Source organism: Actinosynnema sp. NPDC004786 (assembly GCF_053601135.1).
The window spans coordinates 1-222,521 of the sequence record NZ_JBSGBG010000001.1 but is presented as its reverse complement, the minus strand read 5'-3'; the positions used below and the strand labels follow the sequence as shown (position 1 = coordinate 222,521).

The 222,521-nt window shown below is 71.7% G+C and carries 233 protein-coding genes and 4 tRNA genes (1 of these 237 running past the window's edge); 166 read left to right on the top strand and 71 right to left on the bottom strand.

Annotated features, from left to right (window positions below; translation table 11 throughout):
- Window positions 1–561, bottom strand: the 5' portion of a protein-coding gene (gene yczE, locus ACWEFJ_RS01185; protein WP_378092400.1) for a membrane protein YczE. Its footprint begins 69 nt before the window's first position; the window shows 561 of its 630 coding nt (coding positions 1–561); its start codon is at window positions 559–561; its stop codon lies off the left edge, out of view.
- A gap of 61 nt (window positions 562–622) precedes the next feature.
- On the opposite strand from yczE, the gene yczR reads away from it, so the two are divergent.
- Window positions 623–2,083: a MocR-like transcription factor YczR gene (gene yczR, locus ACWEFJ_RS01180; protein WP_449712536.1), complete on the top strand. Its 1,461-nt coding sequence runs from the start codon at window positions 623–625 to the stop codon at window positions 2,081–2,083.
- 588 nt (window positions 2,084–2,671) lie between these two features.
- Here the strand turns inward: yczR and ACWEFJ_RS01175 are convergent.
- The 8 genes from ACWEFJ_RS01175 to ACWEFJ_RS01140 all read right to left on the bottom strand — a co-directional run bounded on the left by ACWEFJ_RS01175 (window position 2,672) and on the right by ACWEFJ_RS01140 (window position 12,244).
- On the bottom strand, window positions 2,672–3,538 hold the full coding sequence (locus ACWEFJ_RS01175; RefSeq protein ID WP_449712535.1) for a hypothetical protein: 867 nt from the start codon (window positions 3,536–3,538) through the stop codon (window positions 2,672–2,674).
- 315 nt (window positions 3,539–3,853) lie between these two features.
- On the bottom strand, window positions 3,854–5,320 hold the full coding sequence (locus ACWEFJ_RS01170; protein ID WP_449712534.1) for a CHAT domain-containing protein: 1,467 nt from the start codon (window positions 5,318–5,320) through the stop codon (window positions 3,854–3,856).
- Window positions 5,317–5,739 carry a hypothetical protein gene (locus ACWEFJ_RS01165; RefSeq protein WP_378087816.1) on the bottom strand — a complete coding sequence of 141 codons (423 nt, stop codon included), beginning with the start codon at window positions 5,737–5,739 and terminating at the stop codon, window positions 5,317–5,319. The genes ACWEFJ_RS01170 and ACWEFJ_RS01165 overlap by 4 nt, the downstream gene beginning before the upstream one ends.
- Window positions 5,736–6,275, bottom strand: coding sequence for an RNA polymerase sigma factor (locus tag ACWEFJ_RS01160; protein ID WP_449712533.1), 540 nt, complete (start codon window positions 6,273–6,275; stop codon window positions 5,736–5,738). Before ACWEFJ_RS01160 ends, ACWEFJ_RS01165 begins: the two co-directional genes overlap by 4 nt.
- An 88-nt stretch (window positions 6,276–6,363) precedes the next feature.
- The gene (locus ACWEFJ_RS01155) at window positions 6,364–8,544 is read right to left on the bottom strand and encodes an FtsX-like permease family protein (RefSeq protein ID WP_449712532.1); all 2,181 of its coding nucleotides are present in this window, start codon (window positions 8,542–8,544) and stop codon (window positions 6,364–6,366) included.
- A 171-nt stretch (window positions 8,545–8,715) separates the two neighbouring features.
- Window positions 8,716–11,016, bottom strand: coding sequence for an FtsX-like permease family protein (locus ACWEFJ_RS01150; RefSeq protein ID WP_449712531.1), 2,301 nt, complete (start codon window positions 11,014–11,016; stop codon window positions 8,716–8,718).
- Window positions 11,013–11,723 carry an ABC transporter ATP-binding protein gene (locus ACWEFJ_RS01145; RefSeq protein ID WP_378087808.1) on the bottom strand — a complete coding sequence of 237 codons (711 nt, stop codon included), beginning with the start codon at window positions 11,721–11,723 and terminating at the stop codon, window positions 11,013–11,015. The genes ACWEFJ_RS01150 and ACWEFJ_RS01145 overlap by 4 nt, the downstream gene beginning before the upstream one ends.
- Complete coding sequence (locus ACWEFJ_RS01140; RefSeq protein ID WP_378087806.1) at window positions 11,720–12,244, bottom strand: PadR family transcriptional regulator; 525 nt, start codon at window positions 12,242–12,244, stop codon at window positions 11,720–11,722. Before ACWEFJ_RS01140 ends, ACWEFJ_RS01145 begins: the two co-directional genes overlap by 4 nt.
- Before the next feature lie 224 nt (window positions 12,245–12,468).
- On the opposite strand from ACWEFJ_RS01140, the gene ACWEFJ_RS01135 reads away from it, so the two are divergent.
- Complete coding sequence (locus tag ACWEFJ_RS01135; protein WP_449712530.1) at window positions 12,469–12,933, top strand: CGNR zinc finger domain-containing protein; 465 nt, start codon at window positions 12,469–12,471, stop codon at window positions 12,931–12,933.
- A gap of 116 nt (window positions 12,934–13,049) precedes the next feature.
- Here ACWEFJ_RS01135 and ACWEFJ_RS01130 read toward each other — a convergent pair whose 3' ends face one another.
- The gene (locus tag ACWEFJ_RS01130; RefSeq protein ID WP_449712529.1) at window positions 13,050–14,306 is read right to left on the bottom strand and encodes a DUF445 domain-containing protein; all 1,257 of its coding nucleotides are present in this window, start codon (window positions 14,304–14,306) and stop codon (window positions 13,050–13,052) included.
- Between the two features lie 29 nt (window positions 14,307–14,335).
- On the opposite strand from ACWEFJ_RS01130, the gene ACWEFJ_RS01125 reads away from it, so the two are divergent.
- Window positions 14,336–15,508 carry a pyridoxal phosphate-dependent aminotransferase gene (locus tag ACWEFJ_RS01125; protein WP_449712528.1) on the top strand — a complete coding sequence of 391 codons (1,173 nt, stop codon included), beginning with the start codon at window positions 14,336–14,338 and terminating at the stop codon, window positions 15,506–15,508.
- On the opposite strand, the gene ACWEFJ_RS01120 is transcribed toward ACWEFJ_RS01125, so the two are convergent.
- On the bottom strand, window positions 15,497–17,425 hold the full coding sequence (locus tag ACWEFJ_RS01120; protein WP_378087798.1) for an NACHT domain-containing protein: 1,929 nt from the start codon (window positions 17,423–17,425) through the stop codon (window positions 15,497–15,499). The two genes, ACWEFJ_RS01125 and ACWEFJ_RS01120, sit on opposite strands and share 12 nt — an antisense overlap.
- Window positions 17,426–17,498: 73 nt before the next feature.
- On the opposite strand from ACWEFJ_RS01120, the gene ACWEFJ_RS01115 reads away from it, so the two are divergent.
- Window positions 17,499–17,957: a TFIIB-type zinc ribbon-containing protein gene (locus tag ACWEFJ_RS01115; protein WP_449712527.1), complete on the top strand. Its 459-nt coding sequence runs from the start codon at window positions 17,499–17,501 to the stop codon at window positions 17,955–17,957.
- A gap of 79 nt (window positions 17,958–18,036) precedes the next feature.
- Here the strand turns inward: ACWEFJ_RS01115 and tgmC are convergent, their stop codons facing one another.
- Window positions 18,037–19,161 carry an ATP-grasp peptide maturase system methyltransferase gene (gene tgmC, locus ACWEFJ_RS01110; protein WP_449712526.1) on the bottom strand — a complete coding sequence of 375 codons (1,125 nt, stop codon included), beginning with the start codon at window positions 19,159–19,161 and terminating at the stop codon, window positions 18,037–18,039.
- A gap of 111 nt (window positions 19,162–19,272) precedes the next feature.
- On the opposite strand from tgmC, the gene ACWEFJ_RS01105 reads away from it, so the two are divergent.
- From ACWEFJ_RS01105 to ACWEFJ_RS01085, 5 genes are all read left to right on the top strand, one after another.
- Entirely contained in the window at window positions 19,273–19,683 is a 411-nt protein-coding gene (locus ACWEFJ_RS01105) for a helix-turn-helix domain-containing protein (RefSeq protein ID WP_378087792.1), read from the top strand.
- Between the two features lie 5 nt (window positions 19,684–19,688).
- Window positions 19,689–20,378 carry a hypothetical protein gene (locus tag ACWEFJ_RS01100; RefSeq protein WP_378087790.1) on the top strand — a complete coding sequence of 230 codons (690 nt, stop codon included), beginning with the start codon at window positions 19,689–19,691 and terminating at the stop codon, window positions 20,376–20,378.
- Between the two features lie 116 nt (window positions 20,379–20,494).
- Window positions 20,495–20,779 (top strand): DUF2516 family protein, encoded by a 285-nt coding sequence (locus tag ACWEFJ_RS01095; RefSeq protein WP_378087826.1) that lies wholly within the window; start codon window positions 20,495–20,497, stop codon window positions 20,777–20,779.
- Window positions 20,773–21,435 carry an alpha/beta fold hydrolase gene (locus ACWEFJ_RS01090; RefSeq protein WP_378087789.1) on the top strand — a complete coding sequence of 221 codons (663 nt, stop codon included), beginning with the start codon at window positions 20,773–20,775 and terminating at the stop codon, window positions 21,433–21,435. The genes ACWEFJ_RS01095 and ACWEFJ_RS01090 overlap by 7 nt, the downstream gene beginning before the upstream one ends.
- Before the next feature lie 9 nt (window positions 21,436–21,444).
- On the top strand, window positions 21,445–21,999 hold the full coding sequence (locus ACWEFJ_RS01085) for a type 1 glutamine amidotransferase domain-containing protein (RefSeq protein WP_378087787.1): 555 nt from the start codon (window positions 21,445–21,447) through the stop codon (window positions 21,997–21,999).
- A gap of 54 nt (window positions 22,000–22,053) precedes the next feature.
- Here ACWEFJ_RS01085 and ACWEFJ_RS01080 read toward each other — a convergent pair whose 3' ends face one another.
- Window positions 22,054–22,812, bottom strand: coding sequence for a MerR family transcriptional regulator (locus ACWEFJ_RS01080; RefSeq protein ID WP_449712525.1), 759 nt, complete (start codon window positions 22,810–22,812; stop codon window positions 22,054–22,056).
- Between the two features lie 71 nt (window positions 22,813–22,883).
- On the opposite strand from ACWEFJ_RS01080, the gene ACWEFJ_RS01075 reads away from it, so the two are divergent.
- Window positions 22,884–23,432, top strand: coding sequence for a YbaK/EbsC family protein (locus ACWEFJ_RS01075; RefSeq protein WP_378087783.1), 549 nt, complete (start codon window positions 22,884–22,886; stop codon window positions 23,430–23,432).
- Here the strand turns inward: ACWEFJ_RS01075 and ACWEFJ_RS01070 are convergent.
- The 5 genes from ACWEFJ_RS01070 to ACWEFJ_RS01050 form a co-directional block, all read right to left on the bottom strand.
- Window positions 23,429–24,496, bottom strand: a complete 1,068-nt coding sequence (locus ACWEFJ_RS01070; RefSeq protein WP_378087781.1) for an LOG family protein — start codon at window positions 24,494–24,496, stop codon at window positions 23,429–23,431. The two genes, ACWEFJ_RS01075 and ACWEFJ_RS01070, sit on opposite strands and share 4 nt — an antisense overlap.
- A 170-nt stretch (window positions 24,497–24,666) precedes the next feature.
- Entirely contained in the window at window positions 24,667–25,545 is an 879-nt protein-coding gene (gene purU, locus ACWEFJ_RS01065; RefSeq protein ID WP_378087779.1) for a formyltetrahydrofolate deformylase, read from the bottom strand.
- A gap of 12 nt (window positions 25,546–25,557) precedes the next feature.
- Entirely contained in the window at window positions 25,558–26,298 is a 741-nt protein-coding gene (locus tag ACWEFJ_RS01060; protein ID WP_378087777.1) for a maleylpyruvate isomerase family mycothiol-dependent enzyme, read from the bottom strand.
- 10 nt (window positions 26,299–26,308) lie between these two features.
- Window positions 26,309–27,112: a class I SAM-dependent methyltransferase gene (locus tag ACWEFJ_RS01055; RefSeq protein ID WP_378087775.1), complete on the bottom strand. Its 804-nt coding sequence runs from the start codon at window positions 27,110–27,112 to the stop codon at window positions 26,309–26,311.
- Window positions 27,091–27,585 carry a DUF2505 domain-containing protein gene (locus ACWEFJ_RS01050; protein ID WP_378087773.1) on the bottom strand — a complete coding sequence of 165 codons (495 nt, stop codon included), beginning with the start codon at window positions 27,583–27,585 and terminating at the stop codon, window positions 27,091–27,093. The genes ACWEFJ_RS01055 and ACWEFJ_RS01050 overlap by 22 nt, the downstream gene beginning before the upstream one ends.
- Between ACWEFJ_RS01050 and ACWEFJ_RS01045 the strand changes: the two genes are divergently transcribed.
- Together ACWEFJ_RS01045 and ACWEFJ_RS01040 are read left to right on the top strand one after the other, a co-directional pair.
- Window positions 27,584–28,693 (top strand): UDP-N-acetylmuramate dehydrogenase, encoded by a 1,110-nt coding sequence (locus tag ACWEFJ_RS01045; RefSeq protein ID WP_449712524.1) that lies wholly within the window; start codon window positions 27,584–27,586, stop codon window positions 28,691–28,693. The genes ACWEFJ_RS01050 and ACWEFJ_RS01045 overlap by 2 nt on opposite strands.
- 142 nt (window positions 28,694–28,835) lie before the next feature.
- Window positions 28,836–29,834 (top strand): chymotrypsin family serine protease, encoded by a 999-nt coding sequence (locus ACWEFJ_RS01040; RefSeq protein ID WP_378087769.1) that lies wholly within the window; start codon window positions 28,836–28,838, stop codon window positions 29,832–29,834.
- Here the strand turns inward: ACWEFJ_RS01040 and ACWEFJ_RS01035 are convergent.
- Window positions 29,785–30,519 (bottom strand): SDR family NAD(P)-dependent oxidoreductase, encoded by a 735-nt coding sequence (locus ACWEFJ_RS01035; RefSeq protein WP_378087767.1) that lies wholly within the window; start codon window positions 30,517–30,519, stop codon window positions 29,785–29,787. The two genes, ACWEFJ_RS01040 and ACWEFJ_RS01035, sit on opposite strands and share 50 nt — an antisense overlap.
- Before the next feature lie 91 nt (window positions 30,520–30,610).
- On the opposite strand from ACWEFJ_RS01035, the gene ACWEFJ_RS01030 reads away from it, so the two are divergent.
- The 9 genes from ACWEFJ_RS01030 to ACWEFJ_RS00990 all read left to right on the top strand — a co-directional run bounded on the left by ACWEFJ_RS01030 (window position 30,611) and on the right by ACWEFJ_RS00990 (window position 40,554).
- Window positions 30,611–31,759: a L,D-transpeptidase gene (locus ACWEFJ_RS01030; protein WP_449712523.1), complete on the top strand. Its 1,149-nt coding sequence runs from the start codon at window positions 30,611–30,613 to the stop codon at window positions 31,757–31,759.
- A 402-nt stretch (window positions 31,760–32,161) separates the two neighbouring features.
- Window positions 32,162–32,959 carry an alpha/beta fold hydrolase gene (locus tag ACWEFJ_RS01025; RefSeq protein WP_449712522.1) on the top strand — a complete coding sequence of 266 codons (798 nt, stop codon included), beginning with the start codon at window positions 32,162–32,164 and terminating at the stop codon, window positions 32,957–32,959.
- Entirely contained in the window at window positions 32,956–34,209 is a 1,254-nt protein-coding gene (gene mshA, locus ACWEFJ_RS01020; protein ID WP_378087761.1) for a D-inositol-3-phosphate glycosyltransferase, read from the top strand. The genes ACWEFJ_RS01025 and mshA overlap by 4 nt, the downstream gene beginning before the upstream one ends.
- The gene (locus tag ACWEFJ_RS01015) at window positions 34,206–34,688 is read left to right on the top strand and encodes a type III secretion system chaperone family protein (RefSeq protein ID WP_378087759.1); all 483 of its coding nucleotides are present in this window, start codon (window positions 34,206–34,208) and stop codon (window positions 34,686–34,688) included. The genes mshA and ACWEFJ_RS01015 overlap by 4 nt, the downstream gene beginning before the upstream one ends.
- Window positions 34,689–34,752: 64 nt before the next feature.
- Complete coding sequence (locus ACWEFJ_RS01010; RefSeq protein ID WP_449712521.1) at window positions 34,753–35,628, top strand: DUF4349 domain-containing protein; 876 nt, start codon at window positions 34,753–34,755, stop codon at window positions 35,626–35,628.
- A gap of 394 nt (window positions 35,629–36,022) precedes the next feature.
- Window positions 36,023–37,585, top strand: a complete 1,563-nt coding sequence (locus ACWEFJ_RS01005; protein WP_449712520.1) for a 4-coumarate--CoA ligase family protein — start codon at window positions 36,023–36,025, stop codon at window positions 37,583–37,585.
- A gap of 242 nt (window positions 37,586–37,827) precedes the next feature.
- On the top strand, window positions 37,828–39,207 hold the full coding sequence (locus tag ACWEFJ_RS01000) for a pentapeptide repeat-containing protein (protein ID WP_449712519.1): 1,380 nt from the start codon (window positions 37,828–37,830) through the stop codon (window positions 39,205–39,207).
- 236 nt (window positions 39,208–39,443) lie between these two features.
- Window positions 39,444–39,692 carry a hypothetical protein gene (locus ACWEFJ_RS00995; RefSeq protein WP_378087751.1) on the top strand — a complete coding sequence of 83 codons (249 nt, stop codon included), beginning with the start codon at window positions 39,444–39,446 and terminating at the stop codon, window positions 39,690–39,692.
- Between the two features lie 115 nt (window positions 39,693–39,807).
- Complete coding sequence (locus tag ACWEFJ_RS00990; protein ID WP_378087749.1) at window positions 39,808–40,554, top strand: phosphoglyceromutase; 747 nt, start codon at window positions 39,808–39,810, stop codon at window positions 40,552–40,554.
- Here the strand turns inward: ACWEFJ_RS00990 and ACWEFJ_RS00985 are convergent.
- Window positions 40,551–41,186, bottom strand: coding sequence for a DNA-binding response regulator (locus tag ACWEFJ_RS00985; RefSeq protein WP_378087747.1), 636 nt, complete (start codon window positions 41,184–41,186; stop codon window positions 40,551–40,553). The genes ACWEFJ_RS00990 and ACWEFJ_RS00985 overlap by 4 nt on opposite strands.
- 99 nt (window positions 41,187–41,285) lie before the next feature.
- Here ACWEFJ_RS00985 and ACWEFJ_RS00980 point away from each other — a divergent pair, with 99 nt between their 5' ends.
- The 13 genes from ACWEFJ_RS00980 to ACWEFJ_RS00920 all read left to right on the top strand — a co-directional run bounded on the left by ACWEFJ_RS00980 (window position 41,286) and on the right by ACWEFJ_RS00920 (window position 52,791).
- Window positions 41,286–42,068, top strand: a complete 783-nt coding sequence (locus ACWEFJ_RS00980) for an oxidoreductase (RefSeq protein WP_449712639.1) — start codon at window positions 41,286–41,288, stop codon at window positions 42,066–42,068.
- A gap of 108 nt (window positions 42,069–42,176) precedes the next feature.
- Window positions 42,177–43,376: a sensor histidine kinase gene (locus tag ACWEFJ_RS00975; protein WP_378087745.1), complete on the top strand. Its 1,200-nt coding sequence runs from the start codon at window positions 42,177–42,179 to the stop codon at window positions 43,374–43,376.
- Window positions 43,373–44,053, top strand: coding sequence for a response regulator (locus ACWEFJ_RS00970; RefSeq protein WP_378087742.1), 681 nt, complete (start codon window positions 43,373–43,375; stop codon window positions 44,051–44,053). The genes ACWEFJ_RS00975 and ACWEFJ_RS00970 overlap by 4 nt, the downstream gene beginning before the upstream one ends.
- A 27-nt stretch (window positions 44,054–44,080) precedes the next feature.
- The gene (locus tag ACWEFJ_RS00965) at window positions 44,081–45,091 is read left to right on the top strand and encodes a Ppx/GppA phosphatase family protein (RefSeq protein ID WP_378087741.1); all 1,011 of its coding nucleotides are present in this window, start codon (window positions 44,081–44,083) and stop codon (window positions 45,089–45,091) included.
- A complete protein-coding gene (locus tag ACWEFJ_RS00960) occupies window positions 45,091–46,302 on the top strand; it encodes a hypothetical protein (protein WP_378087739.1) in 1,212 nt (403 codons plus the stop codon). Before ACWEFJ_RS00965 ends, ACWEFJ_RS00960 begins: the two co-directional genes overlap by 1 nt.
- The gene (locus ACWEFJ_RS00955; RefSeq protein ID WP_378087737.1) at window positions 46,299–47,084 is read left to right on the top strand and encodes a sugar phosphate isomerase/epimerase family protein; all 786 of its coding nucleotides are present in this window, start codon (window positions 46,299–46,301) and stop codon (window positions 47,082–47,084) included. The genes ACWEFJ_RS00960 and ACWEFJ_RS00955 overlap by 4 nt, the downstream gene beginning before the upstream one ends.
- A 169-nt stretch (window positions 47,085–47,253) precedes the next feature.
- On the top strand, window positions 47,254–48,174 hold the full coding sequence (locus tag ACWEFJ_RS00950; RefSeq protein ID WP_378087735.1) for a proline dehydrogenase family protein: 921 nt from the start codon (window positions 47,254–47,256) through the stop codon (window positions 48,172–48,174).
- A gap of 8 nt (window positions 48,175–48,182) precedes the next feature.
- Complete coding sequence (locus ACWEFJ_RS00945; protein WP_378087733.1) at window positions 48,183–48,989, top strand: thioesterase family protein; 807 nt, start codon at window positions 48,183–48,185, stop codon at window positions 48,987–48,989.
- Between the two features lie 121 nt (window positions 48,990–49,110).
- A complete protein-coding gene (proC, locus tag ACWEFJ_RS00940; RefSeq protein ID WP_449712518.1) occupies window positions 49,111–49,923 on the top strand; it encodes a pyrroline-5-carboxylate reductase in 813 nt (270 codons plus the stop codon).
- Window positions 49,924–50,043: 120 nt separating this feature from the next.
- Complete coding sequence (locus ACWEFJ_RS00935) at window positions 50,044–50,247, top strand: helix-turn-helix domain-containing protein (RefSeq protein WP_053722699.1); 204 nt, start codon at window positions 50,044–50,046, stop codon at window positions 50,245–50,247.
- 122 nt (window positions 50,248–50,369) lie between these two features.
- Window positions 50,370–50,471, top strand: a complete 102-nt coding sequence (locus ACWEFJ_RS00930) for a 30S ribosomal protein bS22 (RefSeq protein WP_015105422.1) — start codon at window positions 50,370–50,372, stop codon at window positions 50,469–50,471.
- A 208-nt stretch (window positions 50,472–50,679) separates the two neighbouring features.
- Window positions 50,680–51,717 carry an NAD-dependent epimerase/dehydratase family protein gene (locus ACWEFJ_RS00925; RefSeq protein ID WP_378087727.1) on the top strand — a complete coding sequence of 346 codons (1,038 nt, stop codon included), beginning with the start codon at window positions 50,680–50,682 and terminating at the stop codon, window positions 51,715–51,717.
- Window positions 51,718–51,762: 45 nt separating this feature from the next.
- Entirely contained in the window at window positions 51,763–52,791 is a 1,029-nt protein-coding gene (locus ACWEFJ_RS00920) for a 1-acyl-sn-glycerol-3-phosphate acyltransferase (protein ID WP_449712517.1), read from the top strand.
- A gap of 141 nt (window positions 52,792–52,932) precedes the next feature.
- On the opposite strand, the gene ACWEFJ_RS00915 is transcribed toward ACWEFJ_RS00920, so the two are convergent.
- From ACWEFJ_RS00915 to ACWEFJ_RS00905, 3 genes are all read right to left on the bottom strand, one after another.
- A complete protein-coding gene (locus ACWEFJ_RS00915; RefSeq protein WP_378087723.1) occupies window positions 52,933–53,817 on the bottom strand; it encodes an HAD family hydrolase in 885 nt (294 codons plus the stop codon).
- A gap of 39 nt (window positions 53,818–53,856) precedes the next feature.
- Entirely contained in the window at window positions 53,857–54,945 is a 1,089-nt protein-coding gene (locus tag ACWEFJ_RS00910; RefSeq protein ID WP_449712516.1) for a DUF5667 domain-containing protein, read from the bottom strand.
- A gap of 103 nt (window positions 54,946–55,048) precedes the next feature.
- A complete protein-coding gene (locus ACWEFJ_RS00905; RefSeq protein WP_378087719.1) occupies window positions 55,049–55,702 on the bottom strand; it encodes a sigma-70 family RNA polymerase sigma factor in 654 nt (217 codons plus the stop codon).
- A 171-nt stretch (window positions 55,703–55,873) separates the two neighbouring features.
- On the opposite strand from ACWEFJ_RS00905, the gene ACWEFJ_RS00900 reads away from it, so the two are divergent.
- From ACWEFJ_RS00900 to ACWEFJ_RS00820, 17 genes are all read left to right on the top strand, one after another.
- Window positions 55,874–57,349 carry an AMP-binding protein gene (locus tag ACWEFJ_RS00900; protein ID WP_378087717.1) on the top strand — a complete coding sequence of 492 codons (1,476 nt, stop codon included), beginning with the start codon at window positions 55,874–55,876 and terminating at the stop codon, window positions 57,347–57,349.
- Between the two features lie 5 nt (window positions 57,350–57,354).
- On the top strand, window positions 57,355–57,591 hold the full coding sequence (locus ACWEFJ_RS00895) for a glutaredoxin family protein (protein ID WP_197289301.1): 237 nt from the start codon (window positions 57,355–57,357) through the stop codon (window positions 57,589–57,591).
- Between the two features lie 60 nt (window positions 57,592–57,651).
- Complete coding sequence (locus ACWEFJ_RS00890) at window positions 57,652–59,148, top strand: molybdopterin-dependent oxidoreductase (RefSeq protein WP_449712515.1); 1,497 nt, start codon at window positions 57,652–57,654, stop codon at window positions 59,146–59,148.
- A 248-nt stretch (window positions 59,149–59,396) separates the two neighbouring features.
- A complete protein-coding gene (locus ACWEFJ_RS00885; RefSeq protein ID WP_378087713.1) occupies window positions 59,397–60,182 on the top strand; it encodes a redox-sensing transcriptional repressor Rex in 786 nt (261 codons plus the stop codon).
- Between the two features lie 34 nt (window positions 60,183–60,216).
- The gene (locus ACWEFJ_RS00880; protein WP_449712514.1) at window positions 60,217–61,539 is read left to right on the top strand and encodes a glutamyl-tRNA reductase; all 1,323 of its coding nucleotides are present in this window, start codon (window positions 60,217–60,219) and stop codon (window positions 61,537–61,539) included.
- A complete protein-coding gene (gene hemC / locus ACWEFJ_RS00875; RefSeq protein ID WP_378087709.1) occupies window positions 61,536–62,477 on the top strand; it encodes a hydroxymethylbilane synthase in 942 nt (313 codons plus the stop codon). The genes ACWEFJ_RS00880 and hemC overlap by 4 nt, the downstream gene beginning before the upstream one ends.
- 14 nt (window positions 62,478–62,491) lie before the next feature.
- On the top strand, window positions 62,492–64,024 hold the full coding sequence (locus ACWEFJ_RS00870) for a bifunctional uroporphyrinogen-III C-methyltransferase/uroporphyrinogen-III synthase (protein WP_378087707.1): 1,533 nt from the start codon (window positions 62,492–62,494) through the stop codon (window positions 64,022–64,024).
- Window positions 64,025–64,384: 360 nt separating this feature from the next.
- Window positions 64,385–65,362, top strand: coding sequence for a porphobilinogen synthase (gene hemB / locus ACWEFJ_RS00865; protein ID WP_378095450.1), 978 nt, complete (start codon window positions 64,385–64,387; stop codon window positions 65,360–65,362).
- A complete protein-coding gene (locus ACWEFJ_RS00860; RefSeq protein WP_449712513.1) occupies window positions 65,359–65,898 on the top strand; it encodes a hypothetical protein in 540 nt (179 codons plus the stop codon). Before hemB ends, ACWEFJ_RS00860 begins: the two co-directional genes overlap by 4 nt.
- A gap of 100 nt (window positions 65,899–65,998) precedes the next feature.
- A complete protein-coding gene (locus ACWEFJ_RS00855; RefSeq protein WP_378095447.1) occupies window positions 65,999–66,586 on the top strand; it encodes a hypothetical protein in 588 nt (195 codons plus the stop codon).
- Complete coding sequence (locus ACWEFJ_RS00850; protein WP_378095445.1) at window positions 66,583–66,984, top strand: hypothetical protein; 402 nt, start codon at window positions 66,583–66,585, stop codon at window positions 66,982–66,984. The genes ACWEFJ_RS00855 and ACWEFJ_RS00850 overlap by 4 nt, the downstream gene beginning before the upstream one ends.
- A 104-nt stretch (window positions 66,985–67,088) precedes the next feature.
- Window positions 67,089–67,520, top strand: a complete 432-nt coding sequence (locus tag ACWEFJ_RS00845) for a hypothetical protein (protein WP_378095443.1) — start codon at window positions 67,089–67,091, stop codon at window positions 67,518–67,520.
- Window positions 67,521–67,527: 7 nt separating this feature from the next.
- On the top strand, window positions 67,528–67,995 hold the full coding sequence (locus ACWEFJ_RS00840; RefSeq protein ID WP_449712512.1) for a hypothetical protein: 468 nt from the start codon (window positions 67,528–67,530) through the stop codon (window positions 67,993–67,995).
- A 13-nt stretch (window positions 67,996–68,008) separates the two neighbouring features.
- Entirely contained in the window at window positions 68,009–68,350 is a 342-nt protein-coding gene (locus ACWEFJ_RS00835; protein ID WP_378095439.1) for a hypothetical protein, read from the top strand.
- 11 nt (window positions 68,351–68,361) lie between these two features.
- Complete coding sequence (gene hemL, locus ACWEFJ_RS00830) at window positions 68,362–69,669, top strand: glutamate-1-semialdehyde 2,1-aminomutase (protein ID WP_378095437.1); 1,308 nt, start codon at window positions 68,362–68,364, stop codon at window positions 69,667–69,669.
- On the top strand, window positions 69,666–70,295 hold the full coding sequence (locus tag ACWEFJ_RS00825) for a histidine phosphatase family protein (protein WP_378095436.1): 630 nt from the start codon (window positions 69,666–69,668) through the stop codon (window positions 70,293–70,295). The genes hemL and ACWEFJ_RS00825 overlap by 4 nt, the downstream gene beginning before the upstream one ends.
- Window positions 70,292–70,873 (top strand): TlpA family protein disulfide reductase, encoded by a 582-nt coding sequence (locus ACWEFJ_RS00820; protein WP_378095434.1) that lies wholly within the window; start codon window positions 70,292–70,294, stop codon window positions 70,871–70,873. Before ACWEFJ_RS00825 ends, ACWEFJ_RS00820 begins: the two co-directional genes overlap by 4 nt.
- A 3-nt stretch (window positions 70,874–70,876) precedes the next feature.
- On the opposite strand, the gene ACWEFJ_RS00815 is transcribed toward ACWEFJ_RS00820, so the two are convergent.
- A complete protein-coding gene (locus tag ACWEFJ_RS00815; protein ID WP_378095432.1) occupies window positions 70,877–71,842 on the bottom strand; it encodes a M64 family metallopeptidase in 966 nt (321 codons plus the stop codon).
- Window positions 71,843–72,037: 195 nt separating this feature from the next.
- On the opposite strand from ACWEFJ_RS00815, the gene ACWEFJ_RS00810 reads away from it, so the two are divergent.
- The 4 genes from ACWEFJ_RS00810 to ACWEFJ_RS00795 all read left to right on the top strand — a co-directional run bounded on the left by ACWEFJ_RS00810 (window position 72,038) and on the right by ACWEFJ_RS00795 (window position 76,909).
- Complete coding sequence (locus tag ACWEFJ_RS00810; RefSeq protein ID WP_378095457.1) at window positions 72,038–72,823, top strand: cytochrome c biogenesis CcdA family protein; 786 nt, start codon at window positions 72,038–72,040, stop codon at window positions 72,821–72,823.
- A 50-nt stretch (window positions 72,824–72,873) separates the two neighbouring features.
- Window positions 72,874–74,385 carry a cytochrome c biogenesis protein ResB gene (gene resB, locus ACWEFJ_RS00805; protein ID WP_449712638.1) on the top strand — a complete coding sequence of 504 codons (1,512 nt, stop codon included), beginning with the start codon at window positions 72,874–72,876 and terminating at the stop codon, window positions 74,383–74,385.
- Window positions 74,385–75,347, top strand: coding sequence for a c-type cytochrome biogenesis protein CcsB (gene ccsB, locus ACWEFJ_RS00800; protein WP_449712511.1), 963 nt, complete (start codon window positions 74,385–74,387; stop codon window positions 75,345–75,347). Before resB ends, ccsB begins: the two co-directional genes overlap by 1 nt.
- Before the next feature lie 155 nt (window positions 75,348–75,502).
- Window positions 75,503–76,909 (top strand): AAA family ATPase, encoded by a 1,407-nt coding sequence (locus ACWEFJ_RS00795; protein WP_449712510.1) that lies wholly within the window; start codon window positions 75,503–75,505, stop codon window positions 76,907–76,909.
- A 39-nt stretch (window positions 76,910–76,948) separates the two neighbouring features.
- Here ACWEFJ_RS00795 and ACWEFJ_RS00790 read toward each other — a convergent pair whose 3' ends face one another.
- Together ACWEFJ_RS00790 and ACWEFJ_RS00785 are read right to left on the bottom strand one after the other, a co-directional pair.
- Window positions 76,949–77,128 (bottom strand): hypothetical protein, encoded by a 180-nt coding sequence (locus ACWEFJ_RS00790; protein ID WP_378095452.1) that lies wholly within the window; start codon window positions 77,126–77,128, stop codon window positions 76,949–76,951.
- Window positions 77,129–77,180: 52 nt separating this feature from the next.
- Complete coding sequence (locus ACWEFJ_RS00785; RefSeq protein ID WP_378095426.1) at window positions 77,181–77,399, bottom strand: BldC family transcriptional regulator; 219 nt, start codon at window positions 77,397–77,399, stop codon at window positions 77,181–77,183.
- A 150-nt stretch (window positions 77,400–77,549) separates the two neighbouring features.
- On the opposite strand from ACWEFJ_RS00785, the gene ACWEFJ_RS00780 reads away from it, so the two are divergent.
- The gene (locus tag ACWEFJ_RS00780; protein WP_378095424.1) at window positions 77,550–78,017 is read left to right on the top strand and encodes an Lrp/AsnC family transcriptional regulator; all 468 of its coding nucleotides are present in this window, start codon (window positions 77,550–77,552) and stop codon (window positions 78,015–78,017) included.
- 11 nt (window positions 78,018–78,028) lie between these two features.
- Window positions 78,029–78,286 carry a DUF4229 domain-containing protein gene (locus tag ACWEFJ_RS00775; RefSeq protein WP_378095422.1) on the top strand — a complete coding sequence of 86 codons (258 nt, stop codon included), beginning with the start codon at window positions 78,029–78,031 and terminating at the stop codon, window positions 78,284–78,286.
- A 59-nt stretch (window positions 78,287–78,345) separates the two neighbouring features.
- Here ACWEFJ_RS00775 and ACWEFJ_RS00770 read toward each other — a convergent pair whose 3' ends face one another.
- From ACWEFJ_RS00770 to ACWEFJ_RS00760, 3 genes are read right to left on the bottom strand one after another with little or no spacing between them, the layout of a single operon-like run.
- Window positions 78,346–78,645 carry a hypothetical protein gene (locus tag ACWEFJ_RS00770; protein WP_378095420.1) on the bottom strand — a complete coding sequence of 100 codons (300 nt, stop codon included), beginning with the start codon at window positions 78,643–78,645 and terminating at the stop codon, window positions 78,346–78,348.
- Window positions 78,642–78,950 carry a PadR family transcriptional regulator gene (locus tag ACWEFJ_RS00765; protein ID WP_378095418.1) on the bottom strand — a complete coding sequence of 103 codons (309 nt, stop codon included), beginning with the start codon at window positions 78,948–78,950 and terminating at the stop codon, window positions 78,642–78,644. The genes ACWEFJ_RS00770 and ACWEFJ_RS00765 overlap by 4 nt, the downstream gene beginning before the upstream one ends.
- 55 nt (window positions 78,951–79,005) lie before the next feature.
- A complete protein-coding gene (locus ACWEFJ_RS00760) occupies window positions 79,006–79,998 on the bottom strand; it encodes an ADP-ribosylglycohydrolase family protein (RefSeq protein WP_449712509.1) in 993 nt (330 codons plus the stop codon).
- Window positions 79,999–80,021: 23 nt separating this feature from the next.
- Between ACWEFJ_RS00760 and ACWEFJ_RS00755 the strand changes: the two genes are divergently transcribed.
- The gene (locus ACWEFJ_RS00755; protein WP_449712508.1) at window positions 80,022–81,116 is read left to right on the top strand and encodes a PLP-dependent cysteine synthase family protein; all 1,095 of its coding nucleotides are present in this window, start codon (window positions 80,022–80,024) and stop codon (window positions 81,114–81,116) included.
- Between the two features lie 72 nt (window positions 81,117–81,188).
- Window positions 81,189–81,587: a hypothetical protein gene (locus ACWEFJ_RS00750; protein WP_378087525.1), complete on the top strand. Its 399-nt coding sequence runs from the start codon at window positions 81,189–81,191 to the stop codon at window positions 81,585–81,587.
- Here ACWEFJ_RS00750 and ACWEFJ_RS00745 read toward each other — a convergent pair.
- The 5 genes from ACWEFJ_RS00745 to ACWEFJ_RS00725 all read right to left on the bottom strand — a co-directional run bounded on the left by ACWEFJ_RS00745 (window position 81,568) and on the right by ACWEFJ_RS00725 (window position 86,522).
- Window positions 81,568–82,215: a hypothetical protein gene (locus ACWEFJ_RS00745; protein WP_449712507.1), complete on the bottom strand. Its 648-nt coding sequence runs from the start codon at window positions 82,213–82,215 to the stop codon at window positions 81,568–81,570. The two genes, ACWEFJ_RS00750 and ACWEFJ_RS00745, sit on opposite strands and share 20 nt — an antisense overlap.
- A 72-nt stretch (window positions 82,216–82,287) precedes the next feature.
- On the bottom strand, window positions 82,288–83,160 hold the full coding sequence (locus tag ACWEFJ_RS00740) for a 1,4-dihydroxy-2-naphthoate polyprenyltransferase (protein ID WP_378087521.1): 873 nt from the start codon (window positions 83,158–83,160) through the stop codon (window positions 82,288–82,290).
- 52 nt (window positions 83,161–83,212) lie between these two features.
- Window positions 83,213–84,412, bottom strand: a complete 1,200-nt coding sequence (locus tag ACWEFJ_RS00735; protein ID WP_378087518.1) for a hypothetical protein — start codon at window positions 84,410–84,412, stop codon at window positions 83,213–83,215.
- A gap of 127 nt (window positions 84,413–84,539) precedes the next feature.
- Window positions 84,540–85,604, bottom strand: a complete 1,065-nt coding sequence (gene menE / locus ACWEFJ_RS00730; RefSeq protein ID WP_449712506.1) for an o-succinylbenzoate--CoA ligase — start codon at window positions 85,602–85,604, stop codon at window positions 84,540–84,542.
- Between the two features lie 6 nt (window positions 85,605–85,610).
- Entirely contained in the window at window positions 85,611–86,522 is a 912-nt protein-coding gene (locus ACWEFJ_RS00725) for a 1,4-dihydroxy-2-naphthoyl-CoA synthase (protein WP_378087514.1), read from the bottom strand.
- A gap of 94 nt (window positions 86,523–86,616) precedes the next feature.
- On the opposite strand from ACWEFJ_RS00725, the gene menD reads away from it, so the two are divergent.
- Window positions 86,617–88,239 carry a 2-succinyl-5-enolpyruvyl-6-hydroxy-3-cyclohexene-1-carboxylic-acid synthase gene (menD, locus tag ACWEFJ_RS00720; protein WP_449712505.1) on the top strand — a complete coding sequence of 541 codons (1,623 nt, stop codon included), beginning with the start codon at window positions 86,617–86,619 and terminating at the stop codon, window positions 88,237–88,239.
- 56 nt (window positions 88,240–88,295) lie between these two features.
- Window positions 88,296–89,789: a M1 family metallopeptidase gene (locus ACWEFJ_RS00715; RefSeq protein ID WP_378087510.1), complete on the top strand. Its 1,494-nt coding sequence runs from the start codon at window positions 88,296–88,298 to the stop codon at window positions 89,787–89,789.
- 51 nt (window positions 89,790–89,840) lie between these two features.
- On the opposite strand, the gene ACWEFJ_RS00710 is transcribed toward ACWEFJ_RS00715, so the two are convergent.
- Window positions 89,841–90,047, bottom strand: a complete 207-nt coding sequence (locus ACWEFJ_RS00710; protein ID WP_378087508.1) for a hypothetical protein — start codon at window positions 90,045–90,047, stop codon at window positions 89,841–89,843.
- A 121-nt stretch (window positions 90,048–90,168) separates the two neighbouring features.
- On the opposite strand from ACWEFJ_RS00710, the gene ACWEFJ_RS00705 reads away from it, so the two are divergent.
- Window positions 90,169–91,068, top strand: coding sequence for a helix-turn-helix domain-containing protein (locus ACWEFJ_RS00705; protein ID WP_449712504.1), 900 nt, complete (start codon window positions 90,169–90,171; stop codon window positions 91,066–91,068).
- Complete coding sequence (locus tag ACWEFJ_RS00700; protein WP_449712503.1) at window positions 91,049–91,243, top strand: DUF397 domain-containing protein; 195 nt, start codon at window positions 91,049–91,051, stop codon at window positions 91,241–91,243. The genes ACWEFJ_RS00705 and ACWEFJ_RS00700 overlap by 20 nt, the downstream gene beginning before the upstream one ends.
- Before the next feature lie 6 nt (window positions 91,244–91,249).
- Here the strand turns inward: ACWEFJ_RS00700 and ACWEFJ_RS00695 are convergent, their stop codons facing one another.
- Window positions 91,250–92,479: an isochorismate synthase gene (locus ACWEFJ_RS00695; protein ID WP_378087498.1), complete on the bottom strand. Its 1,230-nt coding sequence runs from the start codon at window positions 92,477–92,479 to the stop codon at window positions 91,250–91,252.
- Window positions 92,480–92,543: 64 nt separating this feature from the next.
- Here ACWEFJ_RS00695 and ACWEFJ_RS00690 point away from each other — a divergent pair, with 64 nt between their 5' ends.
- From ACWEFJ_RS00690 to ACWEFJ_RS00660, 7 genes are read left to right on the top strand one after another with little or no spacing between them, the layout of a single operon-like run.
- Entirely contained in the window at window positions 92,544–92,990 is a 447-nt protein-coding gene (locus ACWEFJ_RS00690) for a DUF3592 domain-containing protein (protein ID WP_378087495.1), read from the top strand.
- A 41-nt stretch (window positions 92,991–93,031) separates the two neighbouring features.
- Window positions 93,032–93,964: a 1,2-phenylacetyl-CoA epoxidase subunit PaaA gene (gene paaA, locus ACWEFJ_RS00685; protein ID WP_449712502.1), complete on the top strand. Its 933-nt coding sequence runs from the start codon at window positions 93,032–93,034 to the stop codon at window positions 93,962–93,964.
- A complete protein-coding gene (gene paaB, locus ACWEFJ_RS00680) occupies window positions 93,961–94,245 on the top strand; it encodes a 1,2-phenylacetyl-CoA epoxidase subunit PaaB (protein ID WP_077010962.1) in 285 nt (94 codons plus the stop codon). Before paaA ends, paaB begins: the two co-directional genes overlap by 4 nt.
- Before the next feature lie 53 nt (window positions 94,246–94,298).
- On the top strand, window positions 94,299–95,189 hold the full coding sequence (paaC, locus tag ACWEFJ_RS00675) for a 1,2-phenylacetyl-CoA epoxidase subunit PaaC (RefSeq protein WP_378087490.1): 891 nt from the start codon (window positions 94,299–94,301) through the stop codon (window positions 95,187–95,189).
- A complete protein-coding gene (paaD, locus tag ACWEFJ_RS00670; protein WP_449712501.1) occupies window positions 95,186–95,683 on the top strand; it encodes a 1,2-phenylacetyl-CoA epoxidase subunit PaaD in 498 nt (165 codons plus the stop codon). The genes paaC and paaD overlap by 4 nt, the downstream gene beginning before the upstream one ends.
- A complete protein-coding gene (gene paaE, locus ACWEFJ_RS00665; protein ID WP_449712500.1) occupies window positions 95,683–96,717 on the top strand; it encodes a 1,2-phenylacetyl-CoA epoxidase subunit PaaE in 1,035 nt (344 codons plus the stop codon). Before paaD ends, paaE begins: the two co-directional genes overlap by 1 nt.
- A 17-nt stretch (window positions 96,718–96,734) precedes the next feature.
- Window positions 96,735–97,367, top strand: a complete 633-nt coding sequence (locus tag ACWEFJ_RS00660) for a hypothetical protein (protein ID WP_449712499.1) — start codon at window positions 96,735–96,737, stop codon at window positions 97,365–97,367.
- A gap of 179 nt (window positions 97,368–97,546) precedes the next feature.
- On the opposite strand, the gene ACWEFJ_RS00655 is transcribed toward ACWEFJ_RS00660, so the two are convergent.
- Window positions 97,547–98,374: an inositol monophosphatase family protein gene (locus ACWEFJ_RS00655; RefSeq protein ID WP_378087481.1), complete on the bottom strand. Its 828-nt coding sequence runs from the start codon at window positions 98,372–98,374 to the stop codon at window positions 97,547–97,549.
- Between the two features lie 144 nt (window positions 98,375–98,518).
- Here ACWEFJ_RS00655 and ACWEFJ_RS00650 point away from each other — a divergent pair, with 144 nt between their 5' ends.
- The 19 genes from ACWEFJ_RS00650 (at window position 98,519) to ACWEFJ_RS00560 (ending at window position 120,166) form a co-directional block, all read left to right on the top strand.
- The gene (locus ACWEFJ_RS00650) at window positions 98,519–99,622 is read left to right on the top strand and encodes a glycosyltransferase family 4 protein (protein ID WP_449712498.1); all 1,104 of its coding nucleotides are present in this window, start codon (window positions 98,519–98,521) and stop codon (window positions 99,620–99,622) included.
- Complete coding sequence (locus ACWEFJ_RS00645) at window positions 99,619–100,728, top strand: glycosyltransferase (RefSeq protein WP_449712497.1); 1,110 nt, start codon at window positions 99,619–99,621, stop codon at window positions 100,726–100,728. The genes ACWEFJ_RS00650 and ACWEFJ_RS00645 overlap by 4 nt, the downstream gene beginning before the upstream one ends.
- A 265-nt stretch (window positions 100,729–100,993) precedes the next feature.
- Entirely contained in the window at window positions 100,994–101,719 is a 726-nt protein-coding gene (locus ACWEFJ_RS00640) for a demethylmenaquinone methyltransferase (RefSeq protein ID WP_449712496.1), read from the top strand.
- 43 nt (window positions 101,720–101,762) lie between these two features.
- Window positions 101,763–103,040, top strand: a complete 1,278-nt coding sequence (locus ACWEFJ_RS00635; protein ID WP_449712495.1) for a geranylgeranyl reductase family protein — start codon at window positions 101,763–101,765, stop codon at window positions 103,038–103,040.
- 346 nt (window positions 103,041–103,386) lie between these two features.
- On the top strand, window positions 103,387–103,752 hold the full coding sequence (locus ACWEFJ_RS00630; RefSeq protein WP_033428518.1) for an NADH-quinone oxidoreductase subunit A: 366 nt from the start codon (window positions 103,387–103,389) through the stop codon (window positions 103,750–103,752).
- A 14-nt stretch (window positions 103,753–103,766) separates the two neighbouring features.
- Window positions 103,767–104,315 (top strand): NuoB/complex I 20 kDa subunit family protein, encoded by a 549-nt coding sequence (locus tag ACWEFJ_RS00625; RefSeq protein WP_378087472.1) that lies wholly within the window; start codon window positions 103,767–103,769, stop codon window positions 104,313–104,315.
- A gap of 111 nt (window positions 104,316–104,426) precedes the next feature.
- Window positions 104,427–105,125 (top strand): NADH-quinone oxidoreductase subunit C, encoded by a 699-nt coding sequence (locus ACWEFJ_RS00620; RefSeq protein ID WP_378087529.1) that lies wholly within the window; start codon window positions 104,427–104,429, stop codon window positions 105,123–105,125.
- On the top strand, window positions 105,122–106,525 hold the full coding sequence (locus ACWEFJ_RS00615; RefSeq protein ID WP_449712494.1) for an NADH-quinone oxidoreductase subunit D: 1,404 nt from the start codon (window positions 105,122–105,124) through the stop codon (window positions 106,523–106,525). The genes ACWEFJ_RS00620 and ACWEFJ_RS00615 overlap by 4 nt, the downstream gene beginning before the upstream one ends.
- Window positions 106,522–107,307, top strand: coding sequence for an NADH-quinone oxidoreductase subunit NuoE (gene nuoE, locus ACWEFJ_RS00610; RefSeq protein WP_378087468.1), 786 nt, complete (start codon window positions 106,522–106,524; stop codon window positions 107,305–107,307). The genes ACWEFJ_RS00615 and nuoE overlap by 4 nt, the downstream gene beginning before the upstream one ends.
- 15 nt (window positions 107,308–107,322) lie before the next feature.
- The gene (nuoF, locus tag ACWEFJ_RS00605; RefSeq protein ID WP_378087466.1) at window positions 107,323–108,603 is read left to right on the top strand and encodes an NADH-quinone oxidoreductase subunit NuoF; all 1,281 of its coding nucleotides are present in this window, start codon (window positions 107,323–107,325) and stop codon (window positions 108,601–108,603) included.
- Window positions 108,600–111,050, top strand: a complete 2,451-nt coding sequence (locus tag ACWEFJ_RS00600; protein ID WP_449712493.1) for an NADH-quinone oxidoreductase subunit G — start codon at window positions 108,600–108,602, stop codon at window positions 111,048–111,050. The genes nuoF and ACWEFJ_RS00600 overlap by 4 nt, the downstream gene beginning before the upstream one ends.
- On the top strand, window positions 111,047–112,378 hold the full coding sequence (gene nuoH / locus ACWEFJ_RS00595; protein WP_378087462.1) for an NADH-quinone oxidoreductase subunit NuoH: 1,332 nt from the start codon (window positions 111,047–111,049) through the stop codon (window positions 112,376–112,378). The genes ACWEFJ_RS00600 and nuoH overlap by 4 nt, the downstream gene beginning before the upstream one ends.
- A complete protein-coding gene (gene nuoI / locus ACWEFJ_RS00590) occupies window positions 112,365–112,931 on the top strand; it encodes an NADH-quinone oxidoreductase subunit NuoI (protein ID WP_449712492.1) in 567 nt (188 codons plus the stop codon). Before nuoH ends, nuoI begins: the two co-directional genes overlap by 14 nt.
- Window positions 112,928–113,770, top strand: coding sequence for an NADH-quinone oxidoreductase subunit J (locus ACWEFJ_RS00585; protein ID WP_378087458.1), 843 nt, complete (start codon window positions 112,928–112,930; stop codon window positions 113,768–113,770). Before nuoI ends, ACWEFJ_RS00585 begins: the two co-directional genes overlap by 4 nt.
- The gene (gene nuoK, locus ACWEFJ_RS00580) at window positions 113,767–114,066 is read left to right on the top strand and encodes an NADH-quinone oxidoreductase subunit NuoK (RefSeq protein WP_053715303.1); all 300 of its coding nucleotides are present in this window, start codon (window positions 113,767–113,769) and stop codon (window positions 114,064–114,066) included. The genes ACWEFJ_RS00585 and nuoK overlap by 4 nt, the downstream gene beginning before the upstream one ends.
- Window positions 114,067–114,076: 10 nt before the next feature.
- The gene (nuoL, locus tag ACWEFJ_RS00575; RefSeq protein ID WP_378087456.1) at window positions 114,077–116,011 is read left to right on the top strand and encodes an NADH-quinone oxidoreductase subunit L; all 1,935 of its coding nucleotides are present in this window, start codon (window positions 114,077–114,079) and stop codon (window positions 116,009–116,011) included.
- The gene (locus tag ACWEFJ_RS00570) at window positions 116,008–117,570 is read left to right on the top strand and encodes an NADH-quinone oxidoreductase subunit M (RefSeq protein WP_378087454.1); all 1,563 of its coding nucleotides are present in this window, start codon (window positions 116,008–116,010) and stop codon (window positions 117,568–117,570) included. The genes nuoL and ACWEFJ_RS00570 overlap by 4 nt, the downstream gene beginning before the upstream one ends.
- A 1-nt stretch (window position 117,571) precedes the next feature.
- Window positions 117,572–119,143, top strand: coding sequence for an NADH-quinone oxidoreductase subunit NuoN (gene nuoN / locus ACWEFJ_RS00565; RefSeq protein ID WP_378087453.1), 1,572 nt, complete (start codon window positions 117,572–117,574; stop codon window positions 119,141–119,143).
- A gap of 21 nt (window positions 119,144–119,164) precedes the next feature.
- Window positions 119,165–120,166, top strand: a complete 1,002-nt coding sequence (locus ACWEFJ_RS00560; RefSeq protein ID WP_378087451.1) for a polyprenyl synthetase family protein — start codon at window positions 119,165–119,167, stop codon at window positions 120,164–120,166.
- Window positions 120,167–120,338: 172 nt separating this feature from the next.
- On the opposite strand, the gene rarD is transcribed toward ACWEFJ_RS00560, so the two are convergent.
- Window positions 120,339–121,262 (bottom strand): EamA family transporter RarD, encoded by a 924-nt coding sequence (rarD, locus tag ACWEFJ_RS00555; protein WP_378087449.1) that lies wholly within the window; start codon window positions 121,260–121,262, stop codon window positions 120,339–120,341.
- Between the two features lie 196 nt (window positions 121,263–121,458).
- On the opposite strand from rarD, the gene ACWEFJ_RS00550 reads away from it, so the two are divergent.
- Complete coding sequence (locus ACWEFJ_RS00550) at window positions 121,459–123,405, top strand: sunset domain-containing protein (protein ID WP_449712491.1); 1,947 nt, start codon at window positions 121,459–121,461, stop codon at window positions 123,403–123,405.
- Window positions 123,406–123,474: 69 nt separating this feature from the next.
- On the opposite strand, the gene ACWEFJ_RS00545 is transcribed toward ACWEFJ_RS00550, so the two are convergent.
- The 4 genes from ACWEFJ_RS00545 to ACWEFJ_RS00530 all read right to left on the bottom strand — a co-directional run bounded on the left by ACWEFJ_RS00545 (window position 123,475) and on the right by ACWEFJ_RS00530 (window position 127,875).
- Window positions 123,475–124,530 carry a 2-oxoacid:ferredoxin oxidoreductase subunit beta gene (locus tag ACWEFJ_RS00545; RefSeq protein WP_378087445.1) on the bottom strand — a complete coding sequence of 352 codons (1,056 nt, stop codon included), beginning with the start codon at window positions 124,528–124,530 and terminating at the stop codon, window positions 123,475–123,477.
- Window positions 124,527–126,443, bottom strand: a complete 1,917-nt coding sequence (locus ACWEFJ_RS00540; RefSeq protein WP_378087443.1) for a 2-oxoacid:acceptor oxidoreductase subunit alpha — start codon at window positions 126,441–126,443, stop codon at window positions 124,527–124,529. Before ACWEFJ_RS00540 ends, ACWEFJ_RS00545 begins: the two co-directional genes overlap by 4 nt.
- A 219-nt stretch (window positions 126,444–126,662) precedes the next feature.
- Entirely contained in the window at window positions 126,663–127,424 is a 762-nt protein-coding gene (locus tag ACWEFJ_RS00535) for an enoyl-CoA hydratase (RefSeq protein WP_378087441.1), read from the bottom strand.
- Between the two features lie 10 nt (window positions 127,425–127,434).
- Window positions 127,435–127,875, bottom strand: a complete 441-nt coding sequence (locus tag ACWEFJ_RS00530) for an Lrp/AsnC family transcriptional regulator (protein ID WP_378087440.1) — start codon at window positions 127,873–127,875, stop codon at window positions 127,435–127,437.
- 75 nt (window positions 127,876–127,950) lie between these two features.
- On the opposite strand from ACWEFJ_RS00530, the gene ddaH reads away from it, so the two are divergent.
- Both ddaH and ACWEFJ_RS00520 read left to right on the top strand, forming a co-directional pair.
- Complete coding sequence (ddaH, locus tag ACWEFJ_RS00525; RefSeq protein WP_378087438.1) at window positions 127,951–128,829, top strand: dimethylargininase; 879 nt, start codon at window positions 127,951–127,953, stop codon at window positions 128,827–128,829.
- Between the two features lie 1,183 nt (window positions 128,830–130,012).
- Window positions 130,013–132,259, top strand: coding sequence for a hypothetical protein (locus tag ACWEFJ_RS00520; RefSeq protein ID WP_449712490.1), 2,247 nt, complete (start codon window positions 130,013–130,015; stop codon window positions 132,257–132,259).
- 562 nt (window positions 132,260–132,821) lie between these two features.
- Here ACWEFJ_RS00520 and ACWEFJ_RS00515 read toward each other — a convergent pair.
- The 3 genes from ACWEFJ_RS00515 to ACWEFJ_RS00505 all read right to left on the bottom strand — a co-directional run bounded on the left by ACWEFJ_RS00515 (window position 132,822) and on the right by ACWEFJ_RS00505 (window position 135,166).
- Window positions 132,822–133,397, bottom strand: a complete 576-nt coding sequence (locus ACWEFJ_RS00515) for an HAAS signaling domain-containing protein (RefSeq protein WP_449712489.1) — start codon at window positions 133,395–133,397, stop codon at window positions 132,822–132,824.
- A 218-nt stretch (window positions 133,398–133,615) separates the two neighbouring features.
- Complete coding sequence (locus ACWEFJ_RS00510) at window positions 133,616–134,431, bottom strand: SAM-dependent methyltransferase (protein WP_449712488.1); 816 nt, start codon at window positions 134,429–134,431, stop codon at window positions 133,616–133,618.
- Window positions 134,432–134,596: 165 nt separating this feature from the next.
- Window positions 134,597–135,166, bottom strand: coding sequence for a TIGR03086 family metal-binding protein (locus ACWEFJ_RS00505; RefSeq protein WP_449712487.1), 570 nt, complete (start codon window positions 135,164–135,166; stop codon window positions 134,597–134,599).
- A 64-nt stretch (window positions 135,167–135,230) separates the two neighbouring features.
- Between ACWEFJ_RS00505 and ACWEFJ_RS00500 the strand changes: the two genes are divergently transcribed.
- Both ACWEFJ_RS00500 and ACWEFJ_RS00495 read left to right on the top strand, forming a co-directional pair.
- On the top strand, window positions 135,231–135,992 hold the full coding sequence (locus ACWEFJ_RS00500) for an AraC family transcriptional regulator (protein WP_449712486.1): 762 nt from the start codon (window positions 135,231–135,233) through the stop codon (window positions 135,990–135,992).
- A gap of 101 nt (window positions 135,993–136,093) precedes the next feature.
- Window positions 136,094–136,261, top strand: a complete 168-nt coding sequence (locus ACWEFJ_RS00495; protein WP_378087430.1) for a hypothetical protein — start codon at window positions 136,094–136,096, stop codon at window positions 136,259–136,261.
- A 10-nt stretch (window positions 136,262–136,271) separates the two neighbouring features.
- On the opposite strand, the gene ACWEFJ_RS00490 is transcribed toward ACWEFJ_RS00495, so the two are convergent.
- Window positions 136,272–137,309, bottom strand: coding sequence for a LysR family transcriptional regulator (locus ACWEFJ_RS00490; protein WP_378087427.1), 1,038 nt, complete (start codon window positions 137,307–137,309; stop codon window positions 136,272–136,274).
- Window positions 137,310–137,550: 241 nt separating this feature from the next.
- Here ACWEFJ_RS00490 and ACWEFJ_RS00485 point away from each other — a divergent pair, with 241 nt between their 5' ends.
- From ACWEFJ_RS00485 to htpX, 4 genes are read left to right on the top strand one after another with little or no spacing between them, the layout of a single operon-like run.
- On the top strand, window positions 137,551–137,970 hold the full coding sequence (locus ACWEFJ_RS00485; RefSeq protein WP_378087426.1) for an NADH-quinone oxidoreductase subunit B: 420 nt from the start codon (window positions 137,551–137,553) through the stop codon (window positions 137,968–137,970).
- Window positions 137,967–138,554, top strand: a complete 588-nt coding sequence (locus ACWEFJ_RS00480) for an NADH-quinone oxidoreductase subunit C (RefSeq protein ID WP_449712485.1) — start codon at window positions 137,967–137,969, stop codon at window positions 138,552–138,554. Before ACWEFJ_RS00485 ends, ACWEFJ_RS00480 begins: the two co-directional genes overlap by 4 nt.
- Entirely contained in the window at window positions 138,547–139,038 is a 492-nt protein-coding gene (locus ACWEFJ_RS00475; protein WP_378087422.1) for a 4Fe-4S binding protein, read from the top strand. The genes ACWEFJ_RS00480 and ACWEFJ_RS00475 overlap by 8 nt, the downstream gene beginning before the upstream one ends.
- 18 nt (window positions 139,039–139,056) lie before the next feature.
- Window positions 139,057–139,917: a zinc metalloprotease HtpX gene (gene htpX, locus ACWEFJ_RS00470; RefSeq protein ID WP_449712484.1), complete on the top strand. Its 861-nt coding sequence runs from the start codon at window positions 139,057–139,059 to the stop codon at window positions 139,915–139,917.
- Between the two features lie 12 nt (window positions 139,918–139,929).
- Here the strand turns inward: htpX and rfbA are convergent, their stop codons facing one another.
- From rfbA to ACWEFJ_RS00455, 3 genes are all read right to left on the bottom strand, one after another.
- Window positions 139,930–140,805, bottom strand: coding sequence for a glucose-1-phosphate thymidylyltransferase RfbA (rfbA, locus tag ACWEFJ_RS00465; protein WP_378087418.1), 876 nt, complete (start codon window positions 140,803–140,805; stop codon window positions 139,930–139,932).
- A gap of 159 nt (window positions 140,806–140,964) precedes the next feature.
- A complete protein-coding gene (locus ACWEFJ_RS00460; RefSeq protein WP_449712483.1) occupies window positions 140,965–141,123 on the bottom strand; it encodes a hypothetical protein in 159 nt (52 codons plus the stop codon).
- 284 nt (window positions 141,124–141,407) lie between these two features.
- Complete coding sequence (locus ACWEFJ_RS00455) at window positions 141,408–141,899, bottom strand: YajQ family cyclic di-GMP-binding protein (RefSeq protein WP_378087416.1); 492 nt, start codon at window positions 141,897–141,899, stop codon at window positions 141,408–141,410.
- A 123-nt stretch (window positions 141,900–142,022) separates the two neighbouring features.
- On the opposite strand from ACWEFJ_RS00455, the gene ACWEFJ_RS00450 reads away from it, so the two are divergent.
- Window positions 142,023–142,103, top strand: a tRNA-Tyr gene (locus ACWEFJ_RS00450).
- A 132-nt stretch (window positions 142,104–142,235) separates the two neighbouring features.
- On the opposite strand, the gene ACWEFJ_RS00445 is transcribed toward ACWEFJ_RS00450, so the two are convergent.
- The 10 genes from ACWEFJ_RS00445 to ACWEFJ_RS00400 all read right to left on the bottom strand — a co-directional run bounded on the left by ACWEFJ_RS00445 (window position 142,236) and on the right by ACWEFJ_RS00400 (window position 151,257).
- The gene (locus ACWEFJ_RS00445) at window positions 142,236–143,639 is read right to left on the bottom strand and encodes a tyrosine-type recombinase/integrase (protein ID WP_449712482.1); all 1,404 of its coding nucleotides are present in this window, start codon (window positions 143,637–143,639) and stop codon (window positions 142,236–142,238) included.
- The gene (locus ACWEFJ_RS00440) at window positions 143,636–143,821 is read right to left on the bottom strand and encodes a helix-turn-helix transcriptional regulator (protein WP_141980258.1); all 186 of its coding nucleotides are present in this window, start codon (window positions 143,819–143,821) and stop codon (window positions 143,636–143,638) included. Before ACWEFJ_RS00440 ends, ACWEFJ_RS00445 begins: the two co-directional genes overlap by 4 nt.
- Window positions 143,822–143,823: 2 nt before the next feature.
- On the bottom strand, window positions 143,824–145,107 hold the full coding sequence (locus tag ACWEFJ_RS00435) for a DUF3631 domain-containing protein (RefSeq protein ID WP_449712481.1): 1,284 nt from the start codon (window positions 145,105–145,107) through the stop codon (window positions 143,824–143,826).
- On the bottom strand, window positions 145,104–145,676 hold the full coding sequence (locus ACWEFJ_RS00430; RefSeq protein ID WP_449712480.1) for a DUF2742 domain-containing protein: 573 nt from the start codon (window positions 145,674–145,676) through the stop codon (window positions 145,104–145,106). Before ACWEFJ_RS00430 ends, ACWEFJ_RS00435 begins: the two co-directional genes overlap by 4 nt.
- A gap of 285 nt (window positions 145,677–145,961) precedes the next feature.
- Entirely contained in the window at window positions 145,962–148,130 is a 2,169-nt protein-coding gene (locus ACWEFJ_RS00425) for an FtsK/SpoIIIE domain-containing protein (RefSeq protein ID WP_449712479.1), read from the bottom strand.
- Window positions 148,127–149,203 carry a DUF2637 domain-containing protein gene (locus ACWEFJ_RS00420; protein ID WP_449712478.1) on the bottom strand — a complete coding sequence of 359 codons (1,077 nt, stop codon included), beginning with the start codon at window positions 149,201–149,203 and terminating at the stop codon, window positions 148,127–148,129. The genes ACWEFJ_RS00425 and ACWEFJ_RS00420 overlap by 4 nt, the downstream gene beginning before the upstream one ends.
- Window positions 149,200–149,475 (bottom strand): hypothetical protein, encoded by a 276-nt coding sequence (locus ACWEFJ_RS00415; RefSeq protein ID WP_449712477.1) that lies wholly within the window; start codon window positions 149,473–149,475, stop codon window positions 149,200–149,202. Before ACWEFJ_RS00415 ends, ACWEFJ_RS00420 begins: the two co-directional genes overlap by 4 nt.
- On the bottom strand, window positions 149,472–150,545 hold the full coding sequence (locus ACWEFJ_RS00410) for a hypothetical protein (RefSeq protein WP_449712476.1): 1,074 nt from the start codon (window positions 150,543–150,545) through the stop codon (window positions 149,472–149,474). The genes ACWEFJ_RS00415 and ACWEFJ_RS00410 overlap by 4 nt, the downstream gene beginning before the upstream one ends.
- Window positions 150,545–151,012: a DUF3307 domain-containing protein gene (locus ACWEFJ_RS00405; RefSeq protein ID WP_449712637.1), complete on the bottom strand. Its 468-nt coding sequence runs from the start codon at window positions 151,010–151,012 to the stop codon at window positions 150,545–150,547. The genes ACWEFJ_RS00410 and ACWEFJ_RS00405 overlap by 1 nt, the downstream gene beginning before the upstream one ends.
- Window positions 151,012–151,257, bottom strand: coding sequence for a hypothetical protein (locus ACWEFJ_RS00400; RefSeq protein WP_449712475.1), 246 nt, complete (start codon window positions 151,255–151,257; stop codon window positions 151,012–151,014). Before ACWEFJ_RS00400 ends, ACWEFJ_RS00405 begins: the two co-directional genes overlap by 1 nt.
- Before the next feature lie 225 nt (window positions 151,258–151,482).
- On the opposite strand from ACWEFJ_RS00400, the gene ACWEFJ_RS00395 reads away from it, so the two are divergent.
- Both ACWEFJ_RS00395 and ACWEFJ_RS00390 read left to right on the top strand, forming a co-directional pair.
- A complete protein-coding gene (locus ACWEFJ_RS00395) occupies window positions 151,483–152,292 on the top strand; it encodes a GntR family transcriptional regulator (RefSeq protein ID WP_449712474.1) in 810 nt (269 codons plus the stop codon).
- Window positions 152,293–152,338: 46 nt separating this feature from the next.
- On the top strand, window positions 152,339–153,262 hold the full coding sequence (locus ACWEFJ_RS00390; RefSeq protein WP_449712473.1) for an NAD(P)-dependent oxidoreductase: 924 nt from the start codon (window positions 152,339–152,341) through the stop codon (window positions 153,260–153,262).
- 652 nt (window positions 153,263–153,914) lie between these two features.
- On the opposite strand, the gene ACWEFJ_RS00385 is transcribed toward ACWEFJ_RS00390, so the two are convergent.
- From ACWEFJ_RS00385 to ACWEFJ_RS00375, 3 genes are all read right to left on the bottom strand, one after another.
- Entirely contained in the window at window positions 153,915–156,152 is a 2,238-nt protein-coding gene (locus tag ACWEFJ_RS00385) for an NACHT domain-containing protein (protein ID WP_449712472.1), read from the bottom strand.
- Between the two features lie 613 nt (window positions 156,153–156,765).
- A complete protein-coding gene (locus ACWEFJ_RS00380; RefSeq protein WP_378087414.1) occupies window positions 156,766–157,008 on the bottom strand; it encodes a hypothetical protein in 243 nt (80 codons plus the stop codon).
- Between the two features lie 180 nt (window positions 157,009–157,188).
- On the bottom strand, window positions 157,189–157,980 hold the full coding sequence (locus tag ACWEFJ_RS00375) for a GNAT family N-acetyltransferase (protein ID WP_378087412.1): 792 nt from the start codon (window positions 157,978–157,980) through the stop codon (window positions 157,189–157,191).
- Between the two features lie 39 nt (window positions 157,981–158,019).
- Between ACWEFJ_RS00375 and ACWEFJ_RS00370 the strand changes: the two genes are divergently transcribed.
- The 7 genes from ACWEFJ_RS00370 (at window position 158,020) to ACWEFJ_RS00340 (ending at window position 163,214) form a co-directional block, all read left to right on the top strand.
- Window positions 158,020–158,790, top strand: coding sequence for a PhzF family phenazine biosynthesis protein (locus ACWEFJ_RS00370; RefSeq protein WP_378087410.1), 771 nt, complete (start codon window positions 158,020–158,022; stop codon window positions 158,788–158,790).
- Window positions 158,791–158,965: 175 nt separating this feature from the next.
- Window positions 158,966–161,569 (top strand): putative bifunctional diguanylate cyclase/phosphodiesterase, encoded by a 2,604-nt coding sequence (locus tag ACWEFJ_RS00365; protein WP_378087408.1) that lies wholly within the window; start codon window positions 158,966–158,968, stop codon window positions 161,567–161,569.
- Window positions 161,570–161,639: 70 nt separating this feature from the next.
- A tRNA-Thr gene (locus ACWEFJ_RS00360) sits at window positions 161,640–161,712 on the top strand.
- 44 nt (window positions 161,713–161,756) lie between these two features.
- Window positions 161,757–161,829, top strand: a tRNA-Met gene (locus ACWEFJ_RS00355).
- A gap of 275 nt (window positions 161,830–162,104) precedes the next feature.
- On the top strand, window positions 162,105–162,269 hold the full coding sequence (gene rpmG, locus ACWEFJ_RS00350; RefSeq protein ID WP_015105301.1) for a 50S ribosomal protein L33: 165 nt from the start codon (window positions 162,105–162,107) through the stop codon (window positions 162,267–162,269).
- 76 nt (window positions 162,270–162,345) lie between these two features.
- Window positions 162,346–162,795, top strand: a complete 450-nt coding sequence (locus tag ACWEFJ_RS00345; RefSeq protein WP_378087405.1) for an FAS1-like dehydratase domain-containing protein — start codon at window positions 162,346–162,348, stop codon at window positions 162,793–162,795.
- A complete protein-coding gene (locus tag ACWEFJ_RS00340) occupies window positions 162,792–163,214 on the top strand; it encodes a MaoC family dehydratase (protein WP_449712471.1) in 423 nt (140 codons plus the stop codon). Before ACWEFJ_RS00345 ends, ACWEFJ_RS00340 begins: the two co-directional genes overlap by 4 nt.
- On the opposite strand, the gene ACWEFJ_RS00335 is transcribed toward ACWEFJ_RS00340, so the two are convergent.
- The 3 genes from ACWEFJ_RS00335 to ACWEFJ_RS00325 all read right to left on the bottom strand — a co-directional run bounded on the left by ACWEFJ_RS00335 (window position 163,211) and on the right by ACWEFJ_RS00325 (window position 165,652).
- Window positions 163,211–163,600, bottom strand: a complete 390-nt coding sequence (locus ACWEFJ_RS00335; protein WP_449712470.1) for an MmpS family transport accessory protein — start codon at window positions 163,598–163,600, stop codon at window positions 163,211–163,213. The genes ACWEFJ_RS00340 and ACWEFJ_RS00335 overlap by 4 nt on opposite strands.
- 109 nt (window positions 163,601–163,709) lie before the next feature.
- Entirely contained in the window at window positions 163,710–164,291 is a 582-nt protein-coding gene (locus tag ACWEFJ_RS00330; RefSeq protein ID WP_449712469.1) for a DUF4190 domain-containing protein, read from the bottom strand.
- Between the two features lie 119 nt (window positions 164,292–164,410).
- A complete protein-coding gene (locus ACWEFJ_RS00325; RefSeq protein ID WP_449712468.1) occupies window positions 164,411–165,652 on the bottom strand; it encodes a pyridoxal phosphate-dependent aminotransferase in 1,242 nt (413 codons plus the stop codon).
- Between the two features lie 187 nt (window positions 165,653–165,839).
- Between ACWEFJ_RS00325 and ACWEFJ_RS00320 the strand changes: the two genes are divergently transcribed.
- The 5 genes from ACWEFJ_RS00320 to rplA all read left to right on the top strand — a co-directional run bounded on the left by ACWEFJ_RS00320 (window position 165,840) and on the right by rplA (window position 168,583).
- A tRNA-Trp gene (locus ACWEFJ_RS00320) sits at window positions 165,840–165,912 on the top strand.
- 38 nt (window positions 165,913–165,950) lie between these two features.
- A complete protein-coding gene (gene secE / locus ACWEFJ_RS00315; RefSeq protein ID WP_449712467.1) occupies window positions 165,951–166,355 on the top strand; it encodes a preprotein translocase subunit SecE in 405 nt (134 codons plus the stop codon).
- Between the two features lie 65 nt (window positions 166,356–166,420).
- Window positions 166,421–167,251: a transcription termination/antitermination protein NusG gene (gene nusG / locus ACWEFJ_RS00310; protein ID WP_449712466.1), complete on the top strand. Its 831-nt coding sequence runs from the start codon at window positions 166,421–166,423 to the stop codon at window positions 167,249–167,251.
- A gap of 106 nt (window positions 167,252–167,357) precedes the next feature.
- Window positions 167,358–167,792, top strand: a complete 435-nt coding sequence (gene rplK / locus ACWEFJ_RS00305; protein WP_121224842.1) for a 50S ribosomal protein L11 — start codon at window positions 167,358–167,360, stop codon at window positions 167,790–167,792.
- Window positions 167,793–167,866: 74 nt separating this feature from the next.
- On the top strand, window positions 167,867–168,583 hold the full coding sequence (gene rplA / locus ACWEFJ_RS00300; RefSeq protein ID WP_378088283.1) for a 50S ribosomal protein L1: 717 nt from the start codon (window positions 167,867–167,869) through the stop codon (window positions 168,581–168,583).
- Window positions 168,584–168,643: 60 nt separating this feature from the next.
- Here rplA and ACWEFJ_RS00295 read toward each other — a convergent pair whose 3' ends face one another.
- A complete protein-coding gene (locus tag ACWEFJ_RS00295; protein ID WP_449712465.1) occupies window positions 168,644–169,381 on the bottom strand; it encodes a hypothetical protein in 738 nt (245 codons plus the stop codon).
- Window positions 169,382–169,643: 262 nt separating this feature from the next.
- Here ACWEFJ_RS00295 and rplJ point away from each other — a divergent pair, with 262 nt between their 5' ends.
- The 16 genes from rplJ to ACWEFJ_RS00215 all read left to right on the top strand — a co-directional run bounded on the left by rplJ (window position 169,644) and on the right by ACWEFJ_RS00215 (window position 190,196).
- On the top strand, window positions 169,644–170,201 hold the full coding sequence (gene rplJ / locus ACWEFJ_RS00290; RefSeq protein ID WP_449712464.1) for a 50S ribosomal protein L10: 558 nt from the start codon (window positions 169,644–169,646) through the stop codon (window positions 170,199–170,201).
- Between the two features lie 63 nt (window positions 170,202–170,264).
- Window positions 170,265–170,654 (top strand): 50S ribosomal protein L7/L12, encoded by a 390-nt coding sequence (rplL, locus tag ACWEFJ_RS00285; RefSeq protein ID WP_378088289.1) that lies wholly within the window; start codon window positions 170,265–170,267, stop codon window positions 170,652–170,654.
- A gap of 270 nt (window positions 170,655–170,924) precedes the next feature.
- A complete protein-coding gene (locus tag ACWEFJ_RS00280) occupies window positions 170,925–172,013 on the top strand; it encodes an ABC transporter ATP-binding protein (RefSeq protein ID WP_449712463.1) in 1,089 nt (362 codons plus the stop codon).
- Between the two features lie 50 nt (window positions 172,014–172,063).
- A complete protein-coding gene (locus ACWEFJ_RS00275) occupies window positions 172,064–172,795 on the top strand; it encodes an MlaE family ABC transporter permease (RefSeq protein ID WP_378088376.1) in 732 nt (243 codons plus the stop codon).
- Window position 172,796: 1 nt separating this feature from the next.
- The gene (locus ACWEFJ_RS00270; RefSeq protein ID WP_449712462.1) at window positions 172,797–173,636 is read left to right on the top strand and encodes an MlaE family ABC transporter permease; all 840 of its coding nucleotides are present in this window, start codon (window positions 172,797–172,799) and stop codon (window positions 173,634–173,636) included.
- Window positions 173,633–173,794 (top strand): hypothetical protein, encoded by a 162-nt coding sequence (locus ACWEFJ_RS00265; protein ID WP_449712461.1) that lies wholly within the window; start codon window positions 173,633–173,635, stop codon window positions 173,792–173,794. The genes ACWEFJ_RS00270 and ACWEFJ_RS00265 overlap by 4 nt, the downstream gene beginning before the upstream one ends.
- The gene (locus tag ACWEFJ_RS00260) at window positions 173,788–175,116 is read left to right on the top strand and encodes an MCE family protein (RefSeq protein ID WP_449712460.1); all 1,329 of its coding nucleotides are present in this window, start codon (window positions 173,788–173,790) and stop codon (window positions 175,114–175,116) included. The genes ACWEFJ_RS00265 and ACWEFJ_RS00260 overlap by 7 nt, the downstream gene beginning before the upstream one ends.
- Window positions 175,113–176,141, top strand: coding sequence for an MCE family protein (locus tag ACWEFJ_RS00255; protein ID WP_378088299.1), 1,029 nt, complete (start codon window positions 175,113–175,115; stop codon window positions 176,139–176,141). Before ACWEFJ_RS00260 ends, ACWEFJ_RS00255 begins: the two co-directional genes overlap by 4 nt.
- The gene (locus ACWEFJ_RS00250) at window positions 176,138–177,163 is read left to right on the top strand and encodes an MCE family protein (RefSeq protein ID WP_378088301.1); all 1,026 of its coding nucleotides are present in this window, start codon (window positions 176,138–176,140) and stop codon (window positions 177,161–177,163) included. Before ACWEFJ_RS00255 ends, ACWEFJ_RS00250 begins: the two co-directional genes overlap by 4 nt.
- Complete coding sequence (locus tag ACWEFJ_RS00245) at window positions 177,163–178,332, top strand: MCE family protein (protein WP_449712459.1); 1,170 nt, start codon at window positions 177,163–177,165, stop codon at window positions 178,330–178,332. Before ACWEFJ_RS00250 ends, ACWEFJ_RS00245 begins: the two co-directional genes overlap by 1 nt.
- Window positions 178,329–179,495 carry an MCE family protein gene (locus ACWEFJ_RS00240; protein WP_378088305.1) on the top strand — a complete coding sequence of 389 codons (1,167 nt, stop codon included), beginning with the start codon at window positions 178,329–178,331 and terminating at the stop codon, window positions 179,493–179,495. The genes ACWEFJ_RS00245 and ACWEFJ_RS00240 overlap by 4 nt, the downstream gene beginning before the upstream one ends.
- Window positions 179,492–180,727, top strand: a complete 1,236-nt coding sequence (locus ACWEFJ_RS00235; protein WP_378088307.1) for an MCE family protein — start codon at window positions 179,492–179,494, stop codon at window positions 180,725–180,727. The genes ACWEFJ_RS00240 and ACWEFJ_RS00235 overlap by 4 nt, the downstream gene beginning before the upstream one ends.
- Before the next feature lie 9 nt (window positions 180,728–180,736).
- Window positions 180,737–181,249: a hypothetical protein gene (locus ACWEFJ_RS00230; RefSeq protein WP_378088309.1), complete on the top strand. Its 513-nt coding sequence runs from the start codon at window positions 180,737–180,739 to the stop codon at window positions 181,247–181,249.
- A 9-nt stretch (window positions 181,250–181,258) separates the two neighbouring features.
- Window positions 181,259–182,254, top strand: a complete 996-nt coding sequence (locus tag ACWEFJ_RS00225; RefSeq protein ID WP_449712458.1) for a hypothetical protein — start codon at window positions 181,259–181,261, stop codon at window positions 182,252–182,254.
- A 459-nt stretch (window positions 182,255–182,713) separates the two neighbouring features.
- A complete protein-coding gene (gene rpoB / locus ACWEFJ_RS00220; RefSeq protein WP_378088313.1) occupies window positions 182,714–186,196 on the top strand; it encodes a DNA-directed RNA polymerase subunit beta in 3,483 nt (1,160 codons plus the stop codon).
- Window positions 186,197–186,299: 103 nt separating this feature from the next.
- The gene (locus tag ACWEFJ_RS00215; RefSeq protein ID WP_378088315.1) at window positions 186,300–190,196 is read left to right on the top strand and encodes a DNA-directed RNA polymerase subunit beta'; all 3,897 of its coding nucleotides are present in this window, start codon (window positions 186,300–186,302) and stop codon (window positions 190,194–190,196) included.
- Window positions 190,197–190,305: 109 nt separating this feature from the next.
- Here the strand turns inward: ACWEFJ_RS00215 and ACWEFJ_RS00210 are convergent, their stop codons facing one another.
- On the bottom strand, window positions 190,306–191,043 hold the full coding sequence (locus tag ACWEFJ_RS00210) for an NTP transferase domain-containing protein (RefSeq protein ID WP_378088317.1): 738 nt from the start codon (window positions 191,041–191,043) through the stop codon (window positions 190,306–190,308).
- An 80-nt stretch (window positions 191,044–191,123) separates the two neighbouring features.
- Window positions 191,124–192,446, bottom strand: a complete 1,323-nt coding sequence (locus ACWEFJ_RS00205; protein ID WP_449712457.1) for a helix-turn-helix domain-containing protein — start codon at window positions 192,444–192,446, stop codon at window positions 191,124–191,126.
- Window positions 192,447–192,616: 170 nt separating this feature from the next.
- On the opposite strand from ACWEFJ_RS00205, the gene ACWEFJ_RS00200 reads away from it, so the two are divergent.
- Window positions 192,617–193,648, top strand: a complete 1,032-nt coding sequence (locus ACWEFJ_RS00200; RefSeq protein WP_449712456.1) for a methyltransferase — start codon at window positions 192,617–192,619, stop codon at window positions 193,646–193,648.
- Window positions 193,649–193,930: 282 nt separating this feature from the next.
- Here the strand turns inward: ACWEFJ_RS00200 and ACWEFJ_RS00195 are convergent, their stop codons facing one another.
- Window positions 193,931–195,160, bottom strand: a complete 1,230-nt coding sequence (locus ACWEFJ_RS00195) for a cytochrome P450 (protein WP_449712455.1) — start codon at window positions 195,158–195,160, stop codon at window positions 193,931–193,933.
- 410 nt (window positions 195,161–195,570) lie between these two features.
- Between ACWEFJ_RS00195 and ACWEFJ_RS00190 the strand changes: the two genes are divergently transcribed.
- From ACWEFJ_RS00190 to ACWEFJ_RS00160, 7 genes are all read left to right on the top strand, one after another.
- Window positions 195,571–195,789 (top strand): hypothetical protein, encoded by a 219-nt coding sequence (locus tag ACWEFJ_RS00190; RefSeq protein ID WP_378088325.1) that lies wholly within the window; start codon window positions 195,571–195,573, stop codon window positions 195,787–195,789.
- 95 nt (window positions 195,790–195,884) lie between these two features.
- Window positions 195,885–196,754: an EamA family transporter gene (locus ACWEFJ_RS00185; RefSeq protein WP_378088327.1), complete on the top strand. Its 870-nt coding sequence runs from the start codon at window positions 195,885–195,887 to the stop codon at window positions 196,752–196,754.
- A gap of 70 nt (window positions 196,755–196,824) precedes the next feature.
- A complete protein-coding gene (locus ACWEFJ_RS00180) occupies window positions 196,825–197,823 on the top strand; it encodes an NAD-dependent epimerase/dehydratase family protein (RefSeq protein WP_378088329.1) in 999 nt (332 codons plus the stop codon).
- Window positions 197,824–197,900: 77 nt separating this feature from the next.
- Window positions 197,901–199,205 (top strand): glycosyltransferase family 4 protein, encoded by a 1,305-nt coding sequence (locus ACWEFJ_RS00175; protein ID WP_449712454.1) that lies wholly within the window; start codon window positions 197,901–197,903, stop codon window positions 199,203–199,205.
- A 17-nt stretch (window positions 199,206–199,222) separates the two neighbouring features.
- Window positions 199,223–200,419, top strand: coding sequence for an adenine nucleotide alpha hydrolase family protein (locus ACWEFJ_RS00170; RefSeq protein ID WP_378088333.1), 1,197 nt, complete (start codon window positions 199,223–199,225; stop codon window positions 200,417–200,419).
- On the top strand, window positions 200,416–201,636 hold the full coding sequence (locus tag ACWEFJ_RS00165; protein ID WP_378088335.1) for an aminotransferase class V-fold PLP-dependent enzyme: 1,221 nt from the start codon (window positions 200,416–200,418) through the stop codon (window positions 201,634–201,636). The genes ACWEFJ_RS00170 and ACWEFJ_RS00165 overlap by 4 nt, the downstream gene beginning before the upstream one ends.
- Before the next feature lie 5 nt (window positions 201,637–201,641).
- On the top strand, window positions 201,642–202,469 hold the full coding sequence (locus ACWEFJ_RS00160; protein WP_378088336.1) for a class I SAM-dependent methyltransferase: 828 nt from the start codon (window positions 201,642–201,644) through the stop codon (window positions 202,467–202,469).
- 55 nt (window positions 202,470–202,524) lie between these two features.
- Here the strand turns inward: ACWEFJ_RS00160 and ACWEFJ_RS00155 are convergent, their stop codons facing one another.
- Both ACWEFJ_RS00155 and ACWEFJ_RS00150 read right to left on the bottom strand, forming a co-directional pair.
- Window positions 202,525–202,806, bottom strand: coding sequence for a TFIIB-type zinc ribbon-containing protein (locus ACWEFJ_RS00155; protein ID WP_378088338.1), 282 nt, complete (start codon window positions 202,804–202,806; stop codon window positions 202,525–202,527).
- A 39-nt stretch (window positions 202,807–202,845) separates the two neighbouring features.
- Window positions 202,846–203,715 carry a phosphotransferase family protein gene (locus tag ACWEFJ_RS00150; RefSeq protein WP_449712453.1) on the bottom strand — a complete coding sequence of 290 codons (870 nt, stop codon included), beginning with the start codon at window positions 203,713–203,715 and terminating at the stop codon, window positions 202,846–202,848.
- Window positions 203,716–204,125: 410 nt separating this feature from the next.
- Between ACWEFJ_RS00150 and rpsL the strand changes: the two genes are divergently transcribed.
- The 29 genes from rpsL to map all read left to right on the top strand — a co-directional run bounded on the left by rpsL (window position 204,126) and on the right by map (window position 222,342).
- A complete protein-coding gene (rpsL, locus tag ACWEFJ_RS00145; RefSeq protein WP_030473471.1) occupies window positions 204,126–204,500 on the top strand; it encodes a 30S ribosomal protein S12 in 375 nt (124 codons plus the stop codon).
- Window positions 204,500–204,970, top strand: a complete 471-nt coding sequence (rpsG, locus tag ACWEFJ_RS00140; RefSeq protein WP_189224137.1) for a 30S ribosomal protein S7 — start codon at window positions 204,500–204,502, stop codon at window positions 204,968–204,970. The genes rpsL and rpsG overlap by 1 nt, the downstream gene beginning before the upstream one ends.
- 92 nt (window positions 204,971–205,062) lie before the next feature.
- Complete coding sequence (gene fusA, locus ACWEFJ_RS00135; protein WP_378088343.1) at window positions 205,063–207,165, top strand: elongation factor G; 2,103 nt, start codon at window positions 205,063–205,065, stop codon at window positions 207,163–207,165.
- 139 nt (window positions 207,166–207,304) lie between these two features.
- Window positions 207,305–208,498: an elongation factor Tu gene (gene tuf / locus ACWEFJ_RS00130; RefSeq protein ID WP_378088345.1), complete on the top strand. Its 1,194-nt coding sequence runs from the start codon at window positions 207,305–207,307 to the stop codon at window positions 208,496–208,498.
- Between the two features lie 326 nt (window positions 208,499–208,824).
- Window positions 208,825–209,130 carry a 30S ribosomal protein S10 gene (rpsJ, locus tag ACWEFJ_RS00125; protein WP_003938093.1) on the top strand — a complete coding sequence of 102 codons (306 nt, stop codon included), beginning with the start codon at window positions 208,825–208,827 and terminating at the stop codon, window positions 209,128–209,130.
- A 52-nt stretch (window positions 209,131–209,182) separates the two neighbouring features.
- Complete coding sequence (rplC, locus tag ACWEFJ_RS00120) at window positions 209,183–209,833, top strand: 50S ribosomal protein L3 (RefSeq protein ID WP_141980302.1); 651 nt, start codon at window positions 209,183–209,185, stop codon at window positions 209,831–209,833.
- A gap of 2 nt (window positions 209,834–209,835) precedes the next feature.
- Complete coding sequence (gene rplD, locus ACWEFJ_RS00115) at window positions 209,836–210,528, top strand: 50S ribosomal protein L4 (protein ID WP_378088349.1); 693 nt, start codon at window positions 209,836–209,838, stop codon at window positions 210,526–210,528.
- Window positions 210,525–210,824, top strand: coding sequence for a 50S ribosomal protein L23 (gene rplW / locus ACWEFJ_RS00110; protein WP_073885918.1), 300 nt, complete (start codon window positions 210,525–210,527; stop codon window positions 210,822–210,824). Before rplD ends, rplW begins: the two co-directional genes overlap by 4 nt.
- Before the next feature lie 22 nt (window positions 210,825–210,846).
- Window positions 210,847–211,680 (top strand): 50S ribosomal protein L2, encoded by an 834-nt coding sequence (gene rplB / locus ACWEFJ_RS00105; protein WP_141980304.1) that lies wholly within the window; start codon window positions 210,847–210,849, stop codon window positions 211,678–211,680.
- 18 nt (window positions 211,681–211,698) lie between these two features.
- Window positions 211,699–211,980: a 30S ribosomal protein S19 gene (gene rpsS, locus ACWEFJ_RS00100; protein WP_015105260.1), complete on the top strand. Its 282-nt coding sequence runs from the start codon at window positions 211,699–211,701 to the stop codon at window positions 211,978–211,980.
- A gap of 36 nt (window positions 211,981–212,016) precedes the next feature.
- Window positions 212,017–212,433: a 50S ribosomal protein L22 gene (gene rplV, locus ACWEFJ_RS00095; protein WP_378088352.1), complete on the top strand. Its 417-nt coding sequence runs from the start codon at window positions 212,017–212,019 to the stop codon at window positions 212,431–212,433.
- Window positions 212,433–213,257, top strand: coding sequence for a 30S ribosomal protein S3 (gene rpsC, locus ACWEFJ_RS00090; protein WP_378088354.1), 825 nt, complete (start codon window positions 212,433–212,435; stop codon window positions 213,255–213,257). Before rplV ends, rpsC begins: the two co-directional genes overlap by 1 nt.
- Before the next feature lie 3 nt (window positions 213,258–213,260).
- Window positions 213,261–213,680, top strand: a complete 420-nt coding sequence (gene rplP / locus ACWEFJ_RS00085; RefSeq protein WP_053715230.1) for a 50S ribosomal protein L16 — start codon at window positions 213,261–213,263, stop codon at window positions 213,678–213,680.
- Window positions 213,680–213,928, top strand: a complete 249-nt coding sequence (gene rpmC / locus ACWEFJ_RS00080; RefSeq protein WP_033428581.1) for a 50S ribosomal protein L29 — start codon at window positions 213,680–213,682, stop codon at window positions 213,926–213,928. The genes rplP and rpmC overlap by 1 nt, the downstream gene beginning before the upstream one ends.
- Window positions 213,925–214,206 (top strand): 30S ribosomal protein S17, encoded by a 282-nt coding sequence (gene rpsQ / locus ACWEFJ_RS00075; RefSeq protein WP_378088356.1) that lies wholly within the window; start codon window positions 213,925–213,927, stop codon window positions 214,204–214,206. The genes rpmC and rpsQ overlap by 4 nt, the downstream gene beginning before the upstream one ends.
- 85 nt (window positions 214,207–214,291) lie before the next feature.
- Entirely contained in the window at window positions 214,292–214,660 is a 369-nt protein-coding gene (gene rplN, locus ACWEFJ_RS00070) for a 50S ribosomal protein L14 (protein WP_033436721.1), read from the top strand.
- 2 nt (window positions 214,661–214,662) lie between these two features.
- The gene (gene rplX / locus ACWEFJ_RS00065; RefSeq protein ID WP_360789828.1) at window positions 214,663–214,977 is read left to right on the top strand and encodes a 50S ribosomal protein L24; all 315 of its coding nucleotides are present in this window, start codon (window positions 214,663–214,665) and stop codon (window positions 214,975–214,977) included.
- A complete protein-coding gene (gene rplE, locus ACWEFJ_RS00060; RefSeq protein ID WP_378088359.1) occupies window positions 214,977–215,540 on the top strand; it encodes a 50S ribosomal protein L5 in 564 nt (187 codons plus the stop codon). Before rplX ends, rplE begins: the two co-directional genes overlap by 1 nt.
- A 43-nt stretch (window positions 215,541–215,583) precedes the next feature.
- Window positions 215,584–215,769 (top strand): type Z 30S ribosomal protein S14, encoded by a 186-nt coding sequence (locus ACWEFJ_RS00055; RefSeq protein ID WP_033436724.1) that lies wholly within the window; start codon window positions 215,584–215,586, stop codon window positions 215,767–215,769.
- 127 nt (window positions 215,770–215,896) lie between these two features.
- Window positions 215,897–216,295 (top strand): 30S ribosomal protein S8, encoded by a 399-nt coding sequence (rpsH, locus tag ACWEFJ_RS00050; RefSeq protein ID WP_033428586.1) that lies wholly within the window; start codon window positions 215,897–215,899, stop codon window positions 216,293–216,295.
- A 17-nt stretch (window positions 216,296–216,312) separates the two neighbouring features.
- Complete coding sequence (gene rplF, locus ACWEFJ_RS00045; RefSeq protein WP_378088361.1) at window positions 216,313–216,852, top strand: 50S ribosomal protein L6; 540 nt, start codon at window positions 216,313–216,315, stop codon at window positions 216,850–216,852.
- A gap of 1 nt (window position 216,853) precedes the next feature.
- Complete coding sequence (gene rplR / locus ACWEFJ_RS00040) at window positions 216,854–217,267, top strand: 50S ribosomal protein L18 (protein ID WP_378088363.1); 414 nt, start codon at window positions 216,854–216,856, stop codon at window positions 217,265–217,267.
- 33 nt (window positions 217,268–217,300) lie between these two features.
- Complete coding sequence (gene rpsE / locus ACWEFJ_RS00035) at window positions 217,301–217,906, top strand: 30S ribosomal protein S5 (RefSeq protein WP_015105247.1); 606 nt, start codon at window positions 217,301–217,303, stop codon at window positions 217,904–217,906.
- Between the two features lie 2 nt (window positions 217,907–217,908).
- Entirely contained in the window at window positions 217,909–218,094 is a 186-nt protein-coding gene (rpmD, locus tag ACWEFJ_RS00030) for a 50S ribosomal protein L30 (protein WP_033428588.1), read from the top strand.
- Window positions 218,091–218,534 (top strand): 50S ribosomal protein L15, encoded by a 444-nt coding sequence (gene rplO, locus ACWEFJ_RS00025; RefSeq protein ID WP_378088366.1) that lies wholly within the window; start codon window positions 218,091–218,093, stop codon window positions 218,532–218,534. Before rpmD ends, rplO begins: the two co-directional genes overlap by 4 nt.
- Before the next feature lie 273 nt (window positions 218,535–218,807).
- A complete protein-coding gene (locus ACWEFJ_RS00020) occupies window positions 218,808–219,404 on the top strand; it encodes a LysE family translocator (RefSeq protein ID WP_449712452.1) in 597 nt (198 codons plus the stop codon).
- Between the two features lie 252 nt (window positions 219,405–219,656).
- Window positions 219,657–220,967: a preprotein translocase subunit SecY gene (gene secY / locus ACWEFJ_RS00015; RefSeq protein WP_378088370.1), complete on the top strand. Its 1,311-nt coding sequence runs from the start codon at window positions 219,657–219,659 to the stop codon at window positions 220,965–220,967.
- Complete coding sequence (locus tag ACWEFJ_RS00010) at window positions 220,967–221,518, top strand: adenylate kinase (protein ID WP_378088372.1); 552 nt, start codon at window positions 220,967–220,969, stop codon at window positions 221,516–221,518. Before secY ends, ACWEFJ_RS00010 begins: the two co-directional genes overlap by 1 nt.
- Window positions 221,519–221,568: 50 nt before the next feature.
- Window positions 221,569–222,342: a type I methionyl aminopeptidase gene (gene map / locus ACWEFJ_RS00005; protein ID WP_378088374.1), complete on the top strand. Its 774-nt coding sequence runs from the start codon at window positions 221,569–221,571 to the stop codon at window positions 222,340–222,342.
- The last annotated feature ends 179 nt before the right edge of the window (window positions 222,343–222,521 follow it).

The following is a 222,521-nucleotide window of genomic DNA, read 5'->3' as shown; positions in this document are numbered from 1 at the left end:
GACGGCGTAGAGGACCGTCCCGACGCCGATCGTGCCGCCGAGCAGCCAGCCGACGGCCAGCACGGTCAGCTCGACCACCGTCCGCACCAGGCGCAACGAGGTCCCGGTCCGCGCGCAGAAGCCGGTCGTCAGGCCGTCGCGCGGGCCGGGGCCCAGGCGGGCCCCGATGTAGACGGCCGCGGCCAGGCCGTTCAGCACGATGCCGGCGGCGAGGAACAGGATGCGCGGCAGCAGGCCGGTCGGGGTCGGGAGGACGGCCAGGGTGGCGTCCACCGCGAGGCCGATGACGACCACGTTGCTGACCGTGCCGACGCCCGGTCTCTGCCGCAACGGGATCCAGCAGAGCAGGACCACGACCCCGACCAGGGCGGTGACCAGGCCGAACGACAGGCCGGTGAGCTTGGTCAGGCCCTCGTGCAGCACGTCCCACGGGTCGAGGCCGAGGGTGGCGCGGATCTGCAGCGCCATGCTCGTGCCGTAGAGCCACAGGCCGGCGAGGAGCTGGGGGACGCGGCGCAGCGGGGAGACGGTGACCGGGACCGGGGTGAGGGCGGCGAGCATGTGGCCATCCTTCGTCGCGATTGGCCTTGTATTCCACAGCCAATTGGCAATAATTGGCCTTATGAGCGCTGAAGTCCCACCAGGTGGACGTATATCCGGCTTCCGCCTGGCCCGACTGCTCGGCGAGTGGCGTCGCAGTGGCGCACGTCACGGGACCGCGGACCTCGCGGCGGCGGTGCGGATGCTGGTGCTGGACGGGCGGCTGCCCGCCGGCACGCGGCTGCCCGCCGAGCGCGAGCTGGCCCAGGTGCTGCCGGTGAGCCGGACGATGATCACGGCGGCGCTGGACCAGTTGCGGTCGGAGGGGCTGGTCGCGAGCCGCCGCGGGGCCGGGACGTGGATCAGCCTGCCGACCGGGGCGCTGGGCGTCGTGCCGGACACCCCGCTCGTCGGGTCCAGCATGGTCGACTTCGCGCGCGCCGCCCCGCCCGCCCTGCCGGGGGTGCTGGCGGCGTTCGACCAGGTCCGGCGGTTCCTGCCCGACCACCTGGCCGATCACGGGTACTTCGAGCACGGGGTGCCCGAGCTGCGCAAACGCATCGCCGAGCGGTACGCGGCGCGCGGGCTGCCGACGTCACCCGACCAGATCGTGGTCACCAGCGGCGCGCAGCACGCGCTGGCGCTGACGTTGCGGCTGTTCACCGGACCGGGTGATCGCGTGCTGGTCGAGCAGCCCAGCTACCCCAACGCGCTGGACGCGATCAAGGCCGTCTCCGCCATCCCGGTCCCCGTCGCGATGACCGAGACCGGCTGGGACCTGCCCGGCATCGCCGCCGCCCTCCGCCAAGCCGCGCCGCGCATGGCGTACGTGGTCGTGGACTTCCACAACCCCACCGCGCACCGGCTGGACGCCGAGGGCCGAGCCGAGCTGGTCGAGACCGCGCGACGTGCCCGCACGCCGTTGGTCGTGGACGAGACGCTCGTGGAACTGGACCTGGACGGCGACCCGTCGGCCGGCCCGCCGCCGACGGCGGCGTTCGGCGAGGACCTGGTCGTGACGCTGGGTTCGGCGAGCAAGTCGCACTGGGGCGGCCTGCGGATCGGCTGGATCCGCGCGACCCCCGAGGTGGTCCACCGCCTGATCTCCACCCGCACCGCGCTCGACCTGGGGTCCGCGGTGGTGGAGCAGCTGGTGCTGGCGGAGCTGCTGGCCGATCCGGAGCCCGCGCTGCGCGAGCGGAGGGCCCAGCTGGCGGCGCAGCGCGACGTGCTCATCGAAGGGCTGCGCGAGCACTGCCCGACGTGGCGCTTCCGCAGGCCGGCCGGTGGGCTCAGCGTGTGGTGCGAGCTGGACGCGCCGGTGAGCACGCGCATCGCCGTCGTGGCGCAGAACCACGGGATCCGGCTCGCGCCGGGGTCGCGCTTCGGGGTCCACGGCGGGTTCGAGCGCTGGCTGCGGCTGCCGTTCGTGCAGCCGGCCGACGTGCTCCGCGATGCCGCGCGCCGGCTGGGGCTGGTCGCCGCGTCCGTCGCGGGCACCGGGCTCGGGGGTGACGCCGACCTGGCGGTGCCGGTGGCCTGACCCGCTCGCTCTCGTCCGTGCCCGGCTGGGGGAGGGTGCCGGGGCGGTGGTCGGCTGCGGCCGGGGTGCCGGGCGGGGCGTGTGGCGGCCGGGGAGGTGGCGGTCAGGGCGGGTGGCGGGACGGTGGTGGCGGTTGGGACGGGGTGGTGGCTGGGGCGGGTCGGGGGTGGCTGAGGGGTGGGGGTGGTTGAGGGGTCGGGGGTGGTTGTCGGGCTCCTCATGGTTTTAACCGAGGTGCGGTAACAGTGTTTCCGTACATATTTTGGCGATGATCACTCGATCGTGTTAGCGCGAGCCGTCGGGCTCCGGCTCAGCCCCTCGTTGGGCCGGAGCCCGACGGCGGTCGTGGACCTGCGGCGGGGACGCTCCAGGGATTGGCGTCCCCTGCCGCAGGTTCCCGTGCGGTCCCGGTCGCCGCGGGGGCAGCGCGGTGACGGGACCTCTCCCGTTCCTGCCAGGGCGCGGTTGGCAGGACGGGTGTCCGGTCGAGCGCGGATCGCATCGGTGTGAGAAGTGCGTGACAGGCGGAAAAGACCGGTCAACGGGGAGTCGGCCTGGTGTGCTCGGGGCACACGGGTCCCGTCGGACTCAGTCGGGTGATGTGCTGGGCAGCCCTGGAACGCTGCCCGGGGACCGGTCGTCGTCCCACCGCTCGGCCGACCACGCGGCCCACGGCTTGGCGGTCGACTGACCGGTCAGCGACGCGTGGAACACCCCGCCGCCGCGGTGGCCGCTGCCGCTGTCCGCCCCGCCCGACGACGCCGTGGGCGCGGTCGGCGCGGGCGCCTGCTTCGGCGCGGGCGCGGGGGCGGACGGTTCCGGCGCCTCCCAGCGCACCTCGGTGTCCGAGGCGGTCTGCGATGGCACGGCCGCGGGTGGCGCGGTGGCCGGCGGGGCCGGCGGCACGGCCGTCCGCACGGGTTCGGCCACCGGGGTCGGCGCGGGGGGCACGTCCGCCACCACCGGTTCGGCGGTGGCGGCCGCGCGGGCGGCGGCCTTCGCGGCCGCCTTCGCCTCGTACACCGGCGCGGGCATCGTGTTCGACACCGTGCCGGAGTGGCTGTAGCCGCTGCTCGACGAGTACGCGTAGGACTCCGCCGGGTACGGATCGCCCTCGGCGGCGTACGGCACGAACGGGGTCACGACGATCGGGTCGGCGGTGGCGCCCGGGGCGAGGAACGGCGCCGCCCCGACGGGCTGGGGCTCGGCCGCGACCGACAGGAACGGCACCACGTGCTGCGGTGCCGCGTCGGCGAGCAGCCGGGCGACCGCCGTTCGCTGCTCGCCGAGCGTCAGGTTCACCGCTTCGAGTGTCTTCGTTGCCTCGTCCGAGTGGTCTTCGTCGGCCGTCGCGACGCCGGCGCACACCAGCCACGCCGCGGTCGCCAACCCGCCCACGGCCAGCGCCCGGAGCAGCAGCGATCCGCCGCGGCGCACCGCTTCGGGAGCTGCCACCGTGGATCACCACCGTTCCGGGTGAGGCGAACGGGACGGACCGTTCGAGGTCGACGTTCTGCTATGTCTAGCACTGGTAACCGGATTTTCGAACGTTATCCGCCGGAACCCACTCGGAAGGGCGGTGCGGTGCGGCTGTCCGTGTCTCCCCGCCGGTCCACGAACACGGTCCGTCGTCCGCGCACGACGGTGCGACGGCGCGATATGTCCGTTGTGGACGCTCACATCGCGTCCCGTGTGGACGGTTGACCGGCGGCTCCGTGGCCGGCCACTCCGCTAACCCATTCGAGTGTCCCCCGGTTGAGTGAACGGCGGTCACCCCGAGCCGACGCACAGGAAGCCGAGGTCGCCGTGCCGGGCCTGGGCGTCCGCAAGCGCTTGCGCCGGATGCGCCAGGTGGGCGTGGAGATCGACCATCAGGTCCACCACCCGGTCGTCCGGCACCGGCCGCACGCTCTCCACGACGACCCGGGCGCCACGCCGCAGCAGCACCCGCGCCAACCCCGGCTCGCACGCGGAGAGCACCACGACCGACGGCGCCCGCGCCAGGCCCTCCAGGTGGTACCCGTGCAACGGTCCGTCCGCCAACCGCAGGTAGGACGACGACTCGTCGTCAAGCACGCCATGCGCCGCGATGTGCGCGACATCCACCTCGGGCATCTCCCGCAACGTCTCCTCCACCGTGGAACGCACCCGACCGCCGTGCGCACGGTGCAGCGCCTCGACCTCCCGGTGCGCGTGCCGCAGCGACGGCCCCGCCACCCAGAGCCGCCGGGCCAGCGCCAGCGGCCGGGTGTCGGCCCGGTGCCAGCAGCTCGCCGAGGGCGCGACCGACACGGCCCGCCCGCGACCCGAGGGCAGCGCCGCCCACGGCACCCGCGTCAGCTCCGGGCTCGGCACCACGACCACCGGCCGGTCGCCGGCCGGCCGCAGCAGCCGGTCCAGGTCGGCCACGGCGTGCGGCGCGGCGGCCAACGACAGCGCCCGCACGTGCCGGGCGGCGGTCCGCGCCTCGCCGAAGTCGTGCAGCCGGACCCGGCGGTCGACCACGGACACGCCGACCAGCCGTTCCCGGTGGCTGACGAACACCAGCAGCGCCCGGTCGCCCAACGCGTCCACCACGTCGTTCAGCGGCACGGCCGGGGCCGCCGGCCGGGCGACCCCGCGCAGCTCCCGTTCCAGCCGCGCGATCCGCTCCCGGTCCCGCCGCACGCGCGCCAGCCGCAGTTCGGCCCGCACCCGCGCGACGCCGGGCGCCACCTCCGGGGGCCGGCCGGCCGCGCGCTCGCCCCACCGCCACACCGCGCGGGCGTCGGCGCTGTTCAGGGCGTGGTCGAGGGCGATGTTCACGAGTTCTCCGCGGGTGTCGGGATCGTCCAGGGCGAGCCCCGCCCGGCACGCCGCCACCGCGGCCCGCCGGGTCGGCGCGAGTCGGGCGCGGGCCAGCCAGCCGACGGCCCTGGACCGGGTCGTCCCCCGGCGCCGGTCGCACGCGGCGACCACCGCCGTCGGCACGTCGGGGGCGCCGGCGCACAGGGCCACGGCCTGCGCCGCGGCCACGAGGGAGGAGCGGCCCGCCGCGCGGAACAGGTCCTCCGCCTGCGCCGCCAGGGCCCGCGCGGCGGTGCGGTCGCCGTCCCGCACCGCGCACCGGGCCGCCAGCAGCACCGCTTCGGGCACCCGCGCGGCGACGGCGGACCGCAGGAGCGCGCCGGCCTGCCGGACGTGACCCGCGGCGAGCAGCGCCTCCGCCCGCCGCACCGCCACCTGCCAGGCCGTCATGCCACGAACCACGGCGTCGCGCGGTCCCGCCCGGCGTGCCGGAGCACGAAGCTGACCGGCCCGAACGGCACCCGTTCGACGTGGAACCAGCCCGCCGGGTCGACCGCGGCCGCCACCCGACCGCCCGGCCACCGCGCCACGGCGAGGGTCGCCGCCCGCGCCAGCCCGGTGACGTGCAGGCCGCCCGCGACGTGGTCGAACCGCAGGTCCAGGTCGGTGAACGCCAGCCGCCGGGCGTGGCCGCGGCCCCGCATGCCGGGCGGGTCCACGCGGACCGAGTCGGCCAGCAGCCGCAGGGGCGTCGCGTCGGCGCGCTCGGCCAGCGCGGCCCGCGCCCGGTCGCGGATCGCCTCGGGCGTCGGGTCGAGGTCGTCCACGAGGTGGGCGAGGGCGTCGAGGAGCGCGCGGTCGTCGCTCACCGGGCCACCTCCACGCCGAGGCGGCGGCGCAGCAGGGCCAGGCACCGGCCGCGGGTGGCGCCGAGGCTGTTCACCGGCACCCCGACGGCCTCGGCGACCTGCGTGAACGACAGTTCCGGCGCGAACGCGGCGAGCCGCAGGATCTCCCGGCAGCGGTCGGTCAGCGTCGCGTAGGCCCGCCACAGCACGGCGTCGCGGGCGAGCGCCGCGTCCTCGGGCGTCGGCCCGTCGTCGGCGACCTCCCACCCGTCGAGCGGGGCCTCCCGGCCGCGCAGCCGCAGCACGGTCAGCGTCTCCCGGCGGGCGGTGGTGACGAGCCACGCGCCGAGCCGCTCGGGGCGGCGGATGCGGGACAGGCTCTCGGCCAGCGCGAGCCAGGTGGCCTGGCAGACGTCGGCCGCGTCCTCCGGGCTCAGCCGGTGCGACCGCGGCACGGCCCAGACCAGGCGCGCGTACCGGCGGACGAGTTCGTGCCACGCCGCGGTGTCCCCGGCGCGGGCGAGGGCGATCAGCCCGGTGTTGTTCCGATCAGGCATGCTCCTTGAGAGCACCCGGTCTGACCTGGGGATACGGGAGCCGCACGATGGTGTGGTCGGGGGAACCGCACGCCGTCGCGGCGCGTCGCTACTCGGTTCGCAGGCTCGCCGGCCGGATCGCCGAGCGCAGCGCGGGCAGCGTGCACAGCGACACCACGAGCACCACGACCGCCGCGGCGGCGACCGTGGACGCGATCTCGGTCCAGTCGACGCGGAACCGCCCGGCCGGCGCGACGAGCCACGCCGTGCCGAGGCCGATCGGGAGGGCGAGCCCGATGCCGAGCGCCGTCGGGATCGCCGACTGCCACAGCGCGGACATCGCGAGGACCCTCGGCGGCACGCCGTTCGCGGCCAGCACGGCGGTCGGGCGGCGGCGCTCGAAGACCTGGTCCACGGCCGCCGCGGCGAGCCCGACCACGGCCAGGAGGGTGAGCAGCACGGACCCGGCGATGACGCCGCCACGCAGGGACGTGAACAGCTCGACCTGACCGACGTCGACGGGTCGGCGCAGCGTGACGGCCCGGTCGGCGCGCCCGGTGGCGGCGAGCAGGCGGTCGCCGAAGGACTCGTCCGGGTCGCCCCGGACCACCAGCTCGGTCGGCGGCACGGCGGTCAGCACGGGGTCCGCGCCGCCCGCCACGAGCAGCCCGGGGGGCTCGTCGGCCTCGACGGTCCGGTACCGCGGCACGACCCACTCGCGTCCCCCGACGAGGAGCCCGACGCCCGGCGCCGGTCCGGCGCCGACCAGGTAGGCCGCGCCGGTCGTGCAGTCGGAGACGCCCAGCCGTGCCGCGATCTCGGCGCAGTCGGTGCTGGTGACGCGGGTGGCGCCGAGGTCGTGGTGGCGCACCTCGCTTACCCCGCGCACGCCTCCGACCAGCGCGATCGCCTCCTCCAGCGGGCGGACGGCGGTGTTGGGCGGCAGGTCGAGCACCCAGCGGTCGGGGGTGTCCGACGGCGGCGCGGCGGTGAAGTGGGCGGCCACGCCGAGCAGCACCTGCAACGTCAGCGACCCGGTCAGCACCACCACCACGGCGGCCAGCACGCGGGGCGTGCCCGTGTCGGAGCGGAGGGTGCGCAGCGCGAGCAGCGGCGCGACGCCGTCCGGTTCGAGGCGGTGGGCGACCTGGCCGACCAGCCACGGCAGCACCGCGCCGGTGCCCGCGAGGACGAGCGCGATGCCCAGGCCGAGCGGGACGGCGAGCCGCGCGTCGGCCATGACCTGCCAGTAGCCGCCGATCGCGGACGTCGCCACGACCAGCGCGGCGCCCGCGCCGAGCAGCCCGAACCGCCACCACGCGCGGCGGCGGGGCAGCGCGACGGCACGTGCCGGGCCGAGCGGGCCGACGTCCTCGGTGCGCAGCGCGAGCAGGGCCGAGACGACGGCCACCACGGGCACGCCCAGCGCGATCAGCCCGCCGAGCAGCGGGTCGGGCAGCAGGTCCGTGGGGAAGAAGCCGACGCCCTCGACCTCGATGAACCGGGCGAGCGGCCGGGCCGCGAAGAACACCGCCACGCCGACGAACAGCCCGAGCACGGCGCCGGTCAGGGTCTCGCCGGCCGCGAGCCGGCGGAGCTGCCCGCGCGACGCGCCCACGAGCCGGATGGCGGCCAGGCGCCGCGCGCGGCCGGTCGCGCCGAGCCGGGTGGCGACCAGGACGAAGATGCCGAGCGGCACGAGCAGGGCGCCGATCGCGGCGACCATCAGCAGCCGGTAGACCGGCGGCAGCGTCGCGGGCGTCCCGTCGCTGCCGAACCCGGCGGCGGGGTGGGCGGTGCCCCGGTGGGCGTCGGCCAGGCCCGCGTAGAAGATCAGTGACTTCGGCCGGGGCAGGCCCGCGTCGGCGATCACGCCGACGACGCTCTCCGGGAAGCGGGCGCGCACGGAGTCGTCGGTGCGCATCAGCTCGAACAGCTCCGGTGACACGACCAGCTCGCCGGGCCCGGGGATGCGGCCGACGCCGGGCGGCGCGGGCGCGTCGGGCGCGGTGGCGGCCAGCTCCACGCCCGTGATCAGGCGTCCGCGCCAGGACACGCTGACGTGGCGGGCCTCGATCGCGGCGCCGGCCTCCGCCCGGTCGAGCGCCGCCGCCCGCACGCGCTCGGACTTCGCCTCGCGGGCCGGTCCGATGGACGCGGCGAGCAGCAGCACGGTGACGCCGAGGCCCACGCCGGCGGCGGTGAGCGCCAACCTGGCCCACGAGGCCCGGCCGCCCCCGACGGCCAGCCGGACGCCGAGGACCAGGTCGGCGACCCACCTCGTCCTCATCGGAACGCCGCCCGGGCGCTCCGGGGGCCGCGGCCCGGGACGTGGTCGGTGTCGTGCGGGAGTGGGATCACATTCCTTCAGACGTCCCGGGGGCCCGGGACGTGGCTTCGAGGTTCCGAGCGGGTGGCGCCGCCGCCCGGGGCGCGAAGGCGGCGACGCCCGCCCGGGGGCCTACTCGGAGCGCAGGCCGAGGGCGCCGGTGGCCCGTCGCAGCGAGGGCAGCGACAGGACCGTGACCAGCACGACCATCAGCGCGGCGGCGGCGCTGAGCACCCCGATCCCCGCCCAGTCGAGCACGATCGGCGCGGAGATGATCCGCAGCAGCAGGACCGCGAGCCCGCCGCCGACGGTCAGCGACACGACCAGCGCGAGGAGCAGCGGAACCGCGTTCTGCCACAGCAGGGACCGGCTCAGCGCGCCGCGCGGCACGCCGCTCGCGGCCAGCACGGCCAACGGCCGCCGCCGTTCGCGGACCTGCTCCAGCGCCAGCACGAGCAGGCTCGCGCCCGCCAGCAGCAGCGTGACCAGCGAACCGGCCAGCAGCGCCTCGCGGATGCTCTCGAACTCCTTCACCCGTTGCGACACGTCGACCTCGCCGAAGTACGACGTGTAGGCGCGCCACGTCATCGACGCCAGCGAGTTGCGGACGTGCTCGGCGATCTCGGGCCGCTCCGGGTCGACCTGGACCAGCACGCTCGCGGCGTCGGGGTCGACCGGCAGGTCGCGCGCCAACGACGGCGTGACCAGCAGGCCGAACCGGTAGAGGTTGCGCTCGTCGGGCACCCCGACGACGGTGAACCGGGGCACCGTCCACTCCGGACCCCACTCTTGCCCGTCGCCGGAGTCCAGCAGCACGGAGACGCGCTGTTCCGCTCGGAGCGTCTCGTGACCGGACCGCCCCGACGTGTTGGGGTCGATGTAGAACGCGTCACCGTCCCGGCAGCTCGGCAGCACCGCCTGGGTGCGCAACGCGTCGCAGCTGCCGATCGTCGCCATGTGGTACTCGTCCTCGCCGGCCTTGAGCGTCGCGGTCCGCAGCGGGTGCGCCTGCTGCACGCCGGCGACCCGGGCCAGCGCCTCGGCGGTCCGCTCGGTCGCGTCGGGCGGGGAGTCCTGGAGGCTGACCACGATCCGGCCCTTGTCCGACTCGGGCGTCGGCCGCTCCACGATTCTGGTCTGCGCGCTGGCCATGACCGACTGCAGGGCGATCCCGCCCGCCAGGACCACGGCCACGCCCCCGACGACGCGCGCCGCCGTGCCGCTCTCCAGCTGGAGCCTGCGGATCGCGAGCTGCCACGACGGCGGGCCGCCGCGCAGCCGGACCACCGCGCGTTCGACCACCCACGGCAGCAGCACCGGGATGCCGAGCAGGAGCAGGATGATCCCGCCGATCACGACCTCGTCCGACCCCTCGACGGACGTGCCGCCGAACGCGCCGGTCTGGGTGAGGAGGGCGACCGTGCCGAGCGCGATCGGCACCACGCGCCACCACAGCACCCGCTTGACCGGCTTCGTGCGGCGCACCACGCCCAGCGGCTCGACCACCGTGCGGCGCATCGCCACCACCGACGTCAGCACCGCCAGGACCGGCACCAGCACCAGGATGGTCGCGGCCAGTGGCAGCGACGGGGTCAGGTCGCTCGGGAACACGCTGATCCCGATGATCTCGACGCGTTCGACGAACTGCCGCCCGGCGAAGAACAGCGCCGCGCCCGCGCCCAGCCCGACGACCGCGCCCAGCAGCGCCTCGCCCGCCGCGATCCGGCGCACCCGCTGCGCGCCCGCGCCGACCAGCCGCAACGCGGCCAGCCTGCGGTCCCGCTCGGCGCCCGCCAGCCTGGTGCTGATGCCGACGAACACCAGCACCGGGAACAGCAGCGCGACCGAACCCACGATGATCAGCAGGACCAGCACGGGTTCCAGCTCGCGCTCGGTCGCCGCGCCGCCGAAGCGGGTGACCGGGTCCTGGCCGTCGTCGGCCGCGGTCCGGTCGCCGGCGTAGAACATCAGGTCGTTCGGCGCGTTCAGGCCGCTCTGGTCGATGGTGCCGGCCACGCGCTGCGGGAACCGCTGCCGCAGCAGCTCGCCCTCCGGGGACGCCAGCAGGTCCGCCAGCTCCGGCGACAGGAACACCTCGCCGTCGCCGGGCACCCGCGGCAGGCCCGGCGGCACCGGCGCGTCCGGCCCGGTGCCGTGCAGGAACCGCCCGGTGATCGAGTAGCCGCGGTAGTCGGTGTCCCAGATCGCCATGTGCAGCACGTCGCCCGACGCCTCGGCGGACCTGACCGCCTCCCTCGCGGCCTGCCGCTCGCCGCGTTCGGCCAGCACGGTCGTCGCCGAGGACGCGGCCAGCAGCACGGCCACGCCGAGGCCGATGCCCGCGGCGGTCAACGCGAGCCGCACCCGCGACGTGCGCCCGCCGCCCAGCGACAGCCGGACGCCGAGGGCGAGGTCGGAGAGCCACCCCCTCACGTGACCGGCTCCATCTCGCGGGACCGGCCGTCGCGCACCACGACCTCGCGGTCGGAGTACGCCGCCACCCGCGCCTCGTGCGTCACCAGCACCACCGCCGCGTTGGTCTCCCGCGCCGCGCCGACCAGCAGCTGCATCACGCGTTCGCCGTTGAGCGAGTCGAGCGCGCCCGTCGGCTCGTCGGCGAACACCACCCGCGGCCCCGTCACCAGGGCGCGGGCCACGGCCACCCGCTGCCCCTGGCCGCCGGAGGTCTCGCCGGGGCGCTTGTCCGCGACGTCGGCCACCTCCAGCCGCTCCAGCCACTCGCGGGCCCGCGACTCGGCCTCCTTGCGCTTCACCGAGCCGAGCCGCAGCGGCAGCGCCACGTTCTCCAGGCAGCTCAGCTCGGGCACGAGCTGGCCGAACTGGAACACGAACCCGAAGTCGGTGCGCCGCAGCTCGCTGCGCGGCCCGTCGCCCATCGCGCTCAGCTCCACGTCGCGGTAGCGGACCGTGCCGCGGTCCGGGGTGAGGATGCCCGCGAGGCAGTGCAGCAGGGTGGACTTGCCGGAGCCCGACGGGCCCATCACCGCGACCACCTCGCCCGCGCGCACGGACAGGCCCGCGCCGTCCAGGGCGGGCGTCGGGCCGAACGACTTGTGCAGGTCCACGGCCTCCAACAGGCTCCGCGAGGTCCGCGCGTCGGTCGTCGGGTCGTTGCTCATCGGGTCACCGCCGTCTTGAGCTGGCCGAGGCGCGCGGCGGTGAGCTCCAGCCAGCGCAGGTCGGCTTCGAGGTGGAACAGGGCGTGGTCGCAGATCAGCTGGTCGGCGAGGTCGCCGCCGGCCTTGCGCTTGGTCAGCTCGCGCATCGTGGTCAGGTGGGCGGCGCGCTGGACGTCGAGCACCTCGTCCGCGCTGCGGCCGGACAGCAGGGCCAGCACGACCTTCGCGTAGAGCGTGTTCTGCAGGTAGGGCTCCGGCTTCTCCGGCGTGCCCAGCCAGTGCTCCACGTCGGTCACGCCCGCGTCCGTGATCGCGTACCGCTTGCGCTCCGGACCGTCACCCGCCTCGACGCCGGCCTCCTCGACCAGGCCGTTGCGGAGCAGGCGCGACAGCGTCGTGTAGACCTGCCCGTAGTGCAGGGGCCGGTCGTGGCCGAAGCGCTCGTCGTAGGCCCGTTTGAGGTCGTACCCGTGCCGTGGGCCTTTTTCGAGCAGGCCCAACAGGGTGTGTCCGATCGACATGGGAGGCACTATACACACGAGGTATACACACGGTTCATAGCCTGATCGGCGTAGCGGCGGCACTGCTCCGAACGGGCAGTCGGCCTAACCGGTCACGATCGATTGCCGGTTACTTCGCCACATCGGGCAGCTCCGACGCCTACAGTGGAGGGGTGACTGGTCTGGCGGCCGGCTGGGACCACGCGGCTTTCACGCAGGGTCGAGCCGGCGATGCGGAACACGATGTGGAGCTGCTGCTCGCTTTCCTGAACACCCGAGACCTCGAACTCGGCACGGACGTCTTGGACAGCGTCGCCGCCTGGCGCGCGTGGGTCACCGAACGCGGCCTCGGCCACGCGGGCGACCTGGCGGAGGTCCGCGCCGCACGCGCGTCGCTGCGCGCCTCGCTGGGTGAACGGCACGACGGACCCGATCCCACCCCCGCCGCGGGCCTGGTCCGCGTCGACCTCAGCCGCGGCGTGCCCACCATGTCCGGCACCGACGCGCTCGGCGCGGTGCTCGGCGCGGCGGCCAGGCTGGCCGTGCTCGGGTCGTGGGAGCGGTTCAAGATCTGCCAGGCGGACGGCTGCCGGTGGGCGTTCTTCGACCGCTCGCGCAACCGCTCGCGCACCTGGTGCTCGATGCAGACGTGCGGCAACCGGGAGAAGGCGCGCAACTGGCGGGAACGGCGCGCGCTGAGCGTGACCTGAGCGCGGAACCCGGGGCGCCCGGGCGTTCGACACACGGGACCCGAACGCAGGACTCTCGCGTGAGTCCTACGTTCGGGACGCGCGTGTCCTGCGTTCGGAACACCCGAGTTGAACGCTCAGGTCAGCAGCTGGCCGACGGTGTAGATCGCCAGGCCCGCCAGCGCGCCCACCACGGTGCCGTTGATGCGGATGAACTGCAGGTCGCGACCGACCTGCAGCTCGATCTTGCGCGAGGTCTCCTCGGCGTCCCAGCGCTCGACGGTGTCGGTGATCAGCGTGGTGATCTCGTCGCGGTAGTTGGTCACCACGTACCCGGCCGCGCCCTCCAGCCACCCGTCGACCTTGGCGCGCATCGACTCGTCCTCGACCAGTCGCGTGCCGAACGACATCAGGCCCTCGCGCACGCGCCTGCGCAGCTCCGACGACGGGTCCTCGGCCGCGTCGAGCAGCATCTTCTTCGCCGTGCCCCACGCCGAGTCGATGAGCCGCTGCACGTCCGGGTGGTGCACGAGCTGCTGCTTGACCTGCTCGGCCCGCTGCATGGTCGCCGGGTCGGTGCGCAGGTCGTCCGAGAACTCGATCAGGAACTGGTCGACCGCGAGCCGCATCGGGTGGTTGACGTCGGTCTTCACCGCCCAGGCGAAGTTCAGCAGCTCGGTGTAGACCTTGTCGCCGAGCAGCGAGTCGACGAACTTCGGCGACCACGACGGCGCGCGGTCCGACACCACGCCCATGACCTTGTCGTAGTTGTCCCGCACCCAGTCGTAGGCCCGGTCGCACAGCAGGTCCACGAGCTTGTGGTGCGCGCCGTCGGTCAACACCTGACCCAGCAGCTTGCCCAGCGGCGGTCCCCACGGCCGGTCGACCAGCCGCCGCACCACGGCCTGCTCGATCACCGCCTGCACGTCCTCGTCCCGCAGCACGGTGACCGCGCCCTTGACCACGTTGGCCAGCTCGGACGTCACGCGCTCGGCGTGCTCCGGCCGGGCCACCCACTCGCCGAGCCGCCTGCCGATGCCCGCGCGGCGCAGCTTGTCCCGCACCACCGACTCGGACAGGAAGTTCGTCCCGACGAACGAGCCCAGCGCGTCACCGAAGCTGTCCTTGCGCGTCGGGATGATCGCCGTGTGCGGGATCGGCAGGCCCAGCGGCCTGCGGAACAGCGCGGTGACCGCGAACCAGTCGGCCAGCGCGCCCACCATGCCCGCCTCGGCGGCGGCGCGGACGTAGCCCACCCACGCCGGGCCGGAGTCCTCGAACAGCAGGGCGACCAGGAAGATCGCGGTCGCGGCCAGGAAGAACCCGGTGGCCACGAGCTTCATCCGGCGCAGCCCCTGGCGCTTCAGCAGGTCGGCGGGGGTCAGTTGCTCCACGCCGCCATTGTCCGTGAAGATGCGGGCTTGTGCGGGTACCAGCGCTAGTCCCCAGGATGAGGCCGTTCACCTCGACGATCTTCGCGGAGATGACCGCGTTGGCGAACCGGACCGGGGCGGTGAACCTCGGGCAGGGCTTCCCGGACACCGACGGCCCGGCCGGGATGCTGGAGGTCGCCAAGAGCTCCATCGACGCCGGGATCAACCAGTACCCGCCGGGGCCGGGCATGCCGGAGCTGCGCCAGGCGATCTCCGAGCACCGGGCGCGGTACGGCACCCACTACGACCCCGACACGGAGATCCTGGTCACGGTCGGGGCCACCGAGGCCATCGCGGCGACGTTGCTCGCGCTGGTGGAGCCGGGCGACGAGGTCGTGCTGGTCGAGCCCTACTACGACTCGTACGCGGCGTCCGTGGCGCTGGCCGGCGCGACCCGCCGCACGGTGGGCCTGGTCGAGGAGCCGGGCACCGGGCGGCTGGGCCTGGACGTGGCCGCCCTGCGGGCCGCCATCGGGCCGAGGACCCGGGCGTTGCTGCTCAACTCGCCGCACAACCCGACCGGCACCGTGCTCAACCGCGACGAGTTGGCCGCCGTGGCCGCGCTGTGCGTGGAGCACGACATCGTGGCGATCACCGACGAGGTGTACGAGCACCTGGTGTTCGACGGCCTGGAGCACGTGCCGCTGGCCACGTTCCCCGGCATGGCGGAGCGGACCGTGACGATCTCCGGCGCGGGCAAGTCGTTCAACTGCACCGGCTGGAAGATCGGCTGGGCGTGCGGGCCCGCCGAGCTGGTCGGCGCGGTGCGCGCGGCCAAGCAGTTCCTGACCTTCGTGGGCGGCGCGCCGTTCCAGCCCGCCGTGGCGCACGCGCTGCGGCACGAGCTGGGCTGGGTCGAGGACCTGCGGACGTCGCTGCAGGACAAGCGGTCGCGGCTGGCCGACGGCCTGACCGACGCCGGGTTCGCGGTGCGGCCCAGCGAGGGCACCTACTTCATCACCGCGGACGTCCGGCCGTTGGGCTTCACCGACGGCGCGCAGCTGTGCCGCGAGCTGCCCGGCCGGATCGGCGTGGCGGGCGTGCCCGTGCAGGTGTTCACCGACCACCCGGACCGCTGGCGGCACCTGGTGCGGTTCGCGTTCTGCAAGCGCGACGAGGTGCTGGACGAGGCGATCGGCCGGCTGCGCAAGCTAGGCGTCTGAGGTCACCTGCGACGGGCGGTCGCCCGCCAGCCGGTCCTGCACCAGCGGGTGCCGGAACTGGTAGGCGGCGCCCGCCTGCCGCAGCACGCCGAGCTTGCGCGCGTCCTCCAGGAACACCATCAGCTCCCACGGCAGCCTGCCCCGGGCCGCGAGCCAGATCCGCGCCACGGTGAACCACCACCAGCGCAGGTGCAGCACGGACAGCGTGAAGCCGAGCAGCAGCCCGCAGGTCAGGCCGAGCCCGACCATGCCCGACTGGGTCGGCCCGAACACCAGGCCGGCGGCCGCGCCGAACACCACGGCCAGCACCAGCGACCCCGTCCACACCGCGATCCGGTCCCGCGCCATCGTCCACTTCGGACTCGACGGGTGGGTCAGCTCGGCGGTGCTGCCGAGGCCGAACCGCAGCGCCACCGCCACCGCGCTGCCCAGGCCGACGACCAGGCCCGCCGACAGCCCGTACAGCGCGCCGAACACCAGGCCCGCCGCCGTGCCGAGCACCCCGCTGACCACCACCAGGCTGCGCCACACGCCCAGCCGCGGCTTCGGCACGCGGCTCCCGGACGCGTGCAGGGCGGCCGCCGCCACCGCGAGGCCGGCGGCCAGCCCGGTGATCGGGGCGAGCTTCGGCGTGCTCGCGTAGGCCATCAGCCAGCCGACGCCGAACCCGCCGATCGCGCCCAGCGCGACCGCGCCGAGCAGCGCCAGCCAGGTGTTGGCGACCGAGCGGCGCAGGTCCCACCAGGCCAGCTCGCGCACGCCGCGCCGACGCATCTCGCCGGCCAGGAACGCGAGCCAGCGGGCCGCCTTCTCGCGCGGCCACACCTGGCTCGCGCGGGCCTGGTGCGCCACGCCGCGGTCGCCGAACGCGCCGTTGACCAGCAGGTCCGCCAGGTGGTTCTCGACGGCGTAGCGGTCCGGGAACCGCGACCGGTCGAGCAGCTCGCTCGGCTCGCCCGCGCCGTAGACCACGCCCGCGAGCCACACCGCGAGCGGCGTGGACAGCGCCTCGGCGAGCCGGCCGTCCGGCTCGTCGCGCAGGTGCAGGAAGACCGGTTCCCAGCGGGCCGCCGTGACCGGGTCCGACGCCGCGCGCAGGTAGCCGGCGACCTCCTCCACGTCCAGCGGTTGCAGGCACAGCACCTGCGCGCCCGCCACCGGCCTGCCCAGCGCGGCGAACTCGTCCGACCGGCTGGTGAGCACCAGCGGCTGCGAGCCGGGGAACGCGCGGTTGATGCGGTCCAGCGCGGCGGCGCGCCGGTCCGGCGGGATCTGGTCGAGCCCGTCGAGGACCGGGAACACCCGGCGTTGCTCGACCAGCAGGTCCGCGGCGTAGCTGCCGTACAGCTCGGTGTTGCGCAGCGCCGGGTGGTCCTCGTAGAGCCGCCGGGTCATCCACGTGCGGACGTCCTCGACCTCCGGGTTCCACGTGGACAGCGGCAGCAGGAACGGCACCGGGCCGTCCGCGCGCCGGTCGAGCAGGCCGATGGTGAGCAGCATCACGGTGGTGCTCTTGCCCGCGCCCGGTTCGCCGACGAACACCATGCGCGGGTTGCGGCCGAACGCGCGCACCACGCCGTCGCTGTGCCCGGGTTCGCCGACGGCCGCGCTCCAGTGCAGGTCCAGGACGTTGTCGTGGAGGCCGCGGGCGCGGCACTCCTCGTTCCACTGGGCGTGCAGGGCGCGGGCGAGGGCGCTCTGGGCGGCGTCCAGGTTGTCGTCGGTGGCCAGGCCGGCGGCGCGCCTGCGGTGCAGCCACGGGTCCAGCGCGGCGAGCAGCGCCAGGAAGCCGAGGGCGAGGCCGGTCAGCCACAGGTCGGGGTCGATGCCGTAGTCGGTGACGAAGAGGCCGGCCGCGGCGAGCACGGCGGCCAGCACGCACCCGGTGAGCACGGCCCGCTGGCGGAATCTGGACACCACCGCATCATGACGGACCGGTCACGGTTGGTGGTGACACGGTCACCCCTGTGTCGTGCGTACCCTCGGGTATGTGATCTGTCCGAAATGCCAGGACCTCATGCGGACCATCAGCCGGGGCTCCGTGCACATCGAGCAGTGCGACAACTGCAAGGGCGTGTTCCTCGACGGCGGCGAGCTGGAGCAGATCATCGCCGCCGAGCGGGCGCACTACGCGCAGCCGTACCGGCCGGAGGGCGTGCCGGCGCCCGTTCCGGTCGTCGAGCCGACGACGGCCGTGCCCGTGGCGGACGTCGCGGCGGACGGAGAGCAGTCGACGCAGGTCACGCCCGCCGCGGGCCCGCCGCCGCCCTACCAGCCGCCGCCCGGCGCGCAGCCCGCCGGCGCGCCGCCGCCGTACCAGCCACCGCCGGCGTACCAACCGCCGCCGGGCACGGTCGCGCCCGTGCCGCCGCCGGTCTACCCGCCGGGGTACTACGAACCGCACTACCCGCGCCGCAAGCGCAGCTTCCTGGAGGAGCTGCTCGACTGAACCGGCGGTTCCGAGCGTTGAATTCGGGTGTTCCGAACGTAGGACACACGCGTTCCGAACGTAGGACACGCGCGGTCGCTCACGGGAGTGGCCAGGTCAGGGTGGTGCCCTCCAGGGCGAAGTGCTGCTCGGTGCGGGTGGCGGTGAAGGTGAACCGGTGGCGGCGCGGTCGGCCCAGCGCCTGCCACTGCCGGTAGGCGGCTTCGGCGACGTCCCACAGCGCCTGCGGCCCGCCCTGGTCCACGACCGCGCCGCGGTGCCGCACCCAGGAGCCGTCGGGGTGCGCCAGCCGGACCGGGTCGCCCGCCACCGCCACCCCGGGCAGCGCCAGCCCGGCGAAGAACTCGAACGCGCCGGCCGGGTCCAGCACGGCCCGCGCCGGCAGCAGCGTCGTGCGGGACGTCGTCGGCTCGGCCGTCAGGGCGGCCTCCAGCGCGTCGTCGGCCCACGCCTGGCGGTGCGCGCGCAGCGGCATGAACCGGCCGTCCTCGGCGAGCACCCGGCCGGTGGCCTGCCCGTCGCGGACGGTCAGCCGCAGCAGCCCGGCCCCGATGGGCCGGTTGAGCGTGGTCACGATCAGCCCGCCGGGGGCCGTCTGGTCAAGCCACGCCGTCGGCACGCGGGACACCGCGCACGTGCCGAGGATCCGGTCGTAGGGCGCGTGCGGCGGGTACCCCTGCTCGCCGTCGCCCGCCACGCACGTCGGGTGGTGGCCGGCCGCGCCCAGCCGCTCGCGCGCCCGCGCGAGCACGCCCCGGTCGACGTCGATCGAGGTCACCAGCGCGTCACCGAGCACGTGGCAGAGCAGGGCGGCGTTGTAGCCGGTGCCCGTGCCGACCTCCAGCACCCGGTCGCCCGGCGCGACCGACAGCGCCTCCAGCATGATCGCCATGATCGTCGGCATGCTCGACGAACTCGTGGGTACTCCCGTCACGGCCCCGGTGGCGAGTGCTTGCTCCCACACCCGGTCGTCGTGGTCGAGCTGGGTCACGCACACCTCGTCGCGGTAGACCAGGTCGAGGTGGTCCGGGTGGTCGGAGGTCACCGGCTCCCAAGCTCCGTCGGGGCGCTGGACGAAGCAGCCCGGCACGAACACGTGCCGCGGCACCTGCCGAAACGCCTCGACCCAGCGCGGGTCGCGCAGGACGCCCGCGGCCGGCAGCGAGTCCGCCAGCCGTGCCCGGAGGTGCGCCGCACGGTCCACCGGTCCACCGTAGCCCTGTGGGCGAGCCCACGTCCGGAACGCTAGCAGCGTGCTTGCAACTGCTAGCACCCACGCGTACCGTCGGAAGCGGATCGAGGAGGTGCCGCGAAGGTGGACAAGTCCGTCGACGAGGCGGTGGCCGATCTCGGCCGCGACATCGGGGAGTACATCCGCCGGCAGCGCAACACGGCGAAGATCTCGCTGCGGCAGCTGGCGAAGCTCGCCGGGGTCTCCAACCCGTACCTGAGCCAGATCGAGCGGGGCCTGCGCAAGCCGAGCGCGGAGATCCTGCAGCAGATCGCGAAGGGGCTGCGGATCTCGGCGGAGGCGTTGTACGTCGAGGCCGGGATCCTGCGGCAGCGGGAGGGCGGCGCCCTCGCCGACGCCATCGTCACCGCCCCCGACCTGACCGAGCGGCAGAAACAGGTGCTGCTCGACGTCTACGAGTCGTTCCGGCGGGAGAACACCGCCGGCGGAGCCGGTAACCCGACGACCGCCACCCAGCACACAACGGAGGAGTGATCTCCATGCCGAACCTGCCCACCACCGAGGAACTGCGCAAGGCGGGCGAGCAGGCCGTCGCCGCCGCCCGCACGCCGCTGCTGGCCGCCCTGGGCGCGGGTGACCTGGCCGCCAAGGCCGTCATCGAGGCGCTGAACAAGGCCCGCGAGCGCGCCGAGTCGGCGCGGACCGCGGCCGAGTCGGGCGACCTGCGCAAGGACCTGCGGGACCGGCTCGACCCGGCCGAGCTGCGCAAGGTCGTGGACGCCTACACCCAGTCCGCGCTGAACCTCTACCAGTTCCTCGCCCAGCACGGCGAGGAGGCGCTGGAGAAGCTGAAGACCCAGCCCGGCCTGCAGAAGGCGCTGCACCAGGTCGAGGAGGCCGTCGAGACGGCGCAGAAGCGCACCGGGTCGGCCGCCGCCGACGCCCGCGTGCTCGCCGACGACGTGCTCGGCAAGGTGACCCGCCGCACCCGCGCGGTCGGCGAGAAGGTCGCCGACGACGTGGACGACGCGAGCGAGAAGCTGGCCGAGGCGGTCGTCGAGGTCGGCGGCGACGTCGCCGCCGAGGTGCGCAGCACCGCCCGCAAGGCCGCCGCGCCGCGCAAGCCGGCCGCGACCAAGCCCGTCGCCACGGCCAGGCCCGCGGGCGGCGCGAAGGGCGCGACGACCCGCGCGACCACGGCGAAGAAGACCGGCGACGACGCCAGGTGACGGCACCGGCGCGGGGCGTCCCACCAGGGACGCCCCGTTTCCGCTGTACCGCGACGTCGCGACGCACGTAGGCTGGAGGCGTGTTGCCAACGTTCCCGGAGTTCAGCCCCCTCTACCTGGACGCCTGGGTCATGTTCGCGGCGTACTACGCCGCGCTGGTCATGGGCGTGTTCGCGTTCGCCCACGCGCTGTCGCAGCGGGCCGACGCCTACACCGCGGCCGAGCGCATGACCAAGCCCGCGTGGCTCGGCATCACCGGCGGCGGCGCGTTCGCGCTGCTGCTGTTCCACCCGTTCTCCGCCGGCGGCATGTTCTGGCTCGCCGGGCTGGTCGCGGTCACGGTGTACGTGGTCGACGTCCGGCCCCGGCTGATCGAGGTCCAGCGCGGCCCGCGGTGGTGACGCACCGGGGCTTCGGCTCCGGCGACCCCGTCACGCTCGTCGGCCACGGCCTCGGCGCGACAGCGGGTGAGGCCCGCCTGCCCACCTCCGGGCTGCCGGGCACGAAGGTCGTGGTCACGCTGCCCTCGCACGGCGACGCGCCCGACGCGCCGCCCGGCTACTGGGACTACCGGCGCATCGCCGCCGACCTGCGCGCCGTCGCCCGGGAGACCGGCGCGACGCGGGCGATCGGGGTGTCCCTGACCGCCGGCGCGCTGCTGGCGCTGCTCGCCGACGAACCCGACGCGTTCGACCGGGTGGCCCTGCTGCTGCCCGCCGTGCTGGACGAGCCCGGACGCGCGCTCGGCCGCGAGGAGACCATCGCCGCCGTCGGCGGACCGCCCGCCTACCAGGCGGAACGGCGGCGCGCGTTCGCCCGGCTCGACGGCGCGCTGGCCGAACTGCCCGGCCGCGTGGCGGTGCCCGACCCCGCGGTGCTGGCCCGGGTCACCGCCCCCGTGCTGGTGGTCGGCGCGACCGAGGACCCGCTGCACCCCGGGGACGTGGCCAAGCGGGTCGCGGCCGCGTTCCCGAACGGCAGGCTGGAGCTGGTGCCGTCGTGGCTGACCCACCGCGCGGAGGTCCGCGGGTGGTTGCTCGACTTCCTGGCCGGGTAGCCGAAGGGCATGGCCGAACAGAAGAAGATCGCATTCCTGGTCGACACGGAGGGCATCGAGCAGGTCGAGCTGACCGAGCCCTGGCAGCACGTGGAGAAGGCAGGCGCGGTGCCGAGGCTGCTCGCGCCCAAGCTGGGTCAGGTGCAGGCGTTCGACCACCTGACCCCGGCCGACAGGTTCGACGTGGACGTGCCGTTCGCGCACGCCGACCCGATGGACTACGACGGCGTGGTGATCCCCGGCGGGGTGGCCAACGCCGACTTCCTGCGCATGGACCGCGACGCGGTGCGGTTCGTCAAGCAGCACGTGGCCGCGGGCAAGCCGGTCGCGTCGATCTGCCACGGGCCGTGGCTGCTGGTCGAGGCCGACGTGGTGCGCGGCAAGATGCTCACCTCGTTCCCGAGCCTCGCGACCGACATCCGCAACGCGGGCGGTGACTGGGCCGACGAGGAGGTCCGGGTCTGCACCATGGGCGGCTGGACGCTCGTGACCAGCCGCAACCCGGACGACCTGCCCGCGTTCAACCGCGAGGCGATGAAGGCGTTCGGGCTGCACGACGTGTGACGGCGACCGGGTCCACGGGGATGTGCACCTCCCCGTGGGCCTGCGGGGCCGGCGTCAGAGCCGGGCCGACGCGTAGGCCGCGATGGCGTCGCGGACGTACTCGGCGAACCCCTCGGCGTGCGCGTCGAACTGCGCCTTGAACTCCGGCGAGTCGACGTACAGCCGCCCGAGCCCGGTGTAGGACTCGCGGTCCGGCGTCCAACTGCGGTTGATCCAGCGGTGGTGCCGGTCCGTCACCTCCAGCGCCTGCGGCGAGTCGACCGCGACGCCCGCGTCGAACAGCCCGGCGTAGGCGTCGGTGATGGCCCGCCACTCCGCCTGGAACTCCGCGGCGTCCGGCTTGGACCAGCCGCGCACGCGGCGCTTGCTCTCGTCCACGTGCTCCCGGACGCCCTCGCCGAACCGCTCCACCAGCTCCGCCTCGTAGCGGGCCTGGCGGTCGGCGTCGAAGCCGTCGAACAGCTCTTCCAGCTTCACCTCGTCACCTCCTTCCAGTTCCTCGATCGTGCGGGAGACGGTCCGCGCCAGCTTCGCCAGCCGCTCCTGCTCGGCGGCCAGCCACCGCGCGTGGTTGCGCAGCACGTCGACCTCCCGGTGCCGCCCGTCCAGGACCTCGGCCACGGTGTCGAGGCCGAGCCCGAGGTCGCGCAGCAGCAGGATCCGCTGGAGCCGCAGGAGCTGCTCGCGCTCGTAGTACCGGTAGCCGTTGCCGCCGATCCACGCCGGTTCGAGCAGGCCGATCGCGTCGTAGTGCCGCAGCGTCCGCGACGTCACCTTCGACATGCGCGCGACCTGCGCGATCGACCAGGCCATGACCGTGCTCCCTCCCTGTGCCGACCACGGTAGGGGTTGACGCTACGTCAACGTCAAGGCGAGCCGGCAGGATGGTTCCCGTGTGGACCATCGCTGGAACCCTGACCCCCGTGCCCGCCCTGGACCGGCTGGACCTGGTGGCCGACCCGGTCGCCGCCGCGCTGCGGTCGGTGGCGGACGCGTCCCGGTTCGCGGTCGCCGAGATCGACCCGTCGCTGGCGGACACGGCCGAGTTCTGCGCGCACTACGGCTCGCCGCTGGAGGCGTCGGCGAACTGCGTCGTCGTCGCGGGCAAGCGGGGCGACACCGTGCGGTATGCGGCGTGCGTCGTGCTCGCCACCACGCGCGCGGACGTGAACGGCGTGGTGCGGAGGCGGCTGGACGCGCGCAAGGCGTCGTTCGCGCCGATGGACGACGCGGTGTCGCTCAGCGGCATGGAGTACGGCGGCATCACGCCCGTGGGCCTGCCCGCCGACTGGCCCGTGCTGCTGTCGCCCGAGGTGGCGGCCGCGCCGGAGCTGGTGATCGGCAGCGGCGTGCGGGGCAGCAAGCTGCTCGTGCCGGGCGAGGTGCTGGCGAAGCTGCCGGGCGCGGAGGTCGTCGAGGGCCTGGCCCGCTAGGCCGCGTACGCCCGCAGGAAGCCGACCGCCTCGTCGGTGTCGTCGGTCACCAGGATCCAGCGCTCCGCCTCCCGGCCGCGGGCGAGCCGCCGGACCAGCGGCGCGGCGGGCACCTCGTCCACCCAGAACCGCTCGCCCAGGAACACCATGGGCGCGGCCGGGCCGACCGAGCCGTAGTGGTTCTGGCAGTAGTCCTGGAACACCTCCTGCACGGTGCCCGCGCTGCCCGGCGTGTAGATGATCCCGCCGGTGGCGACCGTGAGCAGGCCCTCCTCGCGGACGGAGTTGGCGAAGTACTTGGCGTGCAGCTCGCACGCCGGGTTGGGCGGCTCGTGGCCGTAGAACCAGGTCGGGATGCCGATCGTGCGCGGCCGGTCGCCGGTCGGCAGGTCCGTCGGGCACGCCGCGAGCCAGCGGCCGATGGACTCCGCGTCGCCGCCGAATCCCGGCGCGGCGGCCAGGTCCTTCAACGTCGGCTCGTCCACGCCGATCCGCACGCCCAGCGGCACGGCCTCCATCACCCCCGGCCCGCCGCCGGTCAGCACGGTGAACCCGGCCTCGCCGAGCGCCGCGCCCAGCTCCACGGCCCGCCGGTAGCCGTCGGTGTCGCGGCCCAGCGCGTGCCCGCCCATCACCGCGACCGGGCGTTCGGGCAGCACGTCCGCCAGCGCCTCGGTGATCGCGTGGTCGTGCAGGCGTTCGGCCAGCGCGTGGAGCGGGTCGGGGTTGTGGCCCTGCGCGCGGCTGTGCCGGTAGATCCGGGCGTCCGGGGTGTCGGCGTAGGTGGTCGGGTCGTCCGGGTCGAACCCGGCGAACAGCTCCGCCGGCGTGTAGAGGCGGGACCGGTACACGTCGTAGGGCAGGCCGGGGATCGCCGGGAACACCAGCGCGCCCGCCGCCGCGGCACGGCGTTGGGCGACCGGCGAGAGCGTGCAGCCGAGGAACAGCGCGCCGTCCATGGGCACGCGCAGCTCCTCCTCGCCCAAATCCAGCCCGACGAGGACGGCGTCCCGCAGGTCGGTCGCCGCGCGGACCCGGTCGAGGTCGGTGAACTCGGTGCGCACCGGCGCAGCCTACGTGCCACCCCCGCGCCCGAACGCCGAATCCGCCAGACCCGAGCGTTCGACACACGGGTCCGGAGCGTTCGACACACGGGGCGCGAACGTAGGACTCTCGCGTGAGTCGTACGTCCAGGCCCCGAGAGTCGAACGTTCGGGACCCGTGAGTTCGACGTTCAGAAGATGACGGTCTGGTTGCCGTGCACCAGGACGCGGTCCTCCAGGTGCCACCGCAGGCCGCGCGCCAGCACGACCTTCTCGATGTCCCGCCCCTTGCGCACCATGTCGTTGACCGAGTCGGTGTGGTCCACCCGGATCACGTCCTGCTCCACGATCGGGCCCTGGTCGAGGTCCGCGGTCACGTAGTGGCACGTCGCGCCGACCAGCTTCACGCCCCGGCTGTGCGCCTGGTGGTACGGCCGCGCCCCGACGAACGACGGCAGGAAGCTGTGGTGGATGTTCAGCGCCCGCCCGGCCCAGTCCGCGCACAGCTCCGCGGGCAGGATCTGCATGAACCGCGCCAGCACCACCGCGTGCGGCTCGTGCGCGTCCACGAGCTGCCGCAGCTGCGCGAACGCCGCCGCCTTGCCCTCCGGGTCGTTCGCCGGGAACGGCACGTGGTGGAACGGGATCCCGTGCGCCCGGGTGATCCCGGCCAGGTCCGCGTGGTTGCCGATGACCGCCGCCACGTCCACGTCCAGCTCGTGCGAGGCAACCCGGCCCAGCAGGTCGTACAGGCAGTGCCCCTCCTTGGACACCAGGATCACCACGCGCCGGCGCTCGCCCGAGTCGGTCACCCGCCACGAGCCGGGGTGCGCGCCCAGCTCCCGGGCCACCTCGGCGAACCGGGTCCGCAGCTCGTCCACGTCGAACGGCAGCGAGTCCGCCCGCACCTCCTGGCGGGTGAAGAACCAGTTGGTGGCCGGGTCGGTGTGGTAGGCCGCCTCGACGATCCACCCGCCGTGCTCGGCCAGGAACGAGGCGATCCTGGCCACGATGCCGGTGCGGTCGGGGCAGCCGAAGGTGATCACGTAGCGTCGTTCAGGCAGAGGCACGACGGGAAGTATCTACGGTCGGGGCAGCCCGTCCACCAGTGACCTGTCACCTGATGTGATGGCCCCGCTCGGCCTGCCCCACGCGGCCCGGTACAGCGCGTCCGCGGTGCCCGCCACGGTGGCGTCCTCGTCGGTCGCCGAGGCCGAGCCGCTGATCGGCCCCACCTCCGGCGGCTGCCCCGGCGTGAGCCGCAACTCCCAGGCGCGGCCCGCGTCGGCGGCGTGGAACAGCACCCGGCCGGCCCGCTCGACCGGCCTGCGCCGGGTGGTGTTGGTGAGCATCCAGGTCAGGAACTCGTCCACGCCGTCGGCCGCGAACTCCACGTCGAACAGCAGCGACGGCACGTCCGCGCCGTGCCGCGCGTGCTCGGCGTCCAGCCGGTGGATCGCCGTCTCGTGCGCCTGCCGGCGGGACCAGAACGCGAAGGTCTTCGGCCCCACGAACGTCCACGCGGGCGTGTTCGACGTGGTGCCGGCCAGCGTGTCGGCCAGCTCGGCGAACGTCTTCTCCGACCACACGAGCAGCTCGTCCCAGTCGGCGGGCCGGTCGTCGGGCCGCGGCCGGTCGCCGTCCACCGGGGTGTGCAGCGCGCGCAGCGCCCACGAGTGCGTGCGGCCCAGGTGGTCGACCAGGTCGTGCACCGTCCAACCGGGACAGGTCGGCACCGGCGCGTCCGGGCCGGCGGCGATCGCCGCGGCGCGCAGGGCGGCGTACTGGGTCCTCAGGTGCTGCACGAAGTCGGCGTGGTCCACCCCGCACACCCTAGGGACTCACGACGTCCCAGCGAAGCGTGATCTCCCCCAACCGCCACCGCTTCCGGTCGTCCAGCACGGGCCAGCCGCGCTCGGCCAGCAGCCGCACGGACTCCACCCACCGGGCCCGCGGCCCGTAGGGCGCGAACGGCGCGCACGTCGCCCAGCACGCGTCCAGCTCGCCGAGCAGGGCGTGCACCTTCTCGCCCGGCACGTTGTGGTGGATCAACGCCTTGGGCAGCCGCTCGGCCAGGTCGCTCGGCGTTTCCAGGTCGGCGGGCAGGCACGACATCGTGAACGTCCGGGGCCCCTCGGCGGTCAGCGCGACCCAGCAGCACCGGCGGCCGATCTCGTCGCACGTGCCCTCCACCAGCACGCCGCCGGGCGCGAGCCGGCCGACCATGGTGTCCCACGCCTCCGCCGCCTGCTCCTCGGTGTACTGCCGCAGCACGTTGAACGCGCGCAGCAGCAGCGGGCGCGCGCCGGCCAGCTCGAACCCGCCGCGCCGGAAGTCCAGCCGCGGCGGGTCGGCGACCTCCTTGCCCGCCGCCACGCGCTCGGCGTCGAGTTCCAGGCCCAGCACGCGGACGTCCGGGTTGACCGCGCGCAGCCGCGCGGCCAGCTCCACCGTGGTGACCGGCGACGAGCCGTAGCCGAGGTCGACGACCAGCGGTTCCGGCGCGGACAGCAGGTCGCGGTAGGTGTGCGCCACCCACCGGTCGACGCGGCGCAACCGGTTCGGGTTGGTGGTGCCCCGGGTGGGCAGGCCGAGCGCGCGGGCCCGGCCCGCGGCTAGGCGCGGCGTGCGAGCCATTCGGCGGTGAACTCGGTTTCCTTGTCGAGCAGCAGGGCGACCTGTTCGGCGATCAGCGCCTCCAGCTTGCCGCCCATGATCGGGATGCCCACCTTGACCTGACCCGTGAGGGTGAGTTCGCTCCCACCCGCGGTGTCGGCGAGCGTGATCGTGCCGTCCAACCGGCCCGGCACGCCGTTCAGCGTCACCTCCACGGTGCCCGCGTACCCGGCCTCCGTCCACGACTCGGCGCGGTCGATGACGAGGTCGCCGCCGAGCAGGCCGCGCGCGACCGACGGCAGCCGGTCCGCCGGGACACCCTGCCTGAGCTGGTAGGACGTGCTCTGCTCGGTGGTGGTGAAGGCGACCAGCTCGGGGTCGGTGCCACCGAGGGCGGCGAGCCGGTCGCGCAGGTACGACCGGTCCACCAGCGCGGCGTACACGTCCCGCGCGGGCCAGCGGGACGTGGTTCGGTGCTCGATGCGGCGTGCCATGGCGCGGAGGCTACCGTTCTCGGTCGTGACCACCCCGCCCTCCAGTGCCCGTGTGCCGCTGGCCGAGTGCACCACGCTGCGGCTCGGTGGCCCCGCGAAGAGCTTCACGCGCGCCACCACCGCCGCCGAGCTGGTCGAGGTCGTGCGCGAGCTGGACGCGGCCGGCGAGCCGCTGCTGCTGCTCGGCGGCGGCTCGAACCTCGTGGTGTCCGACGCCGGCTTCCCCGGCACGGTCGTCGCGGTCGGCACCACCGGCCGCCGGCTCGACCCGCTGGGCGACGGCCTGGTGCAGCTCACCGTCGAGGCGGGCGAGGACTGGGACTCCGTGGTCGCCGAGGCGGTGGCGCAGGGGCTGGGCGGGCTGGAGTGCCTGTCCGGCATCCCCGGCCTGGTCGGCGCGACGCCGGTGCAGAACGTCGGCGCGTACGGCGTCGAGGTGGCGCAGGTGCTGACGTCGGTGGACCTGCTCGACCGCCGCACGGGCCGGGTGCACCAGGTGCCCGCCGAAGGGCTCGGGCTGGCCTACCGGACGAGCGTGCTGAAGGGCACCGACCACGCGGTGGTGCTGCGGGCGCGGTTCGCGCTGACCGCGGGCGGGCAGTCCGCGCCGATCCGGTACGCCGAGCTGGCCCGCGTGCTGGGGGTCGCGCCGGGCGACCGGGTGCCCGCCGACGCGGCCCGCAAGGCGGTGCTGGAACTGCGCCGCGGCAAGGGGATGGTGCTGGACGCGGCCGACCACGACACGTGGAGCGCGGGCTCGTTCTTCACCAACCCGCTGCTGGACGACTCCACGCTGGCCGGCGTGCTGATCCGGATCGCGGAACGGCTGGGGCCGCACGTGGACGTGCCGACCTACCCGGCGGGGCCGGGGCACGCGAAGCTGTCGGCGGCGTGGCTGATCGAGCGGGCCGGGTTCGGCCGCGGGCACCGCGGTCCCGGCGGCCGGGTGGCGTTGTCGGGCAAGCACACGCTGGCGCTGACCAACCGCGGCGGCGCGTCCACGGAGGACCTGCTCGACCTCGCGCGCGAGGTGCGCGACGGAGTGCGGGCGGCGTTCGGGGTGGAGCTGCGGCCGGAGCCGGTGCTGGTCGGGTGCGACCTGGGCTGACGCCGAGCGCTCACGGCCTCCGCGGTCGGGCGGCCGAACCCGGCCCGCCACCGCGGGACAGGACGGCCGAACGGGTGACTCCGTGTGACGAATCCTCACTGCGCGCGTTTCATGGAGGTAGAGGCACCCGTTGGAGGTCGTCATGGCCTACCCCTACGACGATCGCGCGGCCGCCAGGCCGATCAAGAAGCTGGTCGAGGACGATTTCCTGAGCCGGCCCGGTGTGGTGGGTGTCGACCTGGGCGAGAAGACCGTGCGCGGCCGGGTGACCGGTGAGCTGGCGATCGTCGTGTACGTCCGCCGCAAGGGTCCCGCCGCCCAGTTCGCCATCCCGCCGGACGTGCTCGGCCTGCCGACCGACGTGGTGGAGGACACGTTCTGGCCGCACCACACCATCGCGTCGCCGGAGGGCGTGAGCGGGGCGGAGCGGCACGAGTCCCTGGCGGGCGGCATCGGGATCGGGCCCAGCCGGGCCGTCCGGCTCGTGCCGCCGGACGTGTCCGAAGCGGACGACTACGTGGTGGCCGGGACGCTCGGCGCGCTGGTCACGCCGCGCCGCCGGCACCTGGTGATGGCGCTCACGTCGTTCCACGTGGCCTGCGTGGACGACGCCTGGTCGGTCGGCGACCCGATGGTCCACCCGTCCCGCGTGGACGGCGGGCACCCGGTGCACGACCGGGTCGGCGCGCTGTCGCGGGCGGCGCTGTCGAGCCGGGTGGACGCCGCCGCGATCATGCTCACCACGCCGCGGGTGCGGCCCGAGGTGGTCGGCCTCGGGCCGATCACCGGCCCGGCGCGGGCGCGGGTCGGCGACCGGGTGCGCAAGCGCGGCCGGACCACCGCGGTCACGGTCGGCGTGGTGGCGTCCACCGACGCGGCGATCACGCTGGACTTCGGCGTGGGGCTGGGCGTGCGGACGCTGCACGACCAGATCCGCATCGAGTCGCCCCGGTTCGCCGACCACGGCGACTCCGGCGCGGTGCTGCTGGACGACGCGAACCGGGTGGTCGGGCTGTACTGCGGCGGCAGCCCGGACCGCGGGTTCGCGAACCCGATCGGCCCGGTGCTCGATCAGCTCGACGTGGAGCTGCTCACGTCGTCCGGTGCACCCGGGACGCCGACGCCTGCGCGCGGGGCTTGAGCACGATCCGGTCCAGGTTCACGTGCGGCGGCCGGGTCACCGCGAACGCGATCACGTCCGCCACGTCGTCCGCGGTGAGCGGCGTCACGCCCCGGTAGACGGCGGCGGCGCGCTCGGTGTCGCCGTCGAACCGGTTGACCGAGAAGTCCGTCTCGACCATGCCGGGCAGGATCTCCGTGACGCGCACCGGCTGACCGAGCAGCTCGCCGCGCAGCGTCCGGTGCAGCGCGGACTGGGCGTGCTTGGCGGAGGTGTAGCCGGAGCCGTTGTCGTACGCCTCGTAGGCGGCCACGGAGGTGACCGTGACGACGTGGCCGTCGCCGGAGGCGATCAGCTTCGGCAGCAGGCCCTTGGTGACGCGCAACGTGCCCAGCACGTTCGTCTCCCACATCCAGCGCCAGTGCTCCTCGTCGGCCTCCGCCACGGTGGCCAGGCCGCGCGCGCCGCCCGCGTTGTTCACCAGGACGTTGGCCTCGGGCACGGCGTCCAGGAACGCCGCGACGGACGGGGCGGAGGTGACGTCCAGCTCGACCGGGGTGCCTCCGATCTCATCCGCGATAACCTGGAGGCGGTCGACCCGCCGGGCGCCGAGCACGACGTGGAAGCCCTCGGCGGCGAGCCTGCGGGCGGTGGCCTCACCGATTCCCGCACTGGCTCCGGTCACGACTGCGATAGGACGGTTCACACGCGGGATCGTAGGTGTGTGATGCGGATCACTCGCACCGGAAGTCGTGTGGAGCGTCCTTCGATCGGGAGGTCGTAACGTGCGTCGTAACGTGCACAGCAGAGTGGTGGCGTCCTTGCTCGTCGGCTTGGCACTGCTGGCCGGCTGCTCGGCGAAGGTCGAGCCGGGCACCGCGAAACCGGTCGGCGGCGACAACCCGCCGGTGGCCAGGTTCACCACCGCGCCCGCGGACGGCGCGACCGAGGTGCCGGTCAACGTCCCGGTGCAGGTCACCGTGGCCGAGGGCACGATCGACCAGGTCACGGTCACCAACCCCGAGGGCAAGGCGGTGGCGGGCCAGCTCGCCGGGGACAAGCGGTCGTGGTCCAGCACCGAGCCGCTCGGGTTCGGCAAGACCTACGCCTACGCGGGCCGCGCCACCGGCACCGACGGCAAGCCCGTCGAGCTGAAGGGCGGGTTCACGACGGTGAACCCGGCGGCGCAGGTGCGCGCCACGCTGTTCCCCGGCGACAACCAGACGGTCGGCGTCGCCGTGCCGATCAAGGTCGAGTTCGACGCGGACGTCGCGGACCGGGCGACCGTGGAGAAGGCCCTGACCGTGACGAACTCCGCGGGCGTGCAGGGCAGCTGGGCGTGGCTGAACTCGCGCGAGGTGCACTACCGGCCGGAGAACTACTGGCCCGCGAACACCCAGGTCCACGTCGAGGCGAAGCTGTACGGCGTGCCGTACGGCGGCGGCGCGTACGGGCGCGCGGACGTGACCAGCGACTTCACCATCGGTCGCAACCAGGTCGTGAAGATCGACACGCCGACGCACCAGATGGTCGTGCAGCGGGACGGGCAGACGGTGGCGACGTACCCGGCGTCGTTCGGCAAGGACGCGGACCCGGAGCTGACCACGCCGAACGGCACGTTCGTGGTGATGCAGAAGGACCCGCAGTTCAGCTTCGACAACCCGCGGTACGGGTACACCAACGTGGTCAAGAAGTGGGCCGTGCGGATCTCCAACCACGGCGAGTTCATCCACGAGAACAACGACAACGCGGCCAACATCGGGAAGAACAACACCTCGCACGGGTGCGCGAACCTGTTGGAGGCCGACGCGAAGGCGTACTACGACAGCGCGTTGGTCGGCGACCCGGTGGAGGTGACGGGGTCGATCACGACGTTGCCGCCGCAGTACGACTGGTACGACTGGCAGATCCCGTGGGCGCAGTGGCAGACGATGTCGGCGCTGTGAGGCGGTAGGGCTCGGTGGCGGGGTTCGCTGTGGTGGCGTCGGTCGCTGTGGGGGCGAGGTTCGCTGTGGGGGGCGCGTCCGGCTCGATTTGACATGGGGCCCTTACGGGTGCCAGGGGCAGGCCAAAGCCGGCAGGCCCGGCGGGGAAAAGCGTCCCGCCGGGCCTGCCGGCTTCGTCCAGCCTAAGGCACCCGAACCCATGTCAAATCGAGCCTCGGTGGGGTGGTGGCGGGTCCGTTGTGGGTCGTTTTGGGTGTGTTGTGGGTGGTGTTGTCGGGGTTGGTGCACTGCGGGGAATTGTTTCGTGACTCGTGGTAGCCGGGTTTGTGGTGTTGGTGTGGTGGAGGACCGAAAATCACTTGCGTGGGAAGTGATGGGTTCGGTGGTGCGTTGTCCTAGGTCGTGCAGAACACTCTCCTCGACGCCGGGGGCGTCCGGCTGGCGGTTCGCGAGTCGGGTCCGGTCGACGGCCCGGCGGTCGTGCTGGTGCACGGTTGGGCGCAGTCCGGGGAGGTGTGGTCGCCCCACCCCTCGATGCGGTCGTACGCCTTGGACCTGCGCGGTCACGGTCGTTCCGAGGTGGCCGCGGGGGGTTATCGCGACTCGGCGGTGTGGGCGTCGGACCTGAAGGCGGTCGTGGACCACGTCGGGCGGCCGGTGGTGTTGGTCGGGTGGTCGTACGGCGGGTTGGTGGTGGTGGACTACCTGCGCGCGCACGGGACCGGGCTGGTCGACGGGGTGGTGTTGGTCGGCGCGATCACCGAGGTCGGGCGCGATCGGCCCGGTGGGGTGACCGGGCCGGTGATGCGGGCGGCGTTGCCGGGGGCGTTGTCGGACGACCCGGCGGTGGCCGTGCCCGCGTTGGCGGACTTCTGCCGCGACCAGTCGCCGGGGTTGCCCGGCGAGGTGGTGCAGCGGCTGCTGGGGACGGCGTTGCGGGTGCCGCCGAGGGTCCGCCGGGACCTGTTCCGGCGCGATGTGGACAGCGCCGCCGTGCTGAAGGCGGTCGACAAGCCGACACTGGTGGTGCACGGCACCGCCGACGAGGTGGTCGACCCGGCTGCCGCGGAGTACGCGGCGGCCCTGATCCCCGGAGCCGACTTGCGCCGTTACGACGGAACCGCGCACTCGCCGTTCCTGGAGCGGCCGGAGCGGTTCGCGGCCGACCTCGCCCGGTTCGTCGCGGAGGTCTCCCGGTGAGGCGGGTCGCGGTGTTGTCGGTGCACACCTCGCCGCTGGAGCAGCCCGGCACGGGCGACGCGGGCGGGATGAACGTCTACATCGTGCAGACCGCCACGCGGATGGCGCAGCGCGGCATCGCGGTCGAGATCTTCACCCGCGCCACGTCGTCGGAGTTGCCGCCGGTGGCCGAGTTGGCGCCGGGCGTGACGGTGCGGCACGTGGTGGCCGGGCCGTTCGAAGGGCTGGGCAAGGAGGAGCTGCCCGGCCAGCTCTGCGCGTTCACGGCGGGCGTGCTGCGGGCCGAGGCGCGGCACGAGCCGGGGCACTACGACGTCGTGCACTCGCACTACTGGCTGTCCGGGCAGGTCGGGTGGCTGGCCCGGGAGCGGTGGGCGGTGCCGCTGGTGCACACCGCGCACACGCTGGCCAAGGTGAAGAACCTGGCGCTGGCGGCGGACGACACGCCGGAGCCCCGGATGCGGGTGATCGGCGAGGAGCAGGTCGTGGCCGAGGCGGACCGGCTGGTCGCGAACACCGAGGTGGAGGCGTCCGAGCTGGTGGACCTGTACGCGGCCGACCCGGCGAAGGTGCTGGTCGTGCCGCCCGGGGTGGACCTGGAGCGGTTCACGCCGGGTGACCGGGAGGGTGCGCGGGCGGCGTTGGGGCTGCGGCCCGAGTCGGTGGTGCTCGCGTTCGTGGGGCGCATCCAGCCGTTGAAGGCCCCGGACGTGCTGCTGCGCGCGGCGGCCGAGATGGTGGCGCGCGACCCGGGGCTGCGGTCGCGGCTGGTGGTGCTGGTCGTGGGCGGGCCGTCGGGGTCCGGCTTGAAGACGCCGGACGAGCTGGTGCGGTTGGCGGCCGAGCTGCGGATCTCCGACGTGGTGCGGTTCCTGCCGCCGCAGGGCGGCGAGGCGCTGGCGCGGGTGTACCGGGCCGCCGACGTGGTGGCCGTGCCGAGCCACAACGAGTCGTTCGGCCTGGTCGCGCTGGAGGCGCAGGCGTGCGGCACGCCGGTGGTCGCGGCGGCGGTGGGCGGGTTGCCGGTCGCGGTGCGCGACGGGGTGTCCGGGGTGCTGGTGGACGGGCACGACCCGAGGACGTGGGCGCGGGTGCTGTCCGACATCGCGCTGCTGCCCGCGTGCCGGGAGGAGCTGGCGAGCAACGCCGTCGGCCACGCCCGCCGGTTCTCGTGGGACCGGACGACTGATTCACTCCTCGCCGGGTACGCCGAGGCACGGGACGTGTTCCGCGAGGAGGTCTTCGCTTGAGCCTGGACGACGTCATCCGGTCGACGCTGGACGACCGCGAGCTGCGCTACGACCACAAGGGACCCGGTCGGTTCTTCGTGACCCTGCCCGGCGCGAAGAAGCTCCAGACGAACTGCTGGCTGGTGGTCGGCAGGCACGCGCTGGTGGTGGAGGCGTTCGTGTGCCGCAAGCCGGACGAGGCGCACGAGGACGTCTACCGGTTCTTGTTGCGGCGCAACGCCAAGCTGTACGGCGTGCACTACACGATCGACACGACCGGTGACATCTACCTGGTCGGCCGGATCGCGCCGCACGCCGTGACGCCGGACGAGCTGGACCGGGTGCTCGGGCAGGTGGTGGAGGCCGCCGACGGCGACTTCAACACGCTGCTGGAGATCGGCTTCGCCGGCGCCATCCGGCGCGAGTGGGACTGGCGCGTCTCGCGCGGCGAGTCGCTGGCCAACCTCCAGGCGTTCCGGCACCTGGTGTCCGAATCGTGATCACGCCCGCGCAACGGCCCTGAGGCCCGGCCCCGTCCCTGCGGTGACCACGAGGGAGGGGCACATGGGCAGACGGGTGGGGCTGGTGGCCGCCGCGTTCGCGGTGGTGGCGCTGGCCGGGTGCGGGGCGAACGGGTCCGGCGAGTCGTCGGCGGCGGATCGGGCGGCCGTCGCGCCGGAGGTCGCGTCGCCGCAGCAGGGCGGCACGCCGCCCGCGCGGGACTCGTCGGGCGAGGCGCGGCAGGCCGACACCGCGTCGGCTCGGGACGGCAGGCAGCTCGTGCGCACGGCGACGGTCGAGCTGCGCGCGGCCGACTCGTCGGCGGTGATGGGCAGGGTCACGGACCTGGTCGGGGGCGAGGGCGGGTACGCGGCGCAGGAGAAGTCCCAGCCGGACCGGGCGACCGTGACGTTCAAGGTGCCCGGTGACCGGCTGGACCGCGTGCTCACGGCGATCGCCGCGCTGGAGGGCGTGCAGGTCGTCAAGCGGGAGCTGACGACGGAGGACGTGACCGAGCAGATCGTGGACGTCGAGGCGCGGCTGGCGAACCAGCGGGCCAGCGTGGAGCGGGTGCGGGGGCTGCTGGAGCGGGCCACGACCACCGCGGAGATCACCGACGTCGAGGCCGAGCTGACCAAGCGGCAGGCGGAGCTGGAGTCGTTGCAGCGCCGGTACGAGACGCTCAAGGGCCAGGTCGCGCTGTCCACGCTGACCGTCACGGTCTCGGCGGCGGGCGCGCCGGTGGTCGTCGAGGAGGAGGACGACTTCCTGAGCGCGTTCGCCGGTGGCTGGCACGCGCTGGTGGACGCGTTCGCGTGGCTGCTGGTGGTGCTGGGCGCGGTGCTGCCGTTCGCGGTGGTGCTGGGGCTGCCGGTGCTCGGCTACTGGTGGCGTCGCCGTCGGCGTCGGGTGGCCGCGCCCGCGACGGGCGCCTCGTAAGACGCACCGCTCTACCGAGAGCAACATCCGCGCGGAGCGCGGGGCGGCTTGGGAGAGAGGGGGAGTCGCGAGTTCAAGCCGCCCCGCGTCGGTCCCCGCGTCAGGCGGATCCGGGCGGGGGGAACCCGGGATTCCGCGCGGGGCGCGGTTCGACGGGGGGATGCGAACCGCGGGTGTGCCGCGCAGGTCGTCGGAGTGCGTGGGAGCCGACCCGCGAGGCCCTGCCAACTTGGCAGATGGCCGGTGATCCCCACAAGGGCCGGCGCTACTCCATTCGTGTTGTTCTTAGCCGAGTTAAGTAACGCTGGAGCGTGACGAGCGACTGCCTTGACCCGCGATGTGGCTTGACTCACGATGGCGGGATCCCGGCCCCCTGGATGAATGAGGCAGCCGCATGGTCTTCCGCAGTCCGTTCCCCGATGTCGTGGTCCCGGACGTCTCGCTGCACGAGTTGCTGTTCGCCGACCTCGGCGACCGCGCCGACCGGGTCGCGCTGGTCGACGGCACCTCGGGCGCGTCGCTGACCTACCGACAACTGGCCGGCGCGGTCGACCGCCTGGCCGCCGCGCTGGCCGCGCGGGGGATCGGCAAGGGCGACGTCGTCGGCATCCTGAGCCCGAACACGCCGTACTACGCGGTGGTGTTCCACGGCATCCTGCGGGCGGGGGCCACGGCGACCACCGTCAACGCCCTCTACACCGCCGACGAGGTCGCGCACCAGCTCACGGACGCGGGCGCGAAGATGTTGTTCACGGTGTCCGCGCTGCTGCCCAACGCCGCGCCCGGCGCGGAGAAGGCGGGCATCTCCGACGTGGTGGTGCTCGACGCCGCCGAGGGCTACCCGAGCCTGTCGTCGCTGCTGGCCAACTCCGACCCGGTGCCCGAGGTGGCGGTCGACCCGGCCGAGGACGTGGCCGTGCTGCCGTACTCCTCCGGGACCACCGGCCGGGCCAAGGGCGTGATGCTGACGCACCGCAACCTGGTCGCCAACATCGTCCAGTGCGGGCCGCTGCTGGAGGTCGGCGAGGACACCAAGATCCTCGCCGTGCTGCCGTTCTTCCACATCTACGGCATGCAGGTGCTGATGAACAACGGCCTGCACGTCGGCGCGACCGTGGTGACGATGCCGAAGTTCGACCTGCCCGAGTTCCTGCGGGTGATCCAGGACCACCGCACCGACCGCGTCTACATCGCGCCGCCGGTGGCGGTGGCGCTGGCCAAGCACCCGCTGGTCGACCAGTACGACCTGTCCGGCATCGACACCATCTTCTCCGGCGCCGCGCCGCTCGACGTGGACCTCGCGGCGGCCGTCGCCAAGCGGTTGGGCTGCCGCGTCTCCCAGGGCTACGGGATGACCGAGATGAGCCCGGTCAGCCACGCGATCCCGGACGGCCGCGACGACATCTCCGTCGGCACGGTCGGGGTGATCGCGCCGAACATGGAGTGCCGCTTCGTGGACCCGGCCACCGGCGAGGACGTCGGCGTGGGCGAGCGCGGCGAGCTGTGGTGCCGCGGCCCGAACGTGATGAAGGGCTACCTGAACAACCCCGACGCCACCGCCGCCACGCTCGACGCCGACGGCTGGCTGCACACCGGCGACGTCGCCGTGATCGACGAGAACGGCCTGGTCAGCATCGTGGACCGGGTCAAGGAACTGATCAAGTACAAGGGCTACCAGGTGCCGCCGGCCGAGCTGGAGGCGGTGCTGCTGACCCACCCGGCGATCGCCGACGCGGCCGTGGTCGGCGTGCGCGACGAGGAGGGCGAGGAGGTGCCGAAGGCCTTCGTCGTCCGCCAGCCCGGCACCGACCTGGACGAGTCGGGCGTGATGGAGTTCGTGGCGTCCCAGGTCGCGCCGCACAAGAAGGTGCGGGTGGTGGAGTTCATCGACGCCATCCCTAAGTCCGCGTCGGGCAAGATCCTGCGCAAGGACCTGCGCGCCCGCGAGGCTCACTGATCGCGTGAGCGATTGGCGCAGGTGAGCCGCTTGAACCATGGCTCACCTGCGCCAACTGCGTCGGCAGTGAAGTTGAGCATCTGTCATCTCGTGCAGAACGCGCTCGCCACGCGGCAGGTCTCCCAGGATGTCGAAGGGCAGCGCAAGTTCGCGTACCAATGCGACCGGAATGGCATGGAGCCCTTCGGGTCGACTCGGCGAACCCGGTTGTAACCGCGTGGTCGACCAACGATCCTCTTCTCGTGGGAGAACAGCGGGGCCCGACCTACAAGGTCCTCTCCACCAGGGCCATCGTGTGGTTCGGGGTGGCGCTCGTAGTGGTCGGGGCGGGGGTGGCGACAGCGCTGCTCTTGGCTTACGGCAACGGCACGGAGGCGGACAGGGCGCGCTTGGACGCGATCAGGACGGCCGGGACCATTGTCGTCGGCACAGGGGGAGCGGCGGCGTTGTGGCTGGCGGCCCGGAGGCAGCAGGCTGCGGAGATAGCACTGCGGCAGAAGGACGTCGACCAAGCGCACCAGGAGCAGGACGCCACCGAACGACGGGTGACCGAGTTGTACACCAAGGCGGTGGAGCAACTCGGATCGGAGAAGGCACCGGTGCGCCTGGGCGGGATGTACGCCCTCGAACGGCTGGCGCAGAACGTACCGGACCAGCGACAGACCGTCGTCAACGTGTTGTGCTCCTACCTCCGGATGCCCTTCCAACCGCCGGTGGCCCCGGATCTCGTGTCCACCGCGTCCGCAGCAGTCGACGCCCTCATGGCTGCCCCGCAGTGGGACAAGCAGGCGACCGGCGAGCAGGCGGGGCCGATCGTGGATCGCGCCGAGAACGAAGGCCGCATGCAGGAGCGCGAAGTACGACTCACCGCGCAACGCATCATCACGAAGCACCTCCACCCGGGAGACGATGCCGATCGGCCGGCGAGAACCTTCTGGGAAGACATCGATCTCGACCTCGCCGGTGCGACGCTCACCGCATTCGACCTCGGAGGTTGCCACGTCCGGGTGGCTCGATTCAGCGAGGCGACCTTCGAAGGGGACGCGGGATTCCGCGGGACGACGTTCGGTGACACCGCTGTCTTCCAGAGGGCGACGTTCAAGGCGGACGCGGTGTTCCACGGGGCGACGTTCATGAAGGACGCCGTGTTCGACGGGGTTGCGTTCGAGAAGGCGGCCGTGTTCGGCCGGGCGGTGTTCGGGAACGCTGCTTGGTTCGGTGGGGTGAGGTTCGGGAAGGTCGCCTGGTTCGACGGGGTGACGTTCAACGGGTCCACCGGCTTCGACGGGGTGGTGTTCCAGGGGAACGCCTGGTTCGACGGAGCGACGTTTGAAGACGACGTGGTATTCGGCGGGGTCACATTCGAGGAGGCCGCCGGCTTCGACCGGGTGATCTTCGGGAAAGACGTTTGGTTCGACGGGGCGACGTTCGGCAAGGGGGTCGAACTCGACAGCGTGCGGGTTCGGCTCGACGTGGTTCCAGCGCCGAACAGGAACTGGCCTGACGGATTCTCCGTGGTCGATCCTGATCCACCACGGGAATCAGCCCTGGCGGAGCGGGACGGAGTATGGGGTCATCTCGTGCCGGTCCGCGACAGTGACCGGACAGGCGAGGGCGGCTGAGGAGTCGCGTACGCACGCAGCCCGAACCGCATGACACCGAAGGCGCTCCGCGCACATCGCGAGGCCGGCGCGTCCGGCCGAGCCGACACGGCGGCGGTACCGCTGTCGAGGGTCCCGTCACGGGGAGGTGGGCGACCACCCGATGGTGTTGTTCACGGCTACTGGGCGAGCCGGACCCGTCACGCTCCACAACCATGTCGGGTGCACATCGACACCGGACATCGGAGAGCACACGCATGCGCATCCTCGGGAAGCTGGCCGTCGCGGCCGGCGCCACCGCCGTCATCCTGCTCGCCTCGCCGGCCGCCAACGCGTCGGCGATGGACAACGTCCCGCGCACCAGCCCGCTGACCGCCGTGCAGACCGCGCTCGGCGCGGTGCTGGGGCAGACCACCTCGGGCCTCGGCAACGGGCTGGGCGGCGGTGCCCTCGGCGGCCTCGGGGGCGGCCTCGGCGGTGGGGCGCTCGGGGGCCTCGGCGGCTGATCGGGCGTCGGGTCGGGCCCGCGCGTGGCCCGGCCCGGCCCGTCGGGCTGCACCGATCAAGATCACACCTACCACGGGCGTGAGCCCGCCCGACCCATCTGGCAGGCTGACGCCCATGGCTGTCGGAACCCTGGTGCTGCTCCGCCACGGCGAGAGCGTCTGGAACGCGGAGAACCTGTTCACCGGCTGGGTGGACGTCCCCCTCTCGGAGAAGGGGGTGGAGGAGGCCAAGCGGGGCGGCGTGCTGCTGCGCGAAGCGGGCGTGCTGCCCGAGGTCGTGCACACGTCGCTGCTGCGGCGGGCCATCGGCACCGCCAACCTCGCCCTCGACGCGGCCGACCGGCACTGGATCCCGGTCCGCCGGGACTGGCGGCTCAACGAGCGCCACTACGGCGCGTTGCAGGGCAAGAACAAGAAGCAGACGCTGGAGCAGTTCGGCGAGGAGCAGTTCATGCTCTGGCGCCGCTCCTACGACACCCCGCCGCCGCCGATCGAGCCCGGCACCGAGTTCAGCCAGGACAGCGACCCGCGCTACGCCGACCTCGGCCCCGAGCTGCCGCTCACCGAGTGCCTGCTGGACGTGGTCAAGCGGATGATCCCGTACTGGGAGTCCGCCATCGTGCCGGACCTGCGCACGGGCCGGACGGTGCTGGTCGCCGCGCACGGCAACTCGCTGCGCGCCCTGGTCAAGCACCTCGACGGCATCTCCGACGAGGCGATCGCCGGCCTGAACATCCCCACCGGCATCCCGCTGCGCTACGACCTGGACGACGAGCTGAAGCCGCTCAAGCCGGGCGGCGAGTACCTCGACCCGGACGCGGCGGCCGACGCGATCAAGGCCGTGGCCAACCAGGGCCGCTAGACCAGGCCCAGCTCGCGGGCGCGCGCCCCGGCCTGGAACCGGGACGACGCGCCGAGCGCGGTCATCAGCTCCGCCACGCGACGGCGGTACGTGCGCAGGGACACACCCAGCGCGCGTGCCGCCGTCTCGTCCGTCCAGCCCCGGTTCAACGCGTCCAGCACGCCCGGCGCGGCCAGGCGCAGCTCGGCCATGTCCGCCTCGTGCAGGGCCAGCGGGGTGCCCGCCCGCCACGCCGCCTCGAACAGCGACGTGATGCCGTGCACCAGCTCCGGCCGGGTGATCACGCTGTAGCTGCGCGGGCCGTGCGACTCGTCGCCCGCCAGGATCGCCACCCGGCCGTCCAGCACGATCGTCTCGTTCACGTCGTGGTTGGCGACCCGCACGTCCGCGCCGTGCTCGGCCATGTGCCGCGCGTGGTCGGCCCACGTCGGGTCGAGCATGGTGCTCAGCCGGAACAGCTTGCGGATCCGCAGCCCCGGCGGGTGCGCCATGACGTCGGCGCGCGGGTGGGCGCTCATCCACGTGCGCAGCGCGTTCGCCGCGCACAGCAGCTCGGTCGTGGTCGCCGCGAACAAGTGGGCCGTCCGCTCGAACAACTCGGCCTCGCCCCGCACCACGGTCACCGTCTCCACACCACGAGCATGGCAGCAAGCTGCCAATCCCGGCGGCCGTGATCGCCGAGGGCGATCGTGGAACCCGTGCTGAACCTCAACCGCGTCGGTTACGGCGCCATGCAGCTCGCCGGTCCCGGTGTCTTCGGCCCGCCCGCCGACCCCGAGAACGCCAAGGCGGTGCTGCGCCGCGCCGTCGAGCTGGGCGTCGACCACATCGACACCAGCGACTTCTACGGCCCGCACGTCGTGAACGAGCTGATCAAGGCCGCCCTGCACCCCTACCCGGAGCACCTGACGATCGTCACCAAGGTCGGCTACCGGCGGACCGGGACCGGCGACTGGGTCCCCGCGCGGGAACCGCAGGAGCTGCGCGACGCCGTGCACGACAACCTGCGCCGGCTCGGCCTGGAGCGGCTGGACGTGGTCAACCTGCGCGTCGGCGGCGAGCAGGACCCCGAGTCGGTCGAGGAGCCGTTCACCGTGCTCGCCGAGCTGCGCGAGCAGGGCCTGATCCGCGACCTCGGGCTGAGCAACGTCGCCGCGCACCACCTCGACCAGGCGCGGGCGATCGCGCCGGTGGTGTGCGTGCAGAACCTCTACAACGTCACCGAGCGCGGTGACGACAAGCTGCTCGACCGCACCACCGCCGAGGGCATCGCCTACGTGCCGTTCTTCCCGCTGGGCGGCTTCACGCCGTTGCAGCACGACACGCTGGCCGAGGTCGCCGCCCGGCACGGCGCGACCGAGCGCCAGGTCGCCCTCGCCTGGCTGCTGCACCGGGCGCCGAACGTGCTCCTGATCCCCGGCACGTCCTCCACTCGTCACCTGGAGGAGAACCTGGCGTCCGCCCGGCTGCACCTGTCCGAACACGACCTGACTCAATTGGACACGATTGGGTGAACGCAGGTCGTCTCGCGGGAAAACATCGGTCCCGGACGGTGTCGCGGGAGTCACGAAGCGGGCTCCGACACTAGGCCGCACCCGCCTTGACCTGCTTACGATGCGCTCGTGACCGCAACGGGTTACCTCGTCCTGTCGATCGGCGCTCTGCTGATCGGCGGCGGCGCCTTTCTCGCCGGCCGGTCCACGGCCCGCGCCCGCGACCAGCGACCGCGCGGCCTGACCGTCGCCGACCTCATGGCCAAGGTCGTCCACTCCTCGCCCGACGGCATCGCCGTGCTCAACGGCTTCGGCGACGTCGTGCTGCACAACGCCCGCGCCGAGGAGCTGGGCGTGGTGCGCAACAACCGGGTGGACGACCGGGCCAGGCGCGCCGCCGAGATGGCCCGCCGCGACGGCGGCGTCATCGCGGTGGACCTGTCGTCGCTGGAGGTCATCAAGGGCCGCCAGCCGCAGGCGGTGCACGCCACGGTCAAGGTGCTCACCGGGGACTTCGTCGTGGTGGACGCCTCGGACGAGTCGGAGTCCGTGCGGCTGGAGGCGACCCGGCGCGACTTCGTCGCCAACGTGAGCCACGAGCTGAAGACGCCGGTCGGCGCGCTCGCGCTGCTGGCCGAGGCGGTGCTCGACGCCGCGGACGACCAGGACGAGGTCCGCCGGTTCAGCGCCAAGATCATGCAGGAGGCGACCCGGCTCGGCACGCTGGTCACCGAGCTGATCGCGCTGTCGCGGTTGCAGGGCGCGGAGAAGCTGCCCGAGCTGAGCCGGGTCGAGGTCGACGTGGTCGTCGACGAGGCGCTGAGCCGGTCGCGGCTGTCGGCCGAGTCCGCGGGCATCGCGATCACCACCGACGAGCCGAGCGGCCTGGAGGTCGAGGGCGACCGGACGCTGCTGGTCACCGCGTTGAGCAACCTGCTGGAGAACGCGGTCGCGTACTCGCCGCCGGGCAGCCCGGTGTCGGTCAGCCGCAAGCTCGTGGACGGGTTCGTCGAGATCGCCGTGACCGATCGCGGCATCGGGATCGCCGAGGACCAGCAGACCCGCGTGTTCGAGCGCTTCTACCGGGTCGACAAGGCCCGGTCGCGCGCCACCGGCGGCACCGGCCTCGGCCTGGCGATCGTCAAGCACGTCGCGAACAACCACGGCGGCGAGGTGAAGCTGTGGAGCCTGCCGGGCACCGGCTCCACCTTCACGCTGCGCATCCCGGCCCACCCCGACCAGGACGAGCCGACGAAGGGCCTGTCCACGCAGGAGCTGGCGAGCCCCGTGCCGAGCGGCGCGGGCGGCAACCACGGAGGAGAGCTGTGACCAGGGTGCTCATCGTGGAGGACGAGGAGTCCTTCTCGGATCCGCTCGCTTTCCTGTTGCGCAAGGAGGGCTTCACCGCGGCGCTCGCGGCCAACGGCCAGGAGGCGCTGGAGGAGTTCGACCGCAACGGCGCGGACATCGTGCTGCTCGACCTCATGCTGCCCGGCATGAGCGGCACCGACGTGTGCAAGCAGCTCCGCGCCCGGTCGGCCGTGCCGGTGATCATGGTGACGGCGCGGGACAGCGAGATCGACAAGGTCGTCGGGCTGGAGCTGGGCGCGGACGACTACGTCACCAAGCCGTACTCGGCGCGCGAGCTGATCGCCCGCATCCGCGCCGTGCTGCGCCGCGGCGGCGAGTCCGAGGAGCTGCTGCCGCAGGTCCTGGAGGCGGGGCCGGTGCGGATGGACGTCGAGCGGCACGTGGTGACCGTGGACGGCGCGGAGGTGAGCCTCCCGCTCAAGGAGTTCGACCTCCTGGAGTACCTGCTGCGCAACGTCGGCCGGGTGCTGACCCGCGGCCAGCTCATCGACCGGGTGTGGGGCGCGGATTACGTCGGGGACACCAAAACCCTGGACGTGCACGTCAAGCGCCTGCGGTCGAAGATCGAGCCCGACCCGGCGGCCCCGCGCCACCTGGTCACCGTGCGCGGACTGGGATACAAGTTCGAATCCTGATCATCCCGACCAGGTACGGTGCACCGCGTGCGCCTCGGGGTGCTTGATGTCGGGTCCAACACCGTCCACCTCTTGGTGGTGGACGCTCATCGGGGTGCCCACCCGACGCCGATGAGTTCGGAGAAGTCGGTGCTGCGCCTCGCGGAGCAGCTCGACGGCTCCGGGATGCTCGGCCGCGCGGGCGCCGACCGGCTGGTGCGCTCCGTCGCCGCGGCCAAGGCGGCGGCGGAGCGGCTGGGCTGCGAGGACCTGATGGCGTTCGCCACGTCCGCGGTGCGCGAGGCGGGCAACTCGGCCGAGGTGCTGGACCGGGTGCGCGCCGAGACCGGCGTGGACCTCCAGGTGCTGAGCGGCGAGGACGAGGCGCGGTACACGTTCCTCGCGGTGCGCCGCTGGTACGGCTGGTCGGCGGGCCGGCTGCTGTGCCTGGACATCGGCGGCGGGTCGCTGGAGCTCGCGATCGGCGTGGACGAGGAGCCCGAGGGGGCTTTCTCGGTGCCGCTGGGCGCGGGCCGGCTGACCCGGACCCGGTTCCGGCACGACCCGCCGACCCGGGCCGAGGTGCGCGAGACCACCGAGTGGCTGACCGAGCAGCTGTCGCCGGTGGCGAAGAAGATCCTCCGAACGGGTGCTCCCGATCGTGTGGTCGCGACGTCGAAGACGTTCCGCACGCTCGCCCGGCTGACCGGCGCGGCGCCGTCGTCGGCCGGTCCGCGGGCGCGGCGCGTGCTCACCGACTCGGGCCTGCGGCAGCTCATCGCGTTCATCTCCCGGATGTCCGCGGCCGACCTCGCCGAGCTGGAAGGGGTGAGCGCGAGCCGCGCCCACCAGCTCGTGGCGGGCGCGTTGGTGGCGGAGGCCACGATGCGAGCCCTGTCACTGGTCGAGCTGGAGATTTGCCCCTGGGCGCTGCGGGAAGGTGTCATCCTGCGTCGGCTGGACCACACTAATGGCTCGGACCTGGACACCCCGCCGGACCGCACCCGCCGGACGGGTGACACTGGACGGACTGGCCGCCACGGGGCACGGTGGAGTTGATGAGTCGAGAGAGCGAGTCGGAGCAGACCCAGCGCACCGTCGCGGAGTTGCTCGCCCAGTACGGCGGGGGCTCCGGCGAGGTGACGCCGCGTCGGCGACGGCGCCGCGCCGAGGAGGCCGCGTCGGACACCGCTCCGCAGGCCATCATCGACCGGGTCAACTCCGACAGCGGTCGGTTGCGCGCGCTCCGCGACGAGCCGGAGCCACCCGCCGCGCCGCTGCCCCAGCGGCAGCGCGCCGCCGACCCCGAGCGCACGACCTACCAGCCGCCGGTCGCGCCGCCGCCCGCGCCGCCGTCCCGGCCGGAGCCGCCCGCCGCGCGGGCCGAGCCGCTGTCGCGGTCGGACCTCTCCCGGCCCGACCTGTCGCGGCTGGAGCCGCCCGCGTCGCGGCTGGAGCCGCCGAAGAAGCCGGAAACCGGCCGCAGACGCGCGCCCGAGGTCAACGCGGCCGAGGAGACCCGGGTCGTGCCGCCGATCGTGGCCGACTTCCAGGGCGAACCGCCCCGGCCCGGTCCGCCGGCGCCGCCGCCGGTCAAGCCCGAGCCGCCGCGGACGAAGATCGTGCGGCCCGTGACGCCGGCCACGCCCCCGGTGCGGGAACCGGTGACCGAGGTGATGCCGCGCATCACCGACAAGCTGACGCCGAACGTGCCGCTGGAGTCGTTGCCGACCGAGTCGGTGCTGATCGTGCCGCCCGCGCCGCCGCGGCTGCCGGACCCGCTGCCCGACCAGACCGCCGAGGACTGGTTCGGCGACGACGAGCCCGACGACGCGGTGGTCGAGCAGGAGAGCACCGCCTTCCACCCGTACGTCGACCTCGACGAGGAAGACGAGGACGACGACTACCCGCGGCGCGACTACCAGCGCCGCGACCTGGACGACGAGGAACCCGCCGGCCTGGCCGACCTGGACGACGAGGAGGAGGCCGAGGCACCGGCCGACCGCTCGGCGGGCAAGGAGTGGCTGGTCATGATCGGCCAGCTCGCCGTCGGCGTCATCGGCGGCGCGGCGCTGTGGCTCGGCTTCAACTTCCTGTGGCGCACCGCCGCGCCCGCCGCGCTGGTGGTGGCGCTGGCGGTGACCGTCGGCCTGGTGATGATGGTCCGCAAGATCCGCCGCGCGGACGACCTCCAGACCACCGTCCTGGCCGTGCTCGTCGGGTTGATCGTGACGGTCTCGCCGGCGGCCATGCTCCTGGTGAAGTCTTGACCCCGGTCGGGCTGTCCACCGCGGCCGTGTGGCCGCAACCCGCCGGCGCGGCGTTCGAGGCGGCGGCGGAGCTGGGCTACGACGGCGTCGAGCTGATGGTGTGGGCCGACCCGGTGAGCCAGGACGTGAACGCGGTGCGGCGGCTCTCGCAGCGCTACGGCGTGCCGGTGCTGGCCGTGCACGCGCCGTGCCTGCTGATCAGCCAGCGGGTGTGGTCGCCGGACCCGGTCGAGCGGTTGCGGCGCAGCGTGCGCGCGGCGGGCGAGCTGGGCGCGCGCACGGTGGTGCTGCACCCGCCGTTCGTGTGGCAGCGGCGGTACGCGGACGGGTTCGCCGAGCTGGTGGCGTCGTTGGAGGACGAGAGCGGCGTGGCCATCGCGGTGGAGAACATGTTCCCCGTGCGCCGACCGCTGGGCCGGGGGCGATCGGTGCAGGTCACGGCGTTCCGGCCGTCGATCGACCCGACCGACGTCGGGCACCGCAACTACACGCTGGACCTGTCGCACGCGTCCGCCGCGCACGTGGACGCGATGGAGCTGGCCAAGCGGATGGGCGAGGGGCTGACCCACGTGCACCTGGCCGACGGTTCCGGGTTGCCGAAGGACGAGCACCTGGTGCCGGGCCGGGGCACCCAGCCGTGCGCCGAGCTGCTGGGCCACCTGACCCGCACCGGCTTCACCGGCCAGGTCGTGCTGGAGGTCAACACCCGCCGCGCCCGCACCGCCGCCGAGCGCACGGAACTCCTCGCGGAGTCCCTCCTCTTCGCCCGCCTCCACCTCTGACCCCCGCGTCCCTCCCTCCAAAACGCGCGTGTCCTACGTCCAGAACGCGTGAGTCCTACGTTCAGAACGCGTGTGTCCTACGTTCGGGACCCCCGAGTTCAACGCTCAGGTCACCCGACCCGTGAACTCGCGGCCGCTCCCGCGCCGGTCAGCGGTTAGGGTCTTGATCGTGAACCCGTTGCGCACGTTGATCCTCGCCGCCGCGGGCAACGACGCGGTGCGCCGGGTCGTCGCGACCGCGCCGGTGAGCCGTGACGTGGTGCGCCGGTTCGTGGCGGGCGAGACGACCGCCGACGCGATCGGCGCGGCCGGCCGGCTGATCGGCGACGGCCTGCGCGTCACCCTCGACCACCTCGGCGAGCACACCACCGACCACGACACCGCCGAACGGACCGTGCGCGCCTACCTGGAGCTGCTCGACCGGCTCCACGACGTGGGCCTCGCCGCGGACGCCGAGGTCAGCGTGAAGCTGTCCGCCGTCGGCCTCGGCCTGGGCGAGACGCTCGCGCTGGACAACGCCTCCCGCGTCTGCGCCGCCGCCGAGCAGGCGGGCACCACGGTCACGCTCGACATGGAGGACCACACCACCACCGACGCCACCCTGCGGGTGCTCGCCGAGCTGCGCCGCCACTGGCCGTCGACCGGCGCGGTGCTCCAGGCGTACCTGCGCCGCACCCTGGACGACGTGCGTGAACTCGCCGGCACGCGGGTGCGGCTGTGCAAGGGCGCGTACGCCGAACCGCCGTCGGTGGCCTTCCCCGACCGGCACCAGGTCGACCTGAACTACGTGCGCTGCGCCAACGTGCTGCTGGCCGGCTCCGGCTACCCGATGTTCGCCACCCACGACCCGCGCCTGATCGAGATCGTCTCCGAACGCGCCCGCTGGTACGGCCGGTCGCTCGACGACTTCGAGTTCCAGCTGCTCCACGGCGTCCGCCCCGCCGCGCAGCGGCACCTCGCCGCGGAGGGGCACGTGGTGCGCGTGTACGTGCCGTACGGCGAGCAGTGGTACGGGTACCTGATGCGGCGGCTCGCCGAGCGACCGGCCAACGTAGCGTTCTTCCTGCGCTCGCTCGTCAGCCGTTCGTGAGGAGCCCTGTGTCCTTCTCGGTAGCCAGCTCCGTCCGCCCCCTGGGTGACGGCACGTACACCGCGTCCCTGCCCGCCGCGTGGACGATCGGGCCCAAACCGCACGGCGGGTTCCTGCTGGCCCTGGCCGCGCGGGCGGCGGTGGACAGCGCGCGGACCGCGGTGCCGGGCCTGGACGACCTCGCCCCGCTGGCGGTGAGCGCCCAGTTCCTGCGCGCCCCGGAGGTGGGCCCGGTGCTGGTGCGGACGCAGGTGCGCAAGGCCGGGCGGACGGCGACCGTGGTGACGTCCACGGTGGAGCAGCGCGGGCGGGGCTGCGTGGAGGCGGTGGTGACGGTCGGGCGGATGCCTGCGGCCGCGCCGGACTACGCCGACCTGCCGGAGATGCCCGCCGCGCCGCCCCCGGACGCGATCGACCTGGCGTCCCTCGGGTCCGACGGCGTGTACAAGCTCGGCGCGGTGTGCGACGTGCGGTTGGACCGGGAGGGCGCGGGGTTCCTGAACGGCCGGGTGGGCGACCCGCTCGTGCTGCGGCTGTGGGCGCGGCCGTTGGCGGAGCGGCCGGACCCGTTCTTCGCGCTGGTCGCGGGGGACGTGTCGATGCCCGTGACGTTCAACCTGGGCCGGTTCGGGTGGTCGCCGACCGTGCAGCTCACGGCGTTGCTGCGGGCGAACCCCGCGCCGGGGTGGCTGCGCGTGCGGGTGTCGTGCAGCGCGGTGCACGGGCAGTGGTTCGACGAGGACGCCGTGGTGATCGACTCCACCGGGCGGCTGGTGTGCCAGGCGCGGCAGTTGGCGCTGACGCCGGCGACCTGAGCGTTGAACTCAGGTGTCCTGAACGTAGGACTCACGCGACCTCAACGTAGGACTCACGCGTTCCGGAGGTAGGACACGGGTGTTCCGGAGGTAGGACACGCGGGCGTGGCAGGCTTGGGCCATGACGACCATCGCCGTGCTGGGGGCTGGCAAGATCGGTGAAGCCCTGCTCTCCGGGTTGCTGCAGGGCGGCCGCCGGGCCGACGAGTTGCTGTTCACCGAGAAGCACCCGGACCGGGCCGCCGCGCTGACCGAGCGCTACGGGGTGGAGGGCCTCGACGTGCCCGGCGCCGCGCAGCGCGCCGACGTGCTCGTGGTCGCGGTCAAGCCCCAGGACATCGAACCGCTGCTGGACGAGCTGGCCCCCGTGCTCAAGCCGGGCACGCTCGTGGTGTCGCTGTGCGCGGGCCTGCCGACGTCGCTGTTCGAGCGCCGGCTGCCCGACCACACGCCCGTCGTCCGGGTCATGCCGAACACCCCGATGCTGGTCGGCCAGGCCATGAGCGCCATCTCGGCGGGCGCGCACGCCACCGACGAGCACATGGACCTGGTCGAGGAGCTGCTGAGCACCGTCGGCCAGGTCGCCCGCGTGCCGGAGAGCCAGCAGGACGCCGTCACCGCGCTGTCCGGCTCCGGCCCCGCCTACTTCTTCTACCTGGTCGAAGCCATGATCGACGCGGGCATCCTGCTCGGCATCCCGCGCGACCTGGCCGGTCGGCTGATCATCCAGTCCGCGGTCGGCGCGGCCACCATGCTGAACGAGGGCGACCAGCACCCGGTCATCCTCCGGGAGGCCGTCACGTCCCCCGCCGGCACCACCATCATGGCCATCCGAGAGCTGGAGAAGCACGGCGTGCGCGCGGCGATGCTCGCCGCGATCGAGGCGGCGCGCGACCGTTCGGTGGAGCTGGGACGCGGCCACGAGGTGGACTGATACCGCCATTGGCCGTCGCACCAGTCCCAGGAGTCCCGTTACCCTCAGGGGAGCACGTGCGTGTCGAACCGTCGGTGGGGAAGCCGACGGCACGACGCGTGTCGAAGGACGCGGTGATCCATGCCAGCGGAGGAGAAGTCGCTCGGTCAAGTCAGGTTCATGACGGTCGCCGAGGTCGCGCTGATGATGCGCGTGTCGAAGATGACGGTGTACCGCCTGGTCCACTCCGGTGAGTTGACGGCGGTGCGCGTGGGCAAGTCGTTCAGGGTGCCGGAGAAGGCGGTGCACGAGTACCTGCGCAACGCCTACTTCGACGCCGGGTGAGGGCGCGTGCGGACCGCCGGGTAAACTCATAGGCCGTTCGTGCCTGGTGTCGGCGCGCCCCTTGACGGGTGTCTCCACCGGCGCGTGGAGAACCACCGACGTCTACTAGTGAAGGATCCCGCATGGGCTCGGTCATCAAGAAGCGCCGCAAGCGCATGTCGAAGAAGAAGCACCGCAAGCTGCTGCGCAAGACGCGGGTTCAGCGCAGGAAGCGCGGCAAGTAACCCCTGCGGGTTTCCACACCGCCAGTCCCCGGCGCACGCCGCGGGACTGGCGGTGTCCTCGTCCCGGCGCGGGCACGCGTCGAGCCGCCATCCGGGTGATTCCCCGGTAAAGCCACGGTGACCTGCGTCAAGACGGCGTTCCGCGGCCGATCCCGGCGGCGGATCCCGGTTAGCCTGGTCGAGTCGCACCACCCGCACAGGGAGTCGCATGGCGCCCAAGGTCGTCCTCGTCACCGGTTGCAGCCGTTACCTCGGCGGGCACCTCGCCGCGCGCTTCGCGGCGAACCCGGACGTCGAACGGGTGCTCGGCGTGGACACCGAGCCGCCCTCACCCGACCTGCGTCGCCGGATGGGGCGCGCCGAGTTCGTGCGCGCCGACATCCGCAACCCGCTCATCGCGAAGGTCATCGCCACCGCGCACGTCGACACCGTCGTGCACGCGTCGCTGACCGCGAACCCGGCCGGCCCGTCCGGCCGCACCGCGATGAAGGAGATGAACGTCATCGGCACGATGCAGCTCCTGGCCGCGTGCCAGAAGTCGCCGCACGTGCGCAAGCTCGTGGTGAAGTCCACCAGCGCGGTGTACGGGTCGAGTTCGCGCGACCCGGCGGTGTTCACCGAGGACATGGGTCCGAAGGACCTGCCGTCCAGCGGGTACGCCAAGGACGCGGTCGAGGTCGAGGGCTACGTGCGCGGCTTCGCCCGCCGCCGGCCGGACGTCGACGTCACCACGCTGCGGTTCACCAACTTCATCGGCCCGCGCATCGACACCGTGATGACCCGGTACTTCGCCCTGCCGGTCGTGCCGACCGTGCTGGGGTACGACGCGAGGGTGCAGTTGCTGCACTCCGAGGACGCGCTGGCCGTGCTGGAGCGGGCCACGCTGCACGACCTGCCCGGCGTCTACAACGTGGGCGGCGACGGCGTGCTGATGCTGTCGCAGGCGATCCGCCGCGCGGGCCGGGTGAGCCTGCCCGTGCCCAGCGCCGCCGTGCCCGCGGTGGGCCGGTTCTTCCGCAGCGCCCGGCTGGTGGACTTCTCGCCGGACCAGATGCGGTTCCTGAACTGGGGCCGGGTGGTGGACACGACCCTGCTGAAGCGCGAGTTCGGCTTCACCCCGCGGTGGACGACGCAGCAGGCGTTCGACGACTACGTGAGCGGGCGCGCGCTGCGCCCGGTCATCGACCCGGAGCTGGTGGCGTCGGTCGAGCGCGGCGTGCTCGGCCTGGCCGCCAGGCTCCGCTAGACGGCACGCCGGCGGGACCGGCACTCGGACGGAGGAGGTGGACGCGTGGCAGAGGCACGGGTGATCCCGCTGCGGGGTGCGGACCGGGAGGAGCCCCGACGACGGCACGGCGCGACTCCGGGACCGACCGCGGTGCCCGATCCGCCGGTGGCGGGGACCGGGCCGGGGCCCGAGGCCGGAGTCGCGTCGCAGCCCGGGGCGGAGGCCGGGTCGCAAGGCGGGTCGGACGCGGCCGGCTGGGAGCGGCGGCTGGCCGACCTGCTGGCCTTCGCGCGCCGGCGCATCCAGGGCGACTACCAGGTGGACGAGTTCGGCTTCGACCCGGACCTCACCGACCACGTGGTGATGCCGCCGCTGCGGCCGCTGTACGAGAAGTGGTTCCGGGTGGAGACGATCGGCATGCACAACGTGCCGGGCGAGGGCGGCGCGCTGATCGTCGCCAACCACTCCGGCACGCTGCCGCTGGACGCGACGATGACCGCGTTCGCCGTGCGGGCGGACCACCCGAAGCGCCGCCACCTGCGGATGCTGGGCGCGGACCTGGTGTTCAAGACGCCGGTGCTGGGCGCGTTGGCGCGCAAGTCGGGGCAGACGCTGGCGTGCAACCCGGACGCGGAGCGGCTGCTCAGGTCCGGTCAGCTGGTCGGCGTGTGGCCGGAGGGCTTCAAGGGCATCGGCAAGCCGTTCAAGGACCGGTACAAGCTCCAGCGGTTCGGCCGGGGCGGGTTCGTGTCGGCGGCGCTGAACACCGGCGTGCCGATCATCCCGTGCTCGATCGTGGGCGCGGAGGAGATCTACCCGAAGATCGGCGACATCAAGGCGCTGGCCAGGCTGTTCGGCTTCCCCTACTTCCCGGTGACGCCGTTCTTCCCGCTGCTGGGCCCGCTGGGCGCGATCCCGCTGCCGTCGAAGTGGTACATCGAGTTCGGCGAGCCGATCCGGACGGACGTGTACGGCGCGCACGCGGCGGACGACCCGATGCTGGTGTTCAACCTGACCGACCAGGTGCGGGAGACCATCCAGCAGACCCTGTACCGGCTGCTCACGCAGCGGCGGAACGTCTTCCTGGGCTGACGCGCGCCCGGCCGGCCGCGGCGGAGCCGAGGTCGGGCGGAACGGGTCGGGCGCGGTGGGCCGAAGGCGGTCGAGCGGGGCGGGGTGGGCCGAAGGCGGTCGGGTCGGGCGCGGTCGAGCGGGTGGAGGTCAGGGGCGCGGTCAGCGGACGCGGCGGCGGTAGGCCAGGGTGGCGGCGACCGCGCCGGCCAGGGCGCCGGCGCCCAGGACGGACGGGACGCCGATCTTCGCCGCCTTGCGGCCCGTGCGGAAGTCGCGGATCTCCCAGCCGCGCTTGCGGGCCGTCTCGCGCAGGCCCGAGTCCGGGTTCACGGCGACCGCCGTGCCGACCACCGACAGCATCGGCACGTCGTTCACCGAGTCCGAGTACGCCGTGCAGCGCCGCAGGTCCAGGCCCTCCTTCGCGGCCAGCGCCCGCACCGCGTGGGCCTTCGCCCGGCCGTGCAGCAGGTCGCCGACCAGCCGCCCGGTGTAGATGCCGTTCTCGCTCTCCGACACCGTCCCCAGCGCGCCGGTCAGCCCGAGCCGGCGCGCGATGATCTGCGCCAGCTCCACCGGCGTCGCGGTCACCAGCCACACCCGCTGCCCGGCGTCGAGGTGCATCTGCGCCAACGCCTGCGTGCCCGCCCAGATCCGGTCCGCCATCAGCTCGTCGTAGATCTCCTCGCCGAGCGAGATCAGCTCCGCCACCGAACGGCCCGCCACGAACGACAGCGCCTGCTCGCGCGACGCGGCCACGCTCTGCGGGTCCTCCCGGCCGCCCACCCGGAACTTGAGCTGCTGCCAGGCGAACCCGGCGAGGTCGGAGTTCTTGAAGTACTTGCGCGCCGCCAGCCCGCGGGCGAAGTGGAAGATCGACGCGCCCATCATCATCGTGTTGTCGACGTCGAAGAACGCGGCGGCGGTGAGGTCGGTGGGCGCGCTCCCGGTCGGCAGGCTCAGGGCGGCCTCGGCCGAGGCTTCACCGGCCAGCGCGGCGCGCCTCTCCCGCTCTGCCGAGTCCTCCACCACACGCCTTTTCACCACGTCAGCGCCTCCCGCGGTCCGATGGGGACAGGGTAGCGATCAGCCGCCGAGGCCGGGCAGTGGCAGCGACGGCAGCGTCAACGTGGGCAGCGGGAGCAGCGGACCGCCGGTCGTGGTGGTCGGCGCGGGCGGCGTCGTGGGCGGGGTCGTGGTGCGGGACTGCCGCTCGTCGGGCGCGCTGGTGGGCGCGGGCGCCTGCCCGGACGTGGTCGGCACGACGGCGGTCGTGGCGGTCGGCACGGGCGGCGACGCGCTCTGCGGCACGTTCGGGTTGACCGACGGCGGCACGCACCCGGCGTCGGCGGGCAGCGGGCCGATCTCGTCGACCCGGCCCGACGTGACGGGACCGCAGTCGCCCCGGGCGCGCAGCGCGGCCGCCCGCCCGCCGATGCGCCGCAGCAGGTCCAGCGACGTGCCCGCGCGGTCGGCGGCCTCGGCGGGCAGCGACGGGCGCAGCCCCTCCAGGCGGTCGGCCTGGGCGCCGGCCCAATCGCGCAGGTCGTCCAGGGCGCGCTGGTCCGAGTTCGAGCCGAGGGCGGCCAGCACGCGGGAACCGGCCGCGGCGTCGGCGTCGAAGTCGGTCAGCGCGGTCAGGTAGCCGCCGAGCGGCCCGCCGCCGGAGTCGCGGTACCGGTCGACCAGCGTCTCGATCTCGGCGACGCGCGCGGCGGCGAACTCCAGGCGCTTGTAGCCCTTCGACTCCTCGTCGAAGGTGAGGCCGAGCGAAGCCGACTCGGCGGTGCGCTTGACGCCGTACAGCGCGTCGCCCGGCAACGCGTCCCGGCTGAGCAGCAGGCTCATCCCGGCCAGCGAGAACACCAGGCACAGCGCCGCGGCGAGGGCCACCGCTAATCGCCCGCGGGCTCCGCCGCGACGCTCCCGCGCGACCAGGTCGAGCTTCGTCGGCGGCGGTTCGGCGGCGCCGAGGACCCTGGCCCGCATCCGGGCGCGGGCGGCCTCGTCCGGCCCCGCCGTGACTGCGGCTTCCCGCAGCAGGGCGACCACGGCCAACTCGTCGGCGAACTCCGCGGCGTCGGCCGGCTCGGCCCCGGGATGCGCGTCGACGGCGCGAGCGAACCGCTCGCGCTGCCTGTGACGCCCTGGCGGCGTGATCCCTTTGCCTACCATCCCGCGTGGCCAACCATCCCGCACCGTTTCGAGCGATCCTGCCCCGAACAACGAACCGGGTGGTCCCGGGGTTACGCGAACGCCGCGTCGTGCGACGGCGGTCTCACCGCAGCCAGGCGGGCAGCAGTTGGGCCAACCGGCGCACCGCTCGGTGCTGGAGGGCCTTGATCGCGCCCTCGTTGCGCCCCATCCTCGCGGCCGTCTCCGCCACGGACAAGCCCTGGATGAAGCGCAGGGTGATGCATTCGCGCTGGTCGTCACCCAGTTGGGCGACACAGCGGAGCAGTTCGGCGTTGGTGGCGTCGGTCAGCACTTCCTGTTCGGGACCGTCCGTGACCTCGCGGTTGTCCGCCAGTTCCGCGGTGGTGACCTCCAGCCGGTAGCGGCTGGACTTCACGTGGTCGAACACGATGTTGCGCGCGATCGTGACGAACCAGGCGCCGACGTCGCGGCCCTGGTAGCTGATCGAGCCGATGCTGCGCAGCGCCCGGAGGAACGTCTCGCTCGTGACGTCCTCGGCCAGCGTGCGGTCGCCCACCCGGAAGAGCACGTACCGGTACACCACGTCGACGTACCGGTCGTAAAGCGCGCCGAACGCGTCCGTGTCGCCGCCCTGAGCGGCGCGGACCAGGTTCCACGGCTCCTCGGCCGCGTTGCTCTCCACGCTCCCGATCGTGCTGGACTGCCCTCCCGCGCTCCACCTCGACCGGAGCGTCCGGATGGTTCGGACGGAGTTCTCGCGTGCCCGTGCGGTCATCGGCTCGCGGCACCTCCACAGGGTCGCCGTGCCGGCAGCATACGTGTTGTTACTCCGTAGTAGGTAGCGGCAAGTGGTCTCGAATCTGCCACGCGGATGGAGGCACTGCGTGACGCCACCCGCCCGTGACAGACTGCGCTGAGGTCCGTTGTGGTTCACCAGGAGGTCGCGTTGACCGCTTCCGCAAGCAACATCGCCGACCTGGTTCGCGCCTCCGCGCACCGTGGACCCAAGCACGCCGCGCTGGTCGATGTCACGGCCTCCGGCGCGGACACCCGCACCTGGGCGGAGCTGGACGCGGCGGTGGACGGCGAGGCGCACCGGCTGGTCCGCGCGGGCCTGGCGCCGGGCGACCGGGTGGTGGTGCGGCTGCCCACCGGGGCCGCGTTCTGCGTCGCCGTGTTCGGCGTGCTGCGGGCGGGCGGCGTGCTGGTGCCCGCCGGACCCGGCCAGCCGGCCCGCGAGCTGGAGCGCCTGGTCGCCGACAGCGGCGCGAAGCTGCTCGTCGGCGACGCCGGCGGCGTGGACGTCGAGGCGCTGCCCGCGCCGACCCTGGAACCGGGCGAGGAGTTCGCCGCGATCGGCTCGGGCGAGGACCTGGCCGTGCTCGGCTACACCTCCGGCACGTCCGGTTCGCCGCGCGGCGCGATGCTGTCGCACCGGGCGCTGCTCGCCAACGTCGCGCAGTGCGCGTCCCTGCGGCCCGCCCCGGTGACCGCGGGCGACCGGGTGCTGCTGGCGCTGCCCCTGTTCCACGTCTACGGGCTCGGTCCGGGCCTGTTCCAGGTGGCCGGCGCGGGCGCGACGGCCGTGCTGCTGGAGCGCTTCGACCCCGACCTGGCGCTGACCGCCATCCGCGAGCACCGGGTGACCACGGTGGTCGGCGTGCCGCCGATGTACTCGGCGATCCTGGCCCACCCGGTCGAGCGGCTGCGCGAGGACCTGGCCACGGTGCGCCTGTTCACCTCCGGGGCCGCGCCCCTCGCGCCGGGCCTGCTGGACGCCATGCGGGAGGCGGTCGGCCTGCCCGTCTACGAGGGCTACGGGCTGACCGAGACCGGTCCGGTGCTCACCACGACCCTGGCGGGCGGCGCGCCCAAGCCCGGTTCGGTCGGCCGCCCGCTGCCCGGCGTGCAGGTGCGGCTGGTCGACACCGACGGCCGGCCGCTGGACCCGGACGAGGACGAGCCCGGCACCGGCCTGGTCGCGGCGAAGGGCGACAACCTGTTCGGCGGCTACTGGCCGGACGGCGCGCACGGCCCCGACGCCGACGGCTGGTTCCGCACCGGCGACGTCGGTTACCTCGACGCGGACGGCGACCTGCACCTGGTGGACCGGGCGGGCGACCTGATCATCGTCAACGGCTTCAACGTCTACCCGCACGAGGTCGAGCAGGTGCTGGCCGAGCTGGACGGCGTGGCCGAGGCGGCGGCGGTGGGCGTGCCCGACCCGAGGACCGGCGAGTCGGTGAAGGTCGTCGTGGTGCCCGCCGAGGGCGTCGAGCTGACCGAGGACGCGGTCAAGGACCACTGCGCGGGGCGGCTGGCGAAGTTCAAGGTGCCGACCGTGGTCGAGTTCGCCGAGGCACTGCCGCACTCGCCGACCGGGAAGCTGGCGCGGGCCCGGCTGCGGCTGCCCCTAGCCTGAACGGCGTGAGCCACCACGTCACCTTGATGAGCCGGGTCGACTGCCACGCCTGCGAGCAGGCCAAGGCGGACCTGGAGCGGATCTGCGGCGAGCTGGGCGTGCCGTGGGACGTCCGGGACGTCGACGCCGACCGCGAGCTGCGCGCCGAGTACGGGGACCGGGTGCCGGTGATCCTGGTCGACGGCGAGGAGCACGGCTACTGGTCGGTCGAGGAGGACCGCCTGCGCGCCGCCCTGCGCTGACCGGTTACCGCCCCATTACGGAATCGGCGGACCGGGCCGCGGCGGGTGTCGAATCGAACCATGACGCGCCTGACCGCGGCCCTCGTCGGCCTCCTCGCCGTGGCCGCCGCCCTCGCGGCCGGACACCTCGTCGCCGGGGTGGTCGGCCCCTCGGCCTCGCCGTTCCTCGCGGTGGGCGACGCCGCGGTGGACCTCGCGCCGACGCCGGTGAAGGACTTCGCGATCCGCGCCTTCGGCACCCACGACAAGCTCGTGCTGCTGCTGGGCATGGCGGTCGTGCTGGCGGCCGTCGCGGTCGCCGCCGGGCTGCTGTCCCGGCGCTCGCCCCTGCCGGGCACGGTCCTGGCCGTGGGGCTCGGCGTCGTGGGCGTCGCCGCCGTCCTCTCCCGGCCCGACCTCGGGCAGCTCGGCGTCCTCGCCCCCGTCGCCGCCCTGGCGGCGGGCCTCGCGGTGTTCCGCCTGCTGCACGCGAAGGCCGCCGCCGGGACCGACGAGCACCGGCGCGCGTTCCTCGTCGCCTCGGGCGCCGCGGCGGTCGGCGCGGGCCTCGCCGCGCTGGTCGGCCAGGCGGCGGGCGGCCGGGTGGACGTCGAGGCGTCCCGGCGGGCCGTCGGCGCGCTCGACCCCGCCTCGCCCGCGCCGCCGCTCCCGCCGAACGCGGACTTCGCCGCCGCCGGCACGCCCCCGTTCATCACGCCGAACGCCGACTTCTACCGGATCGACACGGCCCTGAGCGTGCCGCGCCTGCGCGCCGAGGACTGGGCGCTGCGCGTGCACGGCATGGTCGACCGGGAGCTGACCCTGCGCTACGCCGACCTGCGCCGCCGCGACCTGGTCGAACGCACCGTCACGATGGTGTGCGTGTCCAACGAGGTCGGCGGGCCGTACGTGTCCACGGCCGACTTCGTCGGCGTGCCCCTGCGCGACGTCCTGCTCGAAGCCGGCGTCCGCCCCGGCGCCGACCAGCTCTTCTCCACCAGCGCCGACGGCTGGACCGCGGGCTCGCCGGTCGACGTCGTGCTGGAGGAGGACCGCGGCGCGCTCATCGCGCTCGGCATGAACGGCGAACCCCTCCCCGCCGAGCACGGGTTCCCGGCCCGCCTGGTCGTGCCCGGCCTCTACGGGTACGTCTCGGCCACCAAGTGGGTGGTCGACCTGGAGCTGACCACGTTCGACGCGAAGCGCGGCTACTGGCTGGAGCGCGGGTGGGCGCAGCGGGCGCCGGTCAAGGTGATGTCCCGGATCGACCGCCCGGCGCGGCGGTCCACGGTGTCCGGCCGGGTCGTGGCGGCCGGCGTGGCGTGGGCCCAGCCGACCGGCGTCCGGCGGGTCGAGGTCCGGGTCGACAACGGCCCGTGGCGCGACGCGACCCTGTCCGACGAGGTCAACCGCTCGACGTGGCGGATGTGGCGGGTCGAGCTGGACCTGGCCCCCGGCGGCCACACGATCGAGGTGCGCGCCACCGACGAGGCGGGCCTCACCCAGCCGCAGGCCCGGGTCGCCCCGATCCCGGACGGCGCGACCGGCTGGCACTCGGTCTTCTTCACCGTCGCCTAGGCCGGTCCCCCACCCCTCCGCCGGGGTGTGGTGACACGCCCGGTGACCGCGAATTCACCCCATGGTGGCCGCCTCCGCGTATCCACGCGCGGGCAGGGCTCACCATTACGTGAAAGGGGGGTCCGCCCGGCGGTCGGGCGTCCGGTCGTCAACTTTGTGCAAGCGTTCACAAGCGGTACGGTGGGGGCATCACTCCGCTGGTGGCGGTACCCGGCGGGTCAGTGCGACGGATGTCGAGGAGTTCCAGCGTGGCGGCTCAGCGGGGCGAGGGTGACGGTGTCGTGACCCGCCCGGAAGGGACCAGCACGGACGGGACCGCCCCCGAAGCGCCCGCCGACGTCCGGGAGCGGGCGCGCGCGATCCCCGAGGCCGCGGTGGCGCGCCTCGCCGTGTACCTCCGCGTCCTCTCGGGCATGGTCGAGCAGGGCGTGACGACCATCTCCAGCGAGGAGCTGGCGGGCGCGGCCGGGGTCAACTCGGCGAAGCTCCGCAAGGACCTGTCCTACATCGGCTCGTACGGCACGCGTGGCGTCGGTTACGACGTCGAGGTGCTCGTGAGCCACATCGAGCGCATCCTCGGGCTCACCCGCAAGCACTCGGTGGCGGTCGTCGGGATCGGTAATCTTGGTCACGCGCTGGCGAACTACGGCGGCTTCCCCAGCCGCGGCTTCCCGGTCGCCGCGCTGTTCGACATCGACCCGGACCTGACGGGAGTGCCGGTAGGCGGCATACCCGTCAACCACATCGACGACATCACGTCCGTCTGCGCCGAGCGGGAGGTCTCGATCGGCGTCATCGCGACGCCCCCGCAGGCAGCTCAGGCCGTCTGCGACCGTTTGGTATCCGCCGGAGTCCAGTGCATCCTGAACTTCGCACCCGTCGTGCTCCAAGTGCCGGACTACGTCGAAGTGCGCAAGGTCGACCTGGCGGTCGAGATGCAGATCCTGTCGTTCCACGTCGCGCGACGGGCTGACGAGGCCGCCGGGGACGTGGTCAACGGCATCGGTGTGGACGGGGTGGTGATTCGCCCGTGATCGTGCGGGTAGTGAGCCGGTCGGTGGTGCGCGCATGAGCGTTCTCGTCGTCGGGCTGTCCCACCGGACCACCCCGGTTCCCGTGCTGGAGCGCGTCGCGGTGGCGGACGCCGACCGCGGCAAGGTCCTCGACCAGCTCCTCTCGGCCCCCAGCGTGTCCGAGGCCGTGCTGCTGTCGACCTGCAACCGGGTCGAGGTGTACGCGGTCGTCGAGACCTTCCACGGCGGCATGAACGAGGTCGTCGAGGTGCTGGCCCACCAGGCCGGCGCCGAGCCCGCCGACCTGTTCGAGCACCTCTACGTGCACTACTCCGCCGCCGCGGTCGAGCACCTGTTCTCCGTGGCGGGCGGCCTGGACTCGATGGTCGTCGGCGAGGCCCAGATCCTCGGCCAGCTCCGCACCGCCTACAACGCCGCCGACGAGCGGGGCGTGGTCGGCCGCACCCTGCACGAGCTGGCCCAGCACGCGCTGCGGGTCGGCAAGCGCGTGCACACCGAGACCGACATCGACCACGCCGGCGCGTCCGTCGTGTCCGAGGCCCTCTCCGACGCCGCGACCGCCTTGGGCGGCCTCGCCGGCCGCCGGGCCCTGATCGTCGGCGCGGGCTCGATGGGCGGCCTCGCCGCCGCCCACCTGCGCCGCGCCGGCATCGGCGAGGTCGTCATCGCCAACCGGACGCCCGCCAACGGCGAGCGCCTGGCCTCGGCGCTGCGCGCGGACGGCGTGCCCGCCGGCTCCACCGGCCTGGACGCCCTGGCCGACGCGGTCGCGGACGCGGACGTGCTGTTCGCGTGCACCGGCTCGGTCGGCACGGTCGTCGGCGCGGAGCACATCGGCGACCGCGCGCCGGACCGGCCGCTGGTCGTCTGCGACCTCGGCCTGCCCAAGGACGTCGACCCGGCCGCGACGCTGCTCGACAACGTCCGCGTGGTCGACCTGGAGACCCTGCAGCGCAGGCTGTCCGACGCCCCGACCGGGCAGGGCACGCTGCGCGCGGCGGAGATCGTGGCCGAGGAGGTCCGCGCCTACCTGGCCGGGCAGCGCTCGGCCGGGGTCACGCCCACCGTGACGGCACTGCGCAAGCGCGCCGCCGAGGTCGTGGACGCCGAGCTGCTGCGGTTGGACTCGCGGCTGCCCGAGCTGCCCGCCCCGGTCCGGGACGAGCTGGCCAAGACCGTGCGCCGGGTGGTGGACAAGCTCCTGCACACCCCCACCGTGCGGGTGAAGGAGCTGGCCGCGGCGCCCGGTGGCGCCGGCTACGCCGAGGCGCTGCGCGAGCTGTTCGGGCTCGACCCGCAGGCGCCGTCCGCCGTCAGCACCCCCCAATCGACGAAACCCGAAGGTGAGAAGCGGTGAACCGCACCCTGAGGATCGGCACCCGCGGCAGCGCCCTCGCGCTCGCGCAGACCGGCCACGTGGCCGACGCGCTGCGCGAGGCGGGCGCGAACGTGGAGATCGTCACGATCTCCACGCCCGGTGACCGCTCGTCCGCACCCATCGCCGAGATCGGCATCGGGGTGTTCACCTCGGCGCTGCGGGACGCGCTCGCCAACGGCGAGGTCGACGTCGCCGTGCACTCGTACAAGGACCTGCCCACGGCGCGCGACCCGCGCCTGTCGCTGGCCGCCGTCCCGCCCCGCGAGGACCCGCGTGACGCGCTCGTCGCCCGCGACGGCCTGACCCTCGGCGAGCTGCCCACCGGCGCGAAGGTGGGCACCGGCTCGCCGCGCCGCGCCGCGCAGCTCACCGCGCTCGGACTGGGGCTCGAGGTGGTCGCCCTGCGCGGCAACGTCGACTCCCGCATCCGCAAGGTCGTCGACGGCGAGCTGGACGCCGTCGTGCTGGCCCGCGCCGGCATCGCCCGCCTCGGCCGCACGGCCGAGATCACCGAGACCCTGGAGCCCATCCAGATGCTCCCCGCGCCCGCGCAGGGCGCCCTCGCAGTGGAGTGCCGGGTCGACGACGTCGACACCGAACACCTCCTCCAGTCCACTTTGGACGACTCGGCCAGCAGGGCCGCTGTCGCTGCCGAGCGCGCCATGCTGGCCGCGCTCGAAGCAGGCTGCAGCGCGCCGGTCGGCGCACTGGCCGATGTGGTGGAAGACCTCGGCGACGACGGGACCGCGGTGCTCCGCCTGTCCCTGCGCGGGGTCATGGCGACGGAGGACGGCGACCTCCTCCGTGCGTCCGCCACCGGTGACTTGACCGCAGCAGAGGAACTCGGCCGCGCGCTGGCCGCCGAGTTGCTCGACCTCTCCGGCCACGCCACCGCGTCGCCGGCGAGGCGTAGTTGATGGGGAGTGCCCTGATGACCCGCGCACGCAAGACCCCCGGCCGAGTCGCGTTCGTCGGCTCGGGTCCGGGCGACACCGGGCTGCTCACGGTCCGGGCCCGCGACCTGCTCCACAAGGCGGAGCTGGTGGTCACGGACCCTGACGTCCCGGCCGAGGTGGTGGCGCTGGTACCCGACGGCGTCGAGGTACGACCCGCCGTGGGCGATCCCGCCGACGTGGCGAAGGACCTGGTCGCCGAGGCGAAGAACGGCAACGCCGTCGTCCGCCTCGTCGCGGGCGACCCGCTGACGCTGGACTCGGTGGTGAAGGAGGCGCAGGCCGTCTCCAAGACCACGATCGCCTTCGACGTGGTCCCGGGCGTCCCCGCCGGCACCGCGGTGCCCGCCTACGCGGGCGTCGCGCTGGGCGCCGTGCACACCGAGGCCGACGTCCGCGGCGTGACCGACTGGGCCGGCCTGGCCGCCGCGCCCGGCACGCTCGTGCTCCACGCCACCGGCAGCCACCTGGCCGAAGCCGCGTCCTCCCTGGTGGAGAACGGCGTCGCGCCGCAGACCCCGGTCGCGGTGACCTGCGACGGCACCGGCTTCGGCCAGCGCACCGTCGACACCACCCTGGCCTCCCTCGCCGCCGACGCGGGCGACCTCGGCGGCCCGCTCGTGGTCACCGTGGGCGCGGCCGTCGCCGGCCGGGCGAAGCTGTCCTGGTGGGAGTCCCGCGCCCTCTACGGCTGGCGCGTCCTCGTCCCGCGCACCAAGGAGCAGGCCGGCGCGATGAGCGACCGCCTCCACTCCCACGGCGCGATCCCGGTCGAGGTGCCGACGATCTCCGTCGAGCCGCCGCGCAGCCCCGCGCAGATGGAGCGCTCGGTCAAGGGCCTGGTCGACGGCCGCTACCAGTGGGTCGTCTTCACCTCGACCAACGCCGTCCGCGCGGTCTGGGAGAAGTTCCGCGAGTTCGGCCTGGACGCCCGCGCCTTCTCCGGCGTCAAGATCGCCTGCGTGGGCGAGTCCACCGCCGCCAAGGTCCGCAGCTTCGGCATCATCCCGGAGCTGGTCCCGTCCGGCGAGCAGTCCTCCGAGGGCCTCCTCGCGGACTTCCCGCCCTACGACGACATCCTGGACCCGGTGGACCGCGTCCTGCTCCCGCGGGCCGACATCGCCACCGAAACCCTCGCCGCCGGCCTGCGCGAACGGGGCTGGGAGATCGACGACGTCACGGCCTACCGCACCGTCCGCGCCGCCCCGCCGCCCGCGGACACCCGCGAGATGATCAAGTCGGGCGGCTTCGACGCCGTCTGCTTCACCTCGTCCTCCACGGTGCGCAACCTGGTCGGCATCGCCGGCAAGCCGCACGCCCGCACCCTGGTCGCGTGCATCGGCCCGCAGACCGCGGAAACGGCCCGCGAGTTCGGCCTGCGGGTGGACGTCCAACCGGAGGACGCCAACGTCCCCGCGCTGGTCGACGCCCTGGCCCAACACGCCGCCCGCCTGCGCGCCGAAGGCGCCCTGCCCCCACCCCGCAAGACCAAGCGCCTCCGCCGTTCCTGAGCACGGACCGAACCGGTGGATCGGCCGCCCGAGCCGATCCACCGGACCCGGTACGACCACCCCGGAACAGCCAACGTGACACCGCTCAAGCCGGCACCACAACGGACCCGCAGCCACCCCACCGAGGCTCGATTTGACATGGGTTCGGGTGCCATAGGCTGGTCGGAGCCGGCAGGCTCGGCGGGACGCTCTTCCCCGCCGTGCCTGCCGGCTACGGCCTGCCTCCGGTGCCCGTAAGGGCCCCATGTCAAATCGAGCCGGACCGCACCCCAGAACTCCTGCAACACCGAGCACCACCCAGCAACACCCGCGCACCACCCCGCAACACCCAGCACCACCCCCAGCCAGGGAGTACCCGCCGTGTTCCCAGCCCACCGCCCCCGCCGCCTCCGCACCACCCCGGCCCTGCGCCGCCTGGTCTCCGAGACCACCGTGCGCCCCCGCCACCTCGTCCTGCCCATGTTCGTGAAGGAAGGCGCGGACGCGCCGACCGAGATCAAGAGCATGCCGGGCGTCCACCAGCACACCCGCGAGTCGCTGCGCAAGGCGGCCGTGGAGGCGGTCCAGGCGGGCGTCGGCGGGATCATGCTGTTCGGCGTGCCCGCCGAGCGGGACGCGGTCGGCTCCGGCGCGACCGACCCCGACGGCATCCTCAACGCCGCCCTGCGCGACCTGCGCCGGGAACTCGGCGACTCGACCGTCCTGATGTCGGACTGCTGCCTGGACGAGTTCACCGACCACGGCCACTGCGGCGTGCTCACCCCCGACGGCACCGTCGACAACGACGCCACGCTGGAGGTCTACGGCGAGATGGCCGTCGCCCAGGCCGAAGCGGGCGCGCACCTCGTGGGCCCGAGCGGCATGATGGACGGCCAGATCGGCTTCATCCGGGCCGCGCTCGACGAGGCGGGCCACACCGACACCGGCATCCTCGCCTACAGCGCCAAGTACGCCTCCGCGCTCTACGGCCCGTTCCGCGACGCCGTCGAGTCGCAGCTCCAGGGCGACCGCAAGACCTACCAGCAGGACCCGGCGAACGCCCGCGAGGCGCTCCGCGAGGCCACCCTCGACCTCGCCGAGGGGGCCGACCTGGTCATGGTCAAGCCCGCCCTCCCGTACCTGGACGTCGTCAAGGCCGTCGCCGAGGTGTCCGACGTCCCGGTGGCCGCCTACCAGATCTCCGGCGAGTACGCGATGGTCGAGGCCGCGGCCCGCAACGGCTGGATCGACCGCGAGCGCACCGTGCTGGAGACGCTGACGTCGATCCGCCGGGCCGGCGCGGACGTCGTGCTCACCTACTGGGCCGTCGAGGCCGCCGCGTGGCTGGACCGGGAATGACGGGACCGCGAACGACCGGACCGGGGAACGCCCGGGCGGCCAAGCCGCCCACCCCGCCGCCGCCCAAGCCGGTCGACATCGCCCGCTGGCTGTTCATCCTCAGCGCCGCCGTCGGCATGGTGCGGTTCGTGGTGCAACTGGCCGACCGCGGGATGCTGATCCGCGAACTGCGCGCGCAGCAGCCGGACCTGAGCCAGGACGAGCTGGACGCCGCCGCCACCGGCGGGATCGTGTTCGGCCTGCTGATGGCCGTCGCCCTGGTCCTCGTCTACACGCTGCTCGCGAACCGGATGGCCCAGGGCCGCAACTGGGCGCGCGTCGTGCTGACCGTCCTCGCCGTCGGCGGGATCTTCCTCGGCGTGGTGCGGCTGGTCGCCGCCGTCTCGGGCTTCGCGGCGGCGTTCGGCCTCGCGGTCAACGGGGTGGACCTCGCGTTCGGCGTCCTCACGATGCTGATCGACGCCGCGGCCGTGGTGCTGGTGTACCAGGCGTCCGTCGCCGGTCACTTCAGGCCGCGCCCCGTCGGTACCCGCTGACGCGCGCGGCCAAACGCACCGGGAGAACCCAGGTCACAGGTCTGCAGCCACCGCCTGTCGCGGTGGACAACGACCTTGACCGGGCCCTAGCGTTCCGGACGTGACGACCCCACAGGACCCTGAGAACAGGCCCTCGCAGCCGCACGAGCAGCAGCCCTACCCGCAGCAGTCGTACCCGCAGCAGCCCTCCTACCTCCCGCCGCCGCCGCTGAGCGAGTCGGAGCTGGCCGGGTCGGGTGGCCAGGGGCGGCCCGCCGTGCCGGAGCCCAAGGAAGTCCGCCTGTCGTTCTTCCTGTGGCTCGCGGGCGCGCTGCTGCTCGTCGTCTCCTCCGTGCTGGTGCTCACCCAGCGGGGGACGGCCCTGGAAGAGGCCCGCAAGGCGCAGAACCAGACCCCGGGCGTCACGGTGGAGCAGCTCGAGTCCGCGGTGACCGCCGTCCTCGTGTTCCTCGTGATCATCGGCGTGGTGCTCGCGGCGCTGATGGCGTTCTTCGCGGTCAAGGCCCGCGCCGGCCGCAACTGGGCGCGGATCGCGTTGACGATCCTGGGCGTGGTGGTGTTCCTCTACCACCTGATCGGGTTCTCCCTGATCGGCGTGCTCATCATGCTGGTCGTCGCCGCCGCCGTGGTGACGCTGTACCTGCCCGCTTCCAAGGTCTACTTCGACTCGGCCAAACGCGTCGGATGACCGAGCAGCCGCCCGCGGTCGTGCGCGGCGCGGTCGCCGTCTGGCTGGCCCTCGGCGCGTTCCTGCTGCTGGAGGGCCTGGTGCTGTGGCTGCGCCGGCCCGCGCTGGAGCAGGCCGCGGTCCGGGCAGGCGACGACCCCGCCGCGGTCACCGGGCTGCTGTGGCAGCTCACCCTCGTCGCGGTGCTCTTCACGATCGGCTACGGCGTGTTCGGGTGGCTGCTGCGCCGGGGCACGCGGTGGGCGCGCGGCGTGCTGACCGCCGTGGCCGTGCTGCACGTGCTGTGGATCGTGCTGCCGGGGGCCAGCGCCGCGAACCTGGTGACGCTGTTGCTGATCGCCGTCGGGTTGGCGTTGACCTGGCTCCCCGGCACGGCCCGGTGGGTGAGGTCCCGATGACCAGCCCGCAACCGCCCTACCAGCCACACCAACCCCCGTACCAGCCGCAACACCAGCCCTCACCGCAACACCAGCCCCCACCCCCGTACCCCTACCCCGGCCAGATGCGGAGCGTCGACCAGCACACCACCGCGCCGACCCGCCCCAACGCCGTCGTCGTCTCGTTCGTCCTGTGGGTGCTGGCGTCGCTGTCCTGGCCGATCGGCTCGCTCGTCCGCACGCTGGCCGAGGACGGCGCGCTCGCCGGCTTCGGCCCGATCATGGCGTTGTTCGCCGGCGCGTGCCTGGCCGTCGCCGGCATCTGGGGCGCGGTGCTGCTGCTGGGCGGCAGCTACCACGCCCGCCTCGGCCTGTGCGGCGGCGCGCTGGTCATCGGCGTCCTCGCGCTGGCCGCCGCGATCGTCGCCGCCCGCGACGGCGGGACCGAGCCGGTGTCGTGGGCGGTGATCGTGCTGCGCCTCGCGCTGCCCGCCGCCGCGGCCGTGTTCGGCTTCCTGCCGGGCACGCGCCGGTACTTCTCCGGCAACCTCGGGTAGGCGTCACGTGGACCAACCCACCCTGTACGCCGAACCCGGCGCGTCCTGGTGGCCGCTGCTGTGGGGCCCGGTGTTCGCCGCCCTCGGCCTGGGCGTGGAAGCGCTGACCGGCTCGACCCGCCCGCTGCTGTGGGTGTTCGTCGCGCTGCTCCTGCTCCTGCCGACCGCCCTCTGGGTGCAGGGACGCCGCCGCCTCTACGCGGTCCGCCTCACGCCCGTCGCCCTGCACCAGGGCCGGGAGGAGCTGCCGATGCGGGAGGTGGCGGCCGTCGAGGGCGTCGAGCCCCGGTCCGGCGCGAAGGTGCTGGGCGGCGGCTGGACCCTGCCCCGCGGCACGGAGCCGGTGCCCGTCCGGCTCGCCGACGGCACGGTGGTGACGGGCTGGGCGCGGGACGCGGACGCGCTGCGCGCCGCGATGGCGCGGCTGGTGAGCACGCGCGACGGCGGGAGCGGACCCGGTGCGCCGCGGGCGTGAGAAGCTGACCGGCGTGACTGCGGCTCCCGTCGAGACCGAGACCGCGCCGGACCCCGGGCCCGGCGCGCCGACGCTGCACCAGCCGAAACGCGCGCTGATCGCGGTCGGCGAGGTGGTGCTCATCGCGCTGCTCGTGCCCCTCGCGGTGTGGTGCTGGAACCGGGGTGTCGAGCACTACAGCTACCCCGTGCCCGACCACCCGCCGCTGGAGGCGACCCGCTTCAAGGGCAACTGGATCGGCCCGTCGATCGGCCTGGTCACGGTGGCCGGGGTGCTGCTGCTCGACGCCGTGCGCCAGACCGTGCTCGCCGTGCGGACCCGTGGTCGGGAGCAGGTCGCCGAACCCGACGTGTGAGACTGGACCCCGTGACAGCGACGCGATCCCAGGCACTGTTCGAGCGCGCGGCGGCGGTGATCCCCGGTGGCGTGAACTCCCCGGTACGGGCCTTCCACTCGGTCGGCGGCACGCCGAGGTTCATGGTGCGCGGCGAGGGCCCGCACCTGTGGGACGCCGACGGCAACCGGTACGTCGACCTGGTGTCCTCCTGGGGCCCGATGATCCTCGGGCACGCTCACCCGGACGTGGTGCGGGCCGTGCGCGAGGTCGCCACCCGCGGCCTGTCCTTCGGCACGCCCACCGAGGGCGAGGTCGAGCTGGCCGAGGAGATCATCGACCGGGTCGCCCCGGTGCGCCGGGTCCGCCTGGTCAACTCCGGCACCGAGGCCACGATGAGCGCGATCCGGCTGGCCCGCGGCTTCACCGGCCGCCGCAAGGTGGTCAAGTTCGCCGGCTGCTACCACGGCCACGTGGACGCCCTGCTCGCCCAGGCCGGCTCCGGCGTCGCCACGCTCGGCCTGCCCACGTCGCCGGGCGTCACCGGCGCCCAGGCCGCCGACACGCTCGTGCTGCCCTACAACGACCTCGACGCCGTCCGCCGGGCGTTCGAGGAGCACCCCGGCGAGATCGCCTGCGTGATCACGGAGGCCGCCGCGGGCAACATGGGCGCGGTCGCGCCGAAGCACAACGCCGAGCTGAAGCGGCTCTGCGAGGCCGACGGCGCGCTGCTGGTCATGGACGAGGTCATGACCGGCTTCCGGGTGTCCCGCGCCGGCTGGTACGGCCTGGAGAACGTCGCGGGCGACCTCTACACGTTCGGCAAGGTCATGTCCGGCGGCCTGCCCGCCGCGGCGTTCGGCGGCCGCGCGGACGTGATGGCGAAGCTGGCCCCGTCCGGCCCGGTCTACCAGGCGGGCACGCTGTCCGGCAACCCGGTCGCGGTCGCCGCGGGCCTGGCCACGCTGCGCGCCGCCACCGACGACGTCTACCGCACCCTGGACGCCAACGCCACGCGCCTGGGCGCGCTGTTCACCGCCGCGCTCACCGAGGCGGGCGTCGCGCACCGCGTGCAGTTCGCCGGGAACCTGGTCAGCGTGTTCTTCACCGACCGCGAGGTGACCGACTACGCCGGCGCCCAGGCCGCCGAGACGTGGCGCTTCCCACCGTTCTTCCACGCCCTGCTCGAACGCGGCGTGTACGCGCCGCCGAGCGCGTTCGAGGCGTGGTTCGTCAACGCCGCCATGACCGACGCGGACTTCGAGGTCGTCGCCGACGCCCTCCCGCACGCCGCCCGCGCCGCCGCGAGCGCCACCGCCCCCGAGGGGGTGGCCCGGTGAGCCGCACCGTCGTCCACCTGCTGCGGCACGGCGAGGTGCACAACCCGACCGGCATCCTCTACGGCCGCCTGCCGGGCTTCAGGCTGTCCGAGCGCGGCCAGCGGCAGGCCCTGACCGTGGCCGAGCACCTCGCCGACCACGACATCGCGCACGTCGTCGCGTCACCGCTGGAGCGGGCGCAGCAGACCGCGTCGCCGATCGCCGACTCGCACCGGCTGGAGCTGGCCACCGACGACCGGCTGATCGAGGCGGACAACCGGTTCGAGGGCCTGAAGGTGGCCGTCGGCGACGGCGCGCTGCGCTCGCCGAAGCACTGGCCGAAGCTGGTCAACCCGTTCCGGCCGTCGTGGGGCGAGCCGTACCTGGCGATCGCGCACCGGATGCTCGGCGCGGTGCAGCGGGCCCGCGCGGTGGCCGAGGGCCACGAGGCGGTGTGCGTGTCCCACCAGCTCCCGATCTGGACGCTGCGCAGGTTCGTGGAGGGCAAGCGAATGTGGCACGACCCGCGTCGCCGCGAGTGCTCGCTCGCGTCGCTGACCAGCCTGGTGTTCGAGGGGGAGCAGCTGGTGCGCGTGGTCTACACCGAGCCGGTCGGCGCGACCAACCCGAGGGTGACCGGCGCATGAGGGCGCGATCGGCGCTGGCGGGCCTCGCCGCCGCGGTCCTGGTCCTGGCGGGCTGCTCGACCGGGGACGACGCGGTGGTGGCGGGCTCGGAGTTCCAGCTCGTCGCGCCCAACGGCGAGACCAAGCTGCGCTACGAGGGCGACGAGCGCAAGCCGGTGAAGGGCCTGACCGGTCCGAGCCTGATGGAGGACGGCAAGACGATCTCCCTGGACGACTACGCGGGCAAGGTCGTGGTCGTCAACATCTGGGGCGCGTGGTGCCCGCCGTGCCGGACCGAGGCGCCGGAGCTGCAGAAGGTCCAGGACGAGACCGGGCCGCTGGGCGTGCAGGTGCTGGGCGTGGACGTCAAGGAGAGCTCGACCGAGTCGCCCCGCGACTTCATGACCAACCGGAAGCTGAGCTACCCGTCGATCTACGACCAGTCCGGCCGGGCGATGCTGTCGTTCCGCGGCCTGCCGCCGAACACCGTGCCGTCCACGTTCGTGCTCGACAAGCAGCACCGCGTGGCGGCGGCGTTCCTGGGGCCCGTGATCGCGACCGACCTGCTGCAACTGGTCAAGGACCTGGCCGCGGAGTAGCCGTCAGCGCAGTCCGGGCACCTTCGCCCGGAACGCGGCGACCATCGCGTCCCGGCCGATCAGGTTGAACTCGCGCCCCAGCGTGCGCATGACCGAGTTCTCGGTGGGCCGGTACAGGCCGTACCGGTGGTACCGCGCGCCCTCGAACGCGCCGACCACACCGCCGTCCGGCGACGCCTGGCCGAGGTAGGCGGACCACTTCGCGCCGGTCGGGTCGGCGGTCACGTTCACCTCGGTCGGCTCCGCGCCGCCGTACCGGTCGTACGGGTAGTCGTACTCGTCGGCCAGCCCGCCGATCGAGTGGCCCAGCTCGTGCACCGCGATCTGCCCGGCCTGGTCGTTCGCGCCGGCCGCGGTCGCCACTCCGCCGCCCGCGCCGCCGTACTTGGCGGTGTTGCCGAGCGCGATGACCTGGTCGGCCTCCGGCGCGAGCGCGGCGAACTGGGCGGCCTTGGTCTGGTTCACGCACAGCAGGCGCTCGGTCTGGGTGTCCCGGCCCTGGCACCAGAAGCCCATGTCGAGGGCGGTGTCGCGCTCGACGCCGAGCGTCGGGTCGTGGTCCACGCCCGACTCGTTCGACACCACGTCGACCTGCCAGACGTTGAAGTGCTGCCGGTAGGACTTGAACGGCTCCACCGAGGCCAGCTCCTCCCACTTGCCCACCACGTGGTCGTGGAACGAGTCCAGCTCGTCGGCCGTGTAGCCGTCGCCCACGAACACCAGGTCGAACCGCTGGTCGGGCGCGCCGGTCTGCTGAACGGGCACCACGGCGGCGGACACCTCGGCGGGCGCGGCGCGGGTCTCGACGGCGACCGGGACGGGCGTCCGCGAGATCGTGCCGTCCGGCGCGAAGACCTCCAGCCACTCCACGGCCGGCTCGGCGCGCTCCGCAGCGCCGCCGGGCAGGGGAGCGGCGACGACGGCGGAGGCGACGGCCAGCACGGCCAAGGCGGCCCGAAGTGCGCGCATGCAGTCACGCTATGGAGTTGAGCGCTAACCCACAAGGGTTGATGGTTTGGTTTGAACGGGCCCAAAACGGGTAGGAGATCACCGCTGTCCGCTGCCCGTGCCGCCGATCGAGGCACAACCGGGCCACTCCGTCACTGTGACCTGAGTCGCCCATAAGGGATGCCGGTGCACGGCGTCAAGTCGTGGATACCTACCCTGAACCCCGTGAACCCGACCGATCTGGCCACCTCGGGCCCGATCCTGCTCGCCACCGGGCTGGCGGTGCTGGCCGGGGCGATCTCGTTCGCCTCCCCGTGCGTGGTGCCCCTGGTCCCCGGCTACCTGGCGTACCTGGCGGGCCTGGTCGGCGCGGAGGCGCCCGCGGTCCAGGACGGCGAGGCGCGCAAGACCGGCCGCTGGCGGGTCGCCGGCGCGGCGCTGCTGTTCGTCCTCGGCTTCACCGCCGTGTTCGCCCTGACCTCGTTCGTCGTGCTCGGGTTGACCGACCTGTTCTGGTTGCAGGGCGACCTGCTCCAGCGCATCGGCGGTGTCATCACCATCGCCATGGGCCTGGTGTTCATCGGCCTCGTCCCGGCGTTGCAGCGCGACGTCCGCGTGCACCGCACGCCGCGTGCCGGCCTCTTCGGCGCGCCCCTGCTCGGCGGGGTGTTCGCGCTCGGCTGGACCCCGTGCATCGGACCGACGTTGATGGGCGTGCTGGCGCTGACCCGCAGCACCGAGGTCGGCTCGGTCACCGCCCGCGGCGGCCTGCTCGTGCTGGCCTACTGCCTGGGCCTCGGCCTGCCGTTCATCCTCATCGCGCTGGGCGCGCGCTGGGCGGTCCGGACGACCGGCTGGCTGCGCTCGCACGTCCGCCAGGTCCAGGTCTTCGGCGGCGTGCTGCTGATCGCCGTGGGCGTGGCCCTGGTCACCGGCCTGTGGGGCGACTTCGTCGCCTGGCTGCGCGACGCCGTGATCACCGACCTGGAACTGCCGCTGTAGTGGGTACCGTCCTCGCCTTCCTGCGCAACACGTGGCGCGGCCTCACGGCCATGCGCACCGCCTTGACCCTGCTGTTCCTGCTCGCCCTCGGCGCGATGCCCGGCGCGCTGCTGCCGCAGCGCTCGCTGAACGCGGTGAAGGTGGACGAGTACATCGCGGAGCACGGCTGGTGGGGCCGGTTCCTCGACGAGCTGCAGTTCTTCGACGTCTACGCCAGCGTCTGGTTCTCCGCGGTCTACGTGCTGCTGTTCGTGTCGCTGGTCGGCTGCCTGCTGCCGCGCACGTTCGAGTACTTCAAGCAGATGCGCGCCAAGCCGGTGCTGACGCCGCGCAACCTGTCCCGCATGCCGCACCACGCGTCGGCCGAGACGACCGCGTCGCCGCAGGCCGTGGTCGAGCACGCCGAACGCCGGCTCAAGGGCTGGCGCAAGGTCGTCCGCGAGGAGCCCGACGGCTCCCGGACGGTCAGCGCCGAGCGCGGGTTCCTGCGCGAGACCGGCAACCTGGTGTTCCACTTCTCGCTGCTGGGCCTGCTGGTGGCCTTCGCGCTGGGCAAGATGTTCGGCTACGAGGGCCAGGTCATCGTGCAGGCCAACGGCGACCAGTTCTGCAACTCGGGCGTCTACAACTACGACACGTTCCGCCCCGGCCTGCGCGTCGACGGCACGAACCTCAACCAGTTCTGCGTGAAGGTGGACGACTTCGAGGCCACCTACCTGCACAACGGGCAGGCCGAGAGCTACCGAGCGTCCATCGCCTACCAGTCCGGCGCGGACCTGGAGACCGGCACCTGGCGGCCGTACCCGCTGGAGGTCAACAGCCCCCTGCGCACCGCGGGCGACCGGCTCTACCTGCTCGGCCACGGCTACACGCCGCTGTTCACGGTCACCTTCCCCAACGGCGAGACCCGCACCGGGGCCACCCAGTGGCGGCCGGTGAACCTCCTGACGCTGGCCTCCGAGGGCGCGACGAAGTTCGACCCGCCGAACGTGCCGGACGCCGAGCAGCGCCGCAAGAGCCAGCTCGCGATCACCGGCCTCCTCGCGCCGACCGCCGCGTTCCGCGGTGAGCTGCTGGACTCCGCGTTCCCCGCCGCGAACGACCCGGCGGTGGCGGTCGACGTCTACCGCGGCGACCTCGGCACCGACTCCGGGCGCGGCCAGTCCATCTTCTCGATCGACCGGAAGATGGTGGAGGACGGCAAGCTCACCAAGGTCGCCCGGCAGAACCTCAAGGTCGGCGAGGAGCTGACCCTGGACGACGGCACCGTGATCCGCTTCGACGGCGTCCGCGACTGGGTGTCGTTGCAGGTGTCCCACGACCCGACGCAGGTGTGGGTGCTGGTGTTCTCGGTGCTGGTCATCCTGGGGCTGGGCGTCTCGCTCAGCATCAAGCGCCGCCGGGTCTGGGTCCGGGCGACGCCCGGGGACGGCGGGCGTACCGTCATCGAGGTCGGCGGCCTCGCGCGCACCGACCAGGCCGGGTACGGCGAGGAGTTCACCGGGCTGGCCCGCGACCTGGTGGACCCCCGTGACCCGTCCGCCGACAAGGAGGAGAGCTGATGCCGGTCAACGCGGCCCTGGCGACCTACAGCGACTGGACCTACGGCGCGGCCGTGGCGATCTACTTCTTCGCCGCCGTGCTGTACCTGTGCGAGGCGGCGTTCGCCCGGCCCGCGAAGGCCCGGGAGCGCGAACTGGCCGGCGCCCCGGCGTCGGGCGCGGTCGCCGCGGGCGGGACGCAGGCCGACGGCACGTGGACGCCGGGCCTGGTCGTCAGGCCGGAGCGGTCCCGCGCCGAGCGCCTGGGCCGCATGGGCGTGGCGCTGGCCGTCCTCGGCGCGCTGCTCCAGGCCGCCTCGCTGGTGCTGCGCGGTCTCGCGACCGAACGCGCGCCGTGGGGCAACATGTACGAGTACGGCTCGATGCTGACGCTCGCGGCCGTCGTCACGTGGCTGGTGCTGTCCCGCACGTTCCCGGTGCGCCGGCTCGGCGGGTTCGTGCTCGTGCCGATCGTGATCCTGATGTTCCTCGGCGGCACGGTTCTCTACGCCGACGCCGCGCCCGTGCAGCCGGCGCTCCAGTCGTACTGGCTCGTGGTGCACGTGTCGGTGATCTCCGTGTCCAGCGGCGTGCTGCTGGTGCCCGGCGTGGCCAGCGTGCTGTACCTGATGAAGTCCTCCGGCCGGGCCCGGTTCCGCCGGCTGCCCGACGCCGACGTGCTCGACCGGCTCGCCTACCGCAGCACGGTCTTCGCGTTCCCGCTGTTCACCATCGGGATCATCTGCGGCGCGATCTGGGCCGAGGCGGCGTGGGGCCGGTTCTGGGGCTGGGACCCCAAGGAGACGGTCGCGTTCGTCTCGTGGGTGGTCTACGCGGCGTACCTGCACGCGCGCGCGACGGCCGGGTGGCGCGGCCGGCCCGCCGCCTGGATCAACTCGCTCGGCTTCGCGCTGACCGTGTTCAACCTGTTCTTCATCAACCTCGTAACGACTGGGTTGCACTCGTACGCCGGGGTCGGCTGATCCCGTAGACCACCAGTCACGCGGTGTCGGCGGCCCGTCGCGGAGCACGTGGCTGAGCGCACACCCAGTGTCGAGGAACCACTGGTCGCCGACTACCGTCGGACGCGTGGGGTCGGGGAGGTCTCGATCCGCTTCGCTCAGGGAGGACCCCAGCGGTGACCGGTCGCTACGAGAATCCTGAGCCGTCGTGGCAGCAGCCGGCCGGAGGGGACGGGCAGCAGCCCAACCCGAACCAGTCGGGCGGCTACCAGGTCGAGCCGGGATCGGGAGCCCACTACGTCGACCCGCAGACCGTCTACCTGGACCCGTCGGCGTCCGGCCCGGTGACCGGTCCGCCGTCGGGCGGCTTCCCGGCGCAGTCCGGCCCCTACCCGGCGCCGGGTCAGCAGTCGGGTCCGTACCAGGTCTCGGGTCAGCAGTCGGGTCCGTACCAGGTGTCCGGTCAGCAGTCCGGCCCGTACCAGGTCTCGGGTCAGCAGTCCGGTCCCCACCAGGTCTCCGGCGGCCCGTCGGGGGCGTACCAGGTGTCCGGCGGCCCGTCCGGCGCGTACCCGGCCCCCGGCCAGCCCGGTCAGCCCCAGTACCAGGGCGGGTTCCCCAACAACTTCCCGCAGAGCGTCCAGCCGCAGCCGCCCCAGCGCGCCAACGCCAACGAGGTCTCCTCGCAGCAGCTGATCAAGCGCGCGAAGCGGCCCCCGCAGTCCGGCTGGCGCAAGACGCTGCACTCGATCACCGGCGGCCTGGTCAACCTCGGCGAGAGCCCCGCGGACATCCGCCGGCGCGAGCTGATCACCCGGATCAACCAGCCCCTGCGCGGCTGCTACAAGATCGCGATGCTGAGCCTCAAGGGCGGCGTCGGCAAGACCACGACGACGACCACGCTCGGCTCCACGTTCTCCTCGTTGCGCGGCGACCGGGTCATCGCGGTGGACGCCAACCCCGACCGCGGCACGTTGGCGCTGAAGGTGCCCCGGGAGACCACGGCGACCGTGCGGCACCTGCTGCGCGACGCCTCGAAGATCACCCGGTACAGCGACGTGCGCGCCTACACGTCGCAGTCGCCGAGCCGCCTGGAGGTGCTGGCGTCCGAGCAGGACCCGGCCGTGTCGGAGGCGTTCAGCGACCAGGACTACCTGCGCACGATGGCGCTGCTGGAGCTGTTCTACAACATCGTGCTCACCGACTGCGGCACCGGCCTGATGCACTCGGCCATGAAGGGCGTGCTCGACCAGGCCGACTCGCTGGTGCTGGTCTCGTCCGGCTCGGTGGACGGCGCGCAGACCTCGGCGGCGACGCTGGACTGGCTGGACGCCCACGGCTACCGCGACCTGGTCGCGAAGTCCGTCGCGGTGATCAACTCCGTGCGGCCGGGCTCGGGCAAGGTCGACCTGGACAAGCTGGCCGCGCACTTCGCCCAGCGCTGCCGCGCCGTGGTGCGGATCCCGTTCGACACGCACCTGGAGGAGGGCGCGGAGATCGAGCTGGACAAGCTCGCCCCGGACACCCGGCTCGCGCTGCTGGAGCTGGCCGCCACGGTGGCCGACGACTTCCCGAACAACTAGCGCGCGACGAGGGGCCTCGACCGAGGCCCCTCCGCCGTCTCACTCCTCGTCGTCCGCCTTCTTCTTGCGCTGCTCGCCGAGCTTGCGCAGGAAGTCGGGGTTGTCGTCGGGCGCCACGAACCGACGGCTGGGGGCGGTATCGACCCGGTCCGGCCCGAACGCGCGCCACAGCAGCACGGCGATGGTGAGCGCACCGACCACCGCGAGCAGGTAGAGCATGGTCGCCACCTCCTTTGCCACGAGATTACCCGTGTCGCGGAGGTGCACGTGCTCAGTGCCGGACGGGCTCGGTCGCCTCGGTGGTGAGCTGGGACAACAGCTCCTGGACCTCCGACTCGCGGAACCTGCGGTGGCCGCCCGGCGTGCGGATCGAACCGATCCGGCCCGCGGTCGCCCAGCGGGTGACCGTCTTCGGGTCGACCCGGAACAGGTTCGCGACCTCGCCCGGCGTCAGCAGGCGTTCCCCCTGGTGTCCCTGCGTCACGGTCACGGCTTTCCTCCCCGATGGCGAACAGACGTACCGGACGCATCGTGGCACCTCACCCATCGGGTACTCGAACGCTTGGGTGATGGTAAAGAGGTAGTAAGGGACGAAGCGTGCGGTTCGGACATCGCCGGGGGTGGGCCTACCCTGTGACCGGTGGACGCTCTTGATCGCCAGATCATCGCCGCCCTGCGCGAGAACGGCCGGGCCACCTACGCCGACCTGGGCCGGAAGGTGGGCCTGTCGGCCTCCGCCGTGCACGAGCGGGTCGGCAAGCTGGAAGCCACCGGCGTGATCGTCGGCTACCACGCCGTGGTCGACCCGAGCGCGGTCGGCCTCGGGGTCACGGCGCTGGTCAGCATCCACCCCACCGACACCGCGGACGACGACGAGCTGGCGGTCGCGCTGGGCGAGCTGGTCGAGGTCGAGTCGTGCTACCGGGTGGCGGGCGACGAGTCGTTCATCGTGAAGGTCCGGGTCGCCACGGTGGACGACCTGGAGCGCTCCCTCGGCCGGTTGCGGCGCATCCAGGGCGTCGCCCGCACCCGCACCACGGTCGTGTTGTCGACCCGGTTCGAGGGCCGGCCGAACACCGCGGCGGCCGGCGCCGCGGACGACGCGTAACCTGGGGAACCGTGCACCTGGGTCGTGATGTGACGCTCTACATCTGCGCACGCCTGGGCATGGTCGCCGCGGTCACCGCGCTGCTCGTGCTCGTCAACGTGCCGCTGCTGGTGGCGCTGGCCGTGGGCGTGGTGGTGGCGCTGCCGCTGTCGCTGTTCGTGTTCAGCGGCCTGCGCGCGCGGGTCGCGCAGGGCCTGGAGGTCAAGCAGGCCGCGCGCCGCGCCGAACGCGAGAAGCTGCGCGCCCAGCTGCGCGGCGACGCCGCCTAGACCGCCGGACCGTCCCGTCGGATCCGGCGGTGGCGTGCCGGGCGCGGCGGCGGCACGGCCTAGACCACCAGCAGGATCGTCCCGCCGAGGTTGGCCAGCAGCACCACGGCCAGCACCGCGCCGATGTTCGTGCTCTCGCGCAGCCGCAGGGCCAGCGCCAGCGGGCCGACGGGCAGCGGTGTCGGCGGGCGCTCGCGGCGCGCGATGCGGGCCGCGCCGAACGCCACCCCGAGCGGGTGCAGGCCCACCTCGCGCGCGCCCCGCACGTCGGCGCGCCACTGCTCCAGGTAGCGGTCCCGCTGCCCGCGCGGCAGGAACGCGGCCGCCGCGCGGACCAGGGCCAGGGCGAGTCGGGTCATCGGGCTACCTCCGGTCGGGTGACGGGCACGGGTCGGGCCTTCCTCGCGCACACCCGGGTCGCCTCGCGGGCGCCGTCCGGCGTGAGCACGTACATCCGGCGGCGCGGGCCGCGGCGTTCGCTGTCGTCGTCCCACGACGACGTGACCCACCCGGCCCGTTCCAGGCGGTCGAGCAGCGGGTAGACGCTGCCGGACGGCCGCCCGGTCAGCTTGATGATCTCCAGGCCCCAGCGCGGCCGGTCGCTGCCGAGCAGCACCTCCAGCACGTCGACGGTGGCCCCTCCGATGCGCCCGAGCGGTTCCACGCGCCAAGCCTATCTATGTAGATTAAGGCGGGTCAACCCTCCGCCGCCCCGCCCCTCACCGGCCGAACGCGGCCTCCGCCTCGCCGGCCAGGCGCTCCACCACGTCCCGCAGCTCCAGCACGTCCAGCCAGTGCCGGGGGATGGCCCCGACGCCGTCCCGCGCGCCGAGCAGGTTCCCGCACAGCGCGCCGGTCGAGTCGCTGTCACCCGAGTGGTTGACCGCGAGCAGCAGCCCGTCCGCCAGGTCGCGCGCGGCCAGCGCGGTCAGCACCGCGATCGCCAACGCCTCCTCGCCGACCCAACCGCCGCCCAGCGTCGTCTCGATCACCTCGGGCGTCGGGCGCACGCCGCCCACGCCCAGCTCCACGGCGAGGTCGAGGAGGGCCAACTGCTCCTCGTGCCCGTCCCACCCGACCAGCTCGGCCCGCGCCACCCCGATCGCGGCCGGCAGCGACGCGCCCGCCAGCAACTGCTGCACCAGCACCGCCAGCACGCCCGCGGACAGGTAGCCGCTGGGGTGGCCGTGGGTCAGCGCGCCGGTGGCGGCGGCCAGCTCGAACACCTCGTGCACGTCGTCGGACCACAACGCCACCGGCGCGGCACGCATCACCGCGCCGCAGCCCTTCGAGTCGTTGATCGGCGCGTCCACCGTGCCCGGCACGCCGGAGCGCAACGCGGTCAGGCACGTGGTGCCGGGCGCGCGCCGGTCGTGCAGTTCCGGCACGTCCAGCAGCCACCCGTCGCGGGTGACCTCGGGGCCGCCCTGCGTGCGCAGCCACCGGGCGTACGCCACGCGCACCTCGTGCACCGGGTCGCTGCCGCGCCGACGGGCCAGCACGAGCCCTTCCAGCGTGAACAGCGTCATCTGGGTGTCGTCGGTGATCGCGCCGAGCCGGCCGTACGCGGGGGCGTAGTCGGTCAGGCCGGCCGGGCCGAACCGGCCGCGGATGCGGTCGATCCGGTCGAACTCGATCGAGCCGCCGAGCGCGTCGCCGACGGCTCCGGCCAGCAGGCAGCCGGTGAGCGGGGCGATCGGGAGTGGGGTCACGCCGCAGAAGTTAACCTGCCGGCGTGACCCTTTCGGTAGACCGATGCAGCTCCCGGACCCGGGAGTGGGTGTGCGAGGCCGTCCGCATCATCGAGGCGGACGCCAACCGCAGCGCCGACACGCACCTGCTGACGTTCCCCCTCCCACCGGAGTGGGGTATCGACCTTTACCTGAAGGACGAGTCCACCCACCCCACGGGCTCGCTCAAGCACCGCCTGGCCCGGTCGCTGTTCCTGTACGCGATCTGCAACGGCTGGGTGGTCGGCGGCACGCCGGTGATCGAGGCGTCGTCCGGTTCGACGGCCGTGTCCGAGGCGTACTTCGCCCGGCTGCTCGGGCTGCCGTTCATCGCGGTCATGCCGCGGTCGACCAGCCCGGAGAAGGTGGCGCTGATCGAGCGCCAGGGCGGGCAGTGCCACTTCGTGGACGAGCCGGGCGCGATCTACGACGAGTCCCGGCGGCTCGCGGCGGAGCTGGACGGGCACTTCATGGACCAGTTCACGCACGCCGAGCGGGCCACGGACTGGCGCGGCAACAACAACATCGCGGAGTCGGTGTTCCAGCAGATGGCGCTGGAGGACAAGCCGGAGCCGGAGTGGGTCGTGGTCGGCGCAGGCACCGGCGGCACGAGCGCCACCATCGGCCGGTTCATCCACTACCGCAAGCTGCGGACCCGGCTCGCCGTGGTGGACCCGGAGCACTCGGTGTTCTTCGACGCCTGGCGCGACCGCGACCCGTCGCTGACCGGCACCCGGGGCTCGCGCATCGAGGGCATCGGCCGGCCGCGGGTGGAGCCGTCGTTCATCGCCGCGGTCATCGACCGGATGATCAAGGTGCCGGACGCGGCGTCGCTGGCCACCATCCGGCACGTCGAGCAGGTGCTGGGCCGGCGCGTGGGCGGGTCCACCGGCACGAACCTGTGGGGCGCGTTCCAGCTGATCGCGGAGATGCGGGCGTCGCGGCTGCGCGGCAGCGTGGTGACCCTGCTGTGCGACGGCGGTGAGCGGTACGCGCACACCTACTACGACGACGAGTGGGTGGCCGCGCAGGGCCTGGACCTCGAACCGCACCTGGCCACCCTGACCCGGTTCCGCGCCACCGGCACGTGGAGCGGGTGATTCGCGACTTCGAGGGAACGCGCGGCGGCCCGCGTGCGTCGCAGCGGGATCGGCGCGAGAAAGGGGTTTGCGGTGATCGCGTGGCGGACTGCCGAGGTGCTCACGGCCGAGGACGTGCTGAGCAGGTCGGTCGCCGATGCCGACAAGGCGATGCGCGAGGCGGCGGCGCTGCGCCGGCCGCAGCGGGAACCGTCGGCCGACGACGTGCGACGGGTCATGCAGTACGCGAAGTCGAACGCCGCGTCGCCGGAGTTGCAGGCGTTGCAGCGGCGGATCGCGGGCGGCTACCTGAGCTGGCGGCAGGTGCTCATGGGCGAGGCCGCGGACGACCGGGGCGTGAAGGCGGCGCTGGAAGCCGACCGCGACGCCCTGACCGCCCTGTGCCGCGGCGAGGAGCCCCGCGTCGCACCCCCCAAGCCCGAACCGGCCGACGACGACGAGCCGATGAGCTTCACCGAGGACGCCTGGTAGCGGACGCCCACAACCCCGTCGCGAGCACGGCGAGGGCGCCGAGGAGCACGACGCCCGCCGCGCCGAGCGCGATCGCGGTCGGCGCCGCCGTCCTTGCCGCGCTGTCGGCGGGCACGGGTCGGATCCAGCCGTGGGGGTCCACGAGGACCGTGACGCGCGTGCCCTCCTCCGCGTTCTCGGGCGGGGTCGCCAGGGGGCCGAGGCTTTCGCCGGTGACGGCGTCGTCGACGTAGTACCAGCGCCTCACCACGCCGCCGGACTCGCCGTTGAACCCGATGGTGGACGAGATGACCGCTTCGGCCCGCGTGCCGAGGTGCGCCTGGTAGACCTGCGCGCCGGAGAAGTACGCCACGCCGCCCGCCACCATGAGCGCGCCGCACGCCACGAGGAAGAACACGATGAGCGCGTTCAGGGTCCCGCCGGAGCCCGACGCCTCGTCGTGCGCCATCGCCAGGCCGAACCCGACGGCGAGGAGGACCAGCACGAGGGGGATGCCGAGGAACGTCCACCAGCCCCGGCCCGGCTGGACCATCATCATCCCGGCGAGCGTCGCCAACGCCGCCGACCAGCACACGACGAGCACGGCCACGCCCGCGCACAGCGACCCGAACGCCCGCAGCCCGCCCATGCCACCGTTCTAGCGCCCCGGTCGGCCGGTCGGCCCCGGATGCGCGGTATCGGCCACCAATGGCCGAATGTCTCAGCCCAGCACGAGCGCGACCGGCACGGCGATGCCCCACACCAGCATGGCCAGGCCGGTGTCGCGCAGCACGGGGATCAGGTCGCGCCCCTTCGCGCCGCCCAGCACGCGCCGCGCGCCGATGATCGCCAGGGGCAGGGCGAGGAACCCGATCAGCGCCAGCGGGACGCGCAGGCCGATCGCCAGGGTGATCACGAACGGGATGCAGACCAGCGCCAGGTAGAGGCGGCGGGAGTCGCGGTCGCCCAGGGTGGACGCCAGCGTGCGCTTGCCCGCCCGCACGTCGGTCGGGATGTCGCGCAGGCTGTTCGCGATCATCACGCCGGTGGAGAAGGAGCCCATCGCGACCGCGCCGCCGATGCCGATCCCGGTGACCTCGCCGGTCATCACGTACAGCGTGCCCAGCACCGCCGCCGGGCCGAAGAACACGAACACGGCCAGCTCGCCGAGGCCCGCGTACCCGTACGGCTTGCGCCCGCCGGTGTAGAACCACGCCGCCGCGATGCACACCGCGCCGAAGGCCACCATCCAGTACCGGCCGGTCAGCAGCACGAGCACCAGGCCCGCCACCGCCGCCACGCCCAGCGCCGCGAACGCCGCCGCCCGCACCGCCTTCGGGTTGGCCGCGCCCGACCCGACCAGCCGGAACGGCCCGACCCGGTCGGCGTCCGTGCCGCGGATGCCGTCGGAGTAGTCGTTGGCGTAGTTCACGCCCACCTGCAACGCGACCGACACCACCAGCGCCAGCAGCGCCCACGCCGCGTTGAACCCGTCGATGTGGTGCGCGGCGCCCGCGCCCACCAGCACCGGCGCGATCGAGTTCGGCAGCGTGCGGGGGCGGGTCCCCGATACCCACTGGGCGACTGTGGCCATGCCGGACATCCTCCGACATGGTGAACGGGGACCCGCTCCCGGGTGGCCGTGATCAGCAGGCGGTGGCGCCGGAGACGCCCGACACGTACGCCCGCGCGACGAACTTGCCCGTCGCGATCCGGTACCAGATGTTCGACGTGCCCTGGCTGCCCGTCACCGACTGGCCGGTGACCTGGCACTCGACCCGCACCTGCGCGTAGTTCGCGGCCAGCCCGACCTGGGAGGCGGTGGAGGTCGCGCCGCTGCGCACGTTCAGCGGGTCGCCCGCGGTGCGGATGAACCCGGCCGGGCCGGAACCGGTCCACTGGTAGGTGACGGTGACCCAGGCGTTGTCGGTGAGCTGCAGGCCGTCCCAGAACGTGCCGTCGGCCAGGTCGATGCCCGCCGGGTTGGCCACGGCCCGGCCGAACTGGTCCTTGCCGCCGTTGTAGCCGTCCTGGTACGCGGCCTGCGCCTCCGGCTTGCCCTGCGGCAGGTCCTTCCACATCTCGCGGGTGGACGACGGGTTCCAGTAGTCGTCCTTGGTGTTCCACGGGCCGACGTCCCACACCGGCGCCCACTCGCACCGGCCGTTCGCCGCGCACACCCGGACGCTGTAGGTGCCGGTGCCCTTGGCGGACAGGCCGCGCCGCGACGGCAGGGCGACGAAGTGGTCGCGGCTCACGATGACGTGCCCGTTCGCCGTGGTGCCGCCGACCAGGCCCTCGCGGGTGGCGTAGACGCGGTAGGACAGGCCCGCGGCCTGCGCGCCGACCCCCGCCGCCGCGACCGTCGTGAACGCCCGCAGGTCGAGCCGGCTGACCTCGGGCGACGCCTTCTCGGCCGTGAGCGCGAGCCGGACCTGCACGGTCGTGACGGCGGTCGGCAGCACGGCCGGCGCGTCGGGGCGCGCCTCGACCCACTCGGTCCACTGCCCGTCGCCGAGCGCGCCGCGCACGTCCACGGCGACCTCCGCCCCGGCGGGCACGGTGCTCTTCACGGTCGCCGCGACGGCGTTCACCGGCGCGGCGAGGGTGCGCGGGTCGAGTTGCAGGAACCCGGTCCGCAGCGCGGCCCGCGCGCTGGCGGGCGTCGGCGCGGCGCGGTCGAGCCGCACCGCGCCGTCGTGCGTGGTGACGCCGTTGTCGTCGGCGTCCACGGTGGTCAGGTCGGCTCGCCACTCGGTCGCGCCCGCGGCTGCGGCGGGTGCGACGAGCCCCGCGGTCAGGACGGTGGCGACGGCGAGCGGTATCAGCAGGTAGCGCCTGGTCATCGCAGCACTCCTCGTCCGGACGCGCGGTGCGGAGGGGACCGCTGCAGGGCCGCGCGTCCCGGCGCTGCCGAGCCAATCGCCTGTGTGGTTACCTGTCAACCAACAAGATTGACAACTCGACAGAAACTCACCCAAACGAGCTAGCGACCGCTCTCCTGTCCACCTTGCCCGGACCTCGCAGCGGCAGTTCCGACACGAACGCGACCCGCTTCGGCATGGCGAACCGCCCCACCACCTCGCCGACCGCCGCGCACAGCTCGTCCGCGTCGGGCGGGTCACCCGGATCCTCCGGCACCACGGCCGCGGCCACCACTTGACCCCACTCGGGGTCGGGCAGGCCCACCACGCACGCCTCGCGCACGCCCGCCTGCGCGGTCAGCGCCCGCTCGACCGCGAGGGGCGCGACGTTCTCCCCACCGCTGATGATCACGTCGTCGGCGCGGCCCAGCACCTCCAGCGTGCCGTCCGGGCGGATCCGGCCCAGGTCGCCGGTGCGGAACCACTCGCCGAACCGCTCGCCGCCCTGGTAGCCGAGCGCGAGCACCGGCCCGCCGACCTCGACCCGGCCGTCCACCAGCCGCACGCGCACGCCGTCGAGCGCCAGCCCGTCGTAGACGCAGCCGCCGGACGTCTCGCTCATGCCGTACGTGGTCACCACCCGGACGCCGAGGTCGCGCGCCCGCCGCAGCACGGAGGGCGGGGTGGCCGCGCCGCCGATCAGCACGGCGTCGAACTGCCGCACCGCGGCCAGGCCCGGCCCGTCGGCCGCGACCAGCCGGGCGAGCTGCGTGGGCACGAGCGCGGTGTAGTGCGGGCCGGGCCGGGCCAGCACCGGGCGCGCCGCGACGGCGAAGTCGGACGCGCGGAAGCCCGGCGCGAGGTCCATCACCCCCGGCTCGGTGCCCGCCACGACCGACCGGACGAGCACCTGGATGCCCGCGATGTGCGTGGTCGGCAGCGCGAGCAACCACGTGCCGGGGCCGCCGAGGCGGGCGTGGGTCAGCTCGGCGGACGTGGTCAGGGCGTCCGCGCCGAGCAGCACGGTCTTCGGCTCGCCGGTGGAGCCCGAGGTCGCCACCGCGAGCACGGCCCCGGTCTCCCAGCCCCGCAGCGGGACCCGGGCCTCGGGCCGGGTCGCCACCGGGTCGCCCTCGCCGCGCAACGCGGCGCGCAGTCGGTCGATCGTGATCATGGGTGCCTAGTAGTAGTAGGGGTAGTCGGACCAGTCCGGCGGGCGCTTCTCCAGGAACGCGTCGCGGCCCTCCACGGCCTCGTCGGTCATGTACGCCAGGCGCGTGGTCTCGCCCGCGAAGAGCTGCTGGCCGACCAGGCCGTCGTCGATCAGGTTGAACGCGTACTTCAGCATCCGCTGGGCGGTCGGCGACTTGCCGTTGATCTCCTTCGCCCACTCCAGCGCCGCGTCCTCCAGCTCGGCGTGCGGCACGACGGCGTTGACCGCGCCCATCCGGTGCATGTCGTCGGCGCTGTACGTGCGGCCGAGGAAGAAGATCTCGCGGGCGAACTTCTGGCCCACCTGCCGGGCCAGGTAGGCCGAGCCGTAGCCGCCGTCGAAGCTGCCGACGTCGGCGTCGGTCTGCTTGAACCGGGCGTGCTCGGCGCTGGCCAGCGTGAGGTCGCACACCACGTGCAGGCTGTGCCCGCCGCCGGCCGCCCAGCCGGGCACCACCGCGATGACGACCTTCGGCATGAAGCGGATCAGGCGCTGGCACTCCAGGATGTGCAGCCGGCCCGCCCTGGCCGGGTCGACGGTGTCGGCCGTCTCGCCCGACGCGTACTGGTAGCCGCTGCGGCCGCGGATGCGCTGGTCGCCGCCCGAGCAGAACGCCCAGCCGCCGTCGCGGGGCGACGGGCCGTTGCCGGTGAGCAGGACGCAGCCGACGTCCGAGCTCATCCGGGCGTGGTCCAGCGCGCGGTACAGCTCGTCCACGGTGTGCGGCCGGAACGCGTTGCGCACCTCGGGCCGGTTGAACGCGATGCGCACCGTGCCCTGGTCCACCGCGCGGTGGTAGGTGATGTCGGTGAAGTCGAAGCCCTCCACCCGCTTCCAGCGGGTCGGGTCGAACAGCTCGGATACGTCCTGATCTGCCACGGCAGGGACAATATGCCCGCTCCGCGCGGTGAGGGGGCCCCGGTCCGCCCGGCGCGCGGAATCACCTGGTCGGGCGCTGCGCGACAATGGCCGGGTGAACCCGTCCACCGCGCAGGCCAGGGTGCTCGTCGACGAGCTGATCCGCAACGACGTCCGGCACGTCGTGCTGAGCCCCGGATCGCGCAACGCACCGCTGTCGTTCGCCCTGCACGACGCCGCCGCGGCCGGGCGGATCACGCTGCACGTCCGGGTGGACGAGCGCACCGCGGGCTTCCTGGCGCTGGGCCTGGCCAAGGGCGGCGCGGGGGTCACCGCCGTCACCTGCACCTCGGGCACCGCCGTGGCGAACCTGCACCCCGCGGTGCTGGAGGCCCGGCATGCGGGCGTCCCGCTCATCGCGCTCACCGCGGACCGCCCGGTCGAGCTGCACCGCACCGGCGCGAGCCAGACCGTGGACCAGCAGCGCATCTTCGGCACGGACACGCTCCAGTTCCCCATCGCCGAGCGCCGCGCCGGCCAGAACGGCCTGTGGCGCGCCCTGGTGTGCCGCGCCGTGGCCACCGCCCGCGACCAAGGCCCGGTGCACGTCAACGTCCCGTTCCGCGAGCCGCTGGTGCCCGGTGGCGACGAGGACTGGCCCGAGTCCCTCGACGGCCGCCCGTTCGACGTGCCGTGGACCCGCACGACCCGCCGCACGACCACTGCGACCAGCCCGGCCGACCACCTCGGCCCGCGCACCCTCGTGCTCGTCGGCGACACCGACCGCGACCCGTCCGACCTGGCCGAGCGCGCCGGCTGGCCGGTGATCGCCGAGCCCACCGGGCACGGCCTGCGCCACGGCGCGCTGCTGCTCAACGCGGGCGACCTGCCCGACCACCTCACCCCGCAGGCGGTGGTGGTCGTCGGCCGCGTCACGCTCTCCCGCGGCGTGCTGCGGCTCATCGCCCGCACCCCGGTCGTGCACGTGCTGTCCGACGAGCCCGACTGGCCCGACCCGCAGTTCGCGGCCACGCACACGTCCACCGACCTGGCCCTCGGCGAGCACGAGGTGGACCACGACTGGCTCACCGCCTGGCAGCACGCGGACAAGGCGGTCGCCGAGGTGGTGGACGACCTGCTGGCGCGGGAGCCCTGGCCGACCGGCCTGCGGGTGGCCCGCGACCTGGTCGCCGCGCTGCCGTCCGGCGCGAACCTGTTCCTCGGCTCGTCCAACCCCGTCCGCGACGTCGACCTGGTCGCCGAGCCGCGCCACGACGTGCGCACCTACGCCAACCGGGGCGTGGCGGGCATCGACGGCAGCGTCTCCACCGCCGCGGGCATCGCGCTGGCCGGCGGCCCGACCTTCGCGCTGATCGGCGACCTCACGTTCCTGCACGACGCCAACGGCCTGCTCATCGGTCCCGGCGAGCCGCGCCCCGACCTGACCGTCGTGGTGCTCAACGACGACGGCGGCGGCATCTTCGCGCTGCTGGAGCAGGGCGCGAAGGAGCACGCGCCGACGTTCGAGCGGGTCTTCGGCACGCCGCACGGCGTGGACCTCGCGTCGTTGTGCGCGGCGTACCGCGTGCCGCACACCGCGGTTGCCACCGCCGAGGAGTTGGGGCGCGCGCTCGACCGGCCGAGCGGAATCCGCGTGGTGGAAATCCGGGCGGAACGCCACGAATTGCGCGATCTGCACGCGCGGTTGAAGTCGGCCGTGTCCAGCTCATTCCATTAGGCGGAATCCTACCGTCGGGGGTACAGCCCGCCGTCGGTCGCGGCTAGCTTCGCCGCATGTCCTTGAGAGCGAAGCTGACCCTCGGTACCGCCACCGCGGCGTCCTTGCTGCTCCTCGCCGGCACGGCGACGGCGGCACAGCCGGGTGCACCGGGCATCGGCGACCCGTACTACCCGAATGCGGGCAACGGCGGGTACGACGTTTCCCATTACGACATCAGGCTCAACTACCAGCCGGCGAACGACAACCTTTCCGGCACGACGACGATCCTGGCCAAAACCACCCAGGACCTGAGCCGGTTCAACCTCGACTTCCTGCTGAAGGTCAGCTCGGTCCGGGTCAACAACAAGGTGGCCGCGTTCTCCCAGAACGGCGGCGAACTCGTGGTCGACCCGCGCGGCACGCTGCGCAAGGGCTCGGACGTGACGGTCGTCGTGACCTACTCCGACGTGCCGTCGAGCCACGCGGTGGACGGCTACACGGCGTGGAAGCGCACCCCGGACGGCGCGCTCGCGATCGACCAGCCCGACATCGCGCCGTGGTGGTTCCCGAGCAACAACCACCCGACCGACAAGGCGAAGTTCGACGTGTCGGTGGCCGTGCCGACCGGCGTCGAGGTGCTCTCCAACGGCCTGTTCGGCGGCACCACCCAGCAGATCAACGGCTGGACCCGGTGGCGTTACCGCAGCCTCCAGCCGCAGGCCACCTACCTGGCGTTCATCGCCATCGGCCAGTTCGAGATCCGGCAGTCCACCGCGCCGAACGGCCAGCCGGTGCTCAACGCCTACTCCGAGCGGCTGGGCGACGACTACGGCGCGTCGGTGGCGAGCATCGAGCGCACGCCCGAGGTGACGGAGTTCCTGGAGACGCAGTTCGGCCCCTACCCGTTCGAGGCGCAGGGGGGCGTGGCGACGCCGGGCATCGGCTTCGCGCTGGAGAACCAGACCCGGCCGACCTACGACGCCGGCTTCTTCCGCCGCGGCTCCAACACCTACGTGGTGGCGCACGAGATCGCGCACCAGTGGTACGGCGACTCGGTGTCCGTGCACGGTTGGCGGGACATCTGGCTGAACGAGGGCTTCGCGAGCTACGCCGAGTGGCTGTGGTCGGAGCAGGTCGGCGAGGGCACCGTCCAGGAGAACTCGGACTACGTCTACTCGCTGTACCCGGCCGACAGCGAGTTCTGGCAGGTCCTGCCCGGCGACCCGGGCGCGGCGAACCAGTTCCACAGCGCCGTGTACGACCGCGGTGCGCTGACCGTGCACGCGTTGCGGGCCGAGATCGGCGACGAGGCGTTCTTCCGGCTGCTCAAGGAGTGGCCGCAGGCCAAGCGCAACGGTGACGCGACGACGGAGGAGTTCATCGCGTTCGCCGAGCGGCTGTCCGGCAAGCAGCTCGACGAGCTGTTCCAGACCTGGCTGTTCACGCCGGGCAAGCCGGCCGCCGCGCCGGGCTCGACCGGGTTCGCGGCGCGGTCCGCGCCGGCCGAGCCGAAGTCGTTCAAGAAGATCCAGGAGACGCGCGAGCTGCTGGCGCAGCACCACCACTGATCGCGTCGCCGTGCGGCGGGGCCGTCCCTCCGGGGGCGGCCCCGTTGTCGTTCAGCGCTCCCGCAACCGCCGCAACGCGTCCGCGCTGATCCGGCTCAGGTTCTCCAGCCCGCGTTCGGTGAAGATCAGCTCCAGGGCGAACGACCGCGTCCCGCCGAACCGGAACTGCACCTCGTCCCGGTCCACCTCGCAGACGATGTCGCACTCGTCGTCCACCCTGACCCACGCCTCCACGTCGGTCCCGCCCGCAGTGATCACGCCCGTCCTCCCGTTGCGTCTACGCACAGTAGCCGTCCGCTACGATGTGTGAGGGGACACGTTATGGTGAAAGTTCCCCTTACGCACTCCCTCGATCGGGTAGACCACTCGGAGGCCGCCGATGCGCGCTCGTCAGACCGTGGAACGACGGCAGCTCGGCCTGTCGCTCAAGCGCTACCGCGGCTCGCGCGGCGCGTCCCAGGCGGAGGTCGCCGCGAGCCTCGGGGTGAGCGATTCGCGGATCAGCAAGGTCGAGGACGGCACGGCGACGCTCAGCACGGACCAGCTCGCGCGGGTGCTCGACTTCCTCGACGTGCACGGCGCGGAACGCGCGACCGCGCTGGAACTCGGCGCGCGGGCCCGCAAGCGCCTGCGCCGCAGCGCCAAGGACATCCCGCCGTACACCGACACCCTGCCCGGCTCGTTCCAACGGCTGGCCGACATGGAGGCCGACGCCACGGCGATCCACTGCTACCAGCCTGGCGTGGTGCCCGGTCTCCTCCAGGCTCCCGGGTACATCCGTGCCGGGATGAGCGCCGGTGACGGTGTGTTCTGGGAGTCATCGGAGGCGGGCGTCGAAGGTCGCTACACCTTCCGCCGCGACCGGCAGGTCAAGATCCTGGAGTCGAATCGGCCGAAGAAGCTCGAATTCGTGTTCACCGAGGACGCGTTGGACTGCTTCGGTGCAAACCCGGAAGTCAGGCGGGAGCAGCTCGAACACCTGCTCCGCCTCACCGGGCAGCACCCGGACCTGACCGTCCAGGTGCTGAGGCCGGGCGACCTGCGCAACCCCGTCCCCAGCGCCGGCGTCATCGTGCTGGACTTCGACGGCACCGCTCCCAGCGTCGCCTTCACACCCACGATCTACGGGCCGTCCAGCTACTTCGACGAGCCGGTCGACACGGCGAACCTGTTGCGGGCGTTCAGGAAAGTGCAGGAACTCGCCCGTGGCCACGCGGATACGATCGAGTTGATCCGCCGGCGGCTACAGGAGGACGACCATGCCGAACGCCCCGCGTGACACGGGCTGGTTCAAGAGCAGCTACAGCGCCCCCGCCAGCGACGACTGCGTCGAGTGCCGCATCACCGCCGACCACGGCGTCGGCGTGCGCGACTCCAAGAACCCCGATGGTGGCTCACTGTCGGTCGCCTCCACCGCCTGGTCCCGCTTCCTCGCGCACCTCAAGGCGGAGTAGCGGCCGTCACAGCCCTTCCAGGGCCTCGCGGAACGGCAGCATCTTGGCGTGCGCCTCCCGGACCTCCGAGTCCGGGTCCGATTCGGCGACCAGGCCGCAGCCCGCGAACAGCCGGGCCGTGCGGCCCTCCACCTGGGCGCAGCGCAACGCGATCCCCAGCTCGCCGTCGCCGTTGCCGTCGATCCAGCCGACCGGGCCGGAGTAGCGGCCGCGGTCCATGCCCTCCAGCTCCTCGATCATGGCCACGGCGTCGGCGCGCGGTGTGCCGCCGACGGCCGCCGTGGGGTGCAGCGCCTCGCCGAGCGCGAGCAGCGACGGCGTGCCGCGCAGCGTGCCGATGACGTCGCTGGACAGGTGCGAGACGTTCGGCAGCCGCAGCACCGACGGCCCCTCCACCGACAGGGCCGAGCAGAACGGCCGCAGCGTGTCCACCAGCGACGCCACCGCGTACTCGTGCTCGCCCCGGTTCTTGCCCGACGACAGCAGCGCGGCGGCCAGCTCGTCGTCCGACATCCCGTCGTGCGGCCACGTCGTGCCGGCGAGCACGCGCGAGTCGACCACGGACCCGCTGCGCCGCAGCAGCAGCTCGGGCGTGGCCCCGATCAGCCCGTCGACCGCGTACACCCAGCACTCGGGGTACCGGCGGGCCAGGCCGTCGAGCACGAACCGGTGGTCGATGCCCGTGTCGGCGACCGCGAGCAGGTCGTGCGCGAGCACCACCTTCTCCAGCTCGCCCTCCCGCATCCGCGCCACCGCCGCGCGCACGGCCTCGCGGTACGCGGTGACGGAGAACCGGCCGTCGCCGTAACGCACCTCGGACGGCTTGCGCACGGGCTCGACCCGCCGCGTGCCGGGGTCGCCGACCGTGGTCAGCCAGCTGTGGCCGTTGCGCCTGCCCACCACGACCTCCGGCACGATCAGCACCGAGTGCCCGGGGCGGTCGGAGAAGGCCATGCTGACGAACGCCACCGGTCCCGTGCCGGGCACGCCGAGCCCGTCGTCCACCACGAGGCCCTCGGTGAACTCGCGCCACCAGCGGTCGGCGGCGGCGAACCGGTCCGGCCCCGACACCTCGAACCGGGCCGCCTCACCCCACCCGACCAGGCCCGTTCCGTCGCGCACCCAGCTCAGCGCGCCGGTCGGCGCGGGGAGCGTGCCCAGCAGGTCGTCGCCCGCGACGCGCCTGGTGTGCACGCGCAGCCGTGGTCGGGTCCGCGAGGCAGGAGCTGAGGTCACGCCGTCGAGGGTATGGACTCGTCGCTGAGATCCGGCGGTTAGGGCCGCCCTAGACTCCTGGTTTGTGGTGGACGACGCAGTGCGGACAGGTGCGCGCCCCAGGGTCCGGCTGCTGGTCAGCCGGGCGTTGGTGCTGCTGGGCGCGGTGGTGACGCTCATCGGCGTGATCCTGCTCGCGGCGTGCTGGCGGGACGACCTGATGATCGGGAAGCGGCTCGGCAAGGCGACCGCCGAAGTGGTGTCCGTCTCCTTCCAGCGCACGGTCGTGCGCTTCGCCACCGAGGACGGCGCGGTGGTGAGCCCGTCGCAGGGCCTGCTCTACCCGGAGGGCCTGGAGCCGGGCCAGCTGGTGCGGGTCGAGTACGACACGGCCGACCCCGAGGTGGCGCGGGTCGCCGGGCGGACCGCCGTGCTGGCGCTCCTGCCGATCGGCACGTTCCTGCTCGCGGTGTGGGCGGTGCTGTTGCCGCTGGTCTGGTGGCTGCGGCGGAGTCCGCGACCGCGTTTGTGACAGTTCTGCCCAAATTCGTCCTCCAGGTGTAACATCGGCGCATGGACCTGGAGGACCGCTTCGAGCGCACCGTCGCGGCCGAGCAGCGCGTCGAGCCGCGGGACTGGATGCCGGACGGCTACCGCCGGACGTTGATCCGGCAGATCGCGCAGCACGCGCACTCCGAGATCATCGGCATGCAGCCCGAGGGCAACTGGATCAGCCGCGCGCCCTCGCTGCGGCGCAAGGCGATCCTGCTGGCCAAGGTCCAGGACGAGGCCGGGCACGGGCTGTACCTGTACGCCGCGACCGAGACCCTGGGCGCGGACCGGGGCGACCTGACCGAGAAGCTGATCTCGGGCAGGCAGAAGTACTCCTCGATCTTCAACTACCCGACGCTGTCCTACGCCGACGTGGGCGTGATCGGCTGGCTCGTGGACGGCGCGGCCATCTGCAACCAGGTGCCGCTGTGCCGCACGTCCTACGGGCCGTACGCGCGGGCCATGATCCGCATCTGCAAGGAGGAGTCCTTCCACCAGCGGCAGGGCTACGAGCTGCTGATGACCATGATGTCCGGCACGGACGCCCAGCGGGCGATGGTGCAGGAGTCGGTCGACCGCTGGTGGTGGCCGTCGCTGATGATGTTCGGCCCGCCGGACGCGGAGTCGTCCAACACCGAGCAGTCGATGAAGTGGCGCATCAAGCGCAACACCAACGACGAGCTGCGGCAGAAGTTCGTCGACATGACCGTGCCGCAGGCGGAGAAGCTGGGCGTGACGCTGCCCGACCCGGAGCTGCGGTGGAACCCCGAACGCGGGCACCACGACTTCGGCCAACCGGACTGGGACGAGTTCTGGCAGGTCGTCGGCGGCAACGGCCCGGCGAACGCGCAGCGGATCGCGCACCGGCGCAAGGCGCACGAGGACGGCGAGTGGGTGCGTGCCGCCGCCGCGGCGCACGCCGCCAAGCACGCGGCCCGGGAAGGTGTGGCATGAGCTCGTCCTGGCCGCTGTGGGAGGTGTTCGTGCGCGGCAAGCGGGGCCTGAACCACGTGCACGTCGGCTCGCTGCACGCGCCGGACGCCGAGATGGCCCTCCGCAACGCCCGCGACGTCTACACCCGGCGCAACGAGGGCGTGTCGATCTGGGTCGTGCCGGCGGCCGCGATCACCGCGTCGTCGCCGGACGAGAAGGACCCGTTCTTCGAGCCGAGCGGGGACAAGGTGTACCGGCACCCGACGTTCTACGAGATCCCCGAGGACGTGCCGCACCTGTGACCAGGGTGCGGGCACGGTGACAACGCCCCTTCCGACGAACGTGCGGTGACCCGATGAGCTTCGACAACGCGTACGAATCCCTGGTGGACGACCACGAGGACGCGCACTGGGCGTTCGGCACCGGGTTCTCCGAGGCGTTGGCCGGCGTGGACCGCGACGTGCCCGACGTCGACCGCGCCGACCTCGCCGCGTACTGCCTGATGCTCGGCGACGACGCGCTCGTGCTGTCCCAGCGGCTGGCCGAGTGGTGCTCCCGCGCTCCGGAGCTGGAGGAGGACGTCGCGCTCGCCAACATCGCGCTCGACCTGCTCGGCCAGGCCAGGATGCTGCTGACCCGCGCCGGCGAGGTCGAGGGCGCGGGCCGGGACGAGGACGCGCTGGCGTACCTGCGCGACGAGCGCGAGTTCCGCAACGTGCACCTGGCGGAGATCGAGTGCGGCCCCCGCGCGGGCGGCGACTTCGCCACCACCATGGCGCGGCTGCTGGTGTTCTCGTCGTGGAAGCTCGCGCAGTGCTCGCGGCTGCGCGGGAGCGCCGACCCGGTGCTCGCGGCGGTCGCGGCCAGGGCCGTGAAGGAGCTGGCCTACCACCGCGACCACGCGGCGCAGTGGGTGGTGCGGCTCGGCGACGGCACCGAGGAGTCGCACCGGCGGATGCGGGCCGGGCTGGAGCGGGTGTGGCCGTTCCTGGACGAGCTGTTCACCGCGCACCCCGTGGAGCTGCGGTTGGCCGGGATCGCGGTCGACCCGGCCGGGCTGCGGTCCGAGGTGGACGAGGTGCTGGACGCGGTGCTGGCGGCGGCCGGGCTGGCGCGGCCCGCCGACGTGCCCGCGGCGCGGGTCAACGGCCGGGCCGGGCGTGACGGCGTGCACACCGAGGCGTTCGGCTACCTGCTCGCCGAGATGCAGCACCTGCACCGCTCGCTGCCGGGGGCGAAGTGGTGACCACCACCGCCCTGGACGTCGCGGCCCGGGTCCGGGACCCGGAGCTGCCGGTGCTCACCCTGGCCGACCTCGGCGTGCTGCGGGAGGTGACCGAGTACGGGGACGGCCGGGTGACGGTGACCATCACGCCCACCTACTCGGGCTGCCCGGCGCTGGACGAGATGGCCGCCGACCTGCGCCGGTCGTTGCTGGCGGCGGGGTACGCGGCGGTGGACGTGCGGCTGTCGCTGTCACCCGCGTGGACCACGGACTGGATCAGCGAGGACGGGCTGCGCAAGCTGCGGGAGGCGGGCATCGCGCCGCCGTCCCGGCTGGGCCCGCGCGCGGTCGGGCCGGTGCCGCTGAACCTGACCCCGCCGTCGCGCCGGGTGCCGTGCCCCCGGTGCGGGTCGCCCCGCACGGCCGAGGTGTCGCGGTTCGGCTCGACGGCGTGCAAGGCGTTGCGGCGGTGCGCGGACTGCGCGGAGCCGTTCGAGCACGTGAAGGAGATCTGATGGCGCGGCCGGTGTTCCACAAGCTGACCGTCGCGTCGGTCGAGCGGTTGTGCTCGGACGCCGTCGCGGTGACGTTCGAGGTGCCCGATGAGCTGGCGGCGGAGTTCGCGTTCGCGCCGGGGCAGCACCTGACCCTGCGCAACGGCGACGAGCGGCGTTCGTACTCGATCTGCGCGCCCGCCGGCGGCCCGCTGCGCATCGGCGTGCGGCGGGTGGAGGGCGGCCTGTTCTCCACTCAACTGGTGGACCGCGCGCAGCCCGGCGACGTGCTGGAGGTGCTGCCGCCGGCGGGCGACTTCACGCCGTCCGGGGGCGCGCACCACGGGCTGCTGGTGGCCGGCTCCGGCATCACGCCCGCGCTGTCGATCGCGGCGTCCGTGCTGGCCGGGGGCGCGCGGGTGACCCTGGTGTACGGGAACCGGCGGGCCGACACGGTGATGTTCGCCGAGGAACTGGCGGACCTGAAGGACCGCTACCCGGCCCGGTTCCAGCTCGTGCACGTGCTGTCGCGGGAGCCGCGGGACGTGGAGCTGTTCACCGGGCGGCTGGACGCGGCCAAGCTGCGGGCGTTGTGCGCGACGGTCGTGCCGTGGGCGGACGTGGACCAGTGGTGGCTGTGCGGGCCGTACGGGATGGTGCGGGACGCGCGGGAGGTGCTGGGGTCCCTCGGCGTCGACCCGGCGGCGGTGCACCACGAGCTGTTCTACGTGGACGAGCCGCCGCCTCCGCCGCGCCGTGAGTCGTCGGCCCCGGCGACGGCCGCGGTCGCGACCGTGGTGCTGGACGGCCGGACCACCGAGGTGCCGCTGCCGGCCGACGTGCCGATCCTCGACGCGGCCCAGCGGGTGCGCGCCGACCTGCCGTTCGCGTGCAAGGGCGGCGTGTGCGGGACGTGCCGCGCGCTGGTCACGTCCGGCGAGGTGGAGATGCGGCGGAACTACGCCCTGGAGCCGCGCGAAGTGGAGGCGGGGTTCGTGCTGACCTGCCAGTCGGTCGCGGTCAGTCCCGCGATCACCGTGGATTACGACGCCTGATCTGGCACATTGTGCGCATGGCACGGTCGGCGCTCCTGGGGTTGCTCATCGGCACGGCGCTGATGACGGCCCTGATCCTGTTCGGCATCTCGCTGCCGTCGGCGGCGGCGGAGGAGAACCCGCCGTCCTTCGCCGTGAGCTTCATCGCGTCCGGCATGGTGGGCGTGATGACGGGCGGCGTCCCCGGCACGTTCGTGGGCCTGGTGGTGGGCGCGGTCCGCCGCCGTTCCCGCCGTCCCGTCCTGCCGCCGGCGGCCGGGCCGCTCCCGCCGCTGCCTCCGCCTCCGCCTCCGCAGAACGACCGCTGGGCCGCCATGGTGGCCCGCTGCGAGCTGTCCGTGCGGCGGGTGCGCGCCGCGGTCGCCACCGTGCCGCCGTCCCCGGCCCGCGAGTGGCTGGAACGGATCGCCGCCCAGTTCGAGGGCGAACTGCCGGACGTCCGCCGCGTCGCCGACCTGGGCCGCGCGCTGGGTGCGGAACAAGCCCACCCGGTGACCGAGCGCCTGAACGCGGCGGTCCGCGACTTCACCTCGTTCGAGGACGAAGTGGGCCGCGTGGCCCTGCGCCTGCTGGACCAGACCTCGCTCGACGCGGTCCGCACGCACCTGGAAGTGCTGGAACAACAACTGCCCCACCTGGGCAACGCCTAGGCCGGCCGGCGCGACGCCTGCTCCCCCGTACAGCGCGAAGCCCGGCAACCCGTCGTCCGGCGGGTGGACCGGGTTCACTTGCAAGCCCTGGTGGGCCGGGCGGCGCGAACGTTGTCCCAGCCGATCATGTGCGGCACATGGTCCAACGCGTCATGGCAGCCCTTCGGACGACGGCGGAGTCAGCGGGAGGTCGACGCCTGCCACCAGGCCAGCACTTCCTCCGCCACCCCCGGCATCGCCACGAGCAGGCCGTCCACCGGCAGCGGGTCGTCCTCGCCCCTCCGGTCCAGCACCGCGGCGCCCGACTCGACGGCCAGGGCGACCGCGCCGGCCACGTCCCACTCGTGGTAGCTGTCCAGCACCGCCGCCGCGGCGTGGCCGAGGGCCACCTGGGCCACGGCGAGCGCCTTCGAGCCCAGCACGCGCACGCCCGTCCCCGCCACCGCCGCCCGCGAGATGAACTCGCCCATCCCCGGCCACGGCCCGGTCCGCGTCATCTCCGTGCACACGATCGAACTGACCGCCTGCTCGCCCAGCCGCACGGGCGTCCCGTTGGCCCGCATGCCCCGCCCCCGCGCGGCGGCGTAGATCTGGGCCCGGTACGGGTCCGCGACCACGCCGACGACCGGACCCCACCGGTCGACCAGCGCCAGGCTGTACGCGCACCACGGCACGCCCGCCACGTAGTTCGCGGTGCCGTCGACCGGGTCCACCACCCAGCGGAACTCGGCGTCGCTCGCGCCGCTGTCGTCGTCGGTGGCCTCGCAGAACACCGGGATGTGCGGGAACTCGGCGGTCAGCACCCGCCGCGTGTGCCGCTCCAGCGTCCGGTCGGTGTCGGTCACCCAGTCGAACGGCGACGAGCCCTCGTCGGGCCGCGCGCCCCGACCTGCGGTCGCCATGATGACGTCGGACGCGTCGTTGGCGAGCCGACCGGCTATCTCCAGCGCGATCGACACCAGGCCGGGATCGACGGGCTGCGTGGGCCGGGACGACAAGACGGTCATGCCGACCTAGTGTGACCGCACGCAGTGACCGCGTCGCGTACTCCAGGTGAACCCGGGGCCAACGTCAACCGCGACGCGAGGAGTTCGGCGGGCGTTCGCCGAGGTGTCACGCCGTCGTGTCCTCGGCACCGCAGGGTGATCGGCGTGCGCGTAGCGATCGTCACCGAGAGCTTCCTCCCTCAGGTCAACGGGGTCACCAACTCGGTGCTCCGGATCCTGGAGCACCTGCGGGCGCACGGTCACCAGGCGCTCGTCGTCGCGCCCGGCGCGGGGGAGGACGACCACCGCGGCACGCCGGTCGTCCGCGTGCCGGCGGTGGACCTGCCGAGGTTCAGCTCGCTGCCCGTGGGCGTGCCGACGCGCAAGGTGCTGACCGCGCTGGCCGGCTTCCGGCCGGACGTCGTGCACCTGGCCAGCCCGTTCGTGATGGGCGCGCGCGGGCTGTCGGCGGCGCGTCGGCTCGGCATCCCGACGGTCGCGGTCTACCAGACCGACGTCGCAGGGTTCGCCGGCCACTACGGCCTCGGCCTGACCGCGCGCGCCGCCTGGCGGTGGACGCGGCGCCTGCACGCCCAGGCCGACCGGACGCTCGCGCCGTCGACGTGGGCCGTGGAGGCGCTGCGGGAGCACGGCGTGCCGCGCGTGCACCGGTGGGGGCGCGGGGTGGACGTGGAGCTGTTCCACCCCTCCCGCCGGGACGACGCGTTGCGCGCCTCGCTCGCGCCGGCGGGTGAGCTGCTGGTCGGGTACGTCGGCCGGCTGTCGCCGGAGAAGCGGGTGGACCGGCTCGCGGCGTTGGCCGACCTGCCCGGCGTGCGGCTGGTCGTGGTCGGCGAGGGGCCGGAGGAGGCGCGGTTGCGGCGCGACCTGCCCGGCGCGGCGTTCCTCGGGTTCCGGAGCGGCACGGACCTGGCGGCGGCCTACGCGAGCCTGGACGTGTTCGTGCACACGGGGCCGCACGAGACGTTCTGCCAGGCGGTGCAGGAGGCGTTGGCGAGCGGGGTGCCGGTGGTCGCGCCGGACGCGGGCGGGCCGCGTGACCTGGTGCTGCCGACCACCGGGTACCTGTTCTCGGACGACGAGCAGCTCCGGCGGGCCGTGGTCGAGCTGGCCGACCCGCTGCGCCGGCGCCGGTTCGGCCTGGCGGCGCGGCGGTGGGTGCGGGGGCGGACGTGGTCGGCGGTGTGCGACGAGCTGCTGGGCCACTACGCGGCCGTGCTGGGCGTGCCGGAGCGCCGCGCCGCATGAGGATCGTCCAGCTGGCCAACTTCTACGGACCCCGGTCCGGCGGCCTGCGCACGGCGCTGCACCACCTGGGCGGCGGGTACGCGGCGCGCGGCCACGACGTCACGCTCGTCGTGCCGGGGCCGGCGCACGCGGACGAGGAGCTGTCGCCGGGGGTCCGGCGGATCACGTTGCCCGCGCCGCGCATCCCCGGCACGGGCGGGTACCGGGCGGTGGACCCGTGGCGCGTGCGGGCGTTGCTGGACGACCTCTCGCCCGACCGGCTGGAGGTCTCCGACCGGCTCACGTTGCGGGGGATGGGCCGGTGGGCGGCGGCGCGCGGCGTGCCCAGCGTGGTGATCTCGCACGAGCGGCTGGACCGGCTGCTGGAGCAGTTCCTGCTGCCGGCGGCGCTGGCGCGGCGGGGCGCGGACCGGGCGAACGCGCGGATGGCCGCCTCGTACGACACGGTGGTGTGCACGACGGAGTTCGCGCGGGAGGAGTTCGACCGGATCGGCGCGCGCAACGTGGCCCGCGTGCCGCTGGGGGTGGACCTGCGGACGTTCACGCCGGCCCGGCGCGACCGGTCGTTGCGGGCGGACCTGGCGCGGGGCGCGGACGCGCTGCTCGTGCACTGCGGGCGGCTGTCGCCGGAGAAGCACGTGGAGCGCAGCGTGGACACGGCGGCGGAGCTGCACGCGGCCGGGCACGCCGTGCGGCTGGTCGTCGCCGGTGACGGGCCGCGCCGGGAGGCGTTGGAACGCCGTGCGGCCGGGTTGCCGGTGACGTTCCTCGGTCACGTCGGCGACCGTGCCGCCGTGGCCGACCTGCTCGCGTCGGCCGACGTCTCCCTGGCCCCGGGCCCGCACGAGACGTTCGGCCTGGCCGCCCTGGAGGCGCTGGCGTCCGGCACGCCGGTCGTCGTCTCCGCCTCCTCGGCGCTGCGGGAGATCGTGCGCCCCGACTGCGGTGCCGCCGTCCCCGACCACGCCCCGGCGTTCGCCGACGCCGTGACCAGCCTCCTGGACGACCCCGAACCGTCCCGCCGCTCGGCCGCCCGCGCCCGCGCCGAGGAGTACCCCTGGCACACCGCCGTCACCGGCATGCTGACCGCCCTCCGCGCCACCTGACCCCCGCGCGTGTCCTACCTCCAAAACGCGCGTGTCCTACGTCCAGAACGCGTGAGTCCTACGTTCGGAACACCCGTGTCCTACGTTCGGAACACCCGAGTTCAACGTTCGGAACACAGCCCGGCCGTCCTGAGCGTTCAACTCGGGGTACCTGAGCGTTGGACACTCGCGTTCTCAACGTAGGACTCACGCGTTCCCGACGTAGGACACTCGCGTTCCGGGCGTAGGACACGCGGGTGGTGGGGGTGTCACTTAGGCTTCCGGCATGTCGCGTGCAGGTTTGGACAAGGACCCCCGCGAGGTCGCCGAGATGTTCGACGGCGTCGCCCGGGGCTACGACCGCACGAACTCCGTCATGACGCTCGGGTTCGACCGGCGCTGGCGGGAGTGGAGCAGGCGGGTGCTGGACGCCAAGCCCGGCGAGAAGGTGCTCGACCTCGCCGCCGGCACGGCCGTGTCCACGGTCGAGTACGCCGCCTCCGGCGCGTGGTGCGTCGCGGCCGACTTCTCCCTCGGCATGCTCCTCGGCGGCGCGCACCGGCCGGTGCCCAAGGTCGCCGCCGACGCCCTGCGCCTGCCCTTCGCGGACGACTCCTTCGACGCCGTCACGGTCTCCTTCGGGCTGCGCAACTTCAACGACACCGAGGCCGCCCTGCGCGAGATGGCGCGCGTGGTCAAGCCCGGCGGACGGCTCGTGGTGTGCGAGGTCTCCACGCCCACCTTCCGGCCGTTCCGCTTCGTCTACATGCGCTACCTGCTGCGCATCCTGCCGCTCATCGCCCGGTTCGTCTCCTCCAACCCGGAGGCGTACAAGTACCTCGCCGAGTCCATGCGCACGTGGCCCGACCAGCGCGCCCTCGGCGAGATCGTGGCCCGCGCCGGCTGGGAGGACGTCGCCTGGATGAACCTCACCGGCGGCATGGTGGCCCTGCACCGCGGCACGAAGCCCGCCCGGCCGTCGAGCGCGAGGCCCCCGGTCACGCGCAAGTAGACTCGCCCCCGGGACTTTGTGAACACGGGCACAAGGAGCGGGGATGACGACTCCCAGCCGCCGCAAGGCAGGCGAGGACGCCGAGGTGATCGTGGTCGGCGCGGGGCCCGCAGGCTCCACCGCGGCCACCTACCTGGCACGCGCGGGCCTGGACGTGGTGCTGCTGGAGAAGAGCACCTTCCCGCGCGAGAAGGTGTGCGGCGACGGCCTCACCCCGCGCGGGGTGAAGCAGCTCATCGACCTGGGCATCGACACCCGCGAGGAAGCCGGCTGGCTGCACAACCGCGGCCTGCGCGTGGTCGGTGGCGGCGTCACGCTGGAGCTGGACTGGCCCGAGCTGGCCACGTTCCCGCCCTACGGCGTGGTCCGCCCCCGCCAGGACTTCGACGAGATGCTCGCCAGGACCGCCGTCGCGGCGGGCGCGCGGATGCACGAGCAGACCACCGTCACCGGCGCGGTCGTGGAGAACGGCCGGGTCGTCGGCGTCACGGCCAAGCAGGGCCCGGACAAGACCCCGGTCACCTACCGCGCGCCGCTCGTGCTGGCCTGCGACGGCGTCAGCGCCCGCCTCGCGCTCAGCGTCGGCATCCAGAAGGACGACGCCAAGCCGATGGGCGTCGCGGTCCGCCGCTACTACGCCAGCCCCCGCACCAAGGACGACTACCTGGAGTCGCACCTGGAGCTGTGGGACCGCGCCAACGACGTGCTGCTGCCCGGCTACGGCTGGATCTTCGGCATGGGCGACGGAACCGTGAACGTGGGCCTGGGCATCCTCAGCACCTCCAAGGCGTACGGCACCACGGACTACCGCGCGCTGCTCAAGAGCTGGCTCGACGGCACGCCCGAGGAGTGGGGCTTCCGCGAGGAGAACGCCACCGGCAAGATCGGCGGCGCGGCCCTGCCGATGGGCCTGAACCGCAAGCCGCACTACCGCGACGGCCTGCTGCTGGTCGGCGACGCGGGCGGGATGGTGAACCCGTTCAACGGCGAGGGCATCGGCTACGCCATGGAGTCGGCCCGGATCGCGGCCGAGACCGTCGTGCAGGCCCTGGCCCGCCAGGGCGCGAGCCGTGAACGCGCGCTGCACGGCTACCCGCTGCGCATCGAGCAGGCCCTGGGCAGCTACTACCGGCTCGGGAACATCTTCAGCAAGCTCATCGGCAACCCCACCGTGATGCGCACCGCGACGAAGTACGGGCTGCCGCGCAAGACCCTGATGAAGCTGGTCCTGAAGCTCCTCGCGGGCCTTTACGACCCGAAGGACGGCGACTCGTTCGACCGCATCATCACGGCCGCGACAAAGCTCGCCCCAACGGCCTAACCGCCCTCACCTGAACGATGCAGCGCCGTCCTCCGGGACGGCGCTGTTTCGTTATGGGTGTGTTCCCGTTCACGTCCCCGTCCGCCGACCGTCGATCTGCACCGTGAAAGTGCAGGTCAGACGGTATGACGGGGGTGCCCGTCACGCCTCTGTGTGACGTTCTACACTGGGCCTCAGGTCTTGTGAATCAGTTCACAACCGGCTGAGATGCCTTGTGAAGTGTTTCACAAGCGACCTGCGGATTGTTAGGCCCGCCTAACCTCCGGAGGCCGCAAGAACACCCTTTAGGGTGCGCAACGGTCGGCGGTGCACCACCACCGCGACAGCGAGGAAAGGACGACGGAGAGTGCTGGACCCTTACCTCCCCCTCGTATTGATGTTCGCCCTCGCCGCGGCCTTCGCGCTGTTCTCGGTGACGGCCGCGCCGTACATCGGTCCCCGCCGCTACAACCGCGCGAAGCTCGACGCCTACGAGTGCGGCATCGAGCCGTCGCCGCAACCGGTGGTGGGCGGTGGCCGCATGCCGGTCGCCTACTACCTCACGGCGATGCTGTTCATCCTGTTCGACATCGAAATGGTGTTCCTCTACCCCTTCGCGGTGTCCGCGGACCGGCTCGGCCTGTTCGGCCTGGTGGAGATCGCCCTGTTCGTCGCGACGGTCGGCTTCGCGTACGCCTACGTGTGGCGTCGCGGCGGCCTGGACTGGAACTGAGGGGGAGAAGCGAAGTGGGTCTCGAAGAGAAGCTCCCGAACGGCATCCTGCTCGCCAGCGTGGAGAAGCTGGTCAACTGGACCCGCAAGTCCTCGCTGTGGCCCGCCACCTTCGGCCTGGCCTGCTGCGCGATCGAGATGATGACCACCGGCGGCCCGCGCTACGACCTCGCGCGGTTCGGCATGGAGGTCTTCCGCGCCTCGCCCCGCCAGGCCGACCTGATGATCGTCGCGGGCCGGGTGACCAACAAGATGGCGCCGGTGCTGCGGCAGATCTACGACCAGATGCCCGAGCCCCGCTGGGTGCTCGCCATGGGCGTGTGCGCCTCCAGCGGCGGCATGTTCAACAACTACGCGGTCGTGCAGGGCGTGGACCACGTCGTGCCGGTCGACATGTACCTGCCCGGCTGCCCGCCGCGGCCGGAGATGCTGATCGACGCGATCCTCAAGATCCACGCGAAGATCATGGACGAACCGCTCGGGCCGAACCGGGCCGCGCTGCTGGCCGAGTCGGGCCACCGGACCGACCTCATCCCGTCCTCCGAGCGCTTTGCGAAGAAGTGAGCGGCAATGCCAAATGAGACCGGAGCTGGAGACAACAACGCCCGCGGCGAGGTCGCCAAGACCCCCGGGGCCGACACCCCGGGCAACGACGAGGCGCTCAGCTCGGCGAGCATGAACGAGGCCGAGCACGAGGAGTACCTCGCGCGCGGCGGCGTGGTCGCGGGCCGGGCGCGCAAGGGCATGTTCGGCATCTCCGGCAGCGGCGACACCTCCGGCTTCGGCGGCCTGCGGCTGCCCGCCCACGTCGCCGCGCCCTCCGAGCGGCCCTACGGCGGCTGGTTCGACGAGGTCGCCGACGAGCTGCTGGCCGCCATCCGGGAGCGGGGCCTGCCCTCCGACACGGTCCAGCAGATCACCGTCGACCGCGGCGAGATCACCTTCTACCTGCGCCGGGAGCACCTGGTGGACGTGGCGCGCATCCTGCGCGACGACCCGGCGCTGCGGTTCGAGCTGTGCAGCTCGGTGTCCGGGGTCGACTACGGCCCGGACGCGCCGCAGCGGTTGCACTCGGTGTACCACCTGACGTCGATGACCTACCGCCGGCGCATCCGGCTGGAGGTCGCGGTCGACGTGGACGACGCGCACATCCCCAGCGTGGTCGCGGTCTACCCGACCGCCGACTGGCAGGAGCGCGAAGCCTGGGACATGTTCGGCATCGTCTACGACGGCCACCCGGGGCTCACCCGGATCCTCATGCCGGACGACTGGGACGGCCACCCGCAGCGCAAGGACTACCCGCTCGGCGGCATCCCGGTGGAGTACAAGGGCGCGGAGATCCCCCCGCCAGACCAGAGGCGGTCCTACTCATGACCGAGCGACTTTCCGACGTGACCACGGGCACCGACACGAGCGACCCGGGTCGGGACAGCGACTCCCACGACGCCACCCGCACCACGTCGAACCCCGACGCGTACGCGGGCTCCCGCGAGACGACCGAGGGCACGGTCTACACCGTGACCGGCGGCGACTGGGACGAGGTGCTGGCCGAGGCCGCGGGTGACGAGCGCATCGTCATGAACCTGGGCCCGCAGCACCCCTCCACGCACGGCGTGCTGCGCCTGGTGCTGGAGCTGGAGGGCGAGACGGTCACCCAGGCCCGCAGCGTCATCGGCTACCTGCACACCGGCATCGAGAAGAACGTCGAGTACCGCAACTGGACCCAGGGCGTCACGTTCGTGACGCGCATGGACTACCTGGCCCCGCTGCACAACGAGGCCGCGTACTGCATGGCGGTCGAGAAGCTGCTCGGCGTCACCGTGCCGCAGCGGGCGCAGACGGTCCGCGTGCTGCTCATGGAGCTGAACCGGATCAGCTCGCACCTGGTGGCCCTGGCCACCGGCGGCATGGAGCTGGGCGCGCTGACCGGCATGACCGCGGGCTTCCGCGAGCGCGAAGAGGTCCTGCACCTGCTGGAGTTCCTGACCGGCCTGCGGATGAACCACGCGTTCATCCGGCCCGGCGGCCTGGCGCAGGACCTGCCCGAGGGCGCGGAGCAGCGGATCAAGGACTTCATCAAGGTGATGGACTCCCGGCTGCCCGACTACGACAAGCTGCTCACCGGCCAGCCGATCTGGCGCAACCGCCTCGCGGGCATCGGCTACCTGCCGGTGGACGCGTGCCTCGCGCTCGGCATCACCGGTCCGATCCTGCGCTCCGCGGGCCTGCCGTGGGACCTGCGCAAGGTCGAGCCCTACAGCGGTTACGAGAACTACGAGTTCGACGTGCCCACGTCGAACGAGGCCGACTCGTTCGCCCGCTACCGGCTGCGCCTGGAGGAGATCCACCAGTCGCTGCGGATCGTCCGGCAGGCGGTGGACAACCTGACGCCGGGTCCGGTCATGGTCGAGGACGCCAAGATCGCGTGGCCTGCGCAGCTGACCATCGGCGCGGACGGCATGGGCAACTCGCTGGAGCACGTGCGCAAGATCATGGGCCAGTCCATGGAGTCCCTCATCCACCACTTCAAGCTGGTGACCGAGGGCTTCGCGGTGCCGGCGGGCCAGGTGTACGTCCCGATCGAGTCGCCGCGCGGCGAGCTGGGCTACCACATCGTCTCCGACGGCGGCACCCGGCCGATGCGCGTGCACGTGCGCGAACCCAGCTTCGTGAACCTCCAGTCGATGCCCGCGATGTGCGAGGGCGGCATGGTCGCCGACGTCATCGCGTCGGTGGCCTCTATCGACCCGGTGATGGGTGGTTGTGACCGATGAGCACTTCCGAAGAGGTCTACGCGGCCTCGCCGCTGGACCCCGTCGAGACGCAGCGGCTGGTGACCGAGAACCCGGTCGACACCGGCGTGTTCGACCAGTCGATCGTGGACAAGGCGCAGGCGATCATCGCGCGCTACCCGGTGGCGCGCTCGGCCCTGCTGCCGATGCTGCACCTGGTGCAGTCGGTGGAGGGCTACGTCAGCCAGGCGGGCATCACGTTCTGCGCCGACCAGCTCGACCTCACCAACGCCGAGGTCAGCGCGGTCGCGACGTTCTACACCATGTACAAGCGCCGCCCGTGCGGCGAGCACCTGGTGAGCGTCTGCACGAACACGCTGTGCGCCGCGCTCGGCGGTGACGCGATCTACGCCAAGCTCAAGGACCACCTCGGCGTGGGTCACGAGGAGACCGCGGGCGAGCCGGGCGCGCCGGGCTCGATCACGCTGGAGCACGCCGAGTGCCTGGCGGCGTGCGACCTCGGCCCGGTGCTCCAGGTCAACTACGAGTACTTCGACAACCAGACGCCGGACGGCGCGCTGGAGCTGGTGAAGTCCCTGCAGGCGGGGGAGAAGCCGCACCCGACCCGGGGCGCGCCGCTGACCGACTTCCGCCAGGCCGAGCTGCAGCTCGCCGGGTTCTTCGAGGGTCGGGAGGCGGACCTGGACGGCCCGTCGGCCGCGCCGGAGACCGTGCGCGGGGCCAAGATCGCCGCGGAACGCGGGTGGACCGCGCCGGCCATGCCGGACCACGCGGAGTTCCCGCCGCTGCCGGAGAAGAAGTAGGTAGAGGGAGCTGACGTGGTCGACAACCTGACTCCCGTCCTGACGAAGCGCTGGCTGTCGCCGCGCTCGTGGACGCTGAAGACCTACGAGCAGCTGGAGGGCTACACGGCGCTGCGCAAGGCGCTCAAGGCCCACCCGGACCAGCTGATCCAGCAGTGCAAGGACTCGGGGCTGCGCGGTCGTGGCGGCGCGGGCTTCCCCACCGGCATGAAGTGGGGCTTCATCCCGCAGAACGACGGCAAGCCGCACTACCTCGTCATCAACGCCGACGAGGGCGAGCCGGGCACCTGCAAGGACATCCCGCTGATGATGGCGGACCCGCACTCGCTGATCGAGGGCATCATCATCACCTCGTACGCGATCCGGGCGAACTTCGCCGCGATCTACGTGCGCGGCGAGGTGCTGCACGTGATCCGCCGGCTGCACGCGGCCGTGCGCGAGGCGTACGAGGCGGGCTACCTGGGCAAGGACATCCTCGGCTCGGGCTTCGACCTCGACCTGGTCGTGCACGCGGGCGCGGGCGCGTACATCTGCGGCGAGGAGACGGCGCTGCTGGACTCGCTGGAGGGCAGGCGCGGCCAGCCCCGGCTCAAGCCGCCGTTCCCGGCGACCGCCGGCCTGTACGCCTCGCCGACCGTGGTCAACAACGTCGAGACGATCGCCAGCGTGCCCTACATCGTCAACGGCGGCGCGGACTGGTTCCGCAGCATGGGCCGCGAGCGCTCGCCGGGGCCGAAGATCTTCTCGCTCTCCGGCCACGTGGAGCGCCCCGGCCAGTACGAGGCCCCGATGGGCATCACGCTGCGCGAGCTGCTCGACCTCGCGGGCGGCATGAAGGACGGCATCCCGCTGAAGTTCTGGACGCCGGGCGGCTCGTCCACCCCGCTGTTCACCGCCGAGCACCTGGACGTGCCGCTGGACTTCGAGGGCGCGGCCGAGGCGGGCTCGATGCTGGGCACCACCGCGCTGCAGATCTTCAACGAGACGGTGTCCGTGCCGTGGGCGGTCATGAAGTGGACCGAGTTCTACAAGCACGAGTCCTGCGGCAAGTGCACGCCGTGCCGCGAGGGCACCTACTGGCTCGTCCAGATCCTCCAGCGGATGGTGCGCGGCGAGGGCACGGCCAGTGACATCGACACGCTGCTGGACGTCTGCGACAACATCCTGGGCCGCTCGTTCTGCGCCCTCGGTGACGGCGCGGTCAGCCCGATCACCAGCGGCATCAAGTACTTCAAGCACGAGTTCCTGGCTCTGTGCGACCAGAACTCCCAGGTCTTGGCGGGGGCAAGCGCATGACGATCGCGCCTGAACAGAAGGCCGAGCTGGTGGTGCCCGAGGGCCACGTGAAGCTCGTCATCGACGGCATGGAGGTCGTCGCGCCCAAGGGCGAGCTGCTGATCCGCACCGCGGAGCGGCTGGGCATCGTCGTGCCGCGCTTCTGCGACCACCCGCTGCTGGAGCCCGCGGGCGCCTGCCGGCAGTGCCTGGTCGAGGTGGAGATGGGCGGCCGGCCGATGCCGAAGCCGCAGGCGTCCTGCACCATGACCGTCGCCGACGGCATGGTGGTCAAGACCCAGCTCACCTCGCCGGTCGCGGACAAGGCCCAGCAGGGCGTGATGGAGCTGCTGCTCATCAACCACCCGCTGGACTGCCCGATCTGCGACAAGGGCGGCGAGTGCCCGCTGCAGAACCAGGCGCTGGCGCACGGCCGCGCGGACTCCCGGTTCCACGAGCACAAGCGGACGTTCCCGAAGCCGATCCCGATCTCCACGCAGGTGCTGCTGGACCGGGAGCGGTGCGTGCTGTGCCAGCGCTGCACGCGGTTCTCGGCGCAGATCGCCGGCGACCCGTTCATCGAGCTGCTGGAGCGCGGCGCGCAGCAGCAGATCGGCGTGGCGCAGGAGAAGCCGTTCCAGTCCTACTTCTCCGGCAACACCATCCAGATCTGCCCGGTGGGCGCGCTGACCAGCGCCGCGTACCGGTTCCGCGCCCGCCCGTTCGACCTGGTGTCCACGCCGGGCGTGTGCGAGCACTGCGCGTCGGGCTGCGCGACCCGCACCGACTGGCGGCGCGGCAAGGTGCAGCGCCGGCTCGCGGGCGACGACCCGCAGGTCAACGAGGAGTGGACCTGCGACAAGGGTCGCTTCGCGTTCACCTACGCCACCGCCGCCGACCGGATCCGCCGCCCGCTGGTGCGCGACCGGGCCACCGGCGAGCTGCGGGAGTCGTCCTGGACCGAGGCGCTCCAGCACGCCGCCCAGGGCCTGGCGAAGGCGCGTGACGGCAAGGGCGTCGGCGTGCTCGCGGGCGGCCGGCTGACCGTCGAGGACGCCTACGCGTACTCGAAGTTCGCCCGGATCGCGCTGCGCACCAACGACGTGGACTTCCGCGCCCGCGCCCACTCGGCCGAGGAGCTGGAGTTCCTGACCGGCGCGATCCTCGGCACGAACCCGGACAACGGCGGCGTCACGTACGCGGGCATCGAGTCCGCGCCCGCCGCGCTGCTGGTCGCGTTCGAGCCCGAGGAGGAGTCGCCGATCGTGTTCCTGCGGCTGCGCAAGGCGGCCCGCAAGAACCGCACGAAGGTGTTCCACCTGGGCCAGTACACGACCCCCGCGGTGGAGAAGACCAACGGCGTCCTGCTGGCCTGCGTGCCGGGCCAGGAGCCGTCGGCGCTCAACGCGCTGCCGGAGCACGCGGCCGACGTGGTCGAGGACCTGTCGAAGCCGGGCGCGGTCATCCTGGTCGGCGAGCGCGCCGCCGAGGTGCCCGGCCTGTTCTCCGCGGTCGCCGCGCTGGCCGAGCGGACCGGCGCGAAGGTCGCCTGGATCCCGCGGCGCGCCGGCGAGCGGGGCGCGCTGGAGGCCGGCCTGCTGCCGACGCTGCTGCCGGGCGGCCGCCTGGTGGGCGACGAGGCGGCCCGCGCCGAGGTCGAGCGGGCCTGGGGCGTCGAGGCGGGCGCGCTGCCCGCGCGGGCGGGCCGCGACACCGACGGCATCCTGACCGCCGCCGCGAGCGGCGGGCTGGACGCGCTGGTCGTCGGCGGCGTCGACCCGTTCGACCTGCCGGACCCGGCGCTCGCCGAGCGCGCGCTGGAGGCCGCCGGGTTCGTGGTGAGCCTGGAGCTGCGGCACAGCGCGGTCACCGCGCACGCCGACGTGGTGCTCCCGGTCGCGCCCGCGGTGGAGAAGTCGGGCAGCTACCTGAACTGGGAGGGCCGCCCGCGCCCGTTCGCCACCACGCTGGAGGGCACCGGCGCGCTGCCGGACGGCCGGGTGCTGGACACGCTGGCCGTCGAGATGGACGCCGACCTGTTCACGCAGACCCCGGCGGCGGCCGCGGCCGACTTCGCGCGGCTCGGCCCGGGCGCCGCCCGGGTGGCGGCCCCGACCGTGCCCGCCCCCCTGCTCACCCAGCCGAAGCAGGGCGAGGCGGTCCTCGCGACCTGGCGCCGGCTGCTGGACAACGGCTCGATGCAGGACGACGAGCCGAACCTGGCGGGCACCGCGCGCCCGGTGGTGGCCAAGCTGTCCGTCGCCACGGCCGCGCACCTGGGTGTCGAACTCGGTGGGGAGATCACCGTCTCCACCGATCGGGGCGAGGTGGTGCTGCCGGTCGAGGCGGCCGACCTGCCCGACGGCGTCGTGTGGCTGCCCGGCAACTCGGGCGCGGTCACGGTGCGGCGCAACCTCGTCGCCGGCCACGGGTCCGTGGTGGCCGTCTCTAGCGGAGGCAATGCATGAGCACCGCAGAACTTCTCGCCGACGATCCGCTCTGGCTGATCATCGTCAAGGTCGTCGGCATCTTCGCGTTCCTCGTGGTCATGACCCTGTTCATGATCAACTGGGAGCGCAAGGTCGTGGCCCGGATGCAGCAGCGCCCCGGGCCGAACCGGGTCGGCCCCGGCGGGTGGCTCCAGTCGCTCGCCGACGGCCTGAAGCTCGCGTTCAAGGAGGACATCCGCCCGGTCCTGGCCGACAAGTGGGTGTACTTCCTGGCCCCGGTGATCTCCTGCATCCCCGCGTTCGTCGCCTTCTCGGTGATCCCGCTGGGCGGCGAGGTCTCGATCTTCGGCGAGCGCACCGCGCTCCAGCTCGTGGACCTGCCGGTCGGCGTGCTGGTGGTGCTGGCGTGCTCCTCGCTCGGCGTGTACGGCATCGTGCTGTCGGGCTGGGCGTCCGGCTCGCCGTACCCGCTGCTGGGCGCGCTGCGCTCGGCCGCGCAGGTGATCTCGTACGAGATCGCGATGGGCCTGTCGATCATCGCGGTCGTCATGCACTCGCACTCGCTGTCCACCTCCGACATCGTGGACGCGCAGGCCAGTGGTTGGTTCTTCTACCTGCTGCCGGTCAGCTTCCTCATCTACGTCTGCTCGATGGTCGGCGAGACCAACCGCGCCCCGTTCGACCTCCCCGAGGCCGAGTCGGAGCTGGTCGGCGGCTTCCACACCGAGTACAGCTCGCTGAAGTTCGCGCTGTTCTTCCTCGCCGAGTACGTCAACATGGTCACCGTCTCGGCGCTCGCCACCACGCTGTTCCTGGGCGGCTGGCGGTTCCCGTTCGTCGGCGACGACCACGTCCTCAACAGCGGCTGGTTCGGCCTGCTCTGGTTCGTGATCAAGACGCTGGCCTTCCTGTTCCTGTTCATCTGGCTGCGCGGCACGCTGCCCCGCCTGCGCTACGACCAGTTCATGCGCCTGGGCTGGAAGTTCCTGGTCCCGATCGCGCTGGTCTGGTTCGTCGCGGTGGCGTTCGCCCGCTACCTGCGCCAGGAGTGGGAGTCCGGCGGCGGCCTGGACACCGGCACGGCGCTGATGGTGATCGGCGGCTTCCTGGTCGTGGTGCTGCTGATCGCGTTCCTGCTGCCGGACAAGCGCGAGCCGCACGACCCCGACGCCGTGCCGGTCACCGGTGGCGGCTTCCCGGTGCCGCCGCTGGACCTGAAGGTCCCGAAGTCGCCGCCGCGCCGCCAGGTGCGCGTCGCGGAACTGCCCGGCACGGACGACGAGACGCAGGAACCGGCAGCGGTACCCGCAGCTTCACACAAGGAGGCCAGCGATGGGCGTGTTTGATCCCGTCAAGGGCTTCGGCGTCACCTTCGGCACGATGTTCAAGAAGGTCGTCACCGAGGAGTACCCCGAGGTCAAGAAGGTCACCGCGCCGCGGTTCCACGGCCGCCACCAGCTCAACCGGCACCCGGACGGGCTGGAGAAGTGCGTGGGCTGCGAGCTGTGCGCGTGGGCCTGCCCGGCGGACGCGATCTTCGTCGAGGGCGGCGACAACACCGAGGAGGAGCGCTACTCCCCGGGTGAGCGCTACGGCAAGGACTACCAGATCAACTACCTGCGGTGCATCGGCTGCGGCCTGTGCATCGAGGCGTGCCCGACCCGCTCGCTCACCATGACCAACGAGTACGAGCTGGCCGACGACGACCGCCAGAAGCTGATCTTCACCAAGGAGGACCTGCTCGCCCCGCTGCTCGCCGGCATGGAGCAGCCGCCGCACCCCATGCGGTTGGGCGAGAACGAGCAGGACTACTACGTGAACGGGCCGACGCTGGCGCGCCGGGCCGGCGTGCCCGAGGGCGCGACCGTGGAGACCGGGCCAGAGGAGGCACGCAAGTGAGCCTCACGTTCCTGCTCCAGCAGCCCGACGAGGTCCAGCGCGTGGTCGACACCGTCACCACGGGCGAGGCGGTCGCGTTCTGGATCCTCGGCCCGCTGGCGCTGGCCGGCGCGCTGGGCATGCTCTTCGCGCGCAACGCGGTGCACTCCGCGCTGTGGCTGGTGCTCACCATGCTCAGCCTCGGTGTGCTCTACATGGTCCAGCAGGCGCCGTTCCTCGGCTTCGTGCAGATCATCGTCTACACCGGCGCGATCATGATGCTGTTCCTGTTCGTGCTGATGCTGGTCGGCCGGGACAGCTCGGACTCGGTGGTCGAGGTGCTGCGCGGCCAGCGGCTCGCCGCGGCGGTCATCGGGGTCGGCTTCGCGGGCCTGGTGGTCGCGTCGGTCGCCCGCGCGCTGACCGACGTGGAGCCGGTCGGCCTGGCCCAGCAGAACACGCAGAACGGCGGCAACGTCGCCAACATCGGCGAGGCGTTGTTCACCGACTACCTGTTCCCGTTCGAGCTGACCTCGGCGCTGCTGATCACCGCGGCCGTCGGCGCGATGGTGCTCGCCTTCACCTCGCGCACCGGCAAGGACGCCAAGAAGACCCAGCGCCAGCTGGTCGAGGAGCGCTTCCGCGGCGACCGGCCCGGCTCGCTGCCCGGCCCCGGCGTGTTCGCCACCGCCAACTCGGTGGCCACGCCCGCCCTGCTGCCGGACGGCTCGGTCGCCCCCGAGTCGCTGTCCGAGCTGATCGAGACGACCGCGAGGGAAGCTCTCGAGGACGATGTCGCGGAGGTGTCCGGCACCGGGCACCAGCCCGACGCGCGCGCGCTCAAGGGAGAGTCGTCGTGACCCCTACGTACTACCTGCTGCTGTCCGCGCTGCTGTTCAGCCTCGGCGCGGTCGGCGTTCTGGTGCGGCGCAACGCCATCGTGGTGTTCATGTGCGTGGAGCTGATGCTCAACGCGGTGAACCTCAGCCTGGTCACGTTCGCCCGCATCAACGGCGGGCTGGACGGCCAGGTGATGGCGTTCTTCGTGATGGTCGTCGCCGCGGCCGAGGTCGTGGTCGGTCTGACGATCATCATGGCGATCTTCAAGACGCGTCGCTCGGCCTCGGTCGACGACTCCAACCTGCTGAAGTACTGAGAGGTCCACGGTGACGGAACCTGTTGCCGCCAGCGGGATCGGCAGTCTCGCCTGGTTGTTGCTCGCCCTGCCGGCCTTCGGCGCGCTCGTGCTGCTCGTGGGCGGCAAGCGCACCGACAAGTGGGGCCACCTGCTGGGCTGCGCCACCGTGATCGCCGCGTTCGCGTACGGGGTCGCGCTGTTCTTCGACACGGTCGCGCTGGCGCCCGAGGCGCGCACCACCGAGGTGCACCTGTTCGACTGGATCCCGGTCGCGGCGCTGAACGTGGAGTTCGGCCTGCGCCTGGACCCGCTGTCGCTGACGTTCGTGCTGCTGATCACCGGTGTCGGGTCGCTGATCCACATCTACTCGATCGGCTACATGGCGCACGAGGCCGGGCGGCGGAAGTTCTTCGCCTACCTGAACCTCTTCGTCGCCGCGATGCTGCTGCTGGTGCTCGGCAACGGCTTCGTGACGCTGTACTTCGGCTGGGAGGGCGTGGGTCTCGCGTCCTACCTGCTCATCGGCTGGTACCAGTACAAGCCGGAAGCGGCGTCGGCCGCGAAGAAGGCTTTCCTGATGAACCGGGTCGGCGACCTGGGCCTCGCGATCGCCATCTTCATCATGTTCAAGGAGCTGGGCACCACCCAGTACGCCGACGTGTTCGCCCGCGTCGGCGAGCTGTCCTCGGCCGAGGTGCTGGCCATCACGTTGCTGCTGCTGCTCGGCGCGTGCGGCAAGTCGGGCCAGTTCCCGCTCCAGGCGTGGTTGCCGGACGCGATGGCGGGCCCCACCCCGGTCTCCGCCCTGATCCACGCGGCCACGATGGTCACCGCGGGCGTCTACCTGATCGCGCGCTCGAACCCGCTCTACAACCTGTCGGCCGACGGCCGCCTGGTCGTGATGATCATCGGCGGGTTCACGCTGCTGATCGGGTGCGTCATCGGCTGCGCCTACGACGACTTCAAGAAGGTGCTGGCCTACTCGACGGTCAGCCAGATCGGCTACATGATCCTGGCCGTCGGCCTCGGGCCGATCGGCTACGCGCTGGGCATCATGCACCTGCTCACGCACGGCTTCTTCAAGGCCGGGCTGTTCCTCGGCGCCGGTTCGGTCATGCACGGCATGAACGACGAGGGCAACATCCGCCGCATGGGCGGGCTGATGAAGAAGATGCCGATCACCTTCGTCACCTGGACGCTCGGCTACCTGGCCCTCATCGGCTTCCCGTTCCTGTCCGGCTACTTCTCCAAGGACGCCATCATCGCGGCGGCGTTCAGCATGGAGGGGTGGCGCGGCTGGGTCTTCGGCGGCGTGGCCGCCCTGGGCGCGGGCCTGACCGCGTTCTACATGACCCGCCTGTTCGTCCTGGTGTTCCTGGGCAAGCCCCGGTACACCGAGCTGCGCTCGGCGGACGGCCGCGAGTACCACCCGCACGAGTCGCCGCTGAGCATGACGGTCCCGATGATCGTGCTGGCGGTCGGCTCGGTCGGCGCCGGCTGGTTCTTCTCCTCCGGCGACAACCTGGCCGGCTGGCTCACCCCGTCGCTGGGCGAGCTGCAGGAGCAGCACGGCGTGCTCGGCCACGGCGTGGTCAACGTCCTGGTGCTGGCCCTGTCGGCGCTCGGCGCCGGGCTCGGCTTCCTGCTCTTCCTGCGCGGGGAGCAGCCGGTGGAGCGGCCGGCGCGGGTGTCGTTCCCGGTCCGCGCCGCGCGTGCCGACCTGTACGGCAACGCGCTCAACGAGGCGCTGTTCGCGCGGCCGGGCACCTGGCTCACCCGCGCGCTGGTGTTCGTGGACAACAAGGGCGTCGACGGCCTGGTGAACGGGTCGGCGGCGCTGCTGGGCGGTAGCTCGGGCCGGCTGCGCAGGCTGCAGACCGGGTTCGTGCGCTCGTACGCGCTCTCCATGCTCCTGGGTGCGGTCTTCGTCCTGGGCGCGCTGCTGATGGTGAGGTTCTCGTGAGCTGGACGCTGATCGCGCTGCTCCTGCTGCCGCTCGTCGGCGGCCTGGTGGTGGCGTTCCTGCGGGGCAACGACCGGTTGGCCAAGACGGTCGCGCTGGCGTTCTCGCTGGTGGAGCTGCTGCTGGCCGTGCTGGCGTGGACGGCGTTCGACCCGGGCGGCGAGCGGTTGCAGCTCACCAGCTCGGCCGACTGGATCCCCGCCTTCGGCGTGCACCTGTCGTTCGGCGTGGACGGCATCGCGCTGGTGATGATCGCGCTGATCGCGTTCCTGGTGCCGGTCGTGATCGGCGGCTCGTGGGCGGACAAGCTGCCCGAGGGCCGCAGCGCGGGCGGGTTCTTCTCCCTGCTGCTGGTCATGCAGACCGGCATGGTCGGCGTCTTCGCCGCCACCGACGTGTTCCTGTTCTACGTGTTCTTCGAGGCCGTGCTGGTCCCGATGTACTTCCTGATCGGCCGCTTCGGCGGGCCGAACCGGCAGTACGCGGCGATGAAGTTCTTCCTGTACTCGCTGCTCGGCGGCCTCATCATGCTGGCCTCGGTGATCGGCCTGTACGTGGTGAGCGCGGACAAGCTCGGCTCCGGCACGTTCGACTGGGCCACCCTGGTCACGGTCACCCGCGACCTGCCGCTGTCCACGCAGATCTGGCTGTTCCTCGGCTTCTTCGTCGCGTTCGCGATCAAGGCGCCGCTGGTGCCGCTGCACACCTGGCTGCCCGACGCCGGCGCCGAGGCGCCCGTGGGCGCGGGCGTGCTGCTGGTCGGCATCCTGGACAAGATCGGCACGTTCGGCTTCCTGCGCTACTGCCTGCCGCTGTTCCCGGCGGCCAGCCAGGAGCTCGCGCCGCTCGTGCTGATCCTGGCCGTGGTCGGCATCCTGTACGGCTCGCTGCTCGCGGTGGGCCAGTCCGACATGAAGCGGTTCGTGGCCTACACCTCGATCGCGCACTTCGGGTTCATCGCGCTGGGCATCTTCGCGTTCAGCTCGCAGGCGGGCGCGGGCGCGGTGCTCTACATGGTGAACCACGGCATCTCGACCGGCATGCTGTTCCTGGTCGTCGGCATGGTGATGGCCCGCGGCGGGTCGCGCCTGATCGAGGACTACGGCGGCATGGCGAAGCTGACGCCGGTGCTGGGCGGCCTGTTCTTCGTGGCCGGTCTGTCGTCGCTGGCGCTGCCGGGCACCAACTCGTTCGTCAGCGAGTTCCTGGTGCTCATCGGCTCCTACCCGAACGAGCCGGTCTACACCGTGCTCGCCGCCGTCGGCATGATCCTGGCCGCGCTGTACGTCCTGTGGCTGTACCAGCGGGTGTTCCAGGGCCCCGTGCGCGGCACGGCGCTGCTGGACGCGGTCGGCGGTCCGGGCGCGGCGGTCGACCCGGAGCGGGCGGCCGTGCCCGACCTGAACAAGCGCGAACTGGCCGTGCTCGCGCCGCTGGTGGCGCTGATCTTGGTGCTCGGCTTCTACCCGAAGCCGGTGTTGGACGTGATCACCCCGTCCGTCGGGGCGACGCTCAGCGAGGTCGGGGTGGCCGACCCGGTCGCGCAGGAAGGCAAGTGACGTGACGACGTTCCTCTCGCAAGTGGAGCGGCTGCAAGCCCCGGAGATCGACTACGGGGCCGTCGCACCGTTGCTGATCGTGCTCGGCGCGGCCTGCCTCAGCGTGCTGTTCGAGGCGTTCCTGCCCAAGGGGCAGCGGTGGAGCGCGCAGGTCGTGCTCACCCTGCTCGCGCTGGCCGCCGCGGGCGCCGGGGTGGTGCTGCACGCGTCCGCGGACAGCACGCTCGAACAGGGCAAGCTGACCCTGGCGGGCACCATCGCGGTCGACCGCCCGGTGATCTTCCTGTGGGGCACGTTGCTGCTGCTCGGCCTGGGCGCGGTGCTGCTCATCGCGGACCGGTCGGTCGAGCCGGGCGGGGCGTTCGTCGCCGACGCCTCGATCCTGCCGGGCGCGCCGGTCGGCGTGCGCGAGAAGCTGCGCCGGCAGGAGATGCAGACCGAGGTGTTCCCGCTGACGCTGTTCGCGCTGGGCGGGATGATGACGTTCGTCGCGGCGAACGACCTGCTGACCATGTTCATCGCGCTGGAAGTGCTGTCCCTGCCGCTGTACCTGATGTGCGGCCTGGCCCGCCGTCGCCGCCTGCTGTCGCAGGAGGCCGCGGTGAAGTACTTCCTGCTGGGCGCGTTCGCGTCGGCGTTCTTCCTGTACGGCGTGGCCCTGCTGTACGGCTACGCGGGCTCGGTGAAGCTGTCCGACATCGCCACCGCGACCACGGCCACCGACCGGTCCGACACGCTGCTGTACGCGGGCTTCGGCCTGCTCGTGGTGGGCCTGCTGTTCAAGGCGTCGGTCGGCCCGTTCCACGCGTGGACGCCCGACGTCTACCAGGGCTCGCCCACGCCGGTGACGGCGTTCATGGCGGCGTGCACGAAGGTCGCGGCGTTCGGCGGCATCCTGCGCGTGCTCTACGGCGCGTTCGAGCGGTCGAGCTGGGAGTGGAACGGCGTCCTGTGGGCCGTGGCGATCGTGTCCATGGTGATCGGCGCGGTCCTCGGCCTGACCCAGACCGACGTGAAGCGGATGATCGCGTACTCGTCCGTGGCGCACGCCGGCTTCCTGCTCATCGGCGCGATCTCGCTGAACGACCAGGGCCTGTCCGGCACGATGTTCTACCTGATGGCCTACGGCTTCACCACGATCGCCGCGTTCGGCATCGTCAGCCTGGTGCGCAACGGCGACGGCGAGGCCACCCACCTGTCCCAGTGGGCCGGGTTGGCCAAGCGGTCGCCGGTGGTCGCGGGCGTGTTCACGTTCCTGCTGCTCGCGCTCGCCGGTCTGCCGCTGACCAGCGGGTTCGTCGGCAAGTTCGTGGTGTTCGCGGCGGCCGTGGAGGCCGAGATGGTGCCGCTGGTGGTCGTCGCCCTGGTGGCGAGCGCGGTGGCGGCGTTCTTCTACCTGCGGGTGATCGTGCTGATGTACTTCAGCGAGCCCGCGGCGGACGGCCCGACGGTGAGCGTGCCCGGCGCGTTCACCACGGTGGCCATCACGCTCGGCGCGGCGGTCACGCTGGTGCTGGGCGTCTTCCCGTCGTTTGCCCTCGATTGGGCGGGTGCCGGAACGTTCATCTTCTAGTGGTACGTAGGCTCTGTAGCCGTGACCAGTAGCGAGCGGGCGGGGACGGGGTTCCGGTTTTCGGACCCCGTGCTCGCGGAGGTGGTTCAGGACGGCCTGGCCGAGGTGGAAGCGCTGTTGCACAAGGTCGTGCAGAGCGACTTCCACCCGGTGATGGAGACGTCCTTGCACCTGGTGTCCGCGGGCGGCAAGCGCATCCGCCCGCTGTTCACCATCCTGTCCGCCCAGTTCGGCGGCACGTGGGACCGCGAGAGCGTGATCAAGGCGGCGGCGGTGGTGGAGCTGACCCACCTCGCCACGCTGTACCACGACGACGTGATGGACGAGGCCACCATGCGCCGCGGCGCGGAGTCGGCCAACGCCAAGTGGGACAACAGCATCGCGATCCTGACCGGCGACTACCTGTTCGCGCACGCGTCGGCGCTGGTGGCCGACCTGGGCACGGGCGCGGCGCGGATCATCGCGCAGACGTTCTCCGAGCTGGTGACGGGCCAGATGCGGGAGACGATGGGTCCGCGGGCCGGCGAGGACCCGGTCGCGCACTACCTGACCACGATCGCGGAGAAGACCGGCTCGCTGATCGCCACGGCGGCCCGGTTCGGCGCGATGTTCTCCGACGTCACGCCGGAGCAGGTGGAGGCGCTGCGCGCGTACGGCGAGGTCATCGGGGCGGCGTTCCAGATCTCCGACGACGTCATCGACATCGCGTCGCCGTCGGAGGAGTCGGGCAAGACGCCCGGCACGGACCTGCGCGAGGGCGTCAAGACGCTGCCCATGCTGTACGCGCTGCAGGACGAGCCGGAGTCGCGCCTGGCCACGCTGCTGGCCGGTCCCATCGAGGACGACGCCGAGGTGGACGAGGCCCTGGCCCTGCTGCGCGCTTCGTCGGGCCTCCTGCGTGCCCGCCGGACCCTGGACGACTACGCCGCCCGCGCCCGCGCCACCCTCTCCGTCCTCCCCGCCGGCACCGCCCGCGACGCCCTGGAATCCGTGAGCGAGTACGTCGTCACCCGCTCCCACTGACCCCCGAGAGTCCAACGCTCACAGCGCGAGAGTCCAACGCTGAGAGCGCGAGAGTCCAACGTTCGCGCACCGTGAGTTCAACGCTCACGACGAACGGTCGGTGCGTGAGCGTTGAGTTCAGGTGCTCCGAACGTTGGACTCTCGCCGCGCGGACGTTGGACTCGCGCGGGGGTCAGGGGAGGTCGGGGACGGGGAGGCGGCGGCGGGCGCGGAGGGTGTCGGCGGTGAAGATCGCCAGGGCCAGCCAGACCAGGGCGAAGCCGAACCAGCGGGACGCGGGCATCGGCTCGTGCGCCACGAACACGCCCCACGCGAACTGCAGCACGGGCGCGAGGTACTGGAGCATCCCCATCGTCGTCAGCGGCACCAGGCGCGCGCCCGCGCCGAACAGGATCAGCGGCACGGCCGTGACCAGCCCGGACGACGCCAGCAGCAGCGCGTGCACCCAGCCGCCGGAGTGGAACGTGCCCGCCGGGCCCAGCCACAGCAGGTAGCCCACCGCCACCGGCGCGAGCACCACGCTCTCCGCGGTCAGGCTGGCCGTCGCGTCCAGCGGCACGACCTTCTTCAACAACCCGTACACACCGAACGAGCACGCCAGCGCCAGCGAGATCCACGGCAGCCGGCCGTAGTCGACGGCCAGCACGACGACGGCCGCCACCGCGATGGCCAGCGCCGCGTACTGCGGCACGCGCAACCGCTCGCGCAGCACGAGCACCCCGAGCAGCACGCTCACCAGCGGGTTGATGAAGTAGCCCAGCGCCGCCTCGACCACGTGCTCGGTGTTGACCGCGTGGATGTAGACGCCCCAGTTGACCGCGATGAGCACGGACGCGGCGGCCACCATCAGCCAACCGCGCAGCGACAGCGCCCGGATGCCCGCCCAGCGGCCCAGCGCGGCGGTGAGCACCGCCATCACCACCAGCGACCACGCGATCCGGTGCGCCAGGATCTCCACCGACCCGGCCGGCTGGAGCAACGGCCAGTAGGCGGGCACGATGCCCCACATGAAGTAAGCGCCGACGCCGAAAGCGATACCCCGGTTCGTGCGGTTGACACCCGTCGAATCAGTCGAGGCGTTGGTCAACGGTGGCACACGGCTCACTCTACGCCGACCGTTTTGGCTGGTCAGTTGCTCCAAGTGGCCTACTATCGAACCCTGGCCACGGGTCCGGCCGGCCGCACGCGCCGAACCGGGAGGTCAGGGTAGTTTGGCACCGCTTCCCCTACCGGGTGAAGGTCCGGAAGCGGAGCGTGTCGGGGTGTGACAAGCAGCGGTGGGAGGGTCTCCCGTGAGTTCGCTCTTCGGGCAGGTGTGGCTGTGGAGCCTGCTGTCCTTCGTGGCAGGCGTCGCACTGACCTGGCTGGTCCTGGTGCGTCCGGCCAAGCGCGAGCTGGAGGACCTGGAGGAACGCCTCCTCACCTCGCCGCGCCCCACGAGCACGTCCGGCAGTTCCGCCACGTCGCGGTCCGGCTCATCCGACGAGTTCGACGACTGGCACGTCGAGGCGTCCCGGTCGCTGGCGGACGACGTGCTGACCCCCGAGCCCGCGCGGCCCGACGCCACCCCCGAGCGCGCCCGGCTCGAGACGCCCGCACCCGAGGCCGTCCGGTACGACGTCACGAACATGAAGCTCGACCAGCGCGACTCCCTGCTGGAGGAGCTGGACGACGAGCACCGGCCGCTGTCCGACTTCGAGGAGCAGCACGACTTCCCCGAGTTCGACGCCGAGCCGCCGCGCAGCCTGTTCGACCGGTTGGCCCCCGGCCAGACCGGTCCCGCGCCGGACGGCCGCGAGACGCCGGAGCCCGCGCCGCGCCCGCGGCCCCGGCAGCCCGAGGACGAGCCGGAGCTGCCCGCCGAGGCGACCACCGTGATGCCCGCCGTGCCGGCCGGTCCGGTCGCCGAGGTCGCGCCCCGCCGCGACGAGCCGACCGCCCCGCCGGAGGTCGAGGTCTTCCAGCCGCGCGAGGTGTGGCGCGAGGAGCCCGTCGGCGAGGTCTACGACGAGGACGTCGACACCGCCGGTCACGAGGAGGAGGACGAGCCGGAACGCACGTCGGCCCCCGCCGCCGAGACCACGCTCATCCCGGCCACCGCGCTGGCCGAGGCCATCGCCGAGGTGGACGGCGAGCAGCGGCGGTCCGAGGCGCCCGAGGCGCAGGTCTGGCCCGAGCACGACCTGACCGGCCACTTCGCGCCCGTCGACGTCGAGTCGGCGCACGGCGAGCTGTCCGAGCCCGTCCGGCCGACCGCCAGCGACGAGGCGTTCCTGGACGAGCTGACCCGCGAGCGCGAGTCCCGGCAGTCCCGCAGCGAGCGCGACGAGCCGGCGCGTGACGAACAGGCGCGCGACGAACAGGCGCGCGACGAGCCGGCGGGTGACGACCGGGACCACGAGGAGGGGCCTCGGACCGACGTCATCCGCGCCGTGGTCGACACCGAGCCGTCGCACGCCCGGCCCGAGGTCGAGCCCGAGCCGACGCCCGAGCCGCGGGCGGCGCGTGCGCCCGAGCCGGAACCCGCCGGCGCGGAACTCGTCGCCGAACCCGAGGTCGCGCCCGAGCCGGTCGACCCGCCGGCGTTCGAGCCGACGTTCGTCCCGTCCTCCTCCGACCGGCCGCTGCCCGCCCGGACCGCCGAGCCGAAGCCCGCGACGCCCGAGCCGAAGACCGGCGAGCCCGCCCGGCCGCGCAGCCTGTTCGAGCCGCTGCCGGACTCGGACGAGGAGCCGGAGCCCGAGCAGACCCGCCCGGCCCCGGCGTCCGCCGGCAACGACCAGCCGTTCGTGCCGACGCTCGCGCCCGAGCTGCTGGCCGGCAACCCCGTGCCGATGCACCCGACCGGCCTGCCGCAGCGCCCCACCCGCCCCGCGGCCCAGCGCACGCCGCCGCCCGCACCGCCCGCGCCGAAGCCGATCACCCCGCCGCCACCGCGCCCCGTGCGACCGCGCCCGGTCGGGTTCAGCCCGAGCACCGGCGGCCGTCAGCCCTCGCCCGGCAGCACCCGCTTCCAGGGCCAGCAGGAGGGCTTCAACCCGCGGTCGCCGTTCGGCCCCGGCTCGGTGCTGCCGAAGTCGGACGGCCTCGCGCCCGCGCCGGAGTTCCAGGTGAAGGCCACCCTGACCGGCCGCCGCTACTTCACCAACGACTCGGCGAACTTCCGCGAGACCCGCGCCGACGTCTGGTTCCGCACCACCGCCGACGCGGAGAAGGCGGGCTTCCGCCAGGCGCCCTGACCACCCGGTGATGCGAGAGGACCCCTGTTCCGGGAGGCGGAACAGGGGTCCTCCGTCGTGTCGGGCGGCTCAGCCGGCGACGGTCCAGGTGTCCTTGCCGTGCAGCAGCGCGCGCAGGTCCGCGGGCTTGGCCGCCTTCGCCTGCTCCACCTGGGCCCGCGCCGCGTCGTCGTACGTGGTGCGGGCGACGTTGCGGAACACGCCGGTGACGGTGTGCTGGAGGTCCTGCGTGGAGAGCCGCGACAGCGCGAACGCCAGGTTCAGGTCCGACGCGTCGTGCACCACGACGTCCTCCGGCGCGACGTCCGAGGTCTTGGCCACGGCCAGGCCGAAACCGTCCCGGACCACGGCGTACTCGCCGTTGCCGAACGTGATCGGCTGCCCGTCGACCACGTTGATGATCCGCCGGGCGGCCTCGTCGGCGTCCTTGAGCACGTCGAACGCGCCGTCGTTGAAGATCGGGCAGTTCTGGTAGATCTCCACCAGCGCCGACCCGCGGTGCTCGGCGGCCTGCCGCAGCACCTCGGTCAGCCCCGCCCGGTCCGAGTCGACCGCGCGGCCCACGAACGTGGCCTCCGCGCCCAGCGCCAGCGACACCGGGTTGAACGGGTGGTCCAGCGAGCCGAACGGCGTGGACTTGGTGACCTTGCCCTCCTCGGAGGTGGGCGAGTACTGGCCCTTGGTCAGGCCGTAGATCCGGTTGTTGAACAGCAGGATCTTGAGGTTCACGTTGCGGCGCAGCGTGTGGATGAGGTGGTTGCCGCCGATGGACAGCGCGTCGCCGTCACCGGTCACCACCCACACCGACAGGTCGGGCCGCGCCACGGCCAGGCCGGTCGCGATGGCCGGCGCGCGCCCGTGGATCGAGTGCATGCCGTAGGTGTTCATGTAGTACGGGAACCGCGACGAGCAGCCGATCCCGGAGACGAACACGATGTTCTCGCGCTTGAGCCCCAGCGTGGGCAGGAAGGACTGCACGGCGTTCAGCACGACGTAGTCGCCGCAGCCGGGGCACCAGCGGACCTCCTGGTCCGACTTGTAGTCCTTGGCCTTCTGCGGCTCGTCCGCCGTGGGCACGCCGACCAGGCCACCCACGGTCGGCAGACCCAGTTCCGTCGCCGTCATGCGTTCACTCCCTTGATCACGTCGGCGAGCACGTCCTGAAGCTCCTCGGCCTTGAACGGCAGGCCCTGCACCTTCGTGTAGCTGATCGCGTCGACCAGGTACTTGGCGCGCAGCAGCAGCGCCAGCTGGCCGAGGTTCATCTCCGGCACGACGACCCGGTCGTACCGGGCGAGGACGTCGCCCAGGTTCTTGGGGAACGGGTTGAGGTGGCGCAGGTGCGCGTGCGCGACCGGCATGCCCAGCTTGCGCACCCGCCGCGCGGCCGCGCCGATCGGGCCGTAGGACGAGCCCCAGCCGACGACCAGGACCCGCGCCTGCCCGGACGGGTCGTCCACCACGACGTCGGGCACCTCGATGCCGTCGATCTTGCGCTGCCGCAGCCGCACCATGGTGTCGTGGTTGACCGGGTCGTAGGAGATGTTGCCGGTGCCGTCGGCCTTCTCCAGCCCGCCGATGCGGTGCTGGAGCCCCGCGGTGCCGGGCACGGCCCACGGCCGGGCCAGCGTCTCCGGGTCGCGCAGGTAGGGCCAGAACGAGCCGTCCGGCGCGTTCGGCTCCGTGGCGAACGTCACCTTCAGGTCGGGCAGCTCGGACAGGTCCGGGATCAGCCACGGCTCGGAGCCGTTGGCGATCGCGCCGTCGGACAGCAGCAGCACCGGCGTGCGGTAGGTCAGCGCGATGCGCGCGGCCTCCAGCGCGGCGTCGAAGCAGTCCGCGGGCGACTGCGGCGCGACGATGGCCACCGGCGACTCGCCGTTGCGGCCGAACATCGCCTGGAGCAGGTCGGCCTGCTCGGTCTTGGTCGGCAGGCCGGTGGACGGGCCGCCGCGCTGCACGTCGATGACGACCAGCGGCAGCTCGGTCATCACGGCCAGGCCGATGGTCTCGGACTTCAGCGCCACGCCCGGACCGGAGGTCGAGGTCACGCCGAGCGCGCCGCCGTAGGACGCGCCCAGGGCCGCGCCGATGCCCGCGATCTCGTCCTCGGCCTGCAACGTGGTGACGTCGAACTGCTTGTGCTTGGACAGCTCGTGCAGCACGTCGGAGGCGGGCGTGATCGGGTAGGTGCCCAGCACCACGGGCAGCCCGGACTGCTGACCGGCGGCGATGATGCCGTAGGCGAGCGCGGTGTTGCCGGTGATCTGGCGGTACGTGCCCCGGTTGAGCTTGGCGGGCGCGACCTCGTAGGTCACCGCGAACGACTCGGTGGTCTCGCCGTAGTTCCAGCCCGCCCGGAACGCCAGCACGTTGGCCTCGGCGATCTCGGGCTTCTTGGCGAACTTCTCGCGCAGGAACCGCTCGGTGCCCTCGGTGGGCCGGTGGTACATCCAGGACAGCAGGCCCAGGGCGAACATGTTCTTCGCCCGTTCCGCGTCCTTCTTGCCCAGGCCGGTGTGCTCCAGCGCGCCGATGGTCAGCGTGGCCATCGCGACCTTGTGCACCTGGTAGGTGTCGGTGAGCGAGTCGTCCTCCAGCGGGTCGCTCGCGTAGCCGACCTTCACCAGGTTGCGCTTGGTGAACTCGTCGGTGTTGACGATGAGGATCCCGCCCTTGGGCAGGTCGTCGATGTTCGCCTTGAGCGCTGCCGGGTTCATCGCCACGAGCACGTCGGGGCGGTCGCCGGGGGTGAGGATGTCGTAGTCGGCGAAGTGCAGCTGGAAGCTGGAGACGCCGGGGAGGGTGCCCTGGGGCGCGCGGATCTCGGCCGGGAAGTTCGGCTGGGTGGCGAGGTCGTTGCCGAACGCGGCGGCTTCCGAGGTGAACCGGTCGCCCGTGAGCTGCATGCCGTCGCCGGAGTCGCCGGCGAACCGGATCACCACGCGGTCGAGCTTGCGGACCGCGCCGTTGCGCCCGGCCGCGGTGTCCTCGGGCGAGCCACCTGGCGCGGCGCCGTTACCAACGTCGGTAGTCATGTCCTACGCCGATCCCTTTCCTCACAACCGCCGGAGGGTCTGGTGCCCCATCCCCCTCCGCGAGGGTAGTCGTGCCCGCCCAGCCGCCGGTTTCTCCCGTACCACTGTGCGGGACGGTTCGTCCCACCTGGTGCGCGAGGGCGGAACTCGGCAGTAATCGAGTAATACTGACGGGTAACTGTTACTCGAAGTTACAGCTATTTGAGGCCCGTGTCCAGGTCAGCCGCGGCCGCTGATGCGTGCCTTCGCGGCCGCCAGCCGGGCCTGGAACTCGGGCGTGGCAATCGAGGCGGCCTGGGGCGTCAGCTCGACGTCCACCGCCTCGGCGTGGTCGGTCAGGGCCGCGGTGGTGCGCATGGACGCCTTGATGGTGCGGACCAGCTCGCGCGACGCTTCGGCCGAAGGGCGCGCCAGCTCCACCGCGGCGGCGACCAGCTCGTCGTGCCCGCCGTCGACGCGCGCCAGGGCCACCCCGGCGGACACCGCCGCGGCGCCGTCCAGGACCCGGCCGAACAGGGTCATGGCGGTCGCGGTCTGGGTGCCGGCGAGGCGCTGGAGCATCCACGTCATCCCGCCGCCGGGGTGGATGCCGAGCTGGAGGAACCGCGCGTCGAACCGGGCGTCGGCGGTGACCAGCCGCACGTCGCAGGCCAGGGCGAGGTTGAGCCCCGCGCCCACGGCCGCGCCGCCCACGGCGGCGATCGTGGGCAGCGTGCAGCGGGCCACCGCGAGGAACCCGGCGTAGATGCGGCGCAGGCCCTCCTCGCGGGCCTCGCCGAGCGCGCTCAGGTCCGCGCCCGCGCAGAAGGCCGGTGGCGCGCCCGTGACGACGACGGCGTGCACCTCGGGGTCGTCCTCGCACGTCCGCACGGCCGCCACGAGCTGGTCGGAGAGGTCGAGCGTCAGCGCGTTGCGGCGCTTCGGGTCGTGCACGGTGATGACCGCCACGCGGTCGGAGCGGTCCAGCAGCACTTCGGCCATGCGCGCGACTCTAGGGTGCCGGCGGTCGGTCCAAGAGGCGGGACAGCACCACGGTCGAGACGGTGCGGTCGATGATCTCGACGGCGCGCAGGCGTTCCAGCGCGGTTTCGAGGTGGTGGATGTCGGCGGCGCGCAGGTGCACGATCGCGTCCGCCGCGCCGGAGACGGTGTAGGCGGCCCGGACCTCGGCCATCGGCTCCAGGTGCTGCTGGATGTCGTGCGGCGCGACGTTGCCGCGGCAGTGCACCTCGACGAACGCCTCCGTGCCCCAGCCGAGCTGCTCCGGGTCCACGACGGCCGTGAAGCCGCGCAGGACGCCCGTGTCCAGCAGCTTGTCGACCCGCCGCTTCACCGCGGGCGCGGACAGGCCGACCTCCTTGCCGACGTCGGCGTAGCTGGAGCGGGCGTTGGCCATCAGGCGTGAAATGATTCGCTGGTCGATCGTGTCCACACGCAACATTCTGCCCCAGAAGACGCAATATCGCGGCGTTGTTCGATGGTCCGACCGCAATCTACATTTCGATCCATGACCTCGGTTTCCTTCGCGGGCCCCGGCGACGAGCCGATCGTGCTCGAGGTGCCCACGCCCGCCACGCAGGTGCGCGTGCCGACCACCCGCCGGTACCTGATGTGCCCGCCGGCGCACTTCACGGTCGAGTACTCGATCAATCCGTGGATGGACCCCACGCGCCCGACCAGCACCGCGCTCGCGATGGAGCAGTGGACGGCGCTGAAGGAGACCTACGAGCGCCTGGGCCACGAGGTCTCCGTGATCGAACCCCAACCGGGCCTGCCGGACATGGTGTTCTCGGCCAACTCCGGCACCGTGATCGACGGCCGGGTCCTGGGCTCCCGCTTCCGCGCCCCGCAACGCGCCGCCGAAGCCGACCACTTCCGCCGCTGGTTCCTCGCCAACGGCTACCGCGACGTCGTCATGCCGGAGCGGACCAACGAGGCCGAGGGCGACTTCGCCTGGACGGGCAAGTACCTCCTGGCCGGCACGGGCTTCCGCACCGACCCGCTGGCCCACGCCGAGGCGCAGGAGGTGCTCGGCGTCCCGGTCATCTCGCTCCAGCTCACCGACCCGCGGTACTACCACCTGGACGTCGCCCTGTTCGTCCTCACGGACGACCTGATCGCCTACTACCCGGACGCCTTCTCCCCGGGCAGCCGCCGCGTCCTGCGCCGCCTGTTCCCGAACGCCATCGTCGCGACCGCCGACGACGCCGCGTGCCTGGGCCTGAACGCGGTGTGCGACGGCCGTCACGTGATCCTGCCGGTCGAGGCCACGGCGCTGGCGGACCAAGTGGCGCGTCACGGCTTCGAGCCGGTGTTCGTGGACATCTCGGAGCTGCGCAAGTCGGGCGGCGGCCCCAAGTGCTGCACGATGGAACTTCGGGACTGATCCCGTCCGTTGTGGTGTCGTTAAGGTTTGCGCTGGTCAGGGTGGGGTAGCCACGCTGACCAGCGCAAACGCTCCTACCGAGCGTGACGGCCGTAGGTGAGTGACTGCCACTTACTGTGGCCTCCTGCCACTGCTCACGGAATATGCACGGAACAATGAACGCCCTCGGCGAGATCATTGCCGAGGGCTTCGTCGTCAACTCTACCTGCGAGAGCGCCCTATCTATCACCGTTCAACAGCGCGTCGATCTTCCGGTTAGAGGGTTCGCGCTGGCCGTCGAGCACCTTCGCGTAGACCTTGAGCAGGATATCCACGGTGTGCCCTGCTCGCTCCGAGACCTCCGCCAACGGCAGCCCTGCGGCGAGCCAGGTGGAGACGGCAGCGTGACAACGTCGTACGGGTTGCCGGGCCAGCGGTGACCGGGGCCTGCTTCGGATTCGGGCACCCGCGCCTTCTTCCACACGTCGCAGTACACCGCCGCACTGACCGGGCCTCGGACTTTATCCCCCTGAACAGCCAGCCGTCTGGCGTCGTGCCGAACGTATCGAGGTGCCGTCGCAGGATGGCGACCCGCGCCGGCAATTCGGCACCGGTCGAACCGCACCCTGTGCCCGCCGCTTGAGGTTGCGCTCCTCCCACAGCCGACCCGAGTAAACGAACCGACCCACCGTCCGAGACGAGGGAGGCTCAGCCACAGGCTAGATCAGCACGAGCAGGTAGCTGCCATCCGCCGCACCTCAACGGCGATACACTTCCACCTTCCGCAACCTCGGACGGCCCCGTCGAGGCGGCCCACTTCGCCTGCCTGTCCATTACCGAGTCCACGACATAACCGAGCCCGCCGAGGCTCAATGGCCCAGGCTGTCCTCTCCCGCTCCGCCCTCGACACCACGACCTGGATGCCGCCGCTTCCGCTGGCATGACAGCAGTCAAGCTTGCAGCGCCGGTGAAGTCTTTCCGCTTCGTCGAGGCTGTAACCGACTTCCGCGCCGCCTCCGTGATCACTCGCGACTCCCCCGCAGTTTCCGAGACTTCCTCGACCTCTCGCGAGCGTTGCTTCCTGCGATGGGACCGCCGTCGTAACGCTCCGTGGTCGCTCGTAGTCATTTTACGCAACGCTCTTCTGCTCCTGACTGTTGCAGACGTATGGTGCGCTTTTTCTAGTCACCTGGGGAGGACGTGCGTGGATCACATCCCTGCGGACGTAGCTCGTATTGCACTGGATAAATCAGAAGGCACATCTTTCGAGCGCTTCGTGAATGTCTTCTACGCTGCATTGGCTGGCGTTGACTTCGTACCTCTCGGTGGGCACAAGGACGGCGGGGCGGACGCGCGAGACGGCACGATTTATCAAGACTCGAGACGAGTTACAACGTTCTATCAGAGTAGTGTAGAGGTTGACACTGACGGAAAAATCCGCCGGACTGTCGCACGTCTTCGTGAGTTCGGACGGGACGTGAAGAATTTGGTCTATTTCACGTCGCAAACGGTGAAGTACTCCGACAAGGTCGAGCGCGAACTTTCCGAAGAACTGGACGTTCACGTTGCAATCCGTGACGGCAACTATATTGTCGCCCACGTGAACGACGGTCCTTCGACCCGTGGGGCTTTTGATGAACACCTGCGTCATTACACAGACTTCTTGAAGTCGGTCGGCGCGTCGAGCTTGGTTCCTGTTTCGAAGCACGTCAAGTCGCCTGCGGTGTATGTATTTCTGGCGCAGGAGATCGAGCGCCGCGACGGCAACGAATCGCTGGTTAACTCGGTAACTGATGCGCTTGCTTTGTGGGCGCTCGAGGGTACCGACCCGAACAATTTGTTGACGGCGGCGGAGGTTCTTGCGAAAGTAAGTAGCGAAATTCCTAGTGTGAATTCACTTGTCGGGCCACGACTCGCTGGCCGACTTGACGCGATGTCGAAAAAGAACTACCCAGGCGGACGTGCCGTAAAGTTTCACGAAAAGCGCGGCTACTGTTTGCCATATGAAGTGCGACGACGTATTGAAGAAGAAAATCTTGCGGACGAGGCTTTAAGGCTCGAAGTACGGGCAAGTCTTGACGACCGTCTTCGGGTAAATCATGCGAGCGGTTTGGGTGAAGTAGGCCTAAAGGCTGCGGTAGACGCCGCACTCCGTGCACTGCAGATCGCGTTCGAGCATGAAGGACTTGAATTCGCCGCGTTCCTTCAGGCCGATGACCAAGTAGAGTATACGACAATCACAGACTCGCTGAACATTGCACTGTCTGAGGCCGACCTAGGCGTAAAGCGTCGGGTGCTAGTGGGCGATGCGGCCTTCTCTCTACTGCGCGGCGTGCTCTATGACTCCCGACCGGTGGAGCGACGGTACCTGCAGAAGCTTGCGAAAACGTACGCGCTTCTCTTCACGCTGAAAACCGAGCCACGTCTGCTGGAGTTCTTTCAGGAGATGGCCGGGGACTTCAACCTTTTTGTTGGTGCTGATCAACTTGTTCGTGCGCTGAGCGAACATTACTTGGCGCCTGCCGACCAGATGACAAGAAACACCTTGCTTATGGCCTCAAAACAGGGTGCCAAGCTAGTCCTATCGGAAACGGTGCTCGACGAGTTGGTCAGTCACTTCCGAGTGTGTGACTCGGAGTACAGGAACCACGTCGCGCAAGTAGAAGATCACCTCACGCTCGAAATGGCGAGGTCTGCACCGCACATAATGCTGAGGGCATACCTGTACGCGCGACTGAACAAGGCCCTGGGCCGTCGCAGGCCAGTGAGTTGGGTGGCGTTCGTCAACCAGTTCTGCAGCTACTCCGATCTGCGTAAGCCATCGGCGTATGGCGAAATACGGCAGTATCTCCAGCACACCTTCGGTCTTCGGTTCGAATCTAAGGAAGGTCTCGAATCCCTTGTCGATGAAGGCGATCTTGAGACTCTGGCAGCGAAACTTACTGTAGGTAAGAGCGAGAAGCTTGCTCGTAACGACGCACTGATGGCGCTTGCCATCTACGGTAAGCGGAAACAGCTAGGTGAGACGTCAAAAGCGACGGAATTCGGTTATTCGACGTGGTGGCTTACGGGCGAGACATTGATCTTGCGCTACAGTCGTGAGTTCGTGCAAGAAAACGGCGGGGCGAGGTACATTATGCGGCCCGACTACCTTCTCAACTTTCTGACGCTCGCCCCTAGTGCGGCAGAGGCGCGGCGAGCCTTCTCGTCTGTATTCCCAAGTCTCCTTGGGATCAAGCTGGCTCGGCGAATGAGTCAGCAGACCTTTGACAAGATTATGGGCAGTGTCGCTGAGGCTGAGAGTCTTGACGAAGCCCGGCGAGCTGTAGTCATCGGCAAGGCCGTCGATCAATTGAAGAGTGACTTCAATCGCCAGCTCTCTGGTCCGGCCCTTTATGGTCGCGCCGCCTCGATCGATATCGTAGCTGACAGAACCGGGCTAGCTGGATAGTCGTGGAGCGCTGCTGGCGCTGGGATGTGTTCACAGTTTCTTTCGGTCATCAAGGCGACCACTGTCGGGCCGCTGACCGTTTGTGTCCTCTGAGCCATTGCGGACCCGCCTGCGGTGATGACCCGGCCGCGCCAACGTGCGGCCGGCAGCCCACGGGCTCGACATGCAAGGCACCGGAGGCGGCCCTGCAAGGGTGTGAGGACACGGTCCGAAGACCCACAGAGAGCAGACGAGTGAAGGTCCGCCTAGCTGGCCTGGTTCTTCGCCAGTTCGCGCAGCCGCTGGCCCGCCCACTAGAGAGCGTCGACTCGCGGGACGCGTGATCGGACTGGGTTTCGATAACTTGTCGATCGAGTCGATCCGGATCAAAAGTGAAGTTCCGGTCCAAATCAAAGAACAGGGCTGCGCTCCTATGGTTTCGCAGATTCCGCCCCTTTGGGGTGGTTCCCTGGTCTCGCCTCCTGGCAGGTCGAACATAACGACCTGCTGCTTCAGGAGTACGGCGCCGGAATCCAGGTGGGCCAGCTTCGAGACTTCGGAGCAGAGTTTTCCGACGTCCGGGTCACCGGCGACGTCCGGCCAGCAGCCTGATCGCCACCAGCGTCACCAGCTGCACGGACGTGTAAGGCAGCGCCAGCAGGCCGAGGTTGACGAAGTCCCCGACCGCGCCCCGCGGGTCGGCCACCAGGTCGACCGGCGCGTACCACTGCCCGTCCCGGACCATCCCGGCCACCACCGGCAGCGCCACCACGCACGGCAACCACACCAGCAACACCCGCGCCGTTGGCGACCACCGCCGGGACGCGCCGACGATCACCGATCCGACCACGTACCCCACCGGTGGCACCGCGACGCCACCCAACAACAGCAGCGACAAGCCCACCAGATCCCACCGGCGCAACGGCTCGACACCCACGCCGCGGGCACTGCCCTCACCAGTGGCGGTGTCCACGATCTCCTCCGGAGTGCCCAACCGGTCCAGCACGGTGCGGATGTTGGCCTCCGACGGCGACTCGGGCAAAGACGTGCTGATCCACGAACCGATCTCCTCCACCAGCTCCGCCCGCCGCGACGGCGGCAACGACACCGCGCGCTGCCGCAAAGTCTCCAGGTACGACGAAATGAGCGGATGCTCCACGACCGACCTGTTCATCCCTGACCGCCCCCAGCGATGACCCAGGCAACCGACTCGCTCAACGGCGTCGGTCGCGCCCCCGCGCCAAGATCCCACCGCGCACCTGCCGCCGTCACCGCCGGCCACGGCAACACCGGCGAGCCGGGAGACGTGCGGGACCGCTGTTCCCGTGGGGCAAGAGGTGGAGAACGCCGGTCGGCGCGTGCCGACCGGCGTCGGGGTCAGTCCACCCGGCCCACGGCGGCGTAGCCGAGGCGGTGGGCGGGGCTGCCCGTGGCGATGTCGGTGTCCGCGTGCGGACGCCAGTCGGGCATCAGGGTGACGCCCGGCTCGACCAGGGTCATCCCCTCGAACAACGCCTCCACCCCCGCCCGGTCGCGCACGTAGAGCTGCTCGATCACGCCCCGGTACGCCTCCACCATGGCCCTGACCTGCACCTTGGTCTCCGGGTCGGCGCACTCGTCGGTCAACTGCGACAACGCGATGTGACTGCCCGGCGCGCACAGGTCGCGGTAGGACTTCATCAGGCCGACCGGGTCCTCGTGGTCGCCCACGAACACCATCACGCCGGTCATCATCACGCCCAGCGGCCGGCTCAGGTCGAGCACTTCCCGCACGCGCGGGTGGGCGAAGACCTCCTCGGGGCGGCGCGCGTCGGCCTCCACCATGACCGCGCCGGGGTTGGCGCGCAGGATGCGCCGGCCGAGCGCGACGGCGACCGGCTCGTAGTCGACGTAGACGACCTTGGCCCGCGGGTCGCGGGCCTGCGCGACCTCGTGCGTGTTGCCCGCGGTGGGCAGGCCGGAGCCCAGGTCGAGGAACTGGGTGATGCCCTGGTCGAGCAGGTAGGCCACGGCCCGCCGCAGGAAACCGCGGTTGAAGCGGGCGAGCATCTCCATGCCGGGCAGGACCGACTTGATGCGGTCCGCGCGCTCGCGGTCGGCGGGCAGGTTGAACGCGCCGCCCAGGTAGTAGTCGTAGATGCGGGCGATGTTGGGCGTCTCGGGATCCAGGTGCGCGGTCTCGGAAGCTGACACTGGTGCCGTCCTAAGGTGGGATGGATTCCGTGCGGAACGGTGGTGCCTCCCCGACAAAGGGCCCATGTTCGCGCACGTCACCGCCCTGACCGGCACAGGCGTCATCGGCATTCCCGATGGGTGCGGCCCCGCCCGGACGAGCGGGGCCGAACCCATCCGGCGCGACTACGGCGTCCGGCCCGTCAGCGCCACCACCCGGTCGATCAGCGGCGCGTCCGCCGGCACCCGCACCTCCGGCCCGAACAGCCCCATCGACCGCGCGGTCGGCGCGGTCCGCACCAGGTCGGCGTGGACGAACTCCAGCAGACCGCCGTCCCACGTCGGCGCCTGGCCGGTGGCCCGCGCCAGGTCCCAGGTGTGCACGACGACCTCGCCGAGCACCATCGCGCCGACGACCTCGGCGGGCATCGGGTCGGGGCCGCCGAGCGACGTCGTGCCGGTCCACGCCGACGGCTCGCCCCACGCGGCGGACCGGGCGCGCAGGCCGGCGGCCAGGTCGGCGGCCCAGTCGCCCGCGGTGAGGTCGACGTCGGCCTCCGACGGGGCCGGCGGCGGCACGGTCTCCTTGCGCGCCGCGCCGTCCAGGGACGGACCCCAGAACAGCAGGTGGTTCACGAGCTTGCGGACGTCGAACTCGGTGCACGGCGTCGGCGCGTCGAGCTGGTCGGGCCCGATGTTCCCGACGACCTCCAGCGCGGTCGCCACGGCTTTGTCGATCAACTGCTCACGGGACATGCGGGACACCGTAGGAACCGCCCGCCGCGGCTGTATTGAACGAACGCGACATACGCTCGGCGACGTGACCAGGGACGAGCGGGAGCTGGCGTGGCGGCGGCACCAGCGCCACGAGTTCCACCCGCCCTCGCCCGACCTGGCCGCCCACGTCGCCCGCTACTGGGTGGTCGAGTGGCGTTACGACCGGCCGTACCGGCAGCTGATCGTGCCCTACCCGAACGTCCACCTGACGTTCCACGCGGGCGGGGCCGTGCTGAGCGGGGTGTCCAGCGGGCACGTGGTCAAGGAGCTGGACGGCGAGGGCCGGGTCTTCGGCGTCGCCTTCCACCCGGGCGCGTTCCGGCCGTTCCTGCGCGCCCCGGTCCAGTCCATCACCGACCGGACGCTGCCCGCCTCCGCCGTCTTCGCCGACCTGCCCGAGCACGCCGACCTCGCCGCCGTGGAGGACGCGCTGCGCCGCCGGCTGCCCGAACCGGACCCGCGGGCGCGGCAGGCGGTGGAGGTGGTCGACCGGATCGCCCGCGACCCCCTGATCACCCGCGTCGACGTGCTGGCGCGTGAGGTCGGCGGCAGCGTCCGGGGCCTGCAGCGGCTGTTCGCCGAGCACGTCGGCGTCGGCCCGAAGTGGGTGATCCGCCGCTACCGCCTGCGCGAGGCCACCGAGCGGATGGCGGCGGGCGGCCGGATCGACTGGGCGGCGCTGGCCGCCGACCTGGGCTACGCCGACCAGTCGCACTTCGTCCGCGACTTCACCGCCATGTTCGGCGAGACGCCCACCCGGTACGCCGAGCGCTATCCGGGCACTCCCTCCGCCGACCGGCGCTGAGCCGATCGCAGTCACCCATAGGGCTGATCGCTCTAGCGGACGGACCCCGGTCGGTGCTCCGATCGACGGCACTCGCTGTCGACCAAGGTAGGGAGCGCGCCATGAACGACCTCGACGCCCAGCGTCCGTCGCCCCAACCGCAACAGGAGCAGGAGGAGCCCGTGGAACGGCAGAAGCCTGAGGTCCGCAAGCCTCTCACCGGTCTGGAGTGGCTGGTGCGCCAAGCCCAACGCCGCCGCGAGGAACGACCGTCGGGCCCGGCGCGGTGACCGCCCGCCGCTAGTCCGGCACCTCGCGCTGGAACGCCGCCCACAGCAGGTTCAACGGGTGGTCGGCCGGGAACTTCGCCCGCTCCTCCTTGCGGGCGAAGACCCCGACCAGGCGCTCCAGCTGCGGCTTGCGGTCGTTGGTCAGCTCGACCACCCGCAGCCCGGACCCCTCCCGCAGCTCGTTGTTCGCGGCCACCACGCCCAGGCCCGACGTGACGATCATGCAGCCCTCGACGAGCCCGGACCTCAGCAGCGACATGCCGTACTGGATCTCGTCGATTTCCGCCGCTATGTCCAGTTCGTTCCGGTAGTCCGGTCCGAACCACCCGCGCAGGAATTCCGCGATCAACCCGTCCCCGGGCACGACGAGGGGCAGCTTCGGCAACTCCCCGGTGCCGACGCTCGTGCCCAGCCGGCTCTCCGGCAGGTTCGTGAGCAGCGCCAACCCGCCCCGCCGCCACTCGATCACGTCGAACTCCTCGAACCCGCTGTTGCGACCCGCGTGCGTCACCACGCTCCCGCACACGATGTCGACCTCCTTGGACTCGAGGCTCGTCCAGATGTCCTTCGTGCGGATGTGCACGACCTTCAGCTCCACGTCCCGCCTGCGGAAGTCGTCCGCCACGTGGTGCCACGCCTTGGCCAGCGAGTCCAGCATGAACCGGGTCGTGCCCACGGTGAGCGTGGTGCCGAGCCTGCGCCGGCACTCGTGAATCGAATCCAGCCACTCGGTCAACGTGGTACGTGCCAATTCAACCAACGCCTCGCCGGTCGGCGTGATCAGCACGTCCTTTCCCCGGCCCTGCTTGACGACCAGCGGCTCGCCGCACAACGACTTGAAGTTGCGGTTCAACGTGTCGATCTGCTTCTGCACGCTGGACTGCTCCCGCCCGAGCACCCGCGCCGCGCGCAGCGCCGACCGCGTCTCGTGCACCGCGATCAAGGTCCTGAGCTGGTCCAACGTGGTGTCCATCAGCAGGGGCGAGGTGTGCAGGAGCCTGCTGAGCTGGTTGCCCGCGGGCAGTCGCAGTTGGGCCGAGGTCGACATGCAGGGCCTCTCGGGTCGGGGCGTGATGTTCTACCGATTAGTTGTACTGAACTTGACCACAGTTCGTGCTGAAATTATCCGAAGATCTTGATGGATTTCCCTGGACAGGTATACGCGATCCGTAAGAGACTTCTGCCGCAACCAGGTGCGTGTTCACGTGGGAGCAATCAGGGGGGTATTGGGGGGTTGGGGGCCCGCCGGGCGGCAGCTCGGCGGGCCCCCACGTATTAACCTCACCCCCGTGACGGTTTCCACCCTGGACTGGGGCACGAAGTACCGGGTCACCGTGCTCGACCTCGGCCTCGCCTGCTGCGGCGTCGAGGTCATGGCCGCGCTCGAGGGCCACCGGCCCGAACACCTGGCCGCGCTGGGCGTCGACCCGGTGCGCTCGGCGGGTGAGGCCCACGTGCTCGTCGTCTCCGGCACGGTCACCGACGTCATGCTGCCCGCGGTGATCGCGAGCTACCAGGAGATGCCGGAACCCCGTTATGTGATCTCCGTCGGCGCGTGCAGCAACACCGGCGGCCCGTACTGGGACTCCTACAGCGTCACCAAGGGCATCGACCAGGCCCTGCCGGTGCACGTCGCCGTCCCGGGGTGCCCGCCACGACCCGAGGCGCTGCTCGACGGCCTCGCCGCGCTGCACCGGCTGGTGTCGTGAGCGCCGCCGCCGAGGCCCTGGCCTCCCGCATCCCCGACGCCCTGGTCAAGACGGCGTTCGGCCAGACGACCGCGCACGTGCCGCTGCCCGGCTGGCTCGCCGCCGCCCGGCACGCCCGCGACGAGCTGGGCTGCACGCAGTTCGACTGGCTCGGCGTCGAGGACGCCGGCCGGCCCGGCGCGGTCGGGCAGCGCCACGCCGTGCTGCTGCACGTGCTGGACCCCGGCACCAAGGACGGCGTGCTGCTGCGCACCGAACTGGGCCCGGACGACGCGCTGCCCAGCGTCGCCCCGCTCTGGGCGGGCGCGGCGTGGCACGAGCGCGAGGCCGCGGAGATGTTCGGCATCGCCCTCGCCGACGGCGAGCCGGCCCACCTGCTGCTCCCCGACGGCTTCAGCGGCCACCCGCTGCGCAAGGACTTCGTGCTGGCCTCCCGCGTGGTGCGCCCGTGGCCCGGCCGGCTCGAACCGGGCGAGGACGGCACGTCCGCGCCCAGCCGCAGGCGGGCCGCGCCGCCCGGCGTGCCGGACCCGTCGTGGGGACCGCGCCGCGAACCCGACCGGACGGAGGAGGACCGTGGCTGACCTGCCCCCGCGCACCCGCGGCGTCATCGCGCTGCTGGAGGCCAACTGCACGGTGTGCATGATCTGCGCCCGCGAGTGCCCCGACTGGTGCATCCACATCGACTCGCACACCGAGGTCGAGGAGCAGCCGGGGGACGCGGGCCCCGGCCGCGCCCGGCCGCGGGCGCGCAACGTGCTCGACCGGTTCGCCATCGACTACGGGCAGTGCCTGTACTGCGGCATCTGCGTCGAGGCGTGCCCGTTCGACGCCCTGCACTGGGCCCCGGACTTCTCCTACCCCGGCACGGGCGGCCCGGACGGGGACGGCGCGGTCGCCGAGCTGGTCCAGGAACGCGACGTGCTGGCCACCTGGGTCGCGCACGTGCCGCCACCGCCGCCGCTGGACGCCGGCGCCGAACCCGCCCCGGAGACCACCGCCACACGCCCGGCACGTCCCGGTACCGGAACCCCGCGCCGACCGGGCGCGTTGAGGGAGAGGACGTAGACCAGCCGGAGGCCCAGCGTGCACAAGCACTACAACGCGTTGAAGACCGCGTTGCTGCTCGCTGCGATGAGCGTGTTGATCGTGGCGATCAGCTCGCTGTTCGGGCGCACCGCCCTGGTCGTCGGGCTGCTGCTGGCCCTGGGCGTCAACGGCTACGCGTACTTCAACTCGGACAAGCTCGCGCTGCGCGCCATGCGCGCCCGGCCGGTGTCCGAGGTGGAGCAGCCCGCGCTGTACCGGATCGTCCGCGAGCTGGCCCGGAACGCGCGCCAGCCCATGCCGCGCCTGTACCTCAGCCCCACCATCGCGCCGAACGCGTTCGCCACCGGCCGCAACCCGCGCAACGCCGCCGTCTGCTGCACGACCGGCATCCTCGACCTGCTGGACGAGCGCGAGCTGCGCGCCGTGCTCGGGCACGAGCTGTCGCACGTCTACCACCGCGACATCCTGATCTCGTGCGTGGCGGGCGCGCTGGCGAGCGTGGTCAGCGCCCTGGCGAACCTGGCCGTCTTCGCGAGCGTCTTCGGCGGCGACGACGAGGACCGGCCCAACCCGTTCGCGATGCTGCTCATCGCGGTGCTCGGTCCCATCGCGGCGGGCATCGTGCGGATGGCCGTCAGCCGGTCCCGCGAGTACCAGGCCGACCAGTCCGGCGCGGAGCTGACCGGCGACCCGCTGGCGCTGGCCTCGGCGCTGCGCAAGATCGACGCGGGCACCCGGGCCGCGCCGCTGGCCCCGGAGCCCGCCGTGGTCGCCCAGTCGCACCTGCTGATCGCGAGCCCGTTCCGGGCGGGGGAGAACCTGGCCAGGCTGTTCGCCACGCACCCGCCGATCGCCGACCGGGTGCGCCGGCTGGAGGACCTGGCCCGCCGGCACTGAGCCCGGCGGCGGTCAGGCCCCCGCTTCGCGCGCCAGCCGCACCACGTACTCGCCGTAGGCCGAGTTCGGCATGGCCTGGCCCAGCGCGAGGCACTGGTCGGCGGTGATGTACCCCATCCGCAGGGCGATCTCCTCCAGGCAGGCGAAGCGGATGCCCTGGCGGTGCTCCAGCACCTGCACGAACTGGCCGGCTTCGAGCATCGCGTCGTTCGTGCCGGTGTCCAGCCACGCGAAGCCGCGGCCGAGGTCGACCAGCTTGGCGCGGCCCTGCCGCAGGTAGGTCAGGTTGACGTCGGTGATCTCCAGCTCGCCCCGGGCCGACGGCGTCAGCCCCTGCGCGATCTTCACCACGTCGTTGGAGTAGAGGTAGAGGCCGGTGATGGCGGTGTTCGACTTCGGCTCGGCCGGCTTCTCCTCGATCGAGACCAGCCGCCCGTCCCGGTCGACCTCGCCGACGCCGTAGCGCTGCGGGTCGCGGACGGGGTAGCCGAACAGGACGCAGCCGTCGACGTCCCGCACCTCCGACTGGAGCGTGCGGGAGAAGCCCTGGCCGTAGAAGATGTTGTCGCCCAGGATGAGGGCCACCTGGTCGTCGCCGATGAAGTCCGCGCCGATGACGAACGCCTCGGCCAGCCCGTTCGGCTGCGGCTGCTCGGCGTACTCGAAGCGGATGCCGAACTGCGAGCCGTCGCCCAGCAGCCGGCGGAACATCGGCAGGTCGTCGGGCGTGGAGATGACCAGGATCTCGCGGATGCCGGCCAGCATGAGCACCGAGATCGGGTAGTAGATCATCGGCTTGTCGTAGACGGGCAGCATCTGCTTCGACACCGCGTGCGTGATCGGGTGCAGCCGCGTGCCCGCGCCGCCTGCCAGGACAATGCCCTTCATCGGTCCTCTTCGCTGTAGTTCGGGTGTCGCCCGACCGGGCGCCGACGCGCGCCGACGGCGACCGGCTCGTCCTGACACCGGGCCACCCACGATGTCGGGCCCCGGTTGGCCGCCGTTACCGCCGGCGGCCCCTCACCGACTCCACCACGGCCCCGGCGATCACCGCAACGCGTAGTGATCGAGCACCCAGGCCGTGAACTCCGCCGGCGTGCGGCCCGCGTCGTCGGCCCGGATCGTGACGTTCGTCACCGACCTGCCGTCACGCCCGGCCGTCGCCACCCGCTGCTCCAGGGTGGCGCGGGGTCGCGGGGTCGCCACGCCGGCGCAGCCGTGCGCGCACCGTGCCCAGGTCGGCTTCGAGGTGGACGATCGCCGGTCGCCACCGCGGCCGCAGGAGCGCCGCTGCGGACACGTGGGTCGGCAGCGTGGAGGTGGTCGACGGCTTCGCGGAAGTCCTGCCACGCGGCGACGCGTGCGGCGGGTCGACCACCCGCCCCGGGCGCGCCCGGGGCCGGACGTCGCGGGGACGCTACCCGGCCCGGTCGCGCGGCGGACGGCGGTCAGAGCGGCGGCACGTGGTCGTCGTCACACGGCGCGAGGGGTCACCGGTAGTTGGTGAACTGCAGCGCGATGCCGAAGTCGGAGTTCTTCAGCAGCGCGATGACGTCCTGCAGGTGGTCCTTCTTCTTGCCGGAGATGCGCAGCTGGTCGCCCTGGATCTGGGCCTGCACGCCCTTCGGGCCCTCGTCGCGGACCTTCTTCGCGATCTCCTTGGCCTTCTCGCTCGAGATGCCCTGGACGATCGTGCCGGTCACCTTGAACACCTTGCCCGACGGGGTCGGGTCGCCGATCTCGAAGGCCTTCATCGAGATGCCGCGCTTGACCAGCTTCTCCTGGAAGACGTCGATCGCCGCCCGGCACCGCTCCTCGGTCTCGGACTGGAAGGTGATCGCCTCCTCGCCGGCCCAGGACACCTGGGTGCCCGTGCCGCGGAAGTCGAACCGGGTGCTCAGCTCCTTGGCGGCCTGGTTGAGCGCGTTGTCGACCTCCTGGCGGTCGACCTTGCTCACCACGTCGAACGACGGGTCTGCCACGTGCTCGCTACCTCCGCGTAGGTGGGGTCCGGAACTGCCCGGGAGCCTACCGGGGAACCCGGTTGCACACGTCCCCGCGGGCTTATGTATTGTCTCCACCGCACCCGGCACCGCCGGGGGCGGGGCGGGTTGCCCGAGCGGCCAATGGGAGCGGACTGTAAATCCGTCGCGAAAGCTACAGAGGTTCGAATCCTCTACCCGCCACAGCAGGACAAAAGCCCCTGTGACCAGCAAGAACCGGTCACAGGGGCTTTCTCGTGCAGTCCGGCCGTGTCCGGTCAGGACCGGCCTTCTACGGGCGTCTGTACCGAGGACGTACCGAAGTTCGCAGGGGGTCTACGCGGCACCCAGTCCGGCCTGGACTAGTTGGCGCGCTCGTTCCTCCCCTCCGTCGAGGCACTTCGCATAGACCCGCATCAGAACGTTGAGGCTGTGCCCGGCCCATTCGGCTACCCGCGGTGCCTCCACACCCGCATTCAGCCACGTCGAGACACAAGCGTGACGGAGGTCATACGGACGCTTCGCGAGTGGTGACGCCACCACGTCCGGCGTGAACGCTGCCTCACGCGCCAGCGCCCACACCCGACCGTAGGTCGAGCTGCCGATCCGGCCACCGCGCTCGGCGACGAACAGCAGCCCATTCGGCGCGGTGCCGAACCGGTCGAAGTGCTCATAGAGCAGCACCGCCAGTTCGGGCGAGAGCGGCACCGTGCGACCCTCTCCGTCCTCCCGGTGCTTCAGCCCTCGTTCCTCGCTGCGTCGGCCGCTGTCGGTCCACTCAGCGCCGATCTCGGGCGCTGCCTTGGCCAGGTGGATGTCACCCCACTGAGTGACTCGCCAGCGGCCTGCCTGGTCGTCCCACTCCCTCGGAGGCATGACTAGGTCACTGCGACGCACCACAGAGGCTTCCTCGGGACGCAGGGCCGCGAAGTACATGAGCCCGAAGAACGCCACGAGCTTGTGACCGGTCCGCCCGATGCCACCCACGGCCTGGAGCAGCGTCCGGGCCTGGACGGGGTTGGCCACCGACCGCCGATCGACTTGGTGGGCGACGTTCTTCCGCTTCTTCGTCGTCACCTCCTTCAGCGGGTTCGCACTCAGCAGCTCCTTCTCCACCGCGTAGTTCAGCGCGCTGCCGAGCGTGATCCGGCGCAGTCGGATCGTGTCCGGTGCTGCCCGCGTGCCGTCCAACTTCCGTTCGATATCCGCCAGCAGCGCACGCAGGACATCCGGTTTCGCCAAGTCGGCCACCGGCCGGGTGTTCTGCGAGAGCCACACCAGTGCCGCGGCTACGTCCGCTGGCTGCCGAGCATCGCGGCGGCTGGTGTTGAACGCCACCCGCATTGCCTTGCGGAGCACAGCCCCGTCTGGCCTGCCACGCGTCCCCGTGAGCAGCGCAGACGTGATGGGCGTCAAGGCGTCTGCAATCGTCCGGCGCTGTCCCGGTGAGGAGTCCCGCCACTTCATGTCCACGAACGAGCACGCGAACACGAACCACGACGACGTGGTGTTCGTCTTGCGCACCATCGACACCGGAAGTCCGCTGTCCCGGTCGAAAGCCTCGCCCTTGTTGGCTGCGCTCAGAAGCTCCGAGCGGAAGCTGGTCGCCAACGCTGACGTCCGGAACGGCTCCTTGAACCGCTTCCGTGCCACCGACCACTGCACCCAGTGCGTGGTCTTCCGCTTGCCCTTGTAGACGTCGATTGCATAAATGCGCACGTCATAGCTCGTGTCGGTCACGCGGCCACTTCCTGTCCGTCGAACCACGTGTCGATGTCTCGGCGGTCCAGCCGCAACTGACCGTTCGGAAGCTTCCGCACGCGCGGCGCGGTGCCCTTGGCCAACCAGTCGTAGAAGGTCGAACGGGCCACCTTGAACTCGGCGCAGAACTCGGCGACCGTCAGCAACTCACGTCGAGCCATGGCTAGTTCTCCCCCTCGTGCGCAGCGGGCAGGTACCGCGACCAGGCGTCGGCCAGCCCGTTCTCCCCGTTGACCATGTAGCCCTTGGCCGACGTGCCGCTGTGCTTGAACGTCTTCGTCCGCACGCCGTAGGCACGCAGCTCGGCCGACAGCGCGCGGGCGTTCAACGGCTTGCCGTGGAAGTCGGCCCAGGGCGACTCATCCAGCTCGTGGAGGGCCAACAGGATTTCGACCGTGGTCATCCGGTCGGTGTGCCGCTCGGTGAACAGCGTCCGCAGGTCGGAGAGCAACCGGACGCCGTCCGACACGGGCACGGCGGTGGCTTCGGCGACGAAGTACCGGCACGCTGCTCGCGCGGTCTCCGGCCAGTGCCCACCGGCCGCGTCGGCGATCGCAAGCAGCGGCTCCCAGATTTCCGCCGGTCGGTCGGTGACGCCTTCGGGCATGACCGGCGTGGCCGTGCCGACCTGCTCACCGACGCTGGCCATCCACTCGGCGAGCGCTTCACGGATCGGTGCCGACTCGATGGCCACCAGGCGTTCGCGGAAGGCGTCCACACGCTCTTCACGACGTCGGCGACGCAGGTTGATCGTGATGGCGCGGGTGGTGATGGTGGCGGGCATCCCGCCGGCGATTCCGGCCAGCGCGGCGGGCGCGTAGACCGCGAACCGCTCCACGACCATGTTGTTGGCGTCGCCCTTGCACCTGGCGACCGTGGCGGACCGCTTGTAACCGGCGTTCAGGAGCGCCCGGAGGTCTTCGTTGCCGCTGCCGTTCCGGGTGAAGATCGCGTCTACCTCATCGAACAGGATGGTGATCGGCGCGTTGCTGACCATGCGGAACAGCGCGGCCGGACTCGCCGAGAACGTCATCTCCGGCGACTTGACCAGGTACTGGGCGACCTCCAGCACGCGGGTCTTGCCCGATCCGGGTTCAGCGGACGACAGGACGAGCCGCGGCGTGACGTAGAACTGCTCCACGGCCCACGTGTGGGCGTACCAGAGCGCCAGCATCGGGGCGCAGTGGTCGTGGGGGAACGCCGAGAAGCGGGCCAGGAAGTCTCGAACGTCGTCCAGCACCTTCGCGCCGTCGAGCTGGCGGGCGGTGCCGGTCGTCGTCTCCGGCGTCAGCAGTCGCAGCCCCGGCCGTTCGACCTCGTGGTGATCAGTCGCCGTGGTGCCGGCGGCGGTGCTCATGCCGTGTTCCTTCCCGGCCTGGTGCTCGACGGTCTCCCAGGTGACGAGCGGCGAACCTGGGTTGGCGAAGTGCGGAGCGTTGCCGTTCACGCGGCCACCGCCAGCCGCGTGGTGCCGTCGTGACGGGCGCAGCGCACCCACGACGTGTCCGGCAGGCGCGCGGCCAACTCGTCGGCCAGCGGGTGGACGAACCGCACGAGCGCGGTGCACCCGGTGTGGCCGCACGGGAGGTCGCTGACGAGCTTGCGCTTGGCGGACAGGCAGAACGGCTGGTGCCCGACGATGTGCGGGAGTTGGTCCGGCGCGGTGGCGACCGCTCGTGCACGCTCGCGGTGGCCAACCTGGGCGTCGGCCCAGTCGGCGGCCACGCGCTGTGCGATGGCGTGCGCCGTGGACTCCTCCAGCCGCGCCAAGGCGACCAGCACCAGGGCGGCGGGCTTGCGCGGGTCGGAGTCGGCCAGCGCGATCCACTCCGGGCTACCGGCCAGCGGGATGAGGCTGTGCGGGCCGGTGAGCGGACGGCGCGGCGCGGCGGCGTAGGCGCGGCGCAACAGCGGTTCGACCCACTGGCGAACGGCGTCGAGGTCGAACCTCGGTGCACGGTTCCACGGGCGGACGGCGTCCGGGTCGCAGAACGGGCGTCGGGCCTGGGTGCTCATAATGACCCTTCAGTGACTGTGTGTGACGATGTGTGGGTGCGCGGGGCCGGCACGAGCACCAAGAGCCCGGTGTCGCGTCGGTCGCGCGGAGCGGTGTGGGGTTGAGTTAGCTCGCCGGGATCGAGTTAGGTTCGTAACTCGTGCTGACTGGCGGCGTGATCATGGGGTTGAGCTGGAGTTAGTTAGCCGGTTAGCCGGGTTAGGTCTCGCTGGAGACGTCCTGTTCAGGGCCGCTCCGGAGACCTCCGGAGAGGTCCGCGAGACCTAACCCGGTGGCGGTGGCGGCTAGTCCTCGTCGTCCAGGTCGCGGGTGGAGCGCTTCGCCAGCGCTTCACGCACCGTGACCGGATCGACGGGGTAGCGGTTGCCGGTCGAGGGCACCTTGACGCCCTGGTCGGCCAGCAGCTCGCGCAGTTGCTTGCCCGTGAGCTTGCGGTACGGAGCCCAATCGGGTGCGAGCTTGGCCAGCAGCGCGGGCACGTCGGCGGCGGGCACGGTGTCGTGGCCCAGCACCTCGGACACGTCCTCCAGCAGGTCACGAGCCGCCGGTGGCGCGGCACGCTCCGGCGTGCCGACCACCACCGCCGGGTGGACCTTGGCCATGGCGCGCTCGATGACGTCCGTCGCGGCGTCCCACCCGGTGTCGTCGTTGACCTGGATGAAGAACCACTTCAGCACCTCGAACCGCTCGGCGGTCGCGCCGGTGAGGATCGATGTCCCCCGGTCCTTGCCCGGACGCAGCTCGGTCGCCCGGATACCGGCCTGGAACGAGCCGTCACCGAGGAACCCGTCGTTGCTGCGCCACGACTTGACCGCGAAGCAGGCGTTGAGCTGCACCAACTCCACGATCTTCGGCGGGATGGCGTCGGCCCGTGACGACTGGGTGTCGAAGCCGAGGATGATGCCGGTCTTGCGGGCACGGCGCAGCGTCTGCACCGCCAGTTCCGCGGCTTCCTCGCCCTGGGCGCTGCCGAACAGCTCGTGGCACTCGCTGAACAGCGCCACGATCGGCCGCAGGTCCGGGTGCTTCTCGGCCAGTCCGCGCGTGACCTTCTTCGCGCCCAACTCGGCAAGCCGTGCCTCACGGCGGCCGACCTCGTCGTACAGCTCCCTCAACGACTCCACCGCCGAGTCCACGACGGACGCGTCGGTGCCGCGCTCGTAGCGCGCGAGGCGCGGCTGGTAGGCGTCGAAGTCACCGTTGCCCGCGAAGACGAACACCCACAGTTCGGCCAGCGGGTCCAGGGCCGCGCCGAGCATGAGCACGCGGGCGGCGTTGGACTTGCCCTGCCCCATCATCCCGCCGAACACCACGTTCGCCGAGACCAGCGGAGGCTGAACCACGTCACCGCGCTGCGACACACCAAGCGGCACGCCGGTGAACACGTCGGCGGTACCGGCGTTGAGCAGGGGGTACGGCGGTGCGGCCTTGGCCGACAGGCCAGGGTCGGCCACCCACAGGTCCACGAACCCGGCGCGCTCCGCCGCGTTCGGCCACACCTCCATCGGGTCGCGGTGCAGGTTGCGCGCGAGCACGTCCCGCTTGTCGCTGATCATGTCCGGCGTCACGCCGAGCGGCAGGGAGAACGTGGCCTGGTAGCCGCGCTGGTTCACCCGTACCGGCGGGGTGGCGAACTCGACCGTCCAGCCCGCCTTGATGGCCTTGTTCAGCGCCGGGATGCCGAGGTGCACCAGGGCTTCGCCGATGCCACCAGGGGTGACGACGCGGTGCGTCTCCTCCCGCTGCGTCGGCGACATGGCCCAAGCGGGCACATCGGTGGCGGATGCTCCGGCGCGATGTGCGGCCAGCAGCCACACGGCCGGAACGCCGATGATCGCAGCCTGAACACCGAGCATGACCACGGTGCCGATGACGTCGCCGGTGGCGGTGACGAAGCCCCACCACTCCGACCAGGTCCAGCCGCCTTCCCACAGGTGCACGGCCACACCCAGCATGAGCAGCACCGCGAACAGCACGATCACGGCCAGCAGCACGGTGCGCACCAGCGCCAGCACCGTCCGGGGAGCACCCGTGATCCGGTCGCGCCGGTCGGCCTTGGCTTGTCGCAACCGGTCCTGCCACTCGGCGATACCGGCCGCGTCGCCCTGCGCCCGTGCCGCCGCGATGCGCTCCCGGTAGTGGGCGTAGGTCGCGGCCTGCACCGCGTGCGTCAGCCACTGCTCGTGCCCGCGGTACACCCGGTACCCGGCACGCATGACCGACTTCCCGAACGCTGTCGCCACCTGCCGAGCGACCTCGGCCCGCGTGCGGGCGTCGGTGTCGTCGGCCCGCTGGCGCGCCAGCTCGGCTTCACGCTCGGCCGTCAGCAGTTCACCGGTCACCGCCGTGTCCGGTTCCACGTCGGCACCGGGCGCGATGGTGCGGGTGGACTCGGCGCGGCGCAGCGGCACCACGTTGCCCATGTCGTCGCCGATCGGGTTGGGCGTGCTCATGCGGTCACCGCCTGACGGGGGTCGTCGTCACCGGGGTCGGTGTCGGTCGGGAACAGCACGCGGTGCACCTCGACCGCGACCGCGCCGCGGATGCGGAGGAACTTGCGCACCTGGGTCTGCGAGGGGCGGGTCGGAAGCTCCCCGGCGTCGATCGCGGCGCGAACCTTCGCCGCGTAGGTCGTCACCTTGTCCGTGATCTCCACCGGGAGCGTTTCCGCACTACCCGCCCCCTTCCGGGCGCTCCGGTCGGTGCTCGGACGTGGTGCGGGGAGAGCGTTCAGGTACTCGCTGACCTCCGCCGTCCAGTCGTCGTCGGAGTCGGTGACGGGAAGACCGGGAACGGTGGTCGGCACCAACCGGGCACGTCCCCACCGACGCCGGTACGCGACCAGTCCGGGCTGGTGCACGAGCGTGGCCGTACCGTCTTCGGACAGCTTCGCCACCGCCTGGTCCAGCGCGGCGCGACGCACCGCCAGCACCCGACGAGCGGCCTGCCGGTCGAGCCGCTGGGCGTCACGCTCGGCGCGGGTACGGCGCTTGCGGGCGGGGGAGGCGGTGACGAGCTGGTGGACGACGACGCCACCGACCGACACCAACGCCATGACGATCCCGTGCATGACGTTCGGTGCGTGGGTGTAGTTGAGGATCGCGGCGACCGCGGCGAACACCCACGTGCCCACGTGCAGCCACCCGGTCGAACGGCCCGCCCGCTGCGCCATCGGCACCGCGAACGCGAACGTCCACATCGCCCCCTCGGAGAACAGCGGCAACAGCGTCCCGACCGGCCCGAACACCTCGCGGCCGTACTCGGCCATCGCGGTCCACGCCAACACCGCCGGAACCACGATCACCGGCACGAACAGCAGGTCGAGGGTGTGGGCGCGCAACCACCCGTTCAACGCCGTCCACAGCGCGGCGCGGCGGGCACGGGCGGCGTTCTTCCGGGCCTCCGCCAGCTTGGCCGCGGCCTCTTGATCGGCGCGACGCTGCTCGAACAACAACGCCTGGTCCGCGCGACGCTGCTCCGCAGCCACGATCTTGTCCGCGCGTCGGTTCTCGGCCCACGTGCTCATCGAGTCGCCTCCTGACGGCGCAGGTACAGCGGGGAACGGGAGAACGAGCGGTCACGGTGCCCACGGATGGTGCGGCGCAGCAGAACCGCCAGCACGACGGCGGGCACACCGACCGCGACCATGACGGCCGTCGTGTTGTCGGTCTGGGTGATCACGGCCCACTGCGCCAAGCCGATGAGGCCGGCGGTGAGGAGCAGCTTCCACAGCAGAACCACCGCGACCAGCGCCAGCGCGACGGCCAGCAGCAGGACGGGAACGGGCACGGTGGTCATGCCGTCACCTGCCCGCACAGCAGCGGCGTGGCCGTGATCGCGTTTTGCCCGAGCACCATGCACCGCAGGTCGAGGTCGTGGGGGATGACCGGGGCCTCACCCAGCAGAGCGGCACCGGCGGCGGCGAGGAACACGCGGTTGGTGGCGTCGCTGCCCTTCTTGAACTGTGGGGCCTGGTAGAGCAGGTAGGCGGCCGACCACCATGCCGACCAGTCTCCGGGCTGTGCCGTGGCGAGCACGAGCATGGCCTCGTGCAGCGCCCGGCGGCGCTGCTCGCTGTCGGCGGTGACGACGTAGAGCAGGTCACCGGTGGTCTCGACCTGAGTCGTGCCACGTCGGGCCAGCAGACGCGCGGCGTGGCGCGTGGCGGCGTGGCGGGCGGCCTCGCCGCGCAACAGCCTGTTGCCCCACATCCGCCGGCCGGTCACCGGCAGCGCCACCGGGTTGCGCAGTACGTCCGAGTCGGGAGCCTCGACCGCGAACCGCGCCAACGCGGCCCGGCCGTAGACGGCCAGGATTCGACTGGCCGGCGTGTCGGTGCCACCGACCCACCGACCGGTGCCGGCGTCCCAGCGGGCACCGGCACGCATCCGGCCCACCTCGCCGATGCGGTCGTGGTTCGGGCCGCCCTGCTCCAACGTCACCGCGAACCGATCCGCTCCCGGACGACCGGCGGCGTCGTAACGGGCATCGCCGGCGGTGGCGGCCAACGCGCGTCGCCACCGCACCACCGCGTCGTAGGCCAGGGTCAGCATCCGGACCCGGTGCGCGGTGGAAGGCAGCGCCAGGGCGGCGGCCACTCGCGGCAGCATCGTTCGCGCGGCACGGGCCTGCTCGTGGGCGAACGCCCGTACCCGCGCCTCATCGGCGGTGCCACGCAACGCCAGGTCTGGCGTCGGGAAGTGCGCGGCGGTGAAGTCCGGGGTCGTCTGGTGCTTCGATGCCCTGTCGGACATGCTGGTGCTCTCCTGCCTGGTTTCCTGGGTGCTGGAGACCTGGACCGGCGGTGTCTTCTTGGCCGGAGTCGGCCGCCGGTCCGAGGTGTTCTGGAACGCGATGCGGCGGCTCATCACGCCACCGCCGTGATCAGCGCGGCGACGCCGAGCCACAACCAGTGCCAGGACTGGTCGAGCGCGTACGCGCCGGTGCCGAGCGAGGGGTTGTCGTCGCGGCCGGGACGCGGCACGCCGAGCGTGACGAACTCGCGGTGACCGGTCAGAGCGGCGAGCCGGGCTAGGGTGTGACGGCGGTCAGCCCAGTAATGGGTCACGGCGGACACGAGCTGACCCGTGACGAACCCGAACGGAGTGATCGGCAGACCCAGCAGCCACCACAGCAACGCGACTGTCCCCGCCGTCACCAGCGTGTAGGACACCACGTGTCGAAGGCAGGCCCGCCGACCCGCATTCGAACGCTGCCCCTTCTGCGCGGCCTGTGCATCGCTTTGCACCCAGTGATCGGCCACGTTGTGCGCCACCAACAGCGCGGGCAACGTCGAGGCGAACGTCACGGCGGTGGCCAGCGTGTCGAGCTGCATCACGCCGCCTCCGTCCGGGCCGCGCTCGCAACCGAGCCGTGCACGCGGAGCACCCGCACGATGCCGTCGAGCTTGCGTTCCGCGGCCCGCCGCATCGTGCGCTGGTGCGTCGGGCCGTCCACGAGCGCCAACATGGCTGCGGCCAGCTCCGCCGACTCGTCGGCCAGCTCGTCCGCGACGTCCCTGATGAGCACGTCGATCGCGTCTTCCGTCAGCCCGTCCGGGCTGAACTCGTTGTGGTCCACGAGCTTCCTCCTGTGTGTTCGTCGCCACAGCGGCGACAGGAAGGAAGCTAACAGTTGAATGGTAAGCAGGTCAACTGTTAGGTCCAGCAAAGTGGACAGAAACGCGCCAACCTGCACAAACACTGGTCAGAGTGCTGTTAGGCCGCTGGTATGCTGCCGTTCTAAGTCAAGCGATCCGGAGGTGGCATGTCTGGCCAGGGACCACGCGTCTCGCGTGGTGAGTCCTTGCACCACCAGGTGGCGCGGAACATCAGGAACCAGATCGCCGCAGGTCTGCTCCGTGACGGGCAACCACTGCCATCCACCCGTGAGCTGGCCCAGCAGTGGGGCGTCAGCGTCTTCACGATCAACGAAGCCATGAAGCTTCTCGCCAGCGAGAACGTCATCATCAGCAAGCCGCGGGCGGGACGCGTCGTCAACGCGCCGGACCAGGCCGCGCACGCCGACGTCCGGGTGCACACACCCCGCGTGCTGCTGGTCGGTGGCTACGCGGGCAGCGGCAAGACCGAACTCGGCCGCGTGCTGGCGCGCGAAACCGGGTGGCCGATGCTCGACAAGGACACGCTCACCCGTCCAGTTGTCGAGGCGGCGCTTGAGATTCTCGGGTGCTCTCCGCACGACCGGGAATCGCCGGAGTACGTGTCCCGCATCCGTCCCCGCGAGTACGAAGCGCTCATCAACGCGTTGGTCGAGAACGTCCAATGCGGCAACAGCGCGATCGTGACAGCGCCGTTCATCAAGGAGTTCAAAGACCTCGCCTGGCTGAACAGGATCGAGGCGACTTGCAAGGACATGGGCGCGGAGGTGTCAATCGTGTGGGTCTACTGCGATGCGGACACCATGCACACCTACATCCGCCACCGTGGAGCGGCACGGGACGCAGCCAAGCTTGCCAATTGGACTGACTACCTCTCCGGCATCAACGTTGACTTCCGTCCGCCGGTTGAACACTCCGTCATCGACAACAGCGCTTCGGGAGCACCGTTGCAGGATCAAGCGCGGGAGCTGGTCAAGGCTGTGACCAGCAACGGCTGACGGCAGGTCGCTGTCCGAAACGAACCGACGCCTTGCTGGAGGAGCGATGCAGGTACTGGTCAGCAGCGAGCCTGACGACGAAGTGGGCGTGGAAAAGCTGTCCAGCCTGAACGGCGTCGAGGTGTGCACCTACGACCCGAACGTCTCCGAGCTGACGGCCCAGCAGCGCAAGTCCGAGATCCTGATTCCGCCGTACCGAAGCAGTCACCGCCCGATCCCACTACTCGATCAGTTGTCCAACCTCCGCATGGTGCAACTGCTGTCCGCAGGTGTAGACGAGTGGTCGTCGCACGTTCCGAATAACGTGCTCCTGTCGAGCTCCCGTGGTGCCCACGCTGGTCCGGTATCTGAATGGGTGCTATCCGCCATTCTTGCGCAACTGCGTCAATGGCCAACCCTGGTTAAGTTCCAGGACGCAGGAGAGTGGGCGCACCGTAGGTTCCAGGCGGACACGCTCGATGGCAAACGTGTCCTCATCGTGGGTGCCGGACATATTGGGCTTGCAGTGGCGAACCGTCTCGCGGCCTTTAACGCGACATCGACGCTTGTGGCGAGTGTTGCACGTGAGGGCGTTCATGCGGCTTCTGAGCTTCCGGGCCTGATCGCAGGGCACGATATCGTCGTCATTACTGCACCCCTGACTGCTGAGACCCGGGGACTCGTGGATCAAGCCTTTTTGGCTGCAATGAACGATGGTGCGCTGTTGGTGAACGCTGCACGTGGTCAAATCGTAGAAACGGACGCTCTGATTGTCGAACTCCGAGATGGCAGACTGCGCGCTGCTCTAGACGTGACAGACCCGGAGCCGCTGCCGGCAGGCCACCCATTGTGGAGCTGTCCAGGGCTCATCATCAGTCCTCACTCCGCACGTACGGTTCCGGGCACCAACAGCCTGTGCTACTCGGTGGCTGTGGAGCAGATCCGGACCTTGGCCGCTGGTGGTGTGCCTTCCAACGCCGTGCAGCGGTGACGCCTACGCGAGACGGATTTGGGCAGCTAGCGTACGGTCGCCTCCAGTCTCGGTAACTTCGGTAATTTCGGTAATTTCGGTAACCGCGCTGGTCAGCGCCTTGCAGATCGGTAACCGGACATAGCTGGGTTACCGATTGGGAAGTAACCGGACCGGTGGAGGGTGGGCTTGGCCCCGCTGTGCGTTGGGGAGTCCGCAGCGCGCCGCCTAGTTACCGTTCGATCGGTAACCCGATCTTGATGGGTTACCTTCCGGCAAGGCGCTGACCGGCTCGGTTACCGAAGTTACCGAAGTTACCGATCCTGAAGACAGCGACGGGCGGACTGGCGTCAGCGAGGCTTCCCAACGGATCTGTCGAGCGCTCGCGACGTGGTGTGGAAGTTGCCGGGGTCGCCCGCGGTGCCTGTGCCGGATGCGTACCGAGGTGATGACGCTGTGAGCCGTAAGCGCTGGTCAGTAAGGTTCATGCGGGAGTCTGGGGATCAGTCGCTATTACTCTAAGAAGTCAGTCAGCGAAGGGCGGGGCGAGGTTGGGTGTTCGTCAGACGAATGGCTGATATTTGTGGCCTTCGATCGCCCGTGCTCTTGGGCGGAGATGCCTGGTATTTGATATGCAAGCAGATTCGGGCTCGGGGCTGTTGAATTGGGCAGATCAGGGCGAAGGTTCGGAGGACATGTGAGGGGTGAAGTGGATCTGGAGATCGCGGTGGCGGAACTGGGTGGCGGTGCCTGAAAGGCGGACCAAGCCTGCGGCATAGGCCCAGTCGAGGAAACGGTCGGGGCGGAGAGGTAGGTGACCGACGCGTTGCAGAGCGCGCACCGCGAACATGTACCGCGGCAATACAGAGCCCCCTCTTGCTGCGTCTATAGGCCTGATCACAAGTCCGATCGCGAACCCGATCGCGAACCCGAATGCGAACCCGAATGCGAAATCGACCTTCTGCTCGAACGTGAGCCCGAACGTGAGCCCGAACGTGAGCCCGCCCGCGAGCCCACTTACCAACTCGCTGGCGATGTTCTGGCGGAGCGGTTGGCTGGGACGGACTGCTGTGTCCTGGATGCCGGTGAGTCCGATCATGAGCCCGAAGACGAGCCCGCCCGGAAGCCCGAATGCGAGCCCGAACGAGACCCCCATCGTGAGCACGCGTATGAGCGTGTCCATAAGCTTGTCCACGACCACGTCCAAGAACCCGAACGCGAGCCCGAACGCGACCATGGTCACGATCCCGAACGCTATCCCGACCACGAGCCCGAACGCGAACCCTGCCACGAGCCCGACCACGAGCTGCCGGATGAGGTGGCGTCGTCCGCTGGGCTCGCGCAGCCTGTTTAGGTCCAGTCGGCGTGGGGTGTCCTGCAAGCCTGCACGGTATGTGAAAGCGGTCAGGAACAGCGCGCATAACCCCAGCCCACATACAAGGAACAACTCAAATTCATTGGTGGGGAGGTAATGACCGTTGGCGGCTGCGTAGAAGGAAATAACGCCGGCTAGAGGCAGTCCGCCGAGAAGGGCGAGGGCCGTGGTGGCCTGGCGTCGGATGCGGCGGCCAGGTGGAGTGCCGGTAGTGGCCCAGAGTTGGTGGAGATGGAGGTCGACGCCGGAGTGGCCGCGGTGGGACATGACGGTGAGGTGGCGGGCGAGGGTGGACAGCCAGCGGGTGACGTCGTGGGGGTGGTAGTGGGTGCCGTCGGGACGGGCGTGGTGGCGGGTGAGCGCGGGGACGAGCTGGTCGAGCAGGTGGCGGTCGAGGGTGTCGGGATCGAGGTCGCAGAGTTCGGCGGGTCTGGTGTCGGGGTCGGTGTAGACGGCGCAGGCCAGGTAGAGGCGCAGCGGGGAGGACAGGCACGTGGCCAGGCGGCCCCTGGGATGTTGCCGGATGGTGGTGAGCACGCGTCGCCAGCGGGGGTGGACGCCGTGCGGGCCGCGCGGGTCAGGGAAGCGGTGGGCCAGCCAGTCGATGACCTGGTCGGTGTCGAGGGGTTGGACCAGGACCGCGGTGGCGTCCTGCACGACCGCTGGGGCCGGGCGCCGGCCGGTTGGGTCGGGGGTGGGGTGGGTGAGTTCGCGGTAGCGGGGATTGCGGCAGGTGAGCACCAGCGGGCCAGCGGGGGCGTCGCCGGTGGGCTGGTTGAGCGCGTCGAGGACGCGGCGGGCCCGTCGAGGCGGGGTGTGGTCGGGGTCGATCTCGTCGAGCCCGTCCAGGACGGGCAGTACCCACCCGTTGGCGACCAACGCGCGGGCCAGCGCGGGCGCGACCCCGTAGACCGCACTCAAGTGTCCGGCGATCCAGGCTTCGAGCCGCTCGTGCAGGACCGACGGGGTGCAGGGCTGCTCGGGCAGTGCGAAGGAGGACAGACTCAACCGCACCGGCACCCGCACACGTGCGGTCGGGGTGCGGTCCAGGGTGTTGCGGGCGTCGGTGGCAAGGTCCAGCAGCAGCCGTAGTGCGAGCACGGTCTTGCCCGCACCTGGTTCGCCCAGTACCACCAACCGCCCCAGCCCCAGCGACCGGTAGTAGGCGGCGACGTCGTCCAGGCTTCCCGAGGCGCTGCCGCCGTCGGCACGCCACCACACCTCGGCCGCCTCCGGCGCGACGAACCCCACATCGGCGGGGCGGGCCCGGCCGGTGTCGCCCAACAGCCGCGCCAGGGTCGCGGCCTCGCCCTTGACCACCGCGCGCAGCAGATCCCGCGCCGCGGGTACCAGAACCGCCGGATCATCGGTCCGCGGCCGTGACCGCCACGCCACGAACAGCGACACGGTCCCGACCACGAGACTGAGCCCGCCCACCGGCAGGGCCAACACGTTGGCGATACCGGCCCCGTCGTCACCGGTCCTGCTCATCAACCACGCGGTCGGCCACACCGTCCCGACCAGCACCAACAGCACACCGAACGCAGCCCAGCCCTGCGCCCTGACGGACCAGGTTCGAGACCCCATCCGGCCATCCTGCTCCATAGGCGGTTTCGACGTGCACCAGACCCACACCACCAGCCCGAGTACGACAGGATCGGAATGGGCAGAACAAGACGCAGTGCTCTCCCCGGTGCACGGTTGTCGCCAGGACTCGCGAGTGGCTCACATCTCCAGCTGCAGGCTGAACAGCCCATGCCAGGCTGCGCCTCGCCTGACGCTGCGGACAAGCGCCCGGGGAAGGCTCCGGCATACCTCCGTGCCGAGTGTGTACCGAAGTGGCGGTGCCGAGGATAGTAAGCGCTGGTCAAGTGCAGCCCTCGTGGGAGTCTGTAAATCCGTCGCGAAAGCTACAGAGGTTCGAATCCTCTACCCGCCACAACAGCGAGGATCCCTGCTTGCGGAATGCGCGAGCAGGGATCCTCGCTTTTTGTCGTCCGCAGGCGCGCCCCCTCGCAGCCCCGTCGAGCGTGGGCGGAGGGCGTGAGGTGTGGGCTCGGCACGGGTGAGGCCGGCGCGCAAGCGCTTCCTCTCGCTTGCGTGCCGGCCTCGAGTGCAGCATAACCCATATCGAACGCTTGTTCGAGGGTTAAGCGATCGCGGCGCGCCCGGCTTCGGTCAGTTCCGCGTCCGTGCGCTCGTCCAGACCCACCACGCGTCGCGCCCGCAGCAGACCCGCGTGCACCAGGTCGTGCGTGACCATCTGGTCGCAGCACGGCAACCCGTCCACGTACAGGTCCGGCTCACGGCCCCCCGACAGCTCGGCCCGGCCGGCGGCGACGGCGCGCAGCATGGCCTTCGCCCGCCCGGACAGCTCCCTCGCAACGCTCATGGCGACCCCCTCGCCCGTCCTTCTCATGACCCGCTTCCTTGTCGTGTAGGAGGTCTGGACCTGTCCGTGGAGTACCCCGCCGGGGCAAGTTCACCCGGCCGGCGGTAGCCGTTCGGCTACTCCACCCGGTCGAGCGCCCCGGTCGAGGCTCAGCGGGCGGGCGTCAGAGGGGGCGGAGCGTCAGCGGGCGGGGCGGCGTTGCCAGGTCGTCCACAGCGGGCGGTAGCCGTGCGAGTACCAGAACGGGGTCGACAGCGGGTTCGGCAGGGCGTGGTGCAGCAGCGTCACGCCGACGCCCGCCTCGTCCAGCCGCCGGTGCGCGTGGTCGGCCAGGGCCGCGCCGACGCCACCGCCCCGCACGTCCTCCCGCACGCCCAGCTGCCCGAGGTACGCCACCGGCCGCACCGACGTCCGCCCGGCGATCCAGTCCGAGTGCCCCGGCAGGTCGTAGTACAGGAACCCGACGACCTCGCCGTCGCGCACCGCCAGCCACCCGCACGGCTCCGGCCGCCCCAGCAGCCCGGCGATGTGCTCGCGCAGCCGCTCGCGGCTGGACGGGCGGGCGTTGACCATCCCGAACCGGCTGTCGAACCGCACCGTCTCCAGGTTCAGCGCCACCGCCACGTCGAGGTCCGCCGGCGTCAACGGCCGGATCGCCACCCCCGCGCCGCCGTCGCGCCCGCGTCCGGGCAGCCGGGCCGCGGTCACCAGCAGCGGCGCGAAGCCGTGCGCCGCCAGCACGCCCGCGGCCTCGACGGCCCGGCTCGGCACGGTTACCAGCGCAGCCGTGTCGTGGTCGCCCGCGCCGCTCAGCGGCCACTCCCGCAGCAGCCGCCCCAGGTCCGCCCCCGGGTGCCAGCGCAACGAGTGCGTGCGCAACGCGCCCCAGGTGGCGTCCAGGCTGTCCTCGGGTACCTCGGCGAACGAGTACGGGTCGTCAACGGGCGCGATGTCGGGGAGCAGCGGGTCCACACCTGTCAGCTAACCGGTTCCGGACGTACATTGCCCACCGTGGAGATCTACGTGGTCGACGCCTTCACCGACCGCGCCTTCGCGGGCAACCCGGCGGGCGTCGTGCTGCTGGACGGCCCGGCGGACGAGCGCTGGATGCAGTCCGTCGCCGCGGAGATGAAGCACGCCGAGACCGCGTTCGTGCGGGTCGATCACGAGGACGGCCCGCTGCCCCTGCGCTGGTTCACCCCGGTCGCCGAGGTGGACCTGTGCGGCCACGCCACCCTGGCCACCGCGCACGTGCTCGGCGGCGACCGCGCCTTCACCACCCGCAGCGGCGTGCTCACCTGCACGGCCGACGACGGCTGGGTGGAGATGGACTTCCCGGCCGACCCGGCGGAGCCGATCGAGGTCACCACGCCGCTGCGCGCGGGCCTGCCCGGGGTGACGGTGCGCGCGGTGGCCCAGGCCGTGTCCGACGTCCTCGTGGAGGCGGACTCGGCCGACGAGGTCCGCGACCTGCGCCCGGACTTCGCCGCGCTGGCCGAGGTGCCCGGCCGCGGCGTGATCGTCACCGCACCGGGCGACCGGCCCGGCCTGGACGTGGTGAGCCGGTGCTTCTACCCGTCCTACGGAGTCCCGGAGGATCCCGTAACCGGTTCCGCGCACTGCACGCTCGCCTCCTGGTGGGCGCCCCGGCTCGGCCGCCCGAACCTGCTGGCCGAGCAGGCGTCGGCCCGCGGCGGGCTGGTCCGGGCCACCCTCGACCAAGATCGCGTACGGCTCGCCGGACAGGCCGTGACGGTGATCCAGGGCCGACTGATCGTGTGAGTCACCCGGCGACTTCCGGTGGCATTCCGCTACACGACCTGCCATTTCGTCCCCCGACCGGGGTACATTGGCAGCCTTGGAGGGGTCCTGGTCGGTCTTCGGGACCCCTCAGTCACGCCCGGAGCCCGTAGGCCGCGACCCGGCCCACCGCGACGACGGCCGACGAGGAGGCTCGATGTCCGACCACGCGTCGGCCACGGCGCCCAGCGCGCCGACCCGGTCCACGAACCGCGCCTTCAGCGTGTTCGCGGTCCTGCTCCTCGTCGCGGGTGCGCTGTCGGCCTACCTCGTCGGCAAGTGGCTGCCCGACACCGAACCGGACGTCCGCCTGCTGTGGACCGGTCCGCTGCTCGTGGTCGGCTTCCTGCTCGCCGAGCAACTGGCCATCAACGTCGACGTGCGCAGCGGGGTGGCCTGGACCATCTCGTTCACCGAGATCCCGCTCGTGCTCGGCCTGCTGGTCGCGCCGTTCGAGATCGTGCTCGCCGCGCACGTGGTCGCGGGCGTCGGCACGCTGCTCGGCCGCCGCGTGCTCGACCGCGCCGTCTACAACGCGGGCCTGATGTTCATGGAGATCTCGGTGGCCTTCGCGGTCGCCGAGCTGGTCAACCGGCTCCTCGGCGCGGGCGGCCCGTTCTGGGCGGGCGCGTTCGTCGGCACCATCGCGGTGCCGCTGCTGGCCAGCGTGCTCGGCCTGACCGCGCTGCGGATCATGGGCAAGGGCATGCGGGTCGCGCCGAGCCTGCGCCTGGTCGCGCAGACCCTCGTGGTGGCGCTGCTGAACACCTCCGCGGGCCTGGCCGGCTACGAGATCGCCGACAAGGCGCCGTGGGGCGGCCTGCTCATCGGCCTGGTGTTCCTCGGCATCACCGCCATCTACCTCGCCTACTCCGGGCTGCTGCGCGAGCAGCGCGACCTGGAGGCGCTCAGCGAGGTCTCGCTGCGCGTGGCCCGCTCCGGCCGCCACGCCACCGGCCCGCACGGCTCCGCGCCGGACGAGGACGACGGCTGCGGCGAGGACGACGACTGGCAGGCCATCGCCGAACGCATCCGCGAACAGCTCAACGCCAACCGCGTCGTGCTCCGGCTGCGCACCGACCCGCAGACGCCGATGCGCACGCTGGTCGCGGGCGAGCCGCTGCCCCAGGGCATGCGCCGCGACGACCCGCGCGTGCTGCGCGACGACGCCATGCTCCAGCTGCCCGGCGCGCAGGTGCGGTACTTCCGCAGCTCGGAGGCGGGCGAGGAGGTCGCCGAGGCCCTGACCCGCCGGGACGCGCAGGAAGCCCTGGTCGTGCCGCTGCGCGGGGCGACCCAGCTCCTCGGCGCGATCGAGGTGCACGACCGGCTCAGCCGGTGGCGCGGCTTCGGCAAGGCCGACATCCAGCTCCTGCGCACGCTCGCGAGCCACCTGTCCACCGCGGTGGACAACCGCCGCCTGCTCGCCCGGCTGCGCCACGACGCCTACCACGACCCGCTGACCGGCCTGCTCAACCGGCCGGGCTTCCGCGAGGCCGCGAACGGGCCGATGGCCGAGGCCGACACGGCCGTCGTGGTCCGCATCGACCTGGACGTGCTGTCCACCGTCTCCGACGCGCTCGGCCAGGCGTGGGGCAACCGGATGGTCGTGGCCGCCGGCCGCCGGCTGCGCGACGAGCTGGGGCCCGAGGTGCCGCTGGCCCGGCTGGAGGGCGGCGCGTTCGCCGCGCTGCTGCTGGACCGGCAGGCCGAGCAGATCCAGGAGATCGCCGAACGGCTGCGCGCCGCCCTGTCCGTGCCCTACCCGGTCGACCGGCTCACCGTGGAGGCGGGCGCGGTCGTCGGCTGGGTCACCACCGCCGACTGCGACGTCGAGGACCCCGACCCGGACGCGCTGCTGCAACGCGCCGACGTGGCGGTCCGGGCCACCAGCGACAACGAGCCGCTGCGCCAGTACGCGCCCAGCATGGGCCAGATCTTCCTGCGCCGGTTCCAGCTCGTCACCCAGTTCCGGTCCGCCCTGGAGAACGGCCAGATCTCCGTGCACTACCAGCCGAAGGTCGCCCTGCCGAGCCGCCAGGTGGTCGGCGCGGAGGCGCTGGTGCGCTGGAAGCACCCCGAGTTCGGCCGCGTGGACCCGGACGAGTTCGTGCCCGCCGTCGAGGCGACCGGGCTCGTCGACGTGCTCACCGACTTCGTCATGGACACCGCGCTGGCGCGGGTGCGCCTCTGGATCGACCGCGGGCTGCGGATGTCGATCGCGGTCAACCTGTCCGTGCGCACGCTGGCCGACGAGGAGTTCCCGGACCGGGTGGCGGCGGCGCTGAAGCGCCACGAGGTGCCGCCCGAGCTGCTGACTTTCGAGCTGACCGAGTCCGGTGTGATGGCCGACCCGGAACGCGCGCTACCCGTGCTGCGGCGGCTGCACCAGATGGGCGTCGTGCTCGCCGTGGACGACTTCGGCACCGGCTACTCGTCGCTGGCCTACCTGCGGCAGCTCCCGGTGGACGAGGTGAAGATCGACAAGAGCTTCGTCCTCGGCATGGGCACCGACCTCGGCGACATGGCCGTGGTCCGCTCGATCGTCGAGCTGGGCCACTCGCTGGGGCTCACCGTGGTCGCCGAGGGCGTCGAGGACGACGCCGCCCGCGACCAGCTCGTCGGCATGGGCTGCGACGTGGCGCAGGGCTACCTGATCTCCCGGCCGCTGTCCGAGGACCGCTTCGAGGCGTGGCTGCGGGCCCGAACGGTGCAGGTGAGGGGAGCCCGGGATGAGACGGTGCTCACCTTGGTGCACTGAAGGGCACCCCCGATTTCCATCCCGAGGCGGCCCTGTTGTAGAGTTCTCCTCGCTGCAAGAGCAACAGCAAGCCCCTTTAGCTCAGTCGGCAGAGCGTCTCCATGGTAAGGAGAAGGTCTACGGTTCGATTCCGTAAAGGGGCTCAACAACTGGCCGCGGTGCTCGTGCATCGCGGCTGCGTTGTCTCAGCGGTGTAGCTCAGTTGGTAGAGCAAGCGGCTCATAATCGCTGTGTCGCCGGTTCAAGTCCGGCCACCGCTACGCGAGTGGGTGAGGTGTGCCTGCGGAGTGCGCAGGCCCTCTCGCTCCGCATCACACCGGGGGCGCAGCCCCCGGACCCCGCCCAGGGGGGCGAAGCCCCCCTGGACCCCCCGGTGGTTGACCTTGATGGGTCAGGTGCCGGTGGATACAGGGCGTGGGTGGGAATGTTCCGACCGGTGGGTACCGTTGGTTCCGCTGGATCCCCGCCGTGGTGGTAAGCCCGCCGCGGTCGCCCTGCCGGGCCGGGGCACACGAGCTCTAGAAAGGCAAGGACCGTGGCTGCAACCGACGTACGCCCCAAGATCACCCTCGCGTGCGAGGAGTGCAAGCACCGGAACTACATCACCAGGAAGAACCGGCGCAACGACCCGGACCGCCTGGAGATCAAGAAGTTCTGCCCGAACTGCAAGACGCACCGCGCCCACAAGGAAACCCGCTGAGCCGGTAGCCAGACCTCACGACGAGGCCCGTCCCCGCGTCCGGGGGCGGGCCTCGTCGCGTTATAACCTGCTCGTCGTGCCTCTCGACCAGTCCTACGTCGGACGTTCCTACCCGCCGTCACCGCCCTACGAGGTCGGCCGCGAGAAGATCCGCGAGTTCGCCGAAGCCCTCGGCGAGACCAGCCCGCTGCACCGCGACCCCGAGGCCGCCCGCGCGGCCGGGTACCGCGACGTCATCGCGCCGCCCACGTTCGCGATCATCGTGTCGATGAAGGTGAACGACCTCCTGATCGAGGACCGGGAGCTGGGCCTGGACTACAGCCGCGTGGTGCACGGCGACCAGGCGTTCGTCCACCACCGACCCATCGTCGCGGGCGACCGCCTGACCACGTCGCTGCACGTGGACGGCATCACCACGCGCATGGGCAACGACATGCTGGCGCTGCGGGCCGAGGTCACCACGGAGGACGGCGAGCCCGTCACGACCGGCCGGTGCACGCTCATCGTGCGGGGGGAGGGCGCGTGATCCGCGCATCGGAGGTCTCCGTCGGCGACGAGCTGCCGCCGCTGTCGCTGCGCATCACCCGCGCCGACCTGGTCCGGTACGCGGGCGCGTCCGGCGACTTCAACCCGATCCACTGGAACGAGCGGTTCGCCACCGAGGTCGGCCTGCCCGGCGTCATCGCGCACGGGATGCTCACCATGGGCCTCGCCGCGCGCATCGTCACCGACTGGACGGGCGACCCCGGCGCGGTCGTGGAGTACGGCGTGCGGTTCGGCCGGCCCGTCCCGGTGCCCGACGACGACAAGGGCGCGCTCGTGGAGGTCACCGCGAAGGTCACCAAGGCCCTGGACGACGGGACGTTCAAGGTCAACGTGACGGCGTCGTTCGAGGGCAAGTCGGTGCTCGGCGGCGCGTCCGCGCGCGTCCGGCTGCGCCCCTAGAAGTCGCACAGCGCGCTCGTGTGCGCGCCGGTGGCCGTGGCCGACCGCCGCTCGACGTCGGCCACGGCCACCTCGCACGCCACCGCGCCGCCGTCCGGCCCGATGGTGACCGTGAGCACGCCGTGCTCGGGCTCACCCACCGTGACGATCTCCACCCGCCAGGGCAGCGACGTCAGCTCCTCCCGGCGCGTCTCGTCGTCCAGGAACGTCGAGTAGGTGACGGTGGCCCGCTTCGCCGTGCCGGTGACGTGGTAGACGACCCGGACCGGCGGTTCGGGCGCGGTGGTCCACAGCACGAGCGCGAGCGCGCCCACCACCAGCACCGCCGAGGCCGCGATCACGAGCCACTTGCGGACCGGGCGCTCGGGTGGGGCGGTCTCCGCCATGGGCTGCGCTCCTCGGGTGAAGATCGACTGGACTGAATGGACCATCGGTGTAGTTCTACCGACGGTTACACCAGACCCCCAAAAGAGTTACCTGGAGCGGGCAGGCGGGTCAGAAGTCGGAGCAGTCGGCGCGGGCGTTCGGGCCGGTCGCGGTCGCCGTCTTGCGCTCCACCCCGTCCACCGTCACCCTGCACGTCGCGGTGCCGCCGTCGGGACCGGTGGTGACGCCCAGCGTGCCGCCGCGCAGCACGCCCTTGACGGTGAACTCCTTGCGCCACGGCAGCGTGGTCACCTGCTCCTCGACCTCGCCGACCGCGGAGTGGTCCACCGTGACCGCCGGCGCGTCGCCGGTGACCTCGAAGACCACCGCGGACCGCTGATCGGCCTGCGCCTCCAGCTGCTCCATGGCGTCGTCCACCTCGGTCGAAGCCCGGTCGAACACCGCGGCCCACAGCGCGCACGCCGCGATGCCGGCGACGGACAGCACGAGCCCCGCGACGGCCCACCCCCGGCCGTCCTGCCCGCGACGGGCCTGGACCAGGCCCACGACCCCGAACGCCACCCCGAGGACGACCAGCGGCCACGCGATCGCCCCCACGACCGGGAAGGCGCTGAAGACCAGGCCGAGGAGTCCGAGCGCGAAGGCGGCCACGCCGAAGCCGTTGCGCGCCGGTGGCTGGGGGTGGGACATGGCTCCTCCGCTGATAGTGGTACACATCACAGCTACCCGTGGTAGGGGCGATGTGTCCCGCTACGACGAAAGGCACCCCGAACGGGGTGCCTTTCGTGACGGAGCGTCGAAAGTGTGTGCTACTCGACCTCGGCCAGCAGGTCGGCCATGCGGGTCACGCCGGTCTTCAGGTCGTCGTCGCCCAGCGCGTAGGACAACCGCAGGTATCCGGGGGTGCCGAACGCCTCGCCGGGCACCACGGCCACCTCGGCGTGCTCCAGGATCAGCGCCGCGAGCTGCACCGTGTCGGTGATCTCCACCCCGCGCAGCCGCTTGCCGATCAACGCCTTGACCGACGGGTACACGTAGAACGCGCCCTTCGGCGTGGGGCACTCCACGCCGGGGATCGCCGAGAGCAGGTCGACGATGGTCCGCCGGCGCCGGTCGAACGCCTCGCGCATCTCGTGCGCCGCGTCCAGCGGCCCGGACACGGCCTCCAGCGCGGCCCGCTGCGACACGTTCGCCACGTTCGAGGTGAGGTGCGACTGGAGGTTGGCGGCGGCCTTGACCACGTCGGTCGGGCCGATCAGCCACCCGACCCGCCAGCCGGTCATCGCGTAGGTCTTGGCCACGCCGTTGAGCACGATCGTGCGGTCCGCCATCTCGGGCACGGCCACCGGCAGCGACACCGACTCGGCGCCGTCGTACACCAGGTGCTCGTAGATCTCGTCCGTGATGACCCACAGGCCGTGCTCCAGCGCCCACTCGCCGATCGCGGTGATCTGCTCGCGCGAGTAGACCGACCCGGTCGGGTTGGACGGCGAGCACAGCAGCAGCACCTTGGTCCGCGGCGTGCGCGCCGCCTCCAGTTGCTCCACCGTGACCAGGTAGTCGGTCGACTCGTCGGCCGTGACCTGCACCGGGACGCCGCCCGCCAGCGTGATGGCCTCGGGGTAGGTGGTCCAGTACGGCGCGGGCAGCAGCACCTCGTCGCCCGGGTCCACGACCGTCGCGAACGCCTGGTACACGGCCTGCTTGCCGCCGTTGGTGATCAGCACCTGCGCGGCGGTGACCTCGTAGCCCGAGTCTCGCTTGGTCTTCGCGGCTACGGCCTCCCGCAGCTCCGGCAGGCCGGCGGCGGGCGTGTAGCGGTGGTTGCGCGGGTCCGCGCAGGCCGCCTGAGCTGCGGCTACGATGGCTTCCGGGGTCGGGAAGTCGGGTTCGCCCGCACCGAAGCCGATCACCGGTCGCCCCGCCGCCTTGAGCGCCTTCGCCTTCGCGTCGACCGCGAGGGTGGCGGACTCGGCGATGCCGCCGATCCGCTGGGAGATCCGCGGGTGCTCGGAGGTACTGGTCCCGGTGGTCGTCTCAGGCGTGCCCATGCCGCCAATCGTGGCAGATCGCACAACCGGGCAGGCGGCCGGCACCCCCTCTGACCGGGCCAGTTGGAAGGAGGGGCACCTGGTGCCGTATGCTTCCGGTCTTGGAACGTCCAGTCGCTGCCTCACGGGCCACGTGAGGAGGGTGCGGGACGCCTCCAGCCAGGGGGTCGGCGGTGCCCGGTCCCAAAGGGGTGTAGCTCAACTGGCAGAGCAGCGGTCTCCAAAACCGCAGGTTGCAGGTTCAAGTCCTGTCGCCCCTGCGTCGAAGCGCGAAGCGCGATGGTGAGCGGAGGACGGCATGAGCGAGGGCCGCGAGCAGGACCAGCCGGAAGAGCGCGAGGGCGCGTCCCGGCCGGTTACCGCCGCAGCGCGGCGCGAGCGCCGTGGTTCCGTCCGTCCGGCGGGCCGGAAGGACGCCGCGGAGGCGAAGAAGGCGGCCGAGGCCGGCTCCGACGCCGAGGCGACCAAGAAGGGTCGGCCCACGCGCTCGCGGGCGGACGCGGAGAAGCGGGTCGGCTTCTTCGCCCGGATCGTCCGGTACGTCCGCGAGGTGGTCAGCGAGCTGCGGAAGGTCATCTGGCCGACGCGCAAGCAGATGATCACCTACACCGGAGTCGTGTTGGTCTTCGTGGCCTTCATGGTGGCGTTGGTGTTCGGCCTGGATTCGGCCTTCGCCTGGGGCATGTTCAGGGTGTTCGGCTGAGCCGACCACCTGCCGCCCCCGGTGGCGGCGGAGCATGTGATGCATGAGAGGAAGCGAGACCCACAGTGACCTCCGAGAACGGCGGCGTTGACGCCCAGGAGCTGAACGACCTGACCGACGAGCGGGACTTCGACGGTGGCGTCGAGGACGTCGAGCAGGCGGAGGCGACGGAGGACACCGAGCGGTCCGCTGCCGTCGAGGACGAGTCCGGCGGCGACGTCGAGTCCGGTGGTGACGTGGAGTCCGGCGGGGACGTCGAGCCCGCCGCCCTCGCCGACATCGACGCCGAGCCCGCGGACCCCGCCGAGGAGATGCGCGAGGCACTGCGCCGCGCCCCCGGCGACTGGTACGTCGTGCACTCGTACGCGGGCTACGAGAACAAGGTCAAGACGAACCTCGAGACGCGCATCCAGACCCTCGACATGGAGGACTACATCTTCCAGGTCGAGGTGCCGACCGAGGAAGTCACCGAGATCAAGAACGGCCAGCGCAAGCAGGTGCAGCGCAAGGTGCTGCCCGGCTACATCCTGGTCCGGATGGAGCTGAACGACGCGTCGTGGAGCGCGGTGCGCAACACGCCGGGCGTCACGGGCTTCGTCGGCGCGACGTCGAAGCCGTCGCCGCTGACCATCGACGAGGTGCTGAAGTTCCTGCTGCCCCAGGTCGAGCAGAAGCCCGCCGCCGGCAAGAAGAGCGCCGCGGTCCCCGCGAAGTCGACCGTCGAGGTGGACTTCGAGGTCGGCGAGTCGGTCACCGTCATGGACGGCCCGTTCGCCACGCTGCCCGCCACGATCAGCGAGGTCAACGCGGACGGCCAGAAGCTGAAGGTCCTGGTGTCGATCTTCGGTCGCGAGACCCCGGTCGAGCTGTCGTTCAGCCAGGTCTCCAAGATCTGACCGGGACACACAATCTCCGGCGCCCCTTCGGTGAAGACCGGCGCCGGCAGCCACGCCGCGGCTGGCAGGGCCGCGCGCGGACACCGCAATAACAGGAAGCACTGACATGCCACCCAAGAAGAAGAAGCTCGCAGCGATCATCAAGCTGCAGATCAAGGCCGGGGCCGCGAACCCGGCGCCGCCGGTCGGCCCCGCGCTGGGTCAGCACGGCGTCAACATCATGGAGTTCTGCAAGCAGTACAACGCCGCGACCGAGTCGCAGCGCGGCACCGTGGTGCCGGTCGAGATCTCCGTGTACGAAGACCGCTCGTTCGACTTCAAGCTCAAGACCCCGCCGGCCGCGAAGCTGCTGCTCAAGGCCGCCGGTGTGGAGAAGGGCTCGGGCGAGCCGCACCGCACCAAGGTCGCCAAGGTGACCATGGACCAGGTGCGCGAGATCGCGCAGACCAAGATGGTGGACCTCAACGCCAACGACGTCGACCAGGCGGCGAAGATCATCGCCGGCACCGCCCGCTCCATGGGCATCACCGTCGAAGGCTGATCTTTTCTCTCTCGTAGTCGTGGGAGAGCCACGCGCTGGCTCGCACCACAACTGATCCACTTAAGGACAGAAGCATGAAGCGCAGCAAGGCGTACAAGAACGCTGCTGAGCTGGTTGACCGGGAGCGGCTCTACTCGCCGCTGGAGGCAGCCAAGCTCGCCAAGGAGACTTCCAAGGTCAAGCTGGACGCGACCGTCGAGGTCGCCATCCGGCTCGGCGTCGACCCCCGCAAGGCCGACCAGATGGTCCGCGGCACCGTGAACCTGCCGCACGGTACGGGCAAGACCGCCCGCGTGATCGTCTTCGCCACCGGTGACAAGGCCGCCGAGGCCGAGGCCGCCGGTGCCGACGCGGTCGGCTCGGAGGACCTGATCGAGCGCATCCAGGGTGGCTGGCTCGACTTCGACGCCGCGATCGCCACGCCCGACCAGATGGCGAAGGTCGGTCGCATCGCCCGCATCCTCGGCCCGCGCGGCCTGATGCCGAACCCGAAGACCGGCACCGTGACGCCCGACGTCACCAAGGCCGTCTCGGACATCAAGGGCGGTAAGATCAACTTCCGCGTGGACAAGCAGGCCAACCTGCACCTCGTGATCGGCAAGGTCTCGTTCGAGCCGGAGAAGCTGGTCGAGAACTACGCCGCCGCGCTGGACGAGGTCCTGCGGGCCAAGCCGTCCGCGGCCAAGGGCCGGTACGTGAAGAAGGTCACCGTCTCCACGACGATGGGCCCCGGCATCCCGGTCGACCCGAACCGGACCCGGAACCTGCTCTCCGACGAGGCCGCGGTCTGACCTCGCCCGAAGCACCGCCGAAGCGCCCCCCGGCCTCCCGCCGGGGGGCGCTTCGCGTCGTCACGGGCAGCTCTCGGCCTCGTAGCCGGTGATGACCCAGGTCTTGTTGACCTGGACCGACAGCACGAACTTCCCGAGTCGCGGTCCGCCCTTCACGGTGAGGGCACAGGAGCTGACCTCCACGCGGTCGGTGGTCGGGGTGCCGCTCATGTCTGAGGGGAACCCGATCTGGCGGTAGTCGGCCTCCCTCGTGACCTGCGCGTGGAGCGCGTGGACGGCCGAGGCGCAATCGGGCTGGCCGAACGCCTCGGCGAACGCCTTCTTCGCGGCCTCTTCGGAGAACAGCACACAGGCGCGGCCGTCGTCGTCCGCCATGACGTGCTTGTAGAACAGCGCCACGGTGCCCTGCAGGCCATATGGCGTTGTCGGCGCGATGATGTTGCCCTTGTCGCCGCCGCTGTCGACCGCCACGCTGCCGGGCTCCTCGCCGCCGAAGTACTGCTCGTAGAAGTAGGACGCGACGAGCAGGGCGACCACCAGGTAGACCAGGCGGCGGAAGAGTTTGCTGCCCAGCAGGATCCGCCACAGCGGTTTGCGCGGGGGGCGCGCGGGCGGTGGGGTGGACGGCGGGAGGCGCGGTGGCGGCGTGCCGCCGGGGGGCAGGGCCGGTTGCGGGTCGAGGCCCTGGGCCCGCTGGAAGCGCTGGAACTCCTGGAACCGCTGGAACTCCTGGAACTGCCGGAGCTGTTCCGGGTCGATGTCCGGCGGCGGCGGGTGCCGGGGGGGCTCTTCGGTCACGCGTCACATCATGCCGAATTTGGGGTCGGCGGTAGTGCCCTGCTACCGTTGACGACGGTTCACCAAAGACCGCTGGTCATCCCTGTCCTCGTGACGGGGGACGAAGGTCCCGCGAAGCGGGCGGCCCGCGCAGGAGAACGAGGAAGACTCGAGGCGCGTTCGCGCGCCCGTCACGCCCCGTGCTGCTGCGCCGGGGCGTTTTTGCTTTGCCCGACCCTCTCGGCTCGACCGGCGCGTCCCTAAGCCCAGAGAGGAGGCGATCATGGCGAAGCCCAGCAAGGTTTCGGCCGTCGCCGAGCTCACGGACAAGTTCCGTGGGAGCTCGGCCGCTGTCGTGACCGAGTACCGCGGCCTCTCCATGGCGCAGCTCACCACGCTGCGTCGCGCTCTCGGCGCGGGCACCACCTACACCGTCGCGAAGAACACGCTGGTCAAGCGTGCCGCCGAGGACGCGGGCGTCGAGGGCCTGGAGGCCCTGCTCGTCGGTCCGACCGCCATCGCCTTCGTCGAAGGCGAGCCGGTCGAGGCGGCCAAGGCGCTGCGTGACTTCGCGAAGGACAACAAGGCCCTGGTCATCAAGGGCGGCTACATGGAAGGCCGCCCGCTCTCGGTCGAAGAGGTCACCGCCATCGCGGACCTCGACAGCCGTGAGGTGCTGCTCGCCAAGCTGGCGGGCGCGATGAAGGGCAACCTGGCCAAGGCCGCGGGTCTGTTCAACGCCCCGGCTTCCCAGGTCGCCCGCCTGGCCGCTGCCCTGCAGGAGAAGAAGGCCGCGGAGGCGCCCGCCGCCGCCGAGGCCGACGCTCCCGCCGAAAGCTGATCACACCCAGAAACTCCGCGTCCCGGCCGCAGTTCGGGCGTTGAAAGAGAAAGGACCGCCATCATGGCGAAGCTCAGCACCGAAGAGCTGCTCGACGCGTTCAAGGAGATGACCCTCCTGGAGCTGTCGAAGTTCGTGAAGGACTTCGAGGAGACCTTCGAGGTCACCGCCGCCGCTCCGGTCGCCGTGGCCGCCGCTGCCGGCCCGGCCGGCGCCGCTGCCCCCGTCGAGGACGAGAAGGACGAGTTCACCGTCGTCCTCGAGGGCGCCGGCGACAAGAAGATCCAGGTCATCAAGGTCGTCCGCGAGGTCGTCTCGGGCCTGGGCCTGAAGGAGGCCAAGGAGCTGGTCGAGTCCGCTCCGAAGCCGCTGCTGGAGAACGTGGCGAAGGACGTCGCCGACGCCGCCAAGGAGAAGCTCGAGGCGGCCGGCGCGAAGATCTCGCTCAAGTGATCTAGCGTCACCCCACGCGCGAAGGCGGGCACCCGGACCGGGTGCCCGCCTTCTTGCCGTCTGCGGCCCGTGATGTTGACCGCTCCGCGCGCGCCGGCCCACCATCGGTGATCGCGGGGTGGGTGGCGGGGTGAGCGGGCGCGCACCGTTACCCATCCGAGACCACGGTTAACCCAACTGGTGAGTAACCACGTCGAGGCGGCCTCGTTGCACCGGTATGACGCCGGCCTGTCCGGCGTCGGGCGAAGTCGGCCGGGACCGGGAGGTGCGATGGGCGTCGAGGTGGTCGTCGAGGGCCTGACCAAGTCCTTCGGCAAGCAGACCATCTGGCGGGACGTCACGCTCACCCTCCCCCCGGGCGAGGTCAGCGTGATGCTCGGCCCGTCGGGCACGGGCAAGTCCGTCTTCCTGAAATCCCTGGTCGGGCTGCTGAAACCGGAGCGGGGCCGGATCGTCATCAACGGCGTCGACCTGGTCCGCTGCTCCGAGCGCAAGCTCTACGAGATCCGGAAGCTGTTCGGCGTCCTGTTCCAGGACGGCGCGCTGTTCGGCTCGATGAACCTCTTCGACAACGTCGCCTTCCCGCTGCGCGAGCACACCCGCAAGACCGAGGCCGAGGTCCGGCGGATCGTGCTGGAGAAGATGGAGATGGTCGGCCTCGTCGGCGCGGAGAAGAAGCTCCCCGGCGAGATCTCCGGCGGCATGCGCAAGCGGGCGGGCCTCGCCCGCGCCCTGGTGCTCGACCCCGAGATCATCCTGTGCGACGAGCCGGACTCCGGCCTGGACCCGGTCCGCACGGCCTACCTCAGCCAGCTGCTCATCGACCTGAACGCGCAGATCGACGCCACGATCCTGATCGTCACGCACAACATCACCGTGGCCCGCACCGTGCCGGACAACCTCGGCATGCTGTTCCGCCGCGAGCTGGTCATGTTCGGCCCCCGCGAGGTGCTGCTGACCAGCGACGAGCCGGTGGTCGAGCAGTTCCTCAACGGCCGCCGCATCGGGCCGATCGGCATGTCGGAGGAGAAGGACCAGGCCACGATGGCCGCCGAGCTGGCGCACCGCGACGCGGGCCACTCGGACGGCTCGCCGGACGAGGACGTGCGCGGCGTCGTGCCGCAGCTCGAACCGACGCCCGGCCTCCCGCCGCGCGGCGCGGTCCGCCGGCGCAAGGACCGGGTGATGAGCATCCTGCACACCCTGCCGCCGGAGGCGCAGCAGGGCATCATCGCGAGCCTCACGCCGGAGGAGCGCCTGCACTACCGCGCGACGGCCGACGCGGGCGAGCGGACCGGGCCGATCACCGCCAACCCGGGGGCCCCGACCCCGTGGCCCCGGCGCGGGGGCGTGCTGTGAGCGCTCCGGCGGCGTTCCCCGGCGTGGGCGCGCTGCGCGAGACCGGGCGGATGTTCGCCCTGGGCATCGACGTCGTCCGCAACACGTTCCGCCGCCCGTTCCAGCTGCGGGAGTTCATCCAGCAGTGCTGGTTCGTGGTGAGCGTGACCGTGCTGCCGACGGCCCTGGTGTCGATCCCGTTCGGCGCGGTGATCGCGCTCCAGATCGGCTCGCTGACCCGGCAGATCGGCGCGCAGTCGTTCACCGGCGCGGCGAGCGTGCTGGCGATCATCCAGCAGGCCAGCCCGATCGTCACGGCCCTGCTCATCGCGGGCGCGGGCGGCTCGGCGATCTGCGCGGACCTCGGCTCGCGCAAGATCCGCGAGGAGATCGACGCGATGGAGGTGCTGGGCGTCTCGCCGATCCAGCGCCTGGTCGTGCCGCGCGTGCTGGCCGCGATGCTGGTCAGCGTGCTGCTCAACGGCATGGTCAGCGTCGTCGGCGTGATGGGCGGCTACTTCTTCAACGTGATCCTCCAGGACGGCACGCCGGGCGCGTACCTGGCGAGCTTCAGCGCCCTGGCGCAGCTGCCGGACCTGTGGATCTCCGAGATCAAGGCCCTGGTCTTCGGGTTCATCGCGGGCATCGTGGCCGCCTACCGCGGGCTGAACCCGGCCGGTGGGCCGAAGGGCGTCGGCGACGCGGTGAACCAGGCCGTGGTCATCACGTTCCTGCTGCTGTTCTTCGTGAACTTCGTGCTCACCACGATCTACCTCCAGGTCGTCCCGGCGAAGGGGAGCTGAGATGGCCACGATCAACGAGCGGTTCCGCAGGGCGGCCAACGCGCCGCTGTCCGTGCTCGACACCCTCGGCGACCAGCTGTGGTTCTACCTGCGGGCGCTGTGCTGGACGCCGCGCACGCTGACCCGGTACCTGCGCGAGACGCTGCGGCTGCTGGCCGAGGTGAGCTTCGGGTCGGGCGCGCTGGCCGTCATCGGCGGCACGATCGGCGTGATGGTCGGCCTGTCGGTGTTCACCGGCACCGTCGTGGGCCTGCAGGGCTTCACCGCGCTCAACCAGATCGGCACGTCGGCGTTCGCGGGCTTCGTGTCGGCCTACTTCAACACCCGCGAGATCGCGCCCCTGGTCGCGGGCCTCGCGCTGAGCGCCACCGTGGGCTCCGGCTTCACCGCGCAGCTCGGCGCGATGCGGATCTCCGAGGAGATCGACGCGCTGGAGGTCATGGGCGTCCCCAGCCTGCCGTTCCTGGTCACCACGCGGATCATCGCGGGCTTCGTCGCGATCATCCCGCTGTACGTGATCGGCCTGCTGACGTCGTACCTGGCGGCCCGGTTCATCACGGTCGAGTTCTACGGGCAGTCGGCGGGCACCTACGACCACTACTTCAACCTGTTCCTGCCCCCGGTCGACGTGCTCTGGTCGTTCGGCAAGGTGCTCGTCTTCGCCGTCGTGATCATCCTGACGCACTGCTACTACGGCTACCGCGCCAGCGGCGGGCCCGCCGGGGTCGGCGTGGCGGTGGGCCGCGCGGTGCGCACGGCGATCGTGACGACGGCCCTGCTGGACTTCTTCCTGAGCCTGGCCATCTGGGGTACCACGACGACGGTGAGGATCGCGGGATGACCGCCGACGTGCTCTTTCCCGCGGAGGCGGCGACCGGTGCTGTCGACGTGCTCTTCCCCGCGGAGGCGGCGACTGGTGCTGTCGACGTGCTCTTTCCCGCGGAGGCGGCGACTGGTGCTGTCGACGTGTTCTTCCCCGCGGAGGCGGTGACATGCTGAGGCGCAGGCTCCTGGGCGTCGTGCTGCTCGCGGTCATCGCCCTGTTCCTCTCGTTCACGGTGGCGCTGTACAACGACGCGTTCACCGAGGTCGTGAAGGTGACGCTGAAGACCGACCGGGTGGGCAACCAGCTGCTGGTCGACTCCGACGTCAAGGTCCGCGGCATGGTCGTCGGCCGGGTGGAGGGCATCCGCACCTCCGGCGACGGCGCGGAGCTGGAGCTGGCGCTCGACCCCGAGCAGGTGCGGCACATCCCCGGCAACGTCTCGGCGCGCCTGCTGCCGAAGACCTTGTTCGGCGAGCGGTACGTGAACCTGGTGCTGCCCGCGGAACGGGCCGCGCCGCTGAGCGAGGGCGCGGTCATCGAGCAGGACCGCTCCAGCAGCGCCGTCGAGCTGGAACGCGTCCTCGACGACCTGATGCCGGTGCTCCAGGCCGTGCAGCCGGAGAAGCTGGCCACCACGCTGACCGCGATGTCGCAGGCGCTGGAGAACCGGGGCAAGCCGCTGGGCGAGACGCTCGTGCAGCTCGACGCCTACCTCGGCGAGTTCAACCCGCAGCTGCCGAAGCTCAAGGAGGGCATCAGCCGCCTCGCCGACGTCTCCGACGTCTACGCCGACGCCGCGCCCGACCTGGTGCGGGCGCTGTCGGACGCCACCACGACGAGCCGCACGCTGGTCGAGCAGCGGGAGAACCTGCTGGCCCTCTACGGCACGCTGACCACGACCGCGCTGGACCTGAACAGCTTCCTCGCGGTGAACAAGAACAACCTGATCCAGCTCTCCGACGTGAGCCGGCCGACGCTGGAGCTGCTGGCGAAGTACGCGCCCGAGTACCCGTGCCTGCTCAAGGGCCTGACCGAGTTCAAGCCGATCATGGACGAGGTGTTCGGCAAGGGCACCGACGAGCCCGGCCTGCACATCACCCTGGAGATCACCGCCAACCGCGGCAAGTACGAGCCCGGCAAGGACGACCCGGAGTACGCCGACAAGCGCGGCCCGCGCTGCTACGACATCGTGCCGCGGCCGGACCCATTCCCGCAGTACCCGCCGGACGGCCCGGTGAAGGACGGCTCGACGTCGCCGCCGCCCGCCCGCGTCGCGGCCGACGGCGTGCTGCCGCCCGACGCCGGCGTGATCCGGGACGGCGCCACGGCCCCGTCGTCGTTCACGGGCGTGCCGTCGCTGGCCAACTCGCCGGCCGAGCAGGACTTCCTGGCCGCGCTGCTCGCGCCGCAGTTCGGGCTCCACGAGGACGAGATGCCGAGCTTCACCGCGCTGCTGCTCGGCCCCCTGTACCGGGGAGCGGAGGTGACCGCGTGAGGTCCCTGGCCGCGCCGCTGGTCAAGCTGGCCGTGTTCGCCGCCGTCACCGTCCTGGCGACCGCGCTGCTGGCGGTGACGATCTCGAACACCGGCTTCACCGGCGCCACCGACTACACCGCCCGGTTCACCGACGTGACGGCGCTCAACGAGGGCGACGACGTCCGCATCGCGGGCGTCCGGGTCGGCCAGGTGGAGCGCATCCGCGTGGTGGACCGGCGGCTGGCGGAGGTGGAGTTCTCGCTGGAGGGCGACCGCACGCTGCCCGCCTCGGTCACCGCCACGATCAAGTACCGCAACCTCGTCGGCCAGCGGTACGTCGCGCTGGAGCACGGAGTGGGCGACGCGTCCCCGCTCCGGCCCGGCGACGTGATCCCCCTGGAGCGCACCAAGCCGGCGCTCGACCTGACCGTGCTGTTCAACGGGTTCAAGCCGCTGTTCCAGGCGCTCAACCCGGAGGACGTGAACCGGCTGTCCGAGGAGATCATCAAGGTCCTGCAGGGCGAGGGCGGCACGATCGACAGCCTCCTGCGCCACACCGCGTCGCTGACGTCCACGCTGGCGAGCCGCGACCGGGTGATCGGCGAGGTGATCGACAACCTCAACACCGTGCTGGACACCGTCAACTCGCGCAGCGAGCAGGTGTCCGCGCTGGTCACGACGGTGCAGGAGCTGACGACGGGCCTCGCGGCCGACCGGCAGCCGATCGGTGAGGCGATCAGCGCGATGGGCGACCTCACCACGACGACGGCCGACCTGCTCAACCAGTCGCGGCAGCCGTTGAAGGACGACATCGCCCACCTGGGCCTGGTGTCGCAGACGCTGGCGGACAACGAGGCGGTCGTGGAGGGCGTCATCCGGAACCTGCCCACCAAGATCGAGGCGATGTCGCGGACCGCGTCCTACGGCTCGTGGTTCAACTTCTTCCTGTGCGAGGGCACGGGGCAGGTCGCCGTGCCGCCGATCATCAACGACCCGATCCCGATCACGGCCCTGCCGGTCACGCAGCCGAGGTGTCGCAGGTGAAGACCGAACGCAACCCGGTGACCGTCGGCGTGGTGAGCCTCACCGTCATCGCCCTGCTGCTGCTCGCCGCCTTCAACTCCGACGAGCTGCCGATCATCGGCGGCGGCACCACGTACTCCGCGGAGTTCACCGAGGCCGCGGGCCTGGTCCCGGCGAACGAGGTGCGGGTGGCCGGCGTGAAGGTCGGCAAGGTGACCAAGGTCGAGCTGGCGGGCGACCGGGTGAAGGTGTCGTTCCGGGTGAAGGACGCCTGGGTGGGCGACCGCACGACCGCGGTGATCCGGATCAAGACCCTGCTCGGGCAGAAGTTCCTGGCGCTGGACCCGCAGGGGTCGCAGCCGCTGGACCCGGGCGAGCCGATCCCGCGCGAGCGCACCCTGTCGCCGTACGACGTGCAGGAGGCGTTCAACGGCCTGGCGACCACGGTCGGCCAGATCGACACCCGGCAGCTCGCGGACAGCTTCCAGGTCCTGTCGGAGACCTTCCAGGGCTCGGCGGAGAGCGTGCGCGGCGCGTTGGACGGGCTGTCCGCGCTGTCGAAGACGATCTCCTCGCGCGACGACCAGCTGGCGAAGCTGCTGGCCAACACCAACGAGATCACCAAGACCCTGGCCGACCGCAACGAGCAGTTCGAGAAGCTGCTCGCGGACGGCAACCTGCTGCTGGCGGAGCTGCGCAAGCGGCGCGACGCGATCGGGGCGCTGCTGACCGGCACCCGTGCCCTGTCCCGGGAGCTGACCGGCCTGGTCGCGGACAACACGGCCCAGCTGCGGCCCGCGCTGGAGCAGCTCGACCGGGTCACCACGATGCTCCAGCGCAACCAGGACACGCTCGACCGCAGCCTGGCGCTGATGGGCCCGTTCTTCCGGGTGTTCGCCAACACCCTGGGCAACGGCCGCTGGTTCGACGTCTACATCTGCGGCCTGCTGCCGCCGTCGGTGAACCTCGGCGTGGTCGGCTTCAACGAAGAGGGCTGCCTCCCGCCGGGCGTGCAGCGGCAACCCTCCGGGGGAGGCAACTGATGGCGGTGACGAAGGCCGGCCGCGACCTGGTCCGGGTCGCGGCGATCGCCTGCGTGCTCGTGCTGGTGGCCGCGGCCGTGATGTGGTGGGTGTTCGTCGGCGCGGAGAGCCGCCGGGTGACCGCCTGGTTCGGCGCGGCCGTCGGCGTCTACCCCGGCTCGGACGTGCGGGTCCTCGGCGTGCGGGTCGGCACGATCGAGGACGTCGCGCCGCAGGGCGAGGTGGTGAAGGTCGTGATGTCGATCGACCGCTCGGTGCCGGTGCCCGCCGCCGCGCGGGCGGTCGTGGTCGCGCCCAGCGTGGTCAGCGACCGGTACGTGCAGCTCGCGCCCGCCTACGCCGGCGGCGACGTGCTGGGCGACGGCGCCACCATCCCGCGCGAGCGCACCGCCACCCCGGTCGAGCTGGACGAGCTGTACGCGAGCCTCGACGAGCTGACCACCGCGCTCGGCCCGAACGGGGCCAACCGGGACGGCGCGCTGTCGGACCTGCTGGACTCCGCCGCGGCCACCCTCCAGGGCAACGGGCAGGCGCTCGGCGAGACCGTCAAGCAGCTCGGCGAGGCGACCCGCACGCTGTCCGGCTCGAAGGACGACCTGTTCGGCACCGTGGACAACCTGCAGAAGTTCACCGGCATGCTGGCCGCGAACGACGGCCAGGTGCGCGACGTCAACCGGCAGCTCGCCGAGGTCGCCGGGTTCCTCGCCGACGAGCGGGAGAACCTGGCCGGCGCGCTGAACGAGCTGGCTTCCGCGCTCGGCCAGGTGCAGGGGTTCATCCAGGACAACCGGGCCGCGCTCAAGTCCAACGTCGACAAGCTCGCGGGCATCACCCGGGTGCTGGTCGACCAGCGCGCGTCGCTGGCCGAGGCGCTCGACGTCGGGCCGCTGGCCCTGGGCAACCTGCAGAACGCCTACAACGCGGCGTCCGGCACGCTCGACGCCCGGGCCAACATCAACGAGCTGAACCAGCCGCCGATCGTGCTGGTCTGCAAGCTCGTGCAGGGCATCGAGCCGGGCCGGGTGCCGGGCGTGCTCGCCGAGACGTGCCGGCAGCTGGAGCCGCTGCTCACCGGCGCGGTGCCGCTCAAGACGCCCGCGGAAGTGCTGACCGACCTGTCCCAGGGCAAGCTGCCGCTGCCCCTGCCGCTCGCGGGGGTGCCCCGGTGAGGCGGGTCCTGGGCGCGGTGCTCGTGACGGGCGCGTTGACGGTGCTGGCCGGCTGCGGCACGGGCGGCTTCGACGGCGTCTACAACCTGCCGCTGCCCGGCGGCGCGGACGTCGGCGACCGGCCGTACGCGGTGAAGGTGCGGTTCAAGGACGTGCTGGACCTCGTGCCGCAGGCGGGCGTGAAGGTCAACGACGTGCCCGTCGGCCGGGTCGACCGGATCGACCTGGGCGCGGACGGCTGGACCGCCGAGGTGACCGTGCTGGTCAACGGCGACGTGGAGCTGCCCGGCAACGCCGTCGCCCGGCTGCGCCAGTCCGCGCTGCTCGGCGAGAAGTACGTGGAGCTGGCGCGCCCGGCGGAGGGCCGGGAGGAGGGCACGCTGACCGACGGCTCGGTCATCCCGGTCGAGCGGACCAACCGCAACCCGGAGGTCGAAGAGGTCTTCGGCGCGCTGTCCATGCTGCTCAACGGCGGCGGCATCGCCCAGCTCCAGGACATCAGCCGGGAGCTGAACGCGGCCCTGGAGGGCAACGAGCCGGAGGTCCGGTCGCTGCTGGCCAACCTGAACACGCTGGTCGGCGACCTCGACGCGCACAAGGGCGAGATCACCCGCGCGCTGGACGGCCTCAACCGGCTCGGCGGCACGCTGAGCGCCCAGCGCGAGCAGATCACCGGCGTCCTCGACGGGCTGGAGCCGGGCCTGAGGGTGCTCACCGAGCAGCGCACCCAGCTCGTCACGCTGCTCCAGTCGCTCGACGCCCTGTCCGACGTCGCGGTGGACACCGTCACCAAGTCCAAGGACGACATCGTGGCCGACCTCAAGGCGCTGACGCCCACGCTCCGGAAGCTGGCCGAGGCGGGCACGAACCTGCCCAACGCGTTCGAGCTGCTGCTGACCTACCCGTTCCCGGACGCGGCGGTGGACGGCATCAAGGGCGACTACACGAACATGTACGCCGACATCGACCTGAACCTGGGCACGGTGGTGGACAACCTGGGCCGCTCCCGGCAGTCCCCGCTGCCGACCCTGCCCGGCCTGCCGGGCGGGAACACGACCGCGCCGTCCCTGCCGCTGCCCCTGCCGAACCTGCCGCTGCCCGGCGTGCCCGGCACGTCGGGGCTGGGCGACCTGCTCGGCGGACTGCTCGGGGGTGGGCGGTGATCCCGGGCCGGATCAAGCTGCAGATCGGCGCGTTCCTGCTGATCGCCCTGGTCGGCGTGAGCTACGTCGGCGCGCGGTACGTCGGGCTCGGCCGCGTGTTCGGCTCGTCCGGGTACGTGGTGACGGTGCAGCTCGCCGACTCCGGCGGCCTGTTCACCAACGCCGAGGTCACCTACCGCGGCGTCGCCGTGGGCCGGGTCGGGCCGATGCGGCTGACCGCCGACGGGCTGGAGGCCGACCTCGACATCGCCCCGGACGCGCCGGCCATCCCGGCCGACCTGGAGGCCGTGGTCGCGAACCGGTCCGCGGTGGGCGAGCAGTACGTCGACCTGCGCCCGCGCGGCGAGGACGGGCCGTTCCTGGCCGCCGGGTCGGTCATCCCGCGCTCGGCGACCCGGACCCCGCCGCCGGTGGACGGCCTGCTGACCAACCTCGACGCGTTCGCCAGGTCGGTGCCCGCCGAGTCGCTGCGCACCGTGGTGGACGAGCTGGACCTGGCGTTCAACGGCACCGGGCCGGACCTGCAGGTGCTGCTGGACAACGCGCAGGCGTTCACCCGGGCCGCGACCGAGCACCTGCCGCAGACCGAGGCGCTGCTCGACAGCGGGCTGACCGCGCTGACCACGCAGGCCGAGCAGGGCGGGGCGATCAGGTCGTTCGCCGCCGACCTGCGGGCGCTGGCCGAGCGGCTGAAGGACTCCGACCCCGACCTCCGGCGGCTCATCGGGGTGTCGCCGCAGGCCGCCGAGCAGGTCTCGGCGCTGCTGCGGGAGAGCGGGCCCAACCTGGGCGTGGTCCTGGCCAACCTGCTGACCACCGGGAACATCCTGGTCACCCGGTTGGACGGGCTGGAGCAGATCGCCGTCACCTACCCGATCGTCGTCGGCGGCGGGTTCAGCGTGGCCAAGGGCGACGGCACGGGCGCGCACTTCGGGCTGGCCCTGAACCTGTTCGACCCGCCGACCTGCACCGTCGGCTACGAGGGCACCACGATCCGGCAGGGCACCGACACCACGCCGGCCGAGTTGAACACCGGGGCCTACTGCGCGTTGGCCCGCGGCAGCGCGACCGGCGTGCGCGGCGCCCAGAACGCGCCTTACGGTGGCACCCCGGCCGCCACGCCCACCGGCGACGCCACGTCGCAGCCGGGGCGCGAGCCGGCCCCGGGCGAGGCCGCCGCCGAGGCGCCGCTGCTGACCAGCCTGGGGCAGTTGCTCGGTCTGCCGGGCTGAGGAGGGACGATGGACGTTCGACGCTGGTCGCTGCCCGTCGCGGCGGTGCTCGCCGTGGTGGCGCTCGGCTACGCGGTGTGGGCCGGGGTGTCGTGGTGGAGCGCGTCCGCCAACGACTCGGTGGCGTTCTCGCGGGAGCGGGACGAGGTGCTGCGGGTCGGGCAGGTCGGGATCGCCAACTTCACCACCCTCGACTACAAGAAGGTCGACGAGGACCTCGACCGGTGGCTGGACACGTCCACCGGCGACCTGCGCGCCGAGATCGAGGACGGCCGGGAGACCCGCCGCAAGCAGATCGAGGACGCCAGGACGGTCACCGTGAGCCGGGTGCTGGACGCGGCCGTGACGGAACTGGACGCGCGGGCCGGGAAGGCGCACCTGATCGCCGTCGTGGAGACCACGGTGACGCCGGAGGGCGGGCAGGCGGTGAAGAAGGTCAACCGGTACCAGACGGACCTGACCCGCACCGACGCCGGTTGGAAGCTCAGCGCGTTGGGGCCGGTCGCGCCCGGCGGCGCGTGAACCGAGGAGATGACGTCAGTGCCACCGTCCCGCCGCCGCCCCGTCCCGACCCCGCCGACCGCCCGGCCGCGCGTCGCCGGCCTGCGCAAACGTGCCGACCAGGGCGCACCCGCCAAGCGGGTCGAGGACGAGGTCACCGGTTCGGCCACCCAGGATCCGCCCGCCGGTGGTTCGGGCGCCGAAGGTCCGCACACCGACCGTTCGGGTGTTGTCGAACCGGGCGTGGCGGATCCGGGCGCCGGGCTTTCGGACGAGGAGCCGCCGGCTGCTCCGGATCCGCGGTCGACCGAGGTCACCGGCCTGATCGAGCCCGGAGAGGACGCCGACGCGGCCGTCGCGCCCGCCGAGCCCTCGCCGCGGCCCCGACCGACCGGCCGCCGCAAGCGCACCGGCGAGGCCGTCGCGCCGAGCGACCCCGAGCCGGACCGCACCCCGTCCGACGAGGCCGGGTCCGACGCGGGCCGGGCACGCGCCCGCTCCGGCCTGGCCCTGCCCGTCGCCCTGGTCGTGGTGGCCGCGCTCCTGGCCGGCCTCGGCTGGTGGTTCCAGCGGCAGGCGGGCGAGGTCGCCTACAACCAGGCCCTGGTGGACAGCGCGGGCACGACCGAGGTGGCCGGGCAGGCCCGGGAGGCGGTCGAGAAGGCGTTCTCCTACAACTTCGCCGACGTCGCCGCCACCGAGAAGGCGGCCAACGAGCTGCTGGTCGGCAAGGCCCAGTGCCAGTACAACGCGATCTTCGGGCCGGTCCGCGCGCTCGCGCCGGAGCAGAAGCTCGTGGTCACGGTGAAGGCCGTGTCCAGCGGTGTGACCTCGCTCGACGGCGACCGCGCCACGGTGCTGCTGTTCCTCGACCAGGTCACCACCCGCACCACCGACAACCAGAGCGGCGGCGGCATCGCCATGATGCGGGTCGGCGCGCGGAAGGTCGACGGCCGGTGGAAGGTCGACAACATGGAGATGTTCGGCCAGACCGGCGACCAGGCGGCCGAGACCTCCAAGTGCTGACGCCGGCGCGCCCGGGGGCGTCCACTCAGGACCGCGAACCCGATTCCACACCCCCGCACAACGTGATCTGCGCCACATTTCCAGGCCGGTGACCGAACGGAATCGCCACTCTCTCCCTTCGGGGTCGGAACACCCGCCAAAGGTTCACCTTTGCTCACGTCCATGTATTTTCGCAGGTCACAGCGGTAACGGTGCGTCATCGCGCCTTGCGCCAGTGGAGTGATCGCCGCGTGGCATCTTGACTGTGAGCGTCAGCGGGGTCACTCTGTCGGTGAGCACGAGAAAGGTCCTTCCAGGTGCCTCTCGACAGTTGCCGCGTCCGTGGCTAGACTGCTCCTTTGCGCTGCCCTCTTTCCGTTTGCCCTTCGCCGAGAGCTGGATTGCCGGGCATCGCCGCACCCTTGACAGCCGTGCTAGTTCCGCTGACTAGCCAGCTACCTGTCCCTGGAAGGACGCATCTTGGCGATCTCTCGCGCGACCAAGGCCACTGCTGCGACCAACTCCACGTCGGGGATTCCCGGAGCGCCGAAGCGAGTCTCTTTCGCGAAGATCCACGAACCGCTTCAGACGCCCAACCTGCTCGACCTGCAGATTCAGTCGTTCGAATGGCTCACCGGCGACGAGGCGTGGTTCCAGCGCCGCGTCGACGAAGGTGACGAGGCGCCGACGGGCGGCCTCGAGGAGGTCTTGAACGAGATCTCCCCGATCGAGGACTTCTCCGGCTCGATGTCGCTCTCCTTCTCCGACCCGCGCTTCGACGAGGTGAAAGCCTCGACCGAGGAGTGCAAGGACAAGGACATGACGTACGCCGCCCCGTTGTTCGTCACGGCGGAGTTCACCAACCACACCACCGGCGAGATCAAGAGCCAGACGGTGTTCATGGGTGACTTCCCGATGATGACCGACAAGGGCACGTTCATCATCAACGGCACCGAGCGGGTCGTGGTCTCCCAGCTCGTCCGCTCGCCGGGTGTCTACTACGACACCGCGATCGACAAGACGACCGACAAGGACGTCTTCAGCGTCAAGATCATCCCGTCCCGGGGTGCCTGGCTGGAGTTCGACGTCGACAAGCGCGACACCGTGGGTGTCCGCATCGACCGCAAGCGCCGCCAGCCGGTGACCGTGCTGCTGAAGGCCCTGGGTTGGACGACCGAGCAGATCCGCGAGCGCTTCTCGTTCAGCGAGACGCTGCTGACGACGCTGGAGAAGGACCACACCGCGGGCACCGACGAGGCGTTGCTCGACATCTACCGCAAGCTGCGTCCGGGCGAGCCGCCGACGAAGGAGTCCGCGCAGGCGCTGCTGGAGAACCTCTTCTTCAAGGACAAGCGCTACGACCTGGCGAAGGTTGGCCGGTACAAGGTCAACAAGAAGCTGGGCCTCAACACCCCGATCACCACGGGCGTGCTGACCGAGGAAGACATCGTCACCACGATCGAGTACCTGGTGCGCCTGCACGCGGGTGAGACGACGATGAAGCCCGGCGACGTCGAGGTGCCCGTCGAGGTCGACGACATCGACCACTTCGGCAACCGCCGCCTGCGCACCGTCGGCGAGCTGATCCAGAACCAGATCCGAGTCGGCCTGTCCCGCATGGAGCGCGTCGTCCGCGAGCGCATGACGACCCAGGACGTCGAGGCCATCACGCCGCAGACCCTGATCAACATCCGCCCGGTGGTGGCGGCGATCAAGGAGTTCTTCGGCACCTCCCAGCTCTCGCAGTTCATGGACCAGATCAACCCGCTCGCGGGCCTGACCCACAAGCGCCGCCTGTCGGCGCTGGGCCCCGGCGGTCTGTCCCGGGAGCGGGCCGGCATGGAGGTCCGCGACGTCCACCCGTCGCACTACGGCCGCATGTGCCCGATCGAGACGCCGGAAGGCCCGAACATCGGCCTGATCGGCTCGCTGTCCTCGTTCGCGCGGGTCAACCCGTTCGGCTTCATCGAGACGCCGTACCGCAAGGTCGTCGACGGCCGGGTCACCGACCAGGTCGACTACCTGACCGCGGACGAGGAGGACCGGTACGTCAAGGCGCAGGCGAACGCCAGGATCGACGCCGACGGCAACTTCCTCGAGGACCGCGTCCTGGTCCGCAAGAAGGGCGGCGAGGTCGAGTTCGTCGACCCGGGCGACGTCGACTACATGGACGTCTCCCCGCGCCAGATGGTGTCCGCGGCGACCGCGCTCATCCCGTTCCTGGAGCACGACGACGCCAACCGCGCCCTGATGGGCGCGAACATGCAGCGCCAGGCGGTGCCGCTGCTGCGCAGCGAGTCGCCGCTGGTGGGCACCGGCATGGAGCTGCGCGTCGCGGTCGACGCCGGTGACGTGGTCGTGGCCAAGAAGACCGGTGTGGTCGAGGAGATCTCCGCCGACTACGTCACGGTCATGGCCGACGACGGCTCGCGGCAGACCTACGCGCTGCACAAGTTCCGCCGGTCCAACCAGGGCAGCTGCATCAACCAGAAGCCCATCGTGAACGAGGGCGACCGGGTGCAGGAGGGCCAGGTCCTGGCCGACGGCCCGTGCACCGAGAACGGCGAGATGGCGCTGGGCAAGAACCTGCTCGTCGCGATCATGCCGTGGGAGGGCCACAACTACGAGGACGCGATCATCCTCTCCCAGCGGATCGTCCAGGACGACGTCCTGACCTCGATCCACATCGAGGAGCACGAGATCGACGCGCGCGACACGAAGCTGGGCGCCGAGGAGATCACCCGGGACATCCCGAACGTCTCCGAGGAGGTCCTGGCCGACCTCGACGAGCGCGGCATCATCCGCATCGGCGCCGAGGTCCAGCCGGGCGACATCCTGGTCGGCAAGGTCACCCCGAAGGGCGAGACCGAGCTGACCCCGGAGGAGCGCCTGCTGCGCGCGATCTTCGGCGAGAAGGCCCGCGAGGTGCGCGACACGTCGCTGAAGGTGCCGCACGGCGAGTACGGCAAGGTCATCGGCATCCGCGTGTTCAGCCGCGAGGACGACGACGAGCTGCCCCCCGGCGTGAACGAGCTGGTCCGCGTCTACGTCGCCCAGAAGCGCAAGATCCAGGACGGCGACAAGCTCGCCGGCCGCCACGGCAACAAGGGCGTCATCGGCAAGATCCTGCCGGTCGAGGACATGCCGTTCCTGGAGGACGGCACCCCGGTCGACATCGTGCTGAACACGCACGGCGTGCCGCGCCGCATGAACATCGGCCAGGTGTTGGAGACCCACCTCGGGTGGATCGCCAAGCAGGGCTGGAGCATCGACGGCGACGCGGACTGGGCGAAGGACCTGCCGTCGGAGCTGTACGACGTGGAGCCGGGCACGAAGACCGCCACCCCGGTCTTCGACGGCGCGCGCGAGGACGAGCTGATGGGCCTGCTGGCCTCGACCCGGCCCAACCGGGACGGCGAGCGGATGGTCAAGGAGGACGGCAAGGCCGTCCTGCTCGACGGCCGCAGCGGCGAGCCGTTCCCGTACCCGGTGTCGGTCGGCTACATGTACATCCTCAAGCTCGGCCACCTGGTGGACGACAAGATCCACGCCCGCTCCACCGGCCCGTACTCGATGATCACGCAGCAGCCGCTGGGCGGTAAGGCGCAGTTCGGCGGCCAGCGCTTCGGTGAGATGGAGTGCTGGGCGATGCAGGCCTACGGCGCGGCGTACACGCTGCAGGAGCTGCTGACCATCAAGTCGGACGACGTGTTGGGCCGCGTGAAGGTCTACGAGGCCATCGTCAAGGGCGAGAACATCCCGGAACCGGGCATCCCGGAGTCCTTCAAGGTGCTGCTCAAGGAGTTGCAGTCGCTGTGCCTCAACGTCGAGGTGCTGTCCTCGGACGGCGCCGCGATCGAGATGCGCGACGGCGACGACGAAGACCTCGAGCGCGCGGCCGCGAACCTCGGCATCAACCTGTCGAGGTCCGAGTCGCCGTCCGTGGACGACGTCGTCAACTGACGCTCGCCGGTCACCGGGGGCGCGCCCCGTCGCGGGCGGCCCCCGGTGACCCAGCCACCAGCACCCCACGCAGCACCGAACCAAAAAGGGGAAGAGAGTAGACGTGCTCGACGTCAACTTCTTCGATGAGCTTCGCATCGGTCTCGCGACCGCGGACGACATCCGCCAGTGGTCCTACGGCGAGGTCAAGAAGCCCGAGACCATCAACTACCGCACGCTCAAGCCGGAGAAGGACGGCTTGTTCTGCGAGAAGATCTTCGGTCCCACCCGGGACTGGGAGTGCTACTGCGGCAAGTACAAGCGGGTGCGCTTCAAGGGCATCATCTGCGAGCGCTGCGGCGTCGAGGTGACCCGTGCCAAGGTGCGGCGCGAGCGCATGGGCCACATCGAACTGGCCGCGCCGGTCACGCACATCTGGTACTTCAAGGGCGTCCCGAGCCGGTTGGGCTACCTGCTCGACCTGGCCCCCAAGGACCTCGAGAAGATCATCTACTTCGCCGCCTACGTCATCGTGGGCGTGAACACCGAGCTGCGCCACAACGACCTGCCGACGCTCGAGAGCGAGATGCAGGTCGAGCGCAAGCGCGTGGAGAACAAGCGCGACGCCGACGTCGAGGCGCGGGCGCAGAAGCTGGAAGCCGACCTGGCCGAGCTGGAGGCGGAGGGCGCCAAGTCCGACGTCCGCCGCAAGGTCAAGGAGGGCGGCGAGCGCGAGATGCGGCAGATCCGCGACCGCGCCCAGCGCGAGCTGGACCGCCTCGACGAGATCTGGTCCACCTTCACCAAGCTGGAGAAGGCCCAGCTCATCGCGGACGAGCTGCTCTACCGCGAGCTGTACGACCGCTACGGCGACTACTTCACCGGCGCCATGGGCGCCGAGGCCATCCAGAAGCTGCTGGGTGACTACGACGTGGACGCCGAGGCCGACGTGCTGCGGGAGACCATCCGCAGCGGCAAGGGCCAGAAGAAGCTGCGCGCCCTCAAGCGGCTGAAGGTCGTGGCCGCCTTCCAGGCGACCCGCAACAGCCCGCAGGGCATGGTGCTGGACTGCGTGCCGGTCATCCCGCCGGACCTGCGCCCGATGGTGCAGCTCGACGGTGGCCGCTTCGCGACCTCCGACCTGAACGACCTGTACCGCCGCGTCATCAACCGCAACAACCGCCTCAAGAGGCTGATCGACCTCGGCGCGCCCGAGATCATCGTCAACAACGAGAAGCGGATGCTGCAGGAGGCCGTCGACGCGCTGTTCGACAACGGCCGCCGCGGCCGGCCGGTGACCGGTCCGGGCAACCGCCCGCTCAAGTCGCTGTCCGACCTGCTCAAGGGCAAGCAGGGCCGGTTCCGCCAGAACCTGCTCGGCAAGCGCGTCGACTACTCCGGCCGTTCGGTCATCGTGGTCGGCCCGCAGCTGAAGCTGCACCAGTGCGGCCTGCCCAAGCAGATGGCGCTGGAGCTGTTCAAGCCGTTCGTGATGAAGCGGCTGGTGGACCTCAACCACGCGCAGAACATCAAGTCGGCCAAGCGCATGGTCGAGCGCGCCCGCCCGGCCGTGTGGGACGTGCTGGAAGAGGTCATCACCGAGCACCCGGTGCTGCTCAACCGCGCGCCCACGCTGCACCGCCTCGGCATCCAGGCCTTCGAGCCGCAGCTGGTCGAGGGCAAGGCCATCCAGCTGCACCCGCTGGTCTGCGAGGCGTTCAACGCGGACTTCGACGGTGACCAGATGGCGGTCCACCTGCCGCTGTCCGCCGAGGCGCAGGCCGAGGCGCGCGTGCTGATGCTGTCGTCGAACAACATCCTCTCGCCCGCGTCGGGCAAGCCGCTGGCCATGCCGCGCCTGGACATGGTGACCGGCCTGTACCACCTGACCCGGCACAAGCCGGGCGACCTCGGCGAGGGCCACGCGTTCTCGTCGCCGGCCGAGGCGCAGATGGCGTTCGACCGGAAGGTGCTGGGCCTGCAGGCGCTGGTCAAGATCCGGATCTCGGACAAGAACCCGCCGAAGGGCCAGGAGCCGGAGGGCTGGGAGCCCGGTCAGCCGTGGCTGGCCGAGACCACCCTGGGCCGGGCGCTGTTCAACGAGATCCTGCCGCAGGACTACCCGTACCTGAACGAGGTCATGCCGAAGAAGCGGCAGGCCACGGTCATCAACGACCTCGCCGAGCGGTACCCGATGGTCACCGTCGCCCGGACGCTGGACAAGCTGAAGGACGCCGGTTTCTACTGGGCCACCCGGTCGGGCGTCACGGTCGCGATCTCCGACGTGCTCGTGCCGGAGGCCAAGCAGGGCATCCTGGACGAGTACGAGAAGCTCGCCGACGCGGTGGAGAAGCGCTACCAGCGCGGTCAGCTCTCCTACACCGAGCGCAACAACGAGCTGGTCAAGGTGTGGACCAAGGCCACCGAAGAGGTCGCCGAGGTCATGGAGGCCAACTTCCCCGAGGACAACTCGATCCGCATGATCGTGAAGTCCGGGGCGGCGGGCAACATGACCCAGGTCCGGTCGCTGGCCGGCATGCGCGGCCTGGTGACCAACCCGAAGGGCGAGTACATCCCGCGGCCGATCAAGAACTCGTTCCGCGAGGGCCTGTCGGTGCTGGAGTACTTCATCGCCACGCACGGCGCCCGCAAGGGTCTGGCCGACACCGCGCTGCGGACCGCCGACTCGGGTTACCTGACCCGTCGTCTGGTGGACGTGTCGCAGGACGTCATCATCCGCGAGGTCGACTGCGGCACCAGCCGCGGCGTGAACATGACGGTCGGCGAGCGGCAGGGCGACAAGGTCGTGCTGCACGAGTTCGCGCAGACCAGCGTGTACGCGCGGACCATCGCCGAGGACATCACCGACGCCGACGGCAACGTCGTGCTCAACCGCGGTGACGACCTGGGCGACCCGGCGCTGGCGACGCTCGTCGAGGCGGGCGTGACCAGGGTCAAGGTGCGGTCGGTGTTGACCTGCGAGTCGGCGGTCGGCGTGTGCGCGTCCTGCTACGGCCGTTCGATGGCGACCGGCAAGCTGGTCGACGTCGGCGAGGCCGTCGGCATCGTCGCCGCGCAGTCCATCGGTGAGCCGGGCACGCAGCTGACCATGCGCACGTTCCACCAGGGTGGTGTCGCCGGTGACGACATCACCACGGGTCTGCCCCGCGTGCAGGAGCTGTTCGAGGCCCGCGTGCCGAAGGGCAAGGCGCCCATCGCGGATGTCGACGGCCGGGTGCGCATCGAGGACGGCGACCGGTTCTGGAAGATCACCCTCATCCCGGACGACGGGTCGGAGGAGATCGTCTTCGAGAAGCTGTCCAAGCGGCAGCGGCTCGCGAACACGGCCACCGGTCCGCTGCAGGACGGCGACCACGTGCACGTGGGCCAGCAGCTGCTGGAGGGCACGCCCGACCCGCACGAGGTGCTGCGCGTGATGGGTCCCCGCGAGGCCCAGCTGCACCTGGTGCAGGAGGTCCAGAAGGTCTACCGGGCCCAGGGTGTGGCGATCCACGACAAGCACATCGAGGTCATCGTCCGGCAGATGCTGCGCCGGGTGACGATCATCGACTCGGGTGCGACCGAGTTCCTGCCGGGCTCGCTGGTCGAGCGCGCGGAGTTCGAGTCGGGCAACCGGGCCGTGGTGGCCGAGGGCGGCGAGCCCGCCGCCGGCCGTCCGGTGCTGATGGGCATCACGAAGGCGTCGCTGGCCACGGACTCGTGGCTGTCGGCGGCCTCCTTCCAGGAGACGACGAGGGTCCTGACCGACGCCGCGATCAACGGCCGGTCGGACAAGCTCATCGGCCTGAAGGAGAACGTGATCATCGGCAAGCTGATCCCGGCCGGCACCGGCATCAACCGGTACCGGAACATCCAGGTGCAGCCGACCGAGGAGGCGCGTGCGGCGGCGTACGCGATCCCGAGCTACGACGACGGCTACTACACGCCGGACGTCTTCGGCACGGGCACGGGCGCCGCGGTCCCGCTGGACGACTACGACTTCGGCCGCGACTACCGCTGAAGCACGTGATCACCGCGAAGGCCCCGGGAGCACACCGCTCCCGGGGCCTTCCGGCTTGTCGGGACCGGTCAGCGGGCTCGCCGCCCGGCGGGCAGGCCGCCCGGACCGGTCAGCGGGCTCGCGCGCGGTCCAGCCGGTCCACCACGGCGGCGCCCGCGACCAGGTCGGTCGGCGTGTCGAACGGGTGCCAGGGGCCGGCGGACCGCACGGCGGTGACCGGCATCAGCCGTTGCCGCACGAGTTCCGCCAGCGCCTCGCCCACGCCCGGCCGCCGGTCGCGGCCCGCCTCCCGCAGGTGCCGCAGCACCGCCCACGCGGCGGGCGTGGTCTTCACCAGCCTCAGCCACCGGCCCCGGCCGGGGTGGGCGGTGTGGCCCATCCAGGTCACGTACCGCCCGCCGAGGTCCAGCCGGACGGGGTCGGCGGTGCGGCCGGGTCTCGGCAGGGGCGCGTAGACGACGGCCAGGGGACCGGGGGCCGCGCACAGCCGGCGGATGGTCTCGGGTGAGACCACCACGTTGCCGAAGTGCACCACGACCGGCGCGCGGCGCAGCCAGTCGTCGGCCACGGCCAGCGAGTCCAGCGACGTGGTGTCCGCCCAGAGCGGGTTCTCGAACAGGGTCAGGTCGGTGCCGTGGAAGCCGTCGGTGCGCCAGCCGGCGACGGCGGCGATCCGCCACACGCCCGCGCGGCGCAGCGCGTCCTTCTGCCTGCGGATGAGGGTGTCGCCGCCGACTTCGACCAGGCTCACCGGGCGGTCCGCCGTGGCCGGTCCCAACGCGGCGCTGCGCCCCGCGGTGAGGATCACCGCACGGGGAGGGGTGGGAACATGGGTCGTTTGCCGCATGGGAACAACCCTGCTCACCGCCGCGCCGCGTGGGCAGTGTTGACCGGTTGACTGTTCCGGTAAACGCCCGCGGCCGGGGGTCAGCAGCTGGTGGGCAGCCGGTCCAGGGCCGACCACCGGTCGAGCCGGGCCAGCGCCGCGGCCACGCGGGCGCGCTCGTCCTCCTCGGCCACCCGCTCGACCGCGAACAGCCGCAGCAGCTCGTGCAGGCGGAACCGGTCGCCGCCCAGGTGCTCCAGCATGTGCGCGGAGACCAGGGAGTTCAGCAACTGCTGGGTCCGCTCGTAGGGCATCGCGGACGCGACCGCGACCGCCGCGGTGGTGATCTCCTCGGGCGGCAGCGCGCCGACCAGCCTCAGCGCCCGGCGCTCGTCGGCGGACAGGCGGCGGTAGGACCACGAGAACACCGTGCGCACGGCCACCTCGTCGTCCAGGCTGAGCACGTCGAGCCTGCTGCTCTCCTCGGTCAGGTCGGCCACCAGGTCGCGCACCGACCGCAGCGGGTTGGTGAGCAGGTGCTCGGCGGCGATGCGCAGCGCGAGCGGCAGGTGTCCGCACCGCCGCACCAGCTCCATCGGCGCGGCCTGGTCCTCGGCCAGCCGCGCCTCCCCGAGCGCGTCGCGCAGCAGGTCCACCGACTCGGCGTCGGTCAGGCGGCCCACGTCCAGCCGGCCGCCGTGGGTGCGCAGCGTCAGTCCCGGCAGCGCGCGCCGGCTGGTGACCACCGCGAAGCACGACCCGGAGCCGGGCAGCAGCGGCCGCACCTGTTCGGAGTCGGCCGCGTTGTCGAGCACCAGGAGCACCTGCCGGTCGGCGAGCAGCGACCGCAGCAGCGCGGCGCGGCGGTCGAGGTCGAGCCCGGCCACGTCCGCCGACGACGAGCCGAGGGCGAGGAGCAGCTCCTCCAGCGCGTCCTCGGGCGGGGTCGGGGAGCGGTGCGGGGAGAAGCCGCGCAGGTCCACGAACAGCTGGCCGTCGGGGAACCGGGGCGACACGTCGTGCGCCCAGCGCAGGGCCAGCGCGGTCTTGCCGACCCCCGGCGCGCCCTCGATCACCGCGACCCGGGACGCGCCGCGGAGCTGCGGCTTGGTCAGCATCGCGTCGAGCGCGGCCAGGTGCTCGCCCCGGCCGATGAACCCGGCGATGGCCGCCGGCAGCTCGGCGGGCCTGGGGCGGCTGTTGCCGGCCAGGGCGAGCAGCGTGCCGTGGGCCTCCAGCAGCTCGTCGCAGCGCCGGGCGAACTCCGGCGACGGCGGCGTGCCGTTCTTGATCTTGCTGAGCCAGCCGGGGGTGTAGCCGGCCAGGTCCGCGAACTTGCGCCAGGACAGGCCCCGGCGGACCAGGTGCCGTTCCAGCTCGGCGGCGAACGGCGTGCGCCCACGCCTGTCCCCGGCTTCCCCCACGACGTCCACCCCCCTGCACCCCCAGGTAACCAGATCATTACGCGGAGTAAAAGAGGTGTGCTCATCTCCGGCCGGTGCGATGTCCCTCGTTCGGTGGCGGCGATCGGCGTTCGCCCGCGATTACGTTCGGGAGCGAGGTGTTCCGCGATGGTGGGGGAGTTGGTCTCGGGATGAGCGACGACGCGGAGGCGGTGGCCGAGGTCGCGGCGATGTCCACGCTGTTCACGCCGTGGGTCGTGCGGTTGGCCGTCACCTACCGGCTGCCGGATCTGGTCGCCGGGGGCTGCGCCGGGGTCGCCGAGCTGGCCGCGCGGTCGGGCACCGACCCGGACGCGCTGCGCCGAGTGCTGCGGCACCTGGTGGACCTGGGGCTGTTCACCCGGGAGGGGCCGGACCGGGTGGGGCTGACCGCGCGCGGGCGCGTGCTGTGCGGGGACCACCCGGCCCAGCTGGCGCGGTTCCTCGACCAGGCGAACCCCTGGGCCGAGCGGACCGACCGCGCCGTGCCGGGCCTGCTGGAGTCGGTGCGCACGGGCGCGAGCGCGTGGCCGTCGGTGTTCGGCCGCCCGTTCTGGGACGACCTGGCCGCCGACGCCGAGTTCGCCAAGGCGTTCGACGAGGTCATGGCCGTGCACGCGGCCGTCTTCGGGCCGGCGGTGGCGCGGCGGTGGGACTGGTCGGGGGTGACGCGGCTGGTCGACGTCGGGGGCGGCACGGGCCTGGTGCTCGCCGAGGTGCTGCGCCACCACCCGCACCTGCGCGGGGTGCTGGTGGACCTGCCGGGCACCGCCGCGCGGGCGCGGGCCGCGCTCGACGCCTCGGGCGTGGGCGACCGGGCGGAGGTGGTCGGCGGCAGCTTCTTCGACCCGCTGCCGCCGGGCGGGGACGTCTACCTGCTGTCCAACATCATCCACGACTGGGCCGACGCCGACGGCGAGCGCATCCTGCGGCGCTGCGCCGAGGCCGCGGGACCGGGCGGCGTGGTGCTGCTGGCCGAGCGCGTGGTCGACGGCGGGGGCGACCGGGCCGCGCGGGCGGCGGTCAGCCGGCGGGACATGGCGATGCTGCTGCTGATGGGCGCGCGGGAGCGCGACGAGGCGGAGTTCCGGGCGCTGGGCGCGGCGGCCGGCCTCCGCCTGACCACCACGGTGCCGCTGCTGCCCGAGCAGGGCGTGCACCTGCTGGCCTTCACCGCCGACTGAGCCCACCCGCCCGGCTCTGCCGGCCCGTCGGTCTTCCGGCCGCCCGGCTCGCCGGTCGCCCGGCCCTGCCGGATAGCCGGTCGCCACGCCCAGCCGCCCGCCGGTGGCCGGGCTCGCCCACCTGCCGGTGCGCCGGACTCGCCCACCTGTCGGTGCGCCGGGTTCATCCGCCTGTCGGTGCGCCGGGCTGATCCGCCTGTCGGTGCGCCGGACTCGGCCCGCCCACCGGTCGGCTTGGCTGAGCCCGCCCGCGGGTCGGCCCGGCCCTCGCGTGCCCGCCGCTCAGCGCGGCCGTCGGTGGTCGGTCCACACCGGGCGGATCGGCAGGCGGCGCAGGCCGATCGCCTGGCGGGGGTCGACGAACTCGACGTTGTCGCCGAGCCGGAAGTCGCGCCACGCGGCGAGCAGTTCCTCCAGCGCCACCCGCTGCTCCAGCCGCGCCAGGGGCGCGCCGATGCAGAAGTGGATGCCGCGGCCCAGGGCGAGGTGCTGGTTCGGGCTGCGGTCCGGGCGGAACCGGTCGGCGTCGGGGAAGCGGCGTTCGTCGAGGTTGGCGGAGGCGACCCACACCAGCACCACGTCGCCCTCCGGGATCAGGAACCCGCCCAGCTCGGCGTCCCGGGTGGCGCGGCGCGCGGTGGCGGGCAGTTGGCCGCGCAGGCGCAGCACCTCCTCCACGGCCGCCGGGATGGTCGCCGGCTCGGCGCGCAGCGCGGCGGCCGCGTCGGGCCGCGTGGCCAGCAGGTGCACGGCGTTGCCCAGCACCATCGTGGTGGTGATGTGCCCGGCGACGAGCAGAAAGCCGCAGACGCCCAGCACCTCCTCGTCGGCCAGGCGCTGTCCCCCGTCCTCGGCCAGCACCAGCCCGCTGATCAGGTCGTCACCGGGGCGACGCCGCCGTTCGGCGATCACGTCGAGGAAGTAGGCGTTCATCTCGCCGATCAGCGGCTCGACCGACAGCAGCATCTCCTCGGTCGGCACGATGACCGGGTCGTCGCCGCGGCCTTGGTAGAACAACGCGTCCGCCCACCGGCGGAACCGCTCGCGGTCGGTCAGCGGCACGCGCATCAACTCCGCGATCACGGCCAGCGGCAGGGGGTAGGCCAGCGCGTCGATCAGCTCGACCTCCCGTTCGCCGCGCGCCGCGTCGAGCAGGTCGCGGGTGATGCGCCGGACCACCGGCTCCAGTTCCGCCACCACCCTCGGGGTGAACGCCTTGCTCACCAGGCCGCGCAGCCTGCGGTGGTCGGGCGGGTCGAAGCCGTTGAACGCGCCGCGCGCCACGATCGAGAACTGCTCGGGCTGGCGCACCAGGGAGCGCAGGTCCGAAGACCAGGTCTCGTGGTCGGTGAGCACGGTTACGGCGTCGGCGTAGCGGAACACGTGCCAGTGGCCCAGCGCCCGGTCACGCCGCACCGGCGCGTGGTCGCGCATGTGCGCCCACCACGCCGTGAGCGCCTCGTACCCCGTGGGCTGGTCGGCCAGGTCGAGGCCGGGAACGGTGTCGGGCACCGCGGACTCCTCTCCGAGGGCGGCACGGGAAATCGGATGAATTCGCGGCGGTCGCCGCCGGTATTTCCCGATCTAACGCGAAATCGGTGGCCACTCGGCAATCCGCCGCCCGGGTGATGCGCGGCCCAGGGTCGGTCAATAGCCCGTACGGGGGTTCTTCCGCGCTGGTAGAATTACGAATCCGCCCGGTTCCGTAATCACTCCGTCGGACTATTGAGGGCTCTCCGCGATGAGGGGTAAAAAGCAAAAGGGCGTACTTTGCGGGCCGCCTGCCGGTCGAGCCGCACAGCGCCCGGAGCGGCTCCAATCCGCGACTGCGCCGCATTTTCGGCCGACGTGTCACCGGGCGTGTTCCACCTCGGCACGTCGCATTTTTCAGGTGTTTCACGTCGAAGCACGAGGAGAGAACAGTGGAAACGACCTGGCTGTCGGACCGCACCGAGTGGCTCGCGGTCCGCACCGAGTGGATGTCGGACCGGACGGAGTGGTTGGCCACCCGGACGGAGTGGATGTCGGACCGGACCGAGTGGCTGGCCGCCCGGACGGAGTGGATGTCGGACCGCACGGAGTGGCCGGCCCCGCGGGCCGGCGCGACGGCGGGCGCCTACGAGCTGGTCGCCGTCCGGTGATCCGCTGCGCCGGGGTGGTCACCCGCCGCCCCGGCGCCACATCCCCGCCGCGGGGTCGTCCGCGCCGGTGGTGATCGAGAACCGGAGGCACTGCGTTGGTTCCCCTGGGGGTTCTGCTGGTGGCCGTCGCGGCGGTCGCGCACGCGAGCTGGAACGTGTGCGCGAAGCGCGTCCCGGACGGCGGCGCCGGTTTCGTGTGGCTCTACAAGGTCGTCGGCAGCCTGCTGGTGCTGCCCATCGGCGTGGTGGCCCTGGCCGGGCAGGGCGGCGTCGACCTCGGACGCGCGCTGCTGGTGACCGCGGTCGGCGCGCTCTTCCAGCTCGCCTACTACGTCCTGCTCCAGCTCGGCTACGGCAAGTCCGACCTGTCGGTGATCTACCCGCTGTCCAGCGGGATGGCGCCGCTGTTCTCGGTGACGGCGGCGGTGCTGCTGCTGGGCGAGCGGCCCGGACCGCTCGGCCTGGCCGGCGTGGCGGTGGTGGTGGCCGGCGTGGTGATCATCAGCGCCTACCGCTCCACCGGCGACTCCACGCGCACCGCGAAGGTCTACGGCGTCGTGTTCGGCGCCCTGATCGGCATGGCCAACGCGGCGGCGACGCTGTGGGACAAGCAGGCCGTCGACCACCTGGACATCTCGCCGTTCCTCTTCTACTGGGGCGTTTCGGTGTTCGAGGTGCTGCTGCTCGCGCCGGTGGCGCTGCGCGACCGGGCGCGGCTGCGCGGGCTGTGGGCGCACCACCGGCGTGAGGTGCTGCTGGTCGGCGTCCTGGCGCCCACCGCCTACGTGATCGTGCTGTTCGCCCTGCGGCTGGCGCCGGTCAGCGTGATCGCGCCGGCCAAGGAGTTGAGCGTCGTCATGGCGCTGCTCGGCGCCTGGCTGTTCTTGAAGGAGAAAGAACTCGTCCGCCGGTTCGTCGGCGCCCTCGTGGTGACCGGCGGGGTGCTGCTGCTCACCTACGCCTGAATATCGGCGGCCGGACCGAAATTTGTCCCAGCTGTTCCTGTCGGTTTCCGCTCACGTACACGGGAGAATCATGTCCGCGAAGCATGTCCTGGTTACCGGTGGCGCCGGTTTCATCGGTCGGAACATGATCAGGAGGATGGTGCAGGACGGGTACGAGATCACCTCGCTCGACAACTACAAGATCGGTGGCAAGGATTTTCTCCCGGCGGACGTCCAGCAATCGGTGAACTGGCTGGAGGGCGACTCCCGCGACTACCGGTTGGTGGCCGAGGCGGTCAAGGGCAAGGACGCCGTCATCCACCTCGCCGCGCCGTCGTCGTTCCTGATGTACGAGGAGGACCCGGTCGACGGCGCCCACGTCACCACCCACGGCTTCCTCAACGTCCTGGAGGCGGTGCGCCGCAACGACGTGGAGAAGCTGGTCTACGCCAGCACCAGCGCCGTCTACGAGGGCAACCCGGTGCCCTACGTCGAGGGCATGGAGATCAACCCGCCGGACCTCAAGGCGCTGTCGAAGAAGTGGAACGAGGAGGCCGCGCGCCAGTACTCGGAGCGGTACGGCATCAAGGCGATCGGCCTGCGGCCGTTCAGCGTGTACGGGCACGACGAGTTCAGCAAGGGCGGCTACGCCAACGTCATCTCGCTGTTCGCCTGGGCCGCGCTCAACGGCGTGCGCCCGGTGGTGTGGGGCGACGGCAGCCAGACCCGCGACTTCATCTACGTCGAGGACGCGGGCTACGCCTTCCAGGTCGCCCTGGAGAAGGACCTGGAGACCCAGGAGTTCAACGTCGGCACGGGGGTCGAGACGACCTTCACCGAGGCGCTGGCCCTGGTCGGCGCGGAGCTGGGCGTGGAGCTGGAGCCGGAGTACGTGCCGGTGCCCATCGCCATCTACGCCGAGCGGCTGCTGGCCGACACCACCAGGGCCCGCGAGGTCCTGGGCTTCGAGCACCGCATCGACGTCCGCGAGGGCGTGCGGCGGGTCGTGGAGGCCGGTCGGGAGGCCCGGCGGCGGTGGCCCGACCTCGGCTCCAAGCAGAGGTACTTCGAGACCCTGCCCCGAGTCTGACCCCGCCGGCCGCGCCCGCGCCGCCGGCGGGCGCGGCCGACCCCCGCACCCCCCACCGCAACCCACCAGGAGCGCGTGTGACCACAGTGCTGGCGCTGACCGACGCACCGGACGACGTGGAGAGGTTCTGCGCGAACGGCGAGAAGGTCCTGCTGTTCCGCATCGCGCAGCTGCCCACCGAGCAGCACGACTTCGCCTTCTTCGAACGGCAGTACCGGGCGCTCACCGAGCAGTGCGACCTGTCGCGGGTCGACCTGGTGGTCGCCGAGTACGTCGACTCCCTGCCGCTGCTCTACTTCATGCGCCGGGACGGCTACCACTGCCCGGCGCTGATGATCCCGCACACCAACCCCTACCCGCTGAACATCCTGTTCTACTTCCTGCTCGTCGCGGCGCACCCGCACCCCGGCGACCTGGTGATCTGCGGGTCCACCAACGCCGCGAACGCCTACCGCCGGCTGACCGGCATCCCGGCCCGCAACACCTGCACGTTCGGCATCCGGAACGTCTACCGCCGGCGCGACCGCGCGGCGAGCCGCGCCGCGCTCGGCCTGCCCGCGGACCGGCGCGTCCTGCTCTACACGGGCCGCTTCATGAACGACAAGGGCCTCGGGGCGCTGATCGAGGCGTACCACCTGGTGCGCCGGGAGCGGCCGGAGGCGCTGCTCGTGATGTCCGTGACGCACGTCGACCCGCCCTACTACAACCGGCTCGCGCCCCGGCTGACCGACGCGGTGCTGTTCCAGCGCCTCGACCGCGCCGCCACCGTCGACCTCTACAACGCGGCCGACCTCTACTGGTCCGGCGCCACGAGCATCTTCGAGACCTACGGCAAGGCGCCGCTGGAGGCCCTGGCGTGCGGGGTGCCGGTGGTGGTGCCCCGGTGGGACGGCTTCCCCTACTTCATCGGGTCGCACAACGGCGCGCTCGCCGAGGTCGAGCCGGTCGAGGCGGGCGTCAGCCCCTACGACTTCGCGCGGGTCCGCGCCGACGACCTGGCCGCGAAGTGCCTGGAGGTGCTGGACCGGACCGACGGGCCGGAGATCGCGCTGCCCGCGTGGGGGACCTACGACCACACCATGGGGATCCTGGCCGACCTCGTCGGCGAGCTGGCCGCGACCGGCCGCACGCGCACCGCCCCCGACCCGGACCGCCCGCTGCCCGTCGACCGCCTGCCCGCGTCCGTGCGCGCGGTGCTCGACCACCACGGGCTGCGCACCACCCGCGACGTCGTGGTCGACGCGCAACGGCAGGGCCTCGTGGACCGCCGCTCGCCGGGCGACCCCGTCCTGCTGCGCCGGCTGCACGACGACGTCTTCGGGCCGATGGCCGCCGACCCGGCCACCGTCGCCGCGGAAGCACCGCGATTCGTCACCACGTGACAAGGAGGCAGAGCACCATGCCGATCGAACCCGACAGCTCGACGTGCCGCCGCTGCGGGATGCCGCTGGCCTACGACCGCTACGTCGCGGAGGTGGAGGGCGACCCGGTCTCGCCGGACCCGCGGCTGTGCGCGCACTGCGCCGGGGTCGCCGCGCCCTCGACCGAGCCGGCCCGCGCGGTGGACGAGGACCGCACCGACCAGCTCGACCTGCTGCTGCGCGTGTACCGGGAGAGCACCGCCTGGCCCCGGGACGCCGCGGCCGTCACCCGGGAGCTGGGCGTGCCCGCGGACGCCGCGCCCGCCGCGCTGCTGGAGAGCGTGCCGCAGCGCCGGCCGGGGTCCCGCCACGACGCGGTCGTGCTGTTCAGCGGCGGCAAGGACTCCAGCTGGATGCTCGCCCAGCTCGCCCGGCGCGACGACCTGCGCGTGGTGGCCTGGATGCTCGACCAGGGCTACCAGTCGCCCGCGGCGGTGCGCAACGCCGAGTCGCTGTGCGACAAGCTCGGGGTGGAGCTGGTCATCGCCCGCCCCGAGCAGAACCCGATGAACACGCTGTTCCGCCTCGGCTTCTCGGTGCACGAGGAGGAGGACCCGCACCTGCTGCGCGCGGTGATGTCGTACGGCCCGGCGTGCTGGCCCTGCTTCTCCACGATCGTGGCGCAGTCCTCGGTGTTCTGCCACGAGAACGACGTCCCGCTGTGCTTCATCGGCACGCAGAAGGGCCAGAACCGCACCAACATGCGCGGCAAGCCCTACGTGCCCGGCGGCGCGCTGCCGCCGCTGGACGCCGCGGTCGAGGACATGGTCTCCCTGCTGCGCGCCCACGCCCAGGCCAAGGCGCCCGAGGCGGCCGGGCTGCTGCGCACGTTCCGCACCCGCACGGTGATGGTGCCGTTCTACGAGTTCGTGCCCAAGCCGCCGCTGGAGCGCAAGATCGCCGACCTGGAGGCGCTGGGCTGGACCGTGCCGCGCAACACCGGGTCGTGCAGCACCAACTGCATGATGAACGAGCTGGGCTACCGGATCATGCGCAACCAGTACGGCTTCGACATCTACCAGATCGCCGAGGCCCACGAGCGCCGCCTGATGCCCGACCCGACCCCGGCCCCGGTCGCGGTGCTGGACGAGGACGCCATCCGGCGCGGTGCGCGGATGATCGAGCTGACGCCGGTGGAGCGCCTGAAGTGGGGCGTGGACGGTGAGCGGGCGTGACGTCCTGGGACGGGGTGCGCGCCGAGTTCCGGCTCGACCCCGACTACGCGCACCTGTCGATGTCGTTGGTCTCCTCGCACCCGCGGCCGGTGCGGGAGGCGATCGAGCGGCACCGCGCGGGCCTGGACGCCAACCCGGCGCTGTACTTCCACCGCCGTGACGAGCTGGTGCGCGAGGTGCTCGACCGCGCGGGCGCCTACGTGGGCGCGGACCCCGGCTCGATCGCGCTCACCGACAGCACCACCACCGGCCTCGCCGTCGTGCTCACCGGCTTCCGGCTCCGGCCGGGGGAGGAGGTGCTCAGCACCGCGCACGAGCACTACGCGGCTTCGGAGCTGATCCGGTTCAAGGTGGCCGCCTCCGGGGCGCGCCACCGGGTGCTGCGGCTCTACCGGGACCCGCGGCGGGTCACCGAGGAGGAGGTCGTCGCCAACCTGCGGGCCGGCATCTCCGACGAGACCCGCCTGCTGGTGCTCACCTGGGTGCACTCGGGCACCGGGGTGAAGCTGCCGCTGGCCCGGCTGGGCGAGGTGGTGGCCGAGGTCAACCGGGGCCGCGCGGCGGGCCGCGAGGTGCTGGTCTGCGTGGACGGGGTGCACGGCTTCGGTGTCGAGGACTTCCGGGTCGGCGACCTGGGCTGCGACTTCTTCGCCGCCGGCTGCCACAAGTGGCTGTTCGGCCCGCGCGGCACGGGCCTGCTGTGGGGCAGCCCGCGCGGCTGGGCCGCGGTCGACCCGATCAGCCCCTCGTTCGACGTCGAGGTGTTCTGGCCCTGGTACCTGGGCTCGACGCCGGACGGCGTGGCGCCGCCGGGCCGGTTCCACACCCCCGGCGGGTTCCCCGCCTTCGAGCACCGGTGGGCGCTGGCCGAGGCGTTCGGGTTCCACGCCGGCATCGGCCGGGCCGCGGTCGCCGCGCGGACCCACGAGCTGACCGCCCGCTGCCTGCGCGGCCTGTCGGAACTGCCGGGCGTGACCGTGCGCACCCCGGCCGACCCCGCGCTGTCGGCGGGGATGGTCTGCTTCGACGTGGCCGGGGCGCCGCCGGACCAGGTGGTCGAACGGCTCCTCGACGCCCGCGTGGTGGCCGGGCAGACCCCCTACCGCGACAGCGCGGTCCGCTTCGCGCCCAGCGTGGTGAACACGCCGGAGGACGTCGACCGGGGCGTCGCCGCGCTGGCCGCCCTCGTGCCCGCCCTCGCCGGCACCCGGAGGTGATGGACTTGTCCGACGCGCGATCGGTCCTGCGCGCCGCGTTCGACGCGCTCGCCGGGGCCTACGACCCGGCCGAGGTCGACTACTTCCGCCCGGTGGGCCGCCGCGTGGTGGAGCTGGCGGGCGTCGGGGCGGGCGAGCGGGTGCTCGACGTGGGGTGCGGGCGCGGGGCCGCGCTGTTCCCCGCGGCCGAGGCGGTGGGCGAGCGGGGGCGGGCGGTCGGCATCGACCTGTCCGGCGCCATGGTCGCCGCCACGGCGGACGAGGCGCGCTCGCGCGGGCTGCGGCAGGTGGAGGTGCGGCGGATGGACGGCCAGGAGCCGGACTTCCCGCCCGGGTCCTTCGACGCGGTGATCGGCAGCATGAGCGTGCACATGCTGCCCGACACCGGCGCGGCGTTCGCCCGGTTCCACGAGCTGCTGGCGCCGGGCGGTCGGCTGTGCGTGTCCGCGCCGACCACGGTGCTGGTCCCGCAGCCGCGGGTGTTCGGCCTCGCGTCCATCGCCCGGTGGGTGCGGCGCTACGAGTCGGGGACCCGGGTCTACCCGCAGTCCGACGCGTTCGGCGGCGCGGAGCGGGTGGAGGCGGACCTGAGGGCCGCCGGGTTCCGGTCGGTCGACGTGCGGGACGAGCCGCTGACGCTCACCGCGCCGTCCGGGCGGGCGCTGGTCGCCTGGACCTGGACGCACGGCATGAGGCTGTTCTGGGAGCGGGTGCCCGCCGAGCGGCGGGCCGAGGTGGCGGCCGACATCGAGGCCGAGGCCGAGCGGTACCGCGACCCGGCGACCGGTCGGCTGGCGATCCCCACGCCGGTGCGCTACGTGACCGCCCGCTGACCCGCTCACGGCCGCGGCGGCGGCCCCGGACCACCGGGACCGCCGCCGCGCGAGGTCAGGACGAGAAGAACAGCCCGCCCAGACCGCGGTGCTTGCGGTGGCCGTAGTGGCCGCCGCCGTAGCCCCAGGCGGGCGGGGGCGGCTGCTGGACGTAGTGCACCTGCGGCGCGGGAGCGGCCGGCGGCGGGGGCGGGGGAGCCATCTGCTGCTCCAACCGGGTGATGGCCTCCAGCTCGCCGTAGTCGAGGAAGACACCGCGGCAGCCGTCGCACTGCTCGATGTGCACACCCATCCGGTCGAACGTGCGCATGTTCCCGTGACACTTGGGGCACTGCATCGTGTGAGCCCTCCTGCTCTTTGCGCGATGTGCCCGATATTAGCCACGTCGAATGGGTGCGTGGGTGGCCACGATGCGCGCACACGCGTCCAGCAACGCCTCCTGCGCGTCCGCCAACGCCGAGCCGTCACGCTCCGCAGCGGACAGGGCACGTGCCGCCATCTGCACCACCAGCGCCCGCGCCGGCGCCTCCAGCGCCGACCACGGGTCGTCCCGCGGCACGCCCGTGCCGCCCGCGTCGAGGTACGCCCCGAGCAGCCGGCCCCACGCCACCGGGTCGAGCACGCCCGCCAGGTGCAGCGCGGCCGGGCGCGCCAGGTCCCACGCCGGGTCGCCCGCGCCCAGGTCGTCCACGTCGATCAGCCGGTAGCCGCCGTCCCGCCGCACGAGCTGGCCCAGGTGCCAGTCGCCGTGGATCAGCACCGAGCCCGCCGGCGGGTCCGGCAGCGTGGCGAACGCCCGCCGCACCACGTCGGCCGCCGGCGTGTCGAGGGTCAGTTCCCGCACCGCGCGCCGCATCCGCGGCCACGCGCCCGCCGCGGGCACGGGCGGCGCGAAGTCGGCGGCGGTGAACCGGTGCAGCTCCGCCAGCGCCCGCCCGGCGGCCTCCAGCGGGAGGTCCTCCGGCTCGCCCTGCGGCACCGGCGTCCCCACCGGCCACCCGGTCACCAGGCGACCCGCCACCACCTCCGGTCCCAGCAGCGGCGGCAGCAGGAGGCCGCCCAGCCGCGGGTCGGCGGCCAGCCGCAGCCGCCCGGCCAGCCCGGCGGGGTCCGTCCCGCGCTCGTGGGCCTTGAGCACCACGTCGCCGACCCGGACCACCACCACGTCGCCGCGCACCGCGAGCACGTCGGGCGCGGCGGCAGGGTCCACGAGCGCGGCCATGCACGCGACCAGGTCGGAGTTCACCCGTTCAGTGTGCCGGGTGCGCCGACATGCCGAACCGGGCCGTCCCCCGGCCCTGACCTGCGCGGAGTCCGGCCCGCCACCACCCGGTCGGGGAATGCGCGGGAGGGGTGGGGCGTTGGACCGTGGACGGGCGACCCGGGCGGGCGGCATCCGTTTTGACCCCTGGGAACCGACCGGGGTATCTTTGGTACTCGTGCCCGACCCATGTCGGGCCGCTCCGCGTGCCTACGCGCCAGTGGTGCTGGAAAGCCGGCCGCGGTGACCTCCACGCGTAGGGGCATCCTGGGATGTTGCCTGCGGACCTGGGAGTGAAGGGCGCGACACGCCCGACCTCGGGTGCAGAGAGGGACCAAGTAAACAGGGCTCGTCGCCCACGCGGCGGGCACGTAAAGGGAAGAAGCAGCCGGCGTATGCCAACGATCCAGCAGCTGGTCCGCAAGGGCCGGCAGGACAAGGTCGCCAAGCAGAAGACCGCGGCGCTCAAGGGCAGCCCGCAGCGGCGCGGTGTGTGCACCCGCGTCTACACGACCACGCCCAAGAAGCCGAACTCGGCGCTGCGCAAGGTGGCCCGCGTGAAGCTCACGAGCGGCATCGAGGTCACGGCTTACATCCCCGGTGAGGGCCACAACCTCCAGGAGCACTCGATGGTGCTCGTGCGCGGCGGTCGTGTGAAGGACCTCCCCGGTGTCCGCTACAAGATCATCCGCGGTTCCCTCGACACGCAGGGCGTGAAGAACCGCAAGCAGGCTCGCAGCCGGTACGGCGCGAAGAAGGAGAAGAGCTGATGCCCCGCAAGGGACCGGCCCCGAAGCGGCCGCTGATCTCCGACCCGGTCTACAGCTCTCCGCTGGTGACCCAGCTCATCAACAAGGTGCTGGTCGACGGCAAGCGCTCCGTGGCCGAGCGGATCGTGTACGGCGCCCTCGAAGGCGCCCGCGAGAAGACCGGCACGGACCCGGTCGTCACGCTCAAGCGCGCGCTGGACAACGTCAAGCCCGCCCTCGAGGTGAAGTCCCGCCGCGTCGGTGGCGCCACCTACCAGGTGCCGGTCGAGGTGAAGCCGGGCCGCTCGACCACGCTCGCGCTGCGCTGGCTGATCACCTTCTCCCGGCAGCGCCGCGAGAAGACCATGGTCGAGCGCCTGATGAACGAGCTGCTCGACGCGAGCAACGGCCTCGGCGCGAGCGTCAAGCGCCGCGAGGACACGCACAAGATGGCCGAGTCGAACAAGGCCTTCGCCCACTACCGCTGGTGATGTGACGCCCCGCCGGTTCCCCGAGGACCGGTGGGGCTCTCCCAGCCCTAGTGAGCCTGCTACCAGCTAGCTCAAGACAGGGGAAGACACCCGTGGCACAGGACGTGCTCACCGACCTGGCCAAGGTCCGCAACATCGGGATCATGGCCCACATCGACGCGGGCAAGACCACGACGACCGAGCGGATCCTGTTCTACACCGGGATCAGCTACAAGATCGGCGAGGTCCACGACGGCGCCGCGGTCATGGACTGGATGGAGCAGGAGCAGGAGCGCGGCATCACGATCACGTCGGCCGCGACGACCTGCTTCTGGAAGAACCACCAGATCAACCTGATCGACACGCCGGGCCACGTCGACTTCACCGTCGAGGTGGAGCGCAACCTCCGCGTCCTCGACGGCGCCGTTGCCGTGTTCGACGGCAAGGAGGGCGTCGAGCCCCAGTCCGAGCAGGTCTGGCGCCAGGCGACCAAGTACGACGTCCCGCGCATCTGCTTCGTCAACAAGATGGACAAGCTCGGCGCGGACTTCTACTTCACCATCCGCACCATCTCCGAGCGCCTGGGCGCGAAGCCGCTGCCGATCCAGATCCCGATCGGGGCCGAGAGCGACTTCATCGGCGTCGTCGACCTGGTCGAGATGCGCGCGCTCACCTGGCGCGGCGAGGTCCAGAAGGGCGAGGACTACACCGTCGAGGAGATCCCCGCGGACCTCCTCGAGCGGGCGCAGGAGTACCGCGAGCAGCTCATCGAGGCCGTGGCCGAGACCGACGACTCCCTCATGGAGGCGTACCTCGGCGGCGAGGAGCTGACCGTCGCGCAGATCAAGGCGGGCATCCGCAAGATCGTGTCCGAGGGCTCCGCGTACCCGGTGCTGTGCGGTTCCGCGTTCAAGAACAAGGGCGTGCAGCCCATGCTCGACGCGGTGATCGACTACCTGCCGTCCCCGCTGGACCTGCCCCCGGTCGAGGGCACCCTCCAGGACGGCGAGACGCCGGCGTTCCGCAAGGCCGACAGCGCCGAGCCGTTCTCCGCGCTGGCCTTCAAGATCGCCGTGCACCCGTTCTTCGGCAAGCTGACCTACATCCGGGTCTACTCGGGCAAGGTCGCCTCCGGCACCCAGGTCATCAACTCGACCAAGGACCGCAAGGAGCGCATCGGGAAGATCTTCCAGATGCACGCCAACAAGGAGAACCCGGTCGAGGAGGCCGTGGCCGGTCACATCTACGCCGTGATCGGTCTGAAGGACACCACCACCGGTGAGACGCTCTGCGACCCGCAGGCGCCCATCGTGCTGGAGTCCATGACCTTCCCCGAGCCGGTCATCCAGGTGGCGATCGAGCCGAAGACGAAGGCCGACCAGGAGAAGCTGGGCACCGCGATCCAGAAGCTGGCCGAGGAGGACCCGACGTTCCGGGTCAACCTGGACCAGGAGACCGGCCAGACCATCATCGCCGGCATGGGCGAGCTCCACCTGGACATCCTGGTGGACCGCATGCGCCGCGAGTTCAAGGTCGAGGCCAACATCGGCAAGCCGCAGGTGGCGTACCGGGAGACCATCCGCCGCAAGGTGGAGAAGTACTCCTACACCCACAAGAAGCAGACCGGTGGCTCCGGCCAGTTCGCGAAGGTCCTCATCGACCTGGAGCCGCTGGAGAAGACCGAGGACGGCGCTCTCTACGAGTTCGTCAACGCGGTCACCGGTGGTCGCATCCCCCGGGAGTACATCCCGTCGGTGGACGCGGGCGCCCAGGACGCGATGCAGTACGGCGTGCTGGCGGGCTACCCGCTGGTGGGCGTCAAGGTGACGCTGGTCGACGGCGCCTACCACGAGGTCGACTCCTCGGAGATGGCGTTCAAGATCGCGGGCTCCATGGCGCTCAAGGAAGCCGCCCGGCAGGCCAGCCCGGCGATCCTCGAGCCGTTGATGGCGGTCGAGGTCACCACGCCCGAGGAGTACATGGGCGACGTGATCGGCGACTTGAACTCCCGCCGTGGCCAGATCCAGGCCATGGAGGAGCGCAGCGGCACCCGCGTCGTCAAGGCGCTGGTCCCGCTGTCGGAGATGTTCGGGTATGTCGGCGACCTGCGGTCCAAGACCCAGGGTCGTGCGAACTACTCGATGACCTTTGACTCCTACGCCGAGGTTCCCGCGAACGTCGCGAAGGAGATCATCGCGAAGGCGACGGGCGAGTAACCCCAACCGGAGCACCGCTGCACCACGCGGGCTCTCCGGGGGGATGCCCCGGGGTCCGCACAACCGACCCTGACGTGACGCCCGGCGGGCAGCAAACCGCCCGCCGGGCTCAGCAACAGAAGTCCAGGAGGACAATCCAGTGGCGAAGGCGAAGTTCGAGCGGACGAAGCCGCACGTCAACATCGGCACCATCGGTCACATCGACCACGGCAAGACGACGCTGACCGCGGCGATCTCCAAGGTCCTGCACGACAAGTACCCGGACCTCAACCCCTTCACGCCGTTCGACCAGATCGACAAGGCGCCGGAGGAGAAGCAGCGCGGCATCACCATCTCGATCGCCCACATCGAGTACCAGACCGACAAGCGCCACTACGCGCACGTCGACTGCCCCGGTCACGCCGACTACATCAAGAACATGATCACCGGTGCGGCGCAGATGGACGGCGCCATCCTGGTGGTCGCGGCGACCGACGGCCCGATGCCGCAGACCAAGGAGCACGTCCTCCTGGCCCGCCAGGTCGGTGTGCCCTACATCGTGGTGGCCCTGAACAAGGCCGACATGGTGGACGACGAGGAGATCCTGGAGCTCGTCGAGCTCGAGGTCCGCGAGCTGCTCTCCGAGTACGAGTTCCCCGGTGACGACCTGCCGGTCGTCCGCGTCTCCGCGCTGAAGGCGCTGGAGGGCGACGCCGAGTGGGGCGAGAAGCTCATCGGCCTGATGGACGCCGTGGACGAGAACATCCCGGAGCCCGAGCGCGAGGTCGACCGGCCGTTCCTGATGCCGGTCGAGGACGTGTTCACCATCACCGGTCGCGGCACCGTGGTGACCGGCCGCATCGAGCGCGGTGTCATCAAGGTCAACGAGGAAGTCGAGATCGTCGGCATCAAGGAGCAGTCGCGCAAGACGACTGTCACCTCGATCGAGATGTTCAAGAAGTTCCTCGACGAGGGCCAGGCGGGCGACAACGCCGCCCTGCTGCTGCGCGGCATCAAGCGCGAGGAGGTGGAGCGCGGCATGGTGATCGTGAAGCCGGGCACCACCACCCCGCACACCGAGTTCGAGGCGCAGGTCTACATCCTGTCCAAGGACGAGGGCGGCCGCCACACGCCGTTCTTCAACAACTACCGCCCGCAGTTCTACTTCCGCACCACCGACGTGACCGGCGTCGTGACCCTCCCCGAGGGCACCGAGATGGTCATGCCGGGCGACACCACCTCCATGTCCGTGAAGCTGATCCAGCCGATCGCCATGGACGAGGGTCTGCGGTTCGCCATCCGCGAGGGTGGCCGCACCGTCGGCGCGGGTTCGGTCACCAAGATCATCAAGTGACCTGGCTCTAAGTTCCACCCCCCGATTTGGTCTGCGCACCGGCGTGTGCGACCATTGACGGGTTGCTCGTCGGGGCGGCCGGTTCGAGTCTGGACTCGGCCGCCCCGCCACGAGCGGGGTGTGATCGAGAAACACAATCCCACAGGCTTGATCAGTGGGACCGGTCTATCGGTTGGGGCGCGACACGCCCGACCGCGTGGACCGGGCACCGTGACACCGCTCGGTGTCAGTCCTGAATAGGGGGCGGAGCGCGCCGGAGGTCCCGTGACCTCGTGCAAGGTGCCCGCACCGCAGCGGTACTAGAAGCAGAGGAACGGCAAGCCATCATGGCGGGACAGAAGATCCGCATCCGGCTCAAGGCCTACGACCACGAGGCGATCGACGCGTCCGCGCGCAAGATCGTCGAGACCGTGACGCGCACCGGCGCTCGGGTCGTCGGGCCTGTGCCGCTGCCCACTGAGAAGAACGTTTACTGCGTCATCCGCTCGCCGCACAAGTACAAGGACTCGCGCGAGCACTTCGAGATGCGCACGCACAAGCGTCTGATCGACATCCTCGACCCGACGCCGAAGACGGTGGACGCGCTCATGCGCATCGACCTGCCGGCGAGCGTCGACGTCAACATCCAGTAAGCGTTGGACGCGGCAGTGTTGATCCCATTTGGGGCGGAGAGTAACGAGACCCATGTCTGACAGGCAGGTTAAGGGCCTCCTGGGCACCAAGCTCGGCATGACTCAGGTCTTCGACGAGAACAACCGGATCGTTCCGGTGACCGTCGTCAAGGCCGAGCCGAACGTGGTCACCCAGGTTCGGACCCAGGAGAACGACGGCTACTCGGCCGTGCAGCTGGCCTTCGGCGCGATCGACCCGCGCAAGGTCAACAAGCCCGTCGCGGGCCACTACGCCAAGGCGGGCGTCACGCCCCGCCGCCACCTGGCGGAGCTGCGCACCACGGACGCGTCCGAGTACACGGTCGGCCAGGAAGTCACCGCCGAGGTCTTCGAGGCCGGCGCGGTGGTCGACGTGGTCGGCACCAGCAAGGGCAAGGGCACCGCGGGTGTCATGAAGCGCCACGGCTTCCGCGGCCTCGGCGCGAGCCACGGCACGCAGCGCAAGCACCGCTCGCCCGGTTCCATCGGCGGCTGCGCCACGCCCGGCCGCGTGTTCAAGGGCCTGCGCATGGCGGGTCGCATGGGCCACGTGCGGGTGACCACGCAGAACCTCAAGGTGCACCGCGTGGACGCCGAGTCCGGCCTGCTGCTCATCAAGGGCGCCGTCCCCGGCCCCAAGGGCGGCACCGTGTTCATCAAGACCGCTGCGAAGGGTGGTGCCTGATCATGACGTCCGTTGAGATCCGCACCCCGGCCGGCGCGACCGACGGCTCCGTCGAGCTGCCCGCCGCGATCTTCGACGCGCAGGCGAACGTGGCCCTGCTGCACCAGGTCGTCGTGGCCCAGCAGGCCGCGGCCCGCCAGGGCACGCACGCGACCAAGACCCGCGGCGACGTCCGCGGTGGTGGCAAGAAGCCGTACCGGCAGAAGGGCACCGGCCGCGCCCGCCAGGGCTCGACCCGCGCGCCGCAGTTCGCCGGCGGTGGCACGGTCCACGGCCCGCAGCCGCGCGACTACAGCCAGCGCACCCCCAAGAAGATGAAGGCCGCCGCCCTGCGTGGCGCCCTCTCCGACCGGGCGCGTGCCGGCCAGGTCCACGTGGTGTCGGGCTTCGTCGAGGGCGACACGCCGTCGACCAAGTCGGCCCGCAAGGTGCTGGAGTCGGTGACCGAGGCCCGCCGCGTGCTGGCCGTGCTGCTGCGCACCGACGAGGTTTCGTGGGTCAGCCTGCGCAACCTGCCGCACGTGCACATCATCGCGCCGGACCAGCTGAACACCTACGACGTGCTGGTCAACGACGACGTGGTGTTCACCAAGGACGCCCTCGACGTGTTCCTGGCGAGCAAGGCCCAGCACGGGCAGGGTTCCGCCGAGGCCACCGCGACGTCGTCCGACGCCGACGAGGAGGCCGCGAAGTGATCCCCGACCACCGGGACATCCTGCTCGCGCCGGTCATCTCCGAGAAGTCCTACGGGCTGCTCGAGGAGAACAAGTACACCTTCGTGGTGGCTCCCGGCTCGAACAAGACCCAGATCAAGATTGCCGTGGAGAAGGTCTTCGGCGTCAAGGTCGTCAGCGTCAACACGATCAACCGCCAGGGCAAGCGCAAGCGGACCCGCACGGGATACGGCAAGCGCAAGGACACCAAGCGCGCCATCGTGACGCTGTCCGCCGAGAGCAAGCCGATCGAGATCTTCGGCGGCCCGGCCGCCTGATGACGACGAGGACTGCGTAGAGATGGGCATTCGCAAGTACAAGCCGACGACCCCCGGTCGTCGCGGTGCGAGCGTCTCCGACTTCGCCGAGATCACTCGGACGACGCCGGAGAAGTCGCTGATCCGCCCGCTGCACGGCCGCGGTGGCCGCAACGCGTCGGGCAAGATCACGACGCGGCACAAGGGCGGCGGCCACAAGCGGGCCTACCGCCTGATCGACTTCCGCCGCACCGACAAGGACGGCGTGCCGGCCAAGGTCGCGCACATCGAGTACGACCCCAACCGCACCGCGCGCATCGCGCTGCTGCACTACTTCGACGGCGAGAAGCGCTACATCATCGCCCCGTCGAAGCTCCAGCAGGGCGACGTCGTGGAGAACGGCCCCAAGGCCGACATCAAGCCGGGCAACAACCTGCCGCTGCGCAACATCCCCGTCGGCACGGTGGTCCACGCGATCGAGCTCCGCCCCGGCGGCGGCGCGAAGATCGCCCGCTCGGCCGGTGCCAGCGTGCAGCTCGTCGCCAAGGACGGCCCCTACGCCCAGCTGCGGATGCCCTCGGGCGAGATCCGCAACGTGGACGTCCGGTGCCGCGCCACGGTCGGCGAGGTCGGCAACGCCGAGCACCAGAACATCAACTGGGGCAAGGCCGGCCGCATGCGGTGGAAGGGCAAGAAGCCCACCGTCCGCGGTGTCGCCATGAACCCGGTCGACCACCCGCACGGTGGTGGTGAGGGCAAGACCTCCGGTGGTCGCCACCCGGTGAACCCCGCGGGCAAGCCCGAGGGTCGCACCCGCCGCCGCAAGCCAAGCGACAAGCTCATCGTCCGGCGTCGTCGCACCGGTAAGAAGCGCTGAGCAGGGAGGGAGTGAAGGATGCCTCGCAGCCTTAAGAAGGGCCCCTTCGTGGACGACCACCTGCTCAAGAAGGTGGACGTCCTCAACGAGTCGGGCAAGAAGACCGTCATCAAGACCTGGTCCCGCCGGTCGACGATCATCCCCGACATGCTGGGCCACACGATCGCGGTGCACGACGGCCGCAAGCACGTGCCGGTGTTCGTGACGGAGGCGATGGTCGGGCACAAGCTCGGCGAGTTCGCCCCGACCCGCACGTTCAAGGGTCACATCAAGGACGACCGGAAGTCGCGCCGCCGCTAAGGCGACGAACTAGAGGAAGAGCAAGGGGAAGCAGCGATGAACGCCCGTAACGAAGCCGAAGCGCCGGAGTTCCCGCGCGCCGTGGCTCGGGCTCGCTACGTCCGCGACACGCCGATGAAGGTGCGCCGCGTCGTCGAGCTCATCAGGGGTCGTAGCGCCAGCGAGGCCCTGGCCGTGCTCCAGTTCGCGCCGCAGGCTGCATCTGAGCCGGTCCGGAAGGTGCTGCAGAGCGCCGTGGCCAACGCCGAGAACAACCTGTCCCTCGACCCCGACACCCTGTGGGTGTCGAAGGTCTACGTGGACGAGGGTCCGACCCTCAAGCGGTTCCGCCCGCGCGCCCAGGGCCGCGCCTACCGGATCCGCAAGCGGACGAGCCACATCACCGTCGAGGTGGAGAGCCGTCCGAAGCAGACCAGCGCGAAGGCCGGCGCTGACAGGAAGGGGGCTCGGTAGTGGGCCAGAAGATCAACCCGCACGGCTTCCGACTTGGTATCACCACGGACTGGAAGTCCCGCTGGTACGCCGACAAGCAGTACGCCGAGTACGTGGCCGAGGACGTCAAGATCCGCAAGCTGCTCTCGCGCGGCATGGAGCGGGCCGGCATCTCGAAGGTGGAGATCGAGCGCACCCGGGACCGGGTCCGCGTCGACATCCACACCGCCCGGCCGGGCATCGTCATCGGCCGCCGCGGCGCCGAGGCCGACCGCATCCGCGGTGAGCTGGAGAAGCTCACCAAGAAGCAGGTGCAGCTCAACATCCTCGAGGTGAAGAGCCCCGAGTCGGACGCGCAGCTCGTCGCGCAGGGCGTGGCCGAGCAGCTGTCCAACCGCGTCGCCTTCCGCCGCGCGATGCGCAAGGCCATCCAGTCGGCCATGCGCTCGCCGCAGGTCAAGGGCATCCGCGTGCAGTGCGGCGGCCGTCTCGGCGGCGCCGAGATGTCCCGCTCCGAGCACTACCGCGATGGCCGCGTGCCGCTGCACACGCTGCGCGCCGACATCGACTACGGCTTCTTCGAGGCCCGCACCACGTTCGGCCGGATCGGCGTGAAGGTGTGGATCTACAAGGGCGACGTGGTCGGTGGCATCAGCGCCAAGCGCGAGCGCGACGCCGCCCCGGCGGCCGACCGCGCGCCGCGCCGCGACCGCGCCGACCGCCCGAACCGGGCGCGTCGCTCGGGTGCGAGCGGCACCACCGCGACGAGCACCGAGGCCGGCCGGGCCGCCGCGGGCGACCAGACCGCCGCGCCGACCGCGACCGATGAGAAGACGGAGGGCTGAGTCGTGCTCATCCCGCGCAGGGTTAAGCACCGCAAGCAGCACCACCCCGGACGGTCCGGTGCTGCCAAGGGCGGCACGAGGGTCACCTTCGGCGAGTACGGCATCCAGGCCCTGGAGCCCGCCTACGTGACCAACCGGCAGATCGAGTCGGCTCGTATCGCCATCACGCGGCACATCCGCCGCGGTGGCAAGGTGTGGATCAACATCTTCCCGGACCGCCCGCTGACCAAGAAGCCCGCCGAGACCCGCATGGGTTCCGGCAAGGGCTCGCCGGAGTGGTGGGTGGCCAACATCAAGCCGGGTCGGGTGCTCTTCGAGATGAGCTTCCCGAACGAGGCCGTGGCCCGCGAGGCGCTCCGCCGCGCGATCCACAAGCTCCCGATGAAGTGCCGCATCGTTACGCGTGAGGGTGGTGAGTTCTGATGGCAGCGGGTACCACCGCTTCCGAGCTGCGTGAGCTCACCGAGGAAGAGCTCGTGCTGCGCCTGAGGGAGGCGAAGGAGGAGCTGTTCAACCTCCGCTTCCAGATGGCCACCGGGCAGCTCGACAACAACCGCCGCCTGCGCACGGTCCGGCACGAGATCGCCCGGATCTACACCGTGATGCGGGAGCGGGAGCTGGGCCTCTCGGCCTCTCCCGACGCGGTTTCCACTGGTGAGGGTGCGGCATGAGCGAGAACAACGAAGTGACTACCGAGGGTCGCAACGACCGCAAGGTCCGCGAGGGCTACGTCGTGTCCGACAAGATGGACAAGACGATCGTGGTGGCGGTCGAGGACCGCAAGAAGCACCGCCGGTACTCGAAGGTCATGCGCTCCACCACCAAGGTGAAGGCGCACGACGAGCAGAACACCGCCGGCATCGGCGACCGCGTGCTGCTCATGGAGACGCGGCCGCTGTCGGCCACCAAGCGCTGGCGCCTCGTCGAGATCCTCGAGAAGGCCAAGTAAGCCCACGGAGAACGGGCACAGCGCGTTCGACCGAGCCCGTCAGGTCGGAAATCTGGCGGGCCAGGAATGGTCAAGGAGCAGGTAAGTGATCCAGCAGGAGTCGCGGCTGCGCGTCGCCGACAACACCGGTGCGAAGGAAATCCTCTGCATCCGTGTTCTCGGTGGCTCGGGCCGCCGCTACGCGGGCATCGGGGACATCATCGTCGCGACGGTGAAGCAGGCCATCCCGGGCGCCGGCGTGAAGAAGGGCGACGTCGTCAAGGCGGTCATCGTCCGCACCGTCAAGGAGAAGCGCCGTCCGGACGGCTCGTACATCCGGTTCGACGAGAACGCCGCGGTGCTCATCAAGAACGACAACGAGCCGCGGGGCACCCGCATCTTCGGCCCGGTCGGTCGTGAGCTGCGCGACAAGAAGTTCATGAAGATCATCTCGTTGGCGCCGGAGGTGCTCTGACCATGAAGGTGAAGAAGGGCGACACCGTCGTGGTTATCGCCGGCAAGGACAAGGGCGCTCGCGGCAAGGTCATCATGGCCTACCCCGCCGAGAACCGCGTCCTGGTCGAGGGCGTCAACCGCATCAAGAAGCACACCCGGATCTCGCAGACCGAGCGCGGCGCGCAGTCGGGCGGCATCGTGACGCAGGAAGCCCCCATCCACGTGTCCAATGTGATGGTGGTCGACTCCGACGGCAAGCCGACCCGCGTGGGCTACCGGACGAACGACGAGGGCAAGCGGGTCCGCATTTCCCGTCGTAACGGGAAGGACATCTGATGACCACCGTTGAGAAGACCGTTCCGCGGCTGAAGGCCCGCTACCGCGAGGAGATCGTCCCCTCGCTGCGCGAGCAGTTCGAGTACGCCAACGTCATGCAGATCCCGGGCGTGGTGAAGGTCGTCGTGAACATGGGCGTCGGCGACGCCGCCCGCGACGGCAAGCTGATCGAGGGTGCGGTGAAGGACCTGTCGGTCATCACGGGCCAGCGGCCCGAGGTGCGGCGGGCGCGCAAGTCCATCGCGCAGTTCAAGCTGCGCGAGGGCATGCCGATCGGCGCGCGGGTCACGCTGCGCGGCGACCGCATGTGGGAGTTCCTGGACCGCCTGCTGACGATCGCGCTGCCGCGCATCCGCGACTTCCGCGGCCTCTCCGGCAAGCAGTTCGACGGCAACGGGAACTACACGTTCGGCCTCAACGAGCAGTCGATGTTCCACGAGATCGACCCGGACGCGATCGACCGTCCTCGCGGCATGGACATCACCGTGGTCACCACCGCGACCAACGACGAAGAGGGTCGGGCGCTGCTGAAGCTCCTGGGCTTCCCGTTCCGGGAGCAGTGAGCCTGGTGTCCGCCGCCGAGCGTTGCAACAAGGAGAACTGATCATGGCCAAGAAGGCGCTGATCAACAAGGCCGCGGCCAAGCCGAAGTTCAAGGTGCGGGGCTACACCCGCTGCCAGCGTTGCGGTCGCCCGCACTCGGTGTTCCGCAAGTTCGGCCTGTGCCGGATCTGCCTCCGCGAGATGGCGCACCGGGGCGAGCTGCCCGGTGTGAACAAGTCCAGCTGGTAAGCCCGGCTCGGCGGCAGGTTTTTCTAGACCCATCACTTCGCTGTAGGCCCGTCCACGACCAGCCGGCCGCACGGCCGGCTCGGACCCTGGCTGGGGAACCGCAGCGAGAAAGGTTGACCAGGTCACCATGACGATGACCGACCCGATCGCAGACATGTTGACGCGTCTGCGGAACGCGAACTCGGCTTACCACGACAAGGTCGTGATGCCGCACTCGAAGTTGAAGGCCAACATCGCCGAGATCCTCAAGCGCGAGGGCTACATCGCGAGCTACCGCGACGAGCAGGGCGACGTGGCCAAGAACCTGGTTATCGAGCTGAAGTACGGCCCGAACCGGGAGCGCAGCATCGCCGGCCTCCGCCGCGTGTCGAAGCCCGGTCTGCGCGTGTACGCCAAGTCGACCAACCTGCCGAAGGTGCTGGGCGGTCTGGGCGTCGCGATCATTTCGACCTCTGGCGGTCTGATGACCGACCGCCAGGCCAACAAGTCGGGCGTGGGCGGAGAAGTCCTCGCCTACGTCTGGTGAGGAAGGGGGACTAGGCAATGTCGCGCATCGGAAAGCTGCCGATCACCGTCCCCGCCGGGGTCGACGTGAACATCGACGGCCGGGCTGTGAGCGTGAAGGGCCCGAAGGGCACCCTGTCGCTGACCATCGCCGAGCCGATCATCATCGAGAAGGCCGAGGACGGCACGCTCGAGGTGAAGCGCCCGAACGACGAGCGCCGCAGCCGCTCGCTGCACGGCCTGTCGCGCACCCTGGTGCAGAACATGGTCGTCGGCGTCACGCAGGGCTACGAGAAGAAGATGGAGATCCACGGCGTCGGTTACCGCGTGGCGCTCAAGGGCTCCGACCTGGAGTTCGCGCTGGGCTACAGCCACCCGGTGAAGGTCGAGGCCCCCGAGGGCATCACCTTCGCGGTGGAGACCCCGACCCGGTTCTCCGTGGCCGGCATCGACAAGCAGCTCGTGGGCGAGGTCGCCGCCAACATCCGCAAGCTCCGCAAGCCCGACCCGTACAAGGGCAAGGGCGTGCGGTACGCGGGCGAGAAGATCCGCCGCAAGGTCGGAAAGACGGGTAAGTGACATGAGCGAGACTGCAACGAAGTCCGTTTCTTCGGGGCGGAAGCCGGTGGGCAAGGACATCTCGACCACTCGCCGCATCGCCAAGACCCGCCGTCACTTCCGCCTCCGCAAGAAGGTCAGCGGCACGGCGGAGCGCCCCCGCCTGGTGGTGCACCGGTCGTCGAAGCACATCACCGTGCAGATCATCGACGACCTCGCCGGCCACACCCTGGCGGCGGCCTCCTCGGTGGAGGCGGACGTCCGGGCGATCGACGGCGACAAGAAGGCCCGTGCGGCGAAGGTCGGCCAGCTGGCCGCCGCCCGCGCGAAGGACGCCGGGATCACGAAGGTGGTCTTCGACCGCGGCGGCAACGCCTACCACGGTCGCATCGCCGCTCTGGCCGATGCCGCCCGTGAGGCGGGGCTGGAGTTCTGACATGTACATGAACCGGATTGAGAGGGACGCCTGATGCCAGGACGCACGCGTCGCGAAGGCGGCGGGGGCGAGCGCGGAGAGCGTCGCGACCGTCGTGACGGCGGCCGCGGCGGCGCGGCCCAGGAGAAGACCCCGCACCTGGAGCGCGTGGTTGCGATCAACCGCGTCTCCAAGGTCGTGAAGGGTGGTCGTCGCTTCAGCTTCACCGCGCTGGTCGTGGTCGGCGACGGTGACGGCATGGTCGGTGTCGGCTACGGCAAGGCCAAGGAAGTTCCGGCGGCGATCGCCAAGGGTGTGGAGGAGGCGAAGAAGAACTTCTTCCGCGTCCCCCGCATCGCGGGCACGATCCCTCACCCGGTGCAGGGCGAGAAGGCGGCCGGTGTCGTGCTGCTGCGCCCGGCGTCGGCCGGTACCGGTGTCATCGCCGGTGGCGCGGTCCGCGCGGTGCTGGAGTGCGCCGGCGTCCACGACGTGCTGAGCAAGTCGCTGGGCTCCGACAACGCCATCAACATCGTGCACGCCACCGTGGCGGCGCTGAAGGGCCTGCAGCGTCCGGAGGAGGTGGCCGCCCGCCGCGGTCTGCCCCTGGAGGACGTGGCCCCCGCCGGCATGCTCCGTGCCCGTGCAGGGGCGGTGTGACCATGGCACAGCTCAAGGTGACCCAGGTCAAGAGCAGCATCGGTACCAAGCACAACCACCGTGAGTCCCTCCGGACCCTGGGGTTGCGCAAGATCCGCCAGTCGGTGGTCCGCGAGGACACGCCGCAGGTGCGCGGGCTCATCCACGCCGTGCGCCACCTGGTGGTCGTCGAGGAGGTCCAGTCGTGACCATCAAGATCCATGACCTGCGCCCGGCCCCCGGCGCCAAGACCGCGAAGACCCGTGTCGGTCGCGGTGAGGGCTCCAAGGGCAAGACCGCCGGTCGCGGCACGAAGGGCACCGGAGCGCGGAAGAACGTCTCGCCGCGCTTCGAGGGTGGCCAGATGCCGCTGCACATGCGCCTGCCGAAGCTGAAGGGCTTCCGCAACCCGTTCCGGACCGAGTACCAGGTCGTGAACGTGGGCGACCTCGCCCGGTTGTTCCCGGACGGCGGTCGGGTGGACGTGGACGCGCTCGTCCACGTGGGCCTGGTGCGCAAGAACCAGCTCGTCAAGGTCCTCGGCGACGGTGACCTGGACGGCGTCAAGCTCGACGTCGTGGCGAACAAGTTCTCCGGCAGCGCGGTCGAGAAGATCGCCGCCGCCGGTGGCACCACCACCGTGCTCTGACGCGCGGCACGTCCGCGCCACAGCACTGCCGAACGGCCCCGGAGCCTCCCGCTCCGGGGCCGTTCGCGTGCGCGGCGGTGACGCCCGTCCGGCGGGCGGCGCGAGGTCCGTCGTTTTTGTCCGGTCCCTGCCGGCGGCCGATACTTTTTCGGCCGATCGGTTTTTGACGGTTGCCGGCGCTGCCCGGGGGTGTCCCGCCGGCAGGGCGGGCCGATGAGACGGTCGTTCGCGCAGGGCGTAAAACCGGTTGGCGGGCCGGGTTAGCGTGCCCGCATGTGGCTCGCGGTCTTCTTCGGCGCCTCGGTCCTGGTCGCACTGACCCCGGGCGCCAACAACCTCCTCGGGATGCACCACGGGGTGCACCACGGCCCGTTGCGGGCCGCCACGGCGCTCCTGGGCCGCCTTGCGGCCTTCTCCCTGATGGTCGGCGCGGTGGTCGTCGGGCTCGGGCCGGTCCTGGCCGCGAGCCAGGTCGCCCTCACGGTCGTCAAGTGGGCCGGCGTGGCCTACCTCGTCTACCTCGCCGTGCGCATCCTGATGACCAAGGACGGCGCCGAAACGCCTGCCAGGAAGGGCACCCCGCTGCGCAAGGAGTTCCTGGTGGCGATCACCAACCCCAAGGCGTTGCTGATCTTCACGGCGTTCGTGCCGCAGTTCGTCGACCCCGCCCGCGGCCCGATCCCGGCGCAGCTCGCCCTGCTCGGCGCGGTGTACCTGGCGGCGGAGGCGTTGGCCGGCACGGCCTACGTGGCGCTCGGCGCGGGCATCCGGAAGGCGGGGCTGACCCGGCGCGCGAAGCAGCGCCTGGACAAGGGCACGGCGGTCGTCCTGCTCGGGATGGCGGGCGTGCTGGCCACCGGTCGAACTTGATCCATTCGGGGGCTTGCCGGCGGCCGTAGTCGATCGGGTACGAAGTGTGAGGGACGACTGGCTACGGCAATCGGCCACGCGACTGTTAAAGTCGCGGGCTGAACCCGGATGCCCTCCGGGTCGGTCGCGGCTACCCGTCGCTTCCGCCACCGTCGGCGATGGTCGACGGCATGTCCGCAAGACTGTGCCGGCACAAAGTCGGCACCGCAGGATGCCGACCCCCGCGGGGCGGCAACGCTGATGGAGGTTCGCGTGCTCGGCGCATTCCGCTCGGCTCTCGCGACGCCGGACCTACGCAAGAAGATCCTCTTCACCCTGGGGATCGTCGTGGTGTACCGGTTGGGCGCCACCATGCCCGCGCCGGGCGTCTCCTTCAAGAACGTCAAACAATGCGTCGAGCAGGTGGACCAGCAGGGGATCTACTCGCTGATCAACCTGTTCAGCGGTGGCGCCCTGCTGAACTTGTCGATCTTCGCGCTCGGCATCATGCCGTACATCACGGCGAGCATCATCATCCAGCTGCTCACCGTGGTCATCCCGCGGTTCGAGCAGCTGAAGAAGGAAGGGCAGGCGGGTCAGGGCAAGCTGACCCAGTACACCCGCTACCTGACCATCGCGCTCGCCGTCCTGCAGTCCACGGGCATCATCGCCCTGGCCGTGCGCGACCAGCTGTTCCAGAACTGCTCCGTGCCCGTCATCCCCGACGAGAGCATCTTCAACCTGGTCGTCCTCGTGGTCGTGATGACCGCCGGCACCAGCGTGATCATGTGGCTCGGTGAGATCATCACCGAGAAGGGGATCGGCAACGGCATGTCGCTGCTGATCTTCACCGGCATCGCGGCCCGCATCCCGATCGAAGGCAAGATCATCTTCGATCGCGGCGGCCTGACCTTCTTCCTGGTCTGCTGCGCGGCCCTGCTGATCATCGCGAGCGTCATCTACGTGGAGCAGGCCCAGCGCCGCATCCCGGTCCAGTACGCGAAGCGCATGATCGGCCGCCGGATGTACGGCGGCACCTCGACCTACCTGCCGCTGAAGGTGAACCAGGCCGGTGTCATCCCGGTCATCTTCGCCTCGTCGCTGCTCTACCTGCCGGACCTGATCTCCAGGCTGACCGCCTCCAACGACGGCTCCGCGCCGGGCTGGTGGCAGACCTTCGTCCAGACGCACCTGGTGAGCCAGTCGAGCCCGATCCACATCTCGCTCTACTTCCTGCTCATCGTCTTCTTCACGTACTTCTACGTCGGCATCACGTTCAACCCGGACGAGCGCGCCGACGAGATGAAGAAGTTCGGTGGGTTCATCCCGGGTATCCGACCGGGTCGACCCACCGCCGAGTACCTCCGCTTCGTCTTGGGGCGGATCACGCTGCCGGGCTCGCTCTACCTGGGCATCGTCGCCATCCTGCCGAACCTGTTCCTCGACCTCACCGGTCAGGGCCAGAACCAGAACTTCCCGTTCGGCGGCACGGCGGTGCTGATCATGGTCGGTGTCGGTCTCGACACCGTGAAGCAGATCGAGAGCCAGCTCATGCAGCGCAACTACGAAGGGTTCCTCCGCTAGTGCGACTCGTTCTCGTCGGCCCGCCCGGTGCGGGCAAGGGCACCCAGGCCAAAACGCTCAGCCGCGAGCTCGGGGTGCCGCACATCTCCACCGGGGACCTGTTCCGCGCCCACATCAGCGAGCAGACCGATCTGGGCAAGGAGGTCCAGGAGTACCTGGACTCGGGTGAGTTGGTGCCGGACGAGGTCACCAACGAGATGGTGCGCGTCCGGCTCGCCGAGCCGGACGCCGCCAACGGCTTCCTGCTCGACGGCTTCCCGCGCAACACCGCCCAGGCGGACGTCCTGGGCGGGATGCTCGCCGCCGAGGGGCAGAAGCTGGACGCGGTGCTGGAGTTCCGGATCGACGAGGACGTCGTGGTCGAGCGCCTGCTCGCCCGGGGGCGCACGGACGACAAGGAAGACGTGATCCGGCACCGGCAGCAGGTCTACCGCACCGAGACCGCTCCGCTGCTCGACTACTACGCCGGCATCGTCGTGCCGATCGACGCCGTCGGCGAGGTCGACGAGATCAGCGAGCGCGCCCTCCGCGCGCTGCGCGACCTGAAGTGAGCGGTGGACTCGTCGATGCGCTGCGTCGGTTCGTCCCCGGTCGGGATCGCATGATCGAGATCAAGAGCCGCGGCCAGCTCGAGGCCATGAGGGCCGCCGGGCTGGTCGTCGCGCGCACGCTGGCGCTGCTGGCCTCGCACACCAAGCCCGGGGTCAGCACCGGCGAGCTGGACGAGCTGGCGGAGCAGACCATCCGCGACGCGGGCGCGATCCCGTCGTTCAAGGGCTACCACGGCTACCCGGCGTCGATCTGCGCGTCGGTGAACGAGCAGGTGGTCCACGGCATCCCGAGCCGGACCCAGGTCCTGGCCGAGGGCGACCTGATCTCGATCGACTGCGGCGCCATCCTGGACGGGTGGCACGGCGACTCGGCGATCACCGTGCCGGTCGGGTCGGTCACCGACGCGGAGCTGAAGCTGTCCGAGGCGACGCGCGCGTCCATGCTGGCCGGCATCGAGGCGGCCGTGCCCGGCGGCCGGCTGGGCGACATCTCGTTCGCGATCCAGTCCGCCACCATCCGGGCCGGTGAGGAGCACGGCATCGAGTACGGGATCGTGGAGGGGTACGGCGGCCACGGCATCGGCACGAAGATGCACATGGAGCCGTTCCTGCCGAACCTGGGCAAGCCCGGGAAGGGGCCTCGCCTCAAGGTCGGGATGGCGATCGCGATCGAGCCCATGCTCACCCTCGGGACCAAGCACACGGCCGAGCTGGACGACGACTGGACGGTCGTGACGACCGACGGGTCGCGGGCCGCGCACTGGGAGCACTCGGTGGCCATCACGGACGACGGTCCGTGGGTGCTGACCGCTCTGGACGACTGAACCCCTTGCGGGTGCTCGCGCCGGTGGACCACGTTGTGCGGTCCGCCGGCGCTTCGCGTTGTGGCGGGGTTCCAGAGATCAACTGCGTCCTCGCCGGACGGGCAGATCAGCAGGATGGACAACCCCGCCTGGATCTTTCGTTGGGTTGTGGGTCCGGTGTCCGTGTCATCCCGCCGACC

What these genes read in the sequence shown, in the direction of transcription:
- yczR (WP_449712536.1), top strand. Translation starts at nt 623, where the DNA reads ATGAGCGCTGAAGTCCCACCAGGTGGACGTATATCCGGCTTCCGCCTG.
- ACWEFJ_RS01170 (WP_449712534.1), bottom strand. Translation starts at nt 5,320, where the DNA reads ATGACGGCCTGGCAGGTGGCGGTGCGGCGGGCGGAGGCGCTGCTCGCC.
- ACWEFJ_RS01160 (WP_449712533.1), bottom strand. Translation starts at nt 6,275, where the DNA reads ATGCCTGATCGGAACAACACCGGGCTGATCGCCCTCGCCCGCGCCGGG.
- ACWEFJ_RS01155 (WP_449712532.1), bottom strand. Translation starts at nt 8,544, where the DNA reads ATGAGGACGAGGTGGGTCGCCGACCTGGTCCTCGGCGTCCGGCTGGCC.
- ACWEFJ_RS01145 (WP_378087808.1), bottom strand. Translation starts at nt 11,723, where the DNA reads ATGAGCAACGACCCGACGACCGACGCGCGGACCTCGCGGAGCCTGTTG.
- ACWEFJ_RS01140 (WP_378087806.1), bottom strand. Translation starts at nt 12,244, where the DNA reads ATGTCGATCGGACACACCCTGTTGGGCCTGCTCGAAAAAGGCCCACGG.
- ACWEFJ_RS01100 (WP_378087790.1), top strand. Translation starts at nt 19,689, where the DNA reads ATGCCGAACCTGCCCACCACCGAGGAACTGCGCAAGGCGGGCGAGCAG.
- ACWEFJ_RS01085 (WP_378087787.1), top strand. Translation starts at nt 21,445, where the DNA reads ATGGCCGAACAGAAGAAGATCGCATTCCTGGTCGACACGGAGGGCATC.
- ACWEFJ_RS01080 (WP_449712525.1), bottom strand. Translation starts at nt 22,812, where the DNA reads ATGGCCTGGTCGATCGCGCAGGTCGCGCGCATGTCGAAGGTGACGTCG.
- ACWEFJ_RS01075 (WP_378087783.1), top strand. Translation starts at nt 22,884, where the DNA reads ATGGTTCCCGTGTGGACCATCGCTGGAACCCTGACCCCCGTGCCCGCC.
- ACWEFJ_RS01055 (WP_378087775.1), bottom strand. Translation starts at nt 27,112, where the DNA reads ATGGCTCGCACGCCGCGCCTAGCCGCGGGCCGGGCCCGCGCGCTCGGC.
- ACWEFJ_RS01045 (WP_449712524.1), top strand. Translation starts at nt 27,584, where the DNA reads ATGGCGCGGAGGCTACCGTTCTCGGTCGTGACCACCCCGCCCTCCAGT.
- ACWEFJ_RS01050 (WP_378087773.1), bottom strand. Translation starts at nt 27,585, where the DNA reads ATGGCACGCCGCATCGAGCACCGAACCACGTCCCGCTGGCCCGCGCGG.
- ACWEFJ_RS01040 (WP_378087769.1), top strand. Translation starts at nt 28,836, where the DNA reads ATGGCCTACCCCTACGACGATCGCGCGGCCGCCAGGCCGATCAAGAAG.
- ACWEFJ_RS01010 (WP_449712521.1), top strand. Translation starts at nt 34,753, where the DNA reads ATGGGCAGACGGGTGGGGCTGGTGGCCGCCGCGTTCGCGGTGGTGGCG.
- ACWEFJ_RS01005 (WP_449712520.1), top strand. Translation starts at nt 36,023, where the DNA reads ATGGTCTTCCGCAGTCCGTTCCCCGATGTCGTGGTCCCGGACGTCTCG.
- ACWEFJ_RS00995 (WP_378087751.1), top strand. Translation starts at nt 39,444, where the DNA reads ATGCGCATCCTCGGGAAGCTGGCCGTCGCGGCCGGCGCCACCGCCGTC.
- ACWEFJ_RS00990 (WP_378087749.1), top strand. Translation starts at nt 39,808, where the DNA reads ATGGCTGTCGGAACCCTGGTGCTGCTCCGCCACGGCGAGAGCGTCTGG.
- ACWEFJ_RS00980 (WP_449712639.1), top strand. Translation starts at nt 41,286, where the DNA reads ATGCAGCTCGCCGGTCCCGGTGTCTTCGGCCCGCCCGCCGACCCCGAG.
- ACWEFJ_RS00960 (WP_378087739.1), top strand. Translation starts at nt 45,091, where the DNA reads ATGAGTCGAGAGAGCGAGTCGGAGCAGACCCAGCGCACCGTCGCGGAG.
- proC (WP_449712518.1), top strand. Translation starts at nt 49,111, where the DNA reads ATGACGACCATCGCCGTGCTGGGGGCTGGCAAGATCGGTGAAGCCCTG.
- ACWEFJ_RS00935 (WP_053722699.1), top strand. Translation starts at nt 50,044, where the DNA reads ATGCCAGCGGAGGAGAAGTCGCTCGGTCAAGTCAGGTTCATGACGGTC.
- ACWEFJ_RS00930 (WP_015105422.1), top strand. Translation starts at nt 50,370, where the DNA reads ATGGGCTCGGTCATCAAGAAGCGCCGCAAGCGCATGTCGAAGAAGAAG.
- ACWEFJ_RS00925 (WP_378087727.1), top strand. Translation starts at nt 50,680, where the DNA reads ATGGCGCCCAAGGTCGTCCTCGTCACCGGTTGCAGCCGTTACCTCGGC.
- ACWEFJ_RS00910 (WP_449712516.1), bottom strand. Translation starts at nt 54,945, where the DNA reads ATGGTAGGCAAAGGGATCACGCCGCCAGGGCGTCACAGGCAGCGCGAG.
- ACWEFJ_RS00905 (WP_378087719.1), bottom strand. Translation starts at nt 55,702, where the DNA reads ATGACCGCACGGGCACGCGAGAACTCCGTCCGAACCATCCGGACGCTC.
- ACWEFJ_RS00890 (WP_449712515.1), top strand. Translation starts at nt 57,652, where the DNA reads ATGACGCGCCTGACCGCGGCCCTCGTCGGCCTCCTCGCCGTGGCCGCC.
- ACWEFJ_RS00880 (WP_449712514.1), top strand. Translation starts at nt 60,217, where the DNA reads ATGAGCGTTCTCGTCGTCGGGCTGTCCCACCGGACCACCCCGGTTCCC.
- ACWEFJ_RS00870 (WP_378087707.1), top strand. Translation starts at nt 62,492, where the DNA reads ATGACCCGCGCACGCAAGACCCCCGGCCGAGTCGCGTTCGTCGGCTCG.
- ACWEFJ_RS00860 (WP_449712513.1), top strand. Translation starts at nt 65,359, where the DNA reads ATGACGGGACCGCGAACGACCGGACCGGGGAACGCCCGGGCGGCCAAG.
- ACWEFJ_RS00850 (WP_378095445.1), top strand. Translation starts at nt 66,583, where the DNA reads ATGACCGAGCAGCCGCCCGCGGTCGTGCGCGGCGCGGTCGCCGTCTGG.
- ACWEFJ_RS00845 (WP_378095443.1), top strand. Translation starts at nt 67,089, where the DNA reads ATGCGGAGCGTCGACCAGCACACCACCGCGCCGACCCGCCCCAACGCC.
- ACWEFJ_RS00820 (WP_378095434.1), top strand. Translation starts at nt 70,292, where the DNA reads ATGAGGGCGCGATCGGCGCTGGCGGGCCTCGCCGCCGCGGTCCTGGTC.
- ACWEFJ_RS00815 (WP_378095432.1), bottom strand. Translation starts at nt 71,842, where the DNA reads ATGCGCGCACTTCGGGCCGCCTTGGCCGTGCTGGCCGTCGCCTCCGCC.
- resB (WP_449712638.1), top strand. Translation starts at nt 72,874, where the DNA reads ATGCGCACCGCCTTGACCCTGCTGTTCCTGCTCGCCCTCGGCGCGATG.
- ccsB (WP_449712511.1), top strand. Translation starts at nt 74,385, where the DNA reads ATGCCGGTCAACGCGGCCCTGGCGACCTACAGCGACTGGACCTACGGC.
- ACWEFJ_RS00790 (WP_378095452.1), bottom strand. Translation starts at nt 77,128, where the DNA reads ATGCTCTACCTGCTCGCGGTGGTCGGTGCGCTCACCATCGCCGTGCTG.
- ACWEFJ_RS00770 (WP_378095420.1), bottom strand. Translation starts at nt 78,645, where the DNA reads ATGACCCGACTCGCCCTGGCCCTGGTCCGCGCGGCGGCCGCGTTCCTG.
- ACWEFJ_RS00745 (WP_449712507.1), bottom strand. Translation starts at nt 82,215, where the DNA reads ATGGGCGGGCTGCGGGCGTTCGGGTCGCTGTGCGCGGGCGTGGCCGTG.
- ACWEFJ_RS00740 (WP_378087521.1), bottom strand. Translation starts at nt 83,160, where the DNA reads ATGGCCACAGTCGCCCAGTGGGTATCGGGGACCCGCCCCCGCACGCTG.
- ACWEFJ_RS00735 (WP_378087518.1), bottom strand. Translation starts at nt 84,412, where the DNA reads ATGACCAGGCGCTACCTGCTGATACCGCTCGCCGTCGCCACCGTCCTG.
- menE (WP_449712506.1), bottom strand. Translation starts at nt 85,604, where the DNA reads ATGATCACGATCGACCGACTGCGCGCCGCGTTGCGCGGCGAGGGCGAC.
- ACWEFJ_RS00715 (WP_378087510.1), top strand. Translation starts at nt 88,296, where the DNA reads ATGTCCTTGAGAGCGAAGCTGACCCTCGGTACCGCCACCGCGGCGTCC.
- ACWEFJ_RS00705 (WP_449712504.1), top strand. Translation starts at nt 90,169, where the DNA reads ATGCGCGCTCGTCAGACCGTGGAACGACGGCAGCTCGGCCTGTCGCTC.
- ACWEFJ_RS00700 (WP_449712503.1), top strand. Translation starts at nt 91,049, where the DNA reads ATGCCGAACGCCCCGCGTGACACGGGCTGGTTCAAGAGCAGCTACAGC.
- paaA (WP_449712502.1), top strand. Translation starts at nt 93,032, where the DNA reads ATGGACCTGGAGGACCGCTTCGAGCGCACCGTCGCGGCCGAGCAGCGC.
- paaB (WP_077010962.1), top strand. Translation starts at nt 93,961, where the DNA reads ATGAGCTCGTCCTGGCCGCTGTGGGAGGTGTTCGTGCGCGGCAAGCGG.
- paaC (WP_378087490.1), top strand. Translation starts at nt 94,299, where the DNA reads ATGAGCTTCGACAACGCGTACGAATCCCTGGTGGACGACCACGAGGAC.
- paaE (WP_449712500.1), top strand. Translation starts at nt 95,683, where the DNA reads ATGGCGCGGCCGGTGTTCCACAAGCTGACCGTCGCGTCGGTCGAGCGG.
- ACWEFJ_RS00660 (WP_449712499.1), top strand. Translation starts at nt 96,735, where the DNA reads ATGGCACGGTCGGCGCTCCTGGGGTTGCTCATCGGCACGGCGCTGATG.
- ACWEFJ_RS00655 (WP_378087481.1), bottom strand. Translation starts at nt 98,374, where the DNA reads ATGACCGTCTTGTCGTCCCGGCCCACGCAGCCCGTCGATCCCGGCCTG.
- ACWEFJ_RS00645 (WP_449712497.1), top strand. Translation starts at nt 99,619, where the DNA reads ATGAGGATCGTCCAGCTGGCCAACTTCTACGGACCCCGGTCCGGCGGC.
- ACWEFJ_RS00640 (WP_449712496.1), top strand. Translation starts at nt 100,994, where the DNA reads ATGTCGCGTGCAGGTTTGGACAAGGACCCCCGCGAGGTCGCCGAGATG.
- ACWEFJ_RS00635 (WP_449712495.1), top strand. Translation starts at nt 101,763, where the DNA reads ATGACGACTCCCAGCCGCCGCAAGGCAGGCGAGGACGCCGAGGTGATC.
- ACWEFJ_RS00620 (WP_378087529.1), top strand. Translation starts at nt 104,427, where the DNA reads ATGAACGAGGCCGAGCACGAGGAGTACCTCGCGCGCGGCGGCGTGGTC.
- ACWEFJ_RS00615 (WP_449712494.1), top strand. Translation starts at nt 105,122, where the DNA reads ATGACCGAGCGACTTTCCGACGTGACCACGGGCACCGACACGAGCGAC.
- nuoE (WP_378087468.1), top strand. Translation starts at nt 106,522, where the DNA reads ATGAGCACTTCCGAAGAGGTCTACGCGGCCTCGCCGCTGGACCCCGTC.
- ACWEFJ_RS00600 (WP_449712493.1), top strand. Translation starts at nt 108,600, where the DNA reads ATGACGATCGCGCCTGAACAGAAGGCCGAGCTGGTGGTGCCCGAGGGC.
- nuoH (WP_378087462.1), top strand. Translation starts at nt 111,047, where the DNA reads ATGAGCACCGCAGAACTTCTCGCCGACGATCCGCTCTGGCTGATCATC.
- nuoI (WP_449712492.1), top strand. Translation starts at nt 112,365, where the DNA reads ATGGGCGTGTTTGATCCCGTCAAGGGCTTCGGCGTCACCTTCGGCACG.
- ACWEFJ_RS00545 (WP_378087445.1), bottom strand. Translation starts at nt 124,530, where the DNA reads ATGACGGCGACGGAACTGGGTCTGCCGACCGTGGGTGGCCTGGTCGGC.
- ACWEFJ_RS00540 (WP_378087443.1), bottom strand. Translation starts at nt 126,443, where the DNA reads ATGACTACCGACGTTGGTAACGGCGCCGCGCCAGGTGGCTCGCCCGAG.
- ACWEFJ_RS00535 (WP_378087441.1), bottom strand. Translation starts at nt 127,424, where the DNA reads ATGGCCGAAGTGCTGCTGGACCGCTCCGACCGCGTGGCGGTCATCACC.
- ddaH (WP_378087438.1), top strand. Translation starts at nt 127,951, where the DNA reads ATGACCTCGGTTTCCTTCGCGGGCCCCGGCGACGAGCCGATCGTGCTC.
- ACWEFJ_RS00505 (WP_449712487.1), bottom strand. Translation starts at nt 135,166, where the DNA reads ATGTCCCGTGAGCAGTTGATCGACAAAGCCGTGGCGACCGCGCTGGAG.
- ACWEFJ_RS00495 (WP_378087430.1), top strand. Translation starts at nt 136,094, where the DNA reads ATGAACGACCTCGACGCCCAGCGTCCGTCGCCCCAACCGCAACAGGAG.
- ACWEFJ_RS00490 (WP_378087427.1), bottom strand. Translation starts at nt 137,309, where the DNA reads ATGTCGACCTCGGCCCAACTGCGACTGCCCGCGGGCAACCAGCTCAGC.
- rfbA (WP_378087418.1), bottom strand. Translation starts at nt 140,805, where the DNA reads ATGAAGGGCATTGTCCTGGCAGGCGGCGCGGGCACGCGGCTGCACCCG.
- ACWEFJ_RS00440 (WP_141980258.1), bottom strand. Translation starts at nt 143,821, where the DNA reads ATGGCTCGACGTGAGTTGCTGACGGTCGCCGAGTTCTGCGCCGAGTTC.
- ACWEFJ_RS00430 (WP_449712480.1), bottom strand. Translation starts at nt 145,676, where the DNA reads ATGAGCACCCAGGCCCGACGCCCGTTCTGCGACCCGGACGCCGTCCGC.
- ACWEFJ_RS00425 (WP_449712479.1), bottom strand. Translation starts at nt 148,130, where the DNA reads ATGAGCACGCCCAACCCGATCGGCGACGACATGGGCAACGTGGTGCCG.
- ACWEFJ_RS00420 (WP_449712478.1), bottom strand. Translation starts at nt 149,203, where the DNA reads ATGAGCACGTGGGCCGAGAACCGACGCGCGGACAAGATCGTGGCTGCG.
- ACWEFJ_RS00415 (WP_449712477.1), bottom strand. Translation starts at nt 149,475, where the DNA reads ATGACCACCGTGCCCGTTCCCGTCCTGCTGCTGGCCGTCGCGCTGGCG.
- ACWEFJ_RS00410 (WP_449712476.1), bottom strand. Translation starts at nt 150,545, where the DNA reads ATGAGCCGCCGCATCGCGTTCCAGAACACCTCGGACCGGCGGCCGACT.
- ACWEFJ_RS00405 (WP_449712637.1), bottom strand. Translation starts at nt 151,012, where the DNA reads ATGCAGCTCGACACGCTGGCCACCGCCGTGACGTTCGCCTCGACGTTG.
- ACWEFJ_RS00390 (WP_449712473.1), top strand. Translation starts at nt 152,339, where the DNA reads ATGCAGGTACTGGTCAGCAGCGAGCCTGACGACGAAGTGGGCGTGGAA.
- ACWEFJ_RS00380 (WP_378087414.1), bottom strand. Translation starts at nt 157,008, where the DNA reads ATGAGCGTTGCGAGGGAGCTGTCCGGGCGGGCGAAGGCCATGCTGCGC.
- ACWEFJ_RS00365 (WP_378087408.1), top strand. Translation starts at nt 158,966, where the DNA reads ATGTCCGACCACGCGTCGGCCACGGCGCCCAGCGCGCCGACCCGGTCC.
- ACWEFJ_RS00335 (WP_449712470.1), bottom strand. Translation starts at nt 163,600, where the DNA reads ATGGCGGAGACCGCCCCACCCGAGCGCCCGGTCCGCAAGTGGCTCGTG.
- ACWEFJ_RS00330 (WP_449712469.1), bottom strand. Translation starts at nt 164,291, where the DNA reads ATGTCCCACCCCCAGCCACCGGCGCGCAACGGCTTCGGCGTGGCCGCC.
- ACWEFJ_RS00325 (WP_449712468.1), bottom strand. Translation starts at nt 165,652, where the DNA reads ATGGGCACGCCTGAGACGACCACCGGGACCAGTACCTCCGAGCACCCG.
- secE (WP_449712467.1), top strand. Translation starts at nt 165,951, where the DNA reads ATGAGCGAGGGCCGCGAGCAGGACCAGCCGGAAGAGCGCGAGGGCGCG.
- rplK (WP_121224842.1), top strand. Translation starts at nt 167,358, where the DNA reads ATGCCACCCAAGAAGAAGAAGCTCGCAGCGATCATCAAGCTGCAGATC.
- rplA (WP_378088283.1), top strand. Translation starts at nt 167,867, where the DNA reads ATGAAGCGCAGCAAGGCGTACAAGAACGCTGCTGAGCTGGTTGACCGG.
- rplJ (WP_449712464.1), top strand. Translation starts at nt 169,644, where the DNA reads ATGGCGAAGCCCAGCAAGGTTTCGGCCGTCGCCGAGCTCACGGACAAG.
- rplL (WP_378088289.1), top strand. Translation starts at nt 170,265, where the DNA reads ATGGCGAAGCTCAGCACCGAAGAGCTGCTCGACGCGTTCAAGGAGATG.
- ACWEFJ_RS00280 (WP_449712463.1), top strand. Translation starts at nt 170,925, where the DNA reads ATGGGCGTCGAGGTGGTCGTCGAGGGCCTGACCAAGTCCTTCGGCAAG.
- ACWEFJ_RS00275 (WP_378088376.1), top strand. Translation starts at nt 172,064, where the DNA reads ATGTTCGCCCTGGGCATCGACGTCGTCCGCAACACGTTCCGCCGCCCG.
- ACWEFJ_RS00270 (WP_449712462.1), top strand. Translation starts at nt 172,797, where the DNA reads ATGGCCACGATCAACGAGCGGTTCCGCAGGGCGGCCAACGCGCCGCTG.
- ACWEFJ_RS00265 (WP_449712461.1), top strand. Translation starts at nt 173,633, where the DNA reads ATGACCGCCGACGTGCTCTTTCCCGCGGAGGCGGCGACCGGTGCTGTC.
- ACWEFJ_RS00260 (WP_449712460.1), top strand. Translation starts at nt 173,788, where the DNA reads ATGCTGAGGCGCAGGCTCCTGGGCGTCGTGCTGCTCGCGGTCATCGCC.
- ACWEFJ_RS00245 (WP_449712459.1), top strand. Translation starts at nt 177,163, where the DNA reads ATGGCGGTGACGAAGGCCGGCCGCGACCTGGTCCGGGTCGCGGCGATC.
- ACWEFJ_RS00230 (WP_378088309.1), top strand. Translation starts at nt 180,737, where the DNA reads ATGGACGTTCGACGCTGGTCGCTGCCCGTCGCGGCGGTGCTCGCCGTG.
- ACWEFJ_RS00225 (WP_449712458.1), top strand. Translation starts at nt 181,259, where the DNA reads ATGACGTCAGTGCCACCGTCCCGCCGCCGCCCCGTCCCGACCCCGCCG.
- ACWEFJ_RS00210 (WP_378088317.1), bottom strand. Translation starts at nt 191,043, where the DNA reads ATGCGGCAAACGACCCATGTTCCCACCCCTCCCCGTGCGGTGATCCTC.
- ACWEFJ_RS00200 (WP_449712456.1), top strand. Translation starts at nt 192,617, where the DNA reads ATGAGCGACGACGCGGAGGCGGTGGCCGAGGTCGCGGCGATGTCCACG.
- ACWEFJ_RS00180 (WP_378088329.1), top strand. Translation starts at nt 196,825, where the DNA reads ATGTCCGCGAAGCATGTCCTGGTTACCGGTGGCGCCGGTTTCATCGGT.
- ACWEFJ_RS00170 (WP_378088333.1), top strand. Translation starts at nt 199,223, where the DNA reads ATGCCGATCGAACCCGACAGCTCGACGTGCCGCCGCTGCGGGATGCCG.
- ACWEFJ_RS00155 (WP_378088338.1), bottom strand. Translation starts at nt 202,806, where the DNA reads ATGCAGTGCCCCAAGTGTCACGGGAACATGCGCACGTTCGACCGGATG.
- rpsL (WP_030473471.1), top strand. Translation starts at nt 204,126, where the DNA reads ATGCCAACGATCCAGCAGCTGGTCCGCAAGGGCCGGCAGGACAAGGTC.
- rpsG (WP_189224137.1), top strand. Translation starts at nt 204,500, where the DNA reads ATGCCCCGCAAGGGACCGGCCCCGAAGCGGCCGCTGATCTCCGACCCG.
- rpsJ (WP_003938093.1), top strand. Translation starts at nt 208,825, where the DNA reads ATGGCGGGACAGAAGATCCGCATCCGGCTCAAGGCCTACGACCACGAG.
- rplC (WP_141980302.1), top strand. Translation starts at nt 209,183, where the DNA reads ATGTCTGACAGGCAGGTTAAGGGCCTCCTGGGCACCAAGCTCGGCATG.
- rplD (WP_378088349.1), top strand. Translation starts at nt 209,836, where the DNA reads ATGACGTCCGTTGAGATCCGCACCCCGGCCGGCGCGACCGACGGCTCC.
- rplB (WP_141980304.1), top strand. Translation starts at nt 210,847, where the DNA reads ATGGGCATTCGCAAGTACAAGCCGACGACCCCCGGTCGTCGCGGTGCG.
- rpsS (WP_015105260.1), top strand. Translation starts at nt 211,699, where the DNA reads ATGCCTCGCAGCCTTAAGAAGGGCCCCTTCGTGGACGACCACCTGCTC.
- rplV (WP_378088352.1), top strand. Translation starts at nt 212,017, where the DNA reads ATGAACGCCCGTAACGAAGCCGAAGCGCCGGAGTTCCCGCGCGCCGTG.
- rpmC (WP_033428581.1), top strand. Translation starts at nt 213,680, where the DNA reads ATGGCAGCGGGTACCACCGCTTCCGAGCTGCGTGAGCTCACCGAGGAA.
- rpsQ (WP_378088356.1), top strand. Translation starts at nt 213,925, where the DNA reads ATGAGCGAGAACAACGAAGTGACTACCGAGGGTCGCAACGACCGCAAG.
- rplX (WP_360789828.1), top strand. Translation starts at nt 214,663, where the DNA reads ATGAAGGTGAAGAAGGGCGACACCGTCGTGGTTATCGCCGGCAAGGAC.
- rplE (WP_378088359.1), top strand. Translation starts at nt 214,977, where the DNA reads ATGACCACCGTTGAGAAGACCGTTCCGCGGCTGAAGGCCCGCTACCGC.
- ACWEFJ_RS00055 (WP_033436724.1), top strand. Translation starts at nt 215,584, where the DNA reads ATGGCCAAGAAGGCGCTGATCAACAAGGCCGCGGCCAAGCCGAAGTTC.
- rpsH (WP_033428586.1), top strand. Translation starts at nt 215,897, where the DNA reads ATGACGATGACCGACCCGATCGCAGACATGTTGACGCGTCTGCGGAAC.
- rplF (WP_378088361.1), top strand. Translation starts at nt 216,313, where the DNA reads ATGTCGCGCATCGGAAAGCTGCCGATCACCGTCCCCGCCGGGGTCGAC.
- rplR (WP_378088363.1), top strand. Translation starts at nt 216,854, where the DNA reads ATGAGCGAGACTGCAACGAAGTCCGTTTCTTCGGGGCGGAAGCCGGTG.
- rpsE (WP_015105247.1), top strand. Translation starts at nt 217,301, where the DNA reads ATGCCAGGACGCACGCGTCGCGAAGGCGGCGGGGGCGAGCGCGGAGAG.
- rpmD (WP_033428588.1), top strand. Translation starts at nt 217,909, where the DNA reads ATGGCACAGCTCAAGGTGACCCAGGTCAAGAGCAGCATCGGTACCAAG.
- ACWEFJ_RS00020 (WP_449712452.1), top strand. Translation starts at nt 218,808, where the DNA reads ATGTGGCTCGCGGTCTTCTTCGGCGCCTCGGTCCTGGTCGCACTGACC.
- map (WP_378088374.1), top strand. Translation starts at nt 221,569, where the DNA reads ATGATCGAGATCAAGAGCCGCGGCCAGCTCGAGGCCATGAGGGCCGCC.